Origin of the sequence: Winkia sp. UMB3158 (assembly GCF_030217145.1) — a bacterium.
GTDB lineage: Bacteria > Actinomycetota > Actinomycetes > Actinomycetales > Actinomycetaceae > Winkia > Winkia anitrata.
In genome coordinates this window covers 168,800-382,815 of record NZ_JASONH010000001.1, presented here as the reverse complement: position 1 = coordinate 382,815, position 214,016 = coordinate 168,800, and the positions used below count along the sequence as shown (strand labels likewise).

Genomic DNA, 214,016 nt, shown 5'->3' with positions numbered 1-214,016 from the left:
AGACTGGGTTGATAGGCCAGGAATGTAAGGCTCGTGAGGGTTTGAGTTGACTGGTACTAATATCCCGATGACTAACATTATTTGAAACGATTTTGTTGTTTTGAGCATGCCAATTACGTGTGTTGGCATTGGCATTTGCGTCCACTGTGCGGTTCACGATTCAACCAGTCTTTTTGGTTGGTTCAAATTGGTTTTCGTGGTGGTCATAGCGGTGAGGTCACGCCCGGTTCCGTTCCGATCCCGGTAGCTAAGCTTGCCAGCGCTGATGGTACTGCACTTTTTAGTGTGGGAGAGTAAGACGCTGCCACGAATTATTCTTCTGGTTTAGCCTCCAGGCCTGCTTTTGTTAGTGGGTTTGGGGGCCAAACCCCATCCCTGTTTAACAACCCGAGGGCGTGTCCTGTGTTTTTGGGTGGGGTGTGGTTGTTGGTTTAGTTGGTTGGGGTTGTTGTGTGTCCTTGTTTGAGGGTGCAGGGCAGTAGGGTTGGCCTGGTTGGGGGATGTGTGTTGATTATTTGGGCGAGCATTGTTGCTGCGGTTTGTCCGAGGGCGGTTACTGGGTTAGTGATTGTGGTTAGTTTGGGGTGGTAGTTTTGTCCGGCTTGGGTGTTGTCGTTAGAGACGACAGCCACATCCCCAGGAACACACAAGCCAGCCTCCTTGAAGGCACTGATAGCAGCCATAGCCATAAGGTCTGAGCAAATGTAGAGGCCATCAATAAGGCCGGCCCGAATCATCGGAATAGCGGCCCTAGCAGCTTCAGTCCCTGACGCCGCGGTGAAGTCGCCCTCGAAAGTTGGGAAATCGGAAGCAATGACCTGTCTAAAGCCGTTCAAACGATCCGCTGCCGCAAGCATGTCTAAAGGCCCGGTGATAATTGCGGGGCGGCGAACGCCGCAATCGCGCAAATGGCGCGCCGCTAACTTACCGGCCTGCACGTTGTCTACGTCAACCCAAGAATTACAGGTTGGGTTCGCACTAGGCCTGCCAATGAAGACAACGGGCAAAGGAGCGCCCATCAGAAGATCTAATTGTCCAGGAATCTGGTGATGAGTAGCCACGATGACGCCGTCAACGTGGCCGTCATATAGGAAAGGACGCAACTTCCTGGTGTCATTCTTTCTATCTGCCATAGCAAGGACCAGCTGAGTATCCGTATCGGCAAAAAAACGATTCACCGCTGCCAATACCTCAGAGAAAAACGGGTCCGAAAAAAGCCGGGAATCAGGTTCCGGAATGACAAGGGCGACCATATCCGTTTTGGAAGTAGCAAGAGAACGGGCCGCTTGATTAGGACGGTAACCGAGGGCAGAGATTGCCTCAGTTACCGCCCTAATCTTAGAGCCAGAGACGCCGGCACCACCGCGCACCACCCGCGATGCAGTAGCGCGAGATACGCCCGCTGCACGGGCCACGTCCTCGAGCGTTACGGTGGCTGCCATTATCCCTCCTAACAGAACAAGCTTATCCGGCCTAGTCGGCCTGAGGAATCAGCAGCTGCCTGTCCCTAGCCACCTGAGAAAACCAAAGTGCAGATGCCTTTGGCGTCCTCTGCAGCGTCTTGTAATCGACACGGACAATGCCGAATCGCTTAGTGTAGCCGCACGCCCACTCGAAGTTATCCAGTAAGGACCACACCAGATAGCCAACAAGGTGGGCGCCGTCCTGACATGCTCGCAATGCCTCGCCAAGATGGTCGCGAATGTAGATAAGTCGATCAGCCGAATCGTCCACGAAACCATCGGCATCGGGCTCGTCTTCGTAGGCTGCTCCGTTCTCGGTAATCACAAGATCTGTGTTGCTCTGCTTGGCATATTCCGCATCGAGCCACATAAGCAGCTCGTAGAGGTCGTGCGCCTCCACTTCCCAGCCCATTGCAGTATGCGGCGTATCGCGAGGAACCCCCACAACAGATGCTGATCCCACGTTGGGGGAGCGCCCCAAAATCCCGCGCTCATTGAGAACCGGCTTGCCCGGCTTGTAACCGTCCTGGGGGCCAGCCACGGCACAGCCGTTATAGAAATTGACGCCTAGCACATCAATAGGAGTACTAATTGCCTGTAGATCCCCGTCTTCGATCCAATCGCGAATGTCCGCCTCTAAAGCCATGTCCTGTACGACATCGGCCGGGTATTCCCCCTTGAAAATTGGATCAGCAAAAAGCCGGTTCTGCACCCCATTAATTCTGCGGGCGGCATCCTTGTCAGCTTCCGAAGTAGCATCTGCTGCGTGCGCCCAAGCGAAATTCAAGGTAATGCCCAACCGTAAATCCCACTGCTTTTGCTGGGCAATCTGGCGGATCTCCTTAGCAGCCAATCCATGAGCCAGAAGTAGGTGGTGCACGGCAGCAACCCCCTCGACCGGGTCATTATGACCGGGAGCGTGCTCGCCGCCGACATATGACAACAACGAGGCACACCAAGGCTCGTTCAGAGTGGTCCAGTACCGAGCTCGATCTCCTAAGGCCGAATAAACTATGCGGGCATACTCGGCGAAAAGATAGGCAGTTTGCCGATTAGCCCACCCGCCGGCATCCTGAAGCTGCTGGGGTAGATCCCAGTGATACAAAGTGACCCACGGGCGGATTCCAGCCGCATTTAACTTGTCCAACAAGGACGCGTAAAAATCTAGCCCCTTCTGATTCACCGAGCGCCCGTCCGGCATGATACGCACCCATGAAATGGAAAAACGGTAGGTAGATAGGCCCAGTTTAGAAATTAGGGCCACGTCCTCGTCTACCCGGTGGTAATGGTCGCAGGCAACATCGATATTGGAGTCGTCCGCGATCCTGCCGGGCTCCCGGCACATCGTGTCCCAAATAGACGCGCCTTTTCCGTCCTCGAAGGCAGCGCCCTCGATCTGAGCGGCAGCAGTGGCTGCTCCAAGGAAAAAGTTTTCTGGTAAAGATACGGTTTTCATCCTTTTACGGCTCCTTGCATTACGCCAGAAACCAGGCGGCGTCCAGCGAAAACGAACAGGATCAGAAGCGGCACGGTAGCAACAACCACACCGGTCATAATCAGCGAATAGTCTTTGAAATAGGAGGCCTGCAGCAGCTGCAAAGCCACCGGCAAAGTGGGGTTCTTAGCGCCCAGCACAATGAATGGCCAGAAGAAATTCGTCCACGATCCCACAAAAGTGAACAGGGCCAGCATCGAGGCAGCCGGAAGCGCAGCGGGCACGGCCACGGTAAGGAAGGTCCGGAACATCGAAGCGCCATCGACTCGAGCAGCCTCAATTAGCTCTGTCGGAAGGGCATCGCGAATGTACTGAGTCATCCAGAACACGCCGAAGGCACTGACCAAGCCCGGCACGATTACTGAAATCAGCTCGCCGGACCATCCCAACTTGTTCATGACCATGAATAGCGGCACCACGCCAAGTTGGGCAGGTACCGCCATAGTTGCGATCACGAAGGTAAGCAGACCGTCACGGCCGCGGAAACGAAGCTTGGAGAACGAATAGCCAGCAAGCATCGAAAAGAACACCACGGAAGCAGAGGTGATCACTGCAACAATGAGTGAGTTCAAGAAAGCTCCCCACAGATCAACTCCCGAATCCATTACGCGCCTTAGATTCTCGAAGAAGTGTCCCTGCGGAATTAGCGAGGGGAGTGGAGAACGCGCAATATCGGGAGCGGTTGAAGAAGCAAGTAGAAAAGCGAAATACAGCGGGTAGGCAGACGCCAGCAGAATGATCACCAGTAGAACATACTTATACCAGCGCGGCCGCTGGTTCGGACCAAACTGGCCTTTTCTAGCCCGCCGCTTGCGGGCTGCTTTCGCCGCCCTCTTGCCGGAGCGCTGCTCGATCATTGCCAAGGAAGGTTCGCTACTCACTTTGTCACCTTCTTAGGAGAATGCGGGGTGGAGGAAGCAATTCGCTTCGTGAGCAAGAAGTTGAGAGCGGCAAACGCAATCACAATTAGGAACAGTAGCCACGCTACTGCGGAGGCCTTGCCGAAGCTCTTCTGTGAGCCCCACCCGAGCTGGTACATGTACATGGTTAAAGTCAGCCACTGTTTATCGGCACCTCCGCCGCCCATCGTGTCGAACATTCTGGGTTCGTCGAAGATTTGCAACCCGCCGATAGTGGACGTGATGATCACGAAGATCAAGGTAGAGCGGAGCTGCGGCACAGTTACTGAGAAGAACTGCCGCACCGGCCCTGCCCCGTCGACAGTGGCCGCCTCATATAGTTCGTGTGGCACCGCCTGCATGGCTGCGAGCAGGATGAGGGCGTTATAGCCCGTCCAGCGGAAGTTGACCATGTTTGCGATTGCTATGTGAGAGGCAAACGTGGATGCGTGCCACCCAACCGGGGCGATTCCTACGTACCCCAGCAGCGTATTTATCATGCCCGACTGGTCCGCAAAGACCTTTGAGAAGATCAGCGATACAGCGACCGGAGCTACTACGTAGGGCAGAAGCACGCCCATTCGCCAGAAAGTTTTGGCCCGAAGATTCGCATCCAGCACCCATGCAATGAACAGTGCGAGGATTACCTGCGGGATTGAGGAAAGAAGGAAGATTGAAAAGGTGTTGCGCAAAGCCGTCCAGAACACCGGATGCTGCAGCACCGACACGTAGTTGTCTACCCCGTTGAAACCTTGATTTCCCCCAATAAGAGGCCACTTATGCAATGAGACCCAGGCAGTGTATAGCAGGGGGAACAAGCCCGTAATAGCAAAAAGTAGGAAGAACGGGCTGATGTAAAGGTAAGGAGAAAGCTTCGTGTCTGCACGCGAAAGGCGGTTGCGCAGTTTGGAATTGGCAGACATAAAAGGCTCCTAGTGCCCCTAGGCGCTAGGCCTAGGGGCGATTGGTTTTTTACTGTTGCAGATCGAGCTGCTTGTATTCGGTAATTGCCTTCTTCCAGGAGCCATCCGGGTTGTCCGTCTTGTCTACGTCAACGCGGTTTAGCGCATCGGTTACAAGGGAGGTGATGGGGAAGAAGTTCGGTCCCTTATAAGGCTGAACATCGATCTTCTTGGACATCTCCGAGTAGATCTTGCCCACCGGAGCGTTGTTGAAGAACTTGTTGGTGTAGCCGGTTAGCTCGGGAGACTCGAGAGCCTTCACCTGAGAGGGGAAGTTGCCCTTAGTCTTGAAAGCCTTGATTTGCTGTTCGGGAGCAGTCAGCCATTCAGCTAGTTCCTTTGCTTCCTTCACATGCTTGCCCTGGGTAGGTACGGTCAGGTAAGAGCCGCCCCAGTTGCCGCCACCGCCGGGGAATACTGGAGCCACATCCCAGCCCTTTACGCCCGCAGCATTGCCCTCGACAACGCCTAGCATCCACGGTGGGCAAAGCATCGTGGCGAAGCCATCCTTCTGGAAGGAGTTAGTCCAGTCCTCGGACCACTGCGCCATGTGTGCCGACAGCTTATTGTCTACAGACTCGGTAACCAGCTTGTCGTAAATAGCCTTGATCTGCTTGTTGTTCTGCAGATCAATAACCGTGTTGTCCTTCTTCTCGAAAGGTTCTTCGACCTGGTTGATCATTCCTTGATAGGTGCCTACCGCGCCGTCGTACCACGGAATGTTAGTGGCGTCGACAAACTTCTTGCCGACCTTGAAGTAGTTATCCCAGCCACCTTCCAGTAGCTTTGCCACCTCGTTTCTGTCCGTGGGCAGCCCCGCCTTCTTGAATAGATCGGCGCGATAGCAGATAGCCTCTGGGCCCGCATCGGTGCCGGCACCTAGTAGCTTGCCATCGGCAGTGGTGGCTGCCTTAGCCTTCCAATCGAGCCACCGATATTTGGTGGTGTCTGACTTTAGATCGGTTAGCTGTTCTGGGTACTGCATCAGTTCTGGCCACCAGTCGACCTCAACTGCTTCGATGTCAGACAATCCAGAGCCGGCAGCTAGTCGAGTCATCATGTTGTCATGAGCCTCGTTCGAGGTTGCTGCCTTCTTCTCTACGACCTTGATGTTGGGGTGAGACTTCGAGTATTCAGATAGCAGGTTGTTGTAACCAAACTCGTTGAAAGTGGCCACCGTTAGGGTGATCTTTCCGTCCGCGGATTCTTTCGAATCCTCCGAACCTGACGAACAAGCCGCCAACGACAAGGCGCCTAGTCCTATCAAGGCGCCAACTTGCAAGACTCTTCTGTTCATAACAGCTACTCCTTTGTGCTGAAGACCGCCTCATTGCGGGAAAACACCTATATGAGAGCGCTCTCAATCGAAACTACAGAAAACTTGAGAGCGCTCTCAAATGGGATATATGCATCATTGCACAAAAAGTGTGCGGGCGGAAGAGAAATGGGAAAGAAAAATTAGAATTTGTTAAATCCAGGACTGCAGCCACATGCGCCACTGCCAGTGGGAATGCGGAATTAGCGCTCCCGTTGCGAGCGGCAGGAAGAAAAGAGCCGACAAGCTGATGTAGGCCACGAACATTGCTGCCGTTACCCTAGCGCAAACCGACAGTGTGGCCTGCCCGGGGAAGCTCTTCCAAAGTGCGCCCAAGAAAGCGGCCACCGTAAGCGCAATAAAAGGCACTAGCACTACCGTGTAGAACATGAATATTGTGCGATCCCAATACAGGAACCAGGGGACCCACGTTGTCAGGTAGCCAACGGCTAAAATTGCATACTTGAATTGGCGGTACCGCAAGCTTGCGTAGACGAGCCAAAGAAGAGCAATGATGCCAATCCACCACAGCAGCGGATTGCCTAGAGCGAGGACCGCGCGCACCAAATAGTCGCCCTCGCCGCCGTATGGTTTTTGATAGGCGAAGGAAGTGGGGCGCAAGTCGAAAATCCACTGCAGGGCATTGGCCTGGTAAGTGTGGTCTTTGGTAAGGCCGACGTGGAATTCATAAACTTCGCGCTGGTAGGACAGCCAGTTGGCAAAGTGGTTGCCCGGTGATTTTGCGCTCCATCCTTTGTGCCCAAAAAACCAGTTTCCCCACGTCAGCAGGTAGGTTCCCAGCGCTACCGGGACTAGCTGAAAGAAGGCGGGAATTCCGCCGCAGCAAATAGCGCCAAATAGAGCCCTCACCCGGCGGCGGTTCCGCCACCTGGCGGCTAGTTCGTAGCCGAAAACTGTGAGCCCCAGGCCTGCCAGCACCCACACTCCGGACCATTTGACTGCGCAAGCCGCCCCGGCCAACACTCCGGCGCATAGTAGATAGGGGCGGAAGAAGACTCCCGCAAAAGGACTACTTGCGGACAGCCGCCCTCGAATATGTTGGTAGTCAAGAATTATAAACAGGAAAGCGGCAAGCACAAACACCGCCAAGAACACGTCCAGCAGGGAAGTGCGGGAAAGAGTCACTGCTATCCCGTCAAAGGCGACGAAGCTTCCGGCTAGTGCTGTGATGGGCACAGACTTAAATAGGCGCGACGCAATAACGCAGGTTAGCGCCACCAAGATGGTGCCGAAGAGGGCGGCCATGAACCGCCATCCAAAGGCGCTGTCCCAGCCGAACAGCTTTGGGCCTAAGGCTATGAGGTATTTGCCCAACGGGGGGTGCACCACAAATTGGGGATCGGTAGAAAGAGCCGAGAAATCCCCGGCATTGAACAGCGCGTCCTTGTCCTTAGTCCACTTCGCTTCGTAGCCAAGATGGGCGAGGGCGTAGGCGTCCTTCACGTAGTAGGTCTCGTCAAATATGAGTATTTTGATAACTCCGAGCCGGGCAAAGCGCACAATAGCGGCTACGAGCGTGCACAGTAAGGTGCAAATGATCTGCCATTTTTGGTTTGAGAGTGGGCGCTTCACCCCACCAGTGTACTTAATAAGGGTCTGTGGGCACGGGACGAAAAATTGCAGATTTCGTGAGACTCTTAACCCGTGAGTGAAGAAACCGTTCAAGTACCAGGATCGATTTTGTTGGCGGGCACGCCCATCGGCGATGCGAAAGATGCCCCTCCCAGGCTGGCTTCAGCTCTAGCCCAAGCAGACATTGTCGCGGCCGAGGATACCAGGCGGGCACTAAATCTAGCGTCTCGTCTGAACACCCGCATCAATGGCAACATCATCTCCTTCCATGAACATAATGAACGGGATCGGGTCAACAGATTGCTTGAAGCCGCAGCCGATGGGGAACGAGTAGTGGTGGTAAGCGATGCGGGGATGCCAACCGTATCTGACCCCGGCTACCGTCTGGTGGCAGAAGCCGCCAAAGCTGGAGTGCCGATCTCGGTGCTGCCCGGCCCTTCGGCAGTGCTTACCGCCCTGGCTATTTCTGGGCTTCCCTCGGATCGTTTCTGCTTCGAAGGGTTCCTGCCGCGCAAGGCTGGCGCTCAAGCGAATCGACTAGGGGATTTGGCCGACGAAGCTCGCACCATGATTTTCTTCGAGTCCCCCAGGCGGGTGCACGACACCCTGGCAGCAATGGCGAGCGCCTTTGGCGGTGAGCGCGAAGGGGTCATCTGTCGCGAACTCACCAAGACTCACGAAGAAGTCGTCCGCGGCACCTTGAGTCAGCTGGTCGATTTCACTGAAAAAGACATGCTAGGCGAGATTACCCTGGTGGTTGCCGGCGCTCCCAAGCGGAAAACGGACACGGCTTCGCTAGCGCGCGAAGTCATGGAATTGGTCGAAGAGGGCGTGAAACTGAAAGCTGCTGCCAAACACGTCGCGAAAAAGCACGACGTGTCCAAGAATGACCTCTATGAAGCAGCCATTGAGCTAAAGAATCAGGCTAAAAAGAAGAAGAAGTAAGTTCCACTCCGGCTTCTTTTAGTTCCTCGCGAGCCTTCTGGCCAAGTTCGGCGGAGACCGGCTTAGTCAGATCCGTAAACACCGTGGTGCGCAGGCCGGCTTTTACCGCATCTAACGCAGTGTCCTTGACGCAGTGGGATTCGGCAAGGCCTACCACATCAACTGCGTCGATGCCGGCCTCCCGCAAAATGTCGCCCAGGAGGCGCCCATCTGCGTCTTCGCCCTCGAATCCGGAATAGGCCGCAGCGTAAGCGCCCTTCTTGACGGCAGCGTCCGCGTGCAAATCGGCTAACGCGGGATGTAGCTCGGCGTTGGCCGTTCCAGCTACCCCGTGCGGTGGCCAAGAATCCACAAAATCGGGGTTTTCCGAAAAATGGTCACCTGGTGAGATGTGCCAATCCTGGGTGGTGCAGATGAGGGCGTAGTCCTGGCGGTGGGCGCGCACAAAGTCAGCAACGTCTTCGGCTACCTTATTACCGCCGGTGACAGGCAATTCACCGCCTTCGCAAAAAGTGGGCTGGACGTCTACTACCAAAAGGGCCTTTGGCATTATTACCCCTAAGAACGTTGCGAATAATTGCCGATATCATACACCAGGAAATGTGCGGTGAAACTGATCCGAAAAACCTACTAGTATTGGACGTATGAGTCGAGTACTATCTTCTGTTGCCTGGCCCTACGCTAACGGGCCCCGTCATATTGGACACGTCGCAGGTTTTGGCGTCCCCTCGGACGTCTTTAGCCGCTACATGCGAATGGCAGGCCACGATGTACTCATGGTTTCCGGTACGGACGAACATGGCACTCCGATTCTGGTTGCTGCAGATGCCGAGGGCATAAGCGCCAGGGAGCTGGCCGACCGAAACAATCGCCTAATCGTGCAGGATCTTACTGCTTTGGGCTTGTCTTACGACCTGTTCACCCGCACCACCACGGGCAACCACTACAAGGTGGTTCAGTCTATGTTCGAAACTGTACGCGACAACGGGTACATGATCGAGCAGTCCATGGGTGCAGCGATCAGCCCCTCTACAGGGCGTACCCTGCCTGACCGCTACATCGAGGGTACCTGCCCGCTTTGCGGGTACGAGGGCGCTCGCGGCGACCAGTGCGATAACTGCGGAAAGCAGCTTGATCCTACCGATCTGATCAAGCCGCGTTCCAAGATCAATGGGGAGACTCCCGAGTTTGTCGAGACAACCCACTACTTCCTGGATTTGCCCGCGTTAGCGAAGGCGCTGGGCGAGTGGCTAGACGAGCGCGAGGAATCCGATACCTGGCGTCCGAATGTGATTCGTTTTAGCCAGAACCTACTTGGCGAGATCAAGCCGCGCGCAATGACTCGCGACATCGACTGGGGTATCCCGGTACCGGGCTGGGAAGACCAGCCGAACAAGCGTTTGTACGTGTGGTTCGACGCCGTAGTCGGCTACCTGTCGGCTTCCATCGAATGGGCTCGCCGCAATGGTGACCCAGAGGCATGGCGCAAGTGGTGGAACGATCCAGAGGCCCTTTCCTACTACTTCATGGGTAAGGACAACATTGTCTTCCACTCTCAGATTTGGCCGGCGGAGTTGCTGGGCTACAACGGCAAGGGAGACAAGGGCGGTGAGCCCGGCGACCTAGGGCAGCTGAATCTGCCAACCGAGGTGGTTTCTTCCGAGTTCCTGACTATGGAAGGGAAGAAATTTGCTTCTTCTAGGGGCATCGTCATTTACGTGCGTGACATGCTAGAGAGGTATCAGGCGGACGCGTTGCGTTACTTCATTTCCGCAGCTGGCCCCGAGACTCACGACGCAGACTTCACCTGGCAGGAATTCGTCCGTCGCACTAATGGCGAACTGGTGGCCGGGTGGGGCAACTTGGTGAACCGCACCGCTTCCATGATTCACAAGCGCTTCGGGCAGATCCCGCAGCCGGATGAGCTAAAAGAGATCGACCAGAAACTGCTCGACGCGGTTCAGGAAGGCTTCGATACCGTTGGTAAGCTCATCCGCACCCACAGGCAGAAAGCCGCGCTTTCTGAGGCGATGCGTCTGGTTGGCGAGGCTAACCGCTACGTGGCAGAAACGCAGCCTTTCAAGCTGAAGGCCGAAGAGGAACTGCCGCGACTGGGCACGATCTTATGGACTCTGGCGCAGGTTGTCTCTGACCTGAATCTGCTGCTGTCGCCCTTCCTGCCATTTTCTGCCAACGCCATCGACAAGGTTATGGGCGGAGAAGGGAAGGTGGCTCCGATGCCGCACATTGAAGAGGTCGAAGACCTAGATGTGAAGGCCGAGGACGGTTCTGCACGTGTGTACCCGATCATTACTGGTGACTACACGTCGGCCCCGAAGTGGGAACGACACGCTGTCACTGTGGGTACGCCCATTGCGAAGCCGAAGCCCGTATTCCAGAAGCTTGACGAGGACGTAGTCCAGGAAGAGCTGGATCGCTACAGCAACTTGGGCAAGTAACAATCGAATAAAAATAAGGGTGCCGGCGGAGAAATCCGTCGGCACCCTTATACCCTCTGTTCTTCTGCGTGGGTGCCTCTGGTGAGGCAAGAAGAACTGGTAGTGCCCCGGCCCTATTGAGACCGGGGCACTAGCTTATCTATGACTTAGAAGATGCCCTTGGCGGCTCCACCAGTGTCAAGAGTGGTGTGCGAACGAGAATCAATGTTCTGGTCGTTTTCCTTGGACTTGTCACTGTCCAGGCGGGAAACCTGGGTGATGGTGATGTAGTTCTTCAGGCGGCCTTCCTGGGTGTCGCCGTCACCGAAGGACAACCAGCCGACGAGCTGATCTTCGCCGACGTTGACCGGGTTGGACAGGGTCAGCTCGAAGGAACGAGTCGAGGTCTTGGTGTTGAAGCCAAGGTCGCGAATGTAGGCGCCGTTGAGGTTGCCGGTGGTGATCAGACGATCAACGCCGCGCGGGCCCTGAGCGGTCTTGACATCGATGCGGAAACGAATGGCCGGGAATTCGCCATAGTAGCGCTGCGAGCCAACGTTCTTGATGTGGATGCCAACCGAGCCAGCAAAGCCAGCGGCCTTCATGCCGGACACGGTCATGGAAGCGGTCAGATCCTTTTCGTGGGTGACGGCAGCGTTAGCTGAAGAGATGCCGAACCCAGCAATGCCAGTGGCAAGTGCGAAGGTTGCTGCAGCAGCACGAGTAAAACGCTTCATTTTGTTACTTCCTTCTACTTTCTAGGCTCAGTAAGAGTCTGCCGGGTTGTTGTACAGCTTCATCTGAACTTCGTTCTTGATCGGAACGAAGGCCCGCCATGCGGTCGGAGTAGACCAGGTGCCGTTCGGCTTGCAGTACTGCTGGGTGCCAGTCATAGAGATGGAACGGAACCCGTAGGTGGCCTCGCCGGTGTAACCAGCGGGAACGTCGTAGGGGCCAATGTCCTGGCCAGTCTGCCAGGACAGGGAGTAGGAGGCAGAGCCGCCGATTTCCTTGGCTAGGGTGTAGGCGATGCCAGCATTGGCGTTGCCGTCCTTGCCGACCTTGCCGGAGCCGCCTAGGTTGATGTTCAGAGTTTCGCTCTGCGAGCCGTTGACCGAGATAGAGATGGACTGCGACTTGGACAGCGACTGCTTTAGTGGGATGGTGTTCTTCGACTTGTTAGTGGTCGAAATGGTGCCAACCGGCAGGAAGTTGTCGGTCACCTTGTAGACCACGGTGCGGTGATCTTCCCAGGCGTTGCAGATCGGGTGAGGATTCAGGATGTTCGCCTTGATGTGATCGCTGCCGTGCGAAGTGTGCACGATGGGCAGGTTCGCGTTGGTCTTCGGAGTCTCTGGGTAAGTATTGGTAATAGTGTCCGCCATTGCGGGAGCTGCGACTACCGAGAGCAGTAGTGCGCTGCCACCGAGGGCGCCAGCTACGCGGGTGAGCTTCATAATCATTCCTTTGAAACTGGTTAGATGGGCTGAGCGGTTGCTCTGTTTCAAACATTAGGGCTTAAAAGCCCAGGTCGCCAGCGGTTTTAGATTAGAAATTCTTAAGGTAACTTACGTTTTGATGCTGAATTAATCTTCGCTAGTCCGAATCCGCTGAATATAGGCTTACCGGGTGGGAAGTGTTAAAAATAAGATTAACAAAATATAATCGAAGTGGCGGAAAGTACATTGAGTCGGGGCGTGGCAACTTTGTGGAGAGTGAACGTGCACTCCGGAGTCGGGAGAGCGAACGTACGCCAAGATTTGGGTTAAAAAGTTGTGGGGCGCATGCGCGCCCCACAACTCTTTCATCTACACCAGGTCAGAAAGACTAGAAGATTCCGGCGGACTTTCCGCCAGTGTCAAGGGTGGTGTGCGAACGCGAATCAACGTTCTGATCATTCCCCTTGGAGTTGTCCCCGTCTAGGCGGGAAACCTGGGTAACGGTGATGTAGTTCTTCAGGCGGCCTTCCTGGGTGTCGCCGTCACCGAAGGAGAACCAGCCGATTAGCTGGTCTTCGCCGACGTTGACCGGGTTGGACAGGGTGATCTCGAAAGTGCGGGTCGAGGTCTTGGCGTCGAAGCCAAGGTCGCGAGTGTAAGCGCCCTCGAGATTGCCGGTGGTGATCAGACGATCAACGCCGCGCGGGCCCTGAGCAGTCTTCACCTTGACGTGGAAACGGATGGCCGGGAACTCGCCGTAGTAGCGCTGCGAGCCAACGTTCTTCACGTGGACGGCTACCGAGCCGGCGAAGCCCGGGGACTTCATGCCGGAAACGGTGTAGCTGGGGGCGAGGTCTAGCTCGGCCTTAGGAGAGTCGGCTGCTAGAGCCGAACCACCAAAGGCAGCGATGCCGGTGGAAAATGCAAAGGTAGCAGCGGCTGCACGAGTGATGTGCTTCTTTAGCATTAGTTATCTCCGTATCAGTAGGAATCGGCCGGGTTGTCGTACAGCTTCATCTGGACTTCGTTCTTGATCGGAACGAAGGCGCGCCATGCGGTCGGGGTAGACCAGGTGCCGTTCGGCTTGCAGTACTGCTGGGTGCCGGTCATCGCGATGGTGCGGAAGCCGTAGGTGGCCTCGCCGGTGTGTCCTGCGGGTACGTCGTAGGGGCCAATTTCCTGGCCGGTTTCCCAAGTGAGGGAGTAGGAGGCTTCTCCGCCGATCTTCTTGGCTAGGGTGTAGGCGATGCCAGCTTCGGCGTTGCCATCCTTGCCGACCTTGCCGGAGCCGCCCAGGTTGACGCTCAGGGTTTCGCTCTGCGAACCGTTGACCGAAATGGAGATGGTCTGCGACTTGGACAGCGACTGCGATAGCGGGATGGTGTTCTTCGACTTGTTAGTGGTCGAAATGGTTCCCACCGGGGCGAAGTTGTCGGTCACCTTGTAAACCACGGTGCGGTGATCTTCCCAGGCGTTGCAGATCGGGCGAGGATTCAGAATGTTCGCCTTGATGTGATCGCTGCCGTGCGAAGTGTGAATGATCGGGAGATTGGCGTTGTTGGCCGGAGTCTCTGGGTAGGTGTCGGTATCGGTAGCCGCTAGCGCCGGGGCTGCTGCCATCGTGGCGAGCAGTGCGCCGCTACCGAAAGTAGCTGCAATCTTGCTAGTCAACTTCATGAGCGGTCCTCATTTCTTGTGTCACTCAGAGCCGGTTAGCTCCTAAATCCGACCATAGGGAAAGGAGTGGCTCTTGGCTAGTCAAAATCGCTTCGAAGAAACTCACGCAACCGCCTTTTACCTCGTCTTTTAATGTTCGCAAAGGCGGCCCCACCGGCATTGAAGAGGGCGATCGAAGTAGGCAGATTAGCGTTTCCCTAGAAATTTCGAATCTGGACTTTAATGTTTATTTGTGTTTAGACTTAAAATTTTCCGCCTTGTCGTTTTTGCGTAGCAGCGTCGCTAGAGCTGAGAGTACTAGCCCTAGGCCCACCGTTGTTAGTAGGAATATCCACACGGAAGTGGCGCTCAGGTGAACGCCGGCGCCTATCAGGATCGCCAATACTGCCGCGGAAAGCGCCAATACGTACCAAGCGATTGCTGCGCCGGAAACTTTGGGCACCAGCTGTACTGGGGGAATCCGGGGAATCGCCGTCTGCGGCGCTGGTGCAGGTTGACGCGGCAGCGGTGCCGTTGGGGGCACTTCTTCCGAGGGCGTGGGCCCACCTAGCTGGCGCCAGTCAGTCTGGGGAAGTTCCTGGGTTGGCTCGTTGGGGATCGGGGTGCTCATTTGATTTTCCCTTCTACTATGGTGAGGCGACCGCCTTTGACTCTAAGGTCGTAGGTGTTTGTGGCCCGTTCTTCTGCACTCCCACGTTGCAGTAGGAAGGTTTTTGTCTGTTGCGGTTGGAAAGAGCGAATTTCGTACTTTCCCGGTGCTAATTGCAGATTGGAATCCGCAAGAGCGGAACTGATTAGGGGTAGTCGCGTGGTATCAAATGACAGTGAGACAGTGGGCTTTGGCATAGTTGACTCCCACGAGGAAGGCAACGCGGTGTAAATTGAGCGTCCCTGATCGACTGTGATTCGTACTGTGCCCTTCCAATTTAGCGGCAGTAAGACGGTCGCGTCGGAGGCATAGGAGTGAGACTGGATCTTCCCCTTTTCCTCATAATTTAGGTCGGTGACCGTTTCGGCCCGCAACTGGAAAGCTGTGTCAGTCAGCATCTTGGTGGCATCTTGCACGGGAGTGTCTGCCAGCGGTTTTGGCGCCGCCCACACTCCGATGATCATGGGGGAGCCAAATATTAGTGCCAGGGTGGCGACTGCTCCTGGGAGGCCACTTTTCCTTCCGAAGATATTTGCCACCAACGCAACCGCTGCCGCAATGGCCATAGCAATGCCGAAAGCTGCCAGGAGCTTAGAGGCGGTAAGTGGAGCCGTGAAGGCGACGTAGAGCGCTGCGGCAAACAGGGCAACAGCTACCGAGAGGAGCTGTACTACGGCATTGAGAGCTGGTTTTTTCTTCCTGGGAGGTAGAGGTTTGCTGGGCACCTGCGCCATTTGGGAGGCAGGTGTTGGCGAGGCGGGGGCCGGCGTGCTGTTCTGCTTTGGCACCTGGGTCTGCTTGGGAGTTTGGGTGGCTTTATATATGAGTAGCGCCAGCAGGGCAGCGCCGAGGAGCGCTCCCCACGCACTTGCTACTGAATAGTTGGTATCTACCCCAGCCATAATTGCCAGCACGATGAACAGTATTGCCCCGAAGAAGCCGGCCGAGGGCGAGGAAAAGCGGTCCAGGTGGGAAGTGTAAGTCTCGTCTGGAATCAGTAGCCACGCGAAACCGTAGGCGGCCAGGGTACCTGGAAGGAAGAGGATCGCAAAGACAACGGTGAGCACGCGAACTAGGTTGATGTCGTATCCGGTGACAGTCGTGACTGCCTGGCACACTCCTCCTAGGGTTCCCGAGGAACGAATCCAGCCTGCCTCGGCTAATTTGGTGGACAGCTTTTTCTTTTCAGTAGCCATGAATAAATCACATCACTGCGGTGGGGCAAATACTATTAGGGGTTCCCCTGATTTGGCCCTGATATTTCCGCTAATTTCTGTAAAAGCTGAAGAGGGCGTGCAATCATCTAAGCCATGAGAGTGCCACTGCGAAGGATAAGTACCCCTGTAGCCCGCCAGACCGGGGCTCCCAAACCCTGGGTGGCCGGGATTTGCTCAGGGTTGTCTTTGCACACTGCAATAGACGTGAGGTTGCTGCGAGTAATTATCGCGGCTGTCTCACTAGCCGGGCTAGGGTTGCTGATCTACCTTTGGCTGTGGATCGCCGTGCCCTCGGAAAACCCGTACACTACCGGTGAATCACTGCGACGTAAAGAAAGTGGCGCGTTGGCGCGCACGCTGGCGGAAAAGCAAGTAGAACAGGCAGACGAAACAGCGCCTCGGCGTTTCTTGATTGGGGCCGGCATCCTAGTGCTGGTCGCGGCTGCCGCTCTGGCTCTGGGGCTCACGCACGTTCGCTCCTTACCGTCTTGGAGCTGGTCAGTGCTTTTGATAGGGACTGGAGCACTGCTTATCTGGACCCGCAAAGATTTAGGCGAATCGACCGCTAGAAGGACCTACTTGGCCATTGGCGCGGGAATCGTACTGGTCGCCATTGGGATGGTGCACCTAGTAGGAAGGGGCACATACACCAACCTCTTCGACTCCGCTCTGGTCTCCTGCGCCGTATTGGTGGGGGTGGGAGCCGTCCTCGCCCCCGTATGGGTGCGCCTAACTCGCGAGCTAGGGGCGAGCCGCGCCGAACAGATCCGCGAGGCAACGCGCGCTGACATTGCCGCCCATCTGCACGATTCCGTGCTGCAGACCCTGGCTCTAATTCGGGCGAGGGCGGAGGAACCGGCCTCGGTGCGAACACTTGCGCGCCGCCAAGAACGCGAGCTGCGCACGTGGCTATACGAGGGCGAGGGCTCCCAATATGATTCTCTGGTGGCCTTGGTGGGCGCAAAGATAGCGCAGGTAGAAGACCGCTACGGCGTGCCCATTGAATACGTGCACGTGGCGGATATGGCCCCGGGAGTGATGACGCACAACGCCGGAGCAATAGTCCAGGAAGCGTGCCAAAACGCCGCCGTTCACGGAAAGCCACCCATCTCCGTGTACATGGAATGCTCTGGTTCCCAGGTAGAGGTTTGGGTCAAAGATCGCGGTGCCGGTTTCGATGTGGAAAAGATCCCGCAGGACCGGCACGGGGTTCGCGATTCTATACTGGGAAGAGCAAAGAGGCTCGGCGGGAAAGCCACCATCACTTCCGGTAGTGCCGGCACCGAAATCTACCTGTTCTTGGAGGACGAATGATCACCGTAGTAATCGTCGACGACCATGCGCTCGTGCGGGCAGGGGTGCGGTCGGAACTGTCAGCCTTTCCCGAGCGCGTCGAGGTAGTAGGGGAGGCGGCTGATGTCGAGAGCGCCCTCGAGGTAGTGACGCTCACCAGCCCAGATGTGGTGTTGCTCGACGTGCATCTACCCGGAGGACGAGGCGGCGGCGGGGCCGAAGTGGCCTCCCAAATCTCGACGGTAACCAAGTGCTTAGCGCTTTCCGTATCGGACGCCGCCACGGACGTGGTGAGCGTTATTCGTGCCGGCGCTCGCGGTTACGTAACCAAATCCATTGAAGCAGCAGAGCTAGTCGATGCCATAGAACGGGTGGCCGGTGGAGACGCGGCCTTCTCGCCGCGTTTGGCGGGATTCGTCCTCGACGCATTTGGCACCCAACAGGTGGCTGGCACCGACGAAGAACTGGACCGGCTTAGCGCCCGGGAGCTGGAAGTGATGCGGCTCATCGCTCGCGGTTATACCTACAAGGAAGTGGCGGCAAAGCTGTTCATTTCAATCAAGACTGTGGAAACGCACGTGTCGAAAGTGCTGCGCAAACTGCAGCTGTCGAACCGTAACGAGCTGACCAGGTGGGCTAGTGCAAGGAGTCTCATCTAGCTGAGTGCCATTTGTCGGTGGCGCCCGTTAGGGTTGAAGAGTGGAATCTTTGTTTGATGCTCTTCTTCCGGCAAGTTCGCTGAAACCGACAGCGGCAGCCACTTTGCCGCAGGTAATGGTCGAATCTGATCAGGACTACATGGACTCGTTGGCGCAAATACAGGCGCCAGAGGCCGATCAGGTGGGCGAATATTCGCCCTCGATGCAGGCAGAGCAGATAACGCAGGGGCTGAATGGGCCCCAGGAACAGGCGGTTACTTACCAGGGTGGGCCGCTGCTGGTTATGGCAGGGGCAGGATCGGGTAAGACCCGGGTGCTCACTAGGCGAATCGCCTACTTGCTGGCTACTGGGCGGGCACGTGCCGGGCAGATCTTGGCCATTACCTTCACTAATAAGGCGGCTGCCGAGATGCGCGAACGCGTCCAGGATCTGGTGGGACCCGCCGCAAAGCGCATGTGGGTGTCCACGTTCCACTCTGCCTGCGTGCGCATTTTGCGCCGCGAACACGACCTGGTTGGGCTCAAATCTACTTTCTCGATCTACGATTCGGCTGATCAGCAACGGTTGCTGACGCTGATTGCCAAAGAGAAGGCGGTAGATCTAAAGAAGTTTTCTGCGCGCACCTTGTCGGCACGCATCTCGGATCTGAAGAACGAATTAATAACGCCGAGCCAGTACCAGGAGCGCGCTGGTAAAGATCCGCTTTCGCGCATAGTGGCGCAGATTTATCCGCTCTACCAAAAGCGTATGCAAGAGGCGAACGCCGTAGATTTTGACGACCTGATCATGCTTACGGTGCAGCTATTGGGCGATAACGAGGGCGTAGCCAGCCACTACCGGCGCGTGTTCCGGCACATTCTGGTAGACGAATACCAGGACACCAACCACGCCCAGTACGTGCTGGTGAAATTGCTAGTTGGCCCCGATGGGGCAACTCCGCCGCCCGCAGAACTTACCGTTGTGGGCGATTCAGACCAGTCTATTTACGCTTTCCGTGGGGCCACGATCCGCAATATCGAAGAGTTTGAGAAGGATTATCCGAAGGCGCGCACTATTTTGCTGGAACAGAATTACCGTTCCACCCAAAACATTTTGAGTGCGGCCAATGCGGTTATTGCCCAGAATTCGGGGCGGCGTCCAAAGAAGCTGTGGACTGATTTGGGTTCTGGCGACAAGATCGTGGTCGATGCTGCTGAATCTGATCGTGGGGAAGCGATCTTTGTTGTCGACCAGATCAATAAGCTGGCTGATGAAGGCTATGACTGGGGCGACATAGCGGTCTTCTACCGCACTAACGCGCAATCTCGAATCATTGAAGATGTGCTGATGCGCGATGCTATTCCTTACCGCGTTGTGGGGGGAACAAAGTTCTATGAGCGGGCCGAAATTAAAGATGCGATCGCCTACCTTCGGGCCGTTTCGAATCCGGATGACACGGTGTCCATCCGGCGCGTGCTCAATGTGCCCAGGCGGGGTATCGGAGCTAAAGCTGAGGGCGCTATTGCGGCTCACGCCAGCGCGAACGGGATTAGTTTTGGGGCAGCGCTAGAGGAATTGGATCAGGTAGAGGGCATTTCGACGCGGGCAGCTAATTCCGCGCGCAAGTTTGCCGAATTGCTCGCGGCAGGGCGGTCACGACTCGAAGACGGCGAGGGCGTAGCTGAGGTCCTGGACTACCTGCTGGACGAATCGGGGTACGTGCAGGTTCTTAGCGAGTCTTCGGATCCTCGGGACGAGGGCAGAATCGAAAACTTGGCAGAATTGCACACGGTTGCTTCTGAATTTGATTTGTCTGAGCCCGACGGCACCTTGGCGGATTTCTTGGAGCGCGTCTCGTTGGTAGCGGATTCCGACCAGGTGCCCAGCGAACGCGGGCAGGTCACGCTGATGACCGTCCACACGGCGAAAGGGCTAGAATTCCCGGTCGTATTTGTGACCGGCATGGAAGATGGCACGTTCCCACACCAGCGGTCTATGGGCGATCCGGCCGAACTGGCAGAGGAACGGCGGCTCGCTTACGTGGCTATTACCAGGGCTCGCAAACGGCTTTATCTGACGCGGGCTGGCTCGCGCAATCAGTGGGGCGCGCCCGTGGAACTGCCAGCTTCGCGATTCTTAGACGACATTCCTGCCGAGCTGGTAGACGTGCGCCGCGAATTTACGCCTACCCAGTCCATTGCGCGCTCGGGGGATGCCTTCGGTTCGGGGGGCTGGAACCCATCCCACCGCGCCGGCACAGTTCGCACCAACCGCATGGTGCCTAAGGCTGCTAAGCCGGCGGGCAAGGAAATCCACTTGGAGGTGGGGGATCGAGTCAACCACGACGCCTATGGGTTGGGGCGCGTCCTCGCCCTCGAAGGGAACTGGCCCAACACCACCGCCAAGGTAGATTTCGGGGACGGCACGGTGAAGCGTCTCGTACTTCGATTCGCTCCGCTAGAAAAGCTTTAGCTAGCGCTTTTACGCAAAAGCCAAGGTCCGGGCCCATAGTTGGCTGCGGACCTACTTTTGTCTGTTTGGGTGGGCCCCGTTTTGCGGTGCGAGCAGCGGAATCAGGCGATAGGCTTGGTACAATTTCTCGAGGTCGAGAATTGACTACCGGAAGGACGAAGGCGTGGACCTTTATGAGTACCAAGCCCGCGAACTTTTCGCGGCACACGAAGTCCCCGTACTACCTGGAAAGATTGCTACTACGCCGCAGGAAGCAGCTGCTGCCGCCAAGGAATTGGCAGCAGATCTGGTTGTCGTAAAGGCGCAAGTAAAAACCGGCGGGCGCGGTAAGGCTGGCGGCGTGAAGCTGGCTCGCACCCCGCAGGAAGCTGCAGAGGCTGCCGAGGCGATCCTGGGGCTAGATATCAAAGGCCATAAAGTCCACAAGGTCATGGTGGCCGCTGGGGCCGACATTGACGCCGAGTTCTACTTTTCGATCCTGCTGGACCGTTCCAATAGGCGCCACCTGGCAATGTGCTCGCGCGAGGGCGGGATGGAAATTGAGCAGCTGGCGAAGGAACGCCCGGAGGCGCTGGCAAAGATGCCACTTGACGCCAAGGGAATCGACCAACAGGTAGCGGCGCAGATCCTTACCGAAGCGGGGTTCTCGGACGAAGAGGCAGCGCCAATTATCCCCGTCTTGGTGAAGCTATGGGAGGTTTACCAAAAAGAGGACGCGCAGCTGGTCGAGGTGAACCCGCTGGTGCGCGCCACCGACGGGCAGATCATTGCGCTCGATGGCAAAGTTACGCTAGACAACAATGCGCGCTTCCGTCACAAGGAACATGCCCAATTTGTTGATGCCCAGGCTCAGGACCCGCTCGAAGCTAAGGCAAAAGAGACGGGCCTCAACTACGTGCACCTTGAGGGGCAGGTAGGCATTATTGGCAACGGCGCCGGGTTGGTCATGTCCACGCTGGACGTAGTTGCATACGCCGGCGAGGAATACGGGGTAAAGCCCGCAAACTTCCTGGATATTGGCGGCGGTGCTTCCGCCGAAGTCATGGCCAATGGGCTAGAGATCATCTTAGGGGACCCGCAGGTTGCTAGCGTCTTCGTGAACGTGTTCGGGGGAATTACCGCCTGCGATCAGGTGGCAAAGGGCATTGTCGAAGCCCTGCGTCTGCTTGGCGATGCGGCCTCCAAACCCCTGGTCGTGCGCTTGGATGGCAACAACGTCGAAGAGGGCCGGGCCATCTTGGAAGAAGCTAACCACCCGCTCGTAACCATGGTTGAAACGATGGATGGCGGAGCCGCTACGGCCGCTGAACTAGCATCGGGAAGGAAATAAAAATGGCAGTATTTTTGGATGAGACCTCCCGGGTGATCGTGCAGGGCATTACTGGGTCCGAGGGGCGCAAACACACCGCCCGCATGTTGGCTGCGGGTACCCAGATCGTAGGCGGCACTAACCCGAAGAAAGCAGGCACCAACCTGTCCTTCGACACTCCTGAGGGCGAGGTCGAAGTTCCAGTCTTCGGAACTGTTGCGCAGGCGAAGGAACGCACCGGGGCAAACGTGTCAGTAATCTTCGTGCCGCCGGCATTCGCCAAGGGGGCCGTGCTCGAGGCCGTAGATGCGGCCATGGAACTGATCGTCGTCATTACCGAGGGAATCCCGGTCCAGGACTCGACCGAGTTCGTGAACTACGCCCTCGAAAAGGGCAGCCGCATCATTGGCCCGAACTGCCCGGGCATTATCAGCCCCGCCAAGTCTAATGCGGGCATTACCCCTGCTGACATTACTGGTCCTGGAAGGCTAGGGCTGGTGTCCAAATCTGGCACTTTGACCTACCAGCTGATGTACGAATTGCGCGATTTGGGCTTTACCACCTGCATCGGTATTGGTGGCGACCCGGTAGTGGGAACCACTCATATTGATGCCCTGGCTGCCTTCGAAGCAGATCCCGACACCGAACTGATTGTTATGATCGGCGAGATTGGTGGCGATGCTGAAGAACGCGCCGCTGAGTACATCAAGGAACACGTTTCCAAACCGGTAGTCGGTTATGTTGCCGGCTTTACTGCTCCCGAAGGCAAGACCATGGGGCACGCGGGCGCTATCGTGTCGGGATCTTCCGGCACTGCCCAAGCAAAGAAGAGCGCGCTCGAGGCCGCTGGCGTCAAGGTAGGGAAGACCCCGTCCGAGACTGCCCGGCTAGCCAGGCAGATCCTCACCGGTTCTGCCGAGGTGCAGGCATAACCTAGTAGCTTCTCCTTCCCACGGGCCAGTTGGTCCGTGGGAAGCTTTCTGCCGGAGGACTTTTGCCTCGCCTTCGGCGCGGGAGGCGGCACAGGTGGGCCAAAGGCGGCAACATGGAAGCGATGACTAAGAAAGCACGCTCCGAGATTGTTATTCGCCTCCCAGAGGGATGGTCCAAAGCCGCCTTTGTGGGGGTCGAGTACGCCTTCTTGGGGTGGCTTGCCCTGGTGGCTATCGCGTTGGTGAACTACGTCAGCCAGTCCAGTTCGCCCTACCTAGAGGGAATGAAGTGGACGCAGGCGGTATGGGCGGCCTCCGATTTTTGGCGACTGGCCCATGGCGGATCTTTCGCATTTGGCGGGGGAAGCATCTCGCTGATCCCTCTTGCACTCCCAGTCGCGATGATTGCCTTGTTGGCGTTCGCGGCCCGACGCGAGATAGCGGGCATGGCCCGCGCTTTCTTGGCGCTAGGATACGTCCCCACCGTGCTGGTTCTTTCGTTACTGACAGGGGGCAGCTCCACCCTGAGGATCTTCGGGGGTGCACTCCTGATTGCACTACTTGCCTCCGCTATAGCGCTGCTGCCGCTGCTGCGCCCACCGGCACAGGTGCGAGCCGGGATCCTGTTCGCCTTTAAGACATTGGCCATTGTGGCCGGCCTTTCTGTACTGCTCTTGGCAGTAGCACTGGGGATTCACGCCGGTGGGGTCAAGGGAATATATGCGCTCCTGTCCGGGGGAGTGGTTGGGACCATTACCATCACTCTGCTGTGGCTAAGTTACGTGCCGACTTTGGCATGCTGGGCGCTGTCTTGGTGCCTGGGGGCTGGTTTTCAGGCTGGTCAAGGAGCTACCTCCTCGCCCTTCTCGGTAGCGCACCTGCCCATTCCTGCCTTGCCTCCCTACGGGGCGCTACCGACCAAGGCGCCTGGAGTGGCGATCGTGTTGCTTAGTGCGCTCTTCTTCGCTCTGCTCGGATTCTTACTAGCTCGGACCGAGAAGTTCGATTCTAGTAAGCATCAGGTGGACTATCTGCTAACCGGTGGCGGCATCTTTGCGCTGGTGATGTTCGTGTGGGCAGCGTTTGCACGAGGTAGCTTGGGGGTCGGCCGCATGGAACAGGTAGGTCTAAACCTTGGTAGCTGGACCCTGTGGTTCCTACTGGCAGCCTTGATGCCGCTACTGCTGGGCGCATTCTTTGCCGACCCAACTCGACGTTCGCAGGTGAGCGGATTGGTAAGCAAGAAGCAGCCTGTAGCTGATAAGCAGACGCCCACCTTGACAGTGGTGGAAGATCAGGCCCAAGAAAATGGCGAGGGCGAAGACCAGGCCCAGCCCGCTCGCAGTGAAGGAGCCGCTGGTAGGGAGCAGGGCGAAGAACAAGACCATCCCGACCCGGCCGGGGAGCCGGGTGAGGCCGAACAGAGCCCGAAGGGCCACCGGCAGGAAGATGGCGACGAGGCGCGAGCTGGCAGTACTGCCGCGCCTACCCCGAAACGCCTGCGCCTGATTGCCCAGGGCCAGGGCGACCCTGATGCGCCTACAACAGCTATCCCGAAGGACAACAAATGACGCGAATTGTAGTGCTGATCTCGGGCACCGGTTCCAATCTGAAAGCGCTCGTGCAAGCTTATGGCGAGCAGATAGTGGGCGTGGTGGCGGATAGGGACGCTCCCGGGCTGCGGTGGGCCAAAGGGATTGCCACCGCCCAGGTGAATCCTGCCGACTATTCTTCCCGGGAAGAATGGGACAGAGCACTGACGGATGCGGTTGCGCAATTCGAGCCAGATCTGATCGTGTGCGCGGGCTTCATGCGACTGGTGGGGCAAACTTTCTTAGCCGCATTTGCCGGGAAAGTTATCAATACTCACCCCGCCTTGCTGCCGTCCTTCCCCGGCATGCACGGAGTGCGCGACGCTCTGGACTACGGGGTAAAAATCACCGGCGCTACGATTTTCTACGTAGACGCCGGTGTAGATACGGGCCGGATCATCGCCCAGGTTGCGGTTCCTGTACGCGATGATGACAGCGAGGAAACACTTACTGCCCGCCTGAAGGAGGCCGAGACGGCTCAGCTGGTGCGGGTAGTTGGCGAACTCAGTAGCCGCGTTTAGGATCCACCCGCAAGCTGGGTAGTAGGCCGTTGCCAAGCTCTTTAGCGCTGGTACACATCGCCTCGTAGACATCCTTCTGGGTGACTGGGCCGGAGATGTGCGGGGTGACGAAGACTCGTGGATCTGTCCACCGCCAGTCGGAGTGGGGGAGCGGTTCTACCTCGTGCACATCCAAAACCGCCTTCTTTAGGTTGCCGCCCTCGAGCCCTGCGCGGATTGCCTGCGCGTCGACTGTGGGGCCGCGACCGACGTTCATAAATACTGCTCCCTGCAGCTGGGAGACGATCTGAGTTGAGACCATGCGATCGGTGGCAGGTGTAAGGGGAAGGGCCGAAACTACTAGGTCGGCTTGCGCCAAGCTGGCGGAAGCGTCGGCCATGCTGTGGCAGGCAGCAAATTCCGAGACAGCCCGCCCGGAGGTATTAATCCCCTCGCACGAGATCCCATAATCAGACAGGATGCGAGCGACGCCGCGCCCAACCTGTCCGGTGCCGATTACTACCACGCGTGCCTTTCTGGGATCTACGTAGTTATCGAAGAAATCAGTGTCCCAAGTGCCGGTAGGTTCGTTGGCGCGGAACAGATCGCCGCCACGGGTAAGCCACAGGTGGTAGGCTAGGACGAATTCGCCGATCCGGCGGGGCATGTCCCCAATGGTGTGGGTTAGCAAGAAGTCGCCCTCGAGACGGGCTAGCACCGGCGCAGACTTATCTACCCCGTCTGACTGGGAGTGGAACCACTTTACTGCCACCTCTCCGGTGGGAAGCCAGGTAGGCAGATCGAAACCTACCCAGGTGTCCGCCCACTGGAAATCTTCCGGAGTTAGTTCAGCATTCGGGACGAAGCGAACCTCGGCCTGGGCGAAATGGTCACGTAGCGGCTGCGCTAGTGGCTCGCTAAGTGGGGTGGTCAGAAGGATCCGCTCGGGTAAAAACTTGCCAATAGGTGAAGAAGCGGTGCTGGCAAGACTCATTTTTCCTCCTTATAGGGCATGCTCGGTGTATCCGATTATGGCCCACTACATTCGTTATAGCTAAACTGTAGATGCTCATAAATAAATCGCGGCGATCCGGAAAGGAATCAGCGTGGCCACCCAACCTACCCCGACTAAAGGTGAAGCAAAAGTTCCGATCAAGAGGGCTCTAATCAGTGTCTACGACAAGAGCGGACTTGAAGATTTGGTTGGTGCGCTAAGCGCTGCGGGGGTGCAGATCGTTTCGACGGGCTCCACTGCTAAGCGTATTGCCGCTGCCGGAGCAAAAGTTACCGAGGTAAGCGAAATTACCGAATTCCCCGAGTGTCTGAACGGGCGGGTCAAGACTTTGCACCCGCGCATCCATGCGGGCATCCTGGCCGACCGCCGCCGGGAGGACCACTGCGCTGAACTGGACCAGTTAGGCGTGGAAGCGTTTGACCTGGTTATTTGCAACCTCTACCCCTTCACTGAGACAGTGCAGTCCGGGGCAGATTTTGATGCGTGCATCGAGCAGATCGACATCGGCGGTCCCTCAATGGTGCGCGCGGCTGCGAAGAACCACGCCTCGGTTGCCATCATTACTGATCCGTCCCGTTACGAGGACGTAGTGCAGGCCGTCCAAGAGGGCGGTTTTACCGGTAGGCAGCGCCGAGAGCTAGCAGCCGATGCCTTCGCCCACACTGCCGCCTACGACGTGGCAGTGTCCCAATGGTTCGACGAACAGCTGCTGGATGAAGATTTCGAGGGCACCTCCGAATCCGACTACGAAGATTCCGGAGTCCGCGACTCCTCGGCACTACCCGAGCTGCTGGAACCGCTCTACGTGAAAGCCGCAGACCTGCGCTACGGCGAAAACCCGCATCAGGAAGCCGCCCTCTACGTCGAGGCCGAAGCTGAAGACATCGAGGCCATCTTCGGCGCGGACGAGGACGAACTGGTAGACGAAGAAGAACTGAGCGGCCCGGAATCTACTCCGGCCCCCGGCATTGCCAATGCGCTCACCTTGGGCGGCAAGCCGATGAGCTACAACAACTACTCCGATGCAGACGCGGCTCTGCGTGCCGCCTACGATCACCCGGATGCTCCCTGCGTCGCGGTGGTAAAGCACGCCAACCCCTGTGGCATCGCGGTAGGCAAGGACGTGGCAGAGGCACACCGGAAGGCCCACGCATGTGACCCGGTTTCCGCTTATGGCGGCGTCATCGCCGTGAATCGCCCCGTCACCCTAGAACTGGCCAAGCAGATAAAACCGATCTTCACCGAGGTCGTCCTGGCTCCGTCCTTCGAAGAGGACGCGCTCGAACTACTGCGCACCAAGAAGAACCTGCGCATCCTGCAGGTCACCCCTCCAGAGCGGGGTGCAACTGAAATCAAGCAGATCACCGGCGGTCTGCTAGTTCAGGCCCGCGATGACGTGGATGCAAAGGGTGACCGGGCAGAAGACTGGGAACTGGCGGCAGGCGAGGCAGCCGACGAAGCCACCCTGGCCGACCTCGAATTCGCATGGCGTACCATCCGGGCGGTCCGCTCGAATGCGGTGCTGCTAGCCAAGGACGGTGCCACCGTCGGCGTTGGCATGGGGCAGGTAAACCGCGTCGACTCCGCAAAGCTCGCCATTGAACGAGCCAACACTTTGGGCGCCCGCTCCACCGGCGACGCCGCCAAGGTAGACAGTGCGGGCGGCGCCCGCGCAGACGAAGTACTGGCAGAAAAACCAGAAGAACGCGCTCGCGGATCGGTAGCCGCCTCTGACGCCTTCTTCCCGTTTGCCGACGGACTGCAGGTGCTAATCGACGCCGGCGTCAAAGCCGTCGTCCAGCCGGGCGGCTCCATCCGCGACGGCGAGGTAATCGAAGCAGCCAAGGCTGCCGGCATCACCATGTACTTCACCGGTACAAGGCACTTCGCACACTGAGGAAACTAGATTTGAGGCACGCAGCACGAAGCCGAGTTCGAACGGATCCAACCCCGCTCGAACCGGCCCACCGCACGTCCTCGTTCGTGATCCTAGGACTGGTCATTGCCGCCATTATCGCGGTGGTAGCAATGGCCCTCCTAGGACACGTGCTGCTGGCAGTTCGCATACTGGCTGGAGTGTGCGCAATAGGTGCGTTCTACCGCGGGATTTTCCCAGGGAGGTCCCGCTGGTTCGCCGCTAAGCGCGCCTGGGTAGACGTAGCGGTGCTTACCGTCTTCGCAGTGGGGCTGTGGCTACTAGCCCCATACGTTGAACTAGTTATATAGCCTCGCGCACCCACTGCAGGTCTGCTAGCCACGCCTGTGCGCTAGCATCTGAAGGCATCCGCCAATCCCCGCGCGGGCTCAGCGAACCACCTCCCATCACCTTCGGACCATTGGGCACACACGACCGCTTGAACTGATTCGCAAAGAAGCGTTTGATGAACAGCTCCTCCCAATCCAGGATGGTCTGCAAGTCGTACTGGCGCCGCTCCTCATTCGGGTAACCGGCAGGAAACTCGCCGCGCTCGCGGTCTGCCCACGCATTCCAACTCATGAAAGCCACCTTCGCGGGCAAGTAACCGCGCTTTGTCAGGTAGTACAGGTTGAAATCCTGCAGTTCGTACGGGCCGATCTTTGCCTGGGTCGACTGGATCTGTTCGCCCTCTTTGGCAGGGACTAATTCGGGGCTGATCTCGGTATTTAGAATCGAATCAAGTACCTTCGCCGCATCGGCACCGAAGATATCCTGCGCGATTACCCACCTAATGACGTGTTGGATCATGGTCTTAGGCAGTCCCGAGTTAATCACGTAGTGCGACATCTGGTCGCCTACGCCATAAGTGCACCATCCCAGTGCCAGTTCCGACATGTCGCCAGTGCCCAGCACAATGCCGCCCCGCTGGTTGGCAATGCGGAATAAGAAATCTGTGCGCAGGCCGGCCTGAACGTTTTCGAAGGTCACGTCGTAGACCTCTTCGCCGGCCCCGGCGGGGTGGCCCATGGCCTTCAACATTCCCAGTGCGGTTGGCCTAATGTCTAGTTCCTCGAAAGTAACTCCCAGCGCCTTCCCTAGCGCGTAGGCGTTTGACTTGGTGTGATCCGAAGTGGCAAAGCCGGGCATGGTGAACGCAAGGATATCGGTGCGAGGGCGGCCCACAAGGTCCATGGCCCGTGCGGCCACGATCAGTGCGTGCGTAGAATCCAAGCCGCCAGAAACGCCGATGACGATCTTTGGTGAGCCAATTGATTCCATTCGGCGCACGAGGGCGGAAACCTGGATGTTATAGGCCTCGAAACAATCCTGGTCGAGCTGCTCCGGATCATCCGGAACGAACGGGAACCTATCTAGAGTCCGCTCCAGCGGAATTGTCTGCTGGGGGTCAAAGCCGAAAGTCCATTCGACTAGGACTGGTTCGAAGGCATCAAGCATGGGGGTGGCAGCGCGGCAGTCGTCGTAGCTAGACTGACGCATCCGAGCCGCAGCGAACCGGTCTAGATCGACATCGGCGAACGTGAGTACGTCCTCGCGGCTAAAGCGGGGGCCGCTGGCTAGTTGCGTTCCGGCCTCGTAAATCATGGTTTGCCCATCCCAGGCTAAGTCCGTAGAAGATTCGCCTAGGCCAGCGGCGGCGTAAACGTAGGCAACTTGGGCGCGGGCAGATTGGGAGGCTACCATCAACTCGCGATCTTTTGCCCGGCCCACGGTGATGGGGCTGCCAGACAGATTAGCTATCACGGTGGCGCCGCTGAGCGCGTCATAAGTAGAAGGTGGAAGAGGTACCCACATGTCCTCGCACACTTCGGGGGACACGGTAAAGCCAATGACGTCCAGGCAGTCGTAATGCACCCTGCCGAAGGGCACCAGGTCGTCCGCGATCTGCACGATTCCGTCCCCGCCCGCGCGGGCTCCTTCGGCAAAGTAGCGCTTCTCGTAGAACTCGCCGTAGGAGGCCAAATACATCTTTGGGGTGGCGGCAAGAATGCGTCCCCGCTGGATGCCCACGCAGCAGTTGTAAACCCGCCCTTCATAAAGCAGTGGTGCACCTACCAGCAGCAGCGCGCCCAGGTCGCGGGTTTTAGTGGCAATGGTTTCGAGGGCGGCGTCGACCTCGTCTAGAAGGCTTACCTGGTGGAACAGGTCGTCGAGCGCGTAGCCACTAACGCACAGCTCTGGGAACACCACCAGCGCGGCCCCGCCCTGGCAGGCCTTTTTGGCCATCTGCACTATCTGTTCGGCGTTTCGGGCCGGATCGGCCGCCCAGATTCTGGAAGTAACTGCGCACACTCGCGCGAATCCGTGGTTGTAAAGGTTGTTGAACTGCATGGAAATGTTGCTCACTACTCCATTTTGCCTAAGGAATGCTGGTGCTCGCACGTTTTCACGCACGGTGGCGCAAAGTTGTGCCTACTCCCGCAGCTACCAGGGCGCGTAATACCGGTTGTAGAATCTCCATCAGGTCCTCGCGTTTTATCGAGGCGATGGGTTCCATCTTTACTACGTAGCGCAGCAGGATTAGGCCGGCGCCGTAAGCGCCTACCACCTGCGCTATTAGCGCACCGTCACGCCCCGCGAACTCCTTGATCACGGGCACGATCTCGGTGGCAAAGTAATTGCGGAAGATGCGCTGGGTTTCCTCGTCGGTGACCAGCGCCGAAAAGAGGGCGGACAAGGTGCCGGCGGTGGCCGCTTGTTCCCATGCCTCTAGTGCCAGTTTCGATAGGTGCCTGCCCAGGTCTGCAGACTGCTGGCTAAGAATGTCGTGGATGATGCGGGCGGGGGTCAGCGGGCAATGCCATGGCTTCGCGAAAAAGTCGTTGCTTGGTGCCGAAGTAGTAGTTGATCAGTCCGGGGTCGACTTCCGCCTCGGCAGCAATTTTGCGGACGGTCGCTTCCTGGTAGTGGTAGCGGACGAAGATCTTGTGGGCGGCGGCAAGAATGTCGGCGCGCACTTGCCCCCGAGGATGCTTTGGGCCGCGTTTTCCGCAGGGGGAGGGTTCGTAATTTAATTTCTTTGCCGTCATTGTGCTCCATCTCCTAAAATTGCTGTCATTGCAGGTGAGGCGCGTTAGCTTCGGACTAATTTCAACGTGGTGGAAATTACTTCGGAATCAGTTTAGTCTGCGAGAAGCACCAAAGGGGGAGCGAATGAGCAAGTTGGTTCGGGTGGGCGTCGACGTTGGATCCACTACTGTGAAGGCAGTTGTGCTAGACGAGGACGGCAAGCGGCTGTTTGCCGACTACCGCAGGCACAATGCTGACGTGCGCAACGAACTAGTGCGGTTGCTGGAAGACATCACTACTGATCTGCCGGGAGTCTCCGCACAGTTAGCGGTTACGGGTTCGGGCGGGTTAAGCGTTGCCGAAGCCATGAATGTTCCCTTCGTGCAAGAGGTCATTGCCGAAACTGAGGCAACGCGCCTAAACCATCCCGAAACAGACGTGATCATCGAACTTGGGGGCGAGGACGCCAAGCTCACCTACTTGCACCCCACCCCTGAACAGCGAATGAATGGCACGTGTGCGGGCGGAACGGGCGCGTTCATCGACCAGATGGCAACGCTCCTTGGAACTGACGCGGCGGGGCTGAACGAACTGGCCGGAGCCGCCAAAACTGAATATCCAATCGCTTCTAGGTGCGGGGTGTTTGCAAAAACTGATTTGCAGCCACTGCTCAATCAGGGCGCTGCCCATGCTGACCTGGCAGCCTCGGTGTTCACCGCGGTAGCCACGCAGACTATTGCTGGTCTTGCCTGCGGGCGGCCGATCCGGGGGCGCGTCATGATGCTGGGCGGCCCGCTGCACTTCATGCCTAACCTGCGTGAGGCCTACCGCAAGCTCTTGCCCGACGTGGAAGAATTCACTACTCCCGAGGACGCGCAGCTTTACGTGGCGCTCGGCTCTGCCCTGCTGGCAGCCGGAGGGCCCGCCAACCGCAACGTGGCATTGCCAGAGCCGCTCACTGATCTGATCGACCGACTAAAGAGCGCCCCGGTGGGCGGCGAGTCCGCCCTCATGCGGCCCCTGTTCAAAGACGAGGCAGAGCGGGCGGAATTTGTTGACCGCCACGGCCGTGAACGGATTGAATCTATCCCGACTGAGCAGGCTACGGGACGCTGCTGGCTGGGGATCGATGCCGGTTCAACCACGATTAAAGCTGTTGTGATCGATTCTTTAGATCGCATTGTTTTTACCCACTACGCCTCCAACGAGGGCGACCCGGTCAAAGCTGGAGTGCAGATCGTGCGCAACGTGCGAGCAGCACTGCCTGAAGGAACCGTTATTGGGCGGGCCTGCTCCACGGGGTATGGCGAAGGACTGGTGAAGACCGCGCTCACTTTGGAAGAGGGCGAGGTCGAAACGATGGCGCACTTCAAGGCCGCCAACTACATCAACCCGGGAGTCACCTCGGTGGTGGACATCGGCGGCCAGGACATGAAATTCGTGAAGATTCGCGACGGGGTAGTGGATTCCATCTCGGTAAATGAGGCGTGCTCATCGGGGTGTGGCTCTTTCCTGCAGACCTTTGCAGCCACGATGGGCAAGGACGTGCGCGAATTTGCCGCTGCCGCAGTGGCCTCTAAGGCCCCGGTTGACCTGGGCACACGCTGCACCGTGTTTATGAATTCCTCGGTGAAGCAGGCCCAAAAAGAGGGCGCTGACGTGGGCGCCATTGCAGCCGGGCTGTCCTATTCGGTAGTGCGCAACGCGCTGTACAAAGTCATCAAGTTGAAGGACGCCGACGACCTCGGCCCCAAGGTGGTAGTGCAGGGAGGAACCTTCCTAAACGATGCCGTGCTGCGCGCCTTCGAACTGCTGACTGGGCGGGAAGTAATTCGCCCAAACATCGCCGGCCTCATGGGAGCTTACGGCGCCGCCCTCATTGCTAAAGAACACGATACCGGGCAGGGCGAATCCACTCTGGCGCAAGTGCGCGATCTGGAAGATTTTCAGGTCACTACTACCCGCAAGACCTGTCGGCTTTGCCAAAACCACTGCAACATGACCATCTCTACTTTCTCGAATGGGGAAAGGCACGTTTCGGGTAACCGGTGTGAGCGCGGTGCGTCCTTAGAAAAGCGCCCGAAGAAATCCGATCTGCCGAATCTGTATGAGTGGAAGTACAAGCGAATATTTGGCTACCGCCGTCTGACCGAGAAGAAGGCGCACCGCGGCGATATTGGGATTCCCCGAGTACTAGGCATGTACGAGGACTACCCGCTGTGGTTTACCATCCTTACGTCGCTGGGGTTCAGAGTCATGATTTCGGGCCGGTCGAGCCACGACATGTTTGAGCGGGGCATGGATTCCATCCCGTCTGAAAACGTTTGCTACCCGGCCAAATTGACCCACGGGCACATCGAACAGCTGCTCTCTAAGGGCATCAAGACGATCTTTTACCCCTGCGTCAACTACACCTCAGTGAAGGGCGATAGGGCAGACAACTCTTTCAACTGTCCCGTGGTGGCCACCTACCCGGAGGTGCTGCGCGGCAATATGGAGTCCCTTGAAGAGGACGGGGTGCGCTTCATAAGCCCGTTCGTAAATTTGCGTGACCCCGCCAAGGTGGAGCAGATGCTGGTCGACACGTTCGCGGATTGGAACGTGACTCTGGCCGAAGCGAAGGCGGCAGTGGCCGCTGGTTTCGAAGAGCTTGAGGCGGTGCGCGAGGAGGTGCGCAACAAGGGGGCAGAGACCCTGGAGTGGATGCGGGAGCACTCGGTGCGCGGCATCGTCTTGGCGGGCCGGCCCTACCACCTGGACCCAGAGATTAACCACGGTATTCCCGAGGTTATTAACGGTCTAGGCATGGCTGTGCTGACCGAGGATTCGGTTGCTGACGCTCGGCTAGAACGTCCCCTTCGGGTGGTCGACCAATGGTCCTATCACTCTCGTCTATACGAGGCCGGTGCGCGCGTCGGAGATGAGCCTGACCTGCAGCTCGTGCAGCTAACCAGCTTTGGGTGTGGGTTGGATGCGATCACCTCAGAACAGGTCCAAGAGATCCTGGAAGGACGCGGTGACGTATACACCCAGCTGAAGATCGATGAGGTCTCGAACCTGGGCGCCGCGAAGATCCGCTTGCGGTCGCTAGATGCCGCTTCGAAGGAGCGGGCAGACAGGTCGGCCTCGGTAGAGACTTTCCACCACAAGAAGGCCGGGCATGTGCACCAGAACGCGGTGTTCACAAAAGAGATGCGCGAAGCGGGCTACCAGATTCTGGTACCCCAGATGGCGCCGATCCAGTTCCGTCTAGCCGAACCGGTACTGCAGCGCGCAGGGCTGAATGTGAAACTGTTGGAACATACTGACACGGACACTATCGAGACCGGCCTCAAGTACGTGAACAACGACTCGTGCTATCCGGCAATGGTGGTCATTGGCCAGCTTATTGACCAGTTTGTTTCCGGCAAAGTGGATCCGGACAAGACCGTGGTGGCCATCTCGCAGACAGGGGGTATGTGTAGGGCCACCAACTATGCTGCGCTGCTGCGCAAGGGGCTGCGCGATGCAGGATTCGCACAGGTACCCGTGCTCGCCGCCTCGCTGCAAGAGGTCGAAACCCACCCGGGCTTCGAACTGGGCAAGAAGACCCTGCACCGGGTTATTCAGGCGATCACCTTGGGTGATGCCATCCAGAAGATGCTGCTACGCGTGCGTCCTTACGAGAAGCGCCCCGGCAGTGCCATGGAACTGTACCGCCACTGGGATAAATTAGCCCGCCAATGGTTCGCCACTTCGCGGGCAGATGGGTTGGGCAAATGCTCTTTCCGAAAGCTAGTGAGCGAGTGCGTGCGGGCCTTCGACAATCTGCCTTTGGCCGACATTCCGCGCAAACCCAGGGTGGGGATTGTTGGCGAGATCTTGGTGAAGTTCCACCCGGATGCTAACAACCATGCGGTGCGCGTGATCGAGGACGAAGGGTGCGAGGCCGTGCTGCCTGGCTTGCTGCAGTTCTTTGAGTACGCCGCCGCTGACTACGATTGGAAGCGCCAGGTGATGGGCGATTCTCTGAAGAGTACCTGGGGTAAGCAGTTGGCGCTCAAGGTGCTTGCGCTCTATCAGGCACCGGTTCGGAAAGCCTTTGCACGCACGGGTGGAAAATTTAGCGCTCCCACGCCAATTATGCAGATGGCAGCCCGCTCAACCGATATTGCTTCCAAGGGGAATCAAGCAGGTGAGGGCTGGTACCTAGTTTCTGAAATGGTCGACATGATCGAACACGGATGCCCGAACATCATCTGTGTACAGCCTTTCGCATGCCTTCCCAACCACGTCGTAGGCAAGGGCATGTTTAGGCCGCTGCGCAAACGCTACCCGGAGGCAAACTTGGTGGGGATCGATTATGACCCGGGTGCATCTGCGGTCAATCAGCTAAACCGCATCAAGCTGATGATCGCGGCGGCGCATATGGCTGACGGCTCCCTGGACTTTTCCGGGGTGCCACAAGACGAGGTACCGGCAGCGCCTTCCTGCGGTGCATGCGCCGGAGGCGCGCCGAGGCGGGGGCCGGTCGCCCTAGGAATGCCCAAGGTTCGCAGCTAAAACATACACAGGTGTTGACACCCTCCTGGTTGTATGGTTCATTAGTTAAGTAATGAACCGATAGGCAGGAGGGGTGAGGTTGAAGAGCTTTAGTGGCCCTGGCCCTATCTACCGGCAGATTGCGGATTCCATCAAAGATCAGATAGTTGCGCGCACCCTAACTGACGGGGACAAGCTGATGTCCACGACCGAGTATGCTGCCACCTACCGCATCAACCCGGCCACTGCTCAAAAGGCATTTGCCGAACTGACACGACAGGGGCTAGTCGAAAAGCGGCGGGGCATAGGCATGTTTGTTGCCAGTGGGGCTTACAAGAAGCTAGTGGGCAACCTTCGCACCGGTTATAAGGACGAGGTGCTGCTTCCTGCCCTTGAGCGAGGACGCAAGCTGGGATATTCCGATTCGCAATTGCTGGATCTTATCCGCACCTACTTGGGAGGCGAGAAATGACAGACAGCGTAGGCGCGACCTGCACGGGTCTGGGAAAGAAGTATAGAAGGGGCGATCCAGCCCTAACCGATGTCGACTTGCAGATCCATGCCGGAGAGATAACCGGTTTGCTGGGCCGAAACGGTTCTGGAAAAACAACACTTATGCGACTGCTCGGGGGCGAACTTTTCCCGTCCTCCGGGAAAGTACAGATAGATGGTCACCCCGCACATTCGCCCTCGGCGTGCGCAAACACCTGTCTAGTAGCAGATGGCGGGAACTGGGATAAGGGCACATCGGGGCGCATTCTAGTAGAGGTCGCCAGCCTGCGTCCGAGTTGGTCTGGCGCCCTATTTGAAGAATTGCTCGATTACTTCAGGATCGACGTGCCGCGCATTATTGGGCGGGCTTCAAAAGGCATGCAGTCCACGTTCGCCCTCTGCCTGGCGCTAGCGAGCGGGGCAGAACTTACCCTGCTGGACGAAATCCACCTAGGAATGGATCAGCCCACACGCGAAAAGATGTACGAGCAAATCGTTCGATTGAACGGCCAAACTGGACGCGGCTTCGTGCTGTCTTCACACCTTATATCGGAAATCGAGCAGGTGATAGGGCAAGTGGTTGTTCTGGAGCGGGGCCAGGTTCGCTTCGCTGGGGAAGTCGATGCCTTGCTGGACTCCTTCACTGAATTGCTAGGCCCTCGCGAAGCCGTGATGAAACTGCAAGAGGCGGGAATTCGGCTGCTAGAGCGCCAGCAGCAGGGCTCACTACTGAAGGCTACCGTAGACGGAGCGTTGCCAGAATCGTTGCGGCGCTACTGCGAGCAGGCAGGTATTCAGATGGAAGGTCTCGATCTGGCGCAAACTTTCCGGGTGCTAACCGAGGACAAGAGCAGGCCTGCAACACCAACTGAGCCGGCCTTGGGGGAGGAACACGATGCGAAATAGTATTCAGCTAGGTAACGCCCTAATGAAGCGGCGCGTGTCAGCTAAATTTTTGGCATGGCGAATCGGTGGGGCGGTGTTCTTCATCGTTCTGTGTCTGGTAATTGGTTTGCTGTCCCGCAGCATTGGCAAGTTGGAAGGATTCCCAACCTTTCTTATTGGGGGTGCCTCTTTTGCGGGAGTCATGATCGTGATTAGCGACGCCGTAGCTGTTGGCGAAAACGCGCAGCGGGCTTGGTCTATAGCTGGCGTATCCGGTTCGCAGGCGGGAAGAGCCACGCTCTGGATAAACCTCGTGGACACCCTAGCAATGACTGTAATGTGGACCATTTTTGTAGTGCTATATAGGCTGGCGCTTCCAGGGGCGGCGATCAGCGCTCTGCGGCTCTCCCTCAATGGTCAGCCGCTGCTGAGCGAACCTTTGCCCATACCGGTGTGCGGACTAATCATGCTCACATTCACGCTGATGTGCACCCAGCAGATCGCAATGTGCCTGATCTTCGGAAGAAGATCAAAGATTGCCTCCGGAGTGGCTGCCGTCCTAATTGCGTACGCCATAAGCCACTTTCTTGCCATGCTCGTCGGTTTATATTTCTCGGATGCGGGCTCCATGATTGGAGCTGGTTGGGGAGGCATCATTGTCTCGGCGGCATTTGCAGTGCTCGCCGCGCTTGCGTTCGGGATAAAGCAAGTAGCCCGCCCTCGAGTGTAGTTTCTTCCTTCTGCGCAGCTAGCCAGCGCGAAGTGTTGCTGGACCAATTTATGCGTGAAAACATAAAAGCGCATACATGTGTGAATTAGGTCAAGTTGCGTAGAAGGAAAGAAATGAGTTTTGAGAACAATAATTATGGGTTTGCGGTAGGAAAACACTGGGTGCAAGTAATTGGAAAAAATAAGTCATCCAAACCAACGTGGACCATACTGGTAGACGAAGAAGTAAAAGATACCAAAGAGGGAAGCGGCGAACTTCAACTGACAACGAAGCTCGACGGGCAAGTTCTGTCAGCCACGATAGAGCCGGCCCAAATGGGGGCTGTCGCAGCGGAAGTGAAGCTGGGGGACAAGGTGGTAAAGTCCTTCGACGGCTATCTGCTATAGCTTTCCGTTCTCGCTGCAAGGGCAGGGCGGGAGCGAACATTCCCTCATCATTATTTAAGGAAAGAAATGAACGATCTGGAGTTTTCCCATCTGTCGAAAACTTTCGGCCGTATCAAAGCCCTAGAGAACGTTAGCTTCACCGTTGCTGAGGGTGAACTATTCGGTTTCGTCGGCGCGAACGGTGCAGGTAAGACGACAACGATGCGGATTGCCATGGGCATCATTGACCCGGACCAGGGGCAGGTGTGCCTAGGCGGGAAACCGCTCACTCAGAAGGCGCGAACGCGGATAGGCTACATGCCAGAGGAGCGAGGGCTGTACCCGAAGATGAAGGTCGCCCCACAGCTGGAATATCTAGCCCGCTTGCACGGCATGAATTCCGCCGACGCTCGCGCAGCACAGCAGAAGTGGACGGAAAGGCTGGGAGTTGGCTCCCGTCGCGGCGACGAGGTCGAAAAACTCTCGTTGGGTAACCAGCAGCGGGTGCAGCTTGCTTCCGCCCTGCTATTCAACCCCCGAGCGCTGATCCTGGACGAGCCTTTCTCGGGCCTAGACCCCGTTGCGGTGGACGCGATGAGCCAAGCGATGCGCGAATACGCTGCCAGTGGCGTGCCTGTACTGTTCTCCTCGCACCAATTGGACCTGGTAGAACGCGTCTGTGACCGAATTGGCATCATCTCCTCAGGCAGGTTAGTGGCCACGGGAACCGTAGCGGAGCTGCGAGCCACCGCAGATCCGGCAACCAAGGTGCAGGCAAGCCCCGAGGCTTGGGCGGCAGCCAAGGAAGCCGGCGCCGGGCTGGAAATTACCGACCTGGATGGGGGCGGCACAATCAAGTTCACCGATCCCGCGCAGAAGCAACGGGTGTTGCGCGCCGCCCTCGCCGCCGGAGACGTGTACGGCTTCGCCGATGAGGTGCCCCCGCTAGCCGAGATTTTCCGCGACACTGTTTCTAAGAACCAGGAGGCCGACAAGTGAACCAGGTATGGCAGATCGCCAAACGCGAGATCATTCAGCGCGGCCTCAATAAGGCAACACTGGCAACGACCATCATCATGGCGCTAGTGCTGGGCGTGGGCGGAATTATTGCCGGCAACCTCCTTTCCTCAGAGAGCGAGCCAGACACGATTGCGGTTACTGCGGACACCCAGCAGATGGGAACCGCGCTGAAAGCCGTATCCAAGCAGATGCAAGAAGCCGGCGTTGGCGCGATGACTGACGATGCCGTAACCAAGCGGGTAGCCAGCAACGAGGAAGCCAAAAAGTTGGTGCAAAAGGGCGACGTCGACTACGCCATCGTGAAGGCCGGCGAAGAAACACAGCTGCTTTCGGATGGTCCCGCCCCGATGTCTCTATCCACCACGGTCAGGCAGATAGCCTCCTCGGCCGCCCTCACGAAATACATCCAAGATGTTGGCGGCAATGTTCAGGAACTGAACAAGCAGGTAAATGACGTTAAGTTCAAGGCCGTGAACGTGTCGCCAAAGGACGAAAAGGATAAGGGCTCTGACGACTTCCAGCTCAATGACATGGCCAACTACATCATCTCGCTAGTGGCGCTACTGCTCATGTTCATGATCATCATGACCGCGGGACAAGTAGTCGCCCTCGGCGTAGTAGAAGAGAAGTCTTCGCGAATTGTTGAAGTGTTGCTCGGTGCTGTCAGCCCAACCAGACTCCTTCTTGGAAAGGTGCTGGGAGTGGCAATCATGGCGCTTGCGCAACTGGCCATTATGGGCCTCGGCGCCTTCATTGGCGGGCGAGCCCTGGTGCAGGCGTTGGACATGCACGTTGACGCGGCTGGTATTTCCGGCTGGGTGCTGGTGTGGATGGTACTGGGCTTTTGCACCTACATCTTCCTGTACGCGGGCGTGGGAGCAATGGTCACCCGCACAGAAGACATGGGTACTGCGCTCATGCCGCTGGTGTTCTTGCAGATGGTGATCCTCTACGTTGCGCTGTTCGTAGCTATGAGAAACCCCGTCTCGTCAATCGTGCGCGTGCTCTCCTTCATTCCGGGAGCAAGCTGCTACGCAATGCCCGTGCGAATTGCCTGGTCAGTGGCTCCCACCTGGGAAATCCTAGTGGCTGTGGCCCTGAACCTCCTGGCATTGCCTCTGCTCATCTGGCTAGGCGGCCGAGCATACCGCCGCGGCGTCATGAACACCGGCGGCAAATTGTCCTTCCGACAGGCCTTCGGACGCACTGTGGAAAAGGCCTAAGCGGCATTAACTAAAGAACCGGCCTCCCTACTTCCAATGCGGAAGTGAGGAGGCCGGACTTGTTAGAAGTGGTTACTTCTGGGCGATCTGCATTACCTGCTGCGCAATGGACAGTTCCTCGTTGGTGGGAACAACCATGACGGTGATCTTGGAGTTCGGGGTCGAGATGGTGCGCGGTTCGTCGCCGCGGATCTTGTTGACCTCTTCATCCAGTTCGATGCCCATGAATGCCAGGCGTTCGCACAGTTCCCGGCGAATATCCACGTCGTTCTCGCCAACACCGGCGGTGAACGCAATAACGTCCAGGCCACCCATGACGGCGTAGTAACGGCCGACGTAGGACACTAGGCGGTGCAGGTACACGTCGAGGGCGGCGCGGGCCTTTTCGTTGCCCTCGTCAGCCAGATCGCGCACGGTGCGCATGTCGTTGTCGCCGCACAGGCCGAGCAGGCCGGACTTCTTGTTGAACAGGGTGTCCAGCTCGTCGATGCTCATGTTGGCCTGACGGGCCAGGTGGAAGACAACCGCCGGGTCGATGTCGCCAGTACGGGTGCCCATTACCAGGCCCTCTAGGGGAGTGAGGCCCATAGAGGTGTCAACGGCCTCACCATTTACAACTGCCGAGGCCGAAGCGCCGTTGCCCAGGTGAAGGACAATCTGCTTCAGATCGGAGCGGTCAAGCAGCTCGGCGACGCGGCCCGAGACGAAGCGGTGGGAGGTGCCGTGGGCACCGTAACGACGTACCTCGTACTTCTCGGCGACTTCCTGGTCGATGGCGTAAGTGGAAGCCTCGGCCGGAAGAGTCTGGAAGAACGCGGTGTCGAAAACTGCTACGTGGGGTACGTCCGGCAGCAGCTTCTTGGCTACGTCGATGCCGGATAGGTGAGCCGGGTTGTGCAGCGGAGCGAGCGGGCACAGCTCCTCGATCTTCTGGCGAACTTCGTCAGTGATCAGAGCTGGGCCGTCGAAGTACTTGCCGCCCTGCACGACGCGGTGGCCGACGCCGATCACGTTGGATTCGGCGATGGAGGGGCCAACCTCGTCAAACAGACGCAGAATTTCGGAAAGGCCGGCGCCGTGGTCGGCGATGGGCTCGTTTACCTCGGTGGTCTTGCCCTGGTATTTGTGGGCAATGTGGCCTTCCTTTTCGCCAATTCGCTCGCACAGGCCTTTGGCATGTACTTCGCCGGTGTCCGGATCTAGCAGCTGGTATTTGATCGAGGACGAACCGGAGTTAATTACTAGAACAGTGCGTGCCATTAAGCACTTCTCCTTTTTTAGAAATTAGCTTACTTTTCCTGCGCCTGAATGGCGGTTAGGACGATGGTGTTGACAATGTCGTCAACGGTGGCCCCGCGCGAGAGGTCGTTGACTGGCTTCTTCATGCCCTGCAGCACCGGCCCAATAGCGGTAGCGCCGGCGGTGCGCTGAACTGCCTTGTAGGTGCAGTTACCCTGGTCGAGGTTGACGAACACGAAGACGTTGGCCTGGCCCGCAACGGGGGAGCCGGGACGCTTCTTGGCAGCGACGGTGGGATCAAAGGCCGCGTCGAACTGGAGCGGGCCGTCCACTACTAGTTCGGGGTGGGTTTCCTTGATCTTTGCCATTGCTTCCTTGACCTTGTCGACGGTCGGGCCCTTGCCCGAATCGCCGGTGGAGTAGGAGATGAGGGCGACCTTCGGGTCCATGCCGAAGCTCTTGGCAGTGTCAGCAGAGGCGGCAGCAATGTCGACCAGCTGATCCGAGGTCGGATCGATGGTCACTGCGCAGTCGGCGTACAGCTGGACGCGATCTTCGAGCAGGACGAAGAAAGACCCGGACACGGTAGAAGTGCCGGGCTTGGTCTTGATGATCTGCAGTGCGGGACGGATGGTCTCGGCAGTGGTGTGGACGGCGCCGGAAACCATGCCGTCGGCCTCGCCAGCAGCGATCATTAGGGTGCCGAAGTAGGAAACGTCGGCCAGCATGGACTTAGCCTTCTCTAGGTCGACGCCCTTGTGCTTGCGGGCTTCGTACAGGATCTGGGCGTAGCGGTCAATGCGCTCCGGGTCCTTGGGGGAAACGATCTGGGCGGCCGAGATGTCCAGGCCTTCCTTTTCTGCGGCAGCCTTGATTTCGGCCTCTTCGCCGAGCAGCACTAGGTTAGCGGTGCCCATTTCGAGGACGTTAGCGGCGGCCTGCAGCACTCGCAGGTCGTCAGGCTCGGGCAGAACGATGGTGCGCAGTTCGCTCTTGGCCTGCTTGATGAACCCGGCTTTGAAAGCACCGGGGGTGACAACGCCGGAACCGGAGGCCTTGGTGAGGCCGGCCAGTTCTTCTGCCAACTCGTCGCTGATCTGCTCGTCAGCGGAGGTGAAGACCTTTACGCCCTCTACGGAGGCCTCTCCGCCAATGACGAGGACGGCGGACACAGCGGCGTGTGCGTCCTCGACAACCTTGGTGGCGGCTGCGATGGCCTGGTCGGCGTTAGCGGCCTCGTTCACTACCAGCAGAACGGTTGCTGAATCGTCAGCAGCTACTCCTGCCTGGACGCCAAGAAGGGAAAGGCCTGCGACCGGCGCGGCAACAGAGCCGTCGACAACCAGGGCATCCTGCAGTGCAGGGGTGGCCTTTGCGCGCAGCGCGGTTGCCTGCGTGTACCACTCGCCCTCGGCGTAGGGGCGGGCGGGGGTGGACTGTAGTTTCTGAGCGATCTTGTCAGCGATGGGGCTGACGGAGTAAGACGTGTCAACTGGTAGCACGTGGATCCGAGTCATGAACTTCTCCTCGTAGAGATTAGCTTCCAAGGTAACTGTAACTGTTTGCATAGGAGCCGGGAAAAATATGTGACGCGCCTTTGGTCACTTATTTTTCCTAATGTTTGCTTAAAATATGTGGCTTTTGCGGATTGATTAGGTAATCTAATTGTATTGACAAAGTGTTTTAGGAGCGGCAGTGCCCGACAAAGTTAGTTTGGTACACCACATACAGGACCTTAAAGAGTCCGTCCCAAAGCTGGGCAGACCCAAGGTAGTGGCACAGTTTGTGCTGGTCATGCTTACTGTGGGATGGATTATTGCGACCCTTGGCGCCTCTTTGCCGTTACTGGAACACATGAAAATAGCGGGTATATCAGTATTTGAGCGAGCAGCCTTGGTAGCGGTTGCCTTTCTAGCGGCCGCCCCCGGACTCTTCCTTGCCCAGCATCTAGACGAAATGAGTAAATCTTCGCGGCTCCTTACTACTGTCGCGATGGCTTTCGCAGCCGGGGCACTAGTGGCGGCCGCCTTTACCTCCGCCTTCCCTCTGCTGGGGGCAGCCGCGGTGGTAGGGGGAATGTCTTGCGGGGTCGCTGTCAGCTCCGGCGGCAAATATATACGTCAACTCATGCCTTCCCGGTTGCGCGGTCGGTTCTATGTAATAGGAGACCTGGCACTTATGTCCGGGATCCTGCTAGGACTCTCACTAACTGCAACCTGGGCTTGGCTGTACGAACTCGAAACGATCTCACTTCCCAGCTATCTGTCGGGCCCTGCCCTCCTATTCCTCCTTCCTACTATTCCCGCGCTCGCGGCTGCCTGGCTGACCTGGCGAAGCCCCGAATCTCCTGTGCTGCTGCTTCGGCAGGGACGCGAGGAAGAAGCGATGGTCGCCCTCGTTCGTATCCGCACCGGGCAGGCAGCTAGGATCGCGCGCGAATATGGCCGCATGCAGATCTTGGCTTCCGTCACCGACGACACGATTGGGCGGCGCAAGGCGCAGTATTCCTCTCCTAGGCAAAAGATCATGACGAGGTCGGCAATCGCCGCCGCGATCGGGCTACATTCGACCGGGGTGAGCATCATCTTCCTCTTTGGAATTGTGATTTGCTCTTGGACGGGCGCATCCATGACCGTGTCAGTCATTGTGGGAATGGCGGCGGTAGCCTGCGCCCTGTTCGGGTTGATCGCCAGGGTTTACGGTTTCTTGCCCCCGGCATTTTCGTTCATGACCTCCCGCCGGTCTTCACTGCTGGTGGGGGGTGGCACCTCGGCGCTTTGTCTAGCTGGACTGGCAGCTACTTTTTTCCTTGTGGTGCCGCACGCGGCCGGAGCGTGGACGCTGGTCGCAGCCATCTTCTTGATCCATGCCCTAACCGTGATCATGGTTATGTTCCCAGCCGCCAATTCGTTGACGAGGGCGCATACGCCCGGGCCGGTGCGCACTCGCGCTAACGCCGCTTCGCTGGTGGTGGCGGGCGTGTCCATGGCGTTGTTCTTGCTGGTTGCAGACCGCTTGGGGGCTGCGGGCGCGTTCTTGGCTATGGCCTTGGTCGACTGCGGGGCGACTTTGCTCGTGGCGCGGGTTGTGCCCCTACCTCCGCGGCTTCCTTCTAAGACGGCACATTAGTAAAGGTAGACTGGACCTATGCAGCCCACCCAACAAGATGTTGCCGACCTGGCAGGTGTTTCTAGACAGTTAGTGTCCCTAGTAGTGCACGGGGATAAGCATGTCTCGCCGACAAAACGCCGGGCGGTACAAGAGGCTATGGCTAGCTTGGGATACCGTCCTAATGCGGCGGCAAGGGCATTGGTGGAGCGCCGCACCCGCACTATTGGGCTAGTAACCCCTGGATTTTCAAACCCCTTCTTTGGCGATCTTGCCGATGCGATCAGGGTGGCAGCCTCTGAACGGAACTTGACGCCCCTGATCGGTTCTTCGGCCTCGGTACTTGAAGTAGAACGGTCGGTAATTGATCGTTTTATAGAGATGGGAGTAGATGGGCTGATCCTAACTGGCTCTTTGCTTTCCCCGGAGACGATCGCCAAGATCGGCGAGCAGGTGCCTGTCTGCATGCTCAATCGGCCCCCTGCTAAAGGAGTAGTGGATGCGGTCTTGTGCGACGACGCGCGCGGGCAGCAGCTGGCTACCGAACACGCGGTCGAGGCGGGCTACAAGCACATTGTGTTCCTTGAGGACGAGGATGCCGACATTCCGCAGACTTCCGCCCACCGCAGGCAGACTGGGTTCTTGGCGGCAATGGAGGCCATGGGGCGGGCCGACGAAGCTGTCACAATCACCGTGACGGGCCGGGTCTCGGAAGCGGTCTTGCAGGCCTTCGACATTTTCAATTCCACCGATGTGGCGTTTATCTGTCACAACGACCAGATTGCGTTCGAGGTGGCTGTCGAGATCATGTCTCGCGGCATGTCCCTGGGGGTAGACGTGGGGGTCACGGGCTACGACAACACGGCGTTGGCTTCGTTTTATTCTCTGGAGCTGACCTCTATTGATCAGGGCTTGGCGCGGATGGCGCGCGGTGCGGTTGCAATGATCGAATCGCGCCAGCACGGGCACCACGAGGCCGGGAGGACCCAGATGATTGACCCTACGCTGGTCACTCGCCGCTCCACTCGGCGGCGGGTATGGAAAAAGTAACGATATAGCAATGGTGCACTTGGGGGCCTGCCAAGCTACGATGTACCTGTGACTTCAAGTATTACCGAACGCCCCGTCCTGGTGGTTGATTTTGGTGCGCAGTACGCCCAGCTGATCGCTCGGCGCGTGCGCGAGGCTCGCGTCTATTCCGAAATCGTGCCACACACGATGGCTGCCCAGCAGATGCTGGATAAGAATCCTGCAGCGATCATTCTTTCTGGTGGCCCCTCCTCGGTTTATGCCGAGGGCGCGCCCAGTATTGATCCTGAAATTTTCAGCGCCGGAGTTCCCGTCTTGGGAATTTGCTATGGCTTCCAGACAATGGCCGCGAAACTTGGCGGCAAGGTTGGCAAGACCGGCACCCGCGAATACGGTCACACCGAGGTAAACCTGCAGGCCGGTGGTGGTCTGCTACTTTCAGATACCCCGGAAAAGCAGGCGGTGTGGATGAGCCATGGCGATGCGGTCCAGCAGGCTCCCGAAGGATTTATCGTCACCGCGTCCACTGCCGAGACGCCGGTAGCCGCTTTTGAGGACAAGGAACGCGGCTTGTACGGCGTGCAGTGGCACCCCGAAGTGCACCACAGCGAATTCGGGCAGAAGGCGCTGGAACACTTCCTCTACGAGGGTGCTGGCCTGAAGGGGGATTGGACGTCTGATTCCATCATCGATACCCAGGTGCAGAAGATCCGCGAACAGGTGGGCGATGCCCAGGTTATTTGTGGCCTGTCTGGTGGGGTGGACTCCTCGGTGGCCGCCGCTCTCGTCCATAAGGCGATTGGCGACCAGTTGACCTGTATCTTTGTTGACCACGGGCTGCTGCGTGCAGGCGAGCGGGAACAGGTCGAAACTGACTACGCCGCTTCTACCGGCATCAAGATCGTTACCGTTGACGAGTCGGAACGGTTCCTAACGGCCCTGGAAGGGGTGTCGGATCCGGAAACGAAGCGCAAGATCATCGGCCGCGAATTCATTCGTTCCTTCGAAGCTGCCCAGCTAGACCTGGTGCGGCAGGCAGGTGCCGAGGGCACCCAGATCAAGTTCTTGGTACAGGGCACCCTGTACCCGGACGTGGTTGAATCTGGCGGAGGCGAAGGTGCGGCCAATATCAAGTCCCACCACAACGTCGGGGGGCTACCCGAGGACCTGGACTTCGAACTGATTGAGCCGCTGCGTACCCTGTTCAAAGACGAGGTGCGGCAGATCGGGTTGGCCCTTGGGGTACCCGAGAACATTGTGTGGCGTCAGCCCTTCCCTGGGCCCGGCCTAGGTATCCGCATCATTGGCGAGGTCACCCGCGATCGTCTGGAAATTCTGCGGGCCGCTGACCTGATCGCCCGCGAGGAACTGACCAAGGCAGGGCTAGACCGCGAGATTTGGCAGTGCCCGGTGGTGCTGTTGGCAGACGTGCATTCGGTGGGCGTGCAGGGTGATGGCCGTACTTACGGGCATCCGATCGTGCTCCGCCCGGTCTCTTCCGAGGATGCGATGACTGCTGATTGGACTCGGTTGCCATACGACGTGCTGGCACGCATCAGCACGCGCATCACTAATACTGTTCCCGAGGTTAACCGCGTGGTCTTGGATTGCACTTCCAAGCCACCGGGAACCATCGAGTGGGAGTAAACAAAATGCCCTGCCGGCTGGCAGGGCATTTTTGTATCCGCTTTATGCAACTAGATTTTCTTCGTCCTCTTGCACAGTAGGTAGGCGAGCAGGGCCAACGCGGCAATGGCGGTCACTGCCCAGTACAGGCCGCGGTATCCAAAGGCGGGCACCATCCAGCCCAGTACTAGGGGGCACACGCCGATCGCGGCATCCATGAACACGAAGTAGGTCGAGTTTGCTACGTCTAGGTGTCCCTTGGGCGAGTTCTTGATTGCTAATGCCAACCCGGCTGGCTGGGTAGCGCCGATGCCGGCACCTAGTAGGGCAGCAGAAAGGAGCAGGGTGAAGGAGTTGGAAGCAAAGGCGAGTACTGCCAGTGCGACCGCTACGGCGGCGTAGCCGGGGACCATGACTACCGTGTCTCCGCGTTCGTCGAAGAGCCTGCCAGTAAAAGGCCTGATGATAAACATGACCACTGCGTAAACGATGAAGAAGGCGCCGGCGGCCTTCACTAGGTCCAGCTCGGTGGCGTAGGAATTCAGATAAGTCAGAACTGTGCCGTAGCCGAAGTAGATCAGGGCCGTGACCAGCGAGATGGGTAGTGCGCCCGGTTCAATGAAGGTGGATAGCGAAATTTTCTTCTTCGGTTCTTCTATGTGTTCTGCCAGCTTCGGTTCGGCCCCCATGGCAAAGGCGAACAGGAGCGCTGCGGCAGAGATGCCGGCGCAAATCAAAAACAGTGTCTGGAAGCTGAGGAGGTTCATCGAAGCGGTGCCGATGAAGGGGCCGATTGCCGAACCGACGGTGATCGACAGCATGAAGTAGCCGATACCTTCGCCGTGGTGGGCAATGGGAATCCTAGAGGTAACTAGCGAGGTGATAGCTGTCTGCGAGATCCCGTAGGCAAAGCCATGCAGGGCGCGCAGGACCAGCAGAGTTGGTAAGGAATTGGATACTAGGTAGGCCAGGCACAGTGCCACGATCAGGGCGAGGCCGGAAAGCATTGTGCGTCTGCGTCCCAGCGCTTTCATAACTATTGGGCTGAGGAAGCGGGCTACCAGGGCGCCAAGAATGAATACGGAGGCTGCGAAGCCTGCGCTCGAGATGGAGGCGCCGTAGGAGTCTTTGGCGAAGGTAGTAATTGTAACGATTAGTACGTAGTACTGGATGTAGACGAAGAAGTTGGCGAAGGTGCCAGCTAGAAAATGTTTGCTAAATATTTTTGCGTCAGTCACTGGGGTCCCATCTTGATATTTGCGGTCTAATCGTGCCTTACGCGGCAGTTATAATGGAAGAGCTAATCTGGCTAAGCGGTTATAACAAAATGTCACAACAAGTGGTTTGGAGACGTGGTGGTAGCGGATTCTACGAAGTATCTAGCGTTTCTTGCTGCAGCCGAGGGCGGCTCGCTGTCTGCGGCGGGACAGGAACTTGGCTACACTCCTTCGGGAGTGATTCGCCTGGTCAACTCCCTAGAGAGCGAGCTGGGGCTAACCTTGCTCAAGCGTTCTGCCAGGGGAGTGCGCCCCACCAGCGAGGGGCAGCGGCTGCTTCCATTGGCACGCCAAATTGTAAGCGCGCACGCCCGGGCGGCACAGCTTGCTGGGCGATTAAAAGGCGTTGACGAGGGCAAGCTCACAGTGGGAACGAAGCATTCGATGGCCGCGATCTGGCTGCCGCACATCGCTGTGGCGTTCCGCAAGAAGCATCCGAATGTGGACATGCGCGTTGAAGAGGGCGGCACCTCGCAGATACTGAATCTGTTGGAAGAGGGGCGAGTAGATTGTGCCCTCCTTACTTCCAAGGCCCCCGGTTATAACTGGTTGCCGCTGCAAAAAGTGGCGCTGGTGGCCTGGCTGCCGCCGCAGCACCCCTATGCGGATGCGGCGAAGGTGCCCGTGCAGGCCTTTGCCGGGGCTCCGTTCGTGCGCACGCACCTAGAGACGATGATGGATTCGGACCGCTACCTGCACGCCCACAAGGTGACTCCTGATGTGAAGCTGACTTCGGCCGATTCTTTTACTACCTATGCCATGGTCGAGGCCGGTCTGGGCGCCTCGTTAAATGTGGAGCCGATGACCCGGTCGTGGACGGGCAATGTGGCAGTGGTGCCGGTAGACCCGCCCTACTCGCTCGAATTTGGGGTGGCGTATGCCGACGAGGGCCTCTCGCCGGCGGCAGCCGAGTTTATCGCCCTCGCCAAAGATTTGAAGAAGCGTTGGTTAGGATAGGCCCATGGGTAAATCTAGGCGTAAGCGAGGCTGGGCGGCCGCTCCACTGCCGCTGCCGGGCAAGGTCATTGACAATCACACGCACCTTCCGCTGCACGAGGGCGAGATTCCTTGCGTAGAGCAGAAGCGCATCCTGCGCGAGGAGCAGGTGCGCCTTGCTCACCAGGTTGGGGTTGCCGGGATGATTACCTCCGGATGTGAGCTGCCCGAGTTGGAACCAACCGTGGCGTTGCTCGAGGACGGGCAGTGGGCTGCCCTTGCGATTCACCCCAATGAAGCACCGCTACATGCCGGCTTTGTAGAGAAGTCTCCCGATGGGCTTACCCATGAGACGGAGGAGCGTCACAAGGTGCCCCTAGAAGATGCCATTGCAAAGGTGGCCGACCTGGCTAGGGATCCGAAAGTGGTGGCGATTGGCGAGACGGGACTCGACTACTTCCGTACCTCGCAGGCGGGTAAGGAATACCAACTTCGTTCCTTTAGGGAGCACATCGCCCTCGCCAAGGAACTGAACCTGCCGCTGCAGATTCACGACCGCGAGGCCCACGAGGACACTATTGCGACGCTGCTCTCGCAAGGAGCTCCCGAAAAAACCGTATTCCACTGCTACAGCGGCGATGCCGAGATGGCGAAAGTGCTTGCAGACAACGGTTGGTATGCCTCTTTTAGCGGCACCCTCACCTATCCGGCAAATAAGCATCTGCGCGAATCCTTGCTGGCATTGCCGCGTGAGCTGGTCCTGGTCGAGACGGACGCGCCCTACCTCACTGCCCAGGCCCACCGCGGCCAGCCCAACGCGTCTTATCTGATGCCCTTCACCGTGCGGCGAATTGCAGCGCTATGGGCAATTGCAGACGGGGTGGCGCCGACGGATGATGACGATGCTCTGGGGAAGGCGATGGAGAAGTCCGCCGAGGTGTTGCCGGACTATTTGGCGCAAACCTGCGCGAAGTTAGCCGGTACAACCAGCGAAGTTTATTCGGTTTCTGTGGACTAAAAGCCCAGGTGGAAACCCTGTAGAGGGCGGGATCACGCTAGCAGTTATTAGATTCACGTAGACGTAATGTCACGAAATGGTTACGATCGTATACGTTCGATAAACTTTTGTCGTCGATCTAAGGAACCTATGACTGACTCCAAACTCTTCAAGCGTGCAGCTGCTAGCGCGGCGGTAGCTTCTCTGGCCGTTGTCGGTACTGCTGCTACGGCAGTAGCGGTGGGCCACAAGCAGGTATCGGTAGCAGTAGACGGGGTAACTCGTCCTGTGTCCACCTGGGGGAGCAACGTCCACGAAGTGCTGGCAGACGCGGGAGTGCAGGTAGGCAGTGCCGATGCAGTCAGCCCTGCTCGGCCGAGCCAGGTTGCAAACGGCACTCAGATTCAGGTGCGCCGGGCCAAGAACTTCACTGTAGATAAAGGGCAAGGCCGTCAGCAGGTAAAGTCGGCGGCTAGCTCTATCGCGCAGGTGTCGGCAGATCAGTCCAATGGTGCTGTCAGCGCCAAGCGTCCTTCCAATACCTCTGAGCCGCTGCCCGTTTCTGCCCAGGACACTCGCGTCAGTATCCAGGATGGACACGCCAAGAAGCAGGTGGCTGTCAAGGCCGGCCAGACTGTTGACCAGGTGCTTGCGGCCGCCAAGGTGAAGGTGTCTCCGCTAGATAAGACTCAGGTCAAGGCTGGCGAGGACGGTCCGACCAATACCGTCACTCGCGTCAAGCGGGGTACCGTGGCCGAGGACAAGGTAACTAAGAAGCACACGATCAAGAAGGTCGAAGATCCGAACCTGCCGAAGGGCGAAACGAAGGTGGCCCAGGAAGGCAAGGACGAGGTCACTCAGAAAACTACCTACCGGATCACCGAAAACGGCAAGGTTGTACACGAAACTCCGCTAGGTAAAAAGAAGACTCAGGAAATGGTCGAAGAGGTGGTGCACGTCGGCACCAAGGAAAAGCCTGCTAAAGACAAGACCGAAGATACTGATGAGGGCACCGATTCCGATTCGAAGGACCAGGAATCTTCTGCTCGTCCGGGTAGGGGCACCGGTTCCGCTCCCGCTGGAGTATGGGCACAGCTAGCTCAGTGTGAATCCGGCGGTAACCCGGCTACTAACACCGGAAATGGCTTCTACGGGCTGTACCAGTTCACCGCACAGACGTGGCAGGCTATGGGTGGAAGCGGACTTCCCTCCGATGCTTCTGCCGCGGAACAGACTATGAGGGCGCAGAAACTACAGCAGCAGGCTGGCTGGGGACAGTGGCCCGGCTGCGCCGCATCCTTGGGATTAAGGTAGGAAAAATTGGGTAAGCACGCCGCGAAGGCTTCACGGTCCGAGGTATTCTTTGGCAAATCAGCCCCCTCGGTACGCACTCCCGCGCTGGTAGCATCTGCTGCCGCCCTCGCTATGATCGCGACGGCAGGGACTGCTGTAGCCTCCAGCTACCGCAACGTCTACGTGTCTGTCGACGGAGTGAAACGCCCAGTGGCGATGTATTCCCAATCCGTAACCGATGCTTTGCGCGTGGCGGGGGTAAAGACATCCCGCTACGACAAGGTGAGTCCCGCCAGGGGAGCATCTTTGGGCGAGGGCGAGATCGTTTCTGTAACCTCGGCCCGCCCGGTTTCGTACTCTCGCGCTGCGGACCCGACGCCGAAGCAGGCGATGGTGGCTGCGCCCTCGACAGGGGATGCGGCGAAGGCACTGGCGGCCACCGACAAAAAGGTGCGGGTGGCAGTATCGCGTTCTTCCGAGAGCGCTAAAGCGATGCCGCTAGTATCTGAAGAACAGGCAGTGACCATTGCCGTGGACGGGCAAACTAAAGCGGTCGAGGCTCCTTCTGGGGCGGATGCTTCCGCGGTCTTGGAACAGGCCGGGGTCAAGGTGTCCCCGCTAGACCAGGTGCAGGCCGAATACGCAGACGGCAAGGTCACTATTGCGGTCACGCGGGTAGAGCGTGGCACTCGCGTCGAAAATAAGGCGATCGACTTCCAGACTGAAGAAAAGCCCGACCCCGAAGCCTACGTGGGCACGAAGAAAGTTGTGCAGAAGGGGAAGAAGGGCAACATTGCCACTTCGATCTACTTCGAAAAGCACAATGGCAAGGAAGTTCATTCCGCCAAGCTGGCAGAAGAAAAGACTGCCGATCCGGTGAAGGAAATCGTGCAGGTAGGCACCAAGCCAGCACCTGAAGGTGTGGACGAGGACGTGCTGAAGCGCGCGGGAGAGGGGCAGGCTACCCCCGAAGACGCGCAGCGTATCGCCGCTTCAATGGTTGCTGAGCGAGGCTGGGGTGCAGATCAGACCGCCTGCCTCATTAACCTTTGGAACAAGGAATCGCACTGGGACGTCAATGCCGAAAATGCGTCCTCGGGCGCATACGGTATTCCGCAGTCGCTGCCCGGTTCTAAGATGGCTGCTGCTGGCGAAGACTGGCAGACTAACCCGGCAACCCAGATCAAGTGGGGGCTTGGTTATATTGCCGGGCGCTACGGTAACCCGTGCGGGGCGTGGAGCCACTCCCAGGCAGTGAACTGGTACTAAAGATCCGCCGGAGCTAGCGCAGGCACGGCCAGTGCGCTCAGTTGCTTAGTAGGCCCGGCGGTGGGGTGTTCGTCGGGTCCAAACAGGGATTCGGAAAGTTTTTCGCCCTCGCGTAACCCGGTGTACTCAACCGGCACCGAACGGCCCAGGTAATCCATAAGTTTTTGGGCCAAAGTCAACACTGGGACCTGCTTGCCCATATCCATCACTAGCACTTGCCCGTTGCGGCCTCGCCCTCCGGCTTCAAGCATTAGGTTGCAGGCCTGTGGCAGGGACATGAAGAAGCGTTCTACTTTTGGATCGGTGATTGTAACCGGGCCACCTTGCATGATCTGGTAGTACAGCGAATGCACTACCGAACCTCGGGAGGCAAGAAGGTTGCCAAAACGCACCGACGCGTAGGCTTTTCCTTTGCCGTAGTGTGCAGTGAGTCGTTCCGCTAGCTGCTTTGAGCAGCCTAGCGCGGAGGTGGGCTGGGCCGCCTTGTCAGTCGAGATGTTTACGAATCGTTCGGCCCCTTGCGCCGCCTCCAGCACGTTGGCGGTGCCCAGCGTGTTCGTTTTGTAGGCTTCGGCCGGGAATTTTTGCAGTAGGGGAAGGTGTTTGAGGGCGGCGGCGTGAAAGACGACTTGAGGGCGGTGCGCGGCAAATACCTGGTGGAGTGCCTCCCTGTCGCGGATGGAACAAAGGGCCAGCTCGTCGCTGGTAAGGAGGGCTCGCCCGTGCAGGGCCAGTTGCAGTGAATGCAGGGCAGATTCGTCCCTGTCTAGCATCACCAATTCGGCCAGGGGCAGCGGCGCTAGCTGGCGAACTAGTTCGGCGCCGATCGATCCGCCGGCCCCGGTCACCAGTACTCTTTTGCCGCACAAATAAGAGGTATCTGCCCTCTTTGCTGCCGCGCGCCCGGTCATTTCGGTAAGCTGGTTATTCAACCAGGTCTTAACTTCATCGGGCAGCGGCAGTTGGTGCATAGCACCGATCATACCCAATGGGTGTCTGCCTGTAGCCACGGAAAGCTTGGAGGGTGAATTGCAGCTGGCTAACTTTTTGGGGGCGCACCCGCGTGCCCTCAGCCTGCATAACACCGTCTACGCCCCCAAAACGGGGCTGGGCCCCTTCAGCTACCTGTGCTCGCGGCTGCAAGCCAGCGTCCGGGTGAACGAGGCCGGCGAAGGCATAGTAAGTGGGCAGTTACTGGTCCCCGATAGCCAGCGCGTCTTCCTGACAGTACCTGCCGGGAAAGAAATGGCGCTGCTACCTGCCGCAGAGTCCACGTTTACTGCCAAGTTTTCGTGCCCAGACAAGGCCGGCCACAACGTGCAGGTGACCTTTGTGAACAAGGGAGGGCGGGCGCCCTCGTTCCTGCGCCTGGACGGGCAGAACCAGAAGGTTGATGTGTTCGGTTCGTGCGTAAGTCGGGACGCCTTTGAATACTCGGGAGCCCTATCGCTGGGTAACTATTACGCCCGCTCGTCCGTCGCGTCCGCCTTCGACCTGGAACCTAGCGGACTGGCGGGCACAGACCTGGCGGCCAACCCGTCGCAATTTCAGCGGCGCGTGGCACACGATGACTTGGCGCGTTCCGCGGCGGGGGTGCTCGCCAATTCGCATGCTGCCTGCCTGCTTGTAGATTTTGTAGACGAACGCTTTCCCCTGCTCAAAGGCGAGGGCGGATACTTTACGTATTCGAATGAACTGCAACGGGCCGGCCTCGATGCGGCCAAATACGACCGAGTGAATTGGGATTCCAAGAGGTACTGGGCGGCATTTGAACCGGCCTGGAAACGGCTTGTCGCGGCTGCCCCAGGCGGTAAAGTCATTGTAAATCGCGCCTATTGGGCTACCACGGACTCTGCCGGGAAAAACCTTGCGAATGGAAAAACGATCCGGTGGGCAAATTCTGTGCTAAGACGCACCTACGCCCGGGTAAGACGGCTGACGCCCTCGGTGCAATTCATTGACTACGATGCCTCCATGCTGGTGGCTGATCCGGAGCACAAGTGGGGGCGGGGACCCTACCACTATGTACCCGAATTCTATAGGCAGCTCAACCGCTCGCTACGGCGTCTACTTGCGCTTCCGCCAACGCTTTAGAAGGTAAGTGTTGTTGTTCACGGCATGGTCGACGGCGCGCAGATAACTCCGTGCTTGCGCCATGGGAGAAGCGTGCTCGGCAATCCACTTGCGACCAGCCCCATCCACCTGCAGACGGTGCGGATGGTGTAATAGATCGCGCCAGAGGGCGGCCAGTGCTTGCGGATCGTTGGCGGGGGCTGCCGCCCCGGCGCTCGCGGCGGTAACGATCGCTGCTGGTTCACCATCTGCGCTGACAGTTAGGTGAATGCCGCGGTGAAGTCCGTCGAAGAGCTTCGAGGGGATGGTGGTGCGCAGGGGGTTCCAGTCTCGTAGAGTTACTAGTGCCGTGTGTGCCCATTCGAAGTGCTTTCCCAGTTCTTCGCGGGAAATTCTGCGAACGAATTCTACGGGCAGGTTCGCCTGTTTGGCTCTGCGTCGCAGAGTGGGGAGGTGGGCGCCGCCGCCAATAAGACGCAGGCGGACGTTTTCGCCTTGGCGTTGCAGGATTCGCAGCGCGTCGAGGGCGGTTCCTAGCCCCTGGGCGCGACCAATGTTTCCCGCATACAGTACGTGCAGCTCGTCGTCGGGTAGGTTGGTGTTCTGCAGTACCTGTGTGGGCAGGTCGAGCGTGTTGTAGACGACTAGTACTTTGGCTTTGGTGCGGGAGGCGAGCCGGTTGCCGTATTCGGCTGACGTGACCGTAATGGCGCCGGCGCCTTTGATGCACCATCCCATTGCTAGCTTGGTGATTTCGCCGAGCGCGGTCATTACTTTGGCGCGCAGTTTTGCCGCCACAGTCGTGGGGGTGTTTCCTTCCCCCAAGTAGTCCAGTAGGTCGGGCCAGGCATCGCGCAGGTCTATGAGTGTGGGGATTTTGAAGAGGTCGGCCAGGAGGCGTTGCACGAAGAGGTTGGGAATGGGAGGGGCGGTGGAGATTAGCAGGTCATAGTGGTTTTTGCGGCAGAGGCCGAGCGCTATTTTCAATGCCGACGCTAGGAATACTGCCTGGTCGGCGATCCGTGAGGGCAACGAGAAGTCGTGTTCGCGAAATGCGCTCCGGTAAATGCGGTAGTGGGCGCTCACCTGTTCAAAAGCGTGGGGTTGGTGTGCTGGAGCCGAAGAAAGGAGCTTGCCCCCGGGGTAGTGGGGCGGGGAAGCCACCACTGTGACGTCGTGACCCGCCTCTAGAAGGGTCTGGGTTAGTTTGTTGGCACGCCTTTGCGAGATCCCTTCTTCGGGATCCCAGAGTTGAGAAAGAACTAAGATTTGCATTGGCGATCTGATCGATGGGGCGGGGGAATAACTACCTTTACGAGTGTATCTAATGCAGTCCGAATTACTATATTCTGGACGCAAGTATACGGTTGCTAGGCGCAAGCCGAAACAGGAGGGACTATGCCAACTTCGCATGGGGTAAACACTTCGAAGCCTCACCGGATCCTAAGGGTGCTGGCGGTGGTGGCACTGGTCATCCTTCTTGCATGCGTGGGCCTATTTTTCTGGCTGTCTCACTCGGTTACCGGGAATATGCAACATGTGAAGGTAAAGGCCCCCTCTATTTCGAAGTCTGCAGCCGAGGGCGCTACTAACTTCTTAGTGCTGGGCTCTGACGTGCGCCTGGACGCTTCGAATCAGGACAGCTGGGCGCTGGGGGGAGCGCGGACCGATGCGATGATGCTGGTGCAGTTCTCGCGCCGGCATAACACGGTCACGGTGATGTCAATACCGCGTGACTCCTGGGTGGATATTCCGGGCCACGGCAAGGCCAAAATCAATGCGGCCTTTGCCTACGGGGGGCCGTCGCTGGCCATTGATACGGTGCAGCGGCTGACGGGCGTGCCTATCGACCATTTCGCTATCGTGAACTTTCAAACCTTCTCGGCCCTGACCGATGCCCTGGGTACGGTAACTATCGAAACTACTCAGGGGCCCCAGCAGATGAATGGCGAAGAGGCGCTTGCTTTTGTGCGGGAACGCAAGTCTTTGCCGGGCGGTGACTTTGACCGGGTGAAGCGGCAGCAGGCGTGGATGAGGGCGATCATGTCTGGCATTTTCTCCGAGGACGTGCTCTCTTCGCCCTCGAAATCGCTGCAACTAATCCAAACAGCATCTAAAGATATGACGGTAGACGAAGGGCTTGGCACCACGGAACTGCTCTCGCTGGCGAAGGATGCCAGGGGCGTTCGCCCTAAGAACGTCACCTTCATTACGGCTCCATTTACCGGTACTGGGATGTCCGAGGACGGGCAATCTATAGTCAATCTAGACATGGAGGCGCTGGAGCCGCTGACCAAGGCGTGGGCTCAAGACCGGCTTCCGGATTATCTGAAAAATGCTGGAGCGGGGATTCCTGCCCTCTCCAAGAGGGTGAACTAATGGCTCTCAGCGAGTTTAGAAAAGAACTTTGGCACCTGCGTCACGGCGGGATTGCTCAGCTGAAGGAACACCGGCTCCGCCAACGCGCTATCAACATAAAGCCGGCTCCCAAGAGCGCTCCTAGTGACAAGAGCGCTGGTGGGAAAGCAGTGAGCTTTGGTTCCTGGCCTATCCCTACCCCTGAGGCAGCGCGCCACCAGGTAACTGCGGCGGTAATCCTAGACGAGTTTTCCGATCTGGCCCTGCGTTTTGAATGGAACCAGATCCCAGTCAGCCCCGGCGGCTTCCGCGAGCAGCTGGAAGGGAAGAAGATTGACTTGCTGTTTGTCGAATCTGCCTGGCACGGCAATTCGGACAAATGGCGCTTCATGGTTGTGGGCCCCAAGACCCCCACTAGCAGGCTGAAGGAACTGGTTTCCTACTGCAAGGAGCGGTCCATTCCAACAGTGTTCTGGAATAAAGAGGACCCGGCCCACTACCACGAGGCCATCGCTACTGCTCGCCTCTTTGACTACGTCTTCACTACCGACCAGACCCTGCTAGAGCAATACCGGGCCGATCTTGGCCACGAGCGTGTTGGAGTGCTGCCCTTTGCCGCTCAACCGTCAGTGCATAACCCAATCCGGTTGTCCTCAGGGGGAAAGGTACCACCGCGGCGCGATGTTGCCTTTGCCGGCATGTATTTTGCCCACAAGTTCCCGGAACGGCGGGCCCAGATGGGGATGCTGCTGGGGGCCGCCGACGAAGTATCCCCGCGGATGAGCAAGGGGCTCGACATCTTCAGCCGCTACCTGGGCGGAGACCCCCGCTACCAGTTTCCAACCCCGCTGGACAAGCGCGTAGTCGGCTCTCTTGCCTACCCGCAGATGCTTACCGCCTATCGCGGTTATAAGGCGTTTTTGAACGTCAACTCGGTAGTGACCTCGCCCTCCATGTGTGCGCGAAGAATCTTCGAAATATCGGCCTGTGGCACCCCAATCGTTTCTGCACCCTCGCCCGCCATCGACAACTTTTTCACCCCAGACGAGGTTGTGCAGGTAGGCAACTCGCAAGAGGCAGGATACGCGTTGCGGGCACTAGTAGGTAACGAGGAGCTGCGCTCGCGGATGACGCACTTGGCGCAGCGGCGCATTTGGCAGGAACACACCTATGCGCACCGGGTAAACCAAGTGCTGCAAACAATTGGGCTCGAGGGCGCCCAGTGGCATCTGCCCACTGTGACTCCGATGATATCGACGAATAGGCCGGAGCAGGTGGCACACGTGCTTTACTACCTACATGCGCAGGTTGGGGTCGAAATGGCCCCGGTCATCCTGGCCCATGGGTTTACCCCGTCTCGAACAGAGGTAGCGAGGGCCAAAGAATTAGGGTTGGACGTGACTTGGCTGTACGCTCCCGCCACCGAGTCCCTGGGGCAGTGCTACAACCGTATCCTTCAGGTAGCCCAGGGCGATTGGGTGGCGAAGATGGATGATGACGATCTGTATTCGCCCTACTACCTTTTAGAACAGTTAGCTGCTACCGATTACTCTGGGGCGGACCTGGTGGGCAAACATGCGCACTACATGTATCTGGCCTCTAAAGACGTAACGGTGTTGCGGTTTACGCCGTGGGAACATCGCTTTACCAGCTTCGTGTCCGGTCCGACGATCGTCGGACGGCGTGATCTGCTCCAGGAAGTGGGCTTTGTCGACCGCACCACGGGCGAAGATAGTGCCCTGCTCAAGGATGTGAGCGCCAGCGGCGGCAAGATCTTCTCTACCTCCCGTTTTGGCTTTGTGCAGATGCGCGGTTCGCAAAAACATACCTGGGCGGTGTCAGACTTTGAGGTGCTGGCCAACTCTAGGCTGAGCCACTACGGGCGGCCAAACAAAACCGAGCTGCCCTAATCCTTCTTTAGCTCTACTGTGGTTGGCCCTTCTTCGACCTCGGGGATGGGCTTCTTCAGCAGCTTGCGAATAGCCATTAGCGAGAGGGAAGCGGCGTTGCCATCGCCGAAGGGGTTCTTCGCCTGGGCCATTTCCTCGTATTTTTCTGGATGCTCTACCAGGCGCATGACCTCGCGGACGATGTTTTTGGTATCCGTGCCGATCAGCCGCACGGTGCCAGATTGGACCGCTTCCGGGCGCTCAGTGTTTTCGCGTAGAACTAGCACGGGTTTGCCGAGGGCGGGAGCCTCTTCTTGGACGCCGCCGGAGTCCGACAGGATGATCCGGGCCCGCTGTTGCATATGAGAGAACTCGTTGTAGTTGAGCGGGTCGCAGATAAATACGTTCTGGTCATCCTTTAGGTGTGGGCCAATTGTTGCGCGCACAGTCGGATTGGCGTGCGCCGGGAAGACGATCTGCCAGTTGGGGAGTAGCCCGGCTAGCTGGTGAACAGCCCGGCCTACGTGATCCATGGGCTTGCCCCAGTTTTCCCTTCGGTGGCAGGTAAGTAACAGCACGGGAGCATCAGATTCGTAGATACGTTGCAGCTCCGGCTCGCCAAAGGAAACGGGCTTTTTCAGAACGTGGAACAGGGCGTCAATTACCGTGTTCCCCACGACGGCAACGGTGTCTGGATTGACGTCCTCGCGCAGCAAATTGTTGCGCGAAACCTCGGTGGGGGCCAGGTTGAGCGAGGACACCTGCGTCGTGATTTTCCTGTTGGCCTCTTCGGGAAATGGCGAGAACATGTCGCCAGAACGCAGCCCGGCCTCTAAGTGGATGACGGGGATTTGCATGTTGAAGGAGGCTAGGGCCGCAATTGCCACCGTGGTGGTATCTCCCTGCACCAACACCGCATCAGGCTCGGCCTCGGCCAAAATGGGGCTTAGTCGTTTGAAGATCTTTGCCGACAGCTTGTTTAGCGACTGCCCCTTTTCAAACGCCCTCAGGTCGTAGTCCGGTTCGATCTCGAACAGCCTGTTCACTGCATCCAACATTTCTTTGTGTTGGCCCGTAGAAACAGTGATTGCTTTAAAATCTGGGGAAGTGCGCAGTATGCGAATGATGGGGGCAACTTTGATGGCTTCGGGCCTTGTCCCGTAAACCACCAGAATGCGGTGTTTCCTAGGCATTTGTGTTCTTTCCGAGGGACGCCAAGTCCAAATTATACTAACATGTACGACAGGAACGTATGTGCTTGTTCTCCTTAGATGCATATTTGGATGAAGTCGTGGTACGGAAGGTAGAAGTATGCGCGAGCAAGGGTCTCTTGCGGTAATTGGACTTGGATATATCGGGCTGCCCACAGCAGTTGTTTTGGCTCAAAATGGCTGGAAGGTAACGGGCGTAGATGTTTCCGACCGTACTCTCGAATTCGTAAATGCGGGCAGGCTGCCCTTCGTTGAAGAGGGGTTAGAGAGCGCGCTAAAAGAGGTAGTTGATTCCGATGCCTTGGTGGCGCAGAAGGAAACTCCGGCCTCGGATGTATACATCATTTCCGTCCCCACCCCGTTCAAGGGAGACCACGAAGCAGACCTGTCATACATCGACGCCGCCATCGACAAGATTATTCCGCAGTTGCAGGGCGACGAACTGGTGGTACTGGAATCTACTTCGCCGCCGCTGACTACCGAGCGTATGGCAGAGCGGGTTTTCGCTGCTCGCCCCGACCTGAAGCGCGAGGGCGAAGGGCATGTCATGTTTGCCCATGCCCCGGAACGAGTTTTGCCAGGGCGCATCATGATCGAGATGACGGCCAACGATCGCATTATCGGTGGGCTCACTCCCGAAGCAACGCAGAGGGCGAAGGAAGTCTACGACACGTTCTGCGCTGGGCACGTTCACACTACCGATGCGAAGACGGCGGAACTTGCCAAGCTGGTAGAGAACTCTTTTAGGGATGTAAACATTGCCTTTGCTAACGAGCTCTCGCTTATTGCTCAGGACTTGGGCATTGACGTGTGGGAGCTAATCGAACTGGCAAACAAGCACCCGCGGGTCAACATTTTGCGGCCTGGCCCCGGCGTGGGGGGGACACTGCATTGCGGTGGATCCGTGGTTCATCGTGTCGGCCGATAGGAAGAACTCGCGGTTGATCAATACTGCCCGCCAGGTCAATGATGCGAAACCCAAGTGGGTGCTAAGCCAGGTGCGTGCCGCTCTGGAAGGGAAGCAGGCGCCTAAGGTGGCCATCCTAGGGCTAGCCTTCAAGCCGAATATTGACGATCTGCGTGAATCGCCGGCGCTTCGCATTGCGACGGAGCTAATAGAGGGCGGCAAAGGACAGTTCGATGTTTACGAACCGAATATCGCAGAACTGCCAGACATCCTCTGCGGCAAGGGGGCAACACTCAAGGACACTGCCAATCCTGGCAGGGGGTATGACCTAGTCCTAGTGCTGGTTGGACATGACCAGTTCACCCCGGAATTCTTGTCCGGGCTGCAGGCAGACCAGACCTTCAACTACATCGGTAAGTAATTATGGGCAAGAGCATTGTGGCGTCGGACAAGGACACGACCGTTATGCTGGAGCAGCTGCCGGTTCCGCAATTGGCGCAGTTGCACCTGCCGGCGGGGGCGCGCATCGCTCTGTTGGGGCAGGACGAGCTACCAGAATCTTCCCCAGAATCCCAAGTCATCTTGGTTTCTTCGGATCCGGCTTCTATTCCCCAACTGGCGGAGTGGACTCAGGGCGGCGGCGCGGGTTTCGTGTTGCTACGAAAGCCGGTCGAGCTGCGCAACCGGTGGCTAGTGGCATGGATGCAACTGCTGCAAGAAAGCGGCGTATGTGGCTACGAACCGGTGGGGGACGGATGGCTCTTTAGGATCGGAACAAAGACGGATTCCGATGCCATAAACGAATGGGCAAAAGACGCGTTCTTGCAGGCTAGTGGCGGTGAGGAAGTAGCCAAGCCAGAATCTTCGGGCAGCTACTTGGGCCTGCTCAAGTACGTTCGCCACCATCGCAATGTTCCTGTAGCTGCCAGTTCGGTCGAGGGGGACGCTGAACAAACCGGTCACCTGGTGGCAAAGATAAAGAACCTGCAGAATGAAAATGACAGGATAAAAGCCCGCTATAGGGCACTGGCCAACTCGAAACTCGGATCGCTCACTCTGAAGTGGTGGGAGCGCGGAGGACACAAGTGAAAGACGAACACCTATCCGAGGAACTTCGCCAGATCCTACTGGACGATGAGCAACTAGATCGGGAAATAAAGCGGGTAGAGGACGCTCTGGCAGGTGCAGAGCAAAAGGCCCTAGAGCAGGTGGTCCAGGAGGCACAGTGCCTCGTAAGTGTTATTGTGCCAGCATTTCGGTCGGCCGCGACCTTGAAACGAACGCTGCAGTCGCTGGCAGTGCAGTCCATGGTGAACAACCTCTACGAGGTGGTGGTGGTTCTAAACGGTCCCGACGATGGCATGGTGCAGCTACTTGAGGCTTTGACTCAGCAGCCGCAGTATTCCAACCTGCGGTGGGTACGAGCGGCGCGGACGGGCGCCGGACACGCGCGAAATATTGGGCTGTCGCTGGCCCGAGGCGAATTTGTCACCTTCGTCGACGCGGACGATTCGGTACAACCGCGTTTTCTGGAACAGTTGGTAGAAGAGGTTGGCCCCGGAATTATCCCGGTTGCCCCGATCTTGAACTACCAGGGATCCGAATTAGTCGAGGAAAATGCCCTTGCAGAGAGGATTTTGCAGAATGCCGGCAAGTCCGTCCCGGTCGATTCGGTGCCGTGGATGCTCGGCTTCAATGCGTGCAAGCTGGTTCCGATCGAATTGGCCCGCCAGGTTTGCTACAGGGAAGACCTGACTTCTGGCGAGGACGTCGTCTACTTTGCCACCGCCTTAGCGGGTAAGAAACTGCATTTCCATTTCCCAACCCAGGAAGATTGCGCGTACCGCCGTTACATTACGGCAGAATCCGTGTCCAGGCAGCAGAGTTCATACGAGTTCAACGTGGAAGACCGACTCGATTGCGTCGCCGCGTTGCAAGAGGTGAAGGACCGGGATAACCAGGGTGCCCTCGATTCTCTTATCAGCTCCCAATATGGTTTTGCGGTGCGTTACCTGCAAGAACATCCGGCCTTAGCCCCCAAGCTGGAGGGGGATCTGGCGGCTCGCTCCCTGTTCGATTTTCCCTGGCAGACGGTCAACAAGGGCAAGGCAACCAACCTGGTATTTGCCTACTGCTTCTCGCCATTTTCGGATACGTCCGCAACCGTGGCTGCGAAGGTCGTTGCCGATATGGGCCGCATCTCGGACGTGATCAGCAATGACATGGCCAAACTGCGTCATAAGGATCTCTCCTTGAACACCATCTCGGATCGGTGGATAGCAAATAGGTATGTAGTCACCGCTCCCGTGTCGTTTTCCGGATGGGATCCGACGGTGTCCTTTGCGCGGCAGGGCGTAGCGGTGGCAGAGCGGGCCGCAGCTGCCGGCGAAGGATACGAAACCATGTATTCGAGGGCGCTCTGGGCGGCCTCGCACGTGGCTGCCTTCCTGTATAAGCGCAGGCATCCTCAAGTGCGCTGGAGCGCAGAGTTTTCTGATCCGCTGCGCCGGGATGTTACCGGAAACCTGCGCGTAGGTGCTTTCGGCAAGGATGACCTATCGGACATGATGCTTCGCTACCTAAAGAAGCATGGCACCGAATTGATGGTGGAAGATTCCTACTTCGAGCTCATTGAACTTACTACGTTCCTTGCTGCAGACGAGCTGATCTTCACCAATGACAACCAGCTCGAATACATGCTCATGGATTACCCGCCGCAGCTGCAACAGTTGGTGCGGGCCAAGGCCAAAGTCTGGCACCATCCCACGCCGCCTGCTACCGCCTACGATGCAGTACCAGCCAGGTACCAGATGCCTGAGGGCGATATAAACATCGCCTACTTTGGTGCTTTTTATAAGAACCGCGGCCTAGACGATGTCTTTGTAGCCCTGCGAAACCTCTCGCGGGAAGAGCAACGGAAGGTTCGCTTCCACGTGTTCTGCAACAAGCCCAAAGAGGTCAGCGAACTGGTAACCGCCTACGGTATCGACCTGGTTACCTACGTAAACGGTTACCTGCCGTACCTGGAATTTCTAAATGTGTGTAAAGGCTGCGACGTGCTTTTGCTAAATGATGCCATCTGCCTGGACACTATGCCAATAAACCCGTTCTTGCCGTCCAAGTATGCCGACTACCTGGGCGCCGGGCGCGATATTTGGGCCCTAGTAGAACGTGGTTCGGCTTTAGATAAGGCGCAGGTTACCTACAAGGCGGAGGCAGGCAACTCGGCAGATATCTTGCACCAGCTGAAGCGGATTATAAGCCAAAAAGGCTAACGGCCATACTTTTGGAGTAGTTCCAAAGTACGGTGGTATTCCTGCCAATCTTTCTGGGTGTACGGCAAGATGCCAAAGCTAGCTAGGCGCGCAATCAGACCTGCCCTGAATTGGGCAGGTACTTTTTGCAGGAAATTGGAATTGTAACGTTCGAAGAAAGTCAGATCGGCTCCCTCGATAAAGTCGTTGACTTCGTCGGGCATCTGCGAAACAAAAATGTCTCGTACCTGTGCTCCCAATTTCTTCTGCATGTAAAAAGACAAAAGGTGCGAAACGAATGACGTCCCAAACGGGAGTCGATGCTGCGGGTATGGCTTCCTGGGCTCTGTAGCTTGCAGCGGCAATCCCGTGAAAAGTTCAGCCAGCTTCAACAGCACCCATTTGCGGTAGAGCTTTTCAGTTCCCGGTTCAGCCAGTGATTTTAAGGAATCGTCCAGCAGGTCGGGAATAGTCTGGGCAGCAATGATGGCGCTGCCCACCTCTGTAATGCCGAGGGCGGGGTTATACCAATCCAGTCCTAAGAATTCGAAAACGGGGAAATTGGTGGTGTCCATGTCTGGGCCCGCCGAGAGCATATTTTGCGGGCTGGCTTCCAAGATCGACCCGAACGAGAGAACATCTAGACCCAGAGTAGGGGAGGCCAAGATAGCGCCCAGGGCCATAAATGCCCAACTATGGCGGTGGAACTTTTCGGTAACCAAGTTGGTTCGTACCGTGAGCGTGGGAAAGTTATCAAAGAAGACGGCTTCGCGGGCAAACCTACCCCCGAAATCCAGCGAAATAAGAATGGTCTTGTCTGGGTCGAGCAGTTCCTTGGCAGCTATGGAATCAAAGCCCCCAGAGAAACTGAGGCCAATATTTCCGCACTTAGCATTGGGAACCTCGCTGGTAATAGAGTGGGCCGCTGAGCCGACAGACAGCTGGCATTGGCAAAATTGGCTAAGGAAGTCGACACACTGGGCAGGCAGAGCATGGTCGACGCTCATCTGGTCGAAAGACTGCCCCGAAATAATAGCTAGCGTTGCGGTGAGCGTCTTTGCGGTGATGACTATTGGGCGCGAGAATTCGAAGAAACAGCGAAAATTATTTTCTTCGCTACGCACGTCAAAGCTAAGACGAGTGTTATTCGTTAGTTCAAAGTTAGCGTACGAAACTGCGACCATGGCGTCCTCGATTCAAAAATCAATCTGTAGACAGAAGCATTGCACGAACCGGTCCTAGGCGCCATGGCGCCTAATAGTCCCTTCCATATGGGAAAGCTCCACCAAATCTGGTTCCTCGAACTGCTCGAGCGTTTCGGCAAAAATCTGCTGTGCCTGTTCGTGCTGATTCTTAGCCAACAGCCACGACCATTTGCGGTAGTTACGCGCCACCGTGTAGGCATCCCCGTCCTGGATCACGCGCCCCTTATGAAGCCAGATTGCTCTGGTGCACATCTCTTCTACCGTCTGCGCGGCATGAGAAACCAAGAACATCGTGCCCGCGTTTTGGCGCATCTTAGTCATGGCGTCCTCGGAACGTTCCCGAAAAGCGGCATCGCCGGTGTTGAGCGCCTCATCTATCAGCAAGATATCCGGCCGGGAGGCAGTTGCAATAGCAAAACGCAGCCTAGAGCCCATACCGGAAGAATAAGTACGCATAGGACGGTAAAGAGCGTCTCCAATATCGGCAAGTGCCGCCACTCGGGGGATTGCCTCCTGCACCTGCGCCGGCTCCATGCCCATGGCCAAACACCCCAGTTTTATATTCCGGTACCCGGACAGATCCGGGCTAAGTGCCGCCGACACTCCCAACAAAACGGGTTGCGAAGAAGCCTTTACCACTCCGGAATTTGGGGTCTCCACGCCAGCAATAATGCGGAGCAAAGTGGATTTACCCGAGCCGTTTAGCCCTACCAATCCCACTGCTTCGCCGGACCGGACGGCGAAAGAAACGTCCCTAAGTGCATGCACTTCGCGGCGCGGATTGCGCCCGAGCACCCGCATTAGCGCCCTCGTGGGAAGCGAATGCCGCCGCCGAGCACGGTCGTCATTTACCTCGCTCTTGTAGGTAACAGAAATGTTGTTCACCAGCACTGATATGGAACCAAGTGGAACCTCCACCCCGGTCTTAACGTTCTCGGCCATATTCGACCTCCCGCTGCCAGAAGAAAACAAAACCAAAGACGAACACGCCGATGCTCCACGCCGCAATGGTGCCGAACAACGACAGCGCAGGCACTCTGCCGTACAGCAGGCACTCGCGGTAGGCGGTAAGGAATTGGTATGCAGGATTCCACTCCATCAGTGTCACGGCGATCGGGATGTGCTCGAAGCGCTTGACCGAGAAGAAAATGCCCGACCCGTAAAACCAGAACCGCGACAGTAGGTTGATCAGCGCTCCCAGGTCAGGCACCATGTGGCAGAGTTTGCCGCCGATCAGAATGAGGCCGGTGCAAAACAGCTGTTGCAGGGCAAGCAGGGGAATTAGGAAGAACCACGTGGGCCCTACGGCCGCCGTGCCGTACCCAATAGCTAGACAGATCAACAACGTGGCAATAGTGGGGAGGGAATCGACGAAGTTGCGCACGGCCAACGAGAACGCCAGCGCCGCCCTCGGAAAAGCGAATGCGCGAATTAGGTTTCGTCCGCCACGGATCAGGTTCGACCCGCCGTTGAGCGCGGAAGTGAAGAACGCGAAGAAGATAACGCCAATGGCAAGATAACCGACGAAACGCGGTACGCCTCGCGAAGTCTTTAAGAGGAGGCCGAACATCAGCCCGTAAATGCCAATGTCCAGCAGGGGATGCAAGATCAACCAGGCATGCCCCAAAAGCATGTTCTTAGACTTGCCGAAAGCCCTTGCCCGAGCGTTCTGCCAGATGAAGTGGCGCCGCCCCCACAGCTGGCTGATGTAAGTGCGCAGGGGCGGCCTGCCTACCACCGGTTTCAAGTTCCAGTCGGCCAGATAAGTGATGCCGTATGGGGAAGTATCGATCGTTATTTCCGAAAGCCAACTGTTCAAATCCTCGTTCACGCCACTGGCGCCTCCTACACTGCGAGGGCGGGTAGGAGGGTTGGCAACGATGTCTGCGTGCGCCTTGTTTTTTTCCGTTTCCCAGACATCAGATCCCCCGCACTTTCTTGTAGATTTGATCGTATATTTGCGCATTGTCGGCCCACGTCCGCAGCGGCGGCGCGGCGACAGGAACAGGATGGTTCAAGACTTTTGCGACGGCATCCGCCCAGGCGCTCACGTTGGCAGCCTCAACCAGAGTGCCGGATGGGGACGGTGGCGTGATCTCGGCTAACGCGGGCAAATTGGAACAGATGAGGGGCGTGCCCGCCGCTACCGCCTCCATGCCTTTAATGGGTGTGACAGTCCTGGTTACCGGCTCATCGCGCCTAGGAATCACAAAACAATCCAGCGCCTTGTACCACAGGCGAGCCCGTTCGGGGGATACCCGGCCTACGAAACTGACCCGGTGCGCTACCTGACATTTGGCCGCCAGCGCCTTTAGCGCGGGGACTGATTCGCCAGAACCGACGAGTGCAAGATGGACGTCCTCGCCGCGCTGGCACAGCTGTGCCAGGGCATAGATAGCCGTTTCTAGGCCTTCGTAGGCGACGATGGAAGAAATGGAGCCGAACAGTTTGCGATCAGCAGGAATGCCCAGCTGGGCGCGCGCCTGGAGGCGGGTGCATTGGGCGGGAGGAGATAGTGGCAGATTGGGCACTACGAAGATCTTGTGCGCGTCCACCCCACGGGCACACAGCCTTTGTTTATGCACGGCAGAGAGGACGACAACGGCGTCTGCCATTGCTGCCATCAGCGTTTCTTTTCGGGCTAGGTGCCGGTAGTACCAGCTGGTTTCGCCGCTCGCCCGATATTCTTCCGGCAGTTTGGATAGCCAGGTACTTTCGAGCTCACCGCGCATCTCGTAAACCCAGGGGAGGTCGAAACGCTTGGCCAGAGCAGCTGTCACCAAGGCATTCTTAAAGTCGGTGGTGGTGTGTAAGACATTTGGGGCAAAAGAGTTGGCGGCGATGGCGGCCTCTTTTGCAGACCGGGCAAGTCGGGCAGGCCACAGCCTGGGCCAACTAGCGGGCAGCATCCGGGCGTAGTCGACACCGTCTATTTGCTGCCTGTCAGAAGTGGCAACCTTGCCGATTATCAGGGGGTATCCAAGGCGGGTCAAGGCGCGCACTGAGATACCGGCCTGTGTCTGCGCCAGCAGCACCTGGTGAGTGCGCAGGGAATAGCCAGATTGGGTGAAGGGGAGGGAATTGGTAAGAATGTGCAAAGCGCGGTGGCGGCCCTGCGGCACCTGGTAGGTGCGAGCCGGCAGATCCGCGGTAGGCAGAGCAAAACCATCCGTTTGGATTGCGGCGTTTGCGACCAGGCGGGATTGCAGTGCCGGGGGAGCGGCATCGATGGCCTCCGGAATTTTCCCAATTCGCTGCAGAAAACGCGCATAGGCGCGCCCGTATTTCCTTGGTGGGCACATTCCCGCCAACGCCCACACCGCTGCCTCAAAACCATTGCGAGGGCTAGGCTGTGCCGTCTGCGCCGCCCTCTGTAAATCCCGCTGCAGCATGGCAGCAATTGTCTGCCCCGAAGGAAGTACTCGCGTGAGTGGGCTTAAGGCATTTGCCACCGGCAAGGGGAGGCGACGACAAACCTGCAGGGCAAGCAGAGCTGGGTCGTCCGCAAACATTGTCTGAAATGCCGACAGGCCGGCCCGCAATTGCCGAAGCAAAGGAGCAAGGGGCATAAGCATTCCAATCCGGGGAGCAGTTCTTCGACTGCCAATTTTATCGGAATATCGCCAACTGCGACTGGCTGGGCAGGGCGCCCTCTGCAAAAAGCCCCATGACCTTGTGAAACTGCCTACAATGAAAAGGGCAAGTATAGACACCTGGTAATAAAAAAGCTAATCTAATAGTTCGCGTGTTCTGTGTCCGAGGTGAGCTGGAAGTCCCGCATTTAAATGAGCGCAAAGTGCGGTTGAACCCAGTATCAGTTAGGGGCCAGTTCGACGCCGTGCGCAACCATCCATTTAGGAAGGGACACCTTTGGCTGCCTTGAGCACCTCAGACGCACCGGTGGCACGCCACCGAATCTCATTCAACCAAATTCAAGAACCAATGCAGCTGCCCAACCTGCTGGGCCTGCAGATGCAGTCCTTCGATTGGCTGCTTGGAAACGAAGCATGGAAGGAAAGGGTCGAAGAATCTCAGGCATCCGGTTCTAACGAACTGCCTGCGATGTCCGGCCTCGAAGAAGTGTTCGCCGAAATCAGCCCTATTCGCGATTTTGGCGAGACGATGTCTCTGTCGTTCCGGGAATACTACTTCGACCAGCCCAAGTACTCCATTGACGAATGCAAAGAGAAGGACTACACCTACTCTGCTCCGCTGTTCGTCACCGCCGAGTTCGTAAACGAAAACACTGGCGAAATTAAGTCGCAGACCGTGTTCATGGGCGACTTCCCACTCATGACTCCGCGCGGCACCTTCATCATCAACGGCACTGAGCGTGTCGTTGTCTCCCAGCTGGTTCGTAGCCCCGGCGTTTACTTCGAACGAACTGCCGACAAGACCTCCGACAAGGACATCTTCGGCTGCCGCTTCATCCCCTCTAGGGGTGCTTGGCTCGAGATGGAGATCGACAAGCGCGAGAACGTTGGCGTTCGCATCGACCGTAAGCGCAAGCAGTCCGCCACCATCTTCCTGCGCGCCCTCGGCATGACCCCCGAGGAAATCCGCTCGGAATTCAAGGACTACCCGGTAATGCTGGAAACCCTCGAGAAGGATCCAGAAGCGATCCGCACCACCGAGGATGCCCAGACTGACATTTACAGGAAGATCCGCCCGGGCGAACCGGCTTCTGCTGAAGCTGGCCGGTCGCTGCTAGAGGGCTTCTACTTCAACGACAAGCGCTACGATCTGGCAAAAGTTGGTCGCTACAAGATCAACAAGAAGCTGGGAATCGAAACTTCTCTGGACGAATCCACCCTGCGCATTGAAGACATCATCACCGCCTTCAAGTACCTGCTAGCGATTCACGCCGGCCAGCGTACCTTCCCCGGCGTGCGCAAGGGCCAGGAAGTCGAGATGCGCGTAGAGACCGACGACATCGATCACTTCGGCAACCGTCGCATCCGCGCCGTCGGCGAACTGATCCAGGTGCAGGTGCGCACCGGTATGTCCCGTATGGAAAGGGTCGTGCGCGAACGCATGACCACTCAGGACGTTGAAGCGATCACCCCGCAGACCCTGATCAACATTCGCCCAGTGGTTGCGGCAATCAAGGAATTCTTCGGTACTTCGCAGCTGTCGCAGTTCATGGACCAGAACAACCCGCTGGCTGGACTTACCCACAAGCGCCGTCTGTCCGCCCTCGGCCCCGGTGGTCTATCCCGTGACCGTGCAGGCATGGAAGTCCGCGACGTTCACCCGTCCCACTACGGCCGCATGTGCCCGATTGAAACCCCTGAAGGCCCGAACATTGGTCTGATTGGTTCGCTGGCATCCTACGCGCGCATCAACCCCTTCGGTTTCGTGGAAACCCCGTACCGTCGCGTTGTCGACGGCAAGGTCACCGACGAACTGGAATATCTAACTGCAGACGACGAGAACGGCAGCTACATTGCGCAGGCGTCCACCCCGATGGACGACGAGGGCAACATTCTTGGTGAAGAAGTTGTCTGCCGTATCGCAGGCGGCGACCCCGCACTGGTACCCGTCGAGGACGTCGACTACATTGACGTGTCCGCACGTCAGATGTGCTCGGTTGCAACCGCACTGATTCCGTTCCTGGAACACGACGACGCAAACCGCGCACTAATGGGCGCGAACATGCAGCGTCAGGCTGTGCCGCTACTGAAGACTGAGGCCCCGATGGTGGGCACCGGCATGGAGCGCCGCTGCGCTATTGACGCCGGCGATTCCGTAGTAGCCGCCAAGGCTGGCGTCGTTGAAGAACTGGATGCGGACGCGATCTCGGTTCTAAATGACGACGGCACCCACCAGGTTTACAAGCTGGAAAAGTTCGAGCGCTCGAACCCCGGCAACTGCTCTAACCAGCACGTTGCTGTAGAGGTAGGCCAGCGTGTCGAAAAGGGCGACCTGCTGGCCGACGGTCCTGCGACCGACGGTGGCGAACTCGCCCTCGGTAAGAACCTGCTAGTTGCCTACATGTCTTGGGAAGGCCTGAACTACGAGGACGCGATCATCCTTTCGCGTCGCGTGGTGCAGGACGACGTCCTCACTTCGATCCACATCGAAGAGCACGAAATTGATGCTCGCGAAACCAAGCTGGGTCTTGAGGAAATTACCCGTGACATCCCGAACGTTGGCGAGGACGCCCTGGCCAACCTAGACGAGCGCGGCATCATCCGCATTGGCGCAGAGGTCACTTCCGGCGACATCCTGGTTGGCAAGGTCACCCCTAAGGGCGAAACCGAACTGACTTCGGAAGAGCGTCTGCTGCGCGCCATCTTCGGCGAGAAGGCACGCGAGGTGCGCGACACCTCGATGCGTGTTCCTCACGGCGAATCCGGCATCGTCATTGGCGTACGCGAATTCAATGACGAAGAGGACGAATTACCCCCGGGCGTAAAGCACATGGTGCGCGTCTACGTTGCGCAGCGCCGCAAGATTACCGTTGGCGACAAGATGTCTGGTCGTCACGGTAACAAGGGTGTTGTTTCGAAGATTCTGCCGGTCGAGGACATGCCGTTCATGGAAGATGGCACCCCGGTTGACATTATCCTGAACCCGCTGGGCGTGCCCGGCCGTATGAACGTCGGCCAGGTACTAGAGATGCACCTTGGGTGGATCGCTTCGCAGGGTTGGGACGCTACCGAGGCCCTGAAGAACAACGAAGAGTGGACCAAGCTACTGCCGAAGGACGGCCTGAAGGCCCCGGCACGTTCGCTGCTGGCCACCCCGGTGTTCGACGGCGTGCAGCAGGAAGAACTCAACGGCCTGCTCACCTGCACTCTGCCTAACCGCGACGGCGTGCGCATGGTCAACGACCTGGGCAAGGCTCAGCTGTTCGACGGCCGCTCCGGCGAACCGTTCCCGTACCGCATCGCGGTCGGCTACAAGTACATGCTGAAGCTACACCACTTGGTTGACGACAAGATCCACGCCCGTTCGACCGGCCCGTACTCGATGATTACTCAGCAGCCGCTGGGTGGTAAGGCGCAGTTCGGCGGCCAGCGTTTCGGCGAAATGGAAGTTTGGGCAATGGAGGCATACGGTGCCGCCTACGCCTTGCAGGAACTGCTAACCGTGAAGTCTGACGACATCGTCGGGCGCGTGAAGGTTTACGAGGCGATCGTAAAGGGTGACGACATTCCGGAACCGGGTATCCCCGAATCGTTCCGCGTGCTCATCCAGGAAATGCGTTCTCTGTGCCTGAACGTTGAGGCACTTGACGCAGAAGGCACAGCGGTTTCGCTGCGCGACGAAGAGGACGATGCTGGCCGTGCAACCGAGGAGCTGGGGATCAACCTTGGCGCTAGGCCGAACGCTGCATCTTCCACGCTGGATGAGATTTAAGGAGTCGGTATGGACGCAAAGGCATTTGAAAAACTACACATTGGTCTTGCTACTGCAGAAGATATTCGCGGCTGGTCTCACGGCGAGGTAAAGAAGCCCGAGACCATCAACTACCGTACTCTGAAGCCCGAAAAGGACGGCCTGTTCTGCGAGCGGATCTTCGGACCTACCCGCGACTGGGAATGTGCGTGTGGCAAGTACAAGCGCGTGCGGTACAAGGGCATCATTTGTGAACGCTGTGGCGTAGAGGTAACCAAGTCGAACGTGCGCCGTGAGCGCATGGGCCACATTGAACTGGCCGCCCCGGTTACTCACATCTGGTACTTCAAGGGTGTGCCTTCCCGCCTCGGCTACCTGCTGAATCTGGCTCCGAAGGACCTAGAGAAGGTCATCTACTTCGCTGCCTACATGATCACCGAGGTAGACGAAGAGGCCAGGCATGCAGATATGCCGTCGCTGCGCAACGAGCTGGATGTTGAAATCAAGCGCGTTTCAGAGGGCGTTGACTCTGCTATTAACCGCAGAGCTGAGAAGCTCGAGAAGGATCTGGCCACGCTGGAGGCCGAAGGCAAGCCCACCAAGGCTCAGCTGGACAAGCTGAAGAAGGCCGCCGACAAGGAAATGGGGCAGATCCGCCGCAAGGCAGAGCAGACCCTGAAGCGCCTTGACGACATGTGGGACAAGTTCGTAAACTTGAAGGTCGGTGACCTAGAGGGCGACGAACTGATGTACCGCGAGCTGGATTCGCGCTACGGAATCTACTTCAAGGGTTCGAAGGGCGCGGCTGCCGTGCAGAAGCGCCTCGAAAACTTCGACCTCGAGGGCGAAGCAGAAGCACTGCGCGAAACCATCGCTACCAACACCGGCCAGCGGAAGACCCGCGCTCTGAAGCGTCTGAAGGTAGTAAACGCCTTCCTGCGCACCGGCAACTCGCCGCAGGGCATGGTGCTGGATTGCATCCCGGTCATCCCGCCGGATCTGCGCCCAATGGTGCAGCTGGACGGTGGCCGTTTTGCGACCTCGGACCTGAACGATCTGTACCGTCGCGTGATCAACCGCAACAACCGTCTGAAGCGACTGCTTGATCTGGGCGCTCCCGAGATCATCATCAACAACGAAAAGCGCATGTTGCAGGAGTCGGTCGACGCCCTGTTCGACAACGGTCGTCGTGGCCGCCCGGTTTCGGGCCCCGGCAACCGCCCGCTGAAGTCCCTTTCGGACATGCTGAAGGGTAAGCAGGGTCGTTTCCGTCAGAACCTGCTGGGCAAGCGCGTGGACTACTCGGGCCGTTCAGTCATCGTGGTTGGTCCGCAGCTGCACCTGCACCAGTGTGGCCTGCCCAAGCAGATGGCCCTGGAACTGTTCAAGCCCTTCGTAATGAAGCGTCTGGTCGACCACAACTACGCCCAGAACGTGAAGGCTGCAAAGCGCATGGTGGAACGCCAGCGCTCGCAAGTGTGGGATGTGCTGGACGAAGTCATTCGCGAGCACCCCGTGCTGCTGAACCGTGCACCTACGCTGCACCGTCTAGGCATTCAGGCGTTCGAACCGGTACTGGTTGAAGGTAAGGCTATTCAGCTGCACCCGCTGGTATGTGGTGCGTTCAACGCCGACTTCGACGGTGACCAGATGGCAGTCCACTTGCCGCTGGGTGCTGAGGCGCAGGCTGAAGCCCGCATCTTGATGCTGTCCGCAAACAACATCCTGAAGCCGTCTGACGGCCGTCCGGTTACCATGCCTTCGCAGGATATGATCATCGGCCTGTTCCACCTGTCCTCTGAGCCCGACCCGGCAGTCGAGGTAAAGAAGGACGAGGACGGCAACCCGGTTGTGCGTTACTTCTCCTCTGTAGCCGAAGCCATCATGGCCTTCGATCTGGGCGAACTGGATCTGAATGCCAAGGCTCGCATCCGCTTTGAGGACATTGTCCCGCCGGTCGATTGGCAGGCTCCGGAAGGCTGGCAGGACGGGGATCCCGTCGTGCTGGAGACTTCCCTCGGGCGCGCCATTTTGAACGAGACCTTGCCTGTGGATTACCCGTTCGTAGACAAGGTCGTTGACAAGAAGGTGCTCGGCACCATCGTCAACACCCTGGCAGAGCGGTACCCGAAGGTTGTCACCGCAGCCTCCTTGGATGCGCTGAAGGCAGCCGGTTTCCACTGGTCTACCTGGTCTGGTATTTCCATCGCGTTCAGCGACGTTGTCAGCCCCGAGGTGAAGAAGGAAATTCTGGCCGACTACGAGAAGCGGGCAGCAGACGTGCAGTCGAACTACGACCTCGGTCTGATTACCGACGACGATCGTTACCGCGAAGTTGTGGCGATTTGGACCGAATGTACTGCGAAGGTTGCAGAGGCAATGCGCGCGAACTTCCCGGTTCGCAACACCGTGTTCCGCATGGTCTCCTCTGGCGCCCGTGGTAACTGGGACCAGATCCGCCAGATCGCCGGTATGCGTGGCCTGGTGTCGGACCCGAAGCAGAAGCTGATCGAGCGTCCTATCAAGTCCAACTACCGCGAAGGCCTAACGGTTCTGGAATACTTCACCGCAACCCACGGCGCCCGTAAGGGTCTGGCTGACACGGCGCTGCGTACCGCAGACTCCGGTTACCTGACCCGTCGTCTGGTTGACGTGTCTCAGGATGTCATCGTTCGCGAAGAAGACTGTGGCACCCGCCGCGGCCTGACCATGAACATTGGTTCCATTGGCGAGGACGGCAAGGCAGTGCGTTCTGACATCGTCGAGACCACCGCATTTGCGCGTACCCTTCTGAAGGATGCCGTGGACGCGGATGGCAACGTTGTTGCCGAGGCCGGCGCAGATGTGGGCGACGCGCTGATCGACAAGCTGATCGATGCTGGAATCACCACCATCAAGGTGCGTTCCGTGCTGACTTGCGAGTCCTCAGTTGGTACCTGTGCTGCTTGTTACGGGCGTTCGCTCGCCACCGGCAAGCGTGTGGACATCGGTGAGGCCGTAGGCATTATCGCCGCCCAGTCCATTGGTGAGCCCGGTACTCAGCTGACGATGCGTACGTTCCACACCGGTGGTGCTGCTGGTGCTTCGGACATTACCCAGGGTCTGCCCCGTGTGCAGGAGCTCTTCGAAGCTCGTACCCCGAAGGGTGAAGCTGCGATCACCGAGGCCGCCGGCCGCGTGAAGATCGTCGACGAAGCAGACGGCCCGCGCGTGGTTACCATTACCCGCGACGACGGTGAAGCCGACCTCGAGATCGAGGTTTCGCGCCGCCAGAAGCTGCTGGTAAAGGACGGCGACCATGTGGGCGTCGGACAGCAGTTGGTCGAAGGCCGTGTAGACCCCAAGAAGGTGCTGCGCGTCCTCGGCGTGAACGCCACCCAGAAGCAGTTGGTTGACGAAGTGCAGGAAGTGTACCGTTCCCAGGGCGTGGATATTCACGCCAAGCACGTCGAAGTCATTGTGCGCCAGATGCTGCGCCGCGTGACCGTGCTGGATTCGGGCGACACCAAGTTGCTGCCCGGCGAACTGGTAGACACTATGCGTTTCCGCGACGAGAACAGGCGGACCGTGGCCGAGGGCGGCAAGCCCGCTGCGGGCCGTCCTGAGCTGATGGGTATCACCAAGGCGTCGCTGGCAACGGATTCTTGGCTATCTGCAGCATCCTTCCAGGAAACCACCAAGGTCCTGACAGAAGCTGCTATGAACGGCAAGGACGATCCGCTGCTCGGCCTCAAGGAAAACGTTATCCTTGGTAAGTTGATCCCGGCCGGTACCGGCCTGAGCAACTACCAGCACGTGAACGTAGAGCCCACCGCCGAGGCGATGGCTAACGTTGGCTGGTCTGAAGATGACTTCCGCGTAGGCGAGGTAGACGATGATTTCTTGGCAGGAATCAACTTCGAAACCGCCTTCCGCAACGGTCTGTAAATAGCTGCGAAGGCCCGGAATCCCATATGGGGCTCCGGGCCTTTTGCTTTTAAGAACAAGGAGGCCAGCGGTAGCGTCAGGTTGCTCACACAAGGGCAAGGAACCTTTGACGCACCAGGCCTATTGCCGTAATCTTGACGCTGGTACCCGATGCGTCGGGTTACCGCTTTACGCCGCAGCAAGCGGCATCGGGCTTCTACCGTTGAGGCTCCGGACGTTCCAGTACAGCCAGTCTGGGCGGGCCGGCCCCTGGCGGTGAACGCTGCCCTGGGGCGGTAATCAAAAGTTAGGGATTTCCCAAGGACGCCGGAGCTAAACTTAATCATTTCATTTTCTAAACAACGGAGACGTAGTGCCTACTATTCAGCAGTTGGTGCGCAAGGGTCGTCAGTCCAGGCGTAGCAAGGTGTCCACACCTGCGCTTAAAGGCTCCCCGCAGCGCCGTGGCGTGTGCACCCGCGTGTACACCACCACCCCGAAGAAGCCGAACTCCGCTCTGCGTAAGGTTGCCCGTGTGCGCCTTTCGTCTGGCATCGAAGTTTCGGCGTACATTCCCGGCGAAGGCCACAACCTTCAGGAACACTCCATCGTGCTGGTGCGCGGTGGCCGTGTGAAGGACCTTCCCGGTGTCCGCTACCGTATTGTCCGCGGCTCGCTAGACACCCAGGGTGTACGCGACCGCAAGCAGGCTCGTTCCCGCTACGGCGCAAAGAAGGAGAAGTAGTAAATGCCTCGTAAAGGTCCCGCTCCCAAGCGCCCTCTGGCCGTTGACCCGGTCTACGGCTCGACCATCGTCACTCAGCTGGTTAACCGCGTTCTTCTTGATGGCAAGAAGTCGCTGGCTGAGCGCATCGTTTACAACGCCCTCGAAGGTGTTCGCGGCAAGACGGATCAGGATCCGGTTGCCGTTCTGAAGCGCGCGCTTGACAACATCCGTCCGTCCCTCGAAGTTCGTTCTCGCCGCGTCGGTGGCGCCACCTACCAGGTGCCTGTCGAGGTAAAGCCGAACCGTGCAACTACTCTAGCGTTGCGTTGGTTGGTAGACTTTTCTCGCAAGCGCCGTGAAGGCACCATGACTGATCGTCTGATGAACGAAATCCTGGATGCGTCTAATGGCCTTGGGGCTTCTGTGAAGAAGCGCGAGGACATGCACAAGATGGCCGAATCCAACAAGGCTTTCGCTCACTACCGCTGGTGATCCGCCGGGTTAAGCCGACGGCCACCGGATTCTTTATCCGTTTCGTCAACAAGTTAGGACAACACCAGTGGCACTAGACGTGCTTACCGACCTTACTAAGGTCCGCAACATTGGCATCATGGCTCACATCGATGCCGGCAAGACCACCGTGACCGAGCGCATCCTGTTCTACACAGGCATCAATTACAAGATTGGTGAAACCCACGATGGCGCAGGCACCATGGACTGGATGGACCAGGAAAAGGAACGTGGCATTACCATTACTTCTGCTGCGACCACCTGCTTCTGGAAAGAAAACCAGATCAACATCATCGACACCCCCGGCCACGTTGACTTCACTGTCGAGGTAGAGCGCTCCCTGCGTGTTCTCGACGGTGCTGTTGCCGTGTTCGACGGTAAGGAAGGCGTTGAGCCTCAGTCCGAGACCGTGTGGCGTCAGGCTGACAAGTACAACGTCCCCCGTATCTGCTTCGTCAACAAGATGGACAAGCTGGGTGCGGACTTCGATTACTCCGTGGGTACCATTCGCGAGCGTCTGCACGCTACCCCCGTCGTCATCACCTTCCCGATCGGCGCAGAGCACGATTTCGAGGGCGTCGTTGACGTCCTACGTATGAAGGCCCTGCACTTCCCTGAAAAGGATGCCGATGGCAACGACACCTTCGGTTCGGTTGTCGAAGAATCCGAGATTCCCGCAGAGCTAGCCGACAAGGCTGCTTCTTTGCGCGAAGAGGCCGTCGAGATCGCAGCTGAGTCTTCTGAAGAACTCATGGAGACCTACCTCGAGACCGGTGAGCTGACCAACGAGCAGATCATTGCTGGTCTGCGTCAGCGTACTATCGCTTCCGAGGTCTACCCGGTATTCGCCGGTTCCGCATTCAAGAACAAGGGTGTCCAGCCGATGCTGGACGGCGTGCTGGCCTTCCTGCCCTCGCCGCTCGATGTTCCTCCGGTGCACGGCTTCGAGCCGCGTCACGAGGACGAGGAACTGATCCGTAAGCCTGACGAGAACGAGCCCTTCGCGGCGCTGGCGTTCAAGGTTGCGGTTCACCCCTTCTATGGCAAGCTGACCTACGTCCGCGTCTACTCCGGTAAGATCAACGCCGGCGACCAGGTTGCTAACTCCACCAAGGAAAAGCGCGAGCGCATTGGCAAGATCTTCCAGATGCACTCCAACCACGAGAACCAGGTGGACGAGGCGCACGCAGGTCACATTTACGCTTTCATCGGTCTGAAGGAAACCACCACTGGTGACACCCTTTCTGACCAGCAGAAGCAGATCATTCTTGAGTCGATGTCGTTCCCGGATCCGGTTATCCACGTCGCTATCGAGCCGAAGTCGAAGGCTGACCAGGAAAAGCTGGGTACTGCTATCCAGAAGCTGGCAGAAGAAGACCCGACCTTCACTGTGCGCCTAGACGAAGAAACCGGCCAGACCGTTATTGGTGGTATGGGCGAGCTTCACCTGGACGTCCTCGTCGACCGCATGCGTCGCGAGTTCAAGGTTGAAGCAAACGTCGGTGCTCCGATGGTTGCTTACCGCGAAACCATCAAGAAGGCAGTCGAAAAGGTCGACTACACTCACAAGAAGCAGACTGGTGGTTCCGGCCAGTTCGCAAAGGTGCAGGTTTCCTTCGAGCCCCTACCGCTCGATGGCGAAGAAACTTACATCTTCGAAGACAAGATCACCGGTGGTCGTGTTCCGCGCGAATACATTCCGTCGGTTGACGCCGGTATTCAGGATGCAATGGAGTCCGGTATTCTTGCTGGATACCCGCTCGTCGGTGTGAAGGCCACCCTGGTTGATGGCGCATACCACGACGTGGACTCCTCTGAAATGGCGTTCAAGATCGCTGGCTCCATGGTCTTCAAGGAGGGCGCTCGCAAGGCAAACCCGGTTCTGCTCGAGCCGGTTATGGCCGTCGAGGTCCGTACCCCCGAGGAATACATGGGCGATGTGATTGGCGATCTGAACTCTCGCCGTGGCAGTATTTCTGCTATGGAGGATGCGCACGGCATTAAGATCGTGCGTGCAACCGTGCCTCTATCGGAAATGTTCGGTTATGTCGGAGACCTTCGGTCGAAGACGCAGGGCCGAGCAGTATACTCGATGGAGTTCGACAGCTACGCCGAGGTTCCTCGCAACGTTGCTGACGAAATCATTGCAAAGACCCGGGGCGAGTAGGACCCGCGGGTTTGATCCTGCACACAAAATTAAAAACAAACCCGTAGTGGTCTCATTCGCCTGTTAGGCTTATAATCAGCCAAAGGCTTATTTGAGAGTAACTACCCGAGTCCCAGGAGGACAAAAGTGGCTAAGGCCCAGTACGACAAGTCCAAGCCGCACGTAAACGTCGGCACCATCGGTCACGTTGACCATGGTAAAACCACTACCACTGCAGCTATCACCAAGGTGCTGCACGACAAGTACCCCGATCTGAACGAGTTCACCCCGTTCGACGAGGTCGACAACGCTCCTGAAGAGCGCGATCGTGGTATTACCATTAACGTCTCCCACGTCGAGTACCAGACCGAGAAGCGTCACTACGCTCACGTAGATGCTCCCGGCCACGCCGACTACATCAAGAACATGATTACCGGTGCGGCTCAGATGGACGGCGCAATCCTAGTTGTAGCCGCCACCGATGGCCCGATGGCTCAGACTCGCGAGCACGTTCTGCTCGCCCGTCAGGTCGGTGTGCCCGTAATCCTCGTCGCCCTGAACAAGGCCGACATGGTTGATGACGAAGAAATGCTGGAACTGGTCGAGGAAGAAGTTCGCGACCTGCTGAACTCCCAGGATTTCGATGGCGACAACGCTCCTGTAATCCGCATCTCCGCTCTGAAGGCCCTCGAAGGCGATCCGGAATGGGTTGCTCAGATTGAGAAGCTGATGGACGCAGTCGACGAGTACATCCCGACTCCGGAGCGCGACCTCGACAAGCCGTTCCTGATGCCGATCGAAGACGTCTTCACCATTACCGGCCGTGGCACCGTTGTGACCGGTCGTGCAGAGCGCGGCAAGCTCGCTCTGAACTCTGAAGTCGAAATCGTTGGTATTCGCGAAACCCAGAAGACCACCGTCACCGGCATCGAAATGTTCCACAAGACCATGGACGAAGCCTGGGCAGGCGAAAACTGTGGTCTGCTGCTGCGTGGCACCAAGCGCGAAGATGTTGAGCGTGGCCAGGTTGTCTGCCAGCCCGGCTCGATCACTCCTCACACCCAGTTCAAGGGTCAGGTCTACATCCTGAAGAAGGAAGAAGGCGGACGCCACAAGTCCTTCTACTCGAACTACCGCCCGCAGTTCTACTTCCGTACCACTGACGTGACCGGTATCATCCAGCTGCCCGAGGGCAAGGAAATGGTCATGCCTGGCGACACCACCGAGATCGAGGTTGAACTGATTCACCCGATCGCTATGGAAGTTGGCCTCGGCTTCGCTATCCGTGAGGGTGGCCGCACCGTTGGCTCCGGTCGTGTGACCGAAATCGAGAAGTAAGCTTTTCGATTAGCGAATAGCTCTAGTGGGCCCGCCTGCATTGCAGGTGGGCCCACTTTTTGTGTAAGGGTAAGGAGATGCAGTGGGTAGAAGTCGCATTGAGGTGGATTTGCCGCTCCAGCTGGATCGGGCGGATTCGGCTTCGTTGCCCTCGCAGATCGTCGGTGAGCTGCGGAAGGCGATCGGCAGGGGAGTGCTCATTGCTGGGGATACTATGCCTTCCTCGCGGGCGCTGGCCAAATCTTTGCGTCTCTCCCGCGGCTCAGTTGTTGCCGCGTACGAACAACTGGCAGCCGAGGGATATTTGGAAGCCACGCGCGGTGGGGGTACACGGGTTAGTACGCAGTTGGAGGATTTGCACCCAACATTAGCCCAGGCCAAGCCGGAAAAACGGCCTCAGCAAAAGGTGGGGGGCTCGCCTTCGCTTTCGTTGCTTCCCGGTATACCCTTTGAGTCGTCGTTACAAGAGGCGCCTTGGCGAGCGGCGTGGCGAAGCGGAGCGAAACTACTGGACGAGCTCGACCTGCCAGAGGTGCTGGCTGAGCATCTGCGTCATCTGCGTTCGGTGGTGGTTTCGCCGCAAAATATCATGGTTACTTCCGGGGCTAGAGACGGCCTAGCCACGGTGCTGCATACGTTTCGATACTTGAAGGGACGCCCCGCCAAAGTGGGCTTTGAATCTCCGGGTAACCGCCATTTGCGCACGGTGGTGCGACTGCTTGGCCACGAGGTGGTGGCCGTGCCTATTGACGACGAAGGTGTCATGGTTCGGGCTCTGGAGGGACTGGATCTGGACCTGTTGGTGGTTACCCCCTCGCATCAGTATCCGGCAGGGGCATCCATGTCCGCCTCTAGGCGCTTTGCGGTCCTGGAGTGGGCCCGCACCAGAAGGGTAGTGGTGGTAGAGGACGACTACGACTCGCTGCTGAGGCACGTTTCGGCTCCCTTGCCGGCGCTGGCATCGCTAGATGACCCTGCCGACCCGCATGTGATCTTGCTGGGGACGTTCTCTACTTTGCTGACTCCGCGCATGTCTGCGGGGTGGTTGAGTGCTCCTAAGCCGCTGTTCCAGAAGATGGCAAAAGTACGGTCGGGATTAGGAAATCCGGTTAGTTCCATCACGGCGCAGGCATTGGCGGCATACGTTTCGTCCGGAGAACTTGCTAGGCATACGCGAAGGATGCGCCGTCTGTACAAAGCTCGCTCTAAGACATTGCGGGAGTCTCTGGAGAGGGTGCCGGGGGTACGGATTTTGGCCCAGGCCTCTGGCTTGAACGCTGCGCTTACGACGTCGTCCTACCCCGAGGGCGCCCTGGTGTCGCGCTGCGAAGAAGCGGGGTTGCGGGTGCGCGGGCTGCACGATTATTGGGGAGAGGCATCCTGGCATGTGGGCCTGATGGTAGGAGTGGGAGCGCTGAAAGAAGAAGAATTCCAGATAGCCGTTGATCGGCTAGTCCAGGCCTGTTCTCCCAGGCCAAAATAGGGGAGCGCTCCGCTCAATCGCCCCCGCGCGACACGCCCGAGTACGGGTAGCGGTACAACTCACACAGAAACCGCCTTTTATGCGAGGGCGAAGACTGTTATTGTAGATAACCGGTCTTCCGAAATGGCGCATTCGTGCGCCCGCTTTGGAAAACCGGCAGTCATAACTGCTCGAAAGAGCAGACGAGGCTGTTAGATAAGGAGAAACCACAAACTCGGCGCCGCAGAACATATGCGACACGCCCGAGTGCGTGGGTCGGCAAAATACGACATCAAAGATAGAGGTATGACGGCATGGCGGGACAGAAAATCCGCATCCGGCTGAAGTCCTATGACCACGAGGTCATCGACTCTTCGGCCCGCAAGATCGTCGACACGGTCACGCGCGCCGGCGCCACCGTGGTGGGCCCAGTGCCCCTGCCGACCGAAAAGAACGTGTTCTGCGTTATTCGGTCGCCGCACAAGTACAAGGACAGCCGTGAGCATTTTGAAATGCGCACGCACAAGCGTCTAATCGACATCATTGACCCGACGCCCACGGCAGTAGATTCGCTCATGCGACTCGATCTGCCCGCTGACGTCAACATTGAGATCAAACTCTGAGGAACTCTGCCATGAGCACGCTAAAGCAGACTGCGCCCGCAGTGCCCGTGAAGGCACTTCTCGGCCGCAAGCTAGGCATGACTCAGGTGTGGGATCAGGACAAGAAACTAGTCCCCATCACAGTCGTGCAGGTTGAAAAGAACGTGGTGAGCCAGATCCGTAACAACGAGACGGATGGTTACGAGGCAATTCAGCTAGCCTTCGGCGAGCTGGACCCCCGTAAGGTCACCAAGCCCCTAAAGGGACATTTTGAGAAGGCTGGGGTAGCCCCCCGCCGTCACATTGTGGAAATCCGTACCCCCGATGCTGGCGAATACGAACTCGGCCAGGAACTGGCTGCCGACGTCTTCGAGGCCGGCACCAAGGTCGACGTCACTGGCAAGACCAAGGGTAAGGGCTTCGCAGGCGTCATGAAGCGTCACGGCTTCGGTGGCGGCCCCGCAAGCCACGGTGCCCACCGTATCCACCGCAAGCCCGGTTCTATCGGCGCTTGTGCAACTCCAGGCCGCATTTTCAAGGGCCTGCGTATGGCCGGCCGCATGGGCTCCGCCCGCCGGACCATCCAGAATCTGACGGTCCACGCAGTTGACGCCGAAAAGGGCATCCTGCTCATCACCGGCGCCATCCCCGGTCCCAAGAACGGGATCGTTGTGGTCCGCACTGCCGTGAAGGGTGCGTGAACATGTCTGAGAAACTGACTATCGACATTGTGGATGCCGAAGGCAAGGCCACCGGCACTTATGAACTTCCGGCCGAAATCTTCGACCGCGAACTCAACATTCCGCTGATTCACCAGGTCGTCGTCGCCCAGTTGGCTGCTGCCCGTCAGGGCACCCACGCCACCAAGACCCGTGGCAACGTCCGCGGTGGCGGCAAGAAGCCTTGGAAGCAGAAGGGCACCGGTCGTGCTCGTCAGGGATCCATCCGCTCCCCGCAGTGGGTTGGCGGCGGTGTCTCTCACGGCCCTCAGCCTCGCGACTACTCCCAGCGGACCCCCAAGAAGATGAAGCTTGGCGCTCTGTACTCGGCTCTTTCGGATCGCTTCCGCAAGGACCGTATGCACGTCGTCTCCAAGTTCATGGATGTGGATGCCACTCCGAAGACCAAGGCTGCTAAGGCTGTTGTTGAGGCTCTGGTTGCAGAGCGTCACCCGCTAGTAGTCCTGGATCGCGAAGAGCTGTCCACCGCGTCCTCGCTGTCGAACCTGCAGGAAGTTACCTTCCTCTGGGCAGACCAGCTGAACACCTACGACGTAGTTGACGCTGACGATGTCATCTTCACCACCGCCGCCCTCGACAAGTTCCTGGGCAAAGGCAAGGAGGAAGACAAGTGAGCCTCGAAAAGCATAGGAATCCACGCGACATCATCATCGCGCCGATCGTTTCCGAAAAGGCCTACAGCCTGATGGATCAGGGCAAGTACACCTTCGAGGTGGAAAAGTCCGCGAAGAAGCCGGCTATCAAGGCCGCTATTGAATCCATCTTCGGCGTCAAGGTTGCCTCGGTGAACACGATCAACCGCCAGGGCAAGCGCGTTCGCACCCGCACCGGCTATGGCAAGCGCAAGGACACCAAGCGCGCGATTGTCACGCTGCGCGAAGGCACCATCGACATCTTTGGCGATTCGGTTGCCTGAGCCGGGGGAAATAGAGGAATAACATGGGAATCCGCAAATACAAGCCGACGACCCCGGGTCGCCGCTTCTCCTCGGTGTCTGACTTTTCGGAACTTACCAGGTCGACACCCGAGAAGTCGCTTCTCCGTCCGCTAACTAAGACTGGTGGCCGTAACTCTTACGGTCGCGTGACTGCTCGCCGTCGCGGCGGCGGCCACAAGCGCCAGTATCGCGTGATCGACTTCCGTCGTCACGATAAGGACGGCATCCCGGCTAAGGTCGCACACATTGAATACGATCCGAACCGCACGGCCAACATTGCTCTTCTGCACTTCGCAGATGGCGCAAAGCGTTACATCCTGCACCCCGCAGGTGTGAAGCAGGGCGACCAGATCGAGCAAGGCCCAAGCGCTGATATCAAGCCCGGCAACTGCCTGCCGCTTCGCAACATTCCGCTAGGTACTGTTGTGCACGCTGTAGAGCTGAAGCCCGGCGGCGGCGCCAAGATTGCCCGCTCCGCTGGCTCCTCCGTGCAGCTAGTAGCTAAGGAAGGCCGCTTCGCTCAGCTGCGTATGCCCTCCGGCGAAATCCGCAACGTTGAGGCCGATTGCCGCGCTACCGTTGGTCAGGTTGGCAACGCCGAGCAGATCAACATCAACTGGGGCAAGGCCGGTCGTCTGCGTTGGAAGGGACGCCGCCCGAAGGTTCGCGGTGTCGCTATGAACCCGATCGATCACCCGCACGGTGGTGGCGAAGGCCGCACTTCCGGTGGCCGTCACCCAGTGTCGCCTTGGGGCAAGCCCGAAGGCCGCACCCGCCGTCCGAACAAGCCCAGCGACAAGCTCATTGTGCGTCGTCGCCGGACCGGCAAGAAGCGCTGATTAGGAGTTAGACGATGCCACGTAGTTTGAAGAAGGGCCCCTTCGTCGACGATCACCTAATGAAAAAGGTCGATGCCGCCGTCGAATCTGGCTCCAAGAATGTAATCAAAACCTGGTCGCGCCGCAGCGTCATCACCCCCGATTTCATCGGGCTGACTTTCGCTGTGCACGACGGTCGTAAGCACGTTCCTGTTTACGTGACCGAAGCAATGGTCGGGCACAAGTTGGGCGAATTCGCCCCCACCCGTACCTTCAGGGGTCACGACAAGGACGACCGCAAGGGTCGCCTTCGCTAGGCAACCCATCTACTGGAAGAATTGAGGCAAAACGATGGAAGCCAAGGCGCAAGCGCGATTCGTGCGCTCCACGCCGATGAAGGCACGTCGCGTCGTGAACGAGATTCGCGGTAAGCGTGCCCTACAGGCCTACGACGTGCTGCGTTATGCACCCCAGGCGGTCGCCGAAGACGTCCGCAAGGTGCTACACAGCGCAATTTTCAACGCAAAGTACCAGGCCGAAGAAAACGGCCAGAACCTAAAGCTTGAGGATCTGGTTGTTCGCGCCGCTTGGGTAGACGAAGGGCCAACCATGAAACGGTTCCAGCCCCGCGCCCAGGGCCGCGCAGGCCGCATTTTGAAGCGCACCTCCCACATCACCGTGGTAGTTGGCGCTGACGACAAGAAGGAAGAGGTCCGATAAATGGGTCAGAAGGTTAACCCCACAGGGTTCCGTCTCGGCATCACGACGGACCACCGCTCCCGCTGGTTCGCCGATTCGACCAAGCCGGGTCAGCGTTACTCTGACTTCGTCAAGGAAGATGTTGCCATCCGTCGCATGATGGAGGGCGAACTCGAACGTGCAGGCATTTCGAAGATCGACATCGAGCGCACCCGCGATCGTGTCCGCATCGACTTGCACACTGCTCGTCCGGGCATTGTTATTGGACGCCGCGGCCTAGAGGCCGATCGTCTGCGCGATCAGCTCGAGAAGCTGACCGGCAAGCGCGTCCAGCTCAACATCTTGGAAGTAAAGTCCCCCGAGATCGACGCTCAGCTGGTTGCTCAGGGCATTGCCGAGCAGCTTTCCGCTCGTGTGTCGTTCCGTCGTGCGATGCGCAAGGGCATGCAGTCCGCCATGCGTTCTGGCGCCAAGGGCATTCGTGTCCAGTGCTCCGGTCGTCTGGGCGGCGCAGAAATGTCCCGTAGCGAGTTCTACCGTGAAGGTCGCGTTCCGCTACACACCCTTCGCGCCAACATCGATTACGGCTTCTACGAAGCCCGCACAACCTTCGGCCGCATTGGTGTGAAGGTTTGGATCTACAAGGGCGATATGACCGAACGCGAATTCGCGCGTCAGCAGGCTGAGGCCGCTCCGCGTGGTCGCCGTGGCGATCGCCGTGGCCAGCGCCGCGGACGCGGTGGCAACCGCCAGCAGAACGCTTCGAAGGAGCAGGCTCCGAAGCAGGACGCCAAGGCGCAAGCAGCTGAGGCCCCCAAGGCTGAAGCTCCGGCTACCGAGAAAAAAGAAACGGAGGCCTGAGCCGTGCTCATCCCTCGACGTGTTAAGTTCCGTAAGCAGCATCGCCCCAATCGGCGCGGTGTAGCCAAGGGCGGTACCCAGATCAGCTTCGGCGATTTCGGTATCCAGGCACTCGAGCACCACTATGTGACCAACCGTCAGATTGAGGCTGCCCGTATTGCCATGACCCGCTACATCAAGCGTGGCGGTAAGGTTTGGATCAACATTTTCCCGGACCGTCCGCTAACCAAGAAGCCCGCTGAAACCCGCATGGGTTCCGGTAAGGGCGCACCCGAATGGTGGGTTGCAAACGTAAAGCCCGGCCGCATCATGTTCGAACTGGCTGGTGTTTCCGAAGACGTGGCTCGCGAGGCCCTCCGTCGTGCGCAGCACAAGCTGCCGATGCGGACTCGCTTCGTCACTCGTGAAGGTGGTGACCGCTAATGCCTAAAGGATCGAAGGGTCTAACTGCAGCCGACCTCGACATGATGGACGAGGCGCAGCTGGCTGAAGAGCTCGATAAGGCTAAGGCCGAGCTGTTCAACCTGCGCTTCCAGATTGCGACCGGTTCCGGTGCCGACAATGGCCGGGTCCGCGCACTGCGCCGCGACATCGCCCGTATTTACACAATTGCGCGTGAGCGGGAGCTTGGCATCCGCACCGCGCCCGAGGCAGGTAAGTGAGCAATATGAGCGAGACTGTAAACGAAGAGCGTAACCAGCGCAAGGTTCGCCGCGGCTACGTCGTCTCCGACAAAATGGAGAAGACCGTTGTGGTCGAACTGGAGGAGCGTTCTAAGCACGCTCTGTACGGCAAGGTCGTTACCAAGACCAAGAAGGTCAAGGCACACGACGAAAACAATGAGGCCGGAATCGGCGATTACGTCCTCATCATGGAGACCCGCCCGCTTTCCAAGACAAAGCGCTGGCGCGTCGCCGAAATCCTAGAGCGCGCTAAGTAAGCTGCTCTAATGTTGTGGCCCGGGAGCTCTCCCGGGCCACAACTATTTAATTGGTGCGCGGGCTGAAAAGGCGAGTTTGCCGACCTTTGTTTGGGACTTAGGTGGGTGGGGTAATACCATCGACATATGGCAACGAATGGAAAAAGACGTGTGGTAGCGCCCCGCTGCCCCCTGCGTCCGGGGGAGCCCTGTACGCTTTGTCAGGCATTCGTTACGGGGCCCGAGGACTGCCAGACAGTGAAGCTGGTAATGCAGGATCCCGAGCTACGAGAGCTGCTAGCTGAGCGTCGCCGCGAATACAACGCTCAGCGTAAAGCTCAGAAGATTACGCCCGTCTCCTAATCACCAGGTAGCCCGCCGCTACTAGACCGGCGGCTACCAAGAGTAATCCGCCCACGTAGGTACCGGTGTTTTGCAGGCTTTGCCCCTGCTTATGTTTTTTTGCTGGGCTAGGGCGGCTAGTAACAGGAGTGGCAGGCTCGCCCTTTGGCTTGGCAGAAGTTGTGGGCCTTCCCTTAGATGTGCTGCCCACCGGGGTAGGACAGGGGACCTCAGCGGCTTGCTTGCCAAGCAGGGTCGCATTTGTCATGCCGGTAAGGAAATATGTTTCCCCGGTGGCATCCTTTAATCCGTCGTTGTCGGTGATTGCGTAGACATCGCAGGTAGAGGTCATTGCCAAACCTTCAAACTTTTCCTGCATCCACCCGGCGTAGCCCATAGCCACCTCCCGTAGATCCTGCCCGCTGCCGAGCTTTTGAACGGGGATCGGTTGTTCCTTTCCGCCCTTGTTCGGGAGGCGAATGGCCTGAGCTTTCTTGATGCGGGCGGCCGGGCCATTCAACTTATCGCGTTCGATTACGGCCAAGGTATCTGGTCCCAGCACGGTGATGTCGGAAAGGCCCATCCAATCGCCCTCGGTAGAAGTGGCAGTTAGCGGGTAGGAGTACCAGGTCCAGCTCTTTGCGGCCACCTGGTAGCGTCCGATGCGAGCACTATTACCTTCCAAGGCGGCAAGCGGTTTAGCCTTGGGATCTTTCCAAAGAGGGCGCTGTACGGCCACATACAGCACCTCGTCTTTGCCGGTTCCCGTTGCGGCTACGCCTTCCAAGCCCCACTTGCCGATGTGCTCAGTAACTGACGTAGGCAGTGACACCCGTTCTTGGATAGCCCCGTTAGCGTCGGTCCTGTAGAGGGCGTTTTGTGCCCCGCTCTTGCCCTCATGGGCGAGCCAGAAACCGCCCTCGGTGCGAGCAGCTACGCCCTCCAAGTCAAGTGAAGCAGGCAACCCAGAATCGGTTACCGTGATGCGCTCATCAATGACCGGAGAATTTTCCGCAATGTTGCCGATGCGGTAGATATAGGACTCTGCAAGGGCATCGTCCGAAACAGCATAGAGGTGGGTTGGGTCAGTCGGGTCGGGGCTGAGGCCGCTCATGGCCGTCCAACCGATGGGCGCACCGTCTTTTTCAGCCGACGTCAGGTGCATGGGGGAGTGAGCACCCTGCTTGTAAAGGTTCACGCTCGCGCGTACGCCAGCGTCGGCCTCATCGGTTTCAGAAGAGACAGCCAATATGCCCTTGGCTGGGATGGGCAGAATCCCTTCTGGGCCGTTTGTTGTAAACAGTAGCTGTTTGAAAACTGGCGTGGCGGGATCTGAAACGTCGTAAACGGCAACGAAGTTAGACCGTTCTGTAGCAACGAAGGCATAGGGAACACCGGCAAAGGTAGCGACCGCTAACCCTTCCGGCTCCGGTCCCTTCTTTTCCGCGCGCTTCTCGTTGTGCAACCCGTACTTGATGGCCAGATTTTCAATTTCGTTGCCAGAATCGTAGACCACCTTTCCGGAGGTGTCGAAAATGCTCCACCCCCGGGAGCCGCCCTTCCAATCACCCTCATTGGCAGTGGCCACGTAGTTGTTGCCGACCCACGCGATAGCATCGGGCTCGCGGGGCACCCCCTGCAAAGATCCCGTCGGATTGATCAAACCGTCATTCTTTACGTCGATACCTTTGAGGTCGACCTTGCCGGTCGAGAACGCGGAGGTGATCGACTTAGAAGGTAGATCGATGATCGCCACTCCATTATTTTCCTGGACAGTGACTGCCAGCTGGTTGGCCTCATTGATGCTGACATATTCGGGTTCAGGGTCGGTAGGGCTATCCCAGCCCGCAGCGGCGATTTTGGGGTCGGGATTTCCCTTCTTGTCCACGAAATAGACGGGCGTAGCCTTCCATGAACTCGGATTGGAATTCAGCTCGATCGTCTGCACGAAGCCGGCTGGTAGCTGAGGCAGGCCTCCGTCGCCCCTGTCCTCGTCGCGCTGATTCTCGATTGCGATCGCGGCATACTTCCCGTCTGGCGAGATGGCGATGGAATCGGGCTGTCCCTTCAGGTCGATAGATGCGACTTTTTCCCGGTCGGCGATTCTTACTACGTCTACGCGCCCAGAAGGGGAATCGTAATTCTTACCAGTCTGATCTACGACTACTAGCAGGTAGTCGCCACAGGCAGCTACCGAGGTGGGTTGATCGTCCGCATCGCCCTCCTTAGCAAGATCAAATGAGCCGAGTCCTCTTGGAGCGGAAGGATCAGAAATATCCAGGAAACCAATCCGCTTTCCCGCAGCATCCGTATAGATCAGGGTGTTGCCGTCTTGCGAAACAGTCGAGATTTCGGCGTTGGTCTGGGCATTTCGGTCGGTGCCGGCAGGAACGTTTAGATACACCGGATAGGTGCTTACCCGGCCGAATGGTGCTTGGTCTGCCTCGGTGGGGGAGCCGAGGGCGGAAAGTGGGAGGCCGGCAAGCATGCTGAGCACGGCGGTTCCCGCTAAAGTGCGACGCAGAGTGTGCATAAGAATCCTTTCTAGACGGCTTAATAAAACCGCGAAAGGGTGAACTAGCTCTCTTGCTTAGGTAAAGGAATGGTGAACTTGCGCACGTATTTGTAAATGACTGCTCAGCAATTCTTCTTAGAAATATATTAAGTGCCTGGTGAAAGAAAAGATAGACAATATGTTCCACCATGAGTGTGATGCAGATATCAAAAAGATTACAAAATTTAGGTAAGGAAGAATGAATATAAAAATCTGGGGGCGGAATTATCCGCCCCCAGATTTATTGCAGGTTACTAGGCAGTTATCTGTTCTTGCTGCTTGGATTCATCGGTTTCGACGTCATAGACAAACGGGTGCTTGCCATCAAGCGTCTCTGCCACCCGTTGCTTGTCAATGGTGTGCGTCCAGGTGGCCACGATCAGGGTTGCTACAGCGTTGCCGATGTAGTTGGTCAGGGTACGGGCCTCGTCCATCAGACGGTCAATGCCAACGATGAGCGAGACGCCGTCCACGAGCTCGGGCCGGTATGTTTCCAGACCAGCGGCCAGGGTGGCTAGCCCAGCGCCCGTGACGCCCGCGATGCCCTTGGACGCAATGATCAAGAAGACCAGTAGTCCGATCTGTTCTCCGAGGCCCATGGGCTTGTTCATCGCATCGGAGATGAAGATCGCGCACATGGTTACGTACATCGACGAGCCGTCCAGATTGAACGAGTAACCCGTAGGAATTACCAGGCCGACGGTAGCCTTGTCGACCCCCATGTGCTCTAGCTTCTGCATCAGGTGAGGCAAGCCGGTTTCAGAGGAGGAGGTTGCTAGCACGATGATGATTTCGTTTGCCAGGTACTTGAAGAGCTTGCCAATAGACAGGCCGGTGAAGATCTTCAGCATTACGCCCAGGACCAGGAAGATGAAGATTGCGCAGGTGGCGTAGTAGGTAAGGATCAGTTTCGCAAGGGCCAAAACTGCCTTCCAACCGGTGGTAGCCATGACGCCTGCCATTGCGCCAAATGCGCCGATCGGGGCCAGCCAAAGGATCCAGCCCATGATCTTGAAGACGATCTTCTGCACGGACTCGACCAGGGTCAACACGGGTTCGCCGGCCTTGCCCATGCCAAGGAGAGCGAAGCCCACCAACAGCGCCACGATTAGCACCTGGAGCACGTTGTGCGAGGTTAGGGGCGAGAAGACGGACTCGGGGATCAGCCCCTGGATGAAACCGACAACGCCGCCCGGGCCGTCAGCTTTCTTCTGGACTTCGTAGTGCAGGTTCTGCAAATTCAGTCCGGAGCCAGCCTTCACAAAGTTGCCTACTGCCAGACCGATCCCCAATGCGAAGGTGGTCATCGTGATGAAGTAGGCCAGCGCTATGCCGCCGATTTTGCCTACTGTTGCGGCGGCCTTGACCGAACCTACGCCCTGCACGATCGTGCAGAAGATGATGGCGGGAACCATCATCTTGATCAGCCCGACGAAGGCTGACCCAAGGAAGGCAAGGCCTGCGACTCGTTCGCCGAAGATGGAGCCGACCACTATACCGGCGACAACCCCGACGATCACGGCAACAAACAGCCATTTCATTTTGCTGTTAGAGGGCTCCTTCTTTTTTGCGGCTGCGGTTACAGCCTGCCCAGAGGAGGAGCCTTTTTGCTCTGATTTCATTCGTAACTCCGAAATTCTTAGATGGGTTTAGTTGGCGTCGTACAGCTCGCCAGAGTAGTGCGGATGCATAAGGTTTTCCGGGGATAAGATTTCGTCGATCTTATCTTCTGGTAGCAACCCCTTTTCTAGGATTACTTCCTTCACCGACTTGCCAGTAGCAGCGCACTCCTTACCGATCTGGTCGCCAGCAGCGTGCCCAATTACATCGTTAAAATAGGTGACTATGCCGATGGAGTTCATAACGTAGTCGTAGCAGCGTTCGCGATTTGCGGTGATACCTTCGATGCAGCGTTCACGCAGCGTCCTGCAGGCGTTGGTAAGTAACTGTAGTGATTCGAACACGGAGGCTGCCAAGGCTGGTTCCATGACATTTAGTTCCAATTGTCCTGCTTCTGCGGCGAACATAACCGTGGTGTTGTTGCCGAAGACTTTGAAGCAAGCTTGGTTTACGACCTCGGGAATAACGGGATTTACTTTTGCCGGCATAATCGAAGAACCAGCCTGCAGTTCAGGAAGGTTGATCTCTTTTAGACCGGCGCGAGGCCCCGAGGCCAGGAGGCGAAGATCGTTGCAGATCTTCGACAGTTTCATGGCAAGCCTATTGAGGGCGGCGTGCACCATCACGTAGGCGCCGTTGTCGTAGGTGGCCTCGATTAGGTCGGGCGAGGATACCACGTCGTATCCCGTCACCTCGCCAAGCTTGGCAGCTGCGGCCTTGGCGTATCCCGGAGGAGTGTTTACGCCGGTACCGATTGCGGTAGCGCCGAGGTTCACCTGCAGTAGCAGCTGTGTGCAAAATTCGATGGTCTTTAGATCTTCGGTTAGGTTGTGCTCATAACCGTGAAACTCTTGGCCCAATGTCATGGGGACGGCATCCTGCAACTGGGTGCGACCCATCTTCAGCACATCTTCGAACTCGGTGCCCTTTTTCCCGAAGGCGCCAATGAGGGCTTCCAATTCTTCAGTTAGCTTTTGCTTGAGGGCGTAAACGGCCATGCGGAAACCGGTTGGGTAGGCGTCATTTGTTGATTGCGATTTGTTCACGTGGTCGTTGGGGTGTACAACGTCGTAACGCCCCTTCTCAAGCCCTAGGGTTTCTAGGGCCAGATTGGCAATGACCTCGTTTGTATTCATGTTTACCGATGTCCCGGCGCCCCCTTGGAACACGTCAATGGGGAACTGATCCATGCAGCGACCTTCGTCTAGGATCAGGTCACAGGCCTTGACGATGGCCTCACCAATTTTGGTGGGCAGTGCGTGGCAGGCCATGTTTGCCAGCGCGCAAGCCTTCTTTACTTGCACCATTGCGCGCACAAACTCCGGGACATCTTGGATCTTTTTCCCAGAGATTTGGAAGTTCTCGATTGCCCTGGCTGTGTGGACTCCGTAAAAGTTCTGATCTGCAATTTCTTTTGTGCCAATCAGGTCCTCTTCGACGCGAGACATATTTACCTCTACTAGTTCGTAGTTATCGCTTATGGGGCGATTGCCGCTCAATTACGGTCTGGCCCAAGTGTAAACTACCTGCCAAGCATCGGCGGTGCCTTGAGTCCCAAAACTAAAATATTAATTGTTTTTAATAGTTAGATGAGTTTTAAATACTCAAATGCATTCTTAATCCCATCCTCATCTACTGAGGTGGTGGTCCATTTGGAGATTTCTTTTATTTCGTCGATAGCATTTCCCATAGCGATGGATGTTCCTACTGTTTTCATCATCGGGCCATCGTTCGCACTGTCGCCAATGCCGATCGTTTGCTCTAGGGGAATGTCTAAATGCATAACCACCTGCCGCACTCCGCTGGCTTTGGAGATGTTTGCCGGTACCAACTCGCCGCCCTCGGTGCCTTCTGCTGTAACAGAGCCAGCAACGATGGTGAAGCGGTCGCCGAAGTGTTCAATGACGTCCTCTAGGGAGGCGCTCGCCGTCGGTGGCAGAGTGAACGTACACTTCCCGCAGCTGGTAGGAGTACCGGTCTTTAGGTACGGAGCGACCTGGTGTAGGTACGGTGTCCAGTCCCCTGCGATCCGATCGGCGCCCGCGCCGGAGTAGGAGTCAAGGAATTCCTTAGAGGGCATGATTCGATCCGGCCCCTGCCAAATCCAATATCCGCCAACCGAATTGATGAAATTCGAGATCTCGATAATGTCCTCGTCTGAAATGCGCTCGTCGAAGATTACCTCGTCCTCGCAGGTAACGTAGGTGCCGTTTGCTCCCACAAGCCCAGAAATGCCAAGGTCCCACAGCCATGGGTACACCTCCGGGTAAGAGCGGCCGGTGCACATGAATAGCTTGTGGCCATTTTGCGCTGCTCTCTGACAGGCTTCCACGGCAGATCGTGGAGCCTGCTGGGAAGAATTGATTAGGGTGCTATCTACATCAAGGAACACGAGTTTCTGCATGCCTGTATCGTCTCATACGCTCCCGCACCGGTCTACGTAGCAGAAGGGAAAAAGAGCTTTCCAGCCTGGGTGCTTGGTGAGCAAAGGCACAGGGGTGAATCAAGGGAGACTGGTTTCATTTGTAAGCCTAAATAGGTAGGCTTGTTGAGTTGCGTGTCTACTAGTCTACCTAGTGGGAGTGCCGGACTGCCAATAGTTCAGCCACTCGGGAGCAGCCTACGACGTGGGTTTTGCAGAGACCTGGCACATGTTGTGCCCGAGTCTGCGACTCACCTCTCAGGCGCCGGAGTACGCAATGGTACAGATACGTTCGGCTAGGCTCACGGGCTTTACCCAAAGAGAACCGGCACGACGACAGGAGATTACTCAATGATTCAGCAGGAGTCGCGACTGAAGGTCGCCGACAACACTGGTGCAAAGGAGCTTCTTTGCATCCGTGTACTCGGTGGCTCGGGTCGGCGCTACGCCGGTATCGGCGACATGATCGTCGCTACCGTCAAAGACGCCATCCCCGGCGGCAACGTGAAGAAGGGCGAGGTCGTAAAGGCCGTAGTCGTTCGCACGAAGAAGGAACGCCGCCGCCCCGATGGTTCCTACATTCGATTTGATGAAAATGCTGCCGTGATCTTGAAGAACACGGACGGAGAACCCCGCGGGACGCGTATTTTTGGCCCGATTGGCCGTGAACTTCGCGACAAGAAGTTCATGCGCATCATCTCGCTGGCACCGGAGGTGTTGTAAATGGGAGCCAAGATCAAGAAAGGTGACCTAGTACAGGTCATTGCAGGCCGCGCGTCCGATCCTAAGGATGCTCGCCTAGTAGCCCGCAACAAGCGTCGCGAAGCCGAAGGGCTCGAGCCGCTAGCACCGGGCGACAAGGGCAAGCAGGGACGCGTGCTCAAAGTATTCCCTAAAGAAAACCGTGCACTGGTCGAGGGCGTAAACGTTCGCACTCACCACGTCCGTCAGGGTCAGAACGCCCAGGGGCAGGTAACCGGAGGAATCGAGAAGCGCGAAGCGCCCGTCGATCTTTCCAAGCTGGTCCTGGTCGATCCTTCCACCAAGAAGCCTGCCAAGGTTGGCTTCCGTGAAGAAGAGGTCGAGCGCGATGGCCGCACTCGCACTGTGCGTGTTCGTTACAACAAGGCGACCGGAAAGGATATCTGAGAATGACTGAAACTCAGACCCCGCGCCTGAAAGCGCGCTACCGCGAGGAAATCATTCCCGCCCTCGAAAAGAAGTTCAACGTAGCCAACCCAATGCAGATTCCCGGTCTGACCAAGATCGTTGTGAACATGGGTGTTGGTGAAGCTGCACATGACTCTAAGCTCATGGACGGCGCAATTCGCGACCTGGCGGCCATCACGGGCCAGAAGCCGGCCGTGACCAAGGCCAAGAAGTCCATCGCACAGTTCAAGCTGCGTGAAGGCCAGGCCATTGGCGCACATGTCACCCTTCGTGGCGACCGCATGTGGGAATTCCTGGACAGGCTGCTCTCCACTGCTCTGCCCCGTATCCGCGACTTCCGCGGACTCTCGGCCAAGCAGTTCGATGGCAACGGTAACTACACCTTCGGTCTGACCGAACAGTCCATGTTCCACGAAATTGATCCGGATAACATTGACCGCGTTCGCGGCATGGATATCACCGTCGTCACTACGGCGAAGACCGACGAGCACGGCCGCGAGCTGCTGCGTCAGCTCGGCTTCCCGTTCAAGGAGGACTGACAAATGGCGAAGACCGCACTAAAGAACAAGGCTGCCGGCAAGCAGAAGTTTGCTGTTCGCGCCTACACCCGGTGCAACCGTTGCGGGCGTCCCCGCTCCGTGTACCGCAAGTTCGGCCTGTGCCGCATCTGCCTACGCGAGATGGCCCACGCGGGTCAGCTCCCTGGCGTAACCAAGAGCAGCTGGTAAAACGACTACTTCGCAGGTCCCCCGCCTAACTGGCGGAGAGGAAACCGCGAAGAGGAAGGGCTGAAGCCCAAAAATATGACTATGACAGACCCAATCGCAGATATGCTAACGCGTCTGCGTAACGCTAACTCGGCGCACCACCAGTCGGTGTCCATGCCTTACTCGAAGCTGAAGTTCGCTATTGCGGGCATCCTAGAGCGCGAAGGCTACATCGCCGGCAGTGAAGTTGCCGACGCCAGGGTTGGTAAGACCCTGACTCTTAACCTGAAGTACGGTCCGAAGCGTGAGCGCTCCATTGAAGGTCTGCGCCGCGTTTCCAAGCCGGGCCTGCGTGTATACGCAAAGTCCAACAACCTCCCCGAGGTTCTGGGCGGCCTGGGTGTGGCAATCCTGTCCACGTCCTCCGGCTTGATGACTGACCGTGAAGCTAACGACAAGGGTGTAGGTGGGGAAGTCCTCGCCTACGTCTGGTAAGGAAAGGGGGAAAGTAACATGTCACGTATTGGTAAGCTTCCCATTTCCATCCCCGCAGGTGTAGACGTCACCGTGTCGGGCCAGAACGTAAAGGTGAAGGGCCCCAAGGGCGAGCTCGCATTGGATGTGCGCGAACCCATTTCCGTGAAGGTCGAAGACGGATCGATCAAGTTGGAGCGTCCGGACGATTCTCGTACCGCCCGCTCGCTACACGGCCTGTACCGCACCTTGGTTGCCAACATGATCGAGGGCGTAACCAACGGTTACAAGAAGCAGCTCGAGATTGTTGGTACCGGTTACCGTGTCGTTGCCAAGGGCAAGAACCTAGAGTTCGCCCTCGGCCTGTCCCACCCGGTCGTAATCGAACCGCGTGAGGGCATTGAGTTCACTGTGGAGGCGGCGAATAAGTTCACCGTCTCTGGTATCAGCAAGGAGCTCGTCGGCGAAGTTGCAGCTAACATTCGTAAGCTGCGCGCGCCTGAACCCTACAAGGGCAAGGGCATCCGCTATGCGGGTGAACACGTACGCCGCAAGGCCGGAAAGGCAGGTAAGTAATGTCTTACTCTGTAAAAGGCAAAGGTAAGGTAGCCGCTCGTAAGCGCCGTCATCTGCGCGTTCGTAAGCGCGTATTCGGCACCACCGAGCGTCCGCGTCTGGCAGTATTCCGCTCGAACCGTCACATGGTTGCGCAGGTTATTGATGACCAGAACGGTCGTACCTTGGCCGCAGCATCCACTTTGGAAGCGGAACTGCGCTCCGAGGGCGATTCCAAGACCGAAGCAGCTCGCAAGGTTGGCCAGGCTGTGGCCGAGCGCGCGAAGGCTGCCGGAATTGAAGCCGTGGTCTTCGACCGCGGTGGCAACAAGTACCATGGCCGCATCGCCGCTGTCGCCGAAGGCGCACGCGAAGCTGGCCTGAGCCTCTGACCGAAAGAAAGGAAAAGCTGATGGCTCCTCAGAATAGCCGCCGGCAGGGCGGTCAGGGTTCCGCGGAATCGCAGGATACGGATCGTCGCGAACGCCGCGGCCGCAACAATGAGCGCAAGGACAACCGTCGCGGTGGTCGCAACAACGACCGCAACGAGTTCGTCGAGCGCGTTATCACTATCAACCGTGTTTCCAAGGTCGTGAAGGGTGGCCGTCGCTTCAGCTTCACCGCTCTAGTAGTGGTTGGCGATGGCGAAGGCACCGTCGGCGTTGGCTACGGCAAGGCTAAGGAAGTACCCCAGGCCATCTCCAAGGGCGTTGAAGAAGCAAAGAAGAACTTCTTCCGCGTTCCCATGGTTGGCCGCACCATCACCCACGTGGTTCAGGGCGAAGATGCAGCAGGCATCGTTCTGCTCCGCCCCGCCTCCTCTGGTACTGGTGTAATCGCGGGTGGTCCTGTCCGCGCCGTCCTCGAATGCGCTGGCATTCACGACGTCCTAACCAAGTCTCTCGGCTCGTCGAACGCACTCAACATCGTTCGCGCAACGGTCGCAGCTCTGAAGCAGCTGCACCAGCCCGAGGCAGTAGCAGCCCGCCGTGGCCTGTCTTTGGAACGCGTTGCTCCCGCAGCCATGCTGCGTGCACGCGCCGAAGCAGATGCCGAAAAGCGTGCAGCTGCTGAAAAGAAGGAAGCCGATAAGGCTGCCGCAGGGGTGAGTGCGTAATGTCGAAACTGAAAGTTACCCAGGTTCGTTCCAAGGCTGGAGCAACTCCGAAGCAGCGCGCTACTTTGGCTGCTCTTGGCCTGCGTAAGATGCACCAGGTTGTGACCCACGAAGATCGTCCGTCTGTACGCGGGCAGATCAACGTCGTGAGCCACATGGTGACCGTCGAGGAGGTCGACTGACAATGGCGAACACTGCTAAGAAGCTGGGCGACAAGCCCGTAAAGCTACACCACCTGAAGCCAGCTCCGGGTGCCAAGAAGGCCAAGATCCGCGTGGGTCGTGGTGAGGGTTCGAAGGGTAAAACTTCGGGTCGTGGCACCAAGGGTACCGGCGCACGTAAGAACGTGCCGGCAGGATTTGAGGGCGGCCAGATGCCGGCCCACATGCGTCTGCCGAAGCTGCGCGGGTTCAGGAACCCGTTCCGCGTCGAGTACCAGGTTGTGAACCTTGACGCACTCTCGGAGGCATTCCCCGAGGGAGGCAAGATCGAGGTTGCTGACCTAGTTGCTAAGTCGCTGGTTCGCAAGAACAAGCCCGTCAAGGTGCTTGGTTCTGGCGAAGCTGCTGCTAAGTTCGACCTCGTGGTCGACAAGTGGTCTGAGTCCGCAAAGCAGAAGATTGAAGCTGCTGGCGGTTCTCTAACAGCTCGGTAATAAGCCGTGAAGGACGGGCGGTTCGGCCCTAGGCCGGATCGCCCGTTTTTCGTTTCAGAAAAAGGCGATACCATAGAACCCGGTTTTGAAAACTCGTGGTATCCCCATGAATATCATTGGAGAAAAGTTTGTTAGCTGCATTTGCACAGGCGTTCCGAACCCCGGATCTGCGTAAGAAGCTACTATTCACGGCTTTCATCATGCTGCTGTTTAGGGCTGGTTCATTCATACCTACTCCGGGCGTGTCATTTTCGAACGTCCAGAAGTGTCTAGCCAACAACTCCCAGTCCGGTCTATTGGACTTGGTAAACCTGTTCAGCGGTGGCGCAATGCTGCAGCTGTCGGTATTTGCTCTGGGCATCATGCCGTACATTACTGCCTCGATTATTACGCAGTTGCTGCGCGTGGTTATCCCGCGTTTCGAGGATCTGCACAAGGAAGGCCAGGCCGGCCAGGCGAAGATGACGCAGTACACCCGTTACCTGACCATCGCCCTCGGCGTGCTGCAGTCTACGACAATCATCTCTCTAGCTCGGTCGGGAAGGCTACTGCCTAATTGCTCCGCGGCAGACCCGATCATCCCGAATGATTCGGTTATCAACTACATTCTTATGATCATCACCATGACCGCTGGTACTGGTCTGATCATGTGGCTCGGCGAATTGATCACCGAGCACGGCATCGGCAACGGTATGTCGCTGCTAATCTTTACTTCTATTACCGCGAACCTGCCGGCTCACCTGTGGTCCATCGCTAAGGCCAACGGTGGCGTTGCAAAGGTGCTTGTCGTGATCGCCCTCATCCTGGTTGTCACGCTCGCGATCGTGTTTGTGGAACAGGCGCAACGTCGCGTCCCAGTGCAATATGCAAAGCGGATGGTTGGGCGTCGACTCTTCGGCGGCTCCACCACCTACATTCCAATGAAGATCAACATGTCGGGCGTTATTCCCGTCATCTTCGCCGCCTCGATCCTGGCGATGCCCACAATGATTGCTCAGTTTGGCGATCCGAAGCAGCATTGGGTGCAGTGGATCCAGCGCAACTTCTCGCAGCAGACCCCGTTCTACCTGATCTGCTACGGCATCCTGGTACTGTTCTTCGCCTTCTTCTACACCGCGATCACCTTCAACCCTGAAGAGATCGCCGACAACATGAAGAAGTACGGCGGGTTCATCCCCGGCGTGCGCGCCGGGCACCCAACTGCCGACTATTTGCGCTACGTCATCAACCGCATTACCACCGGCGGCGCATTCTATCTACTGATTGTGGCGATGGTGCCCACCATCGTAATGATCGCCCTCGGCATTACACAGATGCCGTTCGGCGGTACCACCTTGCTGATTGTTGTGGGCGTCGGCCTGCAGACCGTTCAGCAAATCAACTCGCAACTACAGAAACACCACTACGAAGGATTCTTGGCATCATGACAATGAAACGAGTCGTCATCCTGGGCGCTCCGGGCGCCGGGAAAGGCACGCAGGCAAAAAAGATTGCCGAATATCTAGGGATCCCGCACATGTCCACGGGCGCTATGCTGCGTTCGCAGATCGATAACGGGACCGAGCTCGGCAACAAGGCCAAGGAATACATGGTTGCCGGCAATCTAGTTCCTGACGAGGTCGTGAACGACATTGTGGCCACCTCGCTGAAGGAAGCAGTCCGCGATGGCGGCTTCTTGCTGGATGGCTACCCGCGCAACCTGGATCAGGTGCACAACCTGGGCTACATTCTGCATGACCTAGGAGTCGAGATCGACGGCGTCCTCGAGCTGAAGGTCAACTTCGACGAGGTCGTTGAGCGCATCAAGAAGCGTGCCCAGATTGAGGGACGAGCCGACGATTCTGACGAGACGGTACGCAACCGGCTCGAAGTGTACAAGCGGGAAACCGCCCCGATCACGGCGTTCTACCAGACCGCTGGCAAACTCACGGTAATCGACGGCATGGGCACCGTCGACGAGGTGTGGGAGCGCGTGAAGGCGGCCGTTGACGCTGCATGAGGCGCGGTATTGAACTAAAGAGCATCGACCAGGTTCGGCACATGCGACGTGCGGACCTGGTCGTTGCCGATATTCACAAGGCTCTTCGGGAGGCAGCTAAGCCCGGCGTCACCACCGAAGAACTAGACACGGTCAGCGCCCTCGTCATAGAGAAGGCCGGAGCGAAACCGAATTTCCTGGGTTACTACGGGTACCCGGCGACTGCCTGCATGTCTGTAAATGACACGGTTGTTCATGGCATCCCTGACGACTATGTGTTGCAAGAGGGCGACATGGTCTCCTTTGATTGCGGCGCCTACGTCGAGGCGGATGGCAAGCAGTGGCACGGCGATTCCTGCTTCACCATGATTGTGGGCGGAGACGACAAGGCTCGCGGCGATGACCTGACTCTGTCCCGTATTACTGAAGAGGCAATGTGGGCCGGGATTGCTTCGCTGGCGTCGAAGAAGCGGGGACTGACTATCGCCTGCGTAGGCGACGCAGTTGAACAGGTGGTAGCGGATGCCGCTGACAAGTACGGCTGGGAGGCCGACATTGTCGAAGAGTTCATCGGGCACGGTATTGGGACGCAAATGCACCAGGCACCGGATGTGCTGAACTATTCGGTGCGAGGACGCCAGCCGAAGGTTGTTCCTGGAATGGTTGTTTGCGTGGAACCGATTCTGACTCGTGGCTCTGCCCAAGTGTTCACATTGGATGACGAGTGGACTGTCAAGACTCACGACCATTCACATGCTGCCCACTGGGAGCACTCAGTGGCCATCTTGGAAGACGGCATCTCGGTACTATCCGCGCCGGACTTTGGTAAAGCCGGTCTGGCAAAGTACGGGATCGAACCCATAGAGCTGTAAGAAACCAATAAGGAATCCCCGGAAGGTATCCTTCCGGGGATTCTCTATGCCTAGATGTTGGGGCCTGGTGGGTTACAGGCCCAGCCATGCTTTCAGGTAGGGGAGGGTTTGCTGGCACTGGAAGTAGCCGGCGTCGTAGTTGGCCTGGAGTTTTTGTACTGACCGCTCCAACCCCGTAACCTGCATGTGCCAGGGGTAGTAGACGTATGCTCTGCCTTGCCGTTCGAGCTGCAGCAGCCGGCGCCGGGTTGCCTGATATTTTTTGTGGCGTTGCAGTAGGGCCTTGACTAAGTGCGGGTATTTCCTAAAAGCCCGTTTATAGAGGGCGGGATTCTTAGGTGTTTTCTTCACATAATCTCGGGGCCGGGTAAGGACCACAACGAAGTTCCTGTACCCGTCCATCTCGGCTGCCTCTAACGGAATGCCTCCGGACGGGCCTAGAGCACCGTCGGCGTAGAGCTCGCCGTCGATCTGCACGTAGTTCATGAGTCCCGGCATGGTGGAGGCGGCTCGCACCTTTCGCATCAGATCGGCCTCATCCCGGATATCAGCGCGGCTCCAGTAGACGGGTTTGCCGTCCCGAACCCTAAACGAGCTGATCCGCAACTGTGCAGGATTATTCCAAAACGCTTCGAAGTCGAAGGGGAGCGGTGCATCCTGTAGCCCCGCCTCCTCATAAATGTACTTGGCATTGAAGTATCCATCCCCGCGCAGGAAGGAACCAATGGAACCAATGTTGGGATCGGCAATGAAATCTACGAAGGAACGCTTTGCTCGGTCAGCGTCCCTGGACAAATAGTTGACAGCGTTCGAGGCTCCGGCCGAAATCCCAGAGACGTGTGGGAAGAAGATTTCGTTCTCAAGTAACGTCACTACAAAAGGCGCGGTACCGGATGCGCGCATCGCGCCGCCCTCGAAAATTAGGGCTGTGTTTTCCAGTGTTGGCATATCAATCCTTCCGATCCCAGTGTAGGAAACTGGCTACAAAGCTGCACAGCACGCTCAAAGCTACAGCAGGATTGCAAGTCTGTTTAGGCCGGGTGGGAAAGAAAGTGTAGGCCGGGTACCCTGCGCGTGAGGGCGAGCAAGAGTGCATGTAAGATCCAATTGGATAGGAGCAACAGTGGCAAAGTTTCTTTTCTACGCGGGGATTGTAATAGCAGTTATCGCATTCGTGATTTCGTTATGGGAACTCTTTGGCACCCTTCCTTACAAGCTCCAAAACGCAACAATCCCCCTTGTAATTCTTGCCTTAGCTATGGTGAAGGGTGCCGAGATGCTGCGGAAGAAGAACAGTCAGGATGACGGCGACACCCAAACAGGGGAAGCAGCTGACAGATAAAGCAGACCTCCGTAGGCGCGAGGTGAGCGTTGCACGCGCGAAAGGCTGCTAGTAGCCTGGCATGGGAATAGGGGAGGTCGCCTTGGAAACTCTGTCAGTAATCCTAAAAGTGGGTATTGCAGCGTGCGCAGGAGCACTGGTTTACGCCCTCTTGCAGGACTCGACCCCGTCGTGGTTCTGGACTGTGGCCATTGCTATGTTGGTGGTATGTGGTGCTGAACTATTCCTGATCCACCTGATTCACAAAGATGACTCTGCCGAGGGCGGCGAAACGAGACACATGCAGGCAGGTGACACGCCTCTTTTCGAGGACGAAAATTAGGGCTAAGATTCTTTTCGGAGAGCCACAAGGGGCTAGCGAAATTAGTGTCCAACCTCACGTGAGGTATCAAACAGCCTAACTCCCTTTACCTGCTGGGCAATGTCGCCTATTCTTGATAGTCGGGTGTCCGTGCATACAGCTATGCCCGGATCTTGTCCACAAGATCTGTGGGCGCCCAGTAATTTACAGACAAGGTAGACGGAAGGTTATGGCGAAAAAAGAAGGCGTCATTGAAGTAAAGGGAACAGTCGTCGAGGCTCTTCCTAACGCAATGTTCCGCGTCAAGCTAGAAAATGACCACATCGTGTTGGCTCACATTTCCGGCAAGATGCGTCAGCACTACATCCGCATCCTCCCCGAGGACACGGTTGTAGTAGAAATGTCCCCTTACGACCTTTCCCGTGGCCGTATCGTTTACCGCTACAAATAATCTAGACCGCGGCTTAGCCGCAGAGGTGAAACCATGAAGGTCAAGCCCAGTGTCAAGAAAATCTGTGACAAGTGCAAGGTGATTCGTCGCCATGGCATTGTCATGGTTATTTGCGACAACCCAAGGCATAAGCAGCGTCAAGGCTAACTTGGCGTCGGCCTCCTAGGCCGAAAGCGCTCGCTAAACGATCAAAGGATCGACCCCTGGTGACGGAGGCCAGGGCCGCAAAACTGGTGCGGAAAGCGAAGCGACGACCTCCGATCAAGATGGAGAAAACCAGATGGCACGTATTGCCGGAGTCGACCTCCCCCGCGAAAAGCGGATGGAAGTCGCACTAACTTACATTTACGGCGTTGGCCGCACGCTATCGCAGAAGGCTCTAAAAGAGACTGGCGTTAGCCCGGACCTGCGCGTGAAGGACGCCACCGAGGACGACCTCGTAAAGCTTCGTTCCTTCATTGAGGGTAACTACAAGGTTGAGGGCGATCTGCGCCGCGAGGTGCAGGCCGACATTCGCCGCAAGATTGAAATTGGTTCTTACCAGGGTCTGCGCCACCGCTTCGGACTTCCTGTCCATGGCCAGCGCACCAAGACGAACGCTCGTACCCGCAAGGGCCCGAAGCGCACCGTCGCTGGCAAGAAGAAAGCAACTAAGTAGCAGCGCTAGTCGCTGACCGACGACCTCAGAAGAAGGAAAAATGGCCGCAAACCGCAGCTTCAAGTCGCGCCGCAGCGCGCGCAAGAACGTCACTCACGGACACGCGTACATCAAGTCGACGTTCAACAACACCATCGTTTCAATTACCGATCCGACCGGCGCCGTCATTTCTTGGGCATCTTCCGGTCAGGTTGGATTCAAGGGCTCCCGTAAGTCCACCCCGTTCGCAGCTCAGATGGCCGCCGAGGCCGCTGCTCGCCGCGCACAGGATTCCGGCATGAAGAAAGTTGATGTTTTCGTCAAGGGCCCGGGCTCTGGCCGCGAAACCGCGATCCGCTCGCTTCAGGCAACTGGCCTAGAGGTTGGCTCCATTCAGGACGTCACCCCGCAGGCACACAACGGCTGCCGTCCCCCGAAGCGTCGCCGCGTCTAATCCGTCCGGCCTGGTTCTTCGGAACATTGGCCTAACGCTGAAACAGGGAATAATCCCGCACTCGTTTCACAACAAAAGAAAAGCCGGCCCCCCGGGGTCGGACGGAATCCTGGCTGACGTCATATAGCGGGCGTCGGAAAGAAAGGACAGATAGTGCTTATTGCACAGCGACCGAATTTGACCGAAGAGGTAGTAAGCGAACAGCGTTCGAGGTTCACCCTTGAACCGCTAGAGCCTGGTTTCGGTTACACGCTGGGCAACTCCCTGCGTCGTACCCTACTTTCGTCCATTCCTGGTGCGGCGGTTACATCCATCCGCATCGATGGAGTGCCGCACGAGTTCTCAACGATTGCTGGCGTTAAGGAAGATGTTGCCGAAATCATCCTGAACATCAAGCAGATCGTGCTTTCGTCTGAAAATGACGAGCCCGTAGTGATGTACCTTCGCAAGGCTGGCGAGGGCGTTGTTACCGCCGGTGATATTACGCCTCCTGCCGGTGTGCAGATCCACAACCCGGACCTTCACATCGCCACCCTGAACGAGAAGGGCAAGCTAGAGGTCGAGCTGACCGTCGAGCGTGGCCGCGGCTACGTTTCTGCCGATCAGAACAAGGACCCGGATGCAGAAATTTCTCGCATTCCGGTGGATTCGATCTACAGCCCCGTCCTGAAGGTCACCTACAAGGTTGAGGCTACTCGTGTTGAGCAGCGTACCGACTTCGACCGCCTGATCGTAGATGTCGAGACCAAGCCGGCTATTAGCCCGCGCGATGCTCTGGCTTCTGCTGGTAAGACCCTGGTCGAACTATTCGGGCTTGCCCGTGACCTCAACATTGAGGCCGAAGGCATTGAGATTGGTCCTACCCAGACCGACGCCGAACTGGCTGCCGATCTGGCAATGACCATCGAGGATCTGGACCTGCAGTCCCGTTCCTACAATGCCCTGAAGAGGGAAGGCATTCACACTGTTGGCGAACTGGTTGCTCGCAGTGAAGCCGACCTGCTTGACATCCGTAACTTCGGTGCGAAGTCTATCGAGGAAATCAAGGCGAAGCTGGCTGAACTGGGCATGGTCCTGAAGGACTCGCCTATGCCTGCCGGCGGTTTTGACGGAGAAAACGCAGGATCCATCCAGTTCAGTGACGAGTAGATTCGGCCTAGCCGACAAGCTTTGATCTAAAAATTTATTACCTAGGAGTACTAAGATGCCTAAGCCCACTAAGGGCCCCCGCCTGGGAGGCAGCCCCGCTCACGAGCGCATCATCATCACCAACCTGTGCCGCGAGCTCATTGTCAACCGTTCCATCGTCACCACCGAGGCCAAGGCCAAGCGTGTTCAGCCGGTTATCGAAAAGCTGATCACCAAGGCTAAGCAGGGCACCGATCACGCCCGTCGCCAGGTGTACTCGAAGCTGCGCAGCCAGACTGCAAAGCGCAGCGCCAGCTATGTGGATTACACCTACGAGCTGTTCGACGTAATCGCCAAGGAAATTGATCCGGAGCGCGAGGGCGGCTACACCCGCATCGTGAAGCTGCCGGCTCGTCGCGGCGACAACACTCCGATGGCCCAGATTTCTATCATCACCGAAAAGGTGCAGAAGAAGGCCGTCGTAAAGGACGCCACCAAGACTGCTGAAAACGCAGCCAAGGAAGAAGAAGCAGCCAAGGAAGAGGCAACTGAGGCAAAGGCCGAAGAAGCCACTACCGAGGAAAAGGTTGAGGAAGCTAAGGCCGAGGCCGAAGCTGGCTCCACCGCTGCTGAGGCTGACGAGAAGTAGCCTTTAGATTTCCCGTATTAGGGCCGGTACCGAAAGGTGCCGGCCCTAAACGTTTTTGGAGCGGCGTGCCGACCTGGCCGTTATAGGGTAGGCGTATGAGTTTGCGAAATTCTGGGCCGGTTACGCTCACTATCGATTGCGGTGGGGGTGGGATCAAGGCTACTGCTCTGGACAGCCGGGGAACGGCTTTAGCTACGCCTGTGCGCACCCCAACCCCTTATCCCTTGCCGCCGGAGTTGATGACCAAGACGGTGGCTGATCTGGCGGCGGCATTGCCTAAGGCGGACCGGATCACCATGGGTATGCCCGGGATGATCCGGCACGGGGTAGTGGTGGCCACCCCGCATTACGTCTGCAAATCCGGACCGCGCACGCGCGTACTACCCGAGCTGGTGGAGCAGTGGCACTTCTTCGATATGGCACGGGCACTGCGCGATGCGTTAGATATGCCCGCTCTGGTACTAAACGATGCGGAAGTGGCCGGCTATGGGGCTATCACCGGCAAGGGACACGAAGTCATTTTGACGCTGGGCACTGGCCTGGGCAGCGCCATATTTGATGGCGGAACACTTGCGCCCCACATAGAATTCTCGCAACTGCCGGTCAAATGGGGCCTTACTTATGATGATTACCTTGGCGAGCACGAGCGGCTACGCCTGGGGGAGGTGCATTGGTCCAGACGGGTACGCAGGGCGGTAGAATCGCTGCGGGCCGCGATTATGTGGGACCGGCTGTATATAGGCGGCGGCAACGGTGCTCACATTACCGACAGGCAGAGGGGGCTAATTGGCTCCGAAGTGGTCATTGTTCCGAACGATGCCGGGGTCTTCGGTGGAGTACGCGCGTGGGAGTTCCAAGATGAGTAGACGACTGCGCTTGGATATTGCCTATGACGGAAGCGATTATTCCGGATGGGCTAAGCAGCCTGGGCTTCGCACGGTACAGGGCGAGGTCGAAGACGTGCTTGCGATGATCTTTCGCATCCCGTGCCAGCTGACCGTGGCAGGCCGAACAGATAAGGGCGTGCACGCGTTAGGGCAGGTGGCTCATGTAGATGTCCCCGCCGAGGCTTTTGAGAGGCTGGGTCGAACCGGAATAGAGCGCCTGGCTAACCGGATGAATAAGATTCTGACTTCTAAGTCACCGGATGGAAAACCAGCACAGACGGTTATTAAGGGGGTCAGTGCGGTTAGCGATGACTTTGACGCGCGTTTTTCGGCCACTTATCGCCGCTACATTTACCGGATTGCCCCTACGGTGTCATCTTGGATCCCAACTAGGACGGATCTGTGGCGGCTTGGGGCAGCGTTGGATCTTGCGGCTATGGGCCAGGCAGCTGCTGGGCTACTGGGCGAACATGATTTTCTGTCTTTTTGTAAGCCGCGTGAAGGGGCTACAACCATCCGGACGCTTCGAAATATCTACATCAGCCAGGTGGGTCGGATCGTAGAGATTGAGCTAGTTGCTGATGCCTTCTGTCACTCGATGGTGCGGTCTATCGTGGGGGCTCTGGTGGCTGTTGGCACTGGCAAGCACGGACCAGATTGGCCCGCAGCGCGACTGGCTGAAAAATGTCGGGGTTCTGAACCGCAACTCGCCCCCGCCGCGGGCCTTACTTTGGAAGAAGTAGGGTACCCGGACGAGGGCGAATGGGCAGTTCAGAGCCTAAGGACTAGGCGGGTGCGATCGCTAGACTAGCGACCTTCGTGGCGCTTTTTGCGTTGCTTCAGATACCCCGACAGGCCTAGCTGGGCAAGGGAGTCCAACACTAGTGCTGTACCAATCCCAGCTCCGGCTTTTAGCCAACCGGATTTGCGACCTTTTGAACGGAAGGCAGTAACTAGTAGTGCGGTACCTGCCGTTGCCTCTATCCCGGCCCATGCTCTAACAATCCAGGGCTTGTCTAGGGCTGCAGTGTGGTAGGCGCTCCACAGTTTAGAACCGGATTCCTCGGGCTTATCTAGCATGATGTCTACTGAGCTCCCTAGGGCGGAGCCCCAGGAAGAGGCTTCGAAGACGGCCACGTCGGGAAGGTCGGCAACCTGGACGTCCCCATCTAGGTAGTCGCCCAAAAAGTCTGGCAGGCCTAGCGCAGCGACCATCTTCTTGAATCCCTCGGTCCCTGAGGTGGCCAGCGCCCGATCCACGTCGTCACGATCTGCTAGCGGGTTTATCTCTGCTAGGCGGGCGGCCATCTGGTCTTCTCCGAAGTGTGCCCGGACAGCGGCTAGGAGACCGGCGGGGGCCTGGTCGTTCCAGCTGCCTACAACAAGGGTGGTATTCATTTGCCACGAATGGAGGAGCAGGGATTCTGACGGAATGTGGTCCCGCTGCTCTGTAGGGGCCTCTACTCCTGCTAGCCGGTGGTCGTCGTTGGAAGCATACAGCGCGATGGCGGGTAGCTCGGAGACCATTACGCCCGAGACCACGTCCTCTTCTGTACCCGCGTAAATAACGGCGCGCATACCTTCACCAAGCTCGACGCTGCCCACGTCGAGGCCCTCGGCGGCGGCAATGAAGGGTACCGAGGCGGCGGGCATCTTCGTTATTTCGACTACCCGTACTTCACCTTGCTTGGATTTTTCTGGATCCGGGAAAGAGGTGCCTTCGGGAACCTTGTCGGCGCTGGTGTTTCCGATCCACACCTCGGCGTGGAATTGCTCTGCCAGCTTTTCCGTGACCTCGGCTAGGTCCATTCCCGCCTGCAGCGAGGTCTGCTGCTCGCCCACGACGGCGACCTTTTCATTTTCATCAATGAGGACGGTAAGGCCTAGCAGGTGCGCCGTGTTGGGGTACCAGTCTAGTTCGGCAACAACACCCATATCGGCTAGCGATTTGGCAACGTTTTGCGGATTTAGTGAAGCGGCAACCAGTGCGCCCTCTTCGGGAATCCAATTAACAGTCATGGCACTCCTTATGGTTTTGCATACAGTTTAGCGGTTTTCCATCAGCGCGGGGGTTAGCGGATTCACAGGTGGGGTGGAACAATAGTTTTTATGGCAGAAAGTATCGAGATCACCGCGGCGGCGGTAGACCCCGCCCTTCTTGATTTGCCATGGGAGATTCCCCTGGCAGAATGGCCCTCTGAAATTCTGGCGGCGTTGCCCAGAGGCATTTCCAGACACGTGGTCCGATTCGTCAATCTGTCCGGGCGCATTATCGCCGTAAAAGAAATAAACAAGGACATTGCCTATCGCGAATATGGGCTGTTGCGGGATCTGCACCGGATGGGGCAGCCCGCGGTGGCTCCGACAGCAGTGGTAACGGGTCGTGAAACCATGCGCGGCAAGCCGCTCACCTCGGCGCTAGTCACTGAGCATCTGCAGTACTCGTTGCCTTACCGCGCCCTGTTTAGCCAGACCGTCCGCCCTGACACCACCTGGAGACTGATCGATTCGTTGGCGGTGCTGCTGGTTCGCCTGCATCTGGCAGGTTTCTACTGGGGGGACGTGTCACTTTCCAACACGCTGTTTAGACGCGACGCAGGTGCCTTTGCGGCCTACCTAGTGGACGCCGAGACAGGTGCCTTGCATGGATCTTTGACGGCCGGGCAACGATCCTATGACCTAGATCTGGCGCGCACTAACATCATCGGCGAGTTCATGGATTTACAGGCCGGCGCGTATTTCGATGAATCCTTGGATGTGGTGCAGATCGGTGAACGGCTGGTAGACCGATACGAATCGCTGTGGACGGAGCTAACTGCCGAGGAATCTTTCGACCGGGAGGAACGCTGGCGCGTGGAAGGGCGCATTTCGCGTTTGAATGACCTTGGCTTTGACGTTGGGGAACTGTCCATGACTCGAAGCGTGGACGGGCAGAAGCTGACGATCCAACCAAAGGTGGTGGACGCAGGCCACTATCACCGCCAAGTTATGCGTCTTACCGGGATGGACGTAGGGGAGCGGCAAGGTCAACGGATCTTGAACGACATGAAGACGTTCCGGGCGATGAATGACATGGAGGATCAGCCTCCAGAACTGGTAGCCCACGTATGGATAGACAAGGTGTTCAACCCTGTCATCAACGCTATCCCGCCCGAATACAGGTCGAAGCTGGAACCGGCGGAAATATTCCACGAGGTGCTGGAGCACCGGTGGTTCATGTCCGAACGCGTAGGCCATGACGTTCCCATGGACGAGGTCGTGGATTCCTACATTTCCGAGGTGCTAGCTAATCGCCCGGACGAAAAGGCGGTCATGGGCTTTGTGGTAGATGGCAGCGAAACTCTAGATGAACCGGATGCGGACAGACGCGACGTGACAGACATCCACGCCCTCGCTAGTGACGAGGACGATTACGAAGAGGAGTTCGTGCCCACCTACCGCCTATTTGGGCCGCCCCCAGAAGAGGAAGAGGAATGATGCGAAAGTTCGCAATGCGGGGAAGGAGCGCTCTGGCTCCCGAGAATACGATTGCAGCCTTTGATGCAGCGGTAACTAGAGGGGAAGGATTCAGCTTTGATCTGCGCATGCTTGCAGACGGCACCCTGGTTGCCATGGCTGATAACACCTTCGACCGCACTACCAATATTTCCGGACCACTCAGTAGCGGATCCTACGCAGACGTGCGCAGGGCGGACGCGGGGGCCTGGTTTGCGCCTACTTTCCGTTTCGAACGCATCCCCGAACTGGCCGACATTATCGCTTTTATGAACAGGTGCTCTGGGAACGGGCTTGCCTTGGTGCATCCCGATGGGGACAAGATTGTCCCTGCCATTGCCGCCGCAGTTGAAGAATTGAAGGCAGGTCGGCTTGTACTGTCGAGCTATTCGCCCTCGCTAATTGCCGAAATTGATCGGGCGCATCTTTCCATTCCGCTCGCTCTTTGGGCCGGTCCTGATTGGAAAGAGGGCGTGGCCGAGTGCGGGGGAGTGCTACAGAGTGGAGGCGCCCTATCTGCCGTGATCTTGCCCGCGGAGGTGCTACGGGAAGAAGACGCCCATGAAATCGAGGCAATGGGATTAGAGCTGTACCTGGTCGGGGATGACACACAAAAAGCGGAAAAACTTGGCGCAAAGGGAATAGTAAGCGAGTAGAAAAAGCATCTACTAAATAGGATAAGGCAGAGTTTTTAAATATCGTTTAGGAACTAAAATCCGCGCATCTGCCACTTAACTTAGGCTTGCATTAGTGAGGAAAACCTATTCAGCCTACAAAATAAAAGCCCAGGTCAGAGGCGTAAAAATGGCGATGGATTGCTCCGAAAAGCATTCGCTTGTGCAGAAAAAATAATTGTCGCATTTGTGGGCATACTGAAGGCGTCAAGAACTTCTGAAAGGAAATTGAAATGTCCGCTCCTACAATTGCTTCCTGCGCCGCCACTGACTGCTCCTTTAACCGCGGTGGTTGCGCTGCCCCTATGGTCACCATGGGAACCAAGGCCTGCGTTACTTTCATCGACCTGGACAAGAAGGGTGGGCTTCCCACCATGAGCTCCACAGTCGGTGCATGTAAGCGCGCCGACTGTGTGCATAACCAGGATCTTGTTTGTGACGCCTCTGGCGTAAAGGTTTCTTCTGATGAAACTTGTCTAACCTTCGAGGCTCGCTAAAACCTCCCTCGAATTTCCGCCCTCCCTGGCCGGCTGGCTGGGGAGGGCGTTTTTGTGTCCTGACTAGCCATGTTAGCCTCTGGGCAGGATTTGTTGCCGCATAAAAAATGCGGATTTAGCGGCGGCAGAGCTGTGAGCAGCGCGAGTGAATCCTTCAGGGTTGGCTAAAGGGTGGCAAATACGTTAGGGTTGCCTTGCCTAATTGATCTGAGGAAGGATTGAGATGCGTAAAATCGCAACCGCGGTAGTTGCCTTTGCAGCTGCAGCCGCAATGATGACGGGCTGCTCCAGCAATAACTCCGCAGAAGAGGCAAAGGACGCCTCGCCTAGTACGCACAGTGCTTTCCCCACCACGGTGAAGCATTCTTCGGGAGAAACAAAGATCGAGAAGCAGCCTGAGCGCATTATCGCCCTCGACATGGCTGCCCTGGACACTGTTGACGCTTTGGGAGCGGGGGACAAGGTAGTAGGTACCGTAACCAAGTCTGTGCCTAGCTGGTTGAAGGATAAGTACAAGGATGTTGCCTCGGTAGGTTCATTGAAGGAACCAGATGTGGAGGCTATTGCCAAGCTCAAGCCGGATCTGCTGTTGATCGGTGCGCGTACTGCTTCCATGTACGGCGACTTGTCGAAGAACTTCACCACGGTGAACGCGGATGTGGACTGGGAAAAGCCGAACTACTCGAAGCAGGTTGAGGACCAGGTCCGCCAGATCGGGCAGGCCGTTGGCAAGACAGATCAGGCCGAAAAACTGGTTCAGCAGATCCAGAAGAAGGTAGATGACTACAAGGACACTGCAAAAGATAAGGGTACCGCGCTCGTCCTGATGGCTAACGAGGGCGAATTGTCCGTGCACGGGCCACAGTCACGCTGGGCCCCGATCTACGACGTGTTTGGTTTCAAGGAAGCCACTACTGACTACAAGCCCGACGAAGGGCACAAGTCCAAGAAGATTTCCTTCGAGGCCGTAAAGCAACTCGATCCCGATTACATCTTTGTTGTCGACCGTGCGAAGGCCATCGGTAAAACCGAAGGATCGACGCCTGCCGAACAGTTGATGGACAACGAACTAATCAACTCGACCAAGGCCGCAAAGAACAAGCACATTGTCTACTTGACGCCAGAACGCTGGTACATCGTCATGTACGGTGCCACTAACTACCCGGCGGAACTGGACGAGATTGCAGACGTGATCAAATAGTGGCTGTATTGCAAGATAGAAACCCCACCGAGCCGCATTACGCATTGTGGCTCGGTGGAGCCGTCTTAGCTGTACTAATACTGACGGGCGTTTCGGTAATTACCGGTGCTGCGGACATGTCCATAGCAGACGTGCTTACTGGGCAGGCCGACGTTGACGAACTGATGGTCCTTACCGTCTCGCGTCTGCCGCGCACCCTCGCACTGCTGCTTGCTGGCTCGGCAATGTCTGTTGCCGGCCTGGTGATGCAACTGATGGTGCAAAACCGATACGTTGAACCGGCAACCACAGGGGTTACTGAATCAGCCGGCCTGGGCATCCTTGTTGCCGTACTGTTCTTCCCCGGACTGCCACTTTGGGCCAGAATGCTGGTAGCCGTTGGGTTCGCTCTACTTGGCACCGTACTACTCATGTGGCTCGTATCGTCATTGCGGTACCGCGACCCCATTGTGGTTCCTCTCTTGGGCATCGTCTTGTCGGGGATAATCGGAGCGGCTTCCACCTTCTTGGCATGGCAATTCGAAATGCAAGGAATGCTGAACCTGTGGTTGACCGGCGACTTCTCTGGAATTATCAAGGGTCGATACGAGCTCTTATGGCTAGTGCTTGCCATGTGCGCCCTCGCCTATATCTTTGCCGATACCTTTACGGTGGTGGGACTTGGAAAGTACTTTTCGAAATCCCTAGGCGTGAACCACCGCCTAATAACCGCCCTCGGACTAGCGATCGTAGCAACCGTTGCAGGCGTGTGTACCGTAGTTTCTGGCACGCTGCCGTTCCTGGGCCTGATAGTGCCCAACCTGACCTCACTAATACTTGGTGACTACATGCGCCGCTGTCTGCCCCTGGTTGCACTTGGGGGAGCCTTCTTCGTGCTAATTTCCGACATCATCGGCCGCACCCTCATTGCCCCAGCAGAGATCCCCGTCGGCGTAGTCATGGGTGTAATAGGGGCCGCGATCTTCATCGCCTTCCTTCTGAAAACGGTGAAACGGTGAATAAACGCTACGAGAAAACAAAAAAGCGCATCGCGATCTCCTGCGTCGGCGCGGTAGCTGCCTGCATCTTTTTCGCCCTCTACGGGGCCATTGGCTTCTGGAGCATTATCGGGCCGCTCCGCCTAGTGCGCCTTGGAGCGCTTCTGACGGTTGCGGTAGCGCTGGCAACCTCTACTGTTGTATTCCAGGCGATCACCCAAAATCGCATTCTTTCGCCAGGTGTAATGGGCTTTGATTCAATGTACGCACTGACGCTAACTGCGGGGACCCTTGCGCTCGGGGCAGCGACACTAAACCGGATCCCCGCACCTGCTTTATTTGTCGGGAACGCCTTCATCATGATGGTGGCAGCAACAGCCATGTTCATGGCACTGATATCGAAACAATCACGGTCACTACACCTACTAGTTCTTGTGGGCATCGTGATGGGCACCCTGTTCCGCTCCCTGTCAGCCATGATCGGATTCATCATGGACCCGAACGAACTGCTCTCGGTGCAGGTTCGCACCACCGCGTCGTTTGCGTTGGTAAACCAAGAATCCTTGGCGCTGGCGGCCCCCATTACCGCCCTCACATGCATATACATCTGGCGCAAGAGCCCCACCTGGGATGTGCTTGCCTTGGGCCGCGACATTGCCGTGGAACTAGGCGTGCCCTACCAGGCAGAAATGCGGAAGGCGCTCGCGGCCTCCGCTCTGCTGGTTGCCTGTGCTACCGCCTTAGTTGGGCCGCTGATGTTCTTTGGACTGCTGGTCGTAAATATCGCCGTGTTCCTGGTGCGCTCGGACAAGATCAAGCACCTGATTATTGCCTCCTCCGCCCTCGGAATCGTGATTCTGGTGGGTGGGCAGGCACTCCTTGAACACGTGCTCAATTACGGTACAGTGCTGCCGGTGCTCATCGAGCTGGTTGGCGGCCTAGTCCTGCTAACTCTTATATATAAGGAGAGCCAATGATCGAAATCGATTCGCTCACCCTCTCGTACGGGGCCAAACCGGTAGTGGAAGACCTAACACTTACGCTTGCCGAGGGCGGCATCACGGCCCTCATAGGCCCAAACGGAGCAGGAAAATCCACTCTGCTAGCGGCCGTTGGACGCCTGCACCCCATAGAGAAGGGGACCGTCGCCATTGATGGGCGAGAGCTGGGGCAGTGGCCCACCGGGCAGCTGGCCAAAGTGCTCGCCATATTGCGGCAAGAAAACCATCTTGCAGTGCGCTTGACCGTGGAAGAGCTGGTCATGCTGGGGCGGCATCCGCACAACGGCGGCAGGCCCCGGCCAGAGGACCACGATAAGGTGGCGCAGGCTCTGCAAACAGTGCAAATGACCGATTTGGCGAATAGGTTCCTCGACGAACTATCTGGCGGCCAACGCCAGCGATCCTTCGTAGCCATGGCCCTAGCCCAAGAAACCAAATATCTACTTCTAGATGAGCCCCTATCGGCGCTAGATATGCACTACAGCCGGGAAATGATGCGACACCTGCAACGTGTGTGCAAGGCTCGCGACCTGGCCGTTGTTGTCGTAATTCACGACATAAACACGGCCGCTACCTACGCGGACCAAATGGTCGCCCTCAAAGAGGGAAAAGTATGCGCACAGGGGACCCCAACGCAGGTCATGACCGCCTCAACCCTAGAAGACATCTACGACGTGCAGGTAGAAGTGACAACCATGTCGGGAAGACCCGTGGCAATGCCCATACCATAAGAATTCCTTATTGCATGCTCCTTTCGCTAATATGGCTGGGTAGAAAAAGCAGTAGAAGGAATGGCGATGGCTGAGAGAACCCAACTGGAACGCCGTCTCACCAGCCCGCAAGTGGCAATGATTGGCCTCTCGGGTGCACTTGGTACCGGCTTATTCCTGGGATCAGGATCCACTATTGCGCTCGCGGGCCCCGCCACTGTTATCAGCTATGTGATCGCTGGAGCATTGGCGTTAGAGATCGTGTGGGCGCTGGCCGAGATGGTATCTGTCCACCCGGTCCCCGGCGGGCATGGAGCGGTAGCTGGTGCCTATCTGGGGCGTATGGGTGGGTATATCGCGCGGTGGAACTTCGCCATCCAGTCCTTCATTGCGGTGGGGGCCGAGGTCGTAGCCACCGCAACGTATCTGCAGCACTGGTTTCCGGGGCTAAACCTAGGGGTAGCTACCGTGTGCTGTTCGGCCTTTGTGGTCGGGTTGAACTTGGCCACCGTGCGATTGTATGGGGCTAGCGAATACTGGTTCTCGATGATCAAAGTGGTGGCAATCAGCGTATTTATCCTGCTTGGGCTTTCGCTAATCCTATTTGGGTGGCCCTCGCACAATCCGCCCACCGGCCTGTCCCACCTAACCCAGCACGGTGGTTTTGCGCCCGCAGGCATTAGTGGCATTCTTCTTGCGGCCTCCACTGCCGTCTTTAGTTTCGGGGGAATCGAAAACGTATCTACCTCGGCGGCAGAGTCGGAACATCCGGAAAAGGACATTCCTAGAGCAGCTGGGACAATGATATGGCGGTTACTGCTGTTCTACGTGCTGGCCGTAGGAGTCGTTGTGGCGCTGCAACCGTGGACGGCCACGGCAGCCAGCGACGGCACAGTGGAATCCTCCCCGTTCGTACATGCTCTGGATAATGCTGGCGTGGCCGCTGCCGGACACATCATGAACGGCGTTCTGATCGTGGCGGCGCTGTCCGCTGCAAACGGGTGCCTGTATGCGTCCTCGCGCATGTTCCACTCGTTGGCCTTGGATGGGATGGCCCCCGCCTTCGCAAAGAAGACTTCGCCCTCTGGATCGCCGCGCGGAGCCGTATTGCTGGCTTCCACCGGCATGGTGCTTGCCTCCTTGCTGGCCATTTTCGCCTCTGCTGAGGCCTTCAACTACCTTATGGGATGCGCAATCCTAGCAATCTTGGTCACCTGGGTGATTATCCTGGCAACCCACCTCAAGTTCCGCAAGAAGAGGGCGGGGAAGCCGTCCGGTCCGGCGCGGCTGTGGGGCGCGCCGTACACGAATTGGATTGGCATCGCCACCTGCGTAGCGATCTTCATTGCCTTGCACTGGCAGATGCCGGTGGTGTGGATTGCCGGTATTCCGTATCTGGCCCTGCTGTGCGGGTCCTACTTTGTGCTGCGATCTTTCCGCTATATTCCCAAGCCTGCCAAATTGCCGGAGGGACACTAGCGAAGAAGGCGAAGGCTAGCCTGCGCAAATAGGTCGTCCAGGGCCTGTGGCTGTCCATGGCCCATGCCTTCTACAAGCTGCAGATTCGCGGTGGGAATAAGGTGGTGCAGACGTTTCCCCTCTGCCGGGGAAACCACCACGTCGGCAGTGCCGTGAATGATTTCGGTGGGCACCCCAATCTTGGAAAGATCCTGCGCCCAGGGTGCCTGGACTGCCATGGCTTGGCGTTGGCGTTCCATCCCTTGCCAGCTAACGCCGCGCCGCCAGTTTTCCCTTGTGAGGGCGTCGAGCTCGCCCTCGTCCCACGGATAGGCGCTGCCCGCGATTGCCCGCAGGTTCGGTTTGTACCAGGCGCGGTAAGTGGCTTCGTCGGAAAAAGGGGCCGGAAGTGGGGCGCCCAAAGGGCGGGGTGAACTGAAAGTGTAGAACAGCCCCAGGCCGCTAACATCGGCGGGGTAGTGCAGGGCCAGCAGTTGGGAGATGGCTCCCCCCATAGAACGGCCGGTAACTACCGCGGGCGAACCGAAATAGTTGATGAGGGCGTGCACGTCGCGCACCATATCCATCAGCGGGTAGTTTTTGCTCATCCGAGTAGACCGGCCCACGTCGCGGTTGTCGAATCGCACGACGTGGGTACCCGCCTTCGCGAGCCTTGCGCAGTAGCTGGCTGGGGTAGAGATGAGCTGGGCTCCATGGCCCTCAATATTTACTATGAGCGGATCCCCGGGAGTTCCGAAGCTATCCACGCATAGGGTGACCTCACCCAGCGGCAGCAACTGCTCCATTTAGTCACCTAGGCAGGTGCCGACGTGCCTTGCGGCACTAACCCACGGGTGATCCTTTGGAACTGTCTTCAGATTTCCGGCCACGTCCTTCAGCGGCACCGCCTTGGCAGACTGACCCTTCGCGGCAACGGTAATGCCGTACTTGCCCTCAGCCACAAAGTCAGCGCCAGCGCCACCCAGAAGTGTGCCCAGCAGCCGATCCTCTGCATTTGGCGTACCGCCGCGCTGTACGTAGCCGAGGACGGTGACTCGAGCTTCCAAGCCGGTAGCTGCCTCCAGCTGCTCGGCGAGCTTCAGCGCATTGCCGCGGTGGGCCGCCTCCAACATCGAGCGGTGCTTCTTGGCAGCCGCCTTAGCATCCGCATTGGAGGCGCCGTCGATCAGTGCTTGCGCTGCAGCGTAGTCCGCCGCATCGGAAATTTCGCGGGCGCCCTCGGCAATGGCTACTACCGAGAACGGGTGTCCGCCCTTTGCGCGCTTCGAGATGGAAGCTGCCACGGAGTCAATGGAGTAGGGAATCTCGGGCAACAAAATAATATCGGCTCCGCCCGCAATACCCGATCCGAGTGCAAGCCAGCCTGCCTTGTGACCCATAATCTCGACAACAATGATGCGGTGGTGGCTGTGCGCGGTGGAGTGCAGTCGGTCGATGGCGTCAGTGGCAATGCCCAGCGCGGTAGAAAAACCAAACGACGTGTCTGTGTGAGCGATGTCGTTATCAATAGTCTTGGGCAGGTGAATTACGTTTAGACCCGCCTTCGACAGGCGGTTGGCGTTCTTCGCTGTGCCGCCGCCGCCAATCATGACCACACCATCGAGTCCGTTCGCCTCGCAGTTTTTCAAAATGGTGGGAATCATGTCCTCTTTGCCGTTGCCCACGTCCATCTTGTGCGGCTTGTCCCTAGAGGTGCCGAGGATTGTGCCTCCGACAGTCAAAATTCCAGAAAGTGTTGCCGAATCGATTGGAACCGTCTGATTCAGCGCCATGCCGCGAATGCCTTCGCGAAAGCCCACCAGTTCCATGTTGTGGTGCCCGATGGCTGCTTTGCCAAAACCGCGGATTGCCGCGTTTAGTCCCGGCGAGTCCCCACCGGCAGTAAGAATTCCGATGCGCTTTTTCTTGGACATGCTCTTCCCCTTCGATGGACCAGGTTAACCCTACCGTACGGAAAAGATTGGTGGTGGGCGCAAAAGTGGCCCGAGAAAGCAAAGTTGCGTCCTTCTCAGGCAGGAAAAAACGGTCTTGTTCTGCCCAAATGGTACTCAAGATTCGCTCCTGACTGAAGGTAAGGTTTAGAGTGCAAGAGTGATGACTAATACTGTTCCCGCATGGATGCTCATCCCCTTCGTGGCGATGCTGCTATCCATCGCTATATTGCCCCTTATCCCAGCTACAGCAAAACTCTGGGAAGACTGGCGGTTCCAGCTAGCCATCGCCCTAGTACTAGGTGTTCCAGTTGCGATCTACATGGCCATCCACTTTGGCATGGTGGCGGTCGCCGACACTGCTTTCGAGTACTTCCAATTTATTGCGCTGCTGTTCGCCCTCTTCGTGGTGTCCGGCAGTATCTTCTTGGAGGGCGATATTCGTGCTACGCCAAAGAACAACTCCATCTTCTTAGCTGTTGGCGGCGTGATCGCTTCCTTCATTGGCACTACCGGTGCAGCAATGCTGCTGATTCGGCCGTTGCTGAACGTGAACTCGGAGCGCAAGCACAAAGCACAAACCGTAATTTTTACAATTCTGATCGTTGCGAACAACGGTGGGTTACTGACCCCACTCGGTGATCCGCCACTATTCTTGGGATTCCTGCGTGGGGTGCCCTTTACTTGGACCTTCCACCTGATTCCCGAATGGTTCTGCATCAACGCACTGCTGCTGATCACCTACTTTGCGCTAGACACCCGGGCTTACGCTAAAGAATCCCCCGAAGACCTGCGGATGGACGATACGAACATCACGCCTATTAGGCTTCGTGGTGCCATCAACTTCATTTTCTTTGCCATGATCATTGTGGCCGTTGCGGTTGTGCCTTCCATGAATCTGGAAGCTATCCAGGACGGAAGCGCCGCCTGGCACGAATATCTGCCGCTCCGAGAAATCGTCTTCTTGATAGCGGTTATTGGTTCGTTTGTATTCGGCACTAAAGAGATCCGGTACAAGCTCAACGAATTCACATGGGCCCCGATTGTCGAGGTCGCAGTCCTGTTCATTGGCATCTTCCTAACCATGATGCCGGCACTAAAGTACCTGGCACAGATTGCACCTAAGCTACCGTTGAACGAGATCACCTTCTACGTATTTACCGGCGGGCTGTCCTCGTTCCTAGACAATGCTCCTACCTACCTAACCTTCTTCGAGATGGCATCCCAGCTCGATGGAGGAGCCAAGGTAGCGGGCGTACCAGAGGCTTACTTGGTTGCTATTTCACTAGGCGCCGTAACTTGTGGGGCTATGACCTACATTGGCAACGGGCCGAACTTTATGGTCAAGTCCGTGGCTGAAGAGCAGGGCGTGAAGATGCCTTCCTTCGGCGGCTACATCGGTTGGTCACTGCGCTACCTGGCACCGGTCCTGGCAGCAATGGTGCTCGTGTCCATTGCCGAGGGAGTCGTAACTACAATCATCGGCTTGCTATTAGTTATAGCCGTGCTAGGAGAAGCCACGTGGATTATTGCCCACTCGCGCAAGAGTGAAAATCACCAGTTGCTGCGTGAAGGCAAATTGTAAACAGAAAATAATAGTTGTGGGATCTGCCCTCCGGCAGATCCCACAACTATTTAAAGGTGCGCAGTTAGCTGTCCTTGCGTCGCCGCAAAGCGAAGCCGGCGCCTATCGACACCAATGCGCCCGTCACCAGGGCGGCGGGGGCCACGCCTGTACGAGCTAGAACTCCCGGTTGGCTCACCAGGGCATGCCGTGCTGGAGTAGCAGAAGCGGAGGAAACAGCTTTTGTCTTGGCAGTTGCCTTTACCGTGGCACGCTTCCCGCTCTTGTCAATGGCCTTGCTCTTACTCGGGGTAGTGACGATGTTGCCACCGGTCTTGCCCGGGTTGGTGCCGGCTTTGTATCCAGCGGAGTGACGGGGCCTCTCAGACTTCTTCGTATTGCCTTCAGGTGCCTTGGGGAAGTTCTTCCCGTTTTCTTCGTCCTGCGGAGCTGAGGGCGCGGGTGCAGGCGTGGGCGTGGTTGAGGAAGCCAGTTGAAACCGTAGTTTCAGATACTGCAGGTGGGCCTGGGCTCTTTCAATCTTTGCCGGCAGCTCTTCTTTGATGGAGGCCAGTGAGGCTACCTTCTCTTGGATCACTGTAAGCGCCTCTTCAGCTGCTTTCAGCTTGGCCTGAGCTGCCTGTGGGGTGTTGGCTGCCAGGCCCGTCAGCTTCTGTTTGGCGGAGACTACTGCCAGGAGAGTCTTTTCCAGCTTGGTTTGGGCTTCCTTTAGCTTCTGGGTGTTTTGCGCCAGATCTACTGCCGCCTTGTTTGCTTCTCCGATTGCTGCTTCGGCGACCGAACTGGCCTGGGCCAACGCTGCCTCAGCTCGCCCCTTGGCTTCGCTGGCTCGCGCAAAAGCTTCTTGCGCGCGGGCAAGTTCTGCCTGGGCCTGCTCGTAGTCTTTCAGTGCTTGGAGGCTTTCAGCTAGCTTTGCTTTGGCATCCTGGAGCTCTTGTTGGGCGCTATCGACCCCTTGGGAGGCAAATGCTGCAGCTTGGTCCTTCTGCGCCTTGCCGGCTTTAGCTGTTTCGAGCTTTTCCTGCGCGGCAGTTGCTGCAGTAGCTGCTCCAGTCTGGGTTGCGCGTGTGTCGGCTAGATCTGCTTCCTTCTTTTGCAGGTCAATGGCTGCCTCTTTGGCTCGCACATCCGCTTCAGTTGCCGCATGAGTCAGGGCCTCGACCTCCTTGGCCTTTGCGGCGAACGCATCCTGACTGGTCTTTAGTGCCTCTGCAGCCTTTAGAGCTTCCTGATGTGCGGACTCGTAGAGCGATTCAGCTTCTGTGGGGGTGTTCGCCCTGTCTGCCTCGGCCTGGGCCTGCTCGACCTCTGCGGCGGCATCGTTGAAGTCCTTGCAGTCCTTCTTATACTTCTGGTCTGCCTGTTCCGCGCTTTGTACAGCTTTAGTGTGGGCGGCAGAAGCAGCACTATCGGCAGCCTGCAGCCTGGCCAAAGACTCGGTCGCCTTCCCATAGGCAGGCTGAAGGGCAGCAAGGCGTGCTGCTAGAGCATCTGCCGCCTTCGCAGCTTCGATTTGGGTAGCGGCAGCGGCTTCGACCTCGCGGTGTTTAGCATCGGCTGCGGCTGCTGCCTCATTGAACTTGCGCTGTGCGTCAGCTAGCGCTTCTTTGTCGGTCGGGTTAGTCGCGTCCAAGCGTGCCTTTGCGTCGGCCTGTTTGGCGTTTAGCTCATTCGCTTCGTCTTCGAGTGCGCTAACGTGAGAGAGTTGCGTTGCCGCATTCTGCTTCGCCTGCTCGTGCTGGGACTTTAGCGAGTCGTGACTGGCAATAGTATCCTGTATTTCTGCCAGAGCCTGCGCCGCGGACTCCTTTTGCGCGCTAGTAGATGTAAGCTCTTTGCGGGCTTCTTCGAGGCGGCTGCGGGAGGCCATTTCAGCCTGGCGTGCTGCTTCTAGGTTCTGCTGCTTTTCCTTCAAATTTGCGGTAGCTAGCTCCACCGCCTTCTCGCGGGCTTTGCGAGCTGCGTCGGCCCCAGCGCTTGCCGCCTCTTCCTTCTGCTTGGCTTCCTTGGCTGTCTTCTCTAGCTGCGCAGTCTTACCTTCTTCTGTCTGCGCTTCAGCCTTGCCCTGCGCTAGAGCTGCCTCTTTTTCAGCCTTATCGGCCTTGGCTGCCTTATCCTCGGCGGCGGCTGCCGTCTTGCGGGCTTCGGCACGGGCTAGTTCTTCGTTCTGCTTTTCCAACTCGGCTTTCGTCGTGGAAACGGCCGCTTCTGCATCTTTGAGGGCGGTTGCCGCCTTGTCTGCCTCAGCTTTGGCACGATCATTTGCCTTGGTAGCTTCAGCGAGGGCATTGTCCTTCTTGGCTACTTCGCTGCTGGCCGCTGCCTTGTCGCCTTCGAACTTTGCCAAGTCCTTGTCCGCGAGCTTCCCTTCTGCCTGCTTTAGCGAGTCGGAAGCCTGCGACTGCGCGCGGTCGGCTTCGTCTCGGTCGTTCACAGCTTTGGCAACGTTAGTGGCCGCCGCAGCTACCTTCTTCTGGCTATCGGCTGCCGCATCCTTATAGGCCTTGGCTGCCTGTTTGAGGGCCTCTACTTGCAAGTTGGCCTGGTGAGCCTCTTGCATTGCCTGCTGTAGGGCTGCCTGCGCCTGCTGCAGGTCCTTTTCGGTGGCAGCGGGCTTATCTAGTTCTTGCTTTGCGAGGGCGACCGCCTGGTTGCGCTGTTCGAGTTCTTTCTGTGCATCCTTTAGCTGGGCTTCGTTGTCTTCCTGAGCTTTGCGCAAGGAGGCCAGGTTTGCTTCGGCCTTTTCAACTTGTTCGCGCAGTTCTGTTGCGGTGTTTGCGTCCTCGGATGCAGTATCTGCCTTTGGTGGGGCCGGCTGCGGTGAGGGATCCGCCAGGGCAGTGGGGCTAAGGAGCGATAAAGATGCTCCCACTGCCAGGGCGGGCACCACGAGTTTCGAGGGGTTCATTATGAGCCTTCCGGTTAAAACCTGCTATTACAAGATAAAAAGATTACAAGGATCGCGTTTGACAGGTAACCCCTTTTAGCTGCAAATACAGTTTTCATGGAAAAGTCATAGGAAACTGACCTGCAACTGACGAAAAGCCGTTAAAACAGCTGTGACCAGCAATAATAGAAGAAAAGAAAAATACGCGCAAAATTCACATAAGAATGATGCGCGTATTTTCTATATTTGGCCACTATTTTTCATGCATTGCCAAATGTTGTCTAGGGGTTATATTCCCAGCGGTATTGCTATTAGGAGTACGCATAGCAAACCGACCACTGACAAGATGGTCTCCATAAGCGACCAGGTCTTGAAGGTTTCACCCACGGTCATCCCGAAGTATTCCTTTACCAACCAGAAGCCCGCATCGTTTACGTGCGAGAGGAAGACCGAGCCTGCACCGATAGCCAACACTAGGAGGGCGGTGCCGGCGGGGGAGAGGTGGGCGGCCATCGGGGCCATGATTCCGCTGGCGGTAATGGTGGCAACCGTTGCCGACCCGGTAGCGAGTCGGACTGCAACCGCCACGATCCACCCGGCGACCAGCACGGGCATGCCGATGTTTTGGATCCACTGGGCAATCACTTCGGCGATGCCGGATTCAACCAGGGTCTCCTTGAAACCGCCGCCTGCACCCACGATCAATAGGATCGATGCGATGGGGGCCAGGGACGAGCCGACGATGGAATTGACCTGACCAGCGCTGCGCCCGGTAGCTCTGCCCAGCACGAGCATTGCATATAGAACGGTCACTAGCAGGGCAACCACGGGTTCGCCCAAGAATTCGAACACTTTGTAGAAAATAGAGCCATCGGCGTTGGGCATTACCATTTCCACTACGGTCCTTGCCAGCATCAACACGACTGGCAGTAGCACGACTGAGAGGGCGACCCCGAAGGAGGGACGGTCGTGCTCAGTTTCCGTTTTCTGCCCGTCGCCTAAGAGCGCGCCAGCCTGCCGGGGTACCCAGCGAACCATGAGCCGGGCGGCTAGCGGACCCGAGATGATGACGGTAGGAACTGCCACTAGCAGTCCCAAGCCCAGTGTCAGGCCGATGTTTGCTTTGAAAGCGTCGATCGCAATTAGCGGCCCGGGGTGTGGGGGAACCAGGCCGTGCAGGGCGGATAGGCCTGCCAGTGCGGGGATGCCTACGGCGATCACAGGCATCCTCGCCCTGCGCGCCACCAGCATGACTACCGGGATCAGCAGTACGATACCGACCTCGAAGAAGAGAGGGATACCGATCACGAATGCCACAAAAGCCATCGCCCACGGCAAGGCATTAGTGGACGTGCGGTCCAATACCGTGTCGACGATCTGGTCAGCGCCGCCGGAATCTATCAGTAGCTTCCCAATAATTGCGCCGAACGCAATCAGTACGCCCACCCCGCCCACAGTAGAGCCAAGCCCCTTAGTGAAGGCAGTAAACGTATCAGTGAGCGGAATCGCTGCGATCAGCGCAAGAACAACGCTTCCGAGCGTCAGTGCCAGGAAGGGGTGCATCTTCCGCCAAACAATCAACACTACGATCGTGGCGATACCCGCCAATGCCGCGATGATCAGCTGGGGAACATTGCTAGTATGTGCAACCGTGTCGCCAGCGGCAAAGAGTAACGTATTCATTTGTAAAACTTTCTAATTCAGCTAGATTAAGCCGCGCTCGCTTAGCCCGTCTTCAACGGCCTGCAAGGTTTCTTCTTTTGTACCGAGGGCGGACACGGTAAAGCCATCTTCGCCCTCTTCAAGGTCTTCAAGCGTGTCGAACTGGGAGCCGAGCATGCCCGGCCTCATGAAGTGGTCCCGCTTTGCCATGCGTTCTTCGATGACCTCCGCCGGGGCCTGCATGTGCACAAAGCAGACCCTTCCGGGGCCATTGCGGAGCAGATCGCGGTAGGAGCGCTTCAACGCGGAGCAAGTAACGATGGTGGAAGAATTCTGCTCAGAATTCTTGTCCATCCAGGCGCGCAGCTTACGCAACCACGGCCACCTATCCTCGTCAGTGAGTGGATGACCAGAGCTCATCTTCTCGATATTTGCGGCTGGGTGAAAATCGTCGGCCTCAGCCTCGGGCCACCCCAGTTTTGCCGCAAGGCCTTCGGCGGCAGTTGTTTTCCCAGAGCCTGCTACGCCCATAAAAACTAGATGGATAGGATCCATGTATTCCTCCTCGAATAGTTAGCCCTGCAGCACAATTTACTATCTTCTGCCCAAAAGATTAAAAAAGCGTGGCTTCTACCGCGGTATCAATCCGGGCAATAACGCTCTCTGCCGCAGCCGCCATCACCTCTGGCTGCAGCAAAAGCGAAATGCTTAAAAACCCGGCCGTGGGCATGTCAAAGAAATACCCCGGTTGGGCACTAATAGCCGCGTCCCTAATCAAAGAAGTGACTAGTTCGTCCTCGTCAATCCACGCTGGGAAACGCAACAGCGCACTCCAGCCTCCCTCCGGCTCATAAAGATCCATAACCCCAGTACGCGAAGCCGCAACACAACTGCGCAACCGCTGCAAATTCTTGCGAAGACGATCCCGCACCGTCTCAATCTGGGAGCCGATAGCATCCAACAAACTAGGCAGCTGAGCCGTAATCAGGTCACTCATAGGCAGATAGGCGTCGGCTATCTGATCCAACTTCTCCTGCGCCTGCCGAACCAGCTCATCCGGGCCAGATACCTCCAGCCAAGCAACCTTCGCATGGGGTGCCGCAAGATTCTTCGACAACCCGTCGAGGGCGAAAGTGAGCACGCGCTCTTCGCCGGCCAAACGCTCGCGGAAAACATTCGAGAGGGCGTAGTCAAAAAAGACCTCGTCGGCAATTAGCGGCACGGAGAAGTCGTGGCACAGTTGGACCATGCCCGCCCGTTCGTCGGGGCGAAGATAGGAGCCAGTAGGGTTATTCGGATTGATCACTACCAGTGCGCTTGGGGTGCTGGTCTGGAGGTGTTGGCGCAGTTGCCCCACGTCAGTCAGCCAGGCGCCGTCCCAAGACAAAAAGTAGTTGTCCACTTCGACCGCTTCTAACATAGCCAATTGGTCGACCATGGGGTAGCCGGGGCGAGGCGTCAGCACGTAGTCGCCCGGATCGCAGAAGAGCTTGAGCAGCCACGCGTAGCCCTGGGAGGTGGAACTGAGCAGGTAGAGGCGATCGGGATCGACCTCGCGACCGTCGCGTTTGGACAAAAAATCGGCAAGCTGTTGGCGCGCCTGCGCGCTTCCGCGCGGATCTGCTTGGTAGGTGGTTGGCAGAAGCGCGGGAGCTAGCCCGTGGCGGGTGGGGTTGGAGTCAGAGAGGTTAGTGACGGGTCCGGTTGCCGCTCGCAGTGCCAAGGTGATCAAATTCGGTTGCGATGCGCCTACCCGCGTGGAAAACTTCATGAGCCAATATTAGACGCGACTTAGATACAATCCTGAATCGCCTTGGCTAGGACATGCGCGTGAGAGGTCGCCACGTTCCGAGTTGCAACCAGCAGTGTAAGGGCGCCGCGGGAGGCTTTCTGCGCGAGCTCCGCAAGCTTTGGGTTGCCATCTAATTCGGCGTGGTAATTGGCGGCAAAGCCGGTGTCAGTGATGCGGCCCGAATGCCAATCCTTGCGCAGGGAGGACGTGGGCGTTACATCCTTAGCCCACTCATCCATTTTGAGAGCGTCTTTGCGTACCCCGCGCGGCCAAAGCCTATCTACTAAGACTCGGTATCCGTCCTCGGGGGAGGCGTCTTCGTAGACGCGTTTTATCCGAATACTCACCGATTTTCTTCCTAACTGGTTTGCTTGCCCTCGCCGCAATACCTCATATACAGCAGTGGGAATGGGCGGCCGTCCTCGTCTAATTCGCTACGCTTGTAAACGCGAAATCCGTGGTGGCAGTAGAATCTGCTCGCATCTGGGTTCTGCTCATTCACCGTCAACTCGGTGACGCCAAAGTCCGCCATTGCCAGTTTCAGTAGCCTCGTGCCTATTCCCTTGCCGCGCGCAGGAGCCGCAAGGAAAAGCATCTCCAGGCGGTTGCCCTGTACGCCCATGAAGCCGACTACTCTTCCGTCAAGGGAAGTAGCAAGCACTAAGTGTTCTAGAGCAGTAAACGCCTGCGGCAGAACAAGCCTGATTTGGGTGATGTCGGCCTCGGTAAGGAACAGGTGGCTAGCGCGAACAGAGGATTCCCACACCTCGGTTAGCTCGGCGATAAGTTCCTCGGTTCTTTCTGCCGCTGGCACTTGGACCACTGCTACTTCTTCCATGCCCTCAGCGTAGTGGGGCAGGTCCGGTGGGACAATTGCGGCAGCTGCCCTATAGAGAGGGCGAGCAAGGTCCGGAAATGGCTGGCGCGGATTAGCCTCTCTTTCTTTGGAGGAGCACTAGGCCACCTGTGCTGAGAGCGGTTGCCAACGTAGCAGCTGCGAACAGGGAGATGCCTGTACCAGCGAGTTCTTTTGCGCCTGCATCCCTCTTCTTAGCTTTCCTATGCTGGGTCGGCCTACTGGAGACAGATGCAGGTTGATCGGCGTGGTCGGCGGGGGAAGGCGGCGTTGGCTTCGAAGCTGCCTGCACGTAGAGAGGGTAGGTGACTTTATTGACACCAAATTGCAGCTCCAGCGGGTAGTAGCCGCTCTTTTTCACCTGGGGCACAGTGAAGCTCACCCGCGAGCGCCCTGTTTCGTCCAGGCTTTGCACAACCCGGTTGTCGATCGGGGCAGCGGCCACCTGCTTGCCCTGAAATTGGACAGTAACCGTGTCCGCGTTTGGTTCGTCAGTAGTCCACGAGAGCGAGGAGAGGCCCAGCGTAACTTTCTGGCCGGCTTTGAGGTTGCGCGGCCCAGTAATGCCAACCGAGCCTTGCGACTGGGAGACGGCGTAACCGGGGTGGGCAGCCAGGAAGTGATTGAAAGCGCCCAGGTCATTGATGCCGGGCAATTGGGCGAAGTTAGTGCCTTCTTTCATGACCGTGTAGCCGTCCCCGCCGTTGAGCAGGAACGTTCCACCTGCTACCCGCAGCTTCGAGGTGGTGTCGCCTCGGTCAAGTTTCTTCTTGTCTATATAAATATCGATTACTTTGGACCCTAAGTTTGGGCTTGGGTCGTAGGTGTAGAAGAAGTTGTTAGAGAAGGCCAGTTTCAGCATTGGGCGGGAGGCGCCCTCGGGCTTCCACTGCTGTTCTACGAGCTTGTAGACTTGTGCTGGAGTTAGGTCGATGGTGCCCATGTCCCCGTTGAATGGCTGTACGTTGTAGGACTCTTCGACCGTTACGATGCCGTCGGAATTCGCATCTAATGAGGGCGTGCGTAGGCCGCCCGCATTCATGATCGCGAACGAGGGAGTGGCGCCCTCGCCTTTGGCGTACTGATAGAAACCCTCTGCGATTAGATTGCCCAGGGTGGACTCGGCGCCGCGATTTTCAGTTCCTTCCGGATCACCTTGGACACCACGTTTCGCGGCGTTGGCTATGGTTCCAACCTTTTCTTTGCCTAGTTCTTTTGCCTGCGCGGTGGCCTGCTGCACCATGGGCAGAATTGTCGCGTCGGAAGGGACAGAGGGATCCTTCGTGGCATCTTTGATGGTGCGCATCTTTGAATTGGCAGCGATGACCTTCCTGGTGCTGGCATCTACAGACAGCTCAATGTCTGCAAGGAGTCGTCCGAAGCAATCGGGCTGCACAACGGGGGCCCCGGAGGCTGTTTGCGTGGTCTTATTGGTGTGAGTATGTCCTGCTACCGCTGCGTCCACGTTGGCGCCCAATCGGGCTGCAGCGGTGTAGTCCTCGTGTAGTAGTGCAACTACAACGTCTGCCTCGCCATTGGCATCATCGCCATCCTTCAAGGCCGCAGCGGAATTGTTGAGGGCGGTGACCGGGTCGCTAATTGCAAGCCCCTCTAGTCCTGCTGGGTTAACCAGGTTCGGCAGATCGGCGGTGGTCGCGCCGATGAAGCCTACTCGGATGCCTTCCTTGGTTGTTTTGATCTTGTAGGGGAGGACCTTTGAGGTATCGACCCCGGAAATATTGGAGCCAACGAAGTCCCAGCCCACCTGACCTAACTGCCGACTTACTATGTCTGAATACCCGGCATCGAATTCGTGGTTGCCGAGCGCAGAAACTTCCAATCCCAGCTTCGTCAGGATTTTCATGGTCGGTTCGTCCTTAGCAATAGAGGAAACGTAGGTAGATCCTCCAACTGAGTCGCCGGTGGAGACAAGGAACGTGTTGGGGTTCTGAGCGCGCATACGTGTGACCTGCTCGGACAGGTTAGGAGCCATCTCGATGTGACCGTGAAAATCGGTGATAGCTGCAATGCTAATTTCTACTTGGGCTGCCGCACGAGCCTGCGGGGCAGAGAGTGTAAACAGCGAGACCGCCATTGCGAACAGTATTGGTAGGTAGGATGCCCTGTGCTTTGGCCGAAGCATAGCCCTCTCCTATGACGTTGATGGAAGCAATAAAGACTGCTGCCAATGTAATGAGAGAACGTAAATAGGCGGTGAAGTAAGGTTTATCTGTGGGCTAAGCAGGCACAAATTTTTGCATTGCTGCAGACCGCATTGTTGGATGAAAACTGCATCAAGTGGGCCAACCTGAAAGCCGCCTAGCGATTTTGTCAGAGGAAGCCGCAGCCCAGTTTTCCCGTGCTGCGCAACCCGCCACCAAGGACGGTGGCACGACCAAAGGAGTAGAAACACCGAAGTTTCAAAAGATTGTAAAAATGACGACTGCCAGCTTATGTGTGCTATGCGTACCACTGTCGGCAGCAGGGGTGGCGTGCGCAGAAGATCTTAGCGACTTGCGTTCAGCATCAGCCGCTCCCTCACAGTTAACTCTCCGCACTTCTAATTTCAATACCACAAGGCGGGACGATTCACTTACGGAAGCTGAAATTGAGGAATTCGCCGGTGCCGCAGCGGATAGTTTTGTGGTTCTATTTCGTGATGTCATCAAACATGATGGAGCGAAGTTCGTTGTAGATGAAAGACTGGCTGCTGAATATGGTTTCGGAGGAAGTTCTGAGCAGCTTGCTCTTATCGTTAACTCACTAAATGGAGCTGCCGACAATCCGTATGTTGATGCGCAGTCGGATCGTAGCTGGGGCTCTTTCGGGTCATGCGTAGTGACGGGAGTCCTTGGTTTTTCGCCCTTCCAAATCGACTACAACCTATTGGGAAAATACATTTACGAAAAGTCTTGGAAAAAAGTTGCTGATTTACTTAAGCGGTACGCCAAGAAAGAAATCGCCAAAAAGAGTGGCAATATTGTTCTTAAACAAATCATTAAGTCAACTCCAGCGGGGTTTGCTGCATGGTTAGGTGTTTACGCTGTTGGATGCGCCGCAAAAGAGGCGTGGAATTGGTGGGAAGTATAATGCCGCGTACTATGCGCGAACTGGGGGTCAGCTTACTAATTTTTACGCTGGTGGTTTGCCTATTTTCTTTGTCGATGCTAATGTTTTTCCCTTTACGTACGGTACTGAGTATAGTTGTTCCATCACTGTTGCTTGGTGTGTCAGTTTTAGGTGTTGGGTATTTTCGTCGGAAAAAAGGAATTGATGAATAACTCCATTTCGGAGCGGCTCAGCCGTGACTAAGATCGGAAACGCTGCAAGTTTCGGCAGGTGACGCAACTCCTGTAATAAACATCCCTTCACCGTCTTCTACATACGCGGCAGAAGGTTAAATCCTTAGTGCTCTAGGGGGCGCGATGCCGAATGAGCCTAGATTTGCCTGGGCGCAGTAATTAGAATTCTAACACATAAGCCGGTATGTGAGGTGGCGGAGGCATTTTTATAACACCACGTTCCCAAATTGTTTGAAACTTAAGCGCAGGAAAGCTGGAAAGGGGTGGCTTTTAACTAGATCAACGACATTACTGCTATAGCTGGAGAGGCTGAGGAGTTTATATCCTCTGGTCGTTTTGTAGATAGAATTACTGAAATAATTGAGGATGATCCATGGTCACAACCCACGCTGGATAGACGCGAATCTTTTTCCTTAAACACGTCAATGATTTTGACGATCAGTTAAAGTTTGAGTACGTACTGTTTATAGGTGACGGCTTGCATCGTTGTTTTAATAGGTAGTGGAAGCCACAAACGTTTCCTACAGGCGGTAGCAGCCCCCGTAGTCGGATGTTTACCGAGCAGCTCGAATTTGGAGATGGCTTGCTCGCACTGCACATAACGAGCGAAGGCCTGCGCATAAGCCTCAATCAGCCGTTTGGAGACAAAGCGGGTGCAACCGCGTTTATCAAGCCACCGCCAGGTCTCCCGGTAAACGATGTCCGCACCCAGCGGTTTACCATCACGCTGAACCGCAGATAGATACTCAGAAGGTTCCGGCATGACCTCGCCGGCAAGTACCGCACCCTCACCGATATCAGAGCCGTCGAAATCAAAAGGAGTCGCTAGTTGGTGCTCCGGGCGCGTGGCAGGCAGGCCTTTCGCCAGTTTTTCGTTGAGTGGGTCGGGTTTCGCGCCAGCCCGCACCCGGCGGCCACCGCGATTGGTGCCATCTTTCGCCATGCTTTACTCCTGATTGTTGTGGCCAAATAGGAATGTGGAACGGGCGAAATTATTGCTGCAAGAGGCCTTAACTTCGCTGGAGAGGTGTTTGTCTCCTAGCGGCTTCCAGTTGCTGAAACTTGGGCTACTTTTCTCCACGCTGGCGACTATAAACGCGTGGATAAACGCAAACCATCAAGAGATTTTTATTGAGTCTGGCAACGACATTGGGGCATTGAGAACATATATGTGGTTCTTCCTAGTCCTGCTATCCCTTGCGGGAGTGTTTAATTTGGTGGACTAGGCCGTACTTGCGAACCTCAAGTTTTTCACCACACTTAAATTGCCCGTCGTCCTGTTCTTGACTGTGCTAACTACAGGGGCAAGCACAGGTCCTGTCTTGGATGGTCGTATCATGTATTACCTTCATGAAGGCAGCATCATTTACTTGCTGTATCCCATTGTCGTGTCAGTCGCAGCTGTCCTCTTGAGATATTTCTTGCTAAGGAGGAAGGGGCAGTTGGATGTGGCAGAAGAATAGCTCCTCGACCACACCCGACTATGCCTTGTGCTTAGCGCGAGTGAGCCAGTAGGTAGCCTGCCAAGGCATTGCAACAGGCTCGGCGATCTTCATCGCTCGAATCCCCAGCAAGTTCGGCTAATCCAACGCACCACAGGCCTGTGCCGATGCTGTTCATGGTATTCCAAATGCTTGCCGCTAACGCCTTTTGGGAGGAGTAATCCAAGCCATCTGCTTCAAAGGCTGTATAGCGATTCTGAACAATAATCTCGGCGTAAAGCGAGTTCATCGTGGCAGAAAGGGCATGCAGATTATTTGGTGGATTATCCTGCAGTATCTTACTTAGCAAGATTGCGTCAGCATCATCACACATATCTGTGAGGTTGCATCTTACCTGCAATTTCTTCGCGTTAACTCCGTGGCTCGTGAGGTACTTATCGACAACACTTAGCTCAGACCCGATCAGCGCATTAGCAGTATGTTGATGCTTTCCTGTTCCAGCGCTGGTAGAACGACTCATACAACCCGCCCAGCTGATTCCACTTAAAACCAGGTGCCGGAGTAATTACTTCTTTGTCTGCTTGCTCGTCTTTTTCCCAGCCGAGCAGTAGCTCCATCCAGCCCACCTGGTAGGCGATCATCTGCCGGGGTGTGCGGTCAACACCATCAATCAGCCGATCCCACCCATCGTCGGGAACATCAGTGAACTCGCCAATAAACAGACTCCCACGTTTAGTGATCTCTGCCTGAAACTCGGTGCCAGATTCATACGATCTCATCACACACCTCCTTGTGTAACGGCCTTGAAATTATTGTCCGTTAGCGGGTTCAATGAAAAAACAGCATTTTACAAGGGGAAACACGATACGCGCTAACGCAAAATCCCAACCCGCTAACGCAGCCGAAAATTCACGCCCCTTTGGGGGATACTCGCTAACGCAAACGCCTACTTATCAAATCCAGCGTCTATGTGGAGCCACCTGTCAGACTCGAACTGACGACCGTCCGCTTACAAGGCGGGTGCTCTACCAACTGAGCTAAGGTGGCTGGGCAAGGACTAGTTTTACACAGAACTTGCCGCGATGTGAAACTAGCTTTCTGTTGGCTCCATCACTTAGTCGCTTGCGTCAACATGTCATCAAACGATTTTGCCTGAATTAGCTTGCCGTTTCGCACAATCATAGGAGTGCCGTAGGATTTCTTGTCAGTTAGACCAGAATTTACCCACTGCTTAGTCCAGGTCTGCAGCGTTTCCTTTGTCTTGTCAGTATCGAAGGAATCAATGATCTTCTGGTCTATGCCAAGATCTTTAGCTACCTTTGCAACCTCCTTCTTGCCTTCGTCCACGCTGGTTAGGGACGTTTCAGCTTTACCTTCCTTGGCATCTTTCAGTACCTGGTTGGTTAGAGCGAAATGCATGTCAATGAACTTTTCTGGCGCTTTGGAAGCCACTTGCAGCGCGCCTGCAGCAGCGGGGAAACCCCACGAGTAGTGGGAAGACATAGTGACAACTGGTTTGAAAGTTAGGTTGATCTTGCCATCTTTGGCGGCCTGTACAAGATCATGGCCAATGGCCTGTTCAAGCTCCAGACAGTGCACGCAGACATAATCGGAATAAAGATCCACATTGGGCAAGCCTTTGACGCGTTTGCCAACCCCGTCCTTTGAAATGACGATGCCTTTGTTCTCTTTGACAGACTGGCTGTAGGAGGCGCTGGCTCCCTTTGAAGAAGACTTCTTGGACCACAGCACGCCGCCGATCAAGCCGATTGCGACTAGAGCCGCGATGACCACCACCGCGATCGTTATGTTGCGGGTGGTCTTAGCCTTCTGCTGCTGTTGCCGTTTCGCCTGCAAGTTCTGCTTAGCCTGCGCCAAACGTTCCTGTTCTTCTGGGCTCATGTGCGCAGCAGCGGAGTTCTTCTTGGAAGGCTTTTTGGCCATGTGTACTCCTTTGCAAATTAATTGCTGGGATCAAATTACTGATGTTGGTAATAACGGTACAACTAGTAACGCTGAAGCGCCTAAGGCTAGCAAGCCTACAATGACGCGGGCGGGAAATGGAGCAAGGAAACGATCTGTGATTGCGCGCCCTCCCTGCCTCACCTTTCCCATGCCGGGCAGGATCCACCATACAAACATGCTAGCTGCTGGAAAAACCCAAAAGTTGGGCTCTGCTTGGAGCGCCTCCGCCAGTGCTTGAATGTCGAAGGGATTTGCTATGGAGGGCGAAAAGGTGGCACTAGCGCACACAAGGGCTACGGTCAAAGAGATAAGCCCGGCGACCGTCACAGCTATGGCGCTGCGCAGTAAATGCCAGGGTAGGCGGGCTAAAGCTCTGGCCCCATCAGAGGCAGCAGGCCCGCCCCTGGGCAGACGGACCGAGTGGTAAAAGGCCTGTTGGGAACCAACAACGCCCTCAAGAAGGAAAAGGACCGCCACCACAGGGATCGCAGCCAGCCCCGCATACGCCACTATCCCAGCAGCGGTAGCCAGTAAACACAGTCCAAAGAACGGGTGCATCTTGGCTGTGGAGGGACGGTAGGGGGCCGGCAGGGCGGTACCGTCAGCCTGCTCTAGCAACTGCGGTCTTTGCCCGTCTTCAAGCCCTGGCGTTGCCACCACCCCTGCAGAACCGTAGGCGGGAGCCTGGGCAACAGTCTGTTGGAAAGCCTGCACCGGGTAGGCCAAAGTGGGTGCTACCGGAACGTCCAGCGCCTGCGTTGGGGCGCCCTCGGAAAGAGGCTGCGTAGGGGCAGTAAGCAGTTCTGTTTCCGCCGGAGCCGGTTCATTTTGCCCCTCACGTAACTGGGCAAGAACCTGCTCCGGATCAACCTGCCCGCGCGTAGGGGAGAGCGCCTGAGTGAGCGCCCGTTGCAATCCCATAGGAAGCCCGCGCACATCCGGGGCGCCAGTGCGCACCCGCGCGATTACCGCTTCTAGTGGTCCCGATCCAAAAGGAGGGCGGCCGGTTGCGGCATGTACTAGGACTGCAGCCCAAGACCACCAATCAGATTCGGCGTCTGGGGCAGCACCATCTAACACCCACGGCGCTAAATATCCTGGAGTGCCGGTGACTAGTCCCGTAGAAGTTAACCTTTCGTCTCCGGCTAACTGTGCAATCCCAAAATCGATAAGGACCGGGCCGCGGGCGGACACCATGATGTTGCCCGGCTTAATGTCGCGGTGGATGACTCCCGACTGGTGCAGCTGACGCAACGCGGCTGCCAAGCGATCCGCCAGGTCAACTAGATCATCACCGCTCCACGGCCCGGCTTCGCGAATATCCTGGGCCAAGGTAGGTCCAGAGATGAACTCTGTGACTATGAACGCGTCCGCGCCCTCTGTCTCTAAATCTAAGACGCGAGCCACCGCGTCCGAGCGCACTTTATTGATCGTGGCCGCTTCCCTAGAAAGCCGCTTTCTGGCAGACGAATCCGACCCTAAAAAGGAATGCAAAAGCTTAAAAGCGACAAAGTTCCCGGCAGGATCCTGCGCCAGGTATACGGTGCCCATGCCACCGCTGCCTAGTTGCCGTACCAACTTGTATCCGGCGATCTGTTGCGAAACTTCCACGCCCCAATGGTAATGGAGTGCTCTGACAAATTACTGTAAGTCCAGCTCAGCCCGGAAAGGGGAGCGGGGCAGAAAATTCTGGGCCGAAAGGTTATTGCGCTCGCGAGAAAATATGCGAAAATAGCGTCAACGCCCCTGCGAAATCGCAGAGCGTGTGTCAGCGAAGACACCTGACACTCCACTCGGATCGTCCGGCACGTACCTGCCGGTGGAGGGAATAAAAGAAGAAATGGCAACTGTAACCTTCGACAAGGCTACCCGCGTCTACCCCGGGGCAACAGAACCGGCGGTTAGCGAACTAGATCTACACATTGAAGACGGGGAATTCCTTGTCCTGGTAGGTCCTTCTGGCTGTGGTAAGTCCACATCACTGCGTATGCTCGCAGGACTTGAAGACGTAAACGGAGGGCGCATTTTCATTGGTGACCAGGATGTCACCGACGTGCAGCCCAAGGATCGCGACATTGCGATGGTTTTCCAGAACTACGCTCTGTACCCGCACATGACCGTTCGCGAAAATATGGGCTTTGCGCTGAAGATCGCGAAGGTCGACAAAGAAGAGATTCGTCGTCGCGTTGACGAGGCGGCGCAGATTCTTGACTTGACCGAATACCTTGACCGCAAGCCGAAAGCACTCTCTGGCGGCCAGCGCCAGCGTGTAGCAATGGGCCGCGCGATCGTCCGTAAGCCCAAGGTATTCCTAATGGATGAGCCGCTGTCCAACTTGGATGCGAAGCTGCGTGTACAGACTCGTACTCAGATCGCTACTCTGCAGCGCAACCTGGGCGTCACCACCGTATACGTGACCCACGATCAGACCGAGGCGCTGACCATGGGCGACCGCATCGCGGTTCTAAAGGATGGCATCTTGCAGCAGGTTGGTACCCCGCGCGACATGTATGAGCGCCCCGCCAACGCCTTCGTGGCAGGATTCATCGGCTCGCCCGCAATGAACATTGGAACCTTCGAAGTGCAGGGCGACCACGCCGTGCACGGGCCGGCGCATGTGAAGCTTTCGCGTGAAGCAATCGACGCGCTGACCCCTGAAGATGGCGGCAAGATCCAGATTGGCTTCCGCCCCGAGGCCATGGAAGTTGTTGATTCGACAGACGAAGCAACCATTCCGCTGACTATCGACATGGTTGAAGAACTCGGTTCTGACGCCTACATCTACGGTCATGTCGAGGGCGCAGAAGGTCTGGGCTCGGGCAATGACTCCGATGCCAACACCATGATCGTGCGTGTTCCCCCGCGTACCGCGCCGGGAATCGGCAAGACCATCCACGTGCGTCCGCGTCCGGGTATGCAGCATAACTTCTCTGTTGCCACCGGCAAGCGCCTGCCTGATTAATCGGCAGTAAGACTTTGGGGGTGAAGCCAGGTGCTTCACCCCCAAATTTTTATGTGTTGTTATGCGCAGCCCCCCTACGGGAGCTGCCAGTTAATTGGTGCGATGCCCAGTTTTTCCAGTTCGGCATTCGCCCTCGAGAAGGGGCGGGAACCAAAGAAACCCCGCGATGCCGACAAAGGTGAGGGGTGAGGCGATTCAATCCGCGGATTATTGCCTAGCTTCGGGCCGAGCTTACGCGCATCGGCTCCCCAAAGGATCGCGACGAATGGTGTGGGACGGCGCACCAGCGCATCTATTGCGCATTCGGTGACTTCTTCCCAGCCCCGTCCTCGGTGGGAAGCTGGTGCTCCCGGGCGTACTGTCAGCACCCGATTTAGCAGGCAAACGCCCTGCTCGCACCAGGGAGTCAGATCGCCACTGGTTGGAGTGGGTACGTGCAGATCTTCGGTCAACTCTTTAAAAATGTTGACAAGCGAACGCGGCGGGCGCACTCCCGGTTTTACCGAGAAGCTCAATCCCATGGCGTGTCCTGGCGTGGGGTAGGGGTCCTGACCTACAATCAGACATTTCACTTTGTCGAACGGATAGGTGAAGGCGCGCAGTACATCAGTCCCAGCCGGAAGATAACCGTTGCCGGCACTGTTCTCCTGCCGCAACATGTCGCCCAATTCGTGCACTTTTTGTTCCACCGGGGCGAGGGCCTTCGCCCACCCTGGGTCTATGAGTTCAGAAAGCGGTTTAGCTTCATTCATACCTACTTCTGTCCCCTCACAAGTAGATTCTTGGTAATAGTCCGCGCCATTGCGCGCGGATTAATCTATACCAGGTAGTCTGAGCGCGTGAGCGAGAATAGCTATCCAGAAGACGAATTCGATCAGATCGGCCGGGACCTGCCCGCTGGGGTGCACCGCGCCTCCAAGTCCACTTTCTCGAAAGTGCTGCCCTTCTTGATTGTGTTGATTGTTATGCCGTTGCTCGCCTGGGGAGTGGTGGGCCTGGTGAAACACAACTCGGGTGTGCAAACCCCCAAAGCGCAGTCGACTAGCCAAGCGCCAAAGGCCAGCCCTAAGAAACAAACCCCTTCGCCCTCGCCATCTACGGAAGCGAAGGAAGAAAAGACGGAAGAAGCAAAGAAGGAATTCGATCCCTCTCAGGCTGCTTCCATCCCAGTTTCGGTATTCAACGTGGACGCCGGAAACGGGGTAGCTGGTGAGGCCGCGCAGAAGCTGATCAACTACGGGTTCACCGATTCGGCTGCATCGAACAGGCCCGACGCAGTGCTGGATCAAACTACCGTCTACTACGGTTCTGAAGATCTTGCAGAAGCTGCCAAGGCCGTTGGTGAGCAGCTAGGTATTTCGGCTGTCCAACTGTCGCCTGACATTGCGACAGAGCAGGGCCGAATCTACGTCTATATAAAGTCTGACTACCAGCAATAGCTAAGCGTATCGAAGGCGCATCCACCCGTAAGGTGGGTGCGCCTTTTCGCTAGTGGGCGAACCGGGCGGACTAAACTTACGCCGTCTTGCACTCTGAGGCTGAGAGTGCCAAACTTTGAGTTAGCACTCCACCGGGGTGAGTGATAACTGACTGCTTATCCCCGCGGAGCAAAAACCAATACAGGTGCTGCATGAGGGTAGAGCCTACCGGATGGTCCGGGCAGTTCTATCCGTCCGTCGCGGGCATGCACACCGCCAACCGTAGGTAGGAATAAACCACAATGGCAAAGATCATTAAGTTTGACGAGGAAGCTCGTCGTTCTATTGAAGCTGGCCTGAACCAGCTTGCCGACACTGTCAAGGTCACCCTCGGTCCCAAGGGCCGTAACGTTGTCCTAGACAAGAAGTGGGGCGCCCCCACCATCACTAACGACGGCGTGTCCATCGCGAAGGAAATTGACCTGGAAGAACCGTTTGAGCGCATTGGCGCCGAACTGGTCAAGGAAGTTGCCAAGAAGACTGACGATGTCGCTGGCGACGGCACCACCACTGCAACCGTGCTAGCACAGGCAATGGTTCGCGAAGGCCTGCGCAACGTAGTTGCAGGTGCTAACCCGATCGCTCTGCGTCGCGGTATCGACAAGGGCGTAGAGGCCGTTGTCAAGCACCTGCTCGATTCCGCAAAGGAAATCGAGACCACCGAAGAAATCGCCGCCACCGCTTCGATTTCTGCTGCTGATCCCAAGATTGGCAAGCTGATCGCACAGGCTATGGAGATTGTTGGCGCCGAGGGCGTCATCACCGTCGAAGAATCTAACGCATTCGGTATTCAGCTTGAAACCACCGAAGGCATGCGTTTCGACAAGGGCTACCTGTCCGGCTACTTCGTAACCGATGCCGACCGTCAGGAAGCAGTCCTAGAGGACGCCTACGTCCTGCTGGTTGAGTCCAAGGTTTCCAACATCAAGGACCTGCTGCCGATTCTTGAGAAGGTCATGCAGTCCGGCAAGCCGCTGCTGATCGTTGCTGAGGATGTCGAGGGCGAGGCGCTGACCACCCTAGTCGTAAACAAGATTCGTGGCACCTTCAAGTCCGTTGCTGTGAAGGCCCCGGGCTTCGGCGATCGTCGCAAGGCCATGCTGCAGGATATGGCTATCCTCACCGGTGGCCAGGTTGTCTCCGAGACCGTCGGCCTCTCGCTCGAAAGCGTCGAGCTGGACATGCTGGGCAAGGCCCGCAAGGTTGTTGTCACCAAGGACGACACCACCATCGTCGACGGCGCAGGCTCCAAGGAGCAGATCGACGGCCGCGTTGCCCAGATCCGCCAGGAGATCGAGAACTCTGACTCCGAATACGACCGCGAGAAGCTGCAGGAACGCCTTGCAAAGCTGTCTGGCGGCGTTGCAGTGATCAAGTCCGGTGCAGCCACCGAGGTCGAGGCCAAGGAACGCAAGCACCGCATCGAGGACGCAGTACGCAACGCGCGTGCAGCCTCCGAAGAAGGCATTGTTTCCGGTGGCGGCGTAGCTCTGCTGCAGGCAGCAGCCAAGGTCCTAGACAACAACGACTTCGAAGGCGACGAAGCCACTGGCGCACAGATCGTGCGTGTAGCGGCAGAAGCGCCCCTGGCCCAGATTGCAAACAACGCAGGCCTGAACGGCGGCGTTGTAGTTGACAAGGTCCTCTCGCTGAAGGAAGGCGAAGGCCTGAACGCAGCAACTGGCGAATACCAGGACCTAATGGCAGCAGGCATTGCTGACCCGGTCAAGGTAACTCGTTCCGCGCTGCAGAACGCAGCCTCCATTGCCGGCCTGTTCCTGACTACCGAAGCCGTGGTCGCCGACAAGCCGGAACCGCCAGCAGTCCCGGCCGCCGGTGGCGACGACATGGGCGGAATGTACTAAAAAGTACTCCAACCGGAAAGCCCGCGTTATCCCGCAAATAGCGAGGTAGCGCGGGCTTCCGCGTCTTCATAGGTAGTAGAAGCGGCAGTGAGCGCCTGAGAAATGGAATCGAGCGCAGATTCCACTTGGGCCTGGGCCCCGCGCCACTGGGTCGTAGCGGAACTAAAAGCGGCAGAAGCGGCACCCTGCCATTCGCCCTCGAGCGCACCAAGCTGAGACATCATCTGCGCCACATCGGAACGAATCTGCCCAGCGATCGTAGAGACCTGGCCGGCAGCCAAAGAAATAGAACCCGAATTCGCTGTAAAACGTGCCATGATTTTCCCTTTCTGATTTTCCCTCACTGGCACGATCAGAATAGAAAAACCCCAACTAGTGTTTAGGTAGAAATGAACAGGCGCCGTGGGCATAACGCGCACAGGACACCTGTGGAAAAAGATTTACTGCTAAATAGCTAGCCTAGTCAGTCCCCGCCGCGGATTCCTTTGGCTTCTCTTCGCGTTTGGGTAGGGAATCCAAGACGTCAATGGCAAGCTCTAACGAAGAGGAAAGATCTTCTTGCTCCGCCTGCTCCTCTTCTAAATCCTGGTCCTGGTTGGCCTTCTCTTCCAAGGCGCCCTCGTCTGGAGCCATCTGCGGCTGCTCCTCCGAATCTTCCTCGGCTTTGATCACCGGCAGTTCCGCAGTAATTACCTGAGGCTCCGATGCAGACTTAAGCGGTGCCATGCCCTTGATTACCCCAGTTGAGGGGTCATCAGAGCGATGCTGATAGCGCTCAATGGCCTCATCGTGTTCCTCCGCCGCATCATTAGCCTCTCGACGGACATCAGATTCCAGACTAGAAAGCTCCGTATCCAGCCGGGCCTTCTCGGCCTCCAAATTATTGCGCGCCACCGAATCCCAATCCTCCGCCATCGGAGAATTGAAAATGGCATTGCGCCCCAGCAGCTTGCGCACAATACGCCGCCGGAAACGACAGTACGCGGCCTCAGGAACATGCGCGTACTCCTCGCGCACCGCAGCCACATAGTCGCGATAATCCTGCGGATCAGCGGCAAGCATCGACATGTCAGCGTCCAACAACACCTGCTGGTCCACATCGTCCGGGTAAGACCGGTGCGACTTCATAGAAATAATCAGCCCGCAGATGCGCTCAACCACCGACTCGTCCAAACCGGTCGCCTTCAAAATCTTGGCCGCCGCAGAAGCCGAAGCTACCTCGTCCTCGCCAACGGCACGTGCATCGTCGCCGTCCTCATAATCCACGAAAACAATGCCATGTAGCCACGCAGCAACACGCAACAAATCAGGATCGTGGGTGCACCCCTGCAACTCGTCGATACCGGATAGAACAGCAACCAGGTGCTGCACATTATGGTAGTGACGATTCGGGGAATCCCACTTCGCCAATAGCTGCCCCGCCAGCTCTTCGAGCTGTGCGCGATCCAAATCCACGCCAATGTTCGACATGGAACGAGCGAACGCGCCCGGAAGCCATTGCGGAGTTTCACTGGAAGTCATAAACAACCTCAAACGACTACGATGACACCGGCTAGCTTATGCCCCAAACGGCAATTTAGCCCAACTTTTGCCATCCGTAGTGGCAAATATTGCAGTTACGGCACCGTAGGCAAGTACAACCTAACCGTGAGCCCCCCGCCCTCGGTAGTGCGCAATTCGGCACTGCCGTTGTGCGCTTTAGCAATAGCGCTAACAATGGCAAGCCCCAGACCAGAGCCACCCGTGTTCCGAGTTCTAGAAGTATCAGACCTGTAGAAACGCTTGAATACTTGGGCCCTTTCGTCTTTGGCAATGCCGGGTCCGTGGTCGCGAACCTCCAACAAAGTCATGCTAGAGCGCGTGCCCACCGCAAATTCGACGGGACTGCCAGGTGGGGTGTACCGCACGGCGTTGCCCACCAGATTAGCGAGTACCTGCATGATCTGATTGCGATCCACGTGGGCGAAGACAGGTTCGCGCGCAGGATTACCCTCCAAATCAACGATCTCTACTTTTCGTTTGCGGTCGAGCGCCCCAAGGTCCGAAGCAGCCAGTTGGACGAGCTCCGTTAGGTCCACGTCCTCGAACTTCAACTTTCGGCCCTCATCTAAGCGGGCAAGTTTCAGCAGGTCCTCGACTAATTCGCTCATCCTAGAGGCCTCTGACTCGATCCGTCCCATAACGTCCGGCACGCCCTCGGGCGGAACCCCGCCCATCCGGTACAGCTCGCCGTAACCGCGGATCGCCGCCAAAGGCGTGCGCAGCTCATGGGAAGCGTCAGACACAAACTGGTGCATCTTCTTCTCGGAGGCCTTCCTGGCAGTGAAAGACTCCTCTAGGTAGGTGAGCATCTTGTTTAGCGACTGCGAAAGGGAACCGACCTCGGTAGTGGGCGGTTCATTGTCAACCCTTTGCGTCATGTCGCCACCCGCGATCTTGCCCGCCACTGATTCAATTTCGCGCAGAGGACGAAGCGAACGACGCACCAGGTAAAAGGCGGCAAGTGCCCCAGCTGCTGCGATCAAAAGCGAAGAAAACAGCAGGTACAGGGAAGTGCGGTAAATAGTCTGTGACACGCCCGCCAAAGGGAGGGCGACCGTTGCCACCCCCACCGGAATATCCGCCCGGTAAAGCGGTACGGCCACAGCGCGCCAGGCGATTCCAATTTTTGAAGACGGAACCGTGATCGGCTGAGTCATATGCGCATCATCTAATTCGTTGAACGAAAGCAGCTCGCCGGTTTCGGGGACGCCGAACTGCTGCCGCGTGGCAGAAGTGATGATGACCTGGCCTTTGGCCTGCTGTTTGCCGTGCCGTTCGCCATATTCCAGACGCACGTAGTAATTCGACGGCAATTCCGGATCCGTCCTCATATCGAGCGTAGGGGATATGGCCGTCACCTGGCGTTGCGCCGTAGAGATCAATTCGTGGTCGACCTGTCCGACCAAGTGAGATTGCAAAATGCCCAGCATCGAGGCACCAGCGAGTACCAGCCCAACCGTGATCAGCGAGGTAGTAACTGTGACGAGGCGGAAAGTAAGGGGAGTGGAGTGCCAGCGCAAGCGAAGATTTCGCAGGAGGGCGACGTCAGCGTTTTCTCTCTTGGTCCGCCGTTTCCGGGCGTTTCTCATTCTTCCCGCATGATGTAGCCGACACCGCGCCGGGTGTGGATAATTTCGCCGGAAGAGCCAGCTACATCCAGTTTGCGGCGGAGGTAACTGATGTAGGATTCAACGATCGCGGCTTCTCCGTCCCAGTCGTATTCCCAAACGTGGTCCAAGATCTGCATTTTCGAGACGACCCGGCCTTCGTTGAGCATCAGGTAGCGGAGCAGCTTGAATTCTGTGGGGGACAGGTCGACTAGCGTTCCGGCACGGTGAACTTCGTGTGCGTCCTCGTCTAAAGTAATGTCCCCAACGCGCATTTTGGGTTCGTCCGCGACGGTGGTCTTGGTGCGGCGTAGTATCGCCCGGATGCGGGCGACGACCTCTTCGAGGCCGAAGGGCTTGGTCACGTAGTCGTCTCCGCCAACGGTGAGGCCCTGGATTTTGTCTTGCATGTCATCGCGGGCGGTCAAGAACAGGACCGGCATCTGTAGCCCTGCTTCGCGCAGGTGCCGGGTGACGGCGAAGCCGTCCATGTCGGGCATCATGACGTCGAGGACGATCAGGTCTGGCTTATATTCCTTGGCAGCGCGGAGTCCTGTGGCGCCGTCGGCTGCAATTTCGACGTCGAATCCGGCGAAACGCAGTGAGGAGGCGAGCAGGTCGCGGATATTGGGCTCGTCGTCGACTACTAACAGTTTGGCTTCGGACTGGTTTTGATCCATAAAACCAATTTTACCCATGCAGCTGAACGATCGCTGGATGGGGCCTGTAAGAGCGCGAAGTATAGTCCCAGGTGGGCTGCCCCTCCGCCGCAAATTGGAGTGAACGTACACTTAAATCCGGGCTGGTTTTTCGGGTCAGCGGAGTGAACGTACACTCCAAAAGCTAGGTTGCGGCTGCCCCGCGTCTCGCCAATACTTTAACTATGACTGATGCACCTCAAAGCCGTATTGAACAGCCGATGCGAGCGGCCGGGGCCAACGGCGACCCCTTCACTCCTGCGGGAGCGCAGTTCCATCCAGTATCCATGAAGCTGTGGAAGGCAAGGCTGGCAGGAGCCCTCATGGTGCCCGTCCCCCTGCTAATAGCGCTGATTGCTATCACCATCTTGGCTCACCAGCCACTACTGTGGATCGGCGTAGCCGCGCTGGTTGCCTTCATCGCATGGCTGACATGGCTGATCCCAAGGCAGGTACGTGCCATAGGTTGGGCAGCTACTAATGACGAACTCCTGATCCGCCGTGGCATCATGTTCAAATCCATGTGCGCAGTACCGTACGGGCGCATGCAATTCGTCGACCTAAACGAAGGCCCACTAGACCGATGGATGGGCATTGCTTCCGTCAAACTGCACACCGCTGCAGCCACCACCGACGCGAACATTCCTGGCCTCCCCAAAGAAGACGCAATCCTGCTGCGTGACCGCCTGTCCGCCCTCGGCAATGCGGAGATGGCCGGTCTATGAGCGTCCAGGAAGAAGTACGCGCCGACCAATGGCGTAAAGTCCACCCGCTCTCTCCATTACTAAATGGAGGAGCCGCCCTCACCACTTTCCTCGGGGTCGTCCTGTTCGGAAACTTACAGGTGCTTTCGGAAGCCGCCCAGTACTTAGATGGAAAATTTAGCGTCGGCTTGGTCATTCTGATTGTCTCGGGGGCAGTAGTAGCCCTTATTTTAGCGCTACTTTGCTTCACGTACTTGCAGTGGCGAAACACCTTCTACGCAGTAACTGACGAAGCTGTGCACTTTCGCCACGGCGTCATTTTCAAAGCCCACAGGCGCGCCCCACTCGACCGCGTGCAGTCGGTAGACATTTCGCGCTCACTACTGTCGCGCGTGCTAGGACTTGCCGAAATAAGAGTGGAGTCTGCTGGCGGCCCGGGGTCATCGGTGAAAATCCAGTATCTTTCTGTGGGGAAAGCCGAGGACGTACGACGCGAAATACTGCACCGAGAAGAGATACAGAACGAAGAGGTGTTAGAGAGCGAGGAGAATGCGGGCTCAGCAACCGAAGATTCGGGGATTGCCCATTCAGGAGTAATTGGCGCGGAGTATAAGGGGCCTAACTTCCAGCCATGGGAACTATACAAACTGGACTTACCCATCTTCCTTGGGGGCATGGTGCGCTCGGTAGGGATCATTATTGCCGTGGTCACCATATTGGGGTTCGTAGTTGGGGCGATCGTGCTGGTGAGTATCCTCGGCGCCTCAGAATTTGCGATTGCTCTTGGAGGCATCCAGTTCATAATCTCCATCGTCGTTGCTATTGCGGGTATAGGCTCTGCGGTATGGGGGCGAGTGAATTCTGAATACGGTTTCACTGCCGCAGTAACGAGTGCGGGCATCCGCATTACCCGAGGTCTAACGAAGCAGATTTCCCAAACTATACCGCCGGGGCGCATACACGCCGTGCGGTTGCAGCAGCCACTGCTGTGGCGGTCCAAGGACTGGTGGCGAGTATCCGCAGTGCAAGCAGGCGTAGGCCAAACTGCTCAAGCGGCAAAAGAGGCTTCAAGCGAGGGCGGTCGTGGTAAGGTCACCATGTTGCCAACGGGGACCCGGGACCAGGCGCTTAGGGCGCTCTGGCTTGTAGTCCGTGACCTTGGAATAGACGATCCTGACGCGTTCTTGGAAGAAGCTCTAACGGGTAGTGGGGAAGGAAAATACTTCACTCCTGTGGGGAGGAAAGTACGCCTACTAGATCCGCTCACGTACAACCGCAAGTCCGTGTTCATCACCGACACGGTAGTAGCGGTTCGCGACGGCCGGATTACTAGAACACTCGACATCATCCCGCATGAGCACGCCCAATCTGTCACTGCGAAGCAGGGCCCGTTAGAACGCTGGCTCAACGTGGGCAACATGCGTTTGGACCTAGTTTTCAACTCAACGGGGATGGGCGAAGTAAAACATCTCTCCGAGGAGGTACTATCCGCCGCCGTCATGCAACAGGCAGAGCTAGCCAGGCTGCGGCGCGGTGAAGAACCGATGGAGGAGTGGCAAAAGCGCATGGCGAGGTCCTCCGCATGAGCGCCCAGTCTCGCCTCCGGATAGCCGTGGTGGGGGCGGGGAAGGCAGGATGCGTCCTCGGCTCAGCCCTGCGTGCCAGTGGACACGAAATCGTTGGGGTTACGCCCGCCTCTGACACAGACCGGGTAGAAGCAATGCTGCCGGGGGTACCTATCCTAGATGCAGATAAGTTGGTACCTCAGGCAGACCTGGTGTTGCTCACCGTGCCCGACTCGCTCATTGCGGAGGTGTGCCAAGGATTGACGGAACTAGGAGTGATCAGATCTGGGCAGATCGTGGTGCATGCCGCCATGGCAGGCCTCCGCGTCCTGCAGAGCGCTTCCGCTGTGGGAGTGTTACCGCTATCTATCCACCCGGTAATATCTTTGACCGGCACCTCCATCGACCTCTCGCGGATGCAGGATCGGCCCATAATCGTAACCGCTCCGGCGCCGCTGCTGCCGATCGCGCAGGCGCTCGCGGTGGAACTTGGCGGCAGCCCAATTCCCGTTGCCGAGGACGACCGCCCTCTTGTGGCCGCGGCTCTGACGCATGCTAGCGCACACGTTGCTACCGTATTAGAGCAAGCCAAAGCTTTACTGTCCATGGCTGGTTTGGACAATCCTGAAGCGATGCTAGAGGGAATTGATGAGGTGCCTCAGGTAGAACGGATCGGCACTCCTGCGGCGCTTGCAGCTATTACTCGCGCTGAACAGGCCGCCCTCGCGCTGGGAGCAGACCCGGATAATAGGGATCTTACTCCGAATATTAACGGCGTTGCGGAAGCGTATAAGCTGCTTTCTGAACAAACTAAGGAAAGGCAATGATGGATCCTCAGCTCGTGTACACGGGATCAGAGCTACGTCAGGCGTTACAGGATAAGCATGGCCAGGTTGGGCTGGTCATGACTATGGGCGCGTTGCACGAGGGGCACCTGGATTTGGTTCGTGCAGCTCGTAAAGCCAATGACGTGGTGGTGGTTTCGATCTTTGTGAACCCGATACAGTTCGCGCCAGAGGAGGACTACGGGGCCTATCCACGTGACCTGCAGCAGGATGTGCAGGCCCTTTCCAAAGTGGGGGCGGACGTGGTGTTTGCGCCCTCGCCGGAAACGATGTACCCCAATGGGCAGCCGCAAATTTCTTTCCAGGTTGGTCAGGTTGGGGCTAACTACGAGGGCGCTGCCCGGCCCACCCACTTCGCTGGGGTAGTGCAGATCGTGTCTAAGGTGTTCAACTTGGTGCGCCCGCATCGGGCCTATTTTGGGCAGAAGGATGCGCAGCAGTTGGCGGTTGTAAGGCAGCTCGTACGGGATTTGGACTATCCCATTCGGATTGAGGCAATCCCTATCCGGCGGGAACCTAGCGGATTGGCGCTTTCTTCCAGAAATGCCTATCTCAGCCCCGAAGAACACGAGCAGGCCACTGCGCTAAATAAGGCCTTGACAGCTGGGCTTCAGGCAGCGGCCGCGACGGGATCTGCGACCAGCGTGTTGGAAACGACCAAGGCAGTCCTTGAGCAGGCGCCGGGAGTGCAGACCGAATATGTGGCTCTGGTTGACCCCAATACTATGGAAGAGGTGCGGGAAGGCCAGAAGGTGACTGCAACGCTAATGTTGGCAGCGCGGGTAGGCTCGACCAGACTAATCGACAACACGTTAGTGGTGTTGGGCCCGCGCTAGCTCGCACAACGAACGAATTCCCAGAGCACGGAAGGAATGGGACATGCCTTTGAAGACCAACGCTCTTTATTACGGCGGCGATTACAACCCGGAACAGTGGGATCGCCAGACCATCGAGCAGGACATTCCCCTAATGCGGGAAGCCGGAGTGAATATGGCAACCGTGAACGTGTTCGCTTGGGGAGAGCTAGAAGCAGACGAGGGGTGCTGGGACGAGGAGGCGTTCTCTAGGCTGGCAGAACGCATTGATGCGCTTGGGAAAGCGGGTATTAGTGTCGATTTAGCAACGGGAACTGCCGCCCCACCAGCATGGATGGCACATAAGTACCCGGATTCACTGCCGGTAGATCGGCAGGGGGTAAGGCTAGGATTCGGGTCTAGACAGGGGTACTGCCTGTCCTCTCCGGAATATCGGGCGGGCGTGGTCCGGCTTTCCCGCGAGATAGCCACGCGTTTCGGCAGTCACGAGGCCGTCGCCCTCTTCCACATAAACAACGAGTATGGCTGCCATATTCACGAATGCTTCTGTGAACGTTGCGCCGGCGAATTCCGGCAATGGCTGCAGCAGAAATACGGGTCGATCGAGGAACTGAACCACGCTTGGGGCTGTGCTTTCTGGTCACAGCGCCGCCGCAATTTTGAGCAGGTGGAGCCGCCGCGAGCAACGCCTACCTTCCACAATCCCGCGCATCTGGCCGACTGGCGGCGCTTCAGCAATGAGCAGATGCTAAAACTGTTTCGCCTAGAGAAGGAACAGCTGCAGGCGCGCGCTCCACAAATTCCGATTACCACTAATTTCATGGGATATTTCCCGCCAGTCGATTACCGGCAGTGGGCGCGCGAGGTGGACGTAGTCTCTAATGATGAATACCCAGATCCGGCAGACCCGGCTGCCATTGCAGAACAGGCGTGGTCGGCTGACATGCAGCGCGGCTACAAGGGCCAGCCTTGGCTAATCATGGAACAGGCGCCAGGCGTCGTGCAGTGGCGCGCCGCGAATGCCTCGAAGAGGCCGGGGCAGTGGGCTCTGTGGTCCCTATCCCAGATTGCTAGGGGAGCTGACGGGGCACTCTGCTTCCAGTGGCGCCAAAGTGAGGCAGGGGCAGAGACTTGGCATGGCGCCATGGTGCCGCACTACGGTACTGCAGGGTCCCACTGGAAAGAAATGGTCGACCTCGGAACCAAATTGGCGAATCTTTCACCCGTGGCCGGCACGCAGGTTCAGGCCGAGGTGGCGGTCATGGTGGACTGGGAGAGCGAGATTATCCGCTCAACCTCTATTGGGCCGGTTCCACATTCGTGGATGGGCCAGGCGCGAGTGTGGCATAGGAGCCTATTTGAGGCAGGAATAACCGCCGACGTCGTTGGTGTCGACGCCGACCTAAGCCAATACCGCATGGTGATCGTGGCGGACCTAGCCGCTCCTGATGCCATCCTTGGAAAGAAATTGGAGGAATTTGTCGAGGGCGGAGGCCAGCTAATTGGCACTACCGGCACGGGACGGTTCACTCCGGAAGGCAAGGCTGCCTTAGGGGGATACCTGGGAGTGTTGTCGTCCCTCTTTGGGGTGAATGTCGAGGGGACCGTGTACGGAGTAAACGCTGCGGAAACGGCAGTGGTGGCCGAGGGCGTGAATGAACACCTGGGTGGCTCTACTCCGCAAGGCGCCCCAGACGGAAATCCGGACCCGCGCGTTTGCCGTATTACGGCTGCAGTAGGCGCGCCTGCTGCGGCGCGATACGTAGGCATCGAGCCGGTCGATCCAGCCCTAGAGCGAGCCATGGACAGTCTGTGCGAAGTACGCCCGGCACTGCGCGGCAAGACCAGGGCGGACTCCATAGAGGTCGAAGATGCCACCCCAATCGCGTTCTTCACAGACGGCATTGCCACCGACCTGAACGGAAAGGCTGCCATCACGCGCCGGAAAGTTGGGAAGGGGCAGGCGTGGTATGTAGGTACAGACCTAGACCTAGCAGGTAGGGCCGGAGTGCTCGCCCTCGTCGGCGCGCATGCCCGGGTGCGGCCCGTCCTCCCCGGAGCCCCCGCGGGCGTGGAAGCGGTAAAGCGAGGCAAAGTGCTCTTCGTGCTGAATCACGCGGACAAGGCTGCAGAGCTGAGTGGAATGGTGGGAACAGATCTGCTGAGCGCCACCCAACTAAGCGGGCACGTGGTGGTTCCCCCACGCTCTGCCATCGCACTCTGGCAGTGAGTTATTAGCCACACCGCTTTGAAACGAGAGGGCAGGCCAGTTACTATTATCTAGTTGTGCGTTACGTAGGCACGCAGGCGCTTCCCACTCGCCCGCACTGCCCGAACGCAATAACCATTAGCATTTGACCGAAGTTGGTCGCCTCAGGGCACCAATCAACTACGACGAACGAAGGCTACGCCGTGCGCACCTATACACCGAAGGCTGCCGATGTAACCAACAAGAAGTGGTACATCGTTGACGCCGAGAACGTCGTCCTCGGACGACTAGCGACCACTGTCGCAAACCTGCTCCGTGGGAAGCATAAGCCGACTTACGCGCCCCACATTGACACTGGCGACTACGTCATCGTGATCAACTCTGACAAAGTCGTTCTGACGGGCAACAAGCTGGACACAAAGCGGGCATACCGCCACTCGGGTTACCCGGGCGGGCTGCGCTCGCTGACCTACCGTGAGCTCCTCGAAAAGAGCCCCGAAAAGGCGGTAGAGAAGGCTGTCCGGGGTATGGTCCCCCACACCAAGCTTGGTCGCGCCCAGATGAAGAAGCTGCGCGTGTTCGTTGGTTCTGAACACCCACACACTGCTCAGCAGCCCGAAACTGTCGAGATCAAGAAGATCGCTCAGTGACCGGGTCGCTGGCTATAGAAGTTTGAGGAAAACCGTGGCTGAGAACACTGCAACTGTAGAAGAAAACGAAGAGCTGGAGAACGCTCCGGCTGAATACACTTCCGAGACCGAGGCTCCTGCCGCCGGTGCCGGCCAGTCCGTCACCGCTCCCGGTTCGGGGCTGGGCCGCCGCAAGTCCGCCGTCGCCCGCGTTCGCCTGATCCCAGGCGAGGGCAAGTGGACCATCAACGGCCGCACCTTGGAAGACTACTTCCCGAACAAGCTGCACCAGCAGCTTGTCAACGACCCGTTCACCCTGCTAGATCTGGCCGGTCGCTTCGATGTGATCGCCCGCATCAACGGTGGCGGCATCTCCGGGCAGGCTGGCGCTCTGCGTCTAGGCGTTGCCCGCGCGTTGAACGAGATCGATCGCGATGCGAACCGTCCTGCTTTGAAGAAGGCCGGCTTCCTGACCCGCGATGCTCGCGCAACTGAGCGTAAGAAGGCTGGTTTGAAGAAGGCCCGTAAGGCCCCCCAGTACTCCAAGCGCTGATTTCACTTTTCGGAAGGCCCGTCCCACTTGGGGCGGGTCTTCTGCTTTTAATATCCTTCGCGTTTCCGGCGATCCCGGCATTTCCATCCTCCGGGCCCATCCATCGGGGCGTGGATGGGCGGAGGCTCGCGGCACAACGCCAAAGCGGGCAAATCCTTTCAAGGCGGTATGCTTGGTAAGAATTGTAATTTCCCGGAAGGAAGCGAAATGCCCAGACTGTTTGGCACAGACGGCGTACGAGGCCTTGCAAATAAGAAACTAACTCCCGAGCTAGCTACCAACCTTGGTATCGCAGCGGCTCGGCTTTTTTCTGAGAGCGCGCAGACCAAGAACGGTCAGAAGCCTCGCGCCGTAGTCGGGCGCGATACCAGGATCTCCGGCGAGTTTTTGGACCACGCAATAGTGGCAGGCCTGGCCTCGGCCGGGATGGACGTAGATAGGGCCCGAGTCGTCACCACCCCAACCGTCGCCTTCCTGACGGCAGAGGGGGACTACGACCTCGGCGTGATGATCTCGGCTTCCCACAACCCAATGCCCGACAATGGCATTAAATTCTTTGCTCGCGGCGGCTTCAAGTTACCTGACACGGTAGAAGACAAGATTGAGGCCATTCTTGGTGAAGAGTGGGAGCGCCCGTTGGGCGGCGATGTTGGCGAGGTCGAAGAGGAATCGAAGGCAGTAGACCGTTCTTACATCGATCACCTGGTATCTGCGGTGGGTACGGATCTGTCTGGGCTGCGCATTGCTGTCGACTGTGCGAACGGGGCTGCCTCGTTCTTGGGGCCGGAAGCGTTGCGTGAGGCCGGAGCCGACGCTGTAGTGATCAATGCTTCCCCGGATGGACGCAATATCAACTATGAGTGCGGATCCACCCATCCGGAGGCCCTGCAGGCGGCCGTGGTAAGTCAGCACTGCGACTTCGGTGTGGCATATGACGGGGATGCCGATCGTTGTCTGGCTGTTGACGCCGAGGGGAACCTGGTAGACGGCGACAAGATCATGGGCATGCTCGCAGTCGGCCTGAAGGAAGAAGGCAAGCTGGCAGGGAACACCCTTGTCGTGACTGTAATGTCCAACCTTGGCCTGCTGCTAGCTATGAAGGAAGTCGGCATTGACACTGTGCAGACTGCCGTGGGGGACCGCTACGTCCTCGAAAAGATGCGTGAGGGCGGCTTCGCCATTGGTGGGGAGCAGTCGGGGCATGTCATCATCTCTGACTATGCGACTACTGGTGACGGTGTTTTGACTTCGCTGATGATTGCCAAGCGGGTCAAGCAGACCGGCAAGTCGCTGGCGGAGCTGACGGATTTCGTCAAGCGGCTGCCGCAGACGCTGATCAACGTACCTAATGTGGACAAGGCGGCGGCTTCTTCGAACGAGGCCGTGGCTAAGTCTGTCATGCAGGCTGAAGATTACCTAGGCGAGAATGGTCGTGTCCTGTTGCGGCCGTCCGGTACTGAGCCGGTGGTGCGCGTGATGGTTGAGGCGGCTACTCAGGAAGAATCCGACCGCGTGTGCAAGGAGCTGGCGAGCGTGGTGAAGGAAGAGCTGTCGCTCTAGAGCCTAAAAGAGAGGGGCGGGGAGTCTGGTGGGCTCTCTGCCCCGCTACTTTTTTGCCGAAAAATAGTGAACGTACACTCCGTTCATCGGGCTGTGGGGAGTGAACGTACACTTCGTTTATCGGGCGGTGGGGAGTGAACGTACACTCCGCCAAATTAGAGTTTGCGCAGACGAAGCCGGTTTACCCGGTGCTCTTCGTTCTTGGTAATGACCAGTGTTGCCCTGCCGCGAGTTGGGCGAATATTCTCGATCAGATTGACCAGGTTAATGTCGTTCCAAATCCGGTCGGCAGTCTGCACCGCTTCCTCGTCCGACAAATTAGCGTAGGACCGGAAATAAGAATTCGGCTGCTTGAATGCGAATTCGCGGAGCCTCAAGAAACGCTCGATGTACCAATTCTTAATGTCCTCATGACGGGCATCAACGTAAATCGAGAAATCGAAAAAGTCTGACACGCCAAGGGCCGTCGACGCTTCTGAAGACCGCACCGGCGGCTGAAGCACATTCAGCCCCTCGACAATCAGAACATCCGGCTGCTCAACTACGTTCCGCTCATCGGGCACAATATCGTAGCTAACATGCGAATAAACCGGGGCGGAAACCTGCCGGGCCCCAGATTTAATCGCCGCAAGGAAACGTAGCAGAGCGCGCCTATCGTAAGATTCCGGGAATCCCTTCCGGTCCATCAGACCCAGACGTTTCAACTCCGCATTCGGCTTCAAGAACCCATCGGTTGCAAGCAACTCCACCTTCGGAGTCTGAGGCCACCGTCGCATCAACTCGGTCAGCAACCTAGCAACGGTAGATTTCCCGACCGCCACAGATCCCGCAATACCAATCACGAAGGGTGTGGTCCGCCCGTGCGGTTCGCGCAGGAAAGCGGCCCGCGCATCAGCCAAAGAGCGCTGCTCATTCACGTAAAGTTGGAGCAATGCTGAAAGAGGGCGGTAGATTGCGTCTACTTCTCGCATGTCAATTGGATCGTTCAGACCGGCCAACCTGCGAATATCTGATTCAGTGAGCGGCAGCGGGGTGGCAGATGCCAACGAGGCCCAGCTGCGCCTGTCGAATTCCTGATAGGGGCTGCGATCTGAAGTCTGTGGCCCCCTAGCTGGGGCAAGTTGGCTGCCAGTTTCGCCCTCGAAAAAACTGGAAGGCATACCCCAAGGGTTGTTCTGTAGAGCGTTCACGCTTCATTATGCCCTCAAGCGGGGGTAATGACGCAAAGTTGAATGGCGTATTCCACTTATTTTTACGGTGTATTTACTGTTTTGTTTGCTGAAAATGTCACCGGTACGTGGTTTGATTTACGTATGTGCGGAATTGTTGGACATATTGGTTGTAAGCTCGGCGCTCGTAGCGCGCAGGTAGTAATGGGCGGGTTGGCTCGCCTTGAATATCGCGGATACGACTCTGCTGGTGTTGCTGTGGCCGCGCCGCAGCTCCTGCAGGTGCGCAAATCTGTGGGTAAGTTGGCGAATTTGCGTCAGCTTCTACAGGATGAGCCGTTGGATGATGCGATTGCAGGGATCGGGCATACGCGGTGGGCGACCCACGGCATTCCGACCACCGAAAACGCGCATCCTCACATTGCTGACGAGGGGCGGCTGGCTCTGGTCCACAATGGCATTATTGAGAATGCGGACGCGCTGCGGGGGGAACTTACCGCTGCCGGGGTCGAGTTCGTCTCGGACACTGATACCGAGGTCGTAGCCCACCTGGTTGCCCATTATTACCGCGCTGATCAGGGCGATTCTGAGCAGGTAGCGGATCAGGGAGCCGTAGTTCCTGATGCTTCCAACAAGGCAGCTTTTGCGCGTCTAGCACGGGCGATGCGGAAGACGACTGCGCGCTTGGAAGGCACTTTCACCTTGCTGGTGCTGCATCAGGACTGTCCGGACGCGATAGTTGCAGCTCGCCGCTCTTCTCCGCTCGTCGTGGGAATTGGCGAGGGCGAGAACTTCCTTGGCTCTGACGTGTTGGCGTTTGCTGAGCACACCGACCAGGTGGTCGAGGTCGGCCAAGACGAAATGGTTCTTCTGACCGCCACCGAGGTCGTGATTGTGGACGTCGAGGGCAAGGCAACTGAACCGTCTACTTACAAGATTGACTTCGAGACCGAGACTGCTGAAAAGGGCGGTTGGCCCACCTTCATGGAGAAGGAAATTTCTGAGCAGCCAAAGGCGATCAAGGCTACTTTGGAGGATCGTTTCGATTCCACAGGGCACCTGGCATTGGATGAGCTGCGCATTCCTACCGAGGTACTCCGCACTATTGACAAGATGATCGTTGTCGGGTGTGGTACGGCCGCGTACGCCGGACAGGTCGCCCGCTATGCGATTGAGCACTGGTGTCGCATCCCAGTCGAGGTCGAATTGGCTCACGAATTCTCTTACCGAGACCCCGTGGTAACCGAGAAGACGCTGGTAGTGGCCATCTCTCAGTCTGGTGAGACGATGGACACGATCATGGCTATTAGGCACGCTCGGGAGCAGGGGGCACGCGTATTGGCGATTGTGAACACCCCCGGTTCGACTATTTCGCGTGAATCGGATGCGGTGCTGCTGACACATGCCGGCCGCGAGATCGCGGTTGCCTCTACTAAGGCCTTCACGGCGCAGCTTTCCGCCTGCTATCTGCTGGGATTGTTCTTGGCGCAGGTACGTGGGAACAAGTACATTGACGAGATCGAAGACTACATGGAGAAGCTCGAGAAGCTTCCCCAGAAGGTGCAGCGCGTCCTCGACAATGCCGAGACGGTGCGCCAGGTGGCCCGCACTTTGGCTTCTGAAGAATCCGTGTACTTCCTTGGCAGGCACGTGGGCTTCCCAGTTGCTATGGAGGGCGCCCTCAAGCTGAAAGAAATTGCCTACATTCACGCTGAGGGGTTTGCTGCGGGCGAGCTGAAGCACGGGCCGATCGCCCTTGTCGAGGACGGGGTTGCTGTCGTCTTTATCGTTCCCACTCCGCGTCGGCCTGAGCTGCACCGCAAGGTGCTGTCGAACATCCAAGAGGTGCGTACTAGGGGCGCGCGCGTGTTCTGTGTAGCAGAAGAGGGCGATTCTTCGGTGGACAATTTCGCCGAAGCTGTCTTCCGCGTGCCGGCCGCCCCAACCTTGTATCTGCCGCTACTTACGGTTGTTCCTCTTCAGATTCTGGCTTGCGAGGTTGCGAAGACTCGTGGCCTAGATGTGGACCAGCCTAGGAACCTAGCTAAGTCGGTGACCGTCGAATAATGCTGCGCGCCTACGCCTCCAGTGATGTTCGGCGTGCCGAGGGCGAGCTGGTTGCTGCCGCTCCCCAGGACGCCTTGATGAAGCAAGCCGCCGATGGGGTGGCTGCGGCTGTGTCGGATCAGCTGACCCTGCTTGGGGCTACGGTGCATGGTTCTACCGTCCTAGCTCTTGTCGGGGGTGGCGATAACGGTGGTGACGCCCTCTATGCGGCTAAATACCTGGCTGATTCGGGGGCGAAGGTGCAGGCCTTACTTGTTTCGACTAAGGCCCATCCGCGCGCGTTGGCTGCTGCCAAGAAGGCAGGGGTGGACATTTTGGACGCGGCCAGGCTGACTAAGCGGTCGCAGCTGCGAGCCCTCGTTGCCGAGGCAGCAAACAAAGCCGGGGTGTGGGTAGATGGCATTGTCGGTACCGGCGGTAGTGGGCCACTCCGAGGAACTGCCGCCACCGTCGTGGGGCAACTGGTGTCACTACGAGATTCCAGTCCTGACGAACCAGTGGTGGTAGCAGTCGACGTTCCTTCCGGGCTAGGTGGCGAGGACGGAAAGGTAGCCGGCCCTCACCTTACTGCTGACGTCACGGTAACCATGGGCGCAATGAAGAATCCTGCCCTTTTGCCGCCTGCATGCAACTCTTTCGGCTCTATCGAGGTAGTGGAACTGGGGCCGGTCGAAGCTCCCGTGTCCGCATGCCGACTGACCGCGGCTGACGTGGCCGACCTCTGGAAGGTACCAGGGAGGGCGGATCACAAGTACACCCGCGGGGTGGTGGAAGTGGTGGCCGGCTCCGACTCGTATCCGGCTACGGGGATTATTTGTGCTCGAGCGGCCGCGCGCACTGGGGCCGGCATGGTTCGCGTGAATATTCCCGCGGCTGCTTCGGCCTCGCTTTTTGCGGTACTGCCGGAAGCGGTGCCGGTAAGCGGGAGGTCGCAGGCCGTGGTGGTTGGTCCCGGCCTCGATCCGAAAGATGAGGGCAGGGTAGACGAGATGGTTCGTGCTGCCACTAAGGCGATTTTGCGGTCCCTGCCGGTGGTTGTGGATGCTGGTGGCATTTCGATTATTGATCGTATTTTGGCGCGGCTACCTGAGCGGGCAGAGTCCATGGGGTCTTCGCCCGTGCGACGAGTGCGGAAATTCGCCCCGAATGTGGTTCTTACTCCGCACGCGGGTGAGGCTGCGCAACTAGCTACCCGTTTGGGTTTTAGCGAGGCTTCTGGTGGGGTGGCCAGGTCGGATATTGAGGCGGCACCCGCAAAATGGGCAGGTCTGTTAGCGGAGAAGACGGGTGCGACCGTTCTGCTAAAGGGGGCCGTGAGCGTTGTGTGTGGTCCCGAGGGCGATACCTTCACCCAAGCGGAAGCGCCAGGGTGGACTGCTACTGCGGGGGCTGGTGATGCGCTTGCGGGGATCCTTGGGGCGGTGCTCGCGATGGAGCAGGCGCAGGCTGAGGCTGATGGGCATTCGCTTTCTGCGTCGGAGACGGCTGCTGGTGCTGCAGCGGGCACATGGGTGCATTCGATTGCGGCGCGGCTAGCGGCGGGATTGGGCGCAGGCCCGGAGCTGGGACGCAAGAAGAAGGTGGGGCATCCAATTCTTGCTTCAGATATCGTGCAGCAGATTCCGGCTGCGATAGAACTAGCCCTGCGCTAGTGGAGTGTACGTTCACTTAGTTTGCGGTTTCGTGTGGAGTGTACGTTCACTAAACAGATTGGAAGTAACTGGGCAATTTCTTGGTAATAAATGCCTCTAACCTGCGCGAAAAGAGAATGTGTGCAGGAAGGTCAGGAAGAGCGCCTAGACAGTGGCACAATGGGAGTCATGACTCAGCACCTTTACGACACCTATGGCGGAGTAGCTCTGATCGATACTGCGGCGATTGCCGCCAACGTGCGCCAGCTACGGGCAGCTGCGCCAGATAGTGAGCACATGGTAATCGTGAAGGCGAACGCGTACGGCCACGGGTTGGCCTTAGTGGCGCGCGCGGCAATCCAGGCGGGGACAACCTGGTTTGGTGCGGCACAGCTAACCGAGGCGATGCAGATACGAAAAATTGTGGGCAAGCGGCCGCGCATATTTTCGTGGATTTTCCTACCAGGATCCCCGATTGAAGAGGCCGTAGAAGCAGACATTGATTTGTCAGTTTCTGATTTTTGGGCATTAGATCGGCTAGAAGAGGCAGCCGAAAAAACCTCGAAGATAGTGAACGTACACTTAAAAATCGATACGGGAATGTCCCGTGCCGGAGCCACCGCCCGCACCTGGCCCGCCCTCTGCGAAGCTGCGTTCTGCCTAGAAAAGGCGGGGAAAATCCGGGTCGTGGCAGTCTGGTCGCACCTCTCGCGGGCCGACGAGGTTTCAGCGGAAGGCAAGGCGCAGACGAAACGTGCGGGCCAAGAGTTTGCCGCCGCCCTCGCCGTGGCGAAAGAGGCCGGCTTGAATCCCGAGCTTTCCCATCTGTCTGCAACTGCGGCTACGCTGTGGCACCCGGAGCTACATACGCCGATGGTGCGTGACGGGATTGGGGTTTATGGGCTCAGCCCAGATGAGCGCGTGCAAACCAACTCTGACCTGGCGTTGCGGCCAGCCATGCGCCTGCAGGCAGGCTTGACGGTGGTTAAAAAAGTCGAGGCGGGGCGCCCGGTTTCTTACGGGGGGACGTGGGTTACGCCTTCGCAGCGGTGGCTCGCCGTCGCCCCGCTTGGGTACGGTGACGGGATTGCGCGTGCCTGCGATGGGGCGCGGGTGCGGATTAAGACAAAGGATAGGGCATTCGACGCGCCGATTGTGGGCCGAATCTGCATGGATCAGGTCGTTCTTGATTTGGGCGAGGGCGAACACGCCCCAGCGGAAGTCGGCGACGATGCCATCTTCTTCGGCGACGGTTCGGATGGGGAGCCAACAGCGCGGGACTGGGCTAATTGGACTAACACAATAAACTATGAGGTGGTGACGCGGGTTGGCGCCCGTGTACCCCGTATTGACGTCAAAGGTAGGCAAGATGGTGACGAATAATTTGCAGATAGAGGTCGCAGAACCCGACGAGACCAGGCGCGTTGGCGAACGGTTGGCGAAGTTGCTTGGGCCTGGTGATTTGGTGATGCTCTCTGGGGAATTGGGCGCTGGTAAGACCACGTTTACGCAGGGTATTGGCAAGGGGATGGGCGTGCACGGCAACGTTTCGTCTCCCACTTTCATCGTGGCTCGGGTGCATCCTCCCGAGGGCGGTAGCGTTCCTTTGATTCATGCGGACGCCTACCGTATCGAGGACGCAGAGGATCTAGAGACTCTTGACTTGGAGTCGTCGCTGAGTGAGTCCGTGACCGTTATCGAATGGGGCAAGGGGAAGACCGAGGGGCTTTCCGAGGACCGGCTTGAGGTCGACATTATTCGGCCAACTGGCGGGACGGCGCAGGTTGACGCTGATGGCACGGTGGATCTGACACAGATGGACGATGGTAAGCGGACGCTGCGTCTGACAGGACACGGCCAGCGGTGGGCGAATATTGACCTGCGGCAGCTGGGGGAGGACCTGTCTAGGGTATTCCCAGCTACCGGTGAGATCCCGGTTGGCCAGGCAGATTGTCACAATGGAGTAGTGAAGGACTAGGGTTGACCCGTGCGGTTTTTGTGTATTGACACCTCGGCTGGAGCCGGTGTCGGACTAGTAGATATTGATCAGTCTGTCGAGGTCTTGGCGAAGGAGGTCATTGCCGATCAGCGGCGACACGCGGAAGCTCTGAATGAGCTGATTCGACGTGTCGTGAAGCAGGGCAGTGGCAAGGAATTGGCCGAGGCTGGAATCGAGACTATTGCCGTTGGAACTGGTCCCGCACCATTTACTGGGTTACGTGCAGGTTTGGTGTCGGCGCGAGTAATCGGCGAGGTGCTTGACGCTCGGGTGCTCGGCATTTGCAGCTTGGACGTATTAGCTAGGCAGGCGTTGGATCAGGTGCGCGATCGGAAGGTTCTGGTGGCCACCGATGGCAAGCGCAAAGAGGTCTACGCCGGACTTTACGAAGCTGCTGGCCCAGATGATGTGACAGCGTTGTGGGGGCCTGAGGTTGGTCCAGCTGAATCGTTCTTCAACAAGTCCCGTGGTGAAGATCCTTTCATCGTTGGTGCGGGTGCTGAACTATACCCTGAGGCGTTGCCCCCGTCCGCACAGCTGGCTGACACGTTGGACCCGGTAGTTATGGCCCGCATCGGCGCGGCAAGGCTGGCACGTGAGGCCGGTGGCGAGGAGGTCGACTTCTCTTCTGAGCCGCTTTACCTGCGTAGGCCGGATATTCACCCGGGCGTAGCGGCTAAGGTGGCTGCTGCACAGAAGGGCCGCCTCGGCCTCTTAAATGAGTGAACGTACACTCCACGCCGAAGCGCCGGCGGGCGAGTTTCACCTGGTAAAGCTCGGCCCGCAGTGGGTCGAGCAGATTGCCTCGCTGGAGTCTGCCTTATTTGGGGGAGAGGCGTGGAATAAGCAGACCCTGGTTGCGGAACTAAGCCGTCCCGATCGTGAATATGTGGGGGCGCTGGCCGGGCAGGACTCTAGCGTCCTGTTGGGGTATGGGGGCGCCCGCTACGCTGGAGACCAGGCCGATGTGATGACGGTTGCCACGATTCCGGAGGCTAGAAGACGCGGAATTGCTTCAGCGATTGTGGCGTGGATAGATGAGGCGTCGCGGCGGCGGTCGGCAAGTTCGATTTTCCTGGAAGTACGTTCGAAGAACTTAGCTGCACAACGAATTTATAAGAGGGCGGGCTATGAAGCCCTCGGCAGGATCAAGCGCTACTACCGGCTCCCACCGGACGATGCGGTGCGGATGGGTAAAAAGTTGTAACTTTGCCGGGCAAGTTCAAGGTGTCGGCCGGGCGGAGTATGGGTCCGCCCTCGAGAAAGCCTGGTAGCGCAAAATAGCTAAAAAGTAGTTTACGTAACACTTTCGTTGTCAAAAGGTTCACATGTGGAGGTCGAGCAAGGGCTCCGCTGACTGCTTGTGTCAGAAAAATGGGTCGACTTTGTTTCGGTAAAACTCCCTAAAATCCGTGGTTATAGCCCTAATGAAGGTTTTTAGAGAGCGTGAGAGAAAAGTTTAGGACCTAGATCTACTCTCCGTGTCAGGTCGTGAGACTAGGCTAAAAAACGTGGCGAATTCAAATGTGACGACCAAGAAGAGACATGCGTGGAACACCACCGTCTTCATGAAGCAGGCGATGGCGATTTCCGGCCTCTTCTTTGTCTTTTTTCTGGTATTTCATTCATACGGGAACCTAAAGGCGTTTGGCGGTGCGGCCGCGTACAACGGTTACGCTCATCACCTGCGGGAATTCCTGGTCCCGATCCTGCCTCACGAAGGTCTCCTCTGGATCTTGCGCGTGATCATGGTTGTGCTCATTGTTGTGCACATGGTGTCCGCGCTCTATCTGTGGCACCGCGGCGGCGCAGCTCGGGGAACCCGTTACGACGTGAAGAAGGCGGTGACAAACTCTTACGCGGCGCGCACAGTGCGAGTTGGCTCAATCCTGTTGATCTTCCTGATCATCTTCCACATCTTGCACTTCACAACAAAGACGTTCAAAGTGGGCAACAATGCGGCTTATGCCTCGCACACAATGGTGGTCGACGGTGAGAAGATTCCGGCTATGCCCTTTGACATGATGCTAACCACCTTCTCGAATTGGTGGATGGTGTTGGTATACATCGTGTTCGTCTCCATCATTGGCCTGCATATTGCACACGGCTTCTGGTCGGCTTTCCAAACTATGGGGTGGATGCGCGAAAACACTCGCAAGCCTATGACTGTGCTGTCTGGGCTTATTGGTTTTGCCATCTGGTTCATGTTTGTGCTGCCGCCCCTTGCAATCGCGCTGGGCGTTATTAAGTAGGGAATGATCATGAGCGAACTTATTTCAGGACTTTATTACGAGGGCGACAAGATCGCTGATACCAAGGCGCCGCTGGACGTTCCCATCGAGAAATGCTGGGAGACCCGCAAGTTTACGGCCAAGCTAGTGAACCCGGCGAACCGTCGTAAGCTGAAGATTATCGTCGTTGGTACCGGGCTGGCAGGCGGCGCAGCAGCTGCTTCGCTTGGCGAGATGGGCTATCACGTTGACGTGTTCTTCTACCAGGATTCGGCACGTCGAGCACACTCTATTGCTGCGCAGGGCGGAATTAACGCGGCAAAGGATTACCGCAACGACAACGACTCGGTTTACCGCCTCTTTTACGACACCGTCAAGGGCGGGGATTACCGCGCTCGTGAAACTAACGTGTACAGGCTGGCCGAGGTTAGTGCGAACATCATTGACCAGTGTGTTGCGCAGGGCGTGCCGTTTGCGCGTGAGTATGGCGGACTGCTTGACAACCGTTCCTTCGGTGGTGTGCAGGTATCGCGTACGTTCTACGCTCGCGGGCAAACTGGCCAGCAGCTGCTGATTGGCGCATATCAGGCGTTGGAGCGGCAGGTGAAGGCCGGGACGGTTACCGAGCATTCGCGCCATGAGATGGTCGAGCTAATCCTGAAGGATGGCCACGCCAAAGGCATTATCGCCCGAGACATGACTACTGGGAAGCTCGAGGCACACACTGCCCACTGCGTGGTGCTTTGCACCGGCGGCTATGGCAACGTGTTCTTCCTGTCTACTAATGCCATGGGGTGCAACGCTACGGCGGCTTGGAGGGCCTACCGTAAGGGTGCGTACTTCGCTAATCCCTGCTACACGCAGATTCACCCGACTTGCATTCCGCAGCATGGCGATCAGCAGTCGAAGCTGACGTTGATGTCCGAGTCGCTCCGTAACGACGGCCGTATTTGGGTTCCGAAGAAGGCTGAAGACTGCGAAAAGGATCCGCGCGATATTCCCGAGGAAGATCGCGACTACTACCTGGAGCGCATCTATCCTTCCTTCGGTAACTTGGTGCCGCGTGACATTGCTTCGCGACAGGCCAAGAACATGTGTGACGAGGGTAGGGGAGTCGGTCCCGCGCTAGCCGAGGTCGGTCCCGACGGCGAAGAACGCATGGTGCGCCGTGGCGTGTACCTTGATTTCGCTGATGCAATCGAGCGCATGGGTAAGGACGCTGTTTCGGCCAAGTACGGCAACCTGTTCGAAATGTATGAGCGCATTACTGACGATGACCCGTACGAAGTGCCGATGCGTATTTACCCGGCCTCGCACTACACGATGGGTGGCTTGTGGGTTGACTACGATCTTCAGTCCACCATTCCCGGCCTCTACGTTGGTGGGGAAGCGAACTTCAGTGACCACGGCGCGAACCGGCTCGGTGCGTCTGCGCTAATGCAGGGGCTTTCCGACGGTTACTTCGTGCTGCCAAACACGGTCAATGACTACTTGGCTGACAAGTTGGCGGAGTCCGTGCTGGATCAGGACGACCCGGATGTGCAGGCCGCCCTCCAGAGTGCGCAGGAGCGGATAGACCGCTTCATGAGCATTGGCGGGTCGCGGTCAGTGGATTCCTTCCATAAGGAACTTGGCAGGATCATGTGGGACTACTGCGGCATGTACCGCACCCATGATGGTCTGTTGGGGGCAATCGAGAAGATTCGCGCTCTTAGGAAAGAGTTCTGGTCGAACGTGCGTGTGCCGGGTAAATCGATTGGCGAGATGAACCAGTCGCTTGAGCGTGCCGGCCGTGTCGCCGACTTCTTGGAACTGGGCGAGCTGATGTGTATTGATGCTTTGCACCGCAATGAGTCTTGTGGTGGCCACTTCCGTGGCGAATCTCAGACTGAAGAGGGCGAGGCGTTGCGTGACGACAAGAACTACCTGTATGTGGCTGCGTGGGAATACACGGGTGAGGACAAACCTCCGGTCTTGCATAAGGAAGATCTGATCTATAACAACATCGAGCTGAAGCAGCGGAGTTACAAGTGAAAATTAAACTGCGTATCTGGCGCCAGGCTGGCCCTGAGGCTGATGGCGTAATGAAGGAATACGAGCTCGTTGGGGTGCAAGAAGATACGAGCTTTCTAGAGATGCTGGACATCTTGAACGAGGAGTTGTTTGCCAAGGGCGAGGACCCGGTAGCGTTCGACTCTGATTGCCGCGAAGGCATTTGCGGTATGTGTGGTTTGGTCATCAATGGTGTGCCGCACGGCAATGATGGTGCCTCCCCGAAGGGGAATACTCCTACTTGTCAGTTGCACATGCGTTCGTTCAAGGATGGCGACACGATCACGATCGAGCCGTGGCGGTCTAAGGCTTTCCCGGTCATTAAGGACCTGGTGGTAAATAGGAGCGCTTTGGATCGTATTATTCAGGCTGGCGGCTACATTTCCGTCAATACTGGTGCTGCTCCTGACGCGCACGCTACTCCGGTTCCTAAAGAGGATGCGGATCGCGCGTTCGAGGCTGCGAATTGCATTGGTTGCGGTGCTTGTGTGGCTGCTTGCCCGAACGGGTCGGCAATGTTGTTTACCTCTGCGAAGGTGACACATTTGGGCCTGTTGCCGCAGGGCAAGCCCGAGAACTTGATGCGTGTGAAGAACATGTTGTTGCAGCATGACGCCGAGGGCTTTGGCGGGTGCACTAACTTTGGTGAATGCGCTGCGGTCTGCCCGAAGCAGATTCCTTTGGAGACGATTTCGGTGTTGAATCGTCAGCTTGGGAAGGCTGTTCTCAAGGGCATGTAGTTTCCTTGGATTAGGGCCCTGGGAGGGAAACCTCTCAGGGCCCTTTTTGCTGCTCCCCTCTGAGTAAAGGAGTGAACGTACACTCCGTTTTGGGGCATGGATTCGTCTGTGGGGGAGTGAACGTACACTCCGTTTTGGGGCATGGATTCGTCTGTGGGGGAGTGAACGTACACTTAACTTCGCGCACGCCCTCGGAGCGCGTAGGATGAAAAGGTGACTGCTCAACCACTAATTCTTGGTATTGAATCGACTTGTGACGAGACAGGCGTAGCCCTAGTACGAGGCCGGGAACTTCTTGCCGACGTGACCGCGACAAGCATGGACCAGCATGCCCGCTACGGTGGCATTATTCCTGAAATTGCCTCGCGCGCTCACTTGGAGTCCTTCCTCCCAACGATGAAGGCGGCTCTTGATAAGGCCGGTGTCAGCCTCAGTGAGGTTGACGCAATCGCGTGCGCTGCAGGGCCTGGGCTGGTTGGTTCTCTGACTGTTGGTATTTCAGCGGCTAAGGCACTCGCGGCAAGTCTAGATAAGCCGCTATACGGCGTGAACCACGTAATTGGGCACCTGGCGGTTGATGAGCTCGTAGACGGGCCTTTCCCAGATCACTTCGTTGGACTGATAGTTTCGGGCGGGCACTCAAACTTGCTCGATGTTCGCAATATTGCGACTGACGTCCGAGAGCTGGGCGGTACGCTCGACGATGCTGCTGGTGAGGCGTTTGACAAGGTCGGGCGCATGCTGGGGACTCCCTATCCAGGTGGGCCGCATGTTGATCGTATGTCGCAGGCTGGTGATCGCAAGGCGATCCGTTTCCCACGTGGCCTTGCTTCCGCGAAAGACAAGGATGCGCACCGATACGACTTCAGTTTTTCCGGTCTGAAGACGGCAGTGGCTAGATACGTTGAAGGCATAAAGCAGTCTGGTAAAGAGGTTCCCGCCGAGGACGTGTGCGCTGGCTTTTCTGAGGCTGTCAATGATTCGTTGACTGCTAAAGCAGTGAGGGCGGCCAAGGACTTGGGGTGCTCCACGATCGTTGTGGGGGGCGGCTACTCTGCAAATTCGCGGCTGCGTGAGCTCCTCGCGGCGCGAGCCCAGAGCGCTGGCATCGAGGTTCGCTTACCTCCGCTGCGCTTCTGTACTGATAATGGTGCGCAGATCGCTGCTATTGGTAGTGCGTTGGTTCGCGAGGGCGTCGCCCCGTCCGATCCGGAATTCGGTCCTGATTCAGGACTGTCGCTGTCTGTGGCGCGCGTGTAACTGAAGCTTTTGGGATGATGCCGGCCCTAGGCGGGGCTGGCATTTTCCGTTTAAGAGGCTGAATCCTCGCGCCCGTTAGCGGAGTGTACGTTCACTCGGCCGAAGTGTACGTTCACTAAGAGTTGGGTATGAAAACCCGTCCGGAATTGGAGTGTACGTTCACTCCGTCGCGACTATGGCAACGTGTTTAGACTTGCCGTTCACCTGTGCTCTCGTCAGGAAAAGAGTCGCTGCACCATCCCCGGTGGCGCCCTTGAGCACCGACTTCCTGAATGCTGCGGGATCGATCTGCACTCCGCGCTTCTTCACTTCTAATTTGCCGATCCCGAGCCTCGCTAACTCCTTCTTGACCTTCTTCGCATTCAAGGGCAGCACCGTCTGCACCTCCCAAAAGTGACCATATTTTGCGGCCTCAGGGGAAGGCGAAGTTTCAGACGTAACGTAGGCGATTCCATCATGGAGGATGCCAGCCCCGGGCCAGGAGTGCGCCCACTGTGCTAAGCCGCCCGCCCTCAATACGGCGCTATCAACTTCACCTATCCAATGCATGATTCCGTCCGCGACAGGTGCGGCGGCCGCGGGAGCGGTTGGACCTTCGCCCTCAACCTGGAAAAGATGCCGCTGATCGCCCCTAAAAATAATGGCTGAGCGGCCTGCGCGTTCTCGCAAATCCCCAAACCATAAGCTTGCTTCTACGAGGCTACCGTCGACGCTGGCCCAGATGGCTTCCGCATCTGCGGGAACATCGGAGTACCTGATGCCTGGCGCAACTTTTACCGCCACGTTCGGGATCAGGGTTCGCCACGCGTACACTGCCGGTAACGGCGGAGACCACATTGCAGGATTTGCGATGCGACCGCGTGGGCCTCTTCGGGCGGGGTCAGCAAAAAGCGCGTCTACTCCCTCGGCCTTGAGTTTCCCGATATCGATTTTTGTGACGTCTGCGATCTGAATGTCCGCATCAGGCCATCGGGAAACATTGTTCTTGGCATAGGCTGCTGTTTTGGGATCTAACTCGATGCCAAGAACTTTCAGTGCCCGTTTCGAAAAGGCGATTGCTTCGGTTGCCAGGCCGCAGCCTAGATCGGCAATGTAGTGTACGTTCGCCTCGGACATTTTTTCGGCGTGCCATGTCGCAACGGCGGCGCGTGTGGCCTGTTCCATACCGTCTCGAGTGAAGAGCATTTTGTCGGCGTCTTCGCCCAATTTTGTTGCAGCTTGGCGGCGCAGTTCGCACTGGAGTGCCACTTCTGCGGCTATATCGGCCGGTATGCCCATCTTACGGAGCTTCATTCCGACCTCATGAGATGAGCGGTCGCTTCGGAAGGCTTCCTCGAGTAGGTTGAAGTGCGTACCACCTTGGGAAAAGGAAGATTTTTGAGGGCGAAGGCCAACTTTGGGGTGCATGCCTGAAGTCTAATGGGAATGCGGACGCGTCGGAAAGTTGGGCTGACAGAGAATCTTTGGCACTCAGGTTGTCAGAGTGCTAAGAGGGGGCTAACCTATTCTTGTACGTGAGGCGAGTAGCTAAACGCAGGTCACCTATTCGACCACCCGCGACGGAGGGTAGGCGGCCATTAGCAATCCCATTCGATCTATAGAAAGGGAGGTCCGCAGTGTCGGTCTCCATTAAGCCGCTCGAGGACCGTGTTCTGGTCCAGCAGGTTGAAGCTGAGAAGAAGACGGCGTCTGGCCTAGTCATTCCGGATAACGCTAAGGAAAAGCCGCAAGAGGGAACTGTTTTGGCAGTAGGCCCGGGACGCGTTGATGACTCTGGTAAGCGGGTTCCGCTGGACGTTGCCGAGGGCGACGTAGTCATTTACTCAAAGTACGGCGGCACCGAGGTGAAGTATGACGGGCAGGAGTACCTGTTGCTGAATGCTCGCGATATTTTGGCCAAGGTTGATCGCTAATATAGCTTTCTGAGGTAGCGGCTGGCAGTTAATTGCCAGCCGCTATTTTTCTGCACGGATGTGTCATTGTGGGGGCGTATTCCGTCTAAGGGGAGTGAACGTACACTCGGTTCTGGCGTTGTCGAAAAGTGAACGTACACTCCAAAGAGGGCATGAAAAAGGGGAGTGTCCGCGCCGGATCACTCCCCTAGGAACTTGCTGTTCGCAGTCGCCTAAGCGCTCTTGCGAGCCTTGTGGATTTGCGCCCTGCGCTCTTCCTCAGTCATGCCGCCCCATACTCCGTAGGGCTCATGAGCCTTCAACGCATACTCGCGGCACTTGTCGATTACTGGGCAGGTTGCGCAAATGGCTTTTGCCGCTTCTGCTCGACGCCTGCGTGTTCCCCCGCGTTCGCCCTCGGGGTGAAAGAAAAGTTCAGTGTCTAGGTCGCGGCAGGCGCCTTCGTACTGCCATTCCCACAGGTCCATGCTGGGCCCGGGAAGTCGCGATACATCAGTCATCCGCATCTCCTTAGCAGTTGCGTAGGCTTCATGGGAAACCTAAAATCTGATTAGCCAGATGTCTTATACAGAAATGTTTCAGCTGAATCTTAGAGTTTCCTGAACGTAGTCCGAAGATAGGGCTAACAATTTGGCAACAGCGGGTAAACTGCGTAGTTACGAGGCGTTGACGCTGTGGCGAAACTCGCACAATCGTGAATTATTTTTGCAGCGCACAGATCTTACATGATAAAAATCCCACCCGCGGGACTTAATCCTCATCCAGATGGGCGATAACATTGCAATGTGAGCCACGATATGCAAAATCCAGTTGTTCTTACAGGTCTTACCTACGATGACGTTCTGCTTCTGCCGCGAACCACGAACGTCGTCCCCTCCGATGTGAATACGGAGGCGGTGTTAACTAAGAAAATCAAGCTGCGTATGCCTCTTATATCTGCGGCAATGGATACGGTGACTGAAGCTCGAATGGCGATCGCCATGGCTCGCCAAGGCGGCATTGGCATTTTGCACCGCAACCTTTCTATCGAGGAGCAGGCCCATCAGGTCCGGCAGGTAAAGCGGTCAGAGTCGGGAATGGTATCCGACCCGGTGACGGTCCACCCGACGGCCACTATCGATGAGCTCGACAAGCTCTGTGGGCACTACCGCGTGTCTGGATTGCCCGTAGTTGACGAGGACGACACCCTGCTCGGCATCATTACGAACCGCGACCTGCGTTTTATCCCCTCGTCGAAGTGGTCCCAGATGACGGTACAGGAAGCCATGACTCCGATGCCGCTGATCACTGGCAAGGTAGGTATCTCGCGTGAAGAAGCCAAGCAGTTGCTGGCGCAGCATCGTATTGAGAAGCTTCCCATCCTTGACGAGGACGGGCACCTGGCCGGTCTGATTACGGTCAAGGACTTTGTGAAAACCGAGAAGTATCCGAATGCCACTAAGGATTCGGAAGGGCGCCTGCTAGTTGGTGCCGCTCTAGGCTATTGGGGAGACACCTGGGAGCGCGCTGAGGCGCTAGCTGAAGCCGGTGTTGACGTGCTCGTTGTCGATACTGCCAATGGTGCTGCGGATCTGGCATGCAAGATGATCTCGCGACTGAAGTCCGACGAGCGCTTTGCGAACATTGAGATTATTGGCGGAAATGTTGCTACTGAAGAGGGCGCACAGGCGCTCATTGATGCTGGCGTTGACGCGGTCAAGGTCGGCGTTGGGCCGGGGTCGATTTGTACCACCCGCGTTGTTGCCGGTGTGGGTGTTCCTCAGGTGACGGCGATTATTGAGGCTGCGAAGGCTTGTAGGCCTGCTGGCGTTCCGCTAATTGCTGATGGCGGTTTGCAATACTCTGGTGATATTGCGAAGGCGCTGGCTGCGGGTGCGGACACGGTCATGCTGGGTTCCTTGCTGGCTGGCTGTGAGGAATCGCCGGGTGAGCTCGTGTTCATGAACGGTAAGCAGTACAAGCACTACCGCGGCATGGGTTCGCTTGGTGCGATGAGTTCGCGTGGGCGGAAGTCCTACTCTAAGGATCGCTACTTCCAGGCCGATGTCACATCTGATGACAAGATCGTTCCTGAGGGCATTGAGGGGCAGGTGCCATATTCCGGTTCCTTGGCAGCGGTTGTTTACCAGTTGCTGGGCGGTTTGCACCAGTCGATGTTCTACGTCGGCGCTCCTGATCTACCTACTTTGAAGGACCGTGGGCAGTTTGTGCAGATTACTGCTGCTGGTCTTCGTGAGTCCCATCCACACGACGTGCAGATGACTGTTGAGGCACCGAACTACCACGGCCAGTCGCACAAGTAAGGGCTGCCATAGTGGCGGTTCGAGGGCGAAGATAGGCGAGCCCGGCTGCCGCTACGGGAGTGCCCACTAGTAGAGAAGTGGTGCACGCCCACAAAATTCATTAAGTGTACGTTCACTCCTAACGCCCGTTAGGAGTGAACGTACACTTAATCTTGTACTTGGAAAGGGAGCAGGAGTGGACTCACAGCAGGTTTGGCAGCAAACCCCGTTAGTTGGTTTTGACACGGAGACGACTGGAACTGATCCGCGCAGCGAACGCATAATAAGCGCCTCTTTGGTGCTCCGGAATTCGCCCTCGGCAGGGGAAGACCAGCATGTGCGATCCTGGCTGATCGACCCTGGGGTGGAAATCCCCGCTGCCTCGACCGCCGTACATGGGATGAGCACGGAGTATGTTCGTGTAAACGGAACTGATCCTGTAGACACGTTGCCGCAGATAGCGAATGCGTTGGTGCAGGCAGTGAATGATGGTGCTGTGATCGTCATCTTCAACGCCTCATATGATCTGACTATTTTGGAGAGCGAGCTTGCTCGCCACGGGCTGGCAACGCTGCGGGATCTGCTTGAAGGTAAGGCCGCACCCGTTTTCGACCCCCTTGTTTTGGATCGGGCTTTTGTGCCGCGGCGGCGTGGTAAGCGGCGGTTGTCGGACCTGTTATCCCATTACGGCGTGGAGTTGCCGGAAGGCTTGCACGATGCGTTTGTGGACGCGAGCGCAACCCTTGATCTGGTTGCGGCTATGCTGCAAAAACATGCGCAGTTCGATGAGCTATTGCCCAATCAGATAAATGAGTTGCAAAGGCGAGCGCACGCTATCTGGGCGGAGGATTTCGAAGGGTTCTTGCGAGGCCGACGCGGTTCGGATGTGCACATTGACCGTGCTTGGCCACTAGTAGAGGGAATGGGCCAGTGGTAAGAAGAATTGGTTGGACGTTGTGGTCTGTTGTGCTCATTGTCGTGTTGGTTGGGCTGAGCTACTACGTTTATGGGATTTCTACGGGTCAGTTCGACGGAGGTCACCAGGGCAAGTCAGCGAGCGGGAGTGCTCAGGCCGATGCGTCGGATCCCGATGACGTGAAGGTGCCTGAGGGGGCAGATACTTCTGTCGGGGCCTTGTTGGGGATGCCTCGTTCTGAGCCTGCGGATTTCGCCGTGGGGAAGTCGTTGGTTTTCCGCACCGAATCAGGTAATGCGGTATGCGCTTTTTCTGATGAGAAGGGGGCGTTGGGTACGGATCTGATCCTGCCTTTCAAGGGCGAGGACGGATCGGGTGCGGCGGCTCCGAGCGTGCAGTGTGGGCTTGTGCGAGCCGTGGATTTACATCCGGAGGATCAGAAGACCTGTAAGGCGGGTTATCGCAGCGGAGATACTTTGGCAGTCTGGCCGGGGGGTCGTGGTGCCGGTGCTTGCGTCGAGGACGGACAGCCGCTTCGTTTCGACGCTGAGGTTGAGGACAATCCGAATCCGGACCAGCGGATGAAGCTGCAGCCGCTTGAATATGGCAAGCGCATTCAGCGCAATGGTTGGGCTTGTGGTGACGATGGGGAAACGTTGACGTGTGCGGAGTTGACGACTGGGCGTGGCTTCCAGGTCGAGACTGACACATACAGGTTGTTAGACGCAGTGAAGTAGCCTCTGCCGACCCACATTGTTTAGTGAACGTACACTCCGCGCCAGACGCGGAGTGTACGTTCACTATTTTAGGTTTCCACAGTTCGATTGGCGGCGTTTATCCACAGCAACTCAAAAAGAAGGCTGCTCTTCGCCCTCATTAGCGCCACACTTCGAATATGTTCGCTCAACCCAGACGATATAGATACAAGATTCGCGAGAGGGCCTGGTTAAGCTTGCACCCGCGTACAAGTGCGCAAAAGACAAGTCCCGCCCTCGTTAGAGTTAGTCCAAACGCTTCCATAAGAGTCCAAGAAGTAGGTGCCAGAGCCTCAGACGTTGAGTTTCTCCGTTTCGCTCGGATACTGGCCAGCACTGACCGATGTGGCGGGGGAGTAGCATGCATGGAATCGGCTGCGGCACTCCACAATATTCCATGTAAGGCAACATCCCCGGACGTTCACCTATTGATCGACAGAGGCTGTAGGAAGCGGCTTGCCCTTCCCAGGATTGATGTGGGAAATACCCACTTACCTGCAGCTCAGATCATTAGACACGAATGGGTCGTGGCTCCTGAAGTGGAAGATGTCGAGGGCGTCCTGGTCACCTCTGTACGTCAAACCATTCTGGATATGCTCCGTCTTGCTCCCCCTGCCGATGGCGTCACGTTCGGCTGTATGGCGCTGCGTAAGCTGGTTGGATTTGATCGGAATAATCCTGAGGTAGCGATGGAGCGAGCAAAATCTATAAAAGCTGGAATCTTGAAGCGGCTGAAAGATGAATACCCGCATGACAGGAGATTTCGGCAAGCAATAAGGCTGCTTGCACTTCTTACTCCGGCTGTCGATTCTGTGTTCGAAGCGACAATGGTGTGGGTGTGCCATTTGGCCGGCCTACCTGCTGCTACGTTGCAGTACAAGCTTCGGACCGCTAGAACAACACGGTATCTAGATGCCTATTATCCTGCGGTGGGGTTGGTGCTGGAATTTGATGGTCTCTGCAAATTAGGGTTTTCGTTCGAGCAAGAACTGCGTGAACGAAGGCGACAACAGGTGCGTGACCTTGAATTAGAGGCCTGTGGTTTGCGCGTTGTGCACGTTCAGTGGGCGGAACTCGAAGAGTTGGGAGAGCTCGTTAGCAGGCTGAAACAGATGTTTGTGCGGCTTGGCGGAATGCTCCTACGCGCGCGGGAGTGGATAACCTACAGGATGAAATCCTGGGAACCACGCGGGTCGACGGGTTGGTATTAATCGTCGCAGGAAAACGACAGTGCTAGTAGCGTTCTGGGCAGCGGCGCCCTCCTGCGGCAGTAGTGAACGTACACTCCAAAGTTGGTGGAATCATCCATACTGCCCAATTAGTGGTTCAATCAAGCCTTAGGCCTATTCGTCCTACCCCATAATGGAAAAATAGGAGACAATAGAGGCGCGAATCACAACAATGCGTGCAGTGCTTTTCGTCAATGGAGGATGAATGGATAGTGAACGTACACTTGCTGATCTTAGGGGCAAATTCCGGAACGAAGACGGTAGCCCCATAAAAGTTGGCGTTCTTACCTCGGGCGGTGATGCTCCAGGCATGAACGCGGCTGTACGTTCGGTGGCTCGAACTGCTATTGCTCTTGGTGCTCAACCATTCGCCATCCTGGACGGTTGGGCTGGTGCCGTAAAGGGCGGCTCCCAAATTCGCCCTCTTCAATGGGGTGATGTTTCCTCTATCCTGAATCGAGGCGGCACAGTCATAGGCACTGCACGTTCACCCGAATTCCGGGAACGGGCCGGCATGAAAAAAGCGGCGAAGCATATGCTCGAAAATGGGATCGACCGCCTGATCGTGATAGGCGGGGACGGCTCCCTGTCAGGCACTGACGAATTCCGCTCAGAGTGGCCTTCTATGGTCAAGGAGCTCGCCAATGAGGGCGAAATCGACCCTGAAGTGGCTAAACGCCATCCAAGCTTAGGTATAGCCGGCATTGTCGGTTCCATTGATAATGACCTTGTTGGCTCTGACATGACAGTCGGAACGGATTCCGCGCTGCACAGAATATTGTCCGCGATTGACGAGATTTCGTCGACGGCTGCCTCCCACCAACGCACCTTCGTGTTGGAAGTTATGGGCAGGCATTGCGGGTATCTTCCTCTCATGGCGGCGGTTGCGGGCGGATGCGATTACGTTTTTATCCCGGAACAGCCTCCTGCCCCGGGGTGGGAGCAGGAAATGATCGATGCTCTCGAGGCCGGTCGTGCCGCTGGTCGTCGCGAATCCATAATTCTTGTGGCAGAGGGCGCAGTAGATAGCGAAGGGCAGCAGATCACTGCGCGTAGAGTTGCCGATGCCGTTGAAAAGTACTCTGGCCAGCAGGCACGTATTACTATTCTGGGGCACACGCAGAGGGGCGGTACGCCCTCGGCTTATGATCGGTGGATGCCTACGGCCCTTGGGTATGCGGCTGCAGTGGAAGTATTAAAGGCTACGGCTGATTCGGAACCTTATATTTTGGGGACTCGCAAGAACCGTATTGCGCGTCTACCTTTGATGAAATCTGTCGCGGATACGAGGGCGGTCAAGAAGCTCACGGCGGACCACAATTACGATGAGGCGGTTCGAGCGCGCGGTCGTTCTTTCGTCAACATGCTGGCCTTGAATAGGGTACTTTCGTGCCCACCGAAGGTGGCTCCTTCGCAGAGGGCGGCTACTCCCCGTAAGCGGGTGGCGATCATGCACGTGGGGGGACTTGCGCCGGGTATGAACACGGCAGCCCGAGCGGCCGTTCGAATTGGCATTGACAAGGGTTTCGAGATGCTCGGCGTGCACGGCTCTTTCAAAGGCCTTATGGATTCAAAGATTTACCCTCTGGCCTGGAGTGATGTTGAAGGCTGGGGCTTCAATGGGGGAGCGGAGCTGGGTACCCGGCGCCATGTTCCCGAGGTCGACGAACTTTACGCCGTAGGACGTGCCATCGAGAACAACCACTTGGACGCCCTCGTGATAGTGGGTGGGCTTAACGCCTATCTAGCGGTCTACCGTATGGTCGAGGAGGCCAGTAGGTACCCTGCCTTCCGGATTCCAATTGTTCTTGTCCCGGCAACCATCGATAACAACTTGCCGGGGTCGGAACTGTCGATCGGCACTGACACTGCGTTGAACAATGCGGTGTGGGCGCTGGATAGGGTGAAGGAGTCTGCCGCGGCGTCTAAGCGGTGTTTTGTTGCCGAGACGATGGGTCGTTACTGCGGGTATTTGGCTCTTATGGCTGGTATTGCCACGGGGGCTGAGCGAGTTTATCTGAATGAGGAGACTGTTACCCTAGCTGACATTGAAGAGGACGCACAGTTGATGCGCCGCTCTTTTGAGGAGGGGCGGCGGCTGTTCCTAGCGGTCAGGAATGAGCAGGCTTCTGGCCTGTACAACTTGGAGTTCCTTGAGCGCGTGTTTGAGCAGGAAGGTCAGGGCCTTTATGACGTACGTGCCAGTGCTATCGGGCACCTCCAGCAGGGAGGATCACCGACGCCGTTTGACAGGTTGCTGGCTTCGCGGCTTACGGCTCGTGCCATGGCTGAGTTGGAAGACCAGTTCAGAGAGGGACGCGCAAAGGCTGTGTATGTTGGCGAATCTGAGGATGATGCTGTTATCTTCCCGGTGGAACGTATGATGGATCAACTCGATTTGGCCCATAGGCGCCCTTATGAGCAGTGGTGGCTCCAGTTCTTGCCAATGGTGCCCGTGGTGAGTTTAGAAGAGGACGAGTCTGCTGTTCCGCCGATGCCAGCAATCGGGCCTGAAGGCCTGGGGCAAGCAAAGTAAGGTAGCGTCGAAGAGGGAGGGGCGGTTGCTTGCAGCTGTGCCCCCTTCACCGTCGCGCAGGGTGAACGTACACTTAATTTCGTTGTCGCCTACTAGAACGTACACTTGGGTATGTAATGGAAAGGAACGGACATGAGTGACCATGTAAGACCGATTGATCCAACTCAACTTGCGTCCTGGGGCGAACTTCAGGAACTGAAGAATAATTTCCAGCCTGACCTGTGTGAATGGTTTGAAGAGGAACCTGATAGGGTCGCCGATTTGACGATTGATGCCGCTGATTTGCGTGTAGATCTGTCAAAAAACTTAGTGACGCGTCCGGTGTTCGAGGCGCTTCTGCAGCTTGCGGATGAAGTGAACGTACACTCCATCCGCGAGGCGATGTTCACTGGCGAGCATATTAACACCAGCGAAGACCGAGCGGTCCTACACACGGCGCTCCGTCGCCCGCCCTCGGACGAACTAAATGTGGACGGCCAAAACGTCAGTGAAGATGTGGCCGCCGTCCTCAAAAAGATTTACGCTTTCGCAGACAAAGTCCGATCCGGCGAATGGGTAGGCGTAACCGGAAAGCCTGTTCGCACTGTGGTGAACATTGGGATCGGCGGATCTGATCTTGGTCCGGTCATGGCGTATGAGACGCTGCGTCCCTACTGCCAGGACGGTCTGGAGTGCCGCTACATTTCTAATATCGATCCTACGGATGTTGGTGAGACAACCGCAGATCTCGACCCCGAGACCACCCTGTTCATCATTGCGTCTAAGACATTTACTACTTTGGAAACTCTCACTAATGCGAATGCCGCGAAGCGGTGGCTGCTCGCTTCACTAGTGGACGCTGGTGCGATTGAAGATACCGAGGACGGGCGTGCTCAAGCTGTTGCTAAGCACTTCGTCGCCGTGTCTACCGCCTTGGATAAGGTTGCGGACTTCGGCATCGATCCTGCGAATGCGTTTGGCTTCTGGAATTGGGTTGGAGGACGTTATTCGGTCGATTCTGCGGTGGGAACTTCTTTGGCAATCGCGATTGGCCCTGATGGGTTTGCTGATCTCTTGGAAGGCTTCCACGCGATGGATGAGCACTTTGCCACTGCTCCGGCTGGCAAGAATGTTCCGCTACTAATGGGGTTGTTGAACGTTTGGTACCGGAATTTCTTGGGTGCTTCGACGCACGCTGTTCTGCCGTATTCGCAGTATTTGCACCGTTTCCCTGCATATTTGCAGCAGTTGACTATGGAATCGAATGGGAAGAGTGTTCGTCGTGATGGTTCGGCGGTAACCACTCTGACTGGTGAAGTTTTCTGGGGGGAGCCTGGAACGAATGGCCAGCATGCGTTTTACCAGTTGATTCATCAGGGGACTGAGCTTATTCCTGCTGATTTTATTGCCTTTGCTAACCCGACTTGGCCGCTCAAAGCGGCAGATGGTACTGATCAGCATGAGTTGTTCTTGTCGAACTTTTTTGCGCAGACCAAAGCGTTAGCTTTTGGCAAGACGGCCGATGAGGTTAGGGCCGAGGGTACACCCGAGGACATTGTCCCAGCCAGGGTTTTTGAGGGGAATCGTCCCACTACTTCGATTATGGCCCCCGAACTGACTCCTCGCGTTTTGGGGGAGTTAATCGCTCTGTACGAGCACATTACTTTCGTCGAGGGCGTCGTGTGGGGAATTAACTCGTTCGATCAGTGGGGCGTCGAATTAGGCAAGGTGCTGGCAAAGCAGATTATGCCTGCGGTAGCCGGTGACGAGGCAGCCTTATCGGAACAGGATGCTTCTACTAAGTCTTTGGTGCAGTATTACTTGGATCAGAGGCGGTAGCTTCAATTCTTAGTACCTGAAACGAGGGCGGGGCAGGGGCTCTCGCCCTCGTTTCAGTGAACGTACACTCCAGAAATAGTGAACGTACACTCAAAATTCGTGAAAATATTGGGCTCGGCGCTCCTACTACGCCGAGCCCATACGCCTCTTCTAGACGGCTAGTCGATAGCTACTTCGTACTTCATAGTGTGCGATTTGCCTGGCTTCAGTCGGAGCGCATCATCAAGCGCGTTTGCTGCCTCCACACAAACAAAGTTCCTCCACTCGGAACCCTTAATGTCAGCAAACTCCTTTGCGCGTTTGCCGCCAGGATTCCAGATAACTATGTTCGAAGCACCATCAGTGCGAATTTGCAGTTGCGACGTGCCGTCTTTCACCGTCACCGGGCCGGAACCAAGGTAGATGCGATCCATTTCGCCCCCGAATCGAATCTCGGACTTGCTGGACCTAGTGCCTTCCTTCCCGGGAACCTTATCTACATATTTCACTTTCTGTAGGCCGTCGATACGAATCTTCTCAATATCGGACACCTTCAGGTATGTGTGCAGAGCATTCTCGAAATCCACCGCTTTCTTACCTTCATTGGTAACAGTCAGCTGTAGCCGCAACTTGTTTCCAAACGACACCTCATAGGTGGCAGAAAGGTCGGCCCAAAGGCCATTTTCGGTTGCCAACGCTCCCTTGGGAAGCGCCCACTTGGCAATCACCCTTCCTCCGTCTTGGTGCTGGCCCACAAACTGCCAGCTTTGGGATCGTGCAAGACCATGTTTAGGCGTCTGTTTGCCATCGACGCCATTACCGAACCAGGGCAGACAGATAGGCACGCCGCCGCGGGTAGGATCGCCGTGTTTAGGCGCCTTACTGGATAGCCAGAGCCGTTCAGTACCGTCCGGCTTCCAAGAAGTAACTTGTGCGCCGAAGTCGTAGGCGGCGCCGTGGGCATTCTTCCCATCAAATTTCCGCGTCACCGTCGCGGCGTCGGCATCGGGGTTTAGCTCAGCGACTTTCGCTTTGAAGTCGGCCTCTTCCCGCGACCTCTTCGGCTCTTTCTCTGCCTTTTCGTTCTCGTAGTCCTCGAGCTGCTCGGAGTCCATCGTCGCAAGAATCCTTGCTCGTTCGGCCTCGACATCGTAGGTGGGTTTGGGCCATTGCGGATTCATGTCGGCTAGAGTGCGCGAAATAATTTCGGTTATTGCATGCCGCGCATACCACTTGTGGTCTGCGGGGATGATGTACCAGGGCGCGTTGTCAGTGTCCGAGTTCTGCAGTATTTCCTCGTAGGCTGACTGGTATTCAAACCAATCGGCCCTGGTGTCAATGTCGCTAGGCGAGTATTTCCACTGTTTGTCGGGGCGGTCAACTCGTTCAAGAAGGCGTTCGGCCTGCTCTTTGTAGCTCACTAAGAGGGCGAACTTTACGACCGTAATGTTCTTCTCGCCTAGGGCTTTTTCCCACCTATTTATCTTGTCTAGGCGCTTTTCTAGGTTGCCTCCCTTGAGCTTGTTTTGCACGTAGGGGACCAGCACGTCCTCGTAGTGGGAGCGGTCAAAGAAGCCGATGTAACCCGGCTTTGGAAGTGCCTTTTCGATGCGCCAGAGAAAGTCATGTTTGGCTTCGGTTGGGGTAGGTTTCTTGAATGCTGTCATGGACACGCCTTGCGGGTCGACCATAGCCAGGACGTGGCGGGCGACCCCACCTTTTCCGGCGGTGTCCAGGCCCTGTACGACTACTAGCAGGCTCTGGTCTGATTCGCCCGCATTGGCCTGCGCCCAGAGTCGTTCCTGCAGCTCAGCCATGATTTCTCCGCGTTTGGCTGTTTGTTCTATTGCTGCTTCTTTGCCGAGGTCCCACCCGGGAGTTGAATCGCGTTCGAAACGGGCTATGGGTACGTTTGCCCGGGCTCGTAGTAACTTTCTGGGGTCGTCAGTCCATCCATCTAGTGCATTACCCTTGCCACCTTTGGCAGAGGGCGAAGTGTCGGTTTTAGTCATGGTTCCACCTTTCTGGTGATCCCACTCTACTTGGTGGCATACAGGGGCGCATCACTGGTGTATGTGGTGCGAGAGAGTCTGTTTTTAAGTGTACGTTCACTATCTGTCGGTTGGGGCGCAGATGCGTTGCGGGCGGGGGGAGGGAGAGAGAAGGAGGGGGTAGCGAGTGCGGAGTGTACGTTCACTATTTCGGGACAGAAAGTGAGCCAATTGGCAATTGTGGGACTTATGCCGAAGAAAAAAGATAGTGACGGATCTATCCTTTAACTACGGCGTAACGCCAGGGCGGATGCATCGCCCGATCCACGAAGGAGTTTGAGATATGGCACAGACGAAAAAACCGGTAGTTGTCACTGTTACGGGAGCGGCCGGCAATATTGGTTATGCAACCTTGTTCCGCATTGCCGCGGGTGACATGCTTGGCGCGGACCAGCCTGTAATCATCAACATGCTAGAGATTCCGCAGGCGGTCAAGGCTGCCGAGGGTACTGCAATGGAGCTACGTGACGCAGCGTTCCCGACCCTCGCCGGTTTGAATGTTTATGATGACGCGAACAAGGCATTTGAGGGATGTAACTACGCTCTGCTGATTGGTGCACGTCCTCGTTCTAAGGGTATGGAGCGCGCTGACCTACTCGAGGCCAACGGTGGAATCTTTGGCCCGCAGGGTAAAGCGATCAACGACCATGCCGCTGATGATGTGCGCGTGCTGGTCGTTGGTAACCCTGCAAATACGAATGCTTACATTGCTGCGGCATCAGCTCCGGACGTACCTGCGGAGCGCTTCACCGCCATGATGCGTCTCGACCACAATCGTGCAATTAGCCAGCTAGCCGAGAAGACGGAGGCGGCAGTTGCAGATATTAAGAAGGTAGTGGTTTGGGGTAACCACTCCGCTGACCAGTACCCGGATATTTCTTTTGCTACAGTCGGCGATAAGGCGGCTTCTGAACTGGTTGATGAAGAATGGTTGGATTCCTACTTCGTTCCGACTGTCGCCAAGCGCGGCGCTGCCATTATTGAGGCGCGGGGTGCCTCCTCTGCGGCCTCTGCCGGTTCTGCGGCTATTGACCACATGCGTTCGTGGGCTTTGGGTACTCCCGAGGGCGACTGGGTTTCTGTGGCGCTTCCTTCCAAGGGGCAGTACGACATTCCTGAGGGCCTTGTTTATGGCGTGCCTTGTACTTCTGATGGTGGCGACTGGAAGGTCGTTGAGGGACTTGATCTGAATGCGAAGCAGAAGGAGCAATTGAAGAAGAATGCTGAGGCTGCGCAGGCAGAAATCGAAACCGTGAAGAAGGCTGGAATTTTGTAGTCTGCTTTCTTAGTGACCCCGGCAGAGTAGCATCCGCCGGGGTTATTTTTATTTCCAACGGAGTGTACGTTCACTATTTGCGCGGAGTGTACGTTCACTACAGACGCCGGGAATGCCGGCGGCGGTACCCCTTCCAATAAGTAGGGGACTGTGAAGAGGGGCAGGTGTTTCTGCTGGTAGAACAGGGATTGATTGGAATCGCGCCCTCGCACGTGACATCCGGCACTGTGCTAATTCGGCGATATGCCCGAGTGGCACCATTCCTTTGGGATAAAATAGGCCCGCAAAGGGCAACTAGGAAAACGATGGCGTTTCCTCCCAGAAGCATGTGTGCAAAGGAGCATGAATGCGTAGATTAGTAGCGTTAGCCGGTGTGGCTGCACTTTCCCTAACCTTGTCTGCCTGTGGTGGCAGCGGTGGGGACGCGAAGTCGTCCGGCGGCAACAATAGTGACGCATCCCAGGTTGATGTTGTCAGTTGGTGGTCGGCTGGATCCGAAAAGGAAGGCCTAGCTGCTCTGCAGAAGGTTCTAGAGAAGCAACACCCTGAGACGAGTTTCCAAAATCAGGCAGTCTCTGGTGGCGGCGGCGATCAGGCAAAGCAGAAATTGCAGGCGGACCTTGCGGCAAAGAATCCGCCAGATTCATACCAGGCGCACGCGGGTGCTGAGCTCAGCGAGGACATTAAAGCTGGTTACCTAGAGGATTTGTCTGGCACCTACGACAAGCTAAAGCTTCGGGAGGCTTTCCCGAAGGACCTCATTGATCGTCTGTCGGTTGATGGCAAGATCTATTCCATCCCTTCAAATATTCACCGGGCGAATGTGACTTGGGTTTCTAAGGCCGCCTTGGATAAGGCTGGCATCGATCCGTCAAAGGCCCCGGCAGATATTGATGCGTGGATAGCCGACATGGAGAAGCTCCAGAAGGCCGGCGTGAAGTATCCGATGGCAGTAGGCAATTCGACCTGGCAGCTTCACCTGCTGGAAACCATCATGATCGCGGATCTGGGGGCTGACGGCTACCAGAATCTGATGGATGGCAAGGGAGACTGGCGGTCCGCCGAGGTTGCGAAGGCTTTCGAACATTACGCGAAGATTATGAAGTTCGCTGACCCATCGTTGCTCAACGAGGACTGGGAGCCGGCAATGAAGGGCGTAATCAACAATGATGGCACCCAGGCCTACACGGTTATGGGCGACTGGACTCCGCCTGCGTTCGAAGCGGCTGGAAAGAAGTTGAACCAGGACTACTTTGCTTGGCCGGTGCCGGGTACCCAGGGCGTCTTCGATTTCCTAGCCGATTCTTTCACTAAGCCGGTGGGCGCTAAGCATGCGGGCGGTACAGACGCGTGGTTGGATACGATTTCTTCAAAGGAAGGCCAGATCGCTTTCAACTCCGTAAAGGGCTCGATCCCGGCTCGTTCTGATTTGACCGAGGACGAGAAGGACAAGTTCAGCGAGTACCAGAAGACGGCGATGAAGTCGTTTAGCGAGGACAAGATTGTCTCTTCTGTTGCGCACGGCGCTGCATTGCCGCTGAAGGTAACTGAATCTATGAAGAAGGAAGCTTTGGGCAAGTTCACTGCTGGGAACTTTGATGCCAAGCAGCTTCAGGAGCAGTTCGCAAAGTCAGCAGAAACTAAGTAATTTGCTGTCTCGGGTGGGGGCGGCAAGCCCCCACCCCAATTATTTCGAGGAATAGCCGTGTCATCTTCACAAGTGAAATTGCGTAAGCGGAAACGTTCTGTTGGAGGAATAAAGCAGTGGGGGCCGGCCCTGCTACTTATCAGCCCTTCGTTGGTGTTGGTTGGTTTCTTTGTTTACGGCCTTATTGGAACGAACATCTATACGTCCATGTTGGACAATCACACTGCCGGCCAGCTCAATGGGGCGGAACCTGTGCATTTTGTCGGGCTGGATAATTTTATTGCTCTATTCAAGAACCAGGATTTTTTGTGGTCATTTAGGAACCTGATAATTTTCACGGTAGTTTTCTTACTGGGCACGCTTATCTTGGGTTTCCTGTGGGCATGGCTGTTGGAGCGCCCTCTAAAGGGCGATGGCATTTTCCGATCTGTCTACATGTTCCCTATGGCCGTGTCGTTCATTGCTTCTGGCGTTGTGTGGCGGTGGCTGCTTAATTCGGGGCAGGGGGCTGATGCCTCTGGGCTGAATAGGCTATTCCAGTCGCTCGGGCTTGGATTTTTGCAGAATAGTTGGATCGCATCCCAAAAGTGGGCGATTATAGCTATTGCGGTTCCCGCGATTTGGCAGTTGTCGGGCTACATTATGGCGCTATTTTTAGCTGGCTTTCGTGGCATCCCAGACGAGCTCAGGGAGGCAGCCCGGATTGATGGAGCCAACGAGTGGCAACTGTATAAGAACATTATTTTCCCTCAGCTGACACCGGTCGCGTTGTCTGCGGTGATCATTATTGGGCACATGTCCCTCAAGTCGTTTGACCTGATTATGGCGATTGCTGACAAGAATTGGTATCAGACTTTCGTGCCCGCGATTGACATGTATAACGCGATGACGGTGAATGATCATTCGCGAGCCGCGGCTATCGGTACGGTCCTTCTCCTGGTGGTAGCTGCGCTGGTCATACCGTATTTGATCCATGATGCGAAGGGGCAGAACAAACGATGAGTGCCAAATTAGAGGCTAAGAGGGTTGTCAGCCACACGCCGAGGGCGAAGCATACTTCGGTGTTCGCTTCAGCTTTGCGGTATTTTTTGCTGCTAATGATCCTCTGCATAGTGCTATTGCCCGTCTATGTCTTGTTCATTACTTCGTTTAAGAGCGGTGCCGAAGTTAATCCTTCTACTGCTTGGTCGCTGCCTTCAGAGTGGAAGTTCGACAATTGGATCCGGGCGTGGGATGCGCTGAAGGGCGGTATCGTACGCTCTTTGATATTGGTGATTCCGTCTTCGATAATTTCTGCGATTTTAGGGTCAATGAACGGATTCGTGCTTAGCAGGTGGAAGTTTCCAGGCTCGAATATTGTTTTCACGCTAATTTTGTTTGGGATGTTCATCCCTTACCAAGCGGTGATGATCCCTCTGATGAAATTGGTAGTCAGTGCGGGGCAATCATTGGGGGTTACTCCATTTGGTATTCCGGCACTGATGCTGTTGCACATTGTTTACGGTATTCCGATTTGTACGCTCATATTCCGTAATTACTACGAATCCGTTCCAGAGGAATTAGTCGAGGCCGCGCGCGTCGACGGGGCGGGGATGCTGCGTACTTACGGGTCTGTAGTACTACCGATTTCAATCACCTCATTCGTTGTGGTGATTATTTGGCAGTTTACTCAGGCTTGGAATGACTTCCTGTTTGCGTTGTTCTTTGGTGGTTCCGCTCAGACGGGCCCTGTGACGTTAGCGTTGAACGAATTGGCGCACGGCTCAATTATGGCTGACTATGGAGGTTCGATGGCAGGCGCTTTGATAGCTTCTGCGCCGACGCTGATCGTTTATATTTTCTTGGGTAAGTATTTCGTTTCGGGAATGATGTCCGGATCGGTTAAGGGATAGGCAATAGCCCAAGTAGCTCGTGCCGCTAGCTCCTGTTTCCAATATTTGGTGTGGAAAAAGGTAGGCTAGCGGCATGATGCTTGAATCTGTCGGAAGCGAAGATTTCGTACTTACTATTTCTTGCCAAGATCGTCCTGGCATTGTGCATGAGGTTACTGGGGCCATTGCGCGCGCGGGTGGAAACGTAGTGCAGTCTCAGCAGTTTGGAGATCCGGATACCGGCTTATTTTTTATGCGGGTAGAAATCTGTTCTGATCAAGGCAAAGATGTATTGGAAGGCGAGGTTTCCAAGGTTGCCGGCGAGTTTTCTATGCAGTGGAACTTGTATCGTGCTGGGGAACGCGTTCGGACGATATTGATGGTCTCCAAAGAAGGGCATTGTTTGGCAGATCTACTGTATCGGCAGGATTTTCAGGGGCTGCCTATTGAGGTCGTGGCTGTGGTGGGTAACCATCCTGATTTGGCCCCGATTGCGCAGTTCCACTCTGTTCTCTTCATTTGCAAGCCTGTCACTAAGATAAATAAGGCCCAGGTTGAGGCCGAATTGCTCGACTTGATTGAGTCTGAGAATGTGCAGCTGCTGGTCCTTGCCAGGTATATGCAGATACTAAGTGACGATATTTGTCGGAAGTTGGCTGGGGCAGTAATTAATATTCACCACTCGTTCTTGCCGTCGTTCAAGGGGGCTCGTCCGTATGCGCAGGCTCATCATAGGGGAGTAAAGCTGATTGGGGCTACGGCGCACTATGTGACGGCGGATTTGGACGAGGGGCCAATTATTGAGCAAGATGTGACGCGCGTGGATCATGCGGATTCGACCAAGGACATGGTGGCTTTGGGACAAGATGTGGAGCGCAGGGTGCTGGCGCGTGCGGTGCAGTTCCATGCCGAGCATAGGGTGCTGCTCAATGGGGATAGAACGGTAGTCTTCTCCTAACTTTTTAAGTGTACGTTCACTCCGCCCAGCCTTGCGTGGAGTGAACGTACACTACCTTTTTGAGGGCGAGCCTGGTCTTGCGTGGAGTGAACGTACACTCCATTCCGGGGCGGCGGGGCGTGTGGCGCCGACGGGCCGACTTGATATACCCTTTACCTGTCGCAACTGGCGCCTAAGGTGGATACCACCGGGGAGCGGCATTGTAGAGGCCCACCAGTCGCTCGCCTGGGCTGGAGCCGGAAACATTCATACCGCCACTGGAGGAAAAATTGACTGATCCCCTACAGCAATCTTTAGCTGAACTGGACCCCCAAATTAAAGAAGCGGTGGACGCCGAACTGGCCCGCCAGCGCTCGACCCTAGAAATGATCGCCTCGGAAAACTTTGTGCCCCAGGCGGTTTTGGAATGTCAGGGGTCGGTCCTAACTAACAAGTACGCTGAAGGATACCCGGGCCGTCGCTACTATGGCGGCTGCGAGCACGTCGACGTTGTGGAGCAGCTTGCCATTGATCGCGCCAAAGAGCTCTTCGGCGCCGAATACGTGAACGTTCAGCCCCACTCGGGCGCCCAAGCCAACGCCGCAGTGCTGCACGCGCTGGCAAAGCCCGGCGACACCATCATGGGCCTTGCTCTGGACCAGGGCGGGCACCTGACCCACGGCATGAAGATCAACTTCTCTGGCCGCCTGTACAACGTGGCCGCTTACGGCGTGGACAAGGAAACGCTCCGCATCGACATGGACCAGGTGCGCGAGCTCGCCCTCGAACACAAGCCGAAGGTAATCATCGCCGGCTGGTCGGCTTACCCCCGCCATATTGACTTTGCTGCCTTCCGCGCCATCGCAGACGAGGTCGGCGCCTACCTTTGGACCGACATGGCCCACTTCGCAGGCCTGGTAGCTGCGGGCTTGCACCCCTCGCCGGTGCCGTACTCGGACGTCGTGTCTACCACTGTGCACAAGACTTTGGGCGGCCCGCGTTCCGGCATGATTCTATCTCGCGACACTAAGCTCGCGAAGAAGCTCAACTCCGCAGTATTCCCCGGCCAGCAGGGTGGTCCCCTGATGCACGTGGTGGCTGCGAAGGCAGTAGCTATGAAGCTTGCTGCTTCTGATGACTTCAAGGATCGACAGCGCCGCACCCTGGAGGGCGCGAAGGCACTGGCTGAACGCCTAAGCCGTGAAGATGTTTCTGAGCAGGGCATCTCGCTGCTCACTGACGGCACTGATGTTCACCTGGTGCTTGTCGACCTACGTAACTCTTCTTTGAATGGGCAAGAAGGCGAAGATCTGCTTCACCGCGTTGGCATCACCGTAAACCGCAACACCGTACCGTTCGACCCACGGCCGGCTTCGGTGTCCTCTGGTTTGCGTATTGGTACCCCGGCTCTGGCCACGCGAGGCTTCGGCAAGGAAGATTTTGTCGAGGTAGCAGACATTATTGCTACCGCGTTGGTACAGGCATCCTCCGGGGCGGAAGTTGACGAGGCTGGTCTGCGTGCCAGGGTCGACAGGCTAACCGCGAAGTACCCGCTGTACCCCGAACTCGGCTAGTGCGTTTTCCGTGGGATGGTCCCGCCTCCCTGATGGACGGGACCGCCGCGGCTCGCCAGATAAAGGCTGAGCTTGCAGCGCGTGTGAAAGCCTTAAATGAAAAGGGAATTTACCCCGGCCTAGGAACGATCCTGGTTGGGGATGACCCGGGTTCAAAGAAATATGTTGCCGGCAAGCATCGCGATTGTGCAGAGGTGGGAGTCACCTCTCATCGCATTGAGCTTCCTGCCACGGCCAGCCAGCAGGAAGTGATGGCGGCGGTAGAACAGATGAACAACGACCCGGAGGTGACGGGGTTCATCGTGCAGTTGCCGCTACCTGATCACGTGGATACGAACGCGGTCTTGGAGGCGATCGATCCAGCTAAGGATGCTGATGGGCTTCATCCGGTAAACCTTGGCCGCCTGGTATTGCGGGTTGGTAGCCCGGTTGATTCGCCACTGCCGTGTACTCCGCGAGGGATCGTAGAGCTCGGCAGGCGCAATGGAATCAACTTTGATGGCGCAAATGTTTGCCTAGTTGGCCAGGGCCTTACCGTAGGCCGTCCGTTGGGATTGTTGCTTGGCCGTAAGGACACCAACTCCACTGTCACTTGCTGCCACATTGGCACGCGCAATTTGGCACAGCATGTGCGCGCAGCCGACATTGTGGTGTCTGCTGCGGGGGTGGCGAATCTTATTACCCCTGACATGGTTGCCCCGGGGGCAGCTGTGTTTGACGTCGGTGTTTCCAGAACCGTGGATCCCACTACCGGGAAGTCCAAGATCGCAGGTGACGTCGCCGATGGGGTAGACCAGGTAGCAGGAAAGATGTCTCCGAATCCTGGTGGTGTTGGCCCTATGACTCGTGTGTTCCTACTCGCAAACGTGGTGGAAGCAGCCGAGCGCAGTTAGCATTGGGGCTAGTTACTGTAAAGGAGCCCCAATGCGTAAAGCACTTGTACTGACCACTACTGCAGCACTTGCCTTCGGACTTGCTGCCTGCTCGAACGGGCAGAATGGCAGCGAACCCGCTTCTTTGGATAAGGCCTGCCTGGTGACTAACCAGGCAGGCCCCAAGGACAAGGGGTTAAACGAGGCATCTGTGAACGGGTTGGAGGCTGTCCGCACCGATAAGAAGGCCCCGAAAACCCAGGTCTACGAAACCAAGAACGCCTCTGAATATCAGGAAAAGTTGCAGAAGGCTGTTTCCGACAAGTGTTCGGTCATAGTCGCGGTAGGCGCCCAGATGGCCGAGTCGGTTGCAAAGGTCGCTAAGGAACACGAGGACGCTCGGTTCGCCCTCGTGGATGCCAAGCCCATCGTGGATGGGAAGGCAGTGGAGCTGGATAATGTCCGGCCGATCCTCTTTGATACCGCCCAGGGAACCTTTGTTGCCGGGTACCTGGCTGCGGGAACTACAACCACCGGTATTGTCGGCACGTATGTGGGCCGGCGTACCGAACTCACTGAGGCGGCTGCCTCTGGTCTTGCCGAGGGCATTGATCACTACAACAATGCGAAGGGCACCTCTGTAGCCCTGGAGGGCTGGGACGCCGATGGCAAGTCAGTCTTCGCGGTTGGCGATTTTGCTAATAAGGACAAGGCAGGCCAGCTGACCAAGGCGCTGCTGGACAAGAAGGCAGGGGTAATTGTTCCTATCGCGGGCGTTGCTTCTGAGGGAACCCTTTCCAAGATTGGCAATAACCAGGATTTGGGCTTGATCTGGGTTGGCGCGGACGGTGCGAAGGTGTTTAAGGATCAGAAGGACCACTTTGTCACCTCCATTTTGAAGCGCGTAGATCGCGGCGTGCAGGCCGTTGTCGAGGGCGCCTCTTCTTCTTCCGATTCGAATGCCTGGATCGGAACTTTGGAAAATGGGGGCATCCAGCTCGCCTCTTATGGATCCTACGATTCGAAACTTACGCCGCAGCTCAAGGATGAAGTAGAGGAGCTGGTCTCTCAACTGAAGAGTGGGCAGGTAAAGGTTCAGTCGTCGCTGGCACAGGAGGATTAATTTGCTGAAGGTCGCTTCTGTAAACGTAAACGGTATCCGGGCTGCTTTCCGCAAGGGCATGGAAGATTGGATCAATCAGGCTGATCCGGACGTGCTACTGCTTCAGGAGGTGCGTGCCCCGGAGGATATTGTGTCTTCGCTGTTGGGGTCGCAATGGGAGGTATTCGCCGTTCCTTGCCGGATTAAGGGGCGGGCCGGCGTTGCCATCGCGGTTAAGGCAGGGGCGGGCGTGCTCTCTCGGAGGGATTTCCTTTACGAGGACGACCTCGACGTAGATTCGGGCCGATGGGCCGAGGTCACCCTGGATACTGTGGGGCCGGACGGAAGCTCGCGCCCGTTTACGGTCGTATCTGCCTATCTGCATTCGGGGGAATTGGACAGCCCGAAGCAGGAGCAGAAGATGGCTTATTTGCAGAAGGTCTCTGAGCGCCTGCCGCAACTAGAGGGCGCGTGCGTGGTCGCCGGGGACTTTAATGTGGTGCGGTCGGAGTATGACATCAAGAACTGGAAACCGAACCACAACAAGCGCTCTGGTGTTTTAGACAGCGAGATTGCTTTCTTGGATTCTTGGATGAACGGGGAGCGGTGGACTGATCTGACTCGGCACCATTTGGGCGAGGGCGTGCAGGCCCCTTATACGTGGTGGTCCTTCCGAGGCCGTGCATTCGATAACGACGCGGGGTGGCGTATCGACTATCAGATGGTCACCGATACGGCGTTGCCCTTGGCGGGGCCCACGTGGGTGGACCGGGCCAGTCAGCACGATTCGCGCTGGTCGGATCACGCTCCGCTGGTTGCCGAATACAACCTGTCTTACAGGTAGTAGTTAGATTCTGCCCGCTGGAGTTTCCGGCGGAGGTGCCCTAGACGCCAGGTCTTGTATTTACCTACTAGTCCGCCCCAGCGGGGGATGCGTTGGCGCTTTTCGATTGCCATGGGATCATTTTGCGGATCCGGTTCGATTGCGCCGGTAAGTGACTGGTGCGGCCAGGTTAGTGTGTGCGGGTACGTGACCGTGATGTAGTTGGGGGTTTCGTCGGCGTGAATGTGCTCGCGGTTTGCCGGTAGGGCAGCTCTGGGCGGGTTTGCCATGAAGGCGCAGACCATCAGTGTGACGCGGGCTAGGAGGTTGACCCATAGCAGCAGCGTGGCTAGTGCCGCGGCCGAGGCGAGGATCGGGTTGTCGGAGACGGATGCCACTAGTGAGGTGCCGGCCCATCTTAGGATGCCTGACCCGACAGCGAAGGTGACTAGACCTTTGATGAGGTCTGGTTTGGGGACTCTGACGGCGGCTATGAAGCGCACCAGCATCCAGAAAACTCCGGCGTCGATTAGGGCCGCCCCTGCAAGCACGAGGATGCGCACCAGAAATGCGCCTACCCCGTCTGATAGGCCGAGGGCGGAAAAGATTGCGCCACCCGCGCTGGAGGCAAGTACGCCCACGCCTGCCGTTGCTAGCACCGACAGGGCGATGACAATGAATCCTGCTAGGTCGCGTAGTTTGTCGCTGACTGCAGAGACGGGCATGACGGTAATGCCGAACATGTCTCGGATTGACACTTTTAGTGCTTGCATTACGCGGGTTGCAGATAGCAGCAATGACACGAGGGCGATGATCCCCGGCAATGTGAAGGGGGAAGACAACACTAGTGAGCTCGGTTCCACTAGTCCTTCTTTGCCGTCCACCGTAATCAGCCCGGGCATTGCCGAGTTGATGGCCTTGAATACGGATTCGCGCAGCTCGTCGTTTGAGCCTAGTAGCGACATGAAGATGGTGATGCCTATGGCCAATGCAGCGAACAGGCTAAATAGTGCGGTGTAGGAAATGCCGCCTGCCAAGAGGGCGCCTCGCTGTACGCCGTACCTGCCAAGGAACCTGCCGATGCGGGAGTCTTTGTACCAGGAAGAGAGCGCCCCTACTTTTCCTTTTAGCCCCTTCTCCGTGAATGCGCTCTTTAGAGTGTGCGCTGATTCGGGATAGGTGTGGTCGTAGGGTTGAGCGGCAGTAGTCACTTGTGAATTTTTGGCCATGGCTCAAGGTTACAAGGTATTGCTTTGCGCCGTATTCACTCTAAGTTCTCCTGTACGATTACAGGGTGAGTAGAGTGTTGCAGGCGTGGGATCGTCAGGAGGCTTCTTCGCGGGTGAAGAAGCTATTTTTGAAGAATTTCGAGGCCGAAGCCGACGGCGTGTGGTTTGCCCCTGGCAGGGTAAATCTTATTGGCGAACATACTGATTACAACGGTGGCCTCTGCCTACCGATTGCGTTGCCGCACGGCACATATGTGGCGGCCTCGAAACGTGAAGATGGGCTGATGCGGCTAGTGTCGGCACAGATCCCGGGTGTGTTGCAGGTTGATCTTCAACAGGTCCTGCCCGGTAATCCGAATAAGATTCCTGGGTGGGCCACCTACGTTGCCGGGGTGGTGTGGGCACTGCGTCAGCAGGGCTTCATTCTGGGCGGGGCAGATATTGCGATTGATTCCTGCGTTCCGTTCGGAGCCGGGCTATCTTCGTCTGCAGCGTTGGAATGCGCCGTGGCAGTCGCAATGGTTGACCTCTATTCGCTGGCCATCTCGAAAGAACAGATAGTGGAGGCGGCCAGAGCTGCCGAAAATCAGATTGCTGGTGCTCCCACAGGTGGCTTGGATCAGTCTGCCTCGGTGCGGTGTGCCCGCGGGCATGCGCTGGAATTGAACTGTAGGGACATGTCCGCGACGAATGTGCCATTCGACCTCGCGAAAGCGCAGGCGCAGCTACTGGTTATTGATACCCGTGCGACCCACGAGCTGACGGATGGCCAGTACGGCAAACGCCGCACTTCCTGTGAACGAGCCGCGCAAATCCTGGGCGTGAGCTACCTAGCGGATATTCCTCCGGAAGGTTTAGCCGGCGCCTTGGAAAGGCTAGAAGATCCCATGTTGCGGCGGTGCACTAGGCACGTCGTGAGCGAGGTAGCGCGCGTTCGCCATAGCGTGCAGCTCCTGCGCGAAGAGCAGCTGGACGCTAGCACATTGGAACGCATTGGGAGCCTCTTCAATGAATCGCATGCTTCGTTGCGTGATGACTATGAGGTCTCCTGCGAAGAATTGGATGTGGCAGTGGAGGCAGCGCTCGCGGCGGGAGCCTATGGGGCGCGTATGACCGGAGGCGGTTTCGGCGGGTCAGCCATCGCTTTGGTTGATTCGGAGCAGAGCGAACCAGTGCGGGCGCAGATAATCGACGCCTATGCCGCGCATTCGTTTACCGAACCCGTCTTCTTAGAGGTCGAACCGGGGCCGGCAGCAGGAAGGATTTGCTAGTGAGGGCGATTATTCCAGCTGGGGGAGCGGGTACCCGCCTGTGGCCATTGTCGAAGCGGAATCGACCGAAGTTTCTTCTGGATTTAGCTGGCACCGGCCAGTCTCTGCTTGCCGACGCAGTTTCCCGGCTAGACGGTGCTGCTTCGGTCATGGTGGTAACGGGATCGATGCACGAGGACGCGGTGCGCGCCCAGCTGGATTCCAATGTCGAGGTGATTACCGAGCTTTCTCCGCGCGATTCTATGGCTGCGATTGGCCTAGCAGCGGCCATCGTCGAGGCTCGACACGGTCGGTCAGAAGTAGTCGGCTCTTTTGCAGCTGATCACGTGGTTGCTGACGTGAGCGAATTTCGACGCGCGGTGGAAGCGGCAGTGCGAGCTGCTCAGCAGGGCTGGATTTGCACCATTGGGATTGGTCCGAGGTTTGCTTCGACGGGTTTCGGCTACATTGCCCCGGGCGAGGAAACCGATTGCGAGGGAACTCGGAAGGTCCGGGAATTTGTAGAGAAGCCATCCCAACAAGTGGCCAGCGAATATGTGCGCAATGGGTACTTGTGGAATGGCGGGATGTTCGTCGCGCAGGCGGGTGTGCTGCTCGATACTCTAGCGCTAAACCATCCCCATCTTGCCCGGGGACTGCGGCAGATCGCTGCGGCGTGGGACGGTCCTGAACGCGATGACGTGCGCGAACGCGTTTGGCCTTGCCTAACTAAGATTGCTATCGATCATGCTGTTGCTGAGCCGGCAGCCGCCCTCGGCAAGGTGGCGGTGGCACCTACCGCCCCGTCGATGGGGTGGGATGATCTTGGCGATTTCAAGTCTCTCGCTAAAGTAGCCCCTGTCGTCCAGGTTGGCAGAAAAGCTGCCGAGGTCGAAGCCGACGAGGGCGTCTTCGTGGCGACTGACCTGGATTCGTCCGAAATGATTGCCGTGTTGGGACTGGAAGACGTCGTGGTAGTGCGAACTAAGGATGCAACTTTGGTCGCAAGCTCCGAAAAGGCCCAGGAGATCAAGAAATTGGTAGAAACTCTTCCCGCGGATTACCGATGAGACGTCTGCTAGCTATTTTATGCGTGGCCTTACTTGCCGCTGGGTGTCAGGCAAGTGATAAGCCGGCGCATATTGCCCAACCTCCTACTAAGGTGTGCGCGGTTCTGGAGGGTGCAGATAGGCCTGGCACAGAGGCAGCTAATGCAGCTAAGGGGATCGTTGCCAGGCGCGGAGCACAGGTGCGGTTTGTGCCTGATTCCGTTGCCGGCCAGCTGGCAATGGAAGGCTTTTTAGAAGATGGCTGTAACTTGCAGGTTGTTTTTGGTGCAAACCTGGAAGCTGCTGCTACCAAGCTTGCGATGGCCAACCCGAAAGTGCACTTTGTATTTGCATCGATGCCTCTGCGCAGCACCGAGTTACCCGAGAATGTAAAGCCTGTTCGGTTCAACTTGTCTACATCTGCTTTTCAGGCCGGTTATGCTGGAGCGCGGTACACGCGCACCAAGAAATTGGCGGTGGTGGCCGGAGACTACAGCAACGTCTCCGCCACGGTGCTTGCTAATTTCAGCGCCGGAATGTCCCATTTCGATCTAGCTCACCCGCACGCCCAGCCCTCACTATCGAATACTACCGATGAGGGCGAAGGCTTTTACTTAGGGGCAATGGCCGCCCCGGAGCAAGGAGAGGAGGCAGCAAAGCAACTTTACGAAACCGATGCAGATGTAATAGTTGCCGCTGCTTCGGAGCAGGCGAATAACGCCCTCATCCGCACACTGATCAAGGAACGGTCCGCCGATCGCGAAGGGGAAAAGAAGACCCTAGGAGTGATCTTGCTGGGCCCTCCTGACGTTGCTAAGGCGCTGGGAACTGAGCAGGCGAAGCAACTGGTTATTGGGGCGGTTGTGCGAAACTGGGAAGCCGCTCTTAGGACTGTCTTGGAGCAGGTTAGAAAGAAGGGCTTCAGCTCTGCTCCTTACATTGCCAGCGAGCCAGAAGAAGAAACAGAGTTTCAGATTTTGCCAGATGGTGCCGGGCCAGTCACCAAGGCCATTTGCGAGGCCGCCTCGGCTGCCCGAAAACAGTTCGCAAAAGATCCGCATTCCTTGGTAGAACCCAAGCCAGCACCCGGGCAGATTGATGCGACGACGTTCCGGCCTCCCACTGAAAAGAGCGAAGAATTAGCCAAGAAGCTGAAGAAGTAGCCTGAACGAAAGGTTAACTGCAGGTCGCAATACGGAAAAAGTGCAGGTGTCAGCACGCAAAACTTTCGTAAGTGAGGCATGCTGGGAAAATGAGTAGAAGTGAAACGTATAGACGCGGTCCGGTGATGCTGCGGGGACGGATGATCCCAAAAGAAACCACCGACACTAGGCTGCTCAAGAAAGGGCAGGAATCTGATTGGCTCCACATGGACCCCTGGCGGGTATTGCGAATCCAGGCAGAATTTGTCGAGGGATTCGGGGCGCTGGCAGAGCTGGGGCCTGCGGTCAGTGTATTTGGATCGGCAAGAACGAAGCCGGACAGTGACCACTACAAGTTCGGTTACGAAGTGGGCAAGCTGCTAGCCCAAAAGAACATCGCGACGATTACCGGGGGAGGCCCCGGCGTAATGGAAGCGGCGAACAAGGGTGCTCACGAACACGACGGCGCTTCCGTCGGGCTCGGAATTGAGCTGCCTCACGAACAGATGATGAACCAGTGGGTGAACCTGGGCGTGAATTTCCGGTACTTCTTTGTCCGCAAGACAATGTTTGTAAAGTATGCTTCTGGGTTCATCGTGATGCCCGGCGGATTTGGTACGTTGGACGAAATGTTCGAATCTGTGACGCTGGTGCAAACACGCAAAATCAAGCGGTTCCCGATCGTGCTGGTAGGCGCTGATTACTGGGGAGGCCTGCTGAAGTGGATGCGCGAGACCGTTCTAGAAGCGGGATACATCAGCGAGGAAGATCCGGATATGTTCTATGTCGCAGATACTCCCGAAGAGGCCGTAAAGCTCGCTACCGCTGAGTTGTAGGTTATCTCAGGCCCCTTTTATATCAATTTGGTAAAATGGCCCTATGCTACCGAAAAGTAGCTGGCAATCGTGCCAATACATGTAAGGACAGGTGCGCACATGGCAGCAATGAAGCCCAGGACTGGCGACGGCCCCCTCGAAGTTGTAAAAGAGGGCAGGGGAATTCTAATGCGGGTCCCTCTAGAGGGCGGCGGACGGCTGGTAGTTGAGCTTAGCGATGAAGAGGCTCAGGACCTAGCCAAGGCACTTGAGGAACTGTAAAAAATGGGGGGCGACCGCTTGGTCGCCCCCAACGCTATAACGGGTTACTTTCGAGCAATCCCAATGGCCATGCCGTCTCCGATTGGCAGCACGGAGCTGATCCAAGAATCTTTGTCTTGCAGGGACTTGATGGCCTCGCGCATCTGCACTGTTTCTGGATCGCGGCGAGCGGGGTCGGCCACCTGGTCGTGCCAGAGAGCATGCAGGAGCACCACTGCACCGCCAGGGCGCACTAGCTCCCATGCGTGCCTGAGGTAGGCGTCGACCTCGTTGACGTCACCGTCAATTACCACCATGTCGTAGGCGTTGTGCGCCATTCGGGGAAGCACTTCCAGTGCCCGTCCGGTGATTAGGCGAGTGTGCTGAGAGGGGATACCGGCGTCGCGGAAAAGCCCTCGAGCTGCCTTGTGGAATTCAGACTCGATGTCAATAGAGGTGATTACCCCGGAGGCAGCCATGCCTTCGAGCAAGTACAGGGCAGAAGTTCCAGTCCCGGTACCGATCTCGAGTACAGTCCTGGCTCCCATTGCGCCTGCCAACGTGCGCAGCATTGCCCCGGATGCGCGGGATACTGCTGGCGCTCCCAGCTCTTCTCCTAGGGCACGAGCCTTGGCAATAACATCGTCCTGGTCGGCAATCTCTTCTGTGTAGGTCCAGGAGAGGGCTTTCTCGCTCACGGTTACTCCTTTTTATTTACTAAGCCTACTAGGCTCACAGCGGGGACACGCCCAAGTTGCGCCCGGATAGGCCGCGGGAGCGTTTAGAGAGTTTCTTGGCAAGGCCTTGTAGCGCGCTGGCTGCGGGGCCGTCGGAAAGGGCAACCGGCGTGCCGTTGTCTCCACCGATTCGCAGATCTACGTCGAGCGGGATCTGGGCCAGTAGATCTACCGGGTAGCCAAGAACGGTTGCTAGACGCGCCGATACCATTTCTCCGCCGCCGGAGCCGAAGACCTCGATCTTTTGCCCGTCTGGCGTTTGCATGTAGGCCATGTTCTCGACGACCCCAATTACTCGCTGGTGAGTTTGGGCAGCGATGGAGCCGGAGCGTTCCGCCACTTCGGCAGCTGCAATCTGCGGGGTTGTCACCAACAAGATCTCGCTGCCGGGAAGTAGCTGGGCAATAGAGAGGGCGACGTCGCCTGTCCCGGGAGGAAGATCTAGTAGTAGTACGTCCAGATCGCCCCAGTACACGTCGGTGAGGAATTGTTGCAGGGCGCGGTGAAGCATTGGTCCGCGCCAGACCACCGGTTGCCCGTCTGGTACGAACATGCCAATAGACATTACTTTTACGTCGTGGGCGACAGGCGGCACGATCATGCCGTCGATCATCGTGGGCTCGTGCTCAACCCCCAGCATGCGGGGGATCGAGAAGCCGTAGATGTCAGCGTCGACAACTCCGACTTTGAGCCCTTCTTTAGCCATGGCCACGGCCAAATTAGCGGTGACTGAGGATTTGCCTACGCCGCCCTTGCCGGAAGCTACTGCGATAACGCGGGTCAGCGAGTTGGGTTGGGCGAAGGGAACCTGGCGGGTGGGGCCGCTTAGCTTTTCGCGTAGTCCTTTGCGCTGCTCCTCGTTCATCACGCCCAGGTGGATTTCGACGTCAGTGATGCCGTCTACTTCGAGGGCGGCTTTGGTAGCGTCGGCCTTGATCGTGTTTTGCAGGGGACAGCCTGCAACGGTTAGGTCGATACTAATGTCTGCCTTACCGTCAGCAACTGAGACTTCTCGGACCATGTCTAGGTCGGTGATCGGGCGACGCAGTTCTGGATCGATCACAGATTGCATCGCATTTGCAACGGCTTGTTCTAACTCAGTCATAGTTCCAATCGTATGGTGTTGCGCTGGTGCGTCCGCACCCTGTTATGCCTTTGGCGAATCGGACTTCTTTTTGTCCTCTGTCGCGTTTACTAGTTCTTCTAACAAATCACGGATTTCCGAACGGACGAAATCGCGCGTGGCTACGTCGTTCATAGCGATTCGCAGCGAGGCAATTTCGCGCGTCAGGTATTCCGTATCTGACAGAGACCGTTCTGCGCGGCGCCTATCTTGTTCGGCCAGCACCCTATCGCGGTCGTCTTGTCTGTTCTGGGCCAGCAGGAGCAGTGGGGCCGAATAGGAGGCCTGGGTGGAAAAGGCCAGGTTCAGCAGGATGAACGGGTACGGGTCGAAGGGGGAGAGGCCGCGTACTCGGGCAAGCACGATGTTTGAAATGATCCAGGCTCCCACGAAGATAGTCATCCAGAGCAAGAACTTAGGCGTCCCGAAAAAGCGAGCTATTGCCTCCGCAGCCCTGCCGAAGGTTTCGTTTTCTCCGCCCGAAGAGCGTCGCCTGGACCGGTTCATAAAGCGTCCGAAGCGGCTGCCTGACTTTGTGGGGGTGTCTAGGCGCTCATTCATCTGAATGCTCCCTGTCCATCGATTCGTCTGTTATCTTTTCGTCTGCTTCTCGCCAGTCGTTGGGGAGTAGCTCGTCTAGAACGTCGTCTACAGAGACCGCTCCGAGGAGATGCCCGTCCGCGTCTACTACGGGCAGAGCAGTCAGGTTGTAAGTTGCCAGGAGCCTGGTGATGGTACCGATACCTGCCGAAGCGTCGACTCCATCTAGGTCGCCGTCAAGAATAGAGCCCAATAGTGTTTGCGGGGGTTCTCGTAGGGCGCGCTGTATGTGCACAATCCCCAAAAACCTGCCGGTGGGTGTCTCTAAGGGAGGACGGACCACGCATACCAGCGCGGCGAGGGCGGGGGGTACGTCTACCTTGCGCACGTGTGCAAGCAACGTGGCGACGTTGGCATCCGGGGGCAAGATGACGGGTTCAGTGGTCATCAGACCGCCAGCAGTGTGCTCACCGTAAGCAAGCAAGCGGCGCACATCCTCGGCCTCTTCGGGTTCCATCAGTTCCAGAAGTTGGCTGGCTTTGTTGTCGGGTAGCTCTTGGACCAAGTCGGCGGCGTCGTCTGGTTGCATCTCGTCTAGCACGTCCGCAGCCCTTGGGGCAGCAAGGTGAGCCACAATGGAAACGCGGTCCTCTTCGCCCAATTCTTCGAGCACGTCCGCTAGTCGTTCGTCCGGTAGTTCTTCGGCGACTTCGAGGCGACGGTCGTCAGGTAGATCGTGAAGAGCATCAGCCAAGTCCGCAGCGCGCAGCCCTTCATACATGGCCAGCAGGTGGGACGTGTCAGCGGGAATCATATTGACCCGCATGCCGGTGATCTGGGAGGGCGTTACGAGGGCGTCCCCTCCGGTGCGCTTGAATCCGAAAGTGCCCGGGCGCCCTCGTTCTACGTAAACCTTTGAAATATACCAATCACTATTTTGGTCCTGCTCAATGGCTAGATCAGCGATTCGTCCCTGCCCAGAGCCGTCCTTGAAGGTGACTAGGCGTCCCAATACTTCACCAACGACCAGCGACTCAACCGGCCGCTGGCTGAATCGACGCAAATTCAGCATGCCTGTAGTGATTACCGCCCCGGGTTTAATAGCGGTTACGCGAGTGAGAGGCATAAAGACTCGACGCAGGGAACCGACCTCTACTACCAGGCCGATTGCGCGGTGGTTGCCCGTGTAGCGCATCATCACAACCACGTCGCTGACTTTGCCAATCGCGTCCCCGACCGGATCGAACACCGCAGTGCCTGCAAGTTTAGCTACGAAGACCCTGCCCCCGACGCTTTTTACAGTTTTTGCGGAATGGCGCATGTGGACCTCCGTTACGCTTTTCGCGGCTAGCAGACGCGCTCAAACTACTTTTCTGGCAAACTCAATACTATGTCTACACCACTAAACTTTACTTCACCAGTTGGCAAAGCCCCGGCTCCCAAGGGTACCGAAGTGGCTTCATTTCGCACCTACGCGGAGGCACAATCTGCAGTAGATGCGCTGGCAGAGGCCGACTACCCGGTGCATACCTTAACTATTATTGGTACCGATCTAGTAATGGTCGAGCGTGTCACAGGACGGGCAACGGCCGGCAAGGCATTTGCTCGCGGAGCTCTTAATGGGCTTTGGTGGGGCGTCATGCTCGGACTGTTGAGCGCCTTCATCAACCCGGATTTGGGCGGGGCGGCAATAATTATTACCGCCGGCGTTATCACCCTCATCTTTGGGCTGATCAATGTTGCCGTGCACGCGATCGCTGGCAAGAAGCGGCGTCAGGATTACACCTCAGTTACCTCGGTTGCAGCTTCGCGTTTTTCAGTGCTTGCCCTCGCAGATGCTGCAAAAGCGCGGCAGGCACTAGCCGGCGCGCCAGGAAATATCCTCGAAGCCGCAAATAGGCCGATCCAGGCGGGCTCAGAACCTGCTGGCCCTACGGCGTTTGGCTCCAAGTCAACCGAGCAGCCCGCTTATGGGGTTCGTCTTTCTGATGCCGAAAAGGCAAAGCGGAACTCCGAAACTGGACATGGCCGTCACCGCGGTCCCGCTGCCCCAGAAGAGGGCCAGGCGGGCACTCAAGACCAGGAATAGTCCGCTAATCGTGACCAATACCGCCCTGCTGGGGGCGGGAATAAGACGTAGCTGGACGTACCATATAAAAGGCCAGATAGCCGCTAGCGAGTCTTAATAAGGAGCAATATGGCAATTCGCCAAGATCTTCGAAACGTCGCAATCGTTGCACACGTCGATCACGGCAAAACCACGCTCGTCGACGCCATGCTGTGGCAGTCGGGTGCATTCGGTGAGCACGATACGGTCGAAAGTCGTGGCGAGCGCATTATGGACTCCGGCGACCTCGAGCGCGAAAAAGGCATCACCATTTTGGCGAAGAACACCGCCGTGCGCTACTCCGGTCCTGCAGTCAAGCACTCCGGCTGCGACGAGGTCGTAATCAACGTCATTGACACTCCTGGGCACGCGGACTTCGGGGGCGAGGTCGAACGAGGCCTCTCCATGGTCGATGGCGTAGTGCTGCTAGTCGATGCTTCTGAAGGCCCTCTGCCGCAGACCCGCTTCGTGCTACGCAAGGCGCTAGAGGCCGCCCTGCCTGTAATCATCGTGATCAACAAGGTGGACCGCCCCGACCAGCGCATCGACGAGGTGCGTGAAGAGACCATGGACTTGCTGCTGAACCTGGCAGATGACTTGGTAAATGACGGCGCCGATATTGATCTGGACTCTCTGCTGGATGTGCCGGTTGTTTATGCTTCGGCTAAGGCAGGCAAGTCCTCGCTAGAGCAGCCAGCTCCGGGAGAGCTGCCAGACCAGAACTTGGAACCGCTCTTCGAGACCATCATCAAGCGCATTCCCGGGCCCTCCTACGATCCGGAGGCGCCCCTGCAGGCACACGTTACAAACCTGGATGCCTCGCCCTATCTGGGCAGGCTGGCACTGCTACGCATTCACAATGGCACCCTTAAGAAGGGGGCAACAGTTGGTTGGGTGCGCCACGACGGGTCCATGCAGCGGGAGCACATTGCCGAGTTGCTGGCCACGGAGGCGCTTGATCGCGTGCCGGTCGAAGAGGCGCACGCAGGCGACATAGTTGCTATTGCCGGTATTCCAGACATCACCATTGGCGAATCGCTAGTAGATCTGGAAGATCCGCGGCCGCTGCCGCTAATCAAGGTCGATGATCCGGCTATCTCGCTAACTATCGGTATTAACACCTCTCCGATGGCAGGCAGAGTGAAGGGTGCCAAGGTAACTGCGCGGCAGGTGAAGGACCGGCTGGATCGCGAACTGATCGGCAACGTCTCGCTCCGCGTGCTTCCTACGCAGCGTCCCGACACCTGGGAAGTGCAGGGCCGTGGTGAACTAGCCCTGGCAATTCTTGTAGAGCAGATGCGTCGCGAAGGTTACGAGCTAACCGTTGGCAAGCCGCAAGTAGTTACTAAAGAGATCGATGGTCAGCGGTGCGAACCGATGGAATCCATGACTATTGACATCCCCGAAGAACACCTTGGCGCCGTCACCCAGCTGATGGCCGCTCGCAAGGGTCGCATGGACACTATGGCAAACCACGGAACAGGCTGGATTCGCCTGGAATACATGGTTCCGGCGCGTGGCCTGATTGGCTTCCGCACTAAGTTCCTTACTGACACCCGTGGTACTGGCATCGCCTACTCGATTTCCGCTGGCTACGAACCGTGGCACGGCCAGATTGAGCGCCGCTTGACCGGGTCACTGGTCTCGGATCGTCCGGGTAAGGCTATCCCGTACGCGATGATCAAGCTGCAGGAACGCGGTGCATTCATGGTTCAGCCGGGCTCCGAGGTGTACGAAGGCCAGGTAGTTGGCGAGAATTCGCGCAACGAGGACATGGACGTCAATATCTGCAAGGAAAAAGAGAAGACGAACATGCGCGCGGTAAGTGCCGATTCCTTCGAAGGCCTGGTGCCGCCGCGTACTCTGACCTTGGAAGAATCGCTCGAATTTGCTGCCGAGGACGAATGCGTTGAGGTAACCCCTGAGGCCATCCGTATTCGCAAGGTTGTGCTGAACGCACAGGATAGATTCAAGATCGCCGCCAAGGCGCGCCGCGAGAACAAGTAGGAGACAGGCATTTGCCTTGCCCCGCCGGGCACCTCTTTGGAGGTCTTCGGCGGGGCTTTTCGCATAGTGGCAGCGAGCCGCTGGAGTGGGAAGCAAGTGTCGCCCTCGAGCACACCTGCAGCTATAGGAGAATGCTTTAACGCTAGCGGTTGATGATAGCTATATGTACACTGGGTGTGTCAGTTGCGATGGTTCGCAAAAACAAAATTGGAGGTTATTTTGTCTCTCATTAATACTCAGGCACCGCAGTGGAGCGGCACTGCCTACCACAACGGCGAATTCGTAGACGTCTCCTCTAAAGACTATGAAGGCAAATGGGCAATCATCTTCTTCTACCCGGCAGACTTTACATACGTATGTCCGACCGAGCTTGAAGATATGGCCGAAAACTATGACGAGCTCTCCTCGCTGGGCGTTGAGGTTTACTCGTTCTCGACTGACAAGCACTACACCCACAAGGCGTGGCACGAGACCTCTGACCGCATCGCCAAGATCAAGTTCCCGATGGTGGGCGACCCGACCGGAGAAATCGCCAGCGCTTTTGAATCTTTGGACGCCAGCGAAGGCTGTGCCCACCGGTCGACCTTTGTGATCGATCCCAATGGAGTGATCCAGTACCTGGAAACCTCCGCCGAGGGAATCGGTCGCAACGCCACTGAGCTGGTGCGCAAGGTCAAGGCTGCGCAGTACATCTACAACCATCCGGGTGAGGTCTGCCCCGCGAAGTGGGAAGAGGGCGAAGAAACTCTAACCCCGAGCTTCGACCTGACGGGTAAGCTCTGATGCTCGACAAGAAAACGCTCGACCAGGTAGCTGGCGTCATCGGCATGATCGCCAGCCCGGTCGAGTTTGTCGCATCGCTCGATGACACGGATCGGTCGGCAAAAATGCGTGAGCTGCTAGAAGAGGTGAGCGCACTTTCCGACAAGATCTCTCTGGTCGAGGAACCGGACAAGCGCACACCGTCTTTCGGCATCCGGCAAAAGGGCGAGCAGCCGCGGGTCCGCTTTGCGGGCCTGCCTATGGGACACGAGTTCTCCAGCTTCGTCCTCGCCTTGCTGCAGGTTGGTGGCCACGAGGTGAAGGCTGACGCGGACACGATCGAGGAAGTCACCAAGCTTTCTGAACCGCACGAGTTCGTTACCTACATGTCGTTGACGTGCCAGAACTGCCCTGATGTGGTGCAGGCCCTGAACGCTATGGCGGTGCTAAACCCGAACCTGAGCCACACCGCTGTCGAGGGCGGAGCCTTCCGCGCCGAGGTTGATGGTGCGGGAGTGAAGACGGTGCCCACTGTGTACATGGATGGGCAACTATTTGGCCAGGGGCGTATGTCCATGGCCGAGATTGTGGCAAAGCTGGATACAGGTTCTGCCGCGCGCACTGCCGACAAGCTCAATCAGAAGGAACCTTTCGATGTGCTGGTAGTTGGAGCAGGCCCGGCCGGTGCCTCTTCGGCTATTTATTCGGCGCGCAAGGGTTTCAACGTCGGAGTCGCTGCCGGGCGAGTAGGTGGGCAGGTAAACGATACTGCTGGCATTGAAAACCTGATTGCCATTTCGAAGACCCAGGGTAGCGATTTTGCTGCCGAGCTGCGCCAGAACATGGTAGCCAATGGGGTCGACCTTATGGAGTCCTTGCAGGCGGAGCGCCTGAGCAAGGAAGGCGACCTCTTTGTTGTTGAGTTCGCTGGCGACGTCAAGCTGAAGGCAAAGTCGGTCATCCTGGCTACCGGTGCGCGGTATCGCACCACCGGCATCCCCGGCGAGGAAGAACTCCGCAATAAAGGCGTAACTTTCTGCCCGCACTGCGACGGTCCTCTTTTCCAGGACAAGCCGGTAGCCGTCATCGGCGGTGGCAACTCGGCCATCGAGGCAGCAATCGACCTTGCCGGACTGGCAAGCCACGTAACCGTGGTGGAGCTAATGGATCACCTCGGTGCCGACCAGGTCTTGGTAGACAAGCTGAATTCGCTGCCCAACACTCGCGTGCTTACTTCAGCTACCTCTAAAGAAATCCTGGGAAGCGATGCGGTCAGCGGACTGGTGGTCCAAAAGAGCGATGGCTCTTCAGAGACCCTGCCCGTAGAGGGCGTGTTCGTCCAGATCGGCCTAGTGCCCAACACGGAATGGCTAGAGGGAACGCTGGAGCTGGACCGGGGGCAGATCGCCATTGATCGGTCCAACGCCACCTCAATTCCTGGAGTATTTGCTGCAGGTGATTGCACAAACGTGCCTCACAAGCAGATAGTGGTAGCCATGGGTGAGGGCGCGAATGCCGCCCTCGGATCATTCGAGCACTCAATTCGCAACTAACGCAAAGGAGTCCTGTTGAATTTTCGGTCGCTGCAGTATCTAGTGGCCCTCTCACAGCAGGGCTCCTTTCGCGGTGCCGCGATCTCATTGGGAGTCGCTCAACCCTCCGTGTCCACCCAGATCCGGCGCCTGGAAACTGAACTGGGAGCCCAGCTGGTGAAGCGGTCCAGCCAGGGAGCGCAGCTAACTGAGGTGGGCCAGAAGATCGTAGTTGAGGCGCTCGAAATTTTTGCGATTACGGATCGCATCAAGGCATTGGCCAGTGGCACAGAACCAGTGGTGCACGAGGTGCGACTCGGGGTCTTTCCCACCCTGTCTCCGTACCTGCTGCCGTACTTGCTGCCGCAGATGCGCAAGGCAGCTCCCGATATACACTTCCTAGTTGAGGACGAAAAGTCGGGAGTTCTAAAGGAACATCTTCGCAAGGGAGAACTTGATGTGGCGATCCTTGCAGATGATGATTTTGGTCCCGAGATGGTGCAATTTCCCGTCCTCGACGAGGCATTTGTATTGGCTTTGCCGGTCGAACACCCGCTGGCTCGCTCCTATGGCAGCATCGACACCGGAGCCCTAAAGGGGACTGAGCTGCTGCTCTTGGGGGATGGGCACTGCCTGCGCGACCAGACACTGGTTCTTTGTTCTCAGGTGGGAGCCAAGGAACGGGCGGATTATCACGTAAATTCCGTAGAAACTCTAAAGCAGATGGTGCGGGCCGGGGTGGGGCCAGCACTTATTCCCTCGCTCGCTGTGTCCGGCACTGACGAGACGGACGAGGACATTAGGTTCCGCCGCTTTGCTTCTCCGCCCCCTAAGCGGATCATTCGGGTGGTAGTGCGGCGGGAGGATGCCCAAAAAGATTACGTCGCGCTACTTCGTAAAGTAATGGTAGCCATGCCGACTCGGGTTAGAAATCCTGGACTGCGCATCCACCTGGCGTAAATAAATAAGACGACAGTGACGTTTTCCGCCCTCTGGAAGGCAGCCGTGGTTACCACCGGCGGGGCGGAACCCTCTTGCCCGTGACCATCTTTTGGGCGGGCACGCGGACCTTTCCTTTCCGGGTCATTATGTCGACGAAATCGCGCTCTACCTGCAAAACCTCGCCTAGAGCGTCGTAGAAGCCGTCCGGTTCGCGATACCGAAGTACTACCCGTTCGCCCACCTTCCATTCGAGCCACGGCAGCTTCGGAGGGTTAGGGCTATCACATGAATAAGTCTTTTGGTCCATCGTGGGACATACTAGTTTAGACGCTTGGAAAGGGAAGAACCAGGAAGGTGTATTCATGACTTACGTCATCGCTCAACCGTGTGTGGATGTCAAAGACCGCGCGTGCGTGGATGAGTGTCCGGTGGATTGCATTTACGAGGGCGCTCGCACTTTGTACATTCATCCCGACGAGTGCGTTGACTGCGGGGCTTGTGAACCTGTTTGCCCCACTGAGGCCATTTTCTACGAGGACGATTTGCCCGAAGAATGGTCTGACTATTACCGCGCTAATACTGATTTCTTTAACCTGAAGGATCTCGGATCTCCGGGCGGTGCCGCAGCCGTCGGGCCCGTAGACTATGATGATCCCATGATTGCTGAGCTGCCCCCGCAGGCCTAACATGTTGCCGCGCGCTTTAGAACTACCAGTGTTCCCTTGGGATACCCTGGAACCAGTAAAAGAAACTGCCAAAAGGCACCCAGATGGCATCGTGGACCTATCGATTGGTACCCCAGTCGATGCCGTGCCAGCCTTTGTTCGCCAGGCCCTAGCCGAGGCGTATGACGCTCCCGGCTATCCGCCGGTGCAGGGGAGTGCGCAACTGCGCGAGGACATAGCGAGGTGGTACCACGCGAAGCGGGGCGCTAGTGCGGTCCTCGCCCACGGGGTTATCCCCACTGTTGGCTCTAAAGAACTAGTGGCGGGGCTGCCCTTCTACTTGGGTCTGCGTGCGGGCGATCGGGTACTCATGCCACAGGTTGCCTACCCAACTTACGAGGTCGGAGCTCGGGTTACCGGGGCAACTCCAGTGCCGGTGGGGCCAGACCCAGATACCTGGCCGAGCGCGCAGATGGTATGGCTCAATTCGCCCTCGAACCCGGACGGACGAGTACTATCTGTGATCGAGCTGCGGAAGATCGTAAAGTGGGCGCGCCACCACGGCGCTATTGTTGCCTGCGACGAGTGCTATGCCGAATTGGTGTGGGATACTCCTGAGGCGCCATCGATCTTGGAAGATCGGGTTTGCGATCGGGACACCACGGGTTTACTTTCGGTCTATTCGCTATCGAAGCAATCTAATCTTGCCGGTTATCGGGCAGCCTTTATGGCTGGTGACCCTAAACTAGTTTCCACCGTGCTTGGGATTCGCAAGCACCTGGGGGCTATGATGCCTACTCCAATCCAGCATGTAATGCGTGCGGTCCTTGCGGATAGGGAACATGTAACAGCCCAGCGCGAATTGTATGCGGATAGGCGACAGCGATTGCTGAAGGCTACTGCGAACGCCGGCTTGATACATGATCCGCAGTCAGTGGCCGGCTTGTATCTGTGGCTTTCTGCCCCCGGTATGGACGCATGGCAGATCGCAGAGGCCTTGGCGAAGATCGGTATCTTAGTGGCTCCAGGAACATTCTATGAGGACAATTCGCACGTGCGGATGTCGCTGACCGCTTCTGACGAGCGAATTCGCGCTGCGGAAGACCGGTTAAACAAAGAGCCCCTGTTTAGTAACTGAAGACCGTAGCGCCGGCCGTAACAGTCGCGGACGCGAGCCTTGGCGCGCCCGCGACCTCGCGCCGCTACGGACTACTTCCACAGATCGGGCCAAAAACCTCCCAGCTCGGTATACATTTGCCGCAACAACGGTAAGGAGATGCCGACTACTGAATGAAAATCGCCCTCGATTCCGGTGACGAAGGCCCCTCCTAAAGAATCTACGGTGAATGCGCCGGCTACTTCTAGTGGTTCACCGGTAGCCACGTAGGCATCGATCTCGGCGTCAGAGAGGTTGGCAAAGTGGACGGTAGTACTTGCAGTTTCGCCCTTTTCTTGCCAATTGCCGCTGGTGCCAACTAGTAGGTAATGTCCGGTCAGCAGGGTGCCGGTTTTACCGCGCATTTTCTGCCAGCGGTTGCGGGCTACTTCTGCGGTATGTGGTTTGCCAACGAGCTCTGAACCAATTAGCAGCATCGAATCGCACCCTACAATACAGGTAGGGGTAGAGAAATCGTCGGAAGCGGCAATCTTTTGCGCTTTCGCCTTGGCCAGGTTGGCAACTTTCCCTGTGGTGGGCAGGTCTTTGGCTTTGGCAAGTAGGGCTGCTTCATCGACGTTTGCTACCCGTACTTGGGGGTGCAAACCTGCATGTTTTAGAGTTTGTAGGCGTGCCGGTGACTGCGAGGCTAGAACAAGATTCATATGTATATATTAGGAACTTTTCTTCTGGCCTTACCCCGGCAACATTAAAAACAGGTAGTGTGAACTAGGCAATACCGTTTACGGAAGGGTGGGGAGTTGACCCAAGCGAAGGCATCGTCCGGCTCAATGCCGGGGGCCACTATCGACGCTGCAAGAAACGTGCTCATCGGGGGTCGGCCCACGATGAATCTCAAGGAGCTGGCCGAGGCTGCGGGGTGCGAGGTCGCCTATGCGGAGCGGTTCTGGCGCGCTATGGGCTTTCCTGACTTGAAATCAGACGAGGATATGTTCACCGAGCTAGACCTGGCATCGTTGAAGTCTTGGCTCTCGCTTATGAGCGAGCTCGGGCTCAAAACTAGGTCTGCGACCTCGCTGCTGCGCGCGCAGTCGCACACCATGGATCGTTTGGTGCTGTGGCAGACTGAGGCAATAGTGCAGGACCTGGTGTCCCAATATGATCTGGACGATACTACCGCCAGGCTTCTGCTGCTCGACCGTATTGACCAGTTCACGGGCATTTTAGAGAAGCAGGTTAGGTATGCCTGGAGACGCCAGCTGGCAGCACTGCTTACTCATATCGATGACGAGGTGGGCCAGCGCGGAATGGAAGACATGACAGCTGATACCTATCCGCTCCGCCGGACTATGGGATTTGTCGACATGGTCGCGTATACCAGGCGGTCGGCCGGCCTCGGGGCGGAGGCGTTGGCAGATCTAGTTGAGGGCTTTGAATTTCGGTGCCGCGACGTGGTTACGCGCAATGGCGGCAGGGTGGTGAAGACCATTGGCGATGCTGTGCTGTGGGTATGCGACGATCTAGCCACGGGGCTGCGCGTGGCCAGTAAGCTGGTGCACACCCTGGTGACTTCTGAGGAGCTTCTTCCGGTCCGAGCATCTCTTGTGTGTGGGCGAGTGGTCTCGCGCTCAGGAGACATTTTTGGCCCCCCTGTGAACCTAGCTTCGCGCCTAGTGGACATTGCCCCGAGGGCGTCTATCTTTATGGATGAGCAGACTGCGCAAATGCTTTATGCGGACTCTAAGTTTGATGACTCTCTGATTTGGAAGGCGGATCCGGCAGACCTGCGGGGCGTGGGCACAGTGGTTCCGTATTTCTTAGATTGGGAGAAATATTTGCGGACCCTGTAGGCATTTCCGCTGGCTGGGCAGGCAGAGTCAAAAACAGGTAAATCTGATGCATGTAAAGTGTAAATATTTTTCAGCCTCGATAACAATTTTTTGTCTTCGTGCGCTACGATTGGCATGTGACTAGAGTTTTACTTGTTGAAGACGACCCCGCAATCTCCGAGCCGCTTGCCCGCGCGCTTGGGCGGGAAGGCTACACAGTGTCGGCTCACGGTACCGGCAAAGGTGCGCTGGCCGATCTAGCTGGCACTGACTTAGTGGTTTTGGACTTGGGCCTGCCTGATATTGATGGCCTGGATGTTGCTAGGCAGATCCGCGCCGGAGGCTCTTCTGTCCCCATCATGATTCTTACCGCCCGTACTGACGAGGTCGACATGGTAGTTGGCCTAGATGCGGGCTCTGACGACTACGTAACTAAGCCGTTCCGCTTGGCGGAGCTGTTGGCTCGAGTGCGGGCGCTGCTGCGCCGCGCTGGCAGCGATTCCTCCGACGGCTACCTAGAAGCGCAAGATATTCGCGTAGACGTATCTGCACACCGGGCATTCCGGGGCGATACTGAGCTGCAATTGACCGCAAAGGAATTTGAACTGCTACGGGTGCTGGTGCGTGAGGCCGGCAATGTGGTGGAACGGGAAACCTTGATGCGGGAAGTGTGGTCCTCTGACCCCACCGATTCCACCAAGACGCTGGATATGCACGTGTCGTGGTTGCGGAGGAAGCTGGGTGACGATGCGGCTCGCCCTCGTTACATTACGACCGTACGAGGGATGGGTTTCCGCTTCGAGAAAGAGGCATAGTTGCGCCGCCGTGCGCTACTAATGACTTTGTGGGCGGCTACCGCCGGCGTGTTGTTGCTGGGGTTGCCGCTCGCTATCTTAGGGTCAGCCTATGTCTGGATGTCGACCGCAGCTGCCCTAAACGAGAAGGCCGCTGCTATTGCTCGGCTTACCGATCACACGTTGGGTGCTGGCGCCTCGATGGATTATGCGAACCTGGGATATTGGGGGGCCGGAAAATCCACTTGGATAAAGGTATATGGCGCACATGCCGCGGCCACTGAGGCCGGAGAACGACCTTCCTGGCCCTCCATCTCAGTGTCGACGGTTTCTTCAAATGGCAATACCGTTTTTATTGAAACCTCTGCGTGGCCCACAATCGGCCAAGCTGCAATGCTCGTGTTGCTGGTGGTGTTGTTGTCCGCCCTCGCATTAGGGGTGGCAGCAGTGCTGGCGTTCCGCTCTTCTAGGCGGCTATCTGCTCCGCTTATCTACTTGGCGGCGCAGGCTGAACAGGTCGGACAGGGCGAGGTGCGAGCTCGCATCAAACCTTCGGGAATCGAAGAAATAGACCTGGTAGCCCAAGAACTAGCGCATACCTCCGAGCGCATCGCAGGCCGACTTGCCGCCGAGCAGCAGTTCGCCGCTGATGCCTCTCACCAGCTGCGGACGCCTCTAACTGCATTGTCGATGCGAATTGAAGAGATAGAGCTGATCTCGGACGACGAAGAGGTGCGCAAGGAAGCCGGTGCATGTCTAGAGCAGGTTGAGCGCCTAACTCAGGTAGTAACTGATTTGCTGTCCTCAAGAAGACGGTCCGGTGGCACAACGCAGGCCGTGAAGCTGGACGCAATCTTCACCCAGCAGAAGGGTGAATGGGAGCCAGCTTTTAAGAACGCGGGGCGCGAGCTCGTGTTCGTGGACGACGCTGAGCGGGTAGTGCTTGCAACTCCGGGAAATCTGTCGCAGGTGCTTGCCACTTTGATAGAAAACTCGCTTAGGTATGGCAAGGGCAAGGTTCAGGTTAGTACTCGCAAGGGAAAGTCCTCTAGGTCGGTCTTCATTGAAGTATCGGACGAGGGCGATGGCGTCCCAGATGAATTGGCCCCAAAAATCTTCGAGAAGGGGGTATCGGGCCATGGCTCATCGGGCATCGGTCTAGCCCTCGCCCGCGAACTAGTACAGGCTGATGGGGGACGTATTGAACTAACTCAGCGACAGCCTCCGATTTTCACCATTTCCCTAGCAGCACTTCCCACATCGTTGGATCCGGATAAAGTGATGCCACGAGGTGCCATGGTTTCCATGGGAAGGCGTAGAAGAAGGCTTTGAGGCTGCAGTGGGCAGGAAGGACATAGTGGGGTAAGGCATTGGAGGGGAGTATGGCTGTGGGGAACACTTCCAGGTCGGCGCACTCTAGAGTGAACTTGCGTTTTTGGGGCTACACGCTCTTTTCCGCAATGGCGATTAGCGCCTTTGATCTTCTCTCGCAGATCGTCCCGGAAGGGAAGGCCCAGCCCTGGGCAATTTTTTCCCTTGCTCGTACGGGGACTGTCTTCGTCCTCGCAATAGTGATCTGTGGATTGGTGTTCGCGTTGGCGGGGCGGGAGGGCGCGCCCGCGCCTCTGCCAAGGCGCAGGGTTTTACTGGCTGGTTTTTTGATTCCTCTTCTCAGCTGGTCGCTCCTGTTAGCCTGCCTATGGCCCGGGGTGTCGATGAACGACACCTGGGCTATCCTCAGTGAGCCTTTAGCTGCCTCTAGTCAGCATCCTTTAGCCTACGGGTACGGCCTGTCCGCACTGGTACATGGTGGGTCCTTGTTGCTAGGGAATGTGTCGCGAGGGCTGGCCTTTGCCGCAATGGTGCAAATGGTGCT

200 protein-coding genes, 1 tRNA gene, 1 rRNA gene and 1 riboswitch (1 of these 203 cut by a window edge) are annotated in these 214,016 nt (G+C 57.2%); of the genes, 138 read left to right on the top strand and 64 right to left on the bottom strand.

Features of this window, described 5'->3' with window-relative positions:
- Window positions 1-195: 195 nt before the first annotated feature.
- Window positions 196-310, top strand: a 5S ribosomal RNA gene (rrf, locus tag QP400_RS01895).
- A 121-nt stretch (window positions 311-431) separates the two neighbouring features.
- Here the strand turns inward: rrf and QP400_RS01890 are convergent.
- From QP400_RS01890 to QP400_RS01865, 6 genes are all read right to left on the bottom strand, one after another.
- Window positions 432-1,442 (bottom strand): LacI family DNA-binding transcriptional regulator, encoded by a 1,011-nt coding sequence (locus QP400_RS01890; RefSeq protein WP_102202031.1) that lies wholly within the window; start codon window positions 1,440-1,442, stop codon window positions 432-434.
- Window positions 1,443-1,473: 31 nt separating this feature from the next.
- Window positions 1,474-2,919 (bottom strand): GH1 family beta-glucosidase, encoded by a 1,446-nt coding sequence (locus QP400_RS01885; RefSeq protein WP_004805553.1) that lies wholly within the window; start codon window positions 2,917-2,919, stop codon window positions 1,474-1,476.
- Window positions 2,916-3,839: a carbohydrate ABC transporter permease gene (locus QP400_RS01880; protein ID WP_004805555.1), complete on the bottom strand. Its 924-nt coding sequence runs from the start codon at window positions 3,837-3,839 to the stop codon at window positions 2,916-2,918. The genes QP400_RS01885 and QP400_RS01880 overlap by 4 nt, the downstream gene beginning before the upstream one ends.
- Window positions 3,836-4,780: a carbohydrate ABC transporter permease gene (locus QP400_RS01875; protein ID WP_004805558.1), complete on the bottom strand. Its 945-nt coding sequence runs from the start codon at window positions 4,778-4,780 to the stop codon at window positions 3,836-3,838. Before QP400_RS01875 ends, QP400_RS01880 begins: the two co-directional genes overlap by 4 nt.
- Before the next feature lie 49 nt (window positions 4,781-4,829).
- Window positions 4,830-6,116, bottom strand: a complete 1,287-nt coding sequence (locus QP400_RS01870; RefSeq protein WP_285462462.1) for an ABC transporter substrate-binding protein — start codon at window positions 6,114-6,116, stop codon at window positions 4,830-4,832.
- Between the two features lie 171 nt (window positions 6,117-6,287).
- Complete coding sequence (locus QP400_RS01865) at window positions 6,288-7,727, bottom strand: dolichyl-phosphate-mannose--protein mannosyltransferase (RefSeq protein ID WP_004805562.1); 1,440 nt, start codon at window positions 7,725-7,727, stop codon at window positions 6,288-6,290.
- A 72-nt stretch (window positions 7,728-7,799) separates the two neighbouring features.
- On the opposite strand from QP400_RS01865, the gene rsmI reads away from it, so the two are divergent.
- Window positions 7,800-8,672, top strand: a complete 873-nt coding sequence (gene rsmI / locus QP400_RS01860) for a 16S rRNA (cytidine(1402)-2'-O)-methyltransferase (RefSeq protein WP_040314857.1) — start codon at window positions 7,800-7,802, stop codon at window positions 8,670-8,672.
- Here the strand turns inward: rsmI and QP400_RS01855 are convergent.
- On the bottom strand, window positions 8,653-9,222 hold the full coding sequence (locus QP400_RS01855) for an isochorismatase family protein (RefSeq protein ID WP_004805566.1): 570 nt from the start codon (window positions 9,220-9,222) through the stop codon (window positions 8,653-8,655). The genes rsmI and QP400_RS01855 overlap by 20 nt on opposite strands.
- A 94-nt stretch (window positions 9,223-9,316) precedes the next feature.
- Between QP400_RS01855 and metG the strand changes: the two genes are divergently transcribed.
- Entirely contained in the window at window positions 9,317-11,131 is a 1,815-nt protein-coding gene (gene metG / locus QP400_RS01850; protein WP_004805568.1) for a methionine--tRNA ligase, read from the top strand.
- 146 nt (window positions 11,132-11,277) lie between these two features.
- On the opposite strand, the gene QP400_RS01845 is transcribed toward metG, so the two are convergent.
- The 6 genes from QP400_RS01845 to QP400_RS01820 all read right to left on the bottom strand — a co-directional run bounded on the left by QP400_RS01845 (window position 11,278) and on the right by QP400_RS01820 (window position 16,071).
- Window positions 11,278-11,847, bottom strand: coding sequence for a hypothetical protein (locus tag QP400_RS01845; protein ID WP_004805570.1), 570 nt, complete (start codon window positions 11,845-11,847; stop codon window positions 11,278-11,280).
- A gap of 27 nt (window positions 11,848-11,874) precedes the next feature.
- The gene (locus QP400_RS01840; protein ID WP_004805572.1) at window positions 11,875-12,567 is read right to left on the bottom strand and encodes a hypothetical protein; all 693 of its coding nucleotides are present in this window, start codon (window positions 12,565-12,567) and stop codon (window positions 11,875-11,877) included.
- A gap of 370 nt (window positions 12,568-12,937) precedes the next feature.
- Entirely contained in the window at window positions 12,938-13,516 is a 579-nt protein-coding gene (locus QP400_RS01835) for a hypothetical protein (protein WP_285462459.1), read from the bottom strand.
- A 14-nt stretch (window positions 13,517-13,530) separates the two neighbouring features.
- Window positions 13,531-14,226: a hypothetical protein gene (locus tag QP400_RS01830; protein ID WP_004805576.1), complete on the bottom strand. Its 696-nt coding sequence runs from the start codon at window positions 14,224-14,226 to the stop codon at window positions 13,531-13,533.
- Window positions 14,227-14,452: 226 nt separating this feature from the next.
- The gene (locus QP400_RS01825) at window positions 14,453-14,836 is read right to left on the bottom strand and encodes a hypothetical protein (RefSeq protein ID WP_004805577.1); all 384 of its coding nucleotides are present in this window, start codon (window positions 14,834-14,836) and stop codon (window positions 14,453-14,455) included.
- Window positions 14,833-16,071 (bottom strand): PspC domain-containing protein, encoded by a 1,239-nt coding sequence (locus QP400_RS01820; protein ID WP_004805580.1) that lies wholly within the window; start codon window positions 16,069-16,071, stop codon window positions 14,833-14,835. Before QP400_RS01820 ends, QP400_RS01825 begins: the two co-directional genes overlap by 4 nt.
- Window positions 16,072-16,185: 114 nt before the next feature.
- Between QP400_RS01820 and QP400_RS01815 the strand changes: the two genes are divergently transcribed.
- From QP400_RS01815 to purN, 7 genes are all read left to right on the top strand, one after another.
- Window positions 16,186-17,406 carry an ATP-binding protein gene (locus tag QP400_RS01815; RefSeq protein WP_004805582.1) on the top strand — a complete coding sequence of 407 codons (1,221 nt, stop codon included), beginning with the start codon at window positions 16,186-16,188 and terminating at the stop codon, window positions 17,404-17,406.
- Entirely contained in the window at window positions 17,403-18,044 is a 642-nt protein-coding gene (locus QP400_RS01810; RefSeq protein WP_004805583.1) for a response regulator, read from the top strand. The genes QP400_RS01815 and QP400_RS01810 overlap by 4 nt, the downstream gene beginning before the upstream one ends.
- 40 nt (window positions 18,045-18,084) lie before the next feature.
- Window positions 18,085-20,496 (top strand): DNA helicase PcrA, encoded by a 2,412-nt coding sequence (gene pcrA, locus QP400_RS01805; RefSeq protein WP_004805585.1) that lies wholly within the window; start codon window positions 18,085-18,087, stop codon window positions 20,494-20,496.
- A gap of 163 nt (window positions 20,497-20,659) precedes the next feature.
- Window positions 20,660-21,826, top strand: coding sequence for an ADP-forming succinate--CoA ligase subunit beta (gene sucC / locus QP400_RS01800; RefSeq protein ID WP_004805587.1), 1,167 nt, complete (start codon window positions 20,660-20,662; stop codon window positions 21,824-21,826).
- Between the two features lie 2 nt (window positions 21,827-21,828).
- Window positions 21,829-22,737, top strand: a complete 909-nt coding sequence (gene sucD / locus QP400_RS01795; RefSeq protein WP_004805588.1) for a succinate--CoA ligase subunit alpha — start codon at window positions 21,829-21,831, stop codon at window positions 22,735-22,737.
- A gap of 122 nt (window positions 22,738-22,859) precedes the next feature.
- A complete protein-coding gene (locus QP400_RS01790) occupies window positions 22,860-24,308 on the top strand; it encodes a cell division protein PerM (RefSeq protein WP_155855894.1) in 1,449 nt (482 codons plus the stop codon).
- The gene (gene purN, locus QP400_RS01785; protein WP_004805592.1) at window positions 24,305-24,850 is read left to right on the top strand and encodes a phosphoribosylglycinamide formyltransferase; all 546 of its coding nucleotides are present in this window, start codon (window positions 24,305-24,307) and stop codon (window positions 24,848-24,850) included. The genes QP400_RS01790 and purN overlap by 4 nt, the downstream gene beginning before the upstream one ends.
- On the opposite strand, the gene QP400_RS01780 is transcribed toward purN, so the two are convergent.
- The gene (locus QP400_RS01780) at window positions 24,834-25,823 is read right to left on the bottom strand and encodes an NAD(P)-dependent oxidoreductase (RefSeq protein ID WP_004805593.1); all 990 of its coding nucleotides are present in this window, start codon (window positions 25,821-25,823) and stop codon (window positions 24,834-24,836) included. The two genes, purN and QP400_RS01780, sit on opposite strands and share 17 nt — an antisense overlap.
- 112 nt (window positions 25,824-25,935) lie before the next feature.
- On the opposite strand from QP400_RS01780, the gene purH reads away from it, so the two are divergent.
- Window positions 25,936-27,741, top strand: coding sequence for a bifunctional phosphoribosylaminoimidazolecarboxamide formyltransferase/IMP cyclohydrolase (gene purH / locus QP400_RS01775; protein ID WP_004805595.1), 1,806 nt, complete (start codon window positions 25,936-25,938; stop codon window positions 27,739-27,741).
- Between the two features lie 11 nt (window positions 27,742-27,752).
- Window positions 27,753-28,070: a hypothetical protein gene (locus QP400_RS01770; protein ID WP_004805597.1), complete on the top strand. Its 318-nt coding sequence runs from the start codon at window positions 27,753-27,755 to the stop codon at window positions 28,068-28,070.
- On the opposite strand, the gene QP400_RS01765 is transcribed toward QP400_RS01770, so the two are convergent.
- The 3 genes from QP400_RS01765 to QP400_RS01755 are packed head-to-tail and all read right to left on the bottom strand — an operon-like array spanning window position 28,063 to window position 30,809.
- On the bottom strand, window positions 28,063-30,111 hold the full coding sequence (locus tag QP400_RS01765; RefSeq protein ID WP_285462465.1) for an NAD(+) synthase: 2,049 nt from the start codon (window positions 30,109-30,111) through the stop codon (window positions 28,063-28,065). The genes QP400_RS01770 and QP400_RS01765 overlap by 8 nt on opposite strands.
- Before the next feature lie 55 nt (window positions 30,112-30,166).
- Entirely contained in the window at window positions 30,167-30,520 is a 354-nt protein-coding gene (locus tag QP400_RS01760) for a TetR/AcrR family transcriptional regulator (RefSeq protein WP_285462464.1), read from the bottom strand.
- A 16-nt stretch (window positions 30,521-30,536) separates the two neighbouring features.
- The gene (locus tag QP400_RS01755) at window positions 30,537-30,809 is read right to left on the bottom strand and encodes a TetR/AcrR family transcriptional regulator (RefSeq protein ID WP_285462457.1); all 273 of its coding nucleotides are present in this window, start codon (window positions 30,807-30,809) and stop codon (window positions 30,537-30,539) included.
- Window positions 30,810-30,933: 124 nt separating this feature from the next.
- Between QP400_RS01755 and QP400_RS01750 the strand changes: the two genes are divergently transcribed.
- From QP400_RS01750 to QP400_RS01720, 7 genes are all read left to right on the top strand, one after another.
- A complete protein-coding gene (locus tag QP400_RS01750) occupies window positions 30,934-35,331 on the top strand; it encodes an acyl-CoA dehydratase activase-related protein (protein WP_004805603.1) in 4,398 nt (1,465 codons plus the stop codon).
- A 79-nt stretch (window positions 35,332-35,410) separates the two neighbouring features.
- Window positions 35,411-35,782: a GntR family transcriptional regulator gene (locus QP400_RS01745; RefSeq protein WP_004805606.1), complete on the top strand. Its 372-nt coding sequence runs from the start codon at window positions 35,411-35,413 to the stop codon at window positions 35,780-35,782.
- Complete coding sequence (locus QP400_RS01740) at window positions 35,779-36,708, top strand: ATP-binding cassette domain-containing protein (protein ID WP_004805608.1); 930 nt, start codon at window positions 35,779-35,781, stop codon at window positions 36,706-36,708. Before QP400_RS01745 ends, QP400_RS01740 begins: the two co-directional genes overlap by 4 nt.
- Window positions 36,698-37,417 (top strand): hypothetical protein, encoded by a 720-nt coding sequence (locus tag QP400_RS01735; RefSeq protein ID WP_004805610.1) that lies wholly within the window; start codon window positions 36,698-36,700, stop codon window positions 37,415-37,417. The genes QP400_RS01740 and QP400_RS01735 overlap by 11 nt, the downstream gene beginning before the upstream one ends.
- A 113-nt stretch (window positions 37,418-37,530) precedes the next feature.
- The gene (locus tag QP400_RS01730) at window positions 37,531-37,803 is read left to right on the top strand and encodes a hypothetical protein (protein ID WP_004805611.1); all 273 of its coding nucleotides are present in this window, start codon (window positions 37,531-37,533) and stop codon (window positions 37,801-37,803) included.
- Window positions 37,804-37,869: 66 nt separating this feature from the next.
- On the top strand, window positions 37,870-38,781 hold the full coding sequence (locus QP400_RS01725; protein WP_004805614.1) for an ABC transporter ATP-binding protein: 912 nt from the start codon (window positions 37,870-37,872) through the stop codon (window positions 38,779-38,781).
- A complete protein-coding gene (locus QP400_RS01720) occupies window positions 38,778-40,025 on the top strand; it encodes an ABC transporter permease (protein WP_004805615.1) in 1,248 nt (415 codons plus the stop codon). Before QP400_RS01725 ends, QP400_RS01720 begins: the two co-directional genes overlap by 4 nt.
- A gap of 72 nt (window positions 40,026-40,097) precedes the next feature.
- Here the strand turns inward: QP400_RS01720 and QP400_RS01715 are convergent, their stop codons facing one another.
- Together QP400_RS01715 and pta are read right to left on the bottom strand one after the other, a co-directional pair.
- On the bottom strand, window positions 40,098-41,285 hold the full coding sequence (locus tag QP400_RS01715; RefSeq protein ID WP_004805618.1) for an acetate/propionate family kinase: 1,188 nt from the start codon (window positions 41,283-41,285) through the stop codon (window positions 40,098-40,100).
- Between the two features lie 29 nt (window positions 41,286-41,314).
- Window positions 41,315-42,832: a phosphate acetyltransferase gene (pta, locus tag QP400_RS01710; protein ID WP_051004218.1), complete on the bottom strand. Its 1,518-nt coding sequence runs from the start codon at window positions 42,830-42,832 to the stop codon at window positions 41,315-41,317.
- 205 nt (window positions 42,833-43,037) lie between these two features.
- Here pta and QP400_RS01705 point away from each other — a divergent pair, with 205 nt between their 5' ends.
- Genes QP400_RS01705 through guaA form a run of 3 tightly spaced genes read left to right on the top strand, consistent with a single transcriptional unit; the run spans window position 43,038 to window position 47,048 of the window.
- Window positions 43,038-44,393 (top strand): MFS transporter, encoded by a 1,356-nt coding sequence (locus tag QP400_RS01705; protein ID WP_141740536.1) that lies wholly within the window; start codon window positions 43,038-43,040, stop codon window positions 44,391-44,393.
- 18 nt (window positions 44,394-44,411) lie between these two features.
- Window positions 44,412-45,422 carry a LacI family DNA-binding transcriptional regulator gene (locus QP400_RS01700; RefSeq protein ID WP_285462455.1) on the top strand — a complete coding sequence of 337 codons (1,011 nt, stop codon included), beginning with the start codon at window positions 44,412-44,414 and terminating at the stop codon, window positions 45,420-45,422.
- 48 nt (window positions 45,423-45,470) lie between these two features.
- Entirely contained in the window at window positions 45,471-47,048 is a 1,578-nt protein-coding gene (gene guaA / locus QP400_RS01695; protein ID WP_004805625.1) for a glutamine-hydrolyzing GMP synthase, read from the top strand.
- 50 nt (window positions 47,049-47,098) lie between these two features.
- Here the strand turns inward: guaA and QP400_RS01690 are convergent, their stop codons facing one another.
- Complete coding sequence (locus QP400_RS01690; protein ID WP_004805626.1) at window positions 47,099-48,265, bottom strand: MFS transporter; 1,167 nt, start codon at window positions 48,263-48,265, stop codon at window positions 47,099-47,101.
- Between the two features lie 114 nt (window positions 48,266-48,379).
- Here QP400_RS01690 and QP400_RS01685 point away from each other — a divergent pair, with 114 nt between their 5' ends.
- The 4 genes from QP400_RS01685 to QP400_RS01670 all read left to right on the top strand — a co-directional run bounded on the left by QP400_RS01685 (window position 48,380) and on the right by QP400_RS01670 (window position 52,799).
- Window positions 48,380-49,261: a LysR family transcriptional regulator gene (locus tag QP400_RS01685; RefSeq protein WP_081499156.1), complete on the top strand. Its 882-nt coding sequence runs from the start codon at window positions 48,380-48,382 to the stop codon at window positions 49,259-49,261.
- A gap of 4 nt (window positions 49,262-49,265) precedes the next feature.
- Window positions 49,266-50,258, top strand: coding sequence for a TatD family hydrolase (locus tag QP400_RS01680; protein WP_004805630.1), 993 nt, complete (start codon window positions 49,266-49,268; stop codon window positions 50,256-50,258).
- A 129-nt stretch (window positions 50,259-50,387) separates the two neighbouring features.
- Window positions 50,388-51,551, top strand: a complete 1,164-nt coding sequence (locus QP400_RS01675) for a resuscitation-promoting factor (protein ID WP_004805632.1) — start codon at window positions 50,388-50,390, stop codon at window positions 51,549-51,551.
- Window positions 51,552-51,557: 6 nt separating this feature from the next.
- Window positions 51,558-52,799: an aggregation-promoting factor C-terminal-like domain-containing protein gene (locus tag QP400_RS01670; protein WP_004805634.1), complete on the top strand. Its 1,242-nt coding sequence runs from the start codon at window positions 51,558-51,560 to the stop codon at window positions 52,797-52,799.
- Here QP400_RS01670 and QP400_RS01665 read toward each other — a convergent pair.
- Complete coding sequence (locus tag QP400_RS01665; protein ID WP_004805636.1) at window positions 52,796-53,782, bottom strand: polysaccharide biosynthesis protein; 987 nt, start codon at window positions 53,780-53,782, stop codon at window positions 52,796-52,798. The two genes, QP400_RS01670 and QP400_RS01665, sit on opposite strands and share 4 nt — an antisense overlap.
- 46 nt (window positions 53,783-53,828) lie before the next feature.
- Here QP400_RS01665 and QP400_RS01660 point away from each other — a divergent pair, with 46 nt between their 5' ends.
- Window positions 53,829-54,893, top strand: a complete 1,065-nt coding sequence (locus QP400_RS01660; protein WP_004805638.1) for a DUF6270 domain-containing protein — start codon at window positions 53,829-53,831, stop codon at window positions 54,891-54,893.
- On the opposite strand, the gene QP400_RS01655 is transcribed toward QP400_RS01660, so the two are convergent.
- A complete protein-coding gene (locus QP400_RS01655; protein ID WP_004805640.1) occupies window positions 54,867-56,147 on the bottom strand; it encodes a glycosyltransferase family 4 protein in 1,281 nt (426 codons plus the stop codon). The two genes, QP400_RS01660 and QP400_RS01655, sit on opposite strands and share 27 nt — an antisense overlap.
- A gap of 123 nt (window positions 56,148-56,270) precedes the next feature.
- On the opposite strand from QP400_RS01655, the gene QP400_RS01650 reads away from it, so the two are divergent.
- A complete protein-coding gene (locus QP400_RS01650) occupies window positions 56,271-57,251 on the top strand; it encodes an LCP family protein (RefSeq protein WP_004805643.1) in 981 nt (326 codons plus the stop codon).
- Entirely contained in the window at window positions 57,251-59,140 is a 1,890-nt protein-coding gene (locus QP400_RS01645; RefSeq protein WP_004805644.1) for a glycosyltransferase family protein, read from the top strand. The genes QP400_RS01650 and QP400_RS01645 overlap by 1 nt, the downstream gene beginning before the upstream one ends.
- On the opposite strand, the gene wecB is transcribed toward QP400_RS01645, so the two are convergent.
- Window positions 59,137-60,312 carry a non-hydrolyzing UDP-N-acetylglucosamine 2-epimerase gene (gene wecB, locus QP400_RS01640; protein WP_070425048.1) on the bottom strand — a complete coding sequence of 392 codons (1,176 nt, stop codon included), beginning with the start codon at window positions 60,310-60,312 and terminating at the stop codon, window positions 59,137-59,139. The two genes, QP400_RS01645 and wecB, sit on opposite strands and share 4 nt — an antisense overlap.
- A gap of 118 nt (window positions 60,313-60,430) precedes the next feature.
- Here wecB and QP400_RS01635 point away from each other — a divergent pair, with 118 nt between their 5' ends.
- From QP400_RS01635 to QP400_RS01620, 4 genes are read left to right on the top strand one after another with little or no spacing between them, the layout of a single operon-like run.
- On the top strand, window positions 60,431-61,258 hold the full coding sequence (locus QP400_RS01635; protein WP_285462453.1) for a nucleotide sugar dehydrogenase: 828 nt from the start codon (window positions 60,431-60,433) through the stop codon (window positions 61,256-61,258).
- The gene (locus QP400_RS01630; protein ID WP_004805650.1) at window positions 61,227-61,658 is read left to right on the top strand and encodes a UDP binding domain-containing protein; all 432 of its coding nucleotides are present in this window, start codon (window positions 61,227-61,229) and stop codon (window positions 61,656-61,658) included. The genes QP400_RS01635 and QP400_RS01630 overlap by 32 nt, the downstream gene beginning before the upstream one ends.
- 2 nt (window positions 61,659-61,660) lie before the next feature.
- Complete coding sequence (locus tag QP400_RS01625) at window positions 61,661-62,326, top strand: hypothetical protein (RefSeq protein ID WP_004805651.1); 666 nt, start codon at window positions 61,661-61,663, stop codon at window positions 62,324-62,326.
- On the top strand, window positions 62,323-64,512 hold the full coding sequence (locus QP400_RS01620; RefSeq protein WP_004805653.1) for a glycosyltransferase: 2,190 nt from the start codon (window positions 62,323-62,325) through the stop codon (window positions 64,510-64,512). Before QP400_RS01625 ends, QP400_RS01620 begins: the two co-directional genes overlap by 4 nt.
- Here the strand turns inward: QP400_RS01620 and QP400_RS01615 are convergent.
- The 4 genes from QP400_RS01615 to QP400_RS01600 all read right to left on the bottom strand — a co-directional run bounded on the left by QP400_RS01615 (window position 64,509) and on the right by QP400_RS01600 (window position 69,088).
- Window positions 64,509-65,675 carry a hypothetical protein gene (locus QP400_RS01615; protein WP_004805655.1) on the bottom strand — a complete coding sequence of 389 codons (1,167 nt, stop codon included), beginning with the start codon at window positions 65,673-65,675 and terminating at the stop codon, window positions 64,509-64,511. The genes QP400_RS01620 and QP400_RS01615 overlap by 4 nt on opposite strands.
- Window positions 65,676-65,729: 54 nt before the next feature.
- Window positions 65,730-66,638, bottom strand: coding sequence for an ABC transporter ATP-binding protein (locus QP400_RS01610; protein ID WP_004805657.1), 909 nt, complete (start codon window positions 66,636-66,638; stop codon window positions 65,730-65,732).
- Window positions 66,622-67,527 carry an ABC transporter permease gene (locus tag QP400_RS01605; RefSeq protein WP_004805659.1) on the bottom strand — a complete coding sequence of 302 codons (906 nt, stop codon included), beginning with the start codon at window positions 67,525-67,527 and terminating at the stop codon, window positions 66,622-66,624. Before QP400_RS01605 ends, QP400_RS01610 begins: the two co-directional genes overlap by 17 nt.
- Before the next feature lie 88 nt (window positions 67,528-67,615).
- Window positions 67,616-69,088 carry a glycosyltransferase family 4 protein gene (locus QP400_RS01600; RefSeq protein WP_160309226.1) on the bottom strand — a complete coding sequence of 491 codons (1,473 nt, stop codon included), beginning with the start codon at window positions 69,086-69,088 and terminating at the stop codon, window positions 67,616-67,618.
- A gap of 478 nt (window positions 69,089-69,566) precedes the next feature.
- On the opposite strand from QP400_RS01600, the gene rpoB reads away from it, so the two are divergent.
- The 19 genes from rpoB (at window position 69,567) to QP400_RS01505 (ending at window position 89,068) form a co-directional block, all read left to right on the top strand.
- Complete coding sequence (gene rpoB, locus QP400_RS01595) at window positions 69,567-73,061, top strand: DNA-directed RNA polymerase subunit beta (protein ID WP_004805663.1); 3,495 nt, start codon at window positions 69,567-69,569, stop codon at window positions 73,059-73,061.
- A gap of 9 nt (window positions 73,062-73,070) precedes the next feature.
- Complete coding sequence (locus QP400_RS01590; protein ID WP_004805666.1) at window positions 73,071-76,967, top strand: DNA-directed RNA polymerase subunit beta'; 3,897 nt, start codon at window positions 73,071-73,073, stop codon at window positions 76,965-76,967.
- A 352-nt stretch (window positions 76,968-77,319) separates the two neighbouring features.
- On the top strand, window positions 77,320-77,691 hold the full coding sequence (gene rpsL / locus QP400_RS01585; protein WP_004805669.1) for a 30S ribosomal protein S12: 372 nt from the start codon (window positions 77,320-77,322) through the stop codon (window positions 77,689-77,691).
- Between the two features lie 3 nt (window positions 77,692-77,694).
- Window positions 77,695-78,165 (top strand): 30S ribosomal protein S7, encoded by a 471-nt coding sequence (gene rpsG, locus QP400_RS01580; RefSeq protein ID WP_004805670.1) that lies wholly within the window; start codon window positions 77,695-77,697, stop codon window positions 78,163-78,165.
- A gap of 67 nt (window positions 78,166-78,232) precedes the next feature.
- Window positions 78,233-80,350: an elongation factor G gene (gene fusA / locus QP400_RS01575; RefSeq protein WP_004805673.1), complete on the top strand. Its 2,118-nt coding sequence runs from the start codon at window positions 78,233-78,235 to the stop codon at window positions 80,348-80,350.
- Between the two features lie 126 nt (window positions 80,351-80,476).
- Window positions 80,477-81,667 (top strand): elongation factor Tu, encoded by a 1,191-nt coding sequence (tuf, locus tag QP400_RS01570; RefSeq protein WP_004805674.1) that lies wholly within the window; start codon window positions 80,477-80,479, stop codon window positions 81,665-81,667.
- 82 nt (window positions 81,668-81,749) lie between these two features.
- Window positions 81,750-83,150, top strand: coding sequence for a MocR-like pyridoxine biosynthesis transcription factor PdxR (gene pdxR / locus QP400_RS01565; RefSeq protein ID WP_004805676.1), 1,401 nt, complete (start codon window positions 81,750-81,752; stop codon window positions 83,148-83,150).
- Window positions 83,151-83,443: 293 nt separating this feature from the next.
- On the top strand, window positions 83,444-83,752 hold the full coding sequence (rpsJ, locus tag QP400_RS01560) for a 30S ribosomal protein S10 (protein WP_004805679.1): 309 nt from the start codon (window positions 83,444-83,446) through the stop codon (window positions 83,750-83,752).
- Between the two features lie 11 nt (window positions 83,753-83,763).
- Window positions 83,764-84,432: a 50S ribosomal protein L3 gene (gene rplC, locus QP400_RS01555; protein WP_004805680.1), complete on the top strand. Its 669-nt coding sequence runs from the start codon at window positions 83,764-83,766 to the stop codon at window positions 84,430-84,432.
- A gap of 2 nt (window positions 84,433-84,434) precedes the next feature.
- Entirely contained in the window at window positions 84,435-85,085 is a 651-nt protein-coding gene (gene rplD / locus QP400_RS01550) for a 50S ribosomal protein L4 (RefSeq protein ID WP_004805682.1), read from the top strand.
- Window positions 85,082-85,387 (top strand): 50S ribosomal protein L23, encoded by a 306-nt coding sequence (gene rplW, locus QP400_RS01545; RefSeq protein ID WP_004805684.1) that lies wholly within the window; start codon window positions 85,082-85,084, stop codon window positions 85,385-85,387. The genes rplD and rplW overlap by 4 nt, the downstream gene beginning before the upstream one ends.
- 23 nt (window positions 85,388-85,410) lie before the next feature.
- Window positions 85,411-86,247 (top strand): 50S ribosomal protein L2, encoded by an 837-nt coding sequence (rplB, locus tag QP400_RS01540; RefSeq protein WP_004805685.1) that lies wholly within the window; start codon window positions 85,411-85,413, stop codon window positions 86,245-86,247.
- Window positions 86,248-86,261: 14 nt separating this feature from the next.
- Window positions 86,262-86,543, top strand: coding sequence for a 30S ribosomal protein S19 (gene rpsS / locus QP400_RS01535; protein WP_004805686.1), 282 nt, complete (start codon window positions 86,262-86,264; stop codon window positions 86,541-86,543).
- A 34-nt stretch (window positions 86,544-86,577) separates the two neighbouring features.
- The gene (gene rplV / locus QP400_RS01530) at window positions 86,578-86,946 is read left to right on the top strand and encodes a 50S ribosomal protein L22 (RefSeq protein WP_004805689.1); all 369 of its coding nucleotides are present in this window, start codon (window positions 86,578-86,580) and stop codon (window positions 86,944-86,946) included.
- Window positions 86,947-87,786: a 30S ribosomal protein S3 gene (gene rpsC / locus QP400_RS01525; RefSeq protein ID WP_285462449.1), complete on the top strand. Its 840-nt coding sequence runs from the start codon at window positions 86,947-86,949 to the stop codon at window positions 87,784-87,786. It begins immediately after the preceding gene.
- Window positions 87,787-87,789: 3 nt separating this feature from the next.
- Entirely contained in the window at window positions 87,790-88,209 is a 420-nt protein-coding gene (rplP, locus tag QP400_RS01520; protein WP_004805693.1) for a 50S ribosomal protein L16, read from the top strand.
- Complete coding sequence (rpmC, locus tag QP400_RS01515; protein WP_004805694.1) at window positions 88,209-88,448, top strand: 50S ribosomal protein L29; 240 nt, start codon at window positions 88,209-88,211, stop codon at window positions 88,446-88,448. The genes rplP and rpmC overlap by 1 nt, the downstream gene beginning before the upstream one ends.
- Before the next feature lie 5 nt (window positions 88,449-88,453).
- Complete coding sequence (rpsQ, locus tag QP400_RS01510; protein WP_040314863.1) at window positions 88,454-88,726, top strand: 30S ribosomal protein S17; 273 nt, start codon at window positions 88,454-88,456, stop codon at window positions 88,724-88,726.
- Window positions 88,727-88,852: 126 nt separating this feature from the next.
- Window positions 88,853-89,068 carry a DUF6767 domain-containing protein gene (locus tag QP400_RS01505; protein WP_101485603.1) on the top strand — a complete coding sequence of 72 codons (216 nt, stop codon included), beginning with the start codon at window positions 88,853-88,855 and terminating at the stop codon, window positions 89,066-89,068.
- On the opposite strand, the gene QP400_RS01500 is transcribed toward QP400_RS01505, so the two are convergent.
- The 4 genes from QP400_RS01500 to QP400_RS01485 form a co-directional block, all read right to left on the bottom strand.
- On the bottom strand, window positions 89,052-91,580 hold the full coding sequence (locus tag QP400_RS01500) for an esterase-like activity of phytase family protein (RefSeq protein ID WP_004805702.1): 2,529 nt from the start codon (window positions 91,578-91,580) through the stop codon (window positions 89,052-89,054). The two genes, QP400_RS01505 and QP400_RS01500, sit on opposite strands and share 17 nt — an antisense overlap.
- 275 nt (window positions 91,581-91,855) lie before the next feature.
- A complete protein-coding gene (locus QP400_RS01495; RefSeq protein WP_004805703.1) occupies window positions 91,856-93,223 on the bottom strand; it encodes a C4-dicarboxylate transporter DctA in 1,368 nt (455 codons plus the stop codon).
- A 27-nt stretch (window positions 93,224-93,250) separates the two neighbouring features.
- Entirely contained in the window at window positions 93,251-94,669 is a 1,419-nt protein-coding gene (gene aspA, locus QP400_RS01490) for an aspartate ammonia-lyase (protein ID WP_004805706.1), read from the bottom strand.
- A 137-nt stretch (window positions 94,670-94,806) separates the two neighbouring features.
- Window positions 94,807-95,625 carry an HAD family hydrolase gene (locus QP400_RS01485; RefSeq protein WP_285462447.1) on the bottom strand — a complete coding sequence of 273 codons (819 nt, stop codon included), beginning with the start codon at window positions 95,623-95,625 and terminating at the stop codon, window positions 94,807-94,809.
- A gap of 369 nt (window positions 95,626-95,994) precedes the next feature.
- On the opposite strand from QP400_RS01485, the gene rplN reads away from it, so the two are divergent.
- The 13 genes from rplN (at window position 95,995) to map (ending at window position 103,171) form a co-directional block, all read left to right on the top strand.
- The gene (gene rplN / locus QP400_RS01480) at window positions 95,995-96,366 is read left to right on the top strand and encodes a 50S ribosomal protein L14 (protein ID WP_004805710.1); all 372 of its coding nucleotides are present in this window, start codon (window positions 95,995-95,997) and stop codon (window positions 96,364-96,366) included.
- The gene (gene rplX / locus QP400_RS01475; protein ID WP_004805712.1) at window positions 96,367-96,792 is read left to right on the top strand and encodes a 50S ribosomal protein L24; all 426 of its coding nucleotides are present in this window, start codon (window positions 96,367-96,369) and stop codon (window positions 96,790-96,792) included.
- Between the two features lie 2 nt (window positions 96,793-96,794).
- Entirely contained in the window at window positions 96,795-97,352 is a 558-nt protein-coding gene (gene rplE, locus QP400_RS01470; protein WP_004805713.1) for a 50S ribosomal protein L5, read from the top strand.
- Window positions 97,353-97,355: 3 nt separating this feature from the next.
- Window positions 97,356-97,541 carry a type Z 30S ribosomal protein S14 gene (locus tag QP400_RS01465; protein WP_004805716.1) on the top strand — a complete coding sequence of 62 codons (186 nt, stop codon included), beginning with the start codon at window positions 97,356-97,358 and terminating at the stop codon, window positions 97,539-97,541.
- Window positions 97,542-97,616: 75 nt separating this feature from the next.
- A complete protein-coding gene (rpsH, locus tag QP400_RS01460; protein WP_004805718.1) occupies window positions 97,617-98,015 on the top strand; it encodes a 30S ribosomal protein S8 in 399 nt (132 codons plus the stop codon).
- A gap of 18 nt (window positions 98,016-98,033) precedes the next feature.
- Window positions 98,034-98,570 (top strand): 50S ribosomal protein L6, encoded by a 537-nt coding sequence (rplF, locus tag QP400_RS01455; RefSeq protein ID WP_004805719.1) that lies wholly within the window; start codon window positions 98,034-98,036, stop codon window positions 98,568-98,570.
- Window positions 98,570-98,941, top strand: coding sequence for a 50S ribosomal protein L18 (rplR, locus tag QP400_RS01450; protein ID WP_004805721.1), 372 nt, complete (start codon window positions 98,570-98,572; stop codon window positions 98,939-98,941). The genes rplF and rplR overlap by 1 nt, the downstream gene beginning before the upstream one ends.
- A 17-nt stretch (window positions 98,942-98,958) precedes the next feature.
- Entirely contained in the window at window positions 98,959-99,666 is a 708-nt protein-coding gene (rpsE, locus tag QP400_RS01445) for a 30S ribosomal protein S5 (RefSeq protein ID WP_428837434.1), read from the top strand.
- Window positions 99,666-99,848, top strand: coding sequence for a 50S ribosomal protein L30 (gene rpmD, locus QP400_RS01440; protein ID WP_004805725.1), 183 nt, complete (start codon window positions 99,666-99,668; stop codon window positions 99,846-99,848). The genes rpsE and rpmD overlap by 1 nt, the downstream gene beginning before the upstream one ends.
- Window positions 99,849-99,850: 2 nt before the next feature.
- Window positions 99,851-100,321 carry a 50S ribosomal protein L15 gene (gene rplO, locus QP400_RS01435; RefSeq protein ID WP_285462445.1) on the top strand — a complete coding sequence of 157 codons (471 nt, stop codon included), beginning with the start codon at window positions 99,851-99,853 and terminating at the stop codon, window positions 100,319-100,321.
- A 128-nt stretch (window positions 100,322-100,449) separates the two neighbouring features.
- The gene (secY, locus tag QP400_RS01430) at window positions 100,450-101,748 is read left to right on the top strand and encodes a preprotein translocase subunit SecY (protein WP_004805729.1); all 1,299 of its coding nucleotides are present in this window, start codon (window positions 100,450-100,452) and stop codon (window positions 101,746-101,748) included.
- Window positions 101,745-102,320 carry an adenylate kinase gene (locus QP400_RS01425; protein ID WP_004805732.1) on the top strand — a complete coding sequence of 192 codons (576 nt, stop codon included), beginning with the start codon at window positions 101,745-101,747 and terminating at the stop codon, window positions 102,318-102,320. Before secY ends, QP400_RS01425 begins: the two co-directional genes overlap by 4 nt.
- Window positions 102,317-103,171, top strand: a complete 855-nt coding sequence (gene map / locus QP400_RS01420) for a type I methionyl aminopeptidase (RefSeq protein WP_004805733.1) — start codon at window positions 102,317-102,319, stop codon at window positions 103,169-103,171. Before QP400_RS01425 ends, map begins: the two co-directional genes overlap by 4 nt.
- 72 nt (window positions 103,172-103,243) lie before the next feature.
- On the opposite strand, the gene QP400_RS01415 is transcribed toward map, so the two are convergent.
- A complete protein-coding gene (locus QP400_RS01415) occupies window positions 103,244-104,119 on the bottom strand; it encodes a patatin-like phospholipase family protein (RefSeq protein ID WP_101485604.1) in 876 nt (291 codons plus the stop codon).
- A 175-nt stretch (window positions 104,120-104,294) separates the two neighbouring features.
- Here QP400_RS01415 and QP400_RS01410 point away from each other — a divergent pair, with 175 nt between their 5' ends.
- From QP400_RS01410 to truA, 10 genes are all read left to right on the top strand, one after another.
- The gene (locus tag QP400_RS01410; RefSeq protein WP_004805739.1) at window positions 104,295-104,513 is read left to right on the top strand and encodes a hypothetical protein; all 219 of its coding nucleotides are present in this window, start codon (window positions 104,295-104,297) and stop codon (window positions 104,511-104,513) included.
- 82 nt (window positions 104,514-104,595) lie between these two features.
- The gene (locus QP400_RS01405; protein ID WP_141740535.1) at window positions 104,596-104,835 is read left to right on the top strand and encodes a hypothetical protein; all 240 of its coding nucleotides are present in this window, start codon (window positions 104,596-104,598) and stop codon (window positions 104,833-104,835) included.
- A gap of 208 nt (window positions 104,836-105,043) precedes the next feature.
- Window positions 105,044-105,265, top strand: coding sequence for a translation initiation factor IF-1 (gene infA / locus QP400_RS01400; RefSeq protein ID WP_004805742.1), 222 nt, complete (start codon window positions 105,044-105,046; stop codon window positions 105,263-105,265).
- A 33-nt stretch (window positions 105,266-105,298) separates the two neighbouring features.
- Window positions 105,299-105,412 (top strand): 50S ribosomal protein L36, encoded by a 114-nt coding sequence (rpmJ, locus tag QP400_RS01395; RefSeq protein ID WP_004805743.1) that lies wholly within the window; start codon window positions 105,299-105,301, stop codon window positions 105,410-105,412.
- Between the two features lie 133 nt (window positions 105,413-105,545).
- Entirely contained in the window at window positions 105,546-105,923 is a 378-nt protein-coding gene (rpsM, locus tag QP400_RS01390; protein WP_004805745.1) for a 30S ribosomal protein S13, read from the top strand.
- A 40-nt stretch (window positions 105,924-105,963) separates the two neighbouring features.
- Window positions 105,964-106,356, top strand: a complete 393-nt coding sequence (gene rpsK / locus QP400_RS01385; RefSeq protein WP_004805747.1) for a 30S ribosomal protein S11 — start codon at window positions 105,964-105,966, stop codon at window positions 106,354-106,356.
- A 153-nt stretch (window positions 106,357-106,509) separates the two neighbouring features.
- On the top strand, window positions 106,510-107,505 hold the full coding sequence (locus QP400_RS01380; protein ID WP_004805749.1) for a DNA-directed RNA polymerase subunit alpha: 996 nt from the start codon (window positions 106,510-106,512) through the stop codon (window positions 107,503-107,505).
- 55 nt (window positions 107,506-107,560) lie between these two features.
- Window positions 107,561-108,133, top strand: coding sequence for a 50S ribosomal protein L17 (gene rplQ / locus QP400_RS01375; protein ID WP_004805751.1), 573 nt, complete (start codon window positions 107,561-107,563; stop codon window positions 108,131-108,133).
- Between the two features lie 95 nt (window positions 108,134-108,228).
- A complete protein-coding gene (locus QP400_RS01370; RefSeq protein WP_004805753.1) occupies window positions 108,229-108,999 on the top strand; it encodes an ROK family protein in 771 nt (256 codons plus the stop codon).
- Entirely contained in the window at window positions 108,992-109,831 is an 840-nt protein-coding gene (gene truA, locus QP400_RS01365) for a tRNA pseudouridine(38-40) synthase TruA (protein ID WP_285462443.1), read from the top strand. The genes QP400_RS01370 and truA overlap by 8 nt, the downstream gene beginning before the upstream one ends.
- Here the strand turns inward: truA and QP400_RS01360 are convergent.
- The gene (locus tag QP400_RS01360) at window positions 109,828-111,039 is read right to left on the bottom strand and encodes a hypothetical protein (RefSeq protein ID WP_004805758.1); all 1,212 of its coding nucleotides are present in this window, start codon (window positions 111,037-111,039) and stop codon (window positions 109,828-109,830) included. The genes truA and QP400_RS01360 overlap by 4 nt on opposite strands.
- Window positions 111,040-111,129: 90 nt before the next feature.
- Between QP400_RS01360 and QP400_RS01355 the strand changes: the two genes are divergently transcribed.
- From QP400_RS01355 to QP400_RS01320, 8 genes are all read left to right on the top strand, one after another.
- Window positions 111,130-112,497, top strand: coding sequence for a DUF4032 domain-containing protein (locus QP400_RS01355; RefSeq protein ID WP_004805760.1), 1,368 nt, complete (start codon window positions 111,130-111,132; stop codon window positions 112,495-112,497).
- Window positions 112,494-113,171, top strand: coding sequence for a glycerophosphodiester phosphodiesterase family protein (locus tag QP400_RS01350; RefSeq protein WP_004805762.1), 678 nt, complete (start codon window positions 112,494-112,496; stop codon window positions 113,169-113,171). Before QP400_RS01355 ends, QP400_RS01350 begins: the two co-directional genes overlap by 4 nt.
- Before the next feature lie 251 nt (window positions 113,172-113,422).
- Window positions 113,423-113,686 (top strand): DUF1540 domain-containing protein, encoded by a 264-nt coding sequence (locus QP400_RS01345; protein ID WP_004805764.1) that lies wholly within the window; start codon window positions 113,423-113,425, stop codon window positions 113,684-113,686.
- A gap of 223 nt (window positions 113,687-113,909) precedes the next feature.
- On the top strand, window positions 113,910-114,887 hold the full coding sequence (locus QP400_RS01340; RefSeq protein ID WP_004805765.1) for a siderophore ABC transporter substrate-binding protein: 978 nt from the start codon (window positions 113,910-113,912) through the stop codon (window positions 114,885-114,887).
- On the top strand, window positions 114,887-115,885 hold the full coding sequence (locus QP400_RS01335) for an ABC transporter permease (protein WP_004805767.1): 999 nt from the start codon (window positions 114,887-114,889) through the stop codon (window positions 115,883-115,885). Before QP400_RS01340 ends, QP400_RS01335 begins: the two co-directional genes overlap by 1 nt.
- A complete protein-coding gene (locus QP400_RS01330; RefSeq protein ID WP_004805769.1) occupies window positions 115,882-116,841 on the top strand; it encodes an iron chelate uptake ABC transporter family permease subunit in 960 nt (319 codons plus the stop codon). The genes QP400_RS01335 and QP400_RS01330 overlap by 4 nt, the downstream gene beginning before the upstream one ends.
- Window positions 116,838-117,596 carry an iron ABC transporter ATP-binding protein gene (locus tag QP400_RS01325; protein WP_004805771.1) on the top strand — a complete coding sequence of 253 codons (759 nt, stop codon included), beginning with the start codon at window positions 116,838-116,840 and terminating at the stop codon, window positions 117,594-117,596. The genes QP400_RS01330 and QP400_RS01325 overlap by 4 nt, the downstream gene beginning before the upstream one ends.
- A 66-nt stretch (window positions 117,597-117,662) precedes the next feature.
- Entirely contained in the window at window positions 117,663-119,054 is a 1,392-nt protein-coding gene (locus QP400_RS01320; RefSeq protein ID WP_004805773.1) for an amino acid permease, read from the top strand.
- Here QP400_RS01320 and QP400_RS01315 read toward each other — a convergent pair.
- Window positions 119,051-119,839: an alpha/beta fold hydrolase gene (locus QP400_RS01315; protein ID WP_004805775.1), complete on the bottom strand. Its 789-nt coding sequence runs from the start codon at window positions 119,837-119,839 to the stop codon at window positions 119,051-119,053. The genes QP400_RS01320 and QP400_RS01315 overlap by 4 nt on opposite strands.
- Window positions 119,840-120,967, bottom strand: coding sequence for a 6-phosphofructokinase (locus tag QP400_RS01310; RefSeq protein WP_004805776.1), 1,128 nt, complete (start codon window positions 120,965-120,967; stop codon window positions 119,840-119,842).
- A gap of 181 nt (window positions 120,968-121,148) precedes the next feature.
- Here QP400_RS01310 and QP400_RS01305 point away from each other — a divergent pair, with 181 nt between their 5' ends.
- Window positions 121,149-122,570, top strand: coding sequence for a sodium:proton antiporter (locus tag QP400_RS01305; RefSeq protein ID WP_004805778.1), 1,422 nt, complete (start codon window positions 121,149-121,151; stop codon window positions 122,568-122,570).
- Window positions 122,571-122,634: 64 nt separating this feature from the next.
- On the opposite strand, the gene QP400_RS01300 is transcribed toward QP400_RS01305, so the two are convergent.
- The 7 genes from QP400_RS01300 to QP400_RS01270 form a co-directional block, all read right to left on the bottom strand.
- On the bottom strand, window positions 122,635-125,478 hold the full coding sequence (locus QP400_RS01300) for a hypothetical protein (protein ID WP_048707195.1): 2,844 nt from the start codon (window positions 125,476-125,478) through the stop codon (window positions 122,635-122,637).
- A gap of 267 nt (window positions 125,479-125,745) precedes the next feature.
- Window positions 125,746-127,140 carry a GntT/GntP/DsdX family permease gene (locus QP400_RS01295; protein ID WP_004805783.1) on the bottom strand — a complete coding sequence of 465 codons (1,395 nt, stop codon included), beginning with the start codon at window positions 127,138-127,140 and terminating at the stop codon, window positions 125,746-125,748.
- A 21-nt stretch (window positions 127,141-127,161) separates the two neighbouring features.
- On the bottom strand, window positions 127,162-127,674 hold the full coding sequence (locus tag QP400_RS01290; RefSeq protein WP_004805785.1) for a gluconokinase: 513 nt from the start codon (window positions 127,672-127,674) through the stop codon (window positions 127,162-127,164).
- 58 nt (window positions 127,675-127,732) lie between these two features.
- Complete coding sequence (locus tag QP400_RS01285; protein ID WP_004805787.1) at window positions 127,733-128,890, bottom strand: pyridoxal phosphate-dependent aminotransferase; 1,158 nt, start codon at window positions 128,888-128,890, stop codon at window positions 127,733-127,735.
- Between the two features lie 20 nt (window positions 128,891-128,910).
- Window positions 128,911-129,258 (bottom strand): DUF488 domain-containing protein, encoded by a 348-nt coding sequence (locus tag QP400_RS01280; protein WP_004805788.1) that lies wholly within the window; start codon window positions 129,256-129,258, stop codon window positions 128,911-128,913.
- A gap of 11 nt (window positions 129,259-129,269) precedes the next feature.
- The gene (locus QP400_RS01275; RefSeq protein ID WP_040314868.1) at window positions 129,270-129,749 is read right to left on the bottom strand and encodes a GNAT family N-acetyltransferase; all 480 of its coding nucleotides are present in this window, start codon (window positions 129,747-129,749) and stop codon (window positions 129,270-129,272) included.
- A gap of 91 nt (window positions 129,750-129,840) precedes the next feature.
- Window positions 129,841-131,862, bottom strand: coding sequence for a bifunctional metallophosphatase/5'-nucleotidase (locus QP400_RS01270; protein ID WP_160309227.1), 2,022 nt, complete (start codon window positions 131,860-131,862; stop codon window positions 129,841-129,843).
- Window positions 131,863-132,065: 203 nt separating this feature from the next.
- Here QP400_RS01270 and QP400_RS01265 point away from each other — a divergent pair, with 203 nt between their 5' ends.
- A complete protein-coding gene (locus tag QP400_RS01265; RefSeq protein WP_004805793.1) occupies window positions 132,066-132,857 on the top strand; it encodes a hypothetical protein in 792 nt (263 codons plus the stop codon).
- A 654-nt stretch (window positions 132,858-133,511) separates the two neighbouring features.
- Here the strand turns inward: QP400_RS01265 and QP400_RS01260 are convergent.
- The 6 genes from QP400_RS01260 to QP400_RS01235 all read right to left on the bottom strand — a co-directional run bounded on the left by QP400_RS01260 (window position 133,512) and on the right by QP400_RS01235 (window position 138,087).
- The gene (locus tag QP400_RS01260; RefSeq protein WP_004805796.1) at window positions 133,512-134,012 is read right to left on the bottom strand and encodes a hypothetical protein; all 501 of its coding nucleotides are present in this window, start codon (window positions 134,010-134,012) and stop codon (window positions 133,512-133,514) included.
- A 551-nt stretch (window positions 134,013-134,563) separates the two neighbouring features.
- Window positions 134,564-135,031, bottom strand: coding sequence for a hypothetical protein (locus QP400_RS01255; protein ID WP_004805800.1), 468 nt, complete (start codon window positions 135,029-135,031; stop codon window positions 134,564-134,566).
- Window positions 134,982-135,290 (bottom strand): ClbS/DfsB family four-helix bundle protein, encoded by a 309-nt coding sequence (locus QP400_RS01250; protein WP_004805801.1) that lies wholly within the window; start codon window positions 135,288-135,290, stop codon window positions 134,982-134,984. Before QP400_RS01250 ends, QP400_RS01255 begins: the two co-directional genes overlap by 50 nt.
- 192 nt (window positions 135,291-135,482) lie before the next feature.
- Window positions 135,483-135,558 (bottom strand) — tRNA-Thr (locus QP400_RS01245).
- 63 nt (window positions 135,559-135,621) lie between these two features.
- A complete protein-coding gene (locus QP400_RS01240) occupies window positions 135,622-136,455 on the bottom strand; it encodes a DsbA family protein (protein ID WP_004805803.1) in 834 nt (277 codons plus the stop codon).
- Window positions 136,456-136,485: 30 nt separating this feature from the next.
- Window positions 136,486-138,087 (bottom strand): serine/threonine-protein kinase, encoded by a 1,602-nt coding sequence (locus QP400_RS01235; RefSeq protein ID WP_051004219.1) that lies wholly within the window; start codon window positions 138,085-138,087, stop codon window positions 136,486-136,488.
- Between the two features lie 229 nt (window positions 138,088-138,316).
- Between QP400_RS01235 and QP400_RS01230 the strand changes: the two genes are divergently transcribed.
- Window positions 138,317-139,438 carry an ABC transporter ATP-binding protein gene (locus QP400_RS01230; RefSeq protein WP_004805807.1) on the top strand — a complete coding sequence of 374 codons (1,122 nt, stop codon included), beginning with the start codon at window positions 138,317-138,319 and terminating at the stop codon, window positions 139,436-139,438.
- A 74-nt stretch (window positions 139,439-139,512) separates the two neighbouring features.
- Here QP400_RS01230 and QP400_RS01225 read toward each other — a convergent pair whose 3' ends face one another.
- Complete coding sequence (locus tag QP400_RS01225) at window positions 139,513-140,190, bottom strand: uracil-DNA glycosylase (RefSeq protein WP_004805810.1); 678 nt, start codon at window positions 140,188-140,190, stop codon at window positions 139,513-139,515.
- Between the two features lie 87 nt (window positions 140,191-140,277).
- Here QP400_RS01225 and QP400_RS01220 point away from each other — a divergent pair, with 87 nt between their 5' ends.
- Together QP400_RS01220 and groL are read left to right on the top strand one after the other, a co-directional pair.
- Window positions 140,278-140,877: a LytR C-terminal domain-containing protein gene (locus tag QP400_RS01220; RefSeq protein ID WP_004805813.1), complete on the top strand. Its 600-nt coding sequence runs from the start codon at window positions 140,278-140,280 to the stop codon at window positions 140,875-140,877.
- Window positions 140,878-141,158: 281 nt separating this feature from the next.
- Window positions 141,159-142,781, top strand: coding sequence for a chaperonin GroEL (groL, locus tag QP400_RS01215; protein WP_004805814.1), 1,623 nt, complete (start codon window positions 141,159-141,161; stop codon window positions 142,779-142,781).
- A 26-nt stretch (window positions 142,782-142,807) separates the two neighbouring features.
- On the opposite strand, the gene QP400_RS01210 is transcribed toward groL, so the two are convergent.
- From QP400_RS01210 to QP400_RS01195, 4 genes are all read right to left on the bottom strand, one after another.
- Window positions 142,808-143,098, bottom strand: coding sequence for a WXG100 family type VII secretion target (locus QP400_RS01210; RefSeq protein WP_040314871.1), 291 nt, complete (start codon window positions 143,096-143,098; stop codon window positions 142,808-142,810).
- Window positions 143,099-143,240: 142 nt separating this feature from the next.
- Window positions 143,241-144,302 (bottom strand): HD domain-containing protein, encoded by a 1,062-nt coding sequence (locus QP400_RS01205; RefSeq protein WP_004805818.1) that lies wholly within the window; start codon window positions 144,300-144,302, stop codon window positions 143,241-143,243.
- A 95-nt stretch (window positions 144,303-144,397) separates the two neighbouring features.
- Window positions 144,398-145,912, bottom strand: coding sequence for a sensor histidine kinase (locus tag QP400_RS01200; protein WP_004805820.1), 1,515 nt, complete (start codon window positions 145,910-145,912; stop codon window positions 144,398-144,400).
- Complete coding sequence (locus QP400_RS01195) at window positions 145,909-146,610, bottom strand: response regulator transcription factor (RefSeq protein ID WP_040314872.1); 702 nt, start codon at window positions 146,608-146,610, stop codon at window positions 145,909-145,911. The genes QP400_RS01200 and QP400_RS01195 overlap by 4 nt, the downstream gene beginning before the upstream one ends.
- A 203-nt stretch (window positions 146,611-146,813) precedes the next feature.
- Between QP400_RS01195 and QP400_RS01190 the strand changes: the two genes are divergently transcribed.
- The 8 genes from QP400_RS01190 (at window position 146,814) to glmM (ending at window position 155,508) form a co-directional block, all read left to right on the top strand.
- The gene (locus QP400_RS01190; RefSeq protein ID WP_231288177.1) at window positions 146,814-147,353 is read left to right on the top strand and encodes a PH domain-containing protein; all 540 of its coding nucleotides are present in this window, start codon (window positions 146,814-146,816) and stop codon (window positions 147,351-147,353) included.
- Window positions 147,350-148,918 carry a PH domain-containing protein gene (locus QP400_RS01185; RefSeq protein WP_285462441.1) on the top strand — a complete coding sequence of 523 codons (1,569 nt, stop codon included), beginning with the start codon at window positions 147,350-147,352 and terminating at the stop codon, window positions 148,916-148,918. The genes QP400_RS01190 and QP400_RS01185 overlap by 4 nt, the downstream gene beginning before the upstream one ends.
- The gene (locus tag QP400_RS01180) at window positions 148,885-149,724 is read left to right on the top strand and encodes a Rossmann-like and DUF2520 domain-containing protein (RefSeq protein ID WP_141740534.1); all 840 of its coding nucleotides are present in this window, start codon (window positions 148,885-148,887) and stop codon (window positions 149,722-149,724) included. Before QP400_RS01185 ends, QP400_RS01180 begins: the two co-directional genes overlap by 34 nt.
- A complete protein-coding gene (panC, locus tag QP400_RS01175; RefSeq protein ID WP_004805828.1) occupies window positions 149,721-150,578 on the top strand; it encodes a pantoate--beta-alanine ligase in 858 nt (285 codons plus the stop codon). Before QP400_RS01180 ends, panC begins: the two co-directional genes overlap by 4 nt.
- Window positions 150,579-150,621: 43 nt before the next feature.
- Complete coding sequence (locus QP400_RS01170; protein ID WP_004805830.1) at window positions 150,622-152,787, top strand: beta-galactosidase; 2,166 nt, start codon at window positions 150,622-150,624, stop codon at window positions 152,785-152,787.
- A 182-nt stretch (window positions 152,788-152,969) separates the two neighbouring features.
- The gene (rplM, locus tag QP400_RS01165; protein ID WP_285462440.1) at window positions 152,970-153,416 is read left to right on the top strand and encodes a 50S ribosomal protein L13; all 447 of its coding nucleotides are present in this window, start codon (window positions 152,970-152,972) and stop codon (window positions 153,414-153,416) included.
- A 34-nt stretch (window positions 153,417-153,450) separates the two neighbouring features.
- On the top strand, window positions 153,451-153,948 hold the full coding sequence (gene rpsI / locus QP400_RS01160; protein ID WP_004805833.1) for a 30S ribosomal protein S9: 498 nt from the start codon (window positions 153,451-153,453) through the stop codon (window positions 153,946-153,948).
- Between the two features lie 207 nt (window positions 153,949-154,155).
- A complete protein-coding gene (gene glmM, locus QP400_RS01155; RefSeq protein ID WP_004805836.1) occupies window positions 154,156-155,508 on the top strand; it encodes a phosphoglucosamine mutase in 1,353 nt (450 codons plus the stop codon).
- A gap of 155 nt (window positions 155,509-155,663) precedes the next feature.
- Here the strand turns inward: glmM and coaA are convergent, their stop codons facing one another.
- On the bottom strand, window positions 155,664-156,668 hold the full coding sequence (gene coaA / locus QP400_RS01150) for a type I pantothenate kinase (RefSeq protein WP_081499161.1): 1,005 nt from the start codon (window positions 156,666-156,668) through the stop codon (window positions 155,664-155,666).
- 153 nt (window positions 156,669-156,821) lie between these two features.
- Here coaA and glmS point away from each other — a divergent pair, with 153 nt between their 5' ends.
- From glmS to tsaD, 10 genes are all read left to right on the top strand, one after another.
- Window positions 156,822-158,744: a glutamine--fructose-6-phosphate transaminase (isomerizing) gene (gene glmS / locus QP400_RS01145; RefSeq protein ID WP_040314959.1), complete on the top strand. Its 1,923-nt coding sequence runs from the start codon at window positions 156,822-156,824 to the stop codon at window positions 158,742-158,744.
- Complete coding sequence (locus tag QP400_RS01140; RefSeq protein ID WP_004805841.1) at window positions 158,744-160,396, top strand: bifunctional ADP-dependent NAD(P)H-hydrate dehydratase/NAD(P)H-hydrate epimerase; 1,653 nt, start codon at window positions 158,744-158,746, stop codon at window positions 160,394-160,396. The genes glmS and QP400_RS01140 overlap by 1 nt, the downstream gene beginning before the upstream one ends.
- Window positions 160,397-160,564: 168 nt before the next feature.
- Window positions 160,565-161,758, top strand: a complete 1,194-nt coding sequence (gene alr / locus QP400_RS01135) for an alanine racemase (RefSeq protein WP_285462438.1) — start codon at window positions 160,565-160,567, stop codon at window positions 161,756-161,758.
- On the top strand, window positions 161,745-162,353 hold the full coding sequence (gene tsaE, locus QP400_RS01130; protein ID WP_048707201.1) for a tRNA (adenosine(37)-N6)-threonylcarbamoyltransferase complex ATPase subunit type 1 TsaE: 609 nt from the start codon (window positions 161,745-161,747) through the stop codon (window positions 162,351-162,353). The genes alr and tsaE overlap by 14 nt, the downstream gene beginning before the upstream one ends.
- Window positions 162,354-162,362: 9 nt before the next feature.
- Complete coding sequence (gene tsaB / locus QP400_RS01125) at window positions 162,363-163,100, top strand: tRNA (adenosine(37)-N6)-threonylcarbamoyltransferase complex dimerization subunit type 1 TsaB (RefSeq protein ID WP_004805846.1); 738 nt, start codon at window positions 162,363-162,365, stop codon at window positions 163,098-163,100.
- Window positions 163,093-163,581: a ribosomal protein S18-alanine N-acetyltransferase gene (gene rimI / locus QP400_RS01120; protein ID WP_004805849.1), complete on the top strand. Its 489-nt coding sequence runs from the start codon at window positions 163,093-163,095 to the stop codon at window positions 163,579-163,581. Before tsaB ends, rimI begins: the two co-directional genes overlap by 8 nt.
- Before the next feature lie 304 nt (window positions 163,582-163,885).
- Entirely contained in the window at window positions 163,886-164,626 is a 741-nt protein-coding gene (locus tag QP400_RS01115; RefSeq protein WP_004805850.1) for a succinate dehydrogenase cytochrome b subunit, read from the top strand.
- Window positions 164,627-164,635: 9 nt separating this feature from the next.
- A complete protein-coding gene (locus QP400_RS01110) occupies window positions 164,636-166,639 on the top strand; it encodes a fumarate reductase/succinate dehydrogenase flavoprotein subunit (protein ID WP_004805853.1) in 2,004 nt (667 codons plus the stop codon).
- Window positions 166,636-167,397: a succinate dehydrogenase/fumarate reductase iron-sulfur subunit gene (locus QP400_RS01105; RefSeq protein ID WP_004805856.1), complete on the top strand. Its 762-nt coding sequence runs from the start codon at window positions 166,636-166,638 to the stop codon at window positions 167,395-167,397. The genes QP400_RS01110 and QP400_RS01105 overlap by 4 nt, the downstream gene beginning before the upstream one ends.
- Before the next feature lie 213 nt (window positions 167,398-167,610).
- On the top strand, window positions 167,611-168,657 hold the full coding sequence (gene tsaD / locus QP400_RS01100; RefSeq protein WP_004805857.1) for a tRNA (adenosine(37)-N6)-threonylcarbamoyltransferase complex transferase subunit TsaD: 1,047 nt from the start codon (window positions 167,611-167,613) through the stop codon (window positions 168,655-168,657).
- 159 nt (window positions 168,658-168,816) lie between these two features.
- Here the strand turns inward: tsaD and QP400_RS01095 are convergent, their stop codons facing one another.
- Window positions 168,817-169,950 carry a THUMP-like domain-containing protein gene (locus tag QP400_RS01095; RefSeq protein ID WP_004805859.1) on the bottom strand — a complete coding sequence of 378 codons (1,134 nt, stop codon included), beginning with the start codon at window positions 169,948-169,950 and terminating at the stop codon, window positions 168,817-168,819.
- A gap of 323 nt (window positions 169,951-170,273) precedes the next feature.
- On the opposite strand from QP400_RS01095, the gene groES reads away from it, so the two are divergent.
- Window positions 170,274-170,570, top strand: coding sequence for a co-chaperone GroES (gene groES / locus QP400_RS01090; protein ID WP_004805860.1), 297 nt, complete (start codon window positions 170,274-170,276; stop codon window positions 170,568-170,570).
- 212 nt (window positions 170,571-170,782) lie between these two features.
- On the opposite strand, the gene QP400_RS01085 is transcribed toward groES, so the two are convergent.
- Complete coding sequence (locus tag QP400_RS01085; protein WP_004805862.1) at window positions 170,783-171,070, bottom strand: WhiB family transcriptional regulator; 288 nt, start codon at window positions 171,068-171,070, stop codon at window positions 170,783-170,785.
- A 297-nt stretch (window positions 171,071-171,367) separates the two neighbouring features.
- On the opposite strand from QP400_RS01085, the gene guaB reads away from it, so the two are divergent.
- The 6 genes from guaB (at window position 171,368) to pgi (ending at window position 180,106) form a co-directional block, all read left to right on the top strand.
- Window positions 171,368-172,873, top strand: a complete 1,506-nt coding sequence (guaB, locus tag QP400_RS01080; protein WP_004805863.1) for an IMP dehydrogenase — start codon at window positions 171,368-171,370, stop codon at window positions 172,871-172,873.
- Between the two features lie 175 nt (window positions 172,874-173,048).
- Window positions 173,049-173,789, top strand: coding sequence for an exonuclease domain-containing protein (locus QP400_RS01075; RefSeq protein WP_004805866.1), 741 nt, complete (start codon window positions 173,049-173,051; stop codon window positions 173,787-173,789).
- On the top strand, window positions 173,783-174,505 hold the full coding sequence (locus QP400_RS01070; protein ID WP_004805869.1) for a hypothetical protein: 723 nt from the start codon (window positions 173,783-173,785) through the stop codon (window positions 174,503-174,505). Before QP400_RS01075 ends, QP400_RS01070 begins: the two co-directional genes overlap by 7 nt.
- A gap of 494 nt (window positions 174,506-174,999) precedes the next feature.
- Entirely contained in the window at window positions 175,000-175,734 is a 735-nt protein-coding gene (locus tag QP400_RS01065) for a hypothetical protein (RefSeq protein ID WP_048707207.1), read from the top strand.
- A 223-nt stretch (window positions 175,735-175,957) separates the two neighbouring features.
- The gene (locus tag QP400_RS01060) at window positions 175,958-178,288 is read left to right on the top strand and encodes a 6-phosphofructokinase (protein WP_004805873.1); all 2,331 of its coding nucleotides are present in this window, start codon (window positions 175,958-175,960) and stop codon (window positions 178,286-178,288) included.
- A 132-nt stretch (window positions 178,289-178,420) separates the two neighbouring features.
- On the top strand, window positions 178,421-180,106 hold the full coding sequence (pgi, locus tag QP400_RS01055; RefSeq protein WP_285462437.1) for a glucose-6-phosphate isomerase: 1,686 nt from the start codon (window positions 178,421-178,423) through the stop codon (window positions 180,104-180,106).
- A gap of 158 nt (window positions 180,107-180,264) precedes the next feature.
- Here the strand turns inward: pgi and QP400_RS01050 are convergent, their stop codons facing one another.
- Entirely contained in the window at window positions 180,265-182,097 is a 1,833-nt protein-coding gene (locus QP400_RS01050) for a PPK2 family polyphosphate kinase (RefSeq protein WP_004805877.1), read from the bottom strand.
- A gap of 322 nt (window positions 182,098-182,419) precedes the next feature.
- Between QP400_RS01050 and QP400_RS01045 the strand changes: the two genes are divergently transcribed.
- The 9 genes from QP400_RS01045 (at window position 182,420) to QP400_RS01005 (ending at window position 192,260) form a co-directional block, all read left to right on the top strand.
- Window positions 182,420-183,412 carry a malate dehydrogenase gene (locus tag QP400_RS01045; protein WP_004805879.1) on the top strand — a complete coding sequence of 331 codons (993 nt, stop codon included), beginning with the start codon at window positions 182,420-182,422 and terminating at the stop codon, window positions 183,410-183,412.
- Window positions 183,413-183,758: 346 nt separating this feature from the next.
- Window positions 183,759-185,060 carry an ABC transporter substrate-binding protein gene (locus QP400_RS01040; protein ID WP_004805880.1) on the top strand — a complete coding sequence of 434 codons (1,302 nt, stop codon included), beginning with the start codon at window positions 183,759-183,761 and terminating at the stop codon, window positions 185,058-185,060.
- Between the two features lie 57 nt (window positions 185,061-185,117).
- Window positions 185,118-186,062 carry a carbohydrate ABC transporter permease gene (locus tag QP400_RS01035; protein ID WP_004805882.1) on the top strand — a complete coding sequence of 315 codons (945 nt, stop codon included), beginning with the start codon at window positions 185,118-185,120 and terminating at the stop codon, window positions 186,060-186,062.
- On the top strand, window positions 186,059-186,952 hold the full coding sequence (locus QP400_RS01030; RefSeq protein ID WP_048707210.1) for a carbohydrate ABC transporter permease: 894 nt from the start codon (window positions 186,059-186,061) through the stop codon (window positions 186,950-186,952). The genes QP400_RS01035 and QP400_RS01030 overlap by 4 nt, the downstream gene beginning before the upstream one ends.
- A gap of 73 nt (window positions 186,953-187,025) precedes the next feature.
- Window positions 187,026-187,889: a formyltetrahydrofolate deformylase gene (purU, locus tag QP400_RS01025; protein ID WP_004805885.1), complete on the top strand. Its 864-nt coding sequence runs from the start codon at window positions 187,026-187,028 to the stop codon at window positions 187,887-187,889.
- A gap of 151 nt (window positions 187,890-188,040) precedes the next feature.
- Window positions 188,041-188,127, top strand: a riboswitch (ZMP/ZTP riboswitch).
- 31 nt (window positions 188,128-188,158) lie between these two features.
- Window positions 188,159-189,442, top strand: a complete 1,284-nt coding sequence (gene glyA / locus QP400_RS01020; protein WP_004805887.1) for a serine hydroxymethyltransferase — start codon at window positions 188,159-188,161, stop codon at window positions 189,440-189,442.
- The gene (locus tag QP400_RS01015; RefSeq protein WP_004805890.1) at window positions 189,442-190,335 is read left to right on the top strand and encodes a bifunctional methylenetetrahydrofolate dehydrogenase/methenyltetrahydrofolate cyclohydrolase; all 894 of its coding nucleotides are present in this window, start codon (window positions 189,442-189,444) and stop codon (window positions 190,333-190,335) included. Before glyA ends, QP400_RS01015 begins: the two co-directional genes overlap by 1 nt.
- A 31-nt stretch (window positions 190,336-190,366) precedes the next feature.
- Window positions 190,367-191,437, top strand: coding sequence for a BMP family lipoprotein (locus QP400_RS01010; RefSeq protein WP_004805892.1), 1,071 nt, complete (start codon window positions 190,367-190,369; stop codon window positions 191,435-191,437).
- Window positions 191,438-191,441: 4 nt separating this feature from the next.
- Window positions 191,442-192,260, top strand: coding sequence for an exodeoxyribonuclease III (locus QP400_RS01005; protein WP_040314975.1), 819 nt, complete (start codon window positions 191,442-191,444; stop codon window positions 192,258-192,260).
- Here QP400_RS01005 and QP400_RS01000 read toward each other — a convergent pair.
- Window positions 192,251-193,450 carry a YihY/virulence factor BrkB family protein gene (locus QP400_RS01000; RefSeq protein WP_160309228.1) on the bottom strand — a complete coding sequence of 400 codons (1,200 nt, stop codon included), beginning with the start codon at window positions 193,448-193,450 and terminating at the stop codon, window positions 192,251-192,253. The two genes, QP400_RS01005 and QP400_RS01000, sit on opposite strands and share 10 nt — an antisense overlap.
- Window positions 193,451-193,542: 92 nt before the next feature.
- Between QP400_RS01000 and galK the strand changes: the two genes are divergently transcribed.
- The 5 genes from galK (at window position 193,543) to QP400_RS00975 (ending at window position 198,006) form a co-directional block, all read left to right on the top strand.
- Complete coding sequence (gene galK / locus QP400_RS00995; RefSeq protein ID WP_004805900.1) at window positions 193,543-194,739, top strand: galactokinase; 1,197 nt, start codon at window positions 193,543-193,545, stop codon at window positions 194,737-194,739.
- Window positions 194,739-195,788, top strand: coding sequence for a mannose-1-phosphate guanylyltransferase (locus QP400_RS00990; RefSeq protein ID WP_004805902.1), 1,050 nt, complete (start codon window positions 194,739-194,741; stop codon window positions 195,786-195,788). The genes galK and QP400_RS00990 overlap by 1 nt, the downstream gene beginning before the upstream one ends.
- On the top strand, window positions 195,785-196,930 hold the full coding sequence (locus QP400_RS00985) for a BMP family lipoprotein (protein WP_004805904.1): 1,146 nt from the start codon (window positions 195,785-195,787) through the stop codon (window positions 196,928-196,930). Before QP400_RS00990 ends, QP400_RS00985 begins: the two co-directional genes overlap by 4 nt.
- A gap of 89 nt (window positions 196,931-197,019) precedes the next feature.
- Window positions 197,020-197,745, top strand: a complete 726-nt coding sequence (locus QP400_RS00980) for an LOG family protein (protein WP_004805907.1) — start codon at window positions 197,020-197,022, stop codon at window positions 197,743-197,745.
- A gap of 99 nt (window positions 197,746-197,844) precedes the next feature.
- Window positions 197,845-198,006, top strand: a complete 162-nt coding sequence (locus tag QP400_RS00975) for a DUF3117 domain-containing protein (protein ID WP_004805908.1) — start codon at window positions 197,845-197,847, stop codon at window positions 198,004-198,006.
- A gap of 44 nt (window positions 198,007-198,050) precedes the next feature.
- Here the strand turns inward: QP400_RS00975 and QP400_RS00970 are convergent, their stop codons facing one another.
- Genes QP400_RS00970 through QP400_RS00955 form a run of 4 tightly spaced genes read right to left on the bottom strand, consistent with a single transcriptional unit; the run spans window position 198,051 to window position 201,706 of the window.
- Window positions 198,051-198,683, bottom strand: coding sequence for an O-methyltransferase (locus QP400_RS00970; RefSeq protein WP_004805910.1), 633 nt, complete (start codon window positions 198,681-198,683; stop codon window positions 198,051-198,053).
- Between the two features lie 34 nt (window positions 198,684-198,717).
- Entirely contained in the window at window positions 198,718-199,827 is a 1,110-nt protein-coding gene (locus QP400_RS00965; RefSeq protein WP_004805911.1) for an Mrp/NBP35 family ATP-binding protein, read from the bottom strand.
- A gap of 42 nt (window positions 199,828-199,869) precedes the next feature.
- Window positions 199,870-200,406: a DUF1003 domain-containing protein gene (locus QP400_RS00960; protein WP_004805914.1), complete on the bottom strand. Its 537-nt coding sequence runs from the start codon at window positions 200,404-200,406 to the stop codon at window positions 199,870-199,872.
- The gene (locus tag QP400_RS00955) at window positions 200,399-201,706 is read right to left on the bottom strand and encodes a magnesium transporter MgtE N-terminal domain-containing protein (protein WP_004805915.1); all 1,308 of its coding nucleotides are present in this window, start codon (window positions 201,704-201,706) and stop codon (window positions 200,399-200,401) included. Before QP400_RS00955 ends, QP400_RS00960 begins: the two co-directional genes overlap by 8 nt.
- Window positions 201,707-201,775: 69 nt before the next feature.
- Here QP400_RS00955 and QP400_RS00950 point away from each other — a divergent pair, with 69 nt between their 5' ends.
- The 5 genes from QP400_RS00950 (at window position 201,776) to QP400_RS00930 (ending at window position 207,753) form a co-directional block, all read left to right on the top strand.
- Window positions 201,776-202,474, top strand: coding sequence for a YflT domain-containing protein (locus QP400_RS00950; RefSeq protein WP_004805918.1), 699 nt, complete (start codon window positions 201,776-201,778; stop codon window positions 202,472-202,474).
- A 108-nt stretch (window positions 202,475-202,582) separates the two neighbouring features.
- Window positions 202,583-204,499, top strand: coding sequence for a translational GTPase TypA (gene typA / locus QP400_RS00945; RefSeq protein WP_004805919.1), 1,917 nt, complete (start codon window positions 202,583-202,585; stop codon window positions 204,497-204,499).
- A 219-nt stretch (window positions 204,500-204,718) separates the two neighbouring features.
- Window positions 204,719-205,282 (top strand): alkyl hydroperoxide reductase subunit C, encoded by a 564-nt coding sequence (gene ahpC, locus QP400_RS00940; RefSeq protein WP_004805922.1) that lies wholly within the window; start codon window positions 204,719-204,721, stop codon window positions 205,280-205,282.
- On the top strand, window positions 205,282-206,814 hold the full coding sequence (gene ahpF / locus QP400_RS00935; protein WP_004805923.1) for an alkyl hydroperoxide reductase subunit F: 1,533 nt from the start codon (window positions 205,282-205,284) through the stop codon (window positions 206,812-206,814). The genes ahpC and ahpF overlap by 1 nt, the downstream gene beginning before the upstream one ends.
- A gap of 15 nt (window positions 206,815-206,829) precedes the next feature.
- Entirely contained in the window at window positions 206,830-207,753 is a 924-nt protein-coding gene (locus tag QP400_RS00930) for a LysR substrate-binding domain-containing protein (RefSeq protein ID WP_004805925.1), read from the top strand.
- A 49-nt stretch (window positions 207,754-207,802) separates the two neighbouring features.
- Here QP400_RS00930 and QP400_RS00925 read toward each other — a convergent pair whose 3' ends face one another.
- Complete coding sequence (locus QP400_RS00925; RefSeq protein WP_004805927.1) at window positions 207,803-208,042, bottom strand: putative acetyltransferase; 240 nt, start codon at window positions 208,040-208,042, stop codon at window positions 207,803-207,805.
- A 55-nt stretch (window positions 208,043-208,097) separates the two neighbouring features.
- Here QP400_RS00925 and fdxA point away from each other — a divergent pair, with 55 nt between their 5' ends.
- Window positions 208,098-208,421: a ferredoxin gene (fdxA, locus tag QP400_RS00920; protein WP_004805928.1), complete on the top strand. Its 324-nt coding sequence runs from the start codon at window positions 208,098-208,100 to the stop codon at window positions 208,419-208,421.
- Between the two features lies 1 nt (window position 208,422).
- Complete coding sequence (gene dapC / locus QP400_RS00915) at window positions 208,423-209,538, top strand: succinyldiaminopimelate transaminase (protein ID WP_004805931.1); 1,116 nt, start codon at window positions 208,423-208,425, stop codon at window positions 209,536-209,538.
- 71 nt (window positions 209,539-209,609) lie between these two features.
- Here dapC and QP400_RS00910 read toward each other — a convergent pair whose 3' ends face one another.
- Entirely contained in the window at window positions 209,610-210,221 is a 612-nt protein-coding gene (locus tag QP400_RS00910) for a Maf family protein (RefSeq protein ID WP_004805932.1), read from the bottom strand.
- 96 nt (window positions 210,222-210,317) lie between these two features.
- Between QP400_RS00910 and QP400_RS00905 the strand changes: the two genes are divergently transcribed.
- From QP400_RS00905 to QP400_RS00890, 4 genes are all read left to right on the top strand, one after another.
- Window positions 210,318-211,367 carry an adenylate/guanylate cyclase domain-containing protein gene (locus tag QP400_RS00905; protein ID WP_048707215.1) on the top strand — a complete coding sequence of 350 codons (1,050 nt, stop codon included), beginning with the start codon at window positions 210,318-210,320 and terminating at the stop codon, window positions 211,365-211,367.
- 116 nt (window positions 211,368-211,483) lie between these two features.
- Window positions 211,484-212,161, top strand: a complete 678-nt coding sequence (locus QP400_RS00900; RefSeq protein ID WP_040314880.1) for a response regulator transcription factor — start codon at window positions 211,484-211,486, stop codon at window positions 212,159-212,161.
- A gap of 21 nt (window positions 212,162-212,182) precedes the next feature.
- Window positions 212,183-213,472 (top strand): HAMP domain-containing sensor histidine kinase, encoded by a 1,290-nt coding sequence (locus QP400_RS00895; protein ID WP_004805938.1) that lies wholly within the window; start codon window positions 212,183-212,185, stop codon window positions 213,470-213,472.
- A 50-nt stretch (window positions 213,473-213,522) separates the two neighbouring features.
- On the top strand, window positions 213,523-214,016 hold the 5' end (the start) of the coding sequence (locus QP400_RS00890; RefSeq protein WP_004805940.1) for a DUF6020 family protein. Its footprint extends 1,180 nt past the window's final position; 494 of the gene's 1,674 nt are visible here — the first part of the coding sequence; the start codon lies at window positions 213,523-213,525; the stop codon falls past the right edge of the window.

What these genes read in the sequence shown, in the direction of transcription:
- QP400_RS01890 (WP_102202031.1), bottom strand. Translation starts at nt 1,442, where the DNA reads ATGGCAGCCACCGTAACGCTCGAGGACGTGGCCCGTGCAGCGGGCGTA.
- QP400_RS01885 (WP_004805553.1), bottom strand. Translation starts at nt 2,919, where the DNA reads ATGAAAACCGTATCTTTACCAGAAAACTTTTTCCTTGGAGCAGCCACT.
- QP400_RS01875 (WP_004805558.1), bottom strand. Translation starts at nt 4,780, where the DNA reads ATGTCTGCCAATTCCAAACTGCGCAACCGCCTTTCGCGTGCAGACACG.
- QP400_RS01870 (WP_285462462.1), bottom strand. Translation starts at nt 6,116, where the DNA reads ATGAACAGAAGAGTCTTGCAAGTTGGCGCCTTGATAGGACTAGGCGCC.
- QP400_RS01855 (WP_004805566.1), bottom strand. Translation starts at nt 9,222, where the DNA reads ATGCCAAAGGCCCTTTTGGTAGTAGACGTCCAGCCCACTTTTTGCGAA.
- metG (WP_004805568.1), top strand. Translation starts at nt 9,317, where the DNA reads ATGAGTCGAGTACTATCTTCTGTTGCCTGGCCCTACGCTAACGGGCCC.
- QP400_RS01845 (WP_004805570.1), bottom strand. Translation starts at nt 11,847, where the DNA reads ATGAAGCGTTTTACTCGTGCTGCTGCAGCAACCTTCGCACTTGCCACT.
- QP400_RS01840 (WP_004805572.1), bottom strand. Translation starts at nt 12,567, where the DNA reads ATGAAGCTCACCCGCGTAGCTGGCGCCCTCGGTGGCAGCGCACTACTG.
- QP400_RS01835 (WP_285462459.1), bottom strand. Translation starts at nt 13,516, where the DNA reads ATGCTAAAGAAGCACATCACTCGTGCAGCCGCTGCTACCTTTGCATTT.
- QP400_RS01830 (WP_004805576.1), bottom strand. Translation starts at nt 14,226, where the DNA reads ATGAAGTTGACTAGCAAGATTGCAGCTACTTTCGGTAGCGGCGCACTG.
- QP400_RS01825 (WP_004805577.1), bottom strand. Translation starts at nt 14,836, where the DNA reads ATGAGCACCCCGATCCCCAACGAGCCAACCCAGGAACTTCCCCAGACT.
- QP400_RS01820 (WP_004805580.1), bottom strand. Translation starts at nt 16,071, where the DNA reads ATGGCTACTGAAAAGAAAAAGCTGTCCACCAAATTAGCCGAGGCAGGC.
- QP400_RS01815 (WP_004805582.1), top strand. Translation starts at nt 16,186, where the DNA reads ATGAGAGTGCCACTGCGAAGGATAAGTACCCCTGTAGCCCGCCAGACC.
- QP400_RS01810 (WP_004805583.1), top strand. Translation starts at nt 17,403, where the DNA reads ATGATCACCGTAGTAATCGTCGACGACCATGCGCTCGTGCGGGCAGGG.
- sucD (WP_004805588.1), top strand. Translation starts at nt 21,829, where the DNA reads ATGGCAGTATTTTTGGATGAGACCTCCCGGGTGATCGTGCAGGGCATT.
- QP400_RS01790 (WP_155855894.1), top strand. Translation starts at nt 22,860, where the DNA reads ATGACTAAGAAAGCACGCTCCGAGATTGTTATTCGCCTCCCAGAGGGA.
- purN (WP_004805592.1), top strand. Translation starts at nt 24,305, where the DNA reads ATGACGCGAATTGTAGTGCTGATCTCGGGCACCGGTTCCAATCTGAAA.
- QP400_RS01780 (WP_004805593.1), bottom strand. Translation starts at nt 25,823, where the DNA reads ATGAGTCTTGCCAGCACCGCTTCTTCACCTATTGGCAAGTTTTTACCC.
- QP400_RS01765 (WP_285462465.1), bottom strand. Translation starts at nt 30,111, where the DNA reads ATGCAGTTCAACAACCTTTACAACCACGGATTCGCGCGAGTGTGCGCA.
- QP400_RS01755 (WP_285462457.1), bottom strand. Translation starts at nt 30,809, where the DNA reads ATGACGGCAAAGAAATTAAATTACGAACCCTCCCCCTGCGGAAAACGC.
- QP400_RS01750 (WP_004805603.1), top strand. Translation starts at nt 30,934, where the DNA reads ATGAGCAAGTTGGTTCGGGTGGGCGTCGACGTTGGATCCACTACTGTG.
- QP400_RS01740 (WP_004805608.1), top strand. Translation starts at nt 35,779, where the DNA reads ATGACAGACAGCGTAGGCGCGACCTGCACGGGTCTGGGAAAGAAGTAT.
- QP400_RS01735 (WP_004805610.1), top strand. Translation starts at nt 36,698, where the DNA reads ATGCGAAATAGTATTCAGCTAGGTAACGCCCTAATGAAGCGGCGCGTG.
- QP400_RS01730 (WP_004805611.1), top strand. Translation starts at nt 37,531, where the DNA reads ATGAGTTTTGAGAACAATAATTATGGGTTTGCGGTAGGAAAACACTGG.
- QP400_RS01725 (WP_004805614.1), top strand. Translation starts at nt 37,870, where the DNA reads ATGAACGATCTGGAGTTTTCCCATCTGTCGAAAACTTTCGGCCGTATC.
- QP400_RS01715 (WP_004805618.1), bottom strand. Translation starts at nt 41,285, where the DNA reads ATGGCACGCACTGTTCTAGTAATTAACTCCGGTTCGTCCTCGATCAAA.
- pta (WP_051004218.1), bottom strand. Translation starts at nt 42,832, where the DNA reads ATGCAAACAGTTACAGTTACCTTGGAAGCTAATCTCTACGAGGAGAAG.
- QP400_RS01700 (WP_285462455.1), top strand. Translation starts at nt 44,412, where the DNA reads ATGCAGCCCACCCAACAAGATGTTGCCGACCTGGCAGGTGTTTCTAGA.
- QP400_RS01680 (WP_004805630.1), top strand. Translation starts at nt 49,266, where the DNA reads ATGGGTAAATCTAGGCGTAAGCGAGGCTGGGCGGCCGCTCCACTGCCG.
- QP400_RS01675 (WP_004805632.1), top strand. Translation starts at nt 50,388, where the DNA reads ATGACTGACTCCAAACTCTTCAAGCGTGCAGCTGCTAGCGCGGCGGTA.
- QP400_RS01665 (WP_004805636.1), bottom strand. Translation starts at nt 53,782, where the DNA reads ATGATCGGTGCTATGCACCAACTGCCGCTGCCCGATGAAGTTAAGACC.
- QP400_RS01655 (WP_004805640.1), bottom strand. Translation starts at nt 56,147, where the DNA reads ATGCAAATCTTAGTTCTTTCTCAACTCTGGGATCCCGAAGAAGGGATC.
- QP400_RS01650 (WP_004805643.1), top strand. Translation starts at nt 56,271, where the DNA reads ATGCCAACTTCGCATGGGGTAAACACTTCGAAGCCTCACCGGATCCTA.
- QP400_RS01645 (WP_004805644.1), top strand. Translation starts at nt 57,251, where the DNA reads ATGGCTCTCAGCGAGTTTAGAAAAGAACTTTGGCACCTGCGTCACGGC.
- wecB (WP_070425048.1), bottom strand. Translation starts at nt 60,312, where the DNA reads ATGCCTAGGAAACACCGCATTCTGGTGGTTTACGGGACAAGGCCCGAA.
- QP400_RS01635 (WP_285462453.1), top strand. Translation starts at nt 60,431, where the DNA reads ATGCGCGAGCAAGGGTCTCTTGCGGTAATTGGACTTGGATATATCGGG.
- QP400_RS01625 (WP_004805651.1), top strand. Translation starts at nt 61,661, where the DNA reads ATGGGCAAGAGCATTGTGGCGTCGGACAAGGACACGACCGTTATGCTG.
- QP400_RS01615 (WP_004805655.1), bottom strand. Translation starts at nt 65,675, where the DNA reads ATGGTCGCAGTTTCGTACGCTAACTTTGAACTAACGAATAACACTCGT.
- QP400_RS01610 (WP_004805657.1), bottom strand. Translation starts at nt 66,638, where the DNA reads ATGGCCGAGAACGTTAAGACCGGGGTGGAGGTTCCACTTGGTTCCATA.
- QP400_RS01600 (WP_160309226.1), bottom strand. Translation starts at nt 69,088, where the DNA reads ATGCTGCAGCGGGATTTACAGAGGGCGGCGCAGACGGCACAGCCTAGC.
- QP400_RS01590 (WP_004805666.1), top strand. Translation starts at nt 73,071, where the DNA reads ATGGACGCAAAGGCATTTGAAAAACTACACATTGGTCTTGCTACTGCA.
- rpsG (WP_004805670.1), top strand. Translation starts at nt 77,695, where the DNA reads ATGCCTCGTAAAGGTCCCGCTCCCAAGCGCCCTCTGGCCGTTGACCCG.
- rpsJ (WP_004805679.1), top strand. Translation starts at nt 83,444, where the DNA reads ATGGCGGGACAGAAAATCCGCATCCGGCTGAAGTCCTATGACCACGAG.
- rplC (WP_004805680.1), top strand. Translation starts at nt 83,764, where the DNA reads ATGAGCACGCTAAAGCAGACTGCGCCCGCAGTGCCCGTGAAGGCACTT.
- rplD (WP_004805682.1), top strand. Translation starts at nt 84,435, where the DNA reads ATGTCTGAGAAACTGACTATCGACATTGTGGATGCCGAAGGCAAGGCC.
- rplB (WP_004805685.1), top strand. Translation starts at nt 85,411, where the DNA reads ATGGGAATCCGCAAATACAAGCCGACGACCCCGGGTCGCCGCTTCTCC.
- rpsS (WP_004805686.1), top strand. Translation starts at nt 86,262, where the DNA reads ATGCCACGTAGTTTGAAGAAGGGCCCCTTCGTCGACGATCACCTAATG.
- rplV (WP_004805689.1), top strand. Translation starts at nt 86,578, where the DNA reads ATGGAAGCCAAGGCGCAAGCGCGATTCGTGCGCTCCACGCCGATGAAG.
- rpsC (WP_285462449.1), top strand. Translation starts at nt 86,947, where the DNA reads ATGGGTCAGAAGGTTAACCCCACAGGGTTCCGTCTCGGCATCACGACG.
- rpmC (WP_004805694.1), top strand. Translation starts at nt 88,209, where the DNA reads ATGCCTAAAGGATCGAAGGGTCTAACTGCAGCCGACCTCGACATGATG.
- rpsQ (WP_040314863.1), top strand. Translation starts at nt 88,454, where the DNA reads ATGAGCGAGACTGTAAACGAAGAGCGTAACCAGCGCAAGGTTCGCCGC.
- QP400_RS01505 (WP_101485603.1), top strand. Translation starts at nt 88,853, where the DNA reads ATGGCAACGAATGGAAAAAGACGTGTGGTAGCGCCCCGCTGCCCCCTG.
- QP400_RS01500 (WP_004805702.1), bottom strand. Translation starts at nt 91,580, where the DNA reads ATGCACACTCTGCGTCGCACTTTAGCGGGAACCGCCGTGCTCAGCATG.
- QP400_RS01495 (WP_004805703.1), bottom strand. Translation starts at nt 93,223, where the DNA reads ATGAAATCAGAGCAAAAAGGCTCCTCCTCTGGGCAGGCTGTAACCGCA.
- aspA (WP_004805706.1), bottom strand. Translation starts at nt 94,669, where the DNA reads ATGTCTCGCGTCGAAGAGGACCTGATTGGCACAAAAGAAATTGCAGAT.
- QP400_RS01485 (WP_285462447.1), bottom strand. Translation starts at nt 95,625, where the DNA reads ATGCAGAAACTCGTGTTCCTTGATGTAGATAGCACCCTAATCAATTCT.
- rplN (WP_004805710.1), top strand. Translation starts at nt 95,995, where the DNA reads ATGATTCAGCAGGAGTCGCGACTGAAGGTCGCCGACAACACTGGTGCA.
- rplX (WP_004805712.1), top strand. Translation starts at nt 96,367, where the DNA reads ATGGGAGCCAAGATCAAGAAAGGTGACCTAGTACAGGTCATTGCAGGC.
- rplE (WP_004805713.1), top strand. Translation starts at nt 96,795, where the DNA reads ATGACTGAAACTCAGACCCCGCGCCTGAAAGCGCGCTACCGCGAGGAA.
- QP400_RS01465 (WP_004805716.1), top strand. Translation starts at nt 97,356, where the DNA reads ATGGCGAAGACCGCACTAAAGAACAAGGCTGCCGGCAAGCAGAAGTTT.
- rpsH (WP_004805718.1), top strand. Translation starts at nt 97,617, where the DNA reads ATGACTATGACAGACCCAATCGCAGATATGCTAACGCGTCTGCGTAAC.
- rplF (WP_004805719.1), top strand. Translation starts at nt 98,034, where the DNA reads ATGTCACGTATTGGTAAGCTTCCCATTTCCATCCCCGCAGGTGTAGAC.
- rplR (WP_004805721.1), top strand. Translation starts at nt 98,570, where the DNA reads ATGTCTTACTCTGTAAAAGGCAAAGGTAAGGTAGCCGCTCGTAAGCGC.
- rpmD (WP_004805725.1), top strand. Translation starts at nt 99,666, where the DNA reads ATGTCGAAACTGAAAGTTACCCAGGTTCGTTCCAAGGCTGGAGCAACT.
- rplO (WP_285462445.1), top strand. Translation starts at nt 99,851, where the DNA reads ATGGCGAACACTGCTAAGAAGCTGGGCGACAAGCCCGTAAAGCTACAC.
- QP400_RS01425 (WP_004805732.1), top strand. Translation starts at nt 101,745, where the DNA reads ATGACAATGAAACGAGTCGTCATCCTGGGCGCTCCGGGCGCCGGGAAA.
- map (WP_004805733.1), top strand. Translation starts at nt 102,317, where the DNA reads ATGAGGCGCGGTATTGAACTAAAGAGCATCGACCAGGTTCGGCACATG.
- QP400_RS01415 (WP_101485604.1), bottom strand. Translation starts at nt 104,119, where the DNA reads ATGCCAACACTGGAAAACACAGCCCTAATTTTCGAGGGCGGCGCGATG.
- infA (WP_004805742.1), top strand. Translation starts at nt 105,044, where the DNA reads ATGGCGAAAAAAGAAGGCGTCATTGAAGTAAAGGGAACAGTCGTCGAG.
- rpmJ (WP_004805743.1), top strand. Translation starts at nt 105,299, where the DNA reads ATGAAGGTCAAGCCCAGTGTCAAGAAAATCTGTGACAAGTGCAAGGTG.
- rpsM (WP_004805745.1), top strand. Translation starts at nt 105,546, where the DNA reads ATGGCACGTATTGCCGGAGTCGACCTCCCCCGCGAAAAGCGGATGGAA.
- rpsK (WP_004805747.1), top strand. Translation starts at nt 105,964, where the DNA reads ATGGCCGCAAACCGCAGCTTCAAGTCGCGCCGCAGCGCGCGCAAGAAC.
- rplQ (WP_004805751.1), top strand. Translation starts at nt 107,561, where the DNA reads ATGCCTAAGCCCACTAAGGGCCCCCGCCTGGGAGGCAGCCCCGCTCAC.
- QP400_RS01370 (WP_004805753.1), top strand. Translation starts at nt 108,229, where the DNA reads ATGAGTTTGCGAAATTCTGGGCCGGTTACGCTCACTATCGATTGCGGT.
- truA (WP_285462443.1), top strand. Translation starts at nt 108,992, where the DNA reads ATGAGTAGACGACTGCGCTTGGATATTGCCTATGACGGAAGCGATTAT.
- QP400_RS01360 (WP_004805758.1), bottom strand. Translation starts at nt 111,039, where the DNA reads ATGACTGTTAATTGGATTCCCGAAGAGGGCGCACTGGTTGCCGCTTCA.
- QP400_RS01355 (WP_004805760.1), top strand. Translation starts at nt 111,130, where the DNA reads ATGGCAGAAAGTATCGAGATCACCGCGGCGGCGGTAGACCCCGCCCTT.
- QP400_RS01350 (WP_004805762.1), top strand. Translation starts at nt 112,494, where the DNA reads ATGATGCGAAAGTTCGCAATGCGGGGAAGGAGCGCTCTGGCTCCCGAG.
- QP400_RS01345 (WP_004805764.1), top strand. Translation starts at nt 113,423, where the DNA reads ATGTCCGCTCCTACAATTGCTTCCTGCGCCGCCACTGACTGCTCCTTT.
- QP400_RS01340 (WP_004805765.1), top strand. Translation starts at nt 113,910, where the DNA reads ATGCGTAAAATCGCAACCGCGGTAGTTGCCTTTGCAGCTGCAGCCGCA.
- QP400_RS01325 (WP_004805771.1), top strand. Translation starts at nt 116,838, where the DNA reads ATGATCGAAATCGATTCGCTCACCCTCTCGTACGGGGCCAAACCGGTA.
- QP400_RS01320 (WP_004805773.1), top strand. Translation starts at nt 117,663, where the DNA reads ATGGCTGAGAGAACCCAACTGGAACGCCGTCTCACCAGCCCGCAAGTG.
- QP400_RS01315 (WP_004805775.1), bottom strand. Translation starts at nt 119,839, where the DNA reads ATGGAGCAGTTGCTGCCGCTGGGTGAGGTCACCCTATGCGTGGATAGC.
- QP400_RS01310 (WP_004805776.1), bottom strand. Translation starts at nt 120,967, where the DNA reads ATGTCCAAGAAAAAGCGCATCGGAATTCTTACTGCCGGTGGGGACTCG.
- QP400_RS01305 (WP_004805778.1), top strand. Translation starts at nt 121,149, where the DNA reads ATGACTAATACTGTTCCCGCATGGATGCTCATCCCCTTCGTGGCGATG.
- QP400_RS01300 (WP_048707195.1), bottom strand. Translation starts at nt 125,478, where the DNA reads ATGAACCCCTCGAAACTCGTGGTGCCCGCCCTGGCAGTGGGAGCATCT.
- QP400_RS01295 (WP_004805783.1), bottom strand. Translation starts at nt 127,140, where the DNA reads ATGAATACGTTACTCTTTGCCGCTGGCGACACGGTTGCACATACTAGC.
- QP400_RS01290 (WP_004805785.1), bottom strand. Translation starts at nt 127,674, where the DNA reads ATGGATCCTATCCATCTAGTTTTTATGGGCGTAGCAGGCTCTGGGAAA.
- QP400_RS01285 (WP_004805787.1), bottom strand. Translation starts at nt 128,890, where the DNA reads ATGAAGTTTTCCACGCGGGTAGGCGCATCGCAACCGAATTTGATCACC.
- QP400_RS01275 (WP_040314868.1), bottom strand. Translation starts at nt 129,749, where the DNA reads ATGGAAGAAGTAGCAGTGGTCCAAGTGCCAGCGGCAGAAAGAACCGAG.
- QP400_RS01270 (WP_160309227.1), bottom strand. Translation starts at nt 131,862, where the DNA reads ATGGCGGTCTCGCTGTTTACACTCTCTGCCCCGCAGGCTCGTGCGGCA.
- QP400_RS01260 (WP_004805796.1), bottom strand. Translation starts at nt 134,012, where the DNA reads ATGGCGAAAGATGGCACCAATCGCGGTGGCCGCCGGGTGCGGGCTGGC.
- QP400_RS01255 (WP_004805800.1), bottom strand. Translation starts at nt 135,031, where the DNA reads ATGAGTCGTTCTACCAGCGCTGGAACAGGAAAGCATCAACATACTGCT.
- QP400_RS01250 (WP_004805801.1), bottom strand. Translation starts at nt 135,290, where the DNA reads ATGAGATCGTATGAATCTGGCACCGAGTTTCAGGCAGAGATCACTAAA.
- QP400_RS01240 (WP_004805803.1), bottom strand. Translation starts at nt 136,455, where the DNA reads ATGGCCAAAAAGCCTTCCAAGAAGAACTCCGCTGCTGCGCACATGAGC.
- QP400_RS01230 (WP_004805807.1), top strand. Translation starts at nt 138,317, where the DNA reads ATGGCAACTGTAACCTTCGACAAGGCTACCCGCGTCTACCCCGGGGCA.
- QP400_RS01225 (WP_004805810.1), bottom strand. Translation starts at nt 140,190, where the DNA reads ATGAATGAAGCTAAACCGCTTTCTGAACTCATAGACCCAGGGTGGGCG.
- groL (WP_004805814.1), top strand. Translation starts at nt 141,159, where the DNA reads ATGGCAAAGATCATTAAGTTTGACGAGGAAGCTCGTCGTTCTATTGAA.
- QP400_RS01210 (WP_040314871.1), bottom strand. Translation starts at nt 143,098, where the DNA reads ATGGCACGTTTTACAGCGAATTCGGGTTCTATTTCTTTGGCTGCCGGC.
- QP400_RS01205 (WP_004805818.1), bottom strand. Translation starts at nt 144,302, where the DNA reads ATGACTTCCAGTGAAACTCCGCAATGGCTTCCGGGCGCGTTCGCTCGT.
- QP400_RS01200 (WP_004805820.1), bottom strand. Translation starts at nt 145,912, where the DNA reads ATGAGAAACGCCCGGAAACGGCGGACCAAGAGAGAAAACGCTGACGTC.
- QP400_RS01195 (WP_040314872.1), bottom strand. Translation starts at nt 146,610, where the DNA reads ATGGATCAAAACCAGTCCGAAGCCAAACTGTTAGTAGTCGACGACGAG.
- QP400_RS01190 (WP_231288177.1), top strand. Translation starts at nt 146,814, where the DNA reads ATGACTGATGCACCTCAAAGCCGTATTGAACAGCCGATGCGAGCGGCC.
- QP400_RS01185 (WP_285462441.1), top strand. Translation starts at nt 147,350, where the DNA reads ATGAGCGTCCAGGAAGAAGTACGCGCCGACCAATGGCGTAAAGTCCAC.
- panC (WP_004805828.1), top strand. Translation starts at nt 149,721, where the DNA reads ATGATGGATCCTCAGCTCGTGTACACGGGATCAGAGCTACGTCAGGCG.
- QP400_RS01170 (WP_004805830.1), top strand. Translation starts at nt 150,622, where the DNA reads ATGCCTTTGAAGACCAACGCTCTTTATTACGGCGGCGATTACAACCCG.
- glmM (WP_004805836.1), top strand. Translation starts at nt 154,156, where the DNA reads ATGCCCAGACTGTTTGGCACAGACGGCGTACGAGGCCTTGCAAATAAG.
- coaA (WP_081499161.1), bottom strand. Translation starts at nt 156,668, where the DNA reads ATGCCTTCCAGTTTTTTCGAGGGCGAAACTGGCAGCCAACTTGCCCCA.
- glmS (WP_040314959.1), top strand. Translation starts at nt 156,822, where the DNA reads ATGTGCGGAATTGTTGGACATATTGGTTGTAAGCTCGGCGCTCGTAGC.
- QP400_RS01140 (WP_004805841.1), top strand. Translation starts at nt 158,744, where the DNA reads ATGCTGCGCGCCTACGCCTCCAGTGATGTTCGGCGTGCCGAGGGCGAG.
- alr (WP_285462438.1), top strand. Translation starts at nt 160,565, where the DNA reads ATGACTCAGCACCTTTACGACACCTATGGCGGAGTAGCTCTGATCGAT.
- tsaE (WP_048707201.1), top strand. Translation starts at nt 161,745, where the DNA reads ATGGTGACGAATAATTTGCAGATAGAGGTCGCAGAACCCGACGAGACC.
- rimI (WP_004805849.1), top strand. Translation starts at nt 163,093, where the DNA reads ATGAGTGAACGTACACTCCACGCCGAAGCGCCGGCGGGCGAGTTTCAC.
- QP400_RS01110 (WP_004805853.1), top strand. Translation starts at nt 164,636, where the DNA reads ATGAGCGAACTTATTTCAGGACTTTATTACGAGGGCGACAAGATCGCT.
- QP400_RS01095 (WP_004805859.1), bottom strand. Translation starts at nt 169,950, where the DNA reads ATGAAGCTCCGTAAGATGGGCATACCGGCCGATATAGCCGCAGAAGTG.
- QP400_RS01085 (WP_004805862.1), bottom strand. Translation starts at nt 171,070, where the DNA reads ATGACTGATGTATCGCGACTTCCCGGGCCCAGCATGGACCTGTGGGAA.
- guaB (WP_004805863.1), top strand. Translation starts at nt 171,368, where the DNA reads ATGCAAAATCCAGTTGTTCTTACAGGTCTTACCTACGATGACGTTCTG.
- QP400_RS01060 (WP_004805873.1), top strand. Translation starts at nt 175,958, where the DNA reads ATGGATAGTGAACGTACACTTGCTGATCTTAGGGGCAAATTCCGGAAC.
- pgi (WP_285462437.1), top strand. Translation starts at nt 178,421, where the DNA reads ATGAGTGACCATGTAAGACCGATTGATCCAACTCAACTTGCGTCCTGG.
- QP400_RS01050 (WP_004805877.1), bottom strand. Translation starts at nt 182,097, where the DNA reads ATGACTAAAACCGACACTTCGCCCTCTGCCAAAGGTGGCAAGGGTAAT.
- QP400_RS01045 (WP_004805879.1), top strand. Translation starts at nt 182,420, where the DNA reads ATGGCACAGACGAAAAAACCGGTAGTTGTCACTGTTACGGGAGCGGCC.
- QP400_RS01040 (WP_004805880.1), top strand. Translation starts at nt 183,759, where the DNA reads ATGCGTAGATTAGTAGCGTTAGCCGGTGTGGCTGCACTTTCCCTAACC.
- QP400_RS01030 (WP_048707210.1), top strand. Translation starts at nt 186,059, where the DNA reads ATGAGTGCCAAATTAGAGGCTAAGAGGGTTGTCAGCCACACGCCGAGG.
- purU (WP_004805885.1), top strand. Translation starts at nt 187,026, where the DNA reads ATGATGCTTGAATCTGTCGGAAGCGAAGATTTCGTACTTACTATTTCT.
- QP400_RS01010 (WP_004805892.1), top strand. Translation starts at nt 190,367, where the DNA reads ATGCGTAAAGCACTTGTACTGACCACTACTGCAGCACTTGCCTTCGGA.
- QP400_RS00985 (WP_004805904.1), top strand. Translation starts at nt 195,785, where the DNA reads ATGAGACGTCTGCTAGCTATTTTATGCGTGGCCTTACTTGCCGCTGGG.
- QP400_RS00980 (WP_004805907.1), top strand. Translation starts at nt 197,020, where the DNA reads ATGAGTAGAAGTGAAACGTATAGACGCGGTCCGGTGATGCTGCGGGGA.
- QP400_RS00975 (WP_004805908.1), top strand. Translation starts at nt 197,845, where the DNA reads ATGGCAGCAATGAAGCCCAGGACTGGCGACGGCCCCCTCGAAGTTGTA.
- QP400_RS00965 (WP_004805911.1), bottom strand. Translation starts at nt 199,827, where the DNA reads ATGACTGAGTTAGAACAAGCCGTTGCAAATGCGATGCAATCTGTGATC.
- QP400_RS00960 (WP_004805914.1), bottom strand. Translation starts at nt 200,406, where the DNA reads ATGAATGAGCGCCTAGACACCCCCACAAAGTCAGGCAGCCGCTTCGGA.
- QP400_RS00955 (WP_004805915.1), bottom strand. Translation starts at nt 201,706, where the DNA reads ATGCGCCATTCCGCAAAAACTGTAAAAAGCGTCGGGGGCAGGGTCTTC.
- QP400_RS00950 (WP_004805918.1), top strand. Translation starts at nt 201,776, where the DNA reads ATGTCTACACCACTAAACTTTACTTCACCAGTTGGCAAAGCCCCGGCT.
- typA (WP_004805919.1), top strand. Translation starts at nt 202,583, where the DNA reads ATGGCAATTCGCCAAGATCTTCGAAACGTCGCAATCGTTGCACACGTC.
- ahpF (WP_004805923.1), top strand. Translation starts at nt 205,282, where the DNA reads ATGCTCGACAAGAAAACGCTCGACCAGGTAGCTGGCGTCATCGGCATG.
- QP400_RS00925 (WP_004805927.1), bottom strand. Translation starts at nt 208,042, where the DNA reads ATGGACCAAAAGACTTATTCATGTGATAGCCCTAACCCTCCGAAGCTG.
- fdxA (WP_004805928.1), top strand. Translation starts at nt 208,098, where the DNA reads ATGACTTACGTCATCGCTCAACCGTGTGTGGATGTCAAAGACCGCGCG.
- dapC (WP_004805931.1), top strand. Translation starts at nt 208,423, where the DNA reads ATGTTGCCGCGCGCTTTAGAACTACCAGTGTTCCCTTGGGATACCCTG.
- QP400_RS00910 (WP_004805932.1), bottom strand. Translation starts at nt 210,221, where the DNA reads ATGAATCTTGTTCTAGCCTCGCAGTCACCGGCACGCCTACAAACTCTA.
- QP400_RS00895 (WP_004805938.1), top strand. Translation starts at nt 212,183, where the DNA reads ATGACTTTGTGGGCGGCTACCGCCGGCGTGTTGTTGCTGGGGTTGCCG.